The organism is Deltaproteobacteria bacterium, assembly GCA_016709225.1.
GTDB lineage: Bacteria > Myxococcota_A > Polyangia > Nannocystales > Nannocystaceae > Xiheibacterium > Xiheibacterium phototrophicum.
Genome location: JADJEE010000001.1, coordinates 3227397 through 3456891, shown reverse-complemented (window position 1 = coordinate 3456891; position 229495 = coordinate 3227397). Strand labels below are relative to the sequence as shown.

The 229495-nt window shown below is 71.6% G+C and carries 206 protein-coding genes, 3 tRNA genes and 1 pseudogene (2 of these 210 only partly in view); 101 read left to right on the top strand and 109 right to left on the bottom strand.

Annotation, left to right across the window (positions count from 1 at the left end; genetic code table 11):
- The 4 genes from IPH07_14245 to IPH07_14230 form a co-directional block, all read right to left on the bottom strand.
- Nucleotides 1-1119: the 5' portion of a hypothetical protein gene (locus IPH07_14245; protein ID MBK6918551.1), read on the bottom strand. It extends 1095 nt beyond the left edge of the window; the window shows 1119 of its 2214 coding nt (coding positions 1-1119); the start codon lies at nucleotides 1117-1119; the stop codon falls past the left edge of the window.
- Complete coding sequence (locus IPH07_14240; GenBank protein ID MBK6918550.1) at nucleotides 1103-1687, bottom strand: hypothetical protein; 585 nt, start codon at nucleotides 1685-1687, stop codon at nucleotides 1103-1105. The genes IPH07_14245 and IPH07_14240 overlap by 17 nt, the downstream gene beginning before the upstream one ends.
- Entirely contained in the window at nucleotides 1684-3105 is a 1422-nt protein-coding gene (locus tag IPH07_14235; GenBank protein MBK6918549.1) for an SWF/SNF helicase family protein, read from the bottom strand. The genes IPH07_14240 and IPH07_14235 overlap by 4 nt, the downstream gene beginning before the upstream one ends.
- A gap of 351 nt (nucleotides 3106-3456) precedes the next feature.
- Nucleotides 3457-3975 (bottom strand): hypothetical protein, encoded by a 519-nt coding sequence (locus IPH07_14230; GenBank protein ID MBK6918548.1) that lies wholly within the window; start codon nucleotides 3973-3975, stop codon nucleotides 3457-3459.
- A 102-nt stretch (nucleotides 3976-4077) separates the two neighbouring features.
- On the opposite strand from IPH07_14230, the gene IPH07_14225 reads away from it, so the two are divergent.
- Both IPH07_14225 and IPH07_14220 read left to right on the top strand, forming a co-directional pair.
- The gene (locus IPH07_14225) at nucleotides 4078-4722 is read left to right on the top strand and encodes a hypothetical protein (GenBank protein MBK6918547.1); all 645 of its coding nucleotides are present in this window, start codon (nucleotides 4078-4080) and stop codon (nucleotides 4720-4722) included.
- On the top strand, nucleotides 4722-5144 hold the full coding sequence (locus tag IPH07_14220; protein ID MBK6918546.1) for a hypothetical protein: 423 nt from the start codon (nucleotides 4722-4724) through the stop codon (nucleotides 5142-5144). The genes IPH07_14225 and IPH07_14220 overlap by 1 nt, the downstream gene beginning before the upstream one ends.
- A 918-nt stretch (nucleotides 5145-6062) precedes the next feature.
- Here the strand turns inward: IPH07_14220 and IPH07_14215 are convergent.
- Entirely contained in the window at nucleotides 6063-6275 is a 213-nt protein-coding gene (locus IPH07_14215; GenBank protein MBK6918545.1) for a helix-turn-helix domain-containing protein, read from the bottom strand.
- 247 nt (nucleotides 6276-6522) lie between these two features.
- Here IPH07_14215 and tcmP point away from each other — a divergent pair, with 247 nt between their 5' ends.
- Together tcmP and IPH07_14205 are read left to right on the top strand one after the other, a co-directional pair.
- Nucleotides 6523-7467, top strand: coding sequence for a three-Cys-motif partner protein TcmP (tcmP, locus tag IPH07_14210; protein ID MBK6918544.1), 945 nt, complete (start codon nucleotides 6523-6525; stop codon nucleotides 7465-7467).
- Nucleotides 7467-8240, top strand: coding sequence for a phage Gp37/Gp68 family protein (locus IPH07_14205; protein MBK6918543.1), 774 nt, complete (start codon nucleotides 7467-7469; stop codon nucleotides 8238-8240). Before tcmP ends, IPH07_14205 begins: the two co-directional genes overlap by 1 nt.
- Nucleotides 8241-8258: 18 nt before the next feature.
- Here IPH07_14205 and IPH07_14200 read toward each other — a convergent pair whose 3' ends face one another.
- The 5 genes from IPH07_14200 to IPH07_14180 form a co-directional block, all read right to left on the bottom strand.
- Nucleotides 8259-8507: a hypothetical protein gene (locus IPH07_14200; GenBank protein ID MBK6918542.1), complete on the bottom strand. Its 249-nt coding sequence runs from the start codon at nucleotides 8505-8507 to the stop codon at nucleotides 8259-8261.
- Between the two features lie 372 nt (nucleotides 8508-8879).
- Entirely contained in the window at nucleotides 8880-10253 is a 1374-nt protein-coding gene (locus IPH07_14195) for a recombinase family protein (protein MBK6918541.1), read from the bottom strand.
- Nucleotides 10250-10432: a hypothetical protein gene (locus tag IPH07_14190; GenBank protein ID MBK6918540.1), complete on the bottom strand. Its 183-nt coding sequence runs from the start codon at nucleotides 10430-10432 to the stop codon at nucleotides 10250-10252. The genes IPH07_14195 and IPH07_14190 overlap by 4 nt, the downstream gene beginning before the upstream one ends.
- Nucleotides 10429-11001, bottom strand: a complete 573-nt coding sequence (locus tag IPH07_14185) for a DUF2924 domain-containing protein (protein MBK6918539.1) — start codon at nucleotides 10999-11001, stop codon at nucleotides 10429-10431. Before IPH07_14185 ends, IPH07_14190 begins: the two co-directional genes overlap by 4 nt.
- A gap of 101 nt (nucleotides 11002-11102) precedes the next feature.
- Nucleotides 11103-11288 carry a hypothetical protein gene (locus IPH07_14180; GenBank protein ID MBK6918538.1) on the bottom strand — a complete coding sequence of 62 codons (186 nt, stop codon included), beginning with the start codon at nucleotides 11286-11288 and terminating at the stop codon, nucleotides 11103-11105.
- 144 nt (nucleotides 11289-11432) lie between these two features.
- Here IPH07_14180 and IPH07_14175 point away from each other — a divergent pair, with 144 nt between their 5' ends.
- The 20 genes from IPH07_14175 to IPH07_14080 all read left to right on the top strand — a co-directional run bounded on the left by IPH07_14175 (nucleotide 11433) and on the right by IPH07_14080 (nucleotide 24480).
- Nucleotides 11433-11627, top strand: coding sequence for a helix-turn-helix transcriptional regulator (locus IPH07_14175; protein ID MBK6918537.1), 195 nt, complete (start codon nucleotides 11433-11435; stop codon nucleotides 11625-11627).
- Complete coding sequence (locus IPH07_14170) at nucleotides 11591-11782, top strand: hypothetical protein (protein MBK6918536.1); 192 nt, start codon at nucleotides 11591-11593, stop codon at nucleotides 11780-11782. Before IPH07_14175 ends, IPH07_14170 begins: the two co-directional genes overlap by 37 nt.
- Nucleotides 11782-12462, top strand: coding sequence for an ImmA/IrrE family metallo-endopeptidase (locus IPH07_14165; GenBank protein MBK6918535.1), 681 nt, complete (start codon nucleotides 11782-11784; stop codon nucleotides 12460-12462). The genes IPH07_14170 and IPH07_14165 overlap by 1 nt, the downstream gene beginning before the upstream one ends.
- A 69-nt stretch (nucleotides 12463-12531) precedes the next feature.
- The gene (locus IPH07_14160) at nucleotides 12532-12897 is read left to right on the top strand and encodes a hypothetical protein (GenBank protein MBK6918534.1); all 366 of its coding nucleotides are present in this window, start codon (nucleotides 12532-12534) and stop codon (nucleotides 12895-12897) included.
- A 10-nt stretch (nucleotides 12898-12907) separates the two neighbouring features.
- Entirely contained in the window at nucleotides 12908-14245 is a 1338-nt protein-coding gene (locus IPH07_14155) for a phage tail protein (protein ID MBK6918533.1), read from the top strand.
- A 420-nt stretch (nucleotides 14246-14665) separates the two neighbouring features.
- Nucleotides 14666-16570 carry a hypothetical protein gene (locus tag IPH07_14150; GenBank protein MBK6918532.1) on the top strand — a complete coding sequence of 635 codons (1905 nt, stop codon included), beginning with the start codon at nucleotides 14666-14668 and terminating at the stop codon, nucleotides 16568-16570.
- A 7-nt stretch (nucleotides 16571-16577) separates the two neighbouring features.
- The gene (locus IPH07_14145) at nucleotides 16578-17003 is read left to right on the top strand and encodes a hypothetical protein (protein ID MBK6918531.1); all 426 of its coding nucleotides are present in this window, start codon (nucleotides 16578-16580) and stop codon (nucleotides 17001-17003) included.
- A gap of 11 nt (nucleotides 17004-17014) precedes the next feature.
- Complete coding sequence (locus tag IPH07_14140) at nucleotides 17015-17737, top strand: N-acetylmuramoyl-L-alanine amidase (protein MBK6918530.1); 723 nt, start codon at nucleotides 17015-17017, stop codon at nucleotides 17735-17737.
- A gap of 17 nt (nucleotides 17738-17754) precedes the next feature.
- The gene (locus tag IPH07_14135; GenBank protein MBK6918529.1) at nucleotides 17755-17991 is read left to right on the top strand and encodes a hypothetical protein; all 237 of its coding nucleotides are present in this window, start codon (nucleotides 17755-17757) and stop codon (nucleotides 17989-17991) included.
- 150 nt (nucleotides 17992-18141) lie between these two features.
- Nucleotides 18142-18417: a hypothetical protein gene (locus IPH07_14130; GenBank protein MBK6918528.1), complete on the top strand. Its 276-nt coding sequence runs from the start codon at nucleotides 18142-18144 to the stop codon at nucleotides 18415-18417.
- Nucleotides 18418-18519: 102 nt separating this feature from the next.
- Nucleotides 18520-18732: a hypothetical protein gene (locus IPH07_14125; protein ID MBK6918527.1), complete on the top strand. Its 213-nt coding sequence runs from the start codon at nucleotides 18520-18522 to the stop codon at nucleotides 18730-18732.
- On the top strand, nucleotides 18729-19019 hold the full coding sequence (locus IPH07_14120) for a hypothetical protein (protein MBK6918526.1): 291 nt from the start codon (nucleotides 18729-18731) through the stop codon (nucleotides 19017-19019). The genes IPH07_14125 and IPH07_14120 overlap by 4 nt, the downstream gene beginning before the upstream one ends.
- A gap of 108 nt (nucleotides 19020-19127) precedes the next feature.
- A complete protein-coding gene (locus tag IPH07_14115; GenBank protein ID MBK6918525.1) occupies nucleotides 19128-19772 on the top strand; it encodes a hypothetical protein in 645 nt (214 codons plus the stop codon).
- A 199-nt stretch (nucleotides 19773-19971) separates the two neighbouring features.
- Nucleotides 19972-20895 carry an amidoligase family protein gene (locus tag IPH07_14110; protein MBK6918524.1) on the top strand — a complete coding sequence of 308 codons (924 nt, stop codon included), beginning with the start codon at nucleotides 19972-19974 and terminating at the stop codon, nucleotides 20893-20895.
- A 115-nt stretch (nucleotides 20896-21010) separates the two neighbouring features.
- Entirely contained in the window at nucleotides 21011-21451 is a 441-nt protein-coding gene (locus tag IPH07_14105; GenBank protein MBK6918523.1) for a gamma-glutamylcyclotransferase, read from the top strand.
- Nucleotides 21448-21846 (top strand): gamma-glutamylcyclotransferase, encoded by a 399-nt coding sequence (locus IPH07_14100; GenBank protein MBK6918522.1) that lies wholly within the window; start codon nucleotides 21448-21450, stop codon nucleotides 21844-21846. The genes IPH07_14105 and IPH07_14100 overlap by 4 nt, the downstream gene beginning before the upstream one ends.
- A gap of 8 nt (nucleotides 21847-21854) precedes the next feature.
- Nucleotides 21855-22085, top strand: a complete 231-nt coding sequence (locus IPH07_14095) for a hypothetical protein (protein ID MBK6918521.1) — start codon at nucleotides 21855-21857, stop codon at nucleotides 22083-22085.
- 154 nt (nucleotides 22086-22239) lie between these two features.
- Nucleotides 22240-22491 (top strand): hypothetical protein, encoded by a 252-nt coding sequence (locus tag IPH07_14090; protein ID MBK6918520.1) that lies wholly within the window; start codon nucleotides 22240-22242, stop codon nucleotides 22489-22491.
- 250 nt (nucleotides 22492-22741) lie between these two features.
- On the top strand, nucleotides 22742-23074 hold the full coding sequence (locus IPH07_14085; protein MBK6918519.1) for a hypothetical protein: 333 nt from the start codon (nucleotides 22742-22744) through the stop codon (nucleotides 23072-23074).
- Nucleotides 23075-23217: 143 nt separating this feature from the next.
- A complete protein-coding gene (locus tag IPH07_14080) occupies nucleotides 23218-24480 on the top strand; it encodes an erythromycin esterase family protein (protein ID MBK6918518.1) in 1263 nt (420 codons plus the stop codon).
- Between the two features lie 496 nt (nucleotides 24481-24976).
- Here IPH07_14080 and IPH07_14075 read toward each other — a convergent pair.
- The 5 genes from IPH07_14075 to IPH07_14055 form a co-directional block, all read right to left on the bottom strand.
- Nucleotides 24977-25051 (bottom strand) — tRNA-Asn (locus IPH07_14075).
- A 36-nt stretch (nucleotides 25052-25087) separates the two neighbouring features.
- A complete protein-coding gene (locus tag IPH07_14070) occupies nucleotides 25088-25951 on the bottom strand; it encodes an alpha/beta hydrolase (protein MBK6918517.1) in 864 nt (287 codons plus the stop codon).
- Between the two features lie 4 nt (nucleotides 25952-25955).
- Nucleotides 25956-26396, bottom strand: coding sequence for a hypothetical protein (locus tag IPH07_14065; GenBank protein ID MBK6918516.1), 441 nt, complete (start codon nucleotides 26394-26396; stop codon nucleotides 25956-25958).
- A gap of 14 nt (nucleotides 26397-26410) precedes the next feature.
- The gene (argJ, locus tag IPH07_14060) at nucleotides 26411-28342 is read right to left on the bottom strand and encodes a bifunctional glutamate N-acetyltransferase/amino-acid acetyltransferase ArgJ (protein ID MBK6918515.1); all 1932 of its coding nucleotides are present in this window, start codon (nucleotides 28340-28342) and stop codon (nucleotides 26411-26413) included.
- An 83-nt stretch (nucleotides 28343-28425) separates the two neighbouring features.
- Complete coding sequence (locus tag IPH07_14055; GenBank protein ID MBK6918514.1) at nucleotides 28426-29283, bottom strand: N-acetyl-gamma-glutamyl-phosphate reductase; 858 nt, start codon at nucleotides 29281-29283, stop codon at nucleotides 28426-28428.
- A gap of 271 nt (nucleotides 29284-29554) precedes the next feature.
- On the opposite strand from IPH07_14055, the gene IPH07_14050 reads away from it, so the two are divergent.
- From IPH07_14050 to IPH07_14005, 10 genes and pseudogenes are all read left to right on the top strand, one after another.
- Nucleotides 29555-29627 (top strand) — tRNA-Gly (locus IPH07_14050).
- Between the two features lie 244 nt (nucleotides 29628-29871).
- Nucleotides 29872-31263 (top strand): thioredoxin domain-containing protein, encoded by a 1392-nt coding sequence (locus IPH07_14045; protein ID MBK6918513.1) that lies wholly within the window; start codon nucleotides 29872-29874, stop codon nucleotides 31261-31263.
- Nucleotides 31260-32018 carry a DsbA family protein gene (locus tag IPH07_14040; GenBank protein ID MBK6918512.1) on the top strand — a complete coding sequence of 253 codons (759 nt, stop codon included), beginning with the start codon at nucleotides 31260-31262 and terminating at the stop codon, nucleotides 32016-32018. Before IPH07_14045 ends, IPH07_14040 begins: the two co-directional genes overlap by 4 nt.
- A gap of 328 nt (nucleotides 32019-32346) precedes the next feature.
- Complete coding sequence (locus IPH07_14035) at nucleotides 32347-33690, top strand: thioredoxin domain-containing protein (protein MBK6918511.1); 1344 nt, start codon at nucleotides 32347-32349, stop codon at nucleotides 33688-33690.
- A pseudogene (locus tag IPH07_14030) lies at nucleotides 33687-34306 on the top strand (TlpA family protein disulfide reductase). The gene IPH07_14035 and the pseudogene IPH07_14030 overlap by 4 nt, the downstream one beginning before the upstream one ends.
- Nucleotides 34307-34320: 14 nt before the next feature.
- Complete coding sequence (locus tag IPH07_14025; protein ID MBK6918510.1) at nucleotides 34321-35259, top strand: hypothetical protein; 939 nt, start codon at nucleotides 34321-34323, stop codon at nucleotides 35257-35259.
- Between the two features lie 121 nt (nucleotides 35260-35380).
- Nucleotides 35381-35743 carry a hypothetical protein gene (locus tag IPH07_14020; GenBank protein ID MBK6918509.1) on the top strand — a complete coding sequence of 121 codons (363 nt, stop codon included), beginning with the start codon at nucleotides 35381-35383 and terminating at the stop codon, nucleotides 35741-35743.
- An 85-nt stretch (nucleotides 35744-35828) separates the two neighbouring features.
- Nucleotides 35829-36668, top strand: a complete 840-nt coding sequence (locus IPH07_14015; GenBank protein MBK6918508.1) for a DUF692 domain-containing protein — start codon at nucleotides 35829-35831, stop codon at nucleotides 36666-36668.
- Entirely contained in the window at nucleotides 36665-37429 is a 765-nt protein-coding gene (locus IPH07_14010; GenBank protein ID MBK6918507.1) for a putative DNA-binding domain-containing protein, read from the top strand. Before IPH07_14015 ends, IPH07_14010 begins: the two co-directional genes overlap by 4 nt.
- The gene (locus tag IPH07_14005) at nucleotides 37426-38001 is read left to right on the top strand and encodes a cytochrome P460 family protein (protein ID MBK6918506.1); all 576 of its coding nucleotides are present in this window, start codon (nucleotides 37426-37428) and stop codon (nucleotides 37999-38001) included. The genes IPH07_14010 and IPH07_14005 overlap by 4 nt, the downstream gene beginning before the upstream one ends.
- A gap of 25 nt (nucleotides 38002-38026) precedes the next feature.
- Here IPH07_14005 and IPH07_14000 read toward each other — a convergent pair whose 3' ends face one another.
- Nucleotides 38027-38824 carry a hypothetical protein gene (locus IPH07_14000; GenBank protein MBK6918505.1) on the bottom strand — a complete coding sequence of 266 codons (798 nt, stop codon included), beginning with the start codon at nucleotides 38822-38824 and terminating at the stop codon, nucleotides 38027-38029.
- 89 nt (nucleotides 38825-38913) lie between these two features.
- Nucleotides 38914-39855: a hypothetical protein gene (locus tag IPH07_13995; protein MBK6918504.1), complete on the bottom strand. Its 942-nt coding sequence runs from the start codon at nucleotides 39853-39855 to the stop codon at nucleotides 38914-38916.
- 85 nt (nucleotides 39856-39940) lie between these two features.
- Between IPH07_13995 and IPH07_13990 the strand changes: the two genes are divergently transcribed.
- Nucleotides 39941-40873 (top strand): cysteine synthase family protein, encoded by a 933-nt coding sequence (locus tag IPH07_13990; GenBank protein ID MBK6918503.1) that lies wholly within the window; start codon nucleotides 39941-39943, stop codon nucleotides 40871-40873.
- Nucleotides 40874-40882: 9 nt separating this feature from the next.
- Here the strand turns inward: IPH07_13990 and IPH07_13985 are convergent, their stop codons facing one another.
- The 6 genes from IPH07_13985 to IPH07_13960 all read right to left on the bottom strand — a co-directional run bounded on the left by IPH07_13985 (nucleotide 40883) and on the right by IPH07_13960 (nucleotide 48370).
- Entirely contained in the window at nucleotides 40883-41533 is a 651-nt protein-coding gene (locus tag IPH07_13985) for an acetyltransferase (protein MBK6918502.1), read from the bottom strand.
- A complete protein-coding gene (locus tag IPH07_13980; GenBank protein ID MBK6918501.1) occupies nucleotides 41530-42162 on the bottom strand; it encodes a sugar transferase in 633 nt (210 codons plus the stop codon). Before IPH07_13980 ends, IPH07_13985 begins: the two co-directional genes overlap by 4 nt.
- A gap of 13 nt (nucleotides 42163-42175) precedes the next feature.
- A complete protein-coding gene (locus tag IPH07_13975) occupies nucleotides 42176-43405 on the bottom strand; it encodes a DegT/DnrJ/EryC1/StrS aminotransferase family protein (GenBank protein ID MBK6918500.1) in 1230 nt (409 codons plus the stop codon).
- A gap of 72 nt (nucleotides 43406-43477) precedes the next feature.
- On the bottom strand, nucleotides 43478-44632 hold the full coding sequence (locus tag IPH07_13970; protein ID MBK6918499.1) for an O-antigen ligase family protein: 1155 nt from the start codon (nucleotides 44630-44632) through the stop codon (nucleotides 43478-43480).
- Entirely contained in the window at nucleotides 44629-45864 is a 1236-nt protein-coding gene (locus IPH07_13965) for a lipopolysaccharide biosynthesis protein (protein MBK6918498.1), read from the bottom strand. The genes IPH07_13970 and IPH07_13965 overlap by 4 nt, the downstream gene beginning before the upstream one ends.
- Nucleotides 45848-48370: an AAA family ATPase gene (locus tag IPH07_13960; protein ID MBK6918497.1), complete on the bottom strand. Its 2523-nt coding sequence runs from the start codon at nucleotides 48368-48370 to the stop codon at nucleotides 45848-45850. Before IPH07_13960 ends, IPH07_13965 begins: the two co-directional genes overlap by 17 nt.
- Nucleotides 48371-48589: 219 nt before the next feature.
- On the opposite strand from IPH07_13960, the gene IPH07_13955 reads away from it, so the two are divergent.
- Complete coding sequence (locus tag IPH07_13955; protein MBK6918496.1) at nucleotides 48590-49801, top strand: hypothetical protein; 1212 nt, start codon at nucleotides 48590-48592, stop codon at nucleotides 49799-49801.
- Between the two features lie 13 nt (nucleotides 49802-49814).
- Here the strand turns inward: IPH07_13955 and IPH07_13950 are convergent, their stop codons facing one another.
- From IPH07_13950 to IPH07_13935, 4 genes are all read right to left on the bottom strand, one after another.
- Entirely contained in the window at nucleotides 49815-50459 is a 645-nt protein-coding gene (locus IPH07_13950; GenBank protein MBK6918495.1) for a hypothetical protein, read from the bottom strand.
- Nucleotides 50460-50732: 273 nt separating this feature from the next.
- Entirely contained in the window at nucleotides 50733-52148 is a 1416-nt protein-coding gene (gene boxB / locus IPH07_13945; protein MBK6918494.1) for a benzoyl-CoA 2,3-epoxidase subunit BoxB, read from the bottom strand.
- 238 nt (nucleotides 52149-52386) lie between these two features.
- Nucleotides 52387-53367: a GNAT family N-acetyltransferase gene (locus tag IPH07_13940; GenBank protein ID MBK6918493.1), complete on the bottom strand. Its 981-nt coding sequence runs from the start codon at nucleotides 53365-53367 to the stop codon at nucleotides 52387-52389.
- Between the two features lie 134 nt (nucleotides 53368-53501).
- A complete protein-coding gene (locus tag IPH07_13935; protein ID MBK6918492.1) occupies nucleotides 53502-54044 on the bottom strand; it encodes a DinB family protein in 543 nt (180 codons plus the stop codon).
- Between the two features lie 244 nt (nucleotides 54045-54288).
- Here IPH07_13935 and IPH07_13930 point away from each other — a divergent pair, with 244 nt between their 5' ends.
- From IPH07_13930 to IPH07_13920, 3 genes are all read left to right on the top strand, one after another.
- Nucleotides 54289-55350 (top strand): hypothetical protein, encoded by a 1062-nt coding sequence (locus IPH07_13930; protein MBK6918491.1) that lies wholly within the window; start codon nucleotides 54289-54291, stop codon nucleotides 55348-55350.
- A gap of 105 nt (nucleotides 55351-55455) precedes the next feature.
- Nucleotides 55456-58320 carry a serine/threonine protein kinase gene (locus IPH07_13925; protein ID MBK6918490.1) on the top strand — a complete coding sequence of 955 codons (2865 nt, stop codon included), beginning with the start codon at nucleotides 55456-55458 and terminating at the stop codon, nucleotides 58318-58320.
- 32 nt (nucleotides 58321-58352) lie between these two features.
- A complete protein-coding gene (locus IPH07_13920; GenBank protein ID MBK6918489.1) occupies nucleotides 58353-58733 on the top strand; it encodes a CrcB family protein in 381 nt (126 codons plus the stop codon).
- 3 nt (nucleotides 58734-58736) lie between these two features.
- Here the strand turns inward: IPH07_13920 and IPH07_13915 are convergent, their stop codons facing one another.
- From IPH07_13915 to IPH07_13905, 3 genes are read right to left on the bottom strand one after another with little or no spacing between them, the layout of a single operon-like run.
- Nucleotides 58737-60473, bottom strand: coding sequence for a thiamine pyrophosphate-binding protein (locus IPH07_13915; protein MBK6918488.1), 1737 nt, complete (start codon nucleotides 60471-60473; stop codon nucleotides 58737-58739).
- A complete protein-coding gene (locus tag IPH07_13910; GenBank protein MBK6918487.1) occupies nucleotides 60460-60867 on the bottom strand; it encodes a PaaI family thioesterase in 408 nt (135 codons plus the stop codon). The genes IPH07_13915 and IPH07_13910 overlap by 14 nt, the downstream gene beginning before the upstream one ends.
- Nucleotides 60868-60923: 56 nt before the next feature.
- Complete coding sequence (locus IPH07_13905) at nucleotides 60924-61472, bottom strand: hypothetical protein (GenBank protein ID MBK6918486.1); 549 nt, start codon at nucleotides 61470-61472, stop codon at nucleotides 60924-60926.
- A 416-nt stretch (nucleotides 61473-61888) separates the two neighbouring features.
- Here IPH07_13905 and IPH07_13900 point away from each other — a divergent pair, with 416 nt between their 5' ends.
- On the top strand, nucleotides 61889-63598 hold the full coding sequence (locus IPH07_13900; protein MBK6918485.1) for an AMP-binding protein: 1710 nt from the start codon (nucleotides 61889-61891) through the stop codon (nucleotides 63596-63598).
- A gap of 97 nt (nucleotides 63599-63695) precedes the next feature.
- Nucleotides 63696-65291, top strand: coding sequence for a hypothetical protein (locus tag IPH07_13895; protein MBK6918484.1), 1596 nt, complete (start codon nucleotides 63696-63698; stop codon nucleotides 65289-65291).
- Here IPH07_13895 and IPH07_13890 read toward each other — a convergent pair.
- Nucleotides 65273-66883, bottom strand: a complete 1611-nt coding sequence (locus IPH07_13890) for a hypothetical protein (GenBank protein ID MBK6918483.1) — start codon at nucleotides 66881-66883, stop codon at nucleotides 65273-65275. The two genes, IPH07_13895 and IPH07_13890, sit on opposite strands and share 19 nt — an antisense overlap.
- 187 nt (nucleotides 66884-67070) lie before the next feature.
- Here IPH07_13890 and IPH07_13885 point away from each other — a divergent pair, with 187 nt between their 5' ends.
- Nucleotides 67071-68042, top strand: a complete 972-nt coding sequence (locus tag IPH07_13885) for a hypothetical protein (GenBank protein ID MBK6918482.1) — start codon at nucleotides 67071-67073, stop codon at nucleotides 68040-68042.
- A 63-nt stretch (nucleotides 68043-68105) separates the two neighbouring features.
- Here the strand turns inward: IPH07_13885 and IPH07_13880 are convergent, their stop codons facing one another.
- Both IPH07_13880 and IPH07_13875 read right to left on the bottom strand, forming a co-directional pair.
- Nucleotides 68106-68861, bottom strand: coding sequence for a hypothetical protein (locus IPH07_13880; GenBank protein MBK6918481.1), 756 nt, complete (start codon nucleotides 68859-68861; stop codon nucleotides 68106-68108).
- A 48-nt stretch (nucleotides 68862-68909) separates the two neighbouring features.
- Nucleotides 68910-70100 carry an FHA domain-containing protein gene (locus IPH07_13875; GenBank protein ID MBK6918480.1) on the bottom strand — a complete coding sequence of 397 codons (1191 nt, stop codon included), beginning with the start codon at nucleotides 70098-70100 and terminating at the stop codon, nucleotides 68910-68912.
- A gap of 135 nt (nucleotides 70101-70235) precedes the next feature.
- Here IPH07_13875 and IPH07_13870 point away from each other — a divergent pair, with 135 nt between their 5' ends.
- Nucleotides 70236-70967, top strand: coding sequence for a hypothetical protein (locus tag IPH07_13870; GenBank protein MBK6918479.1), 732 nt, complete (start codon nucleotides 70236-70238; stop codon nucleotides 70965-70967).
- Here the strand turns inward: IPH07_13870 and IPH07_13865 are convergent.
- Nucleotides 70951-72921: a hypothetical protein gene (locus IPH07_13865; protein ID MBK6918478.1), complete on the bottom strand. Its 1971-nt coding sequence runs from the start codon at nucleotides 72919-72921 to the stop codon at nucleotides 70951-70953. The two genes, IPH07_13870 and IPH07_13865, sit on opposite strands and share 17 nt — an antisense overlap.
- Nucleotides 72922-73376: 455 nt before the next feature.
- Between IPH07_13865 and IPH07_13860 the strand changes: the two genes are divergently transcribed.
- Nucleotides 73377-73646, top strand: a complete 270-nt coding sequence (locus IPH07_13860; GenBank protein ID MBK6918477.1) for a hypothetical protein — start codon at nucleotides 73377-73379, stop codon at nucleotides 73644-73646.
- Here IPH07_13860 and IPH07_13855 read toward each other — a convergent pair.
- The 3 genes from IPH07_13855 to IPH07_13845 all read right to left on the bottom strand — a co-directional run bounded on the left by IPH07_13855 (nucleotide 73631) and on the right by IPH07_13845 (nucleotide 78329).
- On the bottom strand, nucleotides 73631-74227 hold the full coding sequence (locus tag IPH07_13855) for a hypothetical protein (GenBank protein ID MBK6918476.1): 597 nt from the start codon (nucleotides 74225-74227) through the stop codon (nucleotides 73631-73633). The two genes, IPH07_13860 and IPH07_13855, sit on opposite strands and share 16 nt — an antisense overlap.
- A 2-nt stretch (nucleotides 74228-74229) precedes the next feature.
- Nucleotides 74230-76200, bottom strand: coding sequence for a hypothetical protein (locus IPH07_13850; GenBank protein MBK6918475.1), 1971 nt, complete (start codon nucleotides 76198-76200; stop codon nucleotides 74230-74232).
- Nucleotides 76201-76505: 305 nt separating this feature from the next.
- Complete coding sequence (locus tag IPH07_13845; GenBank protein ID MBK6918474.1) at nucleotides 76506-78329, bottom strand: hypothetical protein; 1824 nt, start codon at nucleotides 78327-78329, stop codon at nucleotides 76506-76508.
- Nucleotides 78330-78518: 189 nt separating this feature from the next.
- Here IPH07_13845 and IPH07_13840 point away from each other — a divergent pair, with 189 nt between their 5' ends.
- Entirely contained in the window at nucleotides 78519-79475 is a 957-nt protein-coding gene (locus IPH07_13840) for a hypothetical protein (protein MBK6918473.1), read from the top strand.
- On the opposite strand, the gene IPH07_13835 is transcribed toward IPH07_13840, so the two are convergent.
- Nucleotides 79466-79657 carry a hypothetical protein gene (locus IPH07_13835; protein MBK6918472.1) on the bottom strand — a complete coding sequence of 64 codons (192 nt, stop codon included), beginning with the start codon at nucleotides 79655-79657 and terminating at the stop codon, nucleotides 79466-79468. The two genes, IPH07_13840 and IPH07_13835, sit on opposite strands and share 10 nt — an antisense overlap.
- Nucleotides 79658-79863: 206 nt before the next feature.
- Here IPH07_13835 and IPH07_13830 point away from each other — a divergent pair, with 206 nt between their 5' ends.
- The 3 genes from IPH07_13830 to IPH07_13820 all read left to right on the top strand — a co-directional run bounded on the left by IPH07_13830 (nucleotide 79864) and on the right by IPH07_13820 (nucleotide 82227).
- Nucleotides 79864-80415 carry a hypothetical protein gene (locus IPH07_13830; protein ID MBK6918471.1) on the top strand — a complete coding sequence of 184 codons (552 nt, stop codon included), beginning with the start codon at nucleotides 79864-79866 and terminating at the stop codon, nucleotides 80413-80415.
- 169 nt (nucleotides 80416-80584) lie between these two features.
- Entirely contained in the window at nucleotides 80585-81787 is a 1203-nt protein-coding gene (locus IPH07_13825; protein MBK6918470.1) for an SUMF1/EgtB/PvdO family nonheme iron enzyme, read from the top strand.
- 29 nt (nucleotides 81788-81816) lie between these two features.
- A complete protein-coding gene (locus tag IPH07_13820) occupies nucleotides 81817-82227 on the top strand; it encodes a hypothetical protein (GenBank protein ID MBK6918469.1) in 411 nt (136 codons plus the stop codon).
- A gap of 10 nt (nucleotides 82228-82237) precedes the next feature.
- Here the strand turns inward: IPH07_13820 and IPH07_13815 are convergent, their stop codons facing one another.
- Nucleotides 82238-84337 (bottom strand): hypothetical protein, encoded by a 2100-nt coding sequence (locus IPH07_13815; GenBank protein MBK6918468.1) that lies wholly within the window; start codon nucleotides 84335-84337, stop codon nucleotides 82238-82240.
- Between the two features lie 392 nt (nucleotides 84338-84729).
- Here IPH07_13815 and IPH07_13810 point away from each other — a divergent pair, with 392 nt between their 5' ends.
- Complete coding sequence (locus tag IPH07_13810) at nucleotides 84730-85509, top strand: hypothetical protein (GenBank protein MBK6918467.1); 780 nt, start codon at nucleotides 84730-84732, stop codon at nucleotides 85507-85509.
- A 358-nt stretch (nucleotides 85510-85867) separates the two neighbouring features.
- Entirely contained in the window at nucleotides 85868-88810 is a 2943-nt protein-coding gene (gene topA / locus IPH07_13805) for a type I DNA topoisomerase (protein ID MBK6918466.1), read from the top strand.
- Nucleotides 88811-88822: 12 nt separating this feature from the next.
- Here topA and IPH07_13800 read toward each other — a convergent pair whose 3' ends face one another.
- A complete protein-coding gene (locus tag IPH07_13800; GenBank protein ID MBK6918465.1) occupies nucleotides 88823-90118 on the bottom strand; it encodes a hypothetical protein in 1296 nt (431 codons plus the stop codon).
- Nucleotides 90119-90120: 2 nt separating this feature from the next.
- A complete protein-coding gene (locus IPH07_13795; GenBank protein MBK6918464.1) occupies nucleotides 90121-91527 on the bottom strand; it encodes a hypothetical protein in 1407 nt (468 codons plus the stop codon).
- A 118-nt stretch (nucleotides 91528-91645) separates the two neighbouring features.
- On the opposite strand from IPH07_13795, the gene IPH07_13790 reads away from it, so the two are divergent.
- Nucleotides 91646-92482, top strand: coding sequence for a hypothetical protein (locus tag IPH07_13790; protein MBK6918463.1), 837 nt, complete (start codon nucleotides 91646-91648; stop codon nucleotides 92480-92482).
- A 5-nt stretch (nucleotides 92483-92487) separates the two neighbouring features.
- A complete protein-coding gene (locus tag IPH07_13785; GenBank protein ID MBK6918462.1) occupies nucleotides 92488-92991 on the top strand; it encodes a low molecular weight phosphotyrosine protein phosphatase in 504 nt (167 codons plus the stop codon).
- Nucleotides 92992-93001: 10 nt separating this feature from the next.
- Here IPH07_13785 and IPH07_13780 read toward each other — a convergent pair whose 3' ends face one another.
- Nucleotides 93002-93961 (bottom strand): hypothetical protein, encoded by a 960-nt coding sequence (locus IPH07_13780; protein MBK6918461.1) that lies wholly within the window; start codon nucleotides 93959-93961, stop codon nucleotides 93002-93004.
- A gap of 104 nt (nucleotides 93962-94065) precedes the next feature.
- Nucleotides 94066-94893 (bottom strand): AmmeMemoRadiSam system protein B, encoded by an 828-nt coding sequence (amrB, locus tag IPH07_13775; protein ID MBK6918460.1) that lies wholly within the window; start codon nucleotides 94891-94893, stop codon nucleotides 94066-94068.
- 146 nt (nucleotides 94894-95039) lie between these two features.
- Between amrB and IPH07_13770 the strand changes: the two genes are divergently transcribed.
- Entirely contained in the window at nucleotides 95040-95897 is an 858-nt protein-coding gene (locus IPH07_13770; protein ID MBK6918459.1) for a CDP-alcohol phosphatidyltransferase family protein, read from the top strand.
- Here IPH07_13770 and IPH07_13765 read toward each other — a convergent pair.
- Entirely contained in the window at nucleotides 95885-96613 is a 729-nt protein-coding gene (locus tag IPH07_13765; protein ID MBK6918458.1) for a hypothetical protein, read from the bottom strand. The two genes, IPH07_13770 and IPH07_13765, sit on opposite strands and share 13 nt — an antisense overlap.
- A gap of 403 nt (nucleotides 96614-97016) precedes the next feature.
- On the opposite strand from IPH07_13765, the gene IPH07_13760 reads away from it, so the two are divergent.
- Genes IPH07_13760 through IPH07_13745 form a run of 4 tightly spaced genes read left to right on the top strand, consistent with a single transcriptional unit; the run spans nucleotide 97017 to nucleotide 101002 of the window.
- A complete protein-coding gene (locus IPH07_13760) occupies nucleotides 97017-97406 on the top strand; it encodes a carboxypeptidase regulatory-like domain-containing protein (GenBank protein MBK6918457.1) in 390 nt (129 codons plus the stop codon).
- Between the two features lie 47 nt (nucleotides 97407-97453).
- Entirely contained in the window at nucleotides 97454-99733 is a 2280-nt protein-coding gene (locus IPH07_13755) for an NADP-dependent malic enzyme (GenBank protein ID MBK6918456.1), read from the top strand.
- A gap of 4 nt (nucleotides 99734-99737) precedes the next feature.
- A complete protein-coding gene (locus IPH07_13750) occupies nucleotides 99738-100658 on the top strand; it encodes a cation transporter (protein ID MBK6918455.1) in 921 nt (306 codons plus the stop codon).
- Nucleotides 100659-100681: 23 nt separating this feature from the next.
- Nucleotides 100682-101002, top strand: a complete 321-nt coding sequence (locus IPH07_13745; GenBank protein ID MBK6918454.1) for a Dabb family protein — start codon at nucleotides 100682-100684, stop codon at nucleotides 101000-101002.
- 67 nt (nucleotides 101003-101069) lie between these two features.
- On the opposite strand, the gene dnaK is transcribed toward IPH07_13745, so the two are convergent.
- Nucleotides 101070-102956 carry a molecular chaperone DnaK gene (gene dnaK, locus IPH07_13740; GenBank protein ID MBK6918453.1) on the bottom strand — a complete coding sequence of 629 codons (1887 nt, stop codon included), beginning with the start codon at nucleotides 102954-102956 and terminating at the stop codon, nucleotides 101070-101072.
- Between the two features lie 137 nt (nucleotides 102957-103093).
- Entirely contained in the window at nucleotides 103094-103777 is a 684-nt protein-coding gene (locus tag IPH07_13735) for an SAM-dependent methyltransferase (protein MBK6918452.1), read from the bottom strand.
- Between the two features lie 70 nt (nucleotides 103778-103847).
- On the opposite strand from IPH07_13735, the gene IPH07_13730 reads away from it, so the two are divergent.
- Nucleotides 103848-106778: a serine/threonine protein kinase gene (locus IPH07_13730; protein ID MBK6918451.1), complete on the top strand. Its 2931-nt coding sequence runs from the start codon at nucleotides 103848-103850 to the stop codon at nucleotides 106776-106778.
- 4 nt (nucleotides 106779-106782) lie between these two features.
- Here IPH07_13730 and IPH07_13725 read toward each other — a convergent pair whose 3' ends face one another.
- Complete coding sequence (locus IPH07_13725) at nucleotides 106783-107649, bottom strand: 3-hydroxyacyl-CoA dehydrogenase family protein (protein MBK6918450.1); 867 nt, start codon at nucleotides 107647-107649, stop codon at nucleotides 106783-106785.
- Between the two features lie 253 nt (nucleotides 107650-107902).
- Here IPH07_13725 and IPH07_13720 point away from each other — a divergent pair, with 253 nt between their 5' ends.
- Entirely contained in the window at nucleotides 107903-109474 is a 1572-nt protein-coding gene (locus IPH07_13720) for a hypothetical protein (protein MBK6918449.1), read from the top strand.
- A 4-nt stretch (nucleotides 109475-109478) separates the two neighbouring features.
- Here the strand turns inward: IPH07_13720 and IPH07_13715 are convergent, their stop codons facing one another.
- The 10 genes from IPH07_13715 to IPH07_13670 all read right to left on the bottom strand — a co-directional run bounded on the left by IPH07_13715 (nucleotide 109479) and on the right by IPH07_13670 (nucleotide 118710).
- Nucleotides 109479-111164: a SpoIID/LytB domain-containing protein gene (locus tag IPH07_13715; protein ID MBK6918448.1), complete on the bottom strand. Its 1686-nt coding sequence runs from the start codon at nucleotides 111162-111164 to the stop codon at nucleotides 109479-109481.
- A gap of 80 nt (nucleotides 111165-111244) precedes the next feature.
- Nucleotides 111245-111874 (bottom strand): CPBP family intramembrane metalloprotease, encoded by a 630-nt coding sequence (locus IPH07_13710; protein ID MBK6918447.1) that lies wholly within the window; start codon nucleotides 111872-111874, stop codon nucleotides 111245-111247.
- Between the two features lie 76 nt (nucleotides 111875-111950).
- Nucleotides 111951-112817 carry a hypothetical protein gene (locus tag IPH07_13705; protein MBK6918446.1) on the bottom strand — a complete coding sequence of 289 codons (867 nt, stop codon included), beginning with the start codon at nucleotides 112815-112817 and terminating at the stop codon, nucleotides 111951-111953.
- A gap of 84 nt (nucleotides 112818-112901) precedes the next feature.
- Nucleotides 112902-112983, bottom strand: a tRNA-Leu gene (locus IPH07_13700).
- 242 nt (nucleotides 112984-113225) lie between these two features.
- A complete protein-coding gene (gene pyk / locus IPH07_13695; protein MBK6918445.1) occupies nucleotides 113226-114692 on the bottom strand; it encodes a pyruvate kinase in 1467 nt (488 codons plus the stop codon).
- Nucleotides 114693-114807: 115 nt separating this feature from the next.
- Nucleotides 114808-115917, bottom strand: a complete 1110-nt coding sequence (locus IPH07_13690) for a thioredoxin domain-containing protein (GenBank protein ID MBK6918444.1) — start codon at nucleotides 115915-115917, stop codon at nucleotides 114808-114810.
- Nucleotides 115914-116807: an endonuclease/exonuclease/phosphatase family protein gene (locus IPH07_13685; GenBank protein MBK6918443.1), complete on the bottom strand. Its 894-nt coding sequence runs from the start codon at nucleotides 116805-116807 to the stop codon at nucleotides 115914-115916. Before IPH07_13685 ends, IPH07_13690 begins: the two co-directional genes overlap by 4 nt.
- 74 nt (nucleotides 116808-116881) lie before the next feature.
- Nucleotides 116882-117493, bottom strand: coding sequence for a hypothetical protein (locus IPH07_13680; protein ID MBK6918442.1), 612 nt, complete (start codon nucleotides 117491-117493; stop codon nucleotides 116882-116884).
- Between the two features lie 55 nt (nucleotides 117494-117548).
- On the bottom strand, nucleotides 117549-117842 hold the full coding sequence (rpsU, locus tag IPH07_13675; GenBank protein MBK6918441.1) for a 30S ribosomal protein S21: 294 nt from the start codon (nucleotides 117840-117842) through the stop codon (nucleotides 117549-117551).
- A gap of 94 nt (nucleotides 117843-117936) precedes the next feature.
- Nucleotides 117937-118710: an SDR family oxidoreductase gene (locus IPH07_13670; protein ID MBK6918440.1), complete on the bottom strand. Its 774-nt coding sequence runs from the start codon at nucleotides 118708-118710 to the stop codon at nucleotides 117937-117939.
- Nucleotides 118711-118853: 143 nt separating this feature from the next.
- Here IPH07_13670 and IPH07_13665 point away from each other — a divergent pair, with 143 nt between their 5' ends.
- The 5 genes from IPH07_13665 to IPH07_13645 all read left to right on the top strand — a co-directional run bounded on the left by IPH07_13665 (nucleotide 118854) and on the right by IPH07_13645 (nucleotide 122273).
- Nucleotides 118854-119390 carry a MerR family transcriptional regulator gene (locus IPH07_13665; protein ID MBK6918439.1) on the top strand — a complete coding sequence of 179 codons (537 nt, stop codon included), beginning with the start codon at nucleotides 118854-118856 and terminating at the stop codon, nucleotides 119388-119390.
- Nucleotides 119387-119959 (top strand): GTP cyclohydrolase I, encoded by a 573-nt coding sequence (locus IPH07_13660; protein MBK6918438.1) that lies wholly within the window; start codon nucleotides 119387-119389, stop codon nucleotides 119957-119959. The genes IPH07_13665 and IPH07_13660 overlap by 4 nt, the downstream gene beginning before the upstream one ends.
- A 239-nt stretch (nucleotides 119960-120198) precedes the next feature.
- Nucleotides 120199-120912 carry an LON peptidase substrate-binding domain-containing protein gene (locus tag IPH07_13655; GenBank protein MBK6918437.1) on the top strand — a complete coding sequence of 238 codons (714 nt, stop codon included), beginning with the start codon at nucleotides 120199-120201 and terminating at the stop codon, nucleotides 120910-120912.
- Nucleotides 120913-120999: 87 nt separating this feature from the next.
- Entirely contained in the window at nucleotides 121000-121650 is a 651-nt protein-coding gene (locus tag IPH07_13650; protein MBK6918436.1) for an RNA polymerase sigma factor, read from the top strand.
- Complete coding sequence (locus IPH07_13645) at nucleotides 121647-122273, top strand: hypothetical protein (protein MBK6918435.1); 627 nt, start codon at nucleotides 121647-121649, stop codon at nucleotides 122271-122273. Before IPH07_13650 ends, IPH07_13645 begins: the two co-directional genes overlap by 4 nt.
- A 24-nt stretch (nucleotides 122274-122297) precedes the next feature.
- Here IPH07_13645 and IPH07_13640 read toward each other — a convergent pair whose 3' ends face one another.
- Entirely contained in the window at nucleotides 122298-123461 is a 1164-nt protein-coding gene (locus IPH07_13640) for an Mrp/NBP35 family ATP-binding protein (GenBank protein ID MBK6918434.1), read from the bottom strand.
- A 60-nt stretch (nucleotides 123462-123521) separates the two neighbouring features.
- Between IPH07_13640 and def the strand changes: the two genes are divergently transcribed.
- The 7 genes from def (at nucleotide 123522) to IPH07_13605 (ending at nucleotide 134513) form a co-directional block, all read left to right on the top strand.
- Nucleotides 123522-124088, top strand: a complete 567-nt coding sequence (gene def, locus IPH07_13635) for a peptide deformylase (protein MBK6918433.1) — start codon at nucleotides 123522-123524, stop codon at nucleotides 124086-124088.
- Nucleotides 124085-127558, top strand: coding sequence for a sulfatase-like hydrolase/transferase (locus tag IPH07_13630; GenBank protein ID MBK6918432.1), 3474 nt, complete (start codon nucleotides 124085-124087; stop codon nucleotides 127556-127558). Before def ends, IPH07_13630 begins: the two co-directional genes overlap by 4 nt.
- A gap of 60 nt (nucleotides 127559-127618) precedes the next feature.
- On the top strand, nucleotides 127619-129178 hold the full coding sequence (locus IPH07_13625) for a hypothetical protein (protein MBK6918431.1): 1560 nt from the start codon (nucleotides 127619-127621) through the stop codon (nucleotides 129176-129178).
- A 176-nt stretch (nucleotides 129179-129354) separates the two neighbouring features.
- Entirely contained in the window at nucleotides 129355-130161 is an 807-nt protein-coding gene (locus IPH07_13620; GenBank protein ID MBK6918430.1) for a hypothetical protein, read from the top strand.
- A 118-nt stretch (nucleotides 130162-130279) separates the two neighbouring features.
- Nucleotides 130280-132451, top strand: coding sequence for a protein kinase (locus IPH07_13615; protein MBK6918429.1), 2172 nt, complete (start codon nucleotides 130280-130282; stop codon nucleotides 132449-132451).
- A 25-nt stretch (nucleotides 132452-132476) separates the two neighbouring features.
- A complete protein-coding gene (locus IPH07_13610) occupies nucleotides 132477-133829 on the top strand; it encodes a hypothetical protein (protein MBK6918428.1) in 1353 nt (450 codons plus the stop codon).
- 138 nt (nucleotides 133830-133967) lie between these two features.
- Nucleotides 133968-134513 (top strand): hypothetical protein, encoded by a 546-nt coding sequence (locus IPH07_13605; protein MBK6918427.1) that lies wholly within the window; start codon nucleotides 133968-133970, stop codon nucleotides 134511-134513.
- 261 nt (nucleotides 134514-134774) lie between these two features.
- Here IPH07_13605 and IPH07_13600 read toward each other — a convergent pair whose 3' ends face one another.
- Nucleotides 134775-135047: a hypothetical protein gene (locus IPH07_13600; GenBank protein ID MBK6918426.1), complete on the bottom strand. Its 273-nt coding sequence runs from the start codon at nucleotides 135045-135047 to the stop codon at nucleotides 134775-134777.
- A gap of 155 nt (nucleotides 135048-135202) precedes the next feature.
- On the opposite strand from IPH07_13600, the gene IPH07_13595 reads away from it, so the two are divergent.
- The 3 genes from IPH07_13595 to IPH07_13585 all read left to right on the top strand — a co-directional run bounded on the left by IPH07_13595 (nucleotide 135203) and on the right by IPH07_13585 (nucleotide 136932).
- Nucleotides 135203-135709, top strand: coding sequence for a hypothetical protein (locus IPH07_13595; GenBank protein MBK6918425.1), 507 nt, complete (start codon nucleotides 135203-135205; stop codon nucleotides 135707-135709).
- Between the two features lie 56 nt (nucleotides 135710-135765).
- On the top strand, nucleotides 135766-136167 hold the full coding sequence (locus IPH07_13590) for a hypothetical protein (GenBank protein ID MBK6918424.1): 402 nt from the start codon (nucleotides 135766-135768) through the stop codon (nucleotides 136165-136167).
- Nucleotides 136168-136350: 183 nt separating this feature from the next.
- On the top strand, nucleotides 136351-136932 hold the full coding sequence (locus IPH07_13585; GenBank protein ID MBK6918423.1) for a hypothetical protein: 582 nt from the start codon (nucleotides 136351-136353) through the stop codon (nucleotides 136930-136932).
- Nucleotides 136933-136952: 20 nt separating this feature from the next.
- Here IPH07_13585 and IPH07_13580 read toward each other — a convergent pair whose 3' ends face one another.
- The 6 genes from IPH07_13580 to IPH07_13555 form a co-directional block, all read right to left on the bottom strand.
- A complete protein-coding gene (locus IPH07_13580; GenBank protein ID MBK6918422.1) occupies nucleotides 136953-138230 on the bottom strand; it encodes a di-heme enzyme in 1278 nt (425 codons plus the stop codon).
- On the bottom strand, nucleotides 138230-139288 hold the full coding sequence (locus tag IPH07_13575) for a metallo-mystery pair system four-Cys motif protein (protein MBK6918421.1): 1059 nt from the start codon (nucleotides 139286-139288) through the stop codon (nucleotides 138230-138232). The genes IPH07_13580 and IPH07_13575 overlap by 1 nt, the downstream gene beginning before the upstream one ends.
- Nucleotides 139289-139368: 80 nt before the next feature.
- Nucleotides 139369-139914, bottom strand: coding sequence for a hypothetical protein (locus IPH07_13570; protein ID MBK6918420.1), 546 nt, complete (start codon nucleotides 139912-139914; stop codon nucleotides 139369-139371).
- A 119-nt stretch (nucleotides 139915-140033) separates the two neighbouring features.
- On the bottom strand, nucleotides 140034-140840 hold the full coding sequence (locus tag IPH07_13565; protein MBK6918419.1) for a hypothetical protein: 807 nt from the start codon (nucleotides 140838-140840) through the stop codon (nucleotides 140034-140036).
- Nucleotides 140837-141673, bottom strand: a complete 837-nt coding sequence (locus tag IPH07_13560) for a hypothetical protein (protein ID MBK6918418.1) — start codon at nucleotides 141671-141673, stop codon at nucleotides 140837-140839. Before IPH07_13560 ends, IPH07_13565 begins: the two co-directional genes overlap by 4 nt.
- A 253-nt stretch (nucleotides 141674-141926) precedes the next feature.
- A complete protein-coding gene (locus tag IPH07_13555) occupies nucleotides 141927-142568 on the bottom strand; it encodes a hypothetical protein (GenBank protein MBK6918417.1) in 642 nt (213 codons plus the stop codon).
- Nucleotides 142569-142820: 252 nt separating this feature from the next.
- On the opposite strand from IPH07_13555, the gene IPH07_13550 reads away from it, so the two are divergent.
- A complete protein-coding gene (locus IPH07_13550; protein ID MBK6918416.1) occupies nucleotides 142821-144863 on the top strand; it encodes a TonB-dependent receptor in 2043 nt (680 codons plus the stop codon).
- 1 nt (nucleotide 144864) lies between these two features.
- On the opposite strand, the gene IPH07_13545 is transcribed toward IPH07_13550, so the two are convergent.
- Both IPH07_13545 and IPH07_13540 read right to left on the bottom strand, forming a co-directional pair.
- Nucleotides 144865-145182, bottom strand: a complete 318-nt coding sequence (locus tag IPH07_13545) for an SHOCT domain-containing protein (GenBank protein ID MBK6918415.1) — start codon at nucleotides 145180-145182, stop codon at nucleotides 144865-144867.
- Nucleotides 145183-145462: 280 nt separating this feature from the next.
- Complete coding sequence (locus IPH07_13540; GenBank protein MBK6918414.1) at nucleotides 145463-146068, bottom strand: sigma-70 family RNA polymerase sigma factor; 606 nt, start codon at nucleotides 146066-146068, stop codon at nucleotides 145463-145465.
- A 140-nt stretch (nucleotides 146069-146208) separates the two neighbouring features.
- Here IPH07_13540 and IPH07_13535 point away from each other — a divergent pair, with 140 nt between their 5' ends.
- Together IPH07_13535 and IPH07_13530 are read left to right on the top strand one after the other, a co-directional pair.
- Entirely contained in the window at nucleotides 146209-149178 is a 2970-nt protein-coding gene (locus IPH07_13535; GenBank protein MBK6918413.1) for a serine/threonine protein kinase, read from the top strand.
- Nucleotides 149179-149246: 68 nt separating this feature from the next.
- A complete protein-coding gene (locus tag IPH07_13530; GenBank protein ID MBK6918412.1) occupies nucleotides 149247-150530 on the top strand; it encodes a hypothetical protein in 1284 nt (427 codons plus the stop codon).
- A 44-nt stretch (nucleotides 150531-150574) separates the two neighbouring features.
- Here the strand turns inward: IPH07_13530 and IPH07_13525 are convergent, their stop codons facing one another.
- The 5 genes from IPH07_13525 to IPH07_13505 all read right to left on the bottom strand — a co-directional run bounded on the left by IPH07_13525 (nucleotide 150575) and on the right by IPH07_13505 (nucleotide 155862).
- Nucleotides 150575-151936 carry a VWA domain-containing protein gene (locus tag IPH07_13525; protein ID MBK6918411.1) on the bottom strand — a complete coding sequence of 454 codons (1362 nt, stop codon included), beginning with the start codon at nucleotides 151934-151936 and terminating at the stop codon, nucleotides 150575-150577.
- A gap of 118 nt (nucleotides 151937-152054) precedes the next feature.
- Nucleotides 152055-152900, bottom strand: coding sequence for a hypothetical protein (locus tag IPH07_13520; GenBank protein ID MBK6918410.1), 846 nt, complete (start codon nucleotides 152898-152900; stop codon nucleotides 152055-152057).
- On the bottom strand, nucleotides 152897-153505 hold the full coding sequence (locus IPH07_13515) for an RNA polymerase sigma factor (protein MBK6918409.1): 609 nt from the start codon (nucleotides 153503-153505) through the stop codon (nucleotides 152897-152899). Before IPH07_13515 ends, IPH07_13520 begins: the two co-directional genes overlap by 4 nt.
- A gap of 31 nt (nucleotides 153506-153536) precedes the next feature.
- Entirely contained in the window at nucleotides 153537-154553 is a 1017-nt protein-coding gene (locus IPH07_13510) for a hypothetical protein (protein MBK6918408.1), read from the bottom strand.
- 73 nt (nucleotides 154554-154626) lie between these two features.
- The gene (locus IPH07_13505; protein MBK6918407.1) at nucleotides 154627-155862 is read right to left on the bottom strand and encodes an ester cyclase; all 1236 of its coding nucleotides are present in this window, start codon (nucleotides 155860-155862) and stop codon (nucleotides 154627-154629) included.
- 116 nt (nucleotides 155863-155978) lie between these two features.
- Between IPH07_13505 and IPH07_13500 the strand changes: the two genes are divergently transcribed.
- Nucleotides 155979-156284, top strand: a complete 306-nt coding sequence (locus tag IPH07_13500) for a DUF3634 family protein (GenBank protein MBK6918406.1) — start codon at nucleotides 155979-155981, stop codon at nucleotides 156282-156284.
- 270 nt (nucleotides 156285-156554) lie between these two features.
- Nucleotides 156555-158627, top strand: a complete 2073-nt coding sequence (locus IPH07_13495) for a pre-peptidase C-terminal domain-containing protein (GenBank protein ID MBK6918405.1) — start codon at nucleotides 156555-156557, stop codon at nucleotides 158625-158627.
- A 4-nt stretch (nucleotides 158628-158631) separates the two neighbouring features.
- On the opposite strand, the gene IPH07_13490 is transcribed toward IPH07_13495, so the two are convergent.
- The 4 genes from IPH07_13490 to IPH07_13475 all read right to left on the bottom strand — a co-directional run bounded on the left by IPH07_13490 (nucleotide 158632) and on the right by IPH07_13475 (nucleotide 163152).
- Nucleotides 158632-159099: a DsrE/DsrF/DrsH-like family protein gene (locus IPH07_13490; GenBank protein MBK6918404.1), complete on the bottom strand. Its 468-nt coding sequence runs from the start codon at nucleotides 159097-159099 to the stop codon at nucleotides 158632-158634.
- Nucleotides 159100-159139: 40 nt separating this feature from the next.
- Nucleotides 159140-159457 carry a TusE/DsrC/DsvC family sulfur relay protein gene (locus IPH07_13485; protein MBK6918403.1) on the bottom strand — a complete coding sequence of 106 codons (318 nt, stop codon included), beginning with the start codon at nucleotides 159455-159457 and terminating at the stop codon, nucleotides 159140-159142.
- A 23-nt stretch (nucleotides 159458-159480) separates the two neighbouring features.
- Nucleotides 159481-160737 carry an NAD(P)/FAD-dependent oxidoreductase gene (locus IPH07_13480; GenBank protein ID MBK6918402.1) on the bottom strand — a complete coding sequence of 419 codons (1257 nt, stop codon included), beginning with the start codon at nucleotides 160735-160737 and terminating at the stop codon, nucleotides 159481-159483.
- Nucleotides 160738-160848: 111 nt separating this feature from the next.
- The gene (locus tag IPH07_13475) at nucleotides 160849-163152 is read right to left on the bottom strand and encodes a hypothetical protein (protein ID MBK6918401.1); all 2304 of its coding nucleotides are present in this window, start codon (nucleotides 163150-163152) and stop codon (nucleotides 160849-160851) included.
- A 129-nt stretch (nucleotides 163153-163281) separates the two neighbouring features.
- Here IPH07_13475 and IPH07_13470 point away from each other — a divergent pair, with 129 nt between their 5' ends.
- On the top strand, nucleotides 163282-164841 hold the full coding sequence (locus IPH07_13470) for an AAA family ATPase (protein MBK6918400.1): 1560 nt from the start codon (nucleotides 163282-163284) through the stop codon (nucleotides 164839-164841).
- Nucleotides 164842-165001: 160 nt separating this feature from the next.
- Here IPH07_13470 and IPH07_13465 read toward each other — a convergent pair whose 3' ends face one another.
- Complete coding sequence (locus tag IPH07_13465; GenBank protein ID MBK6918399.1) at nucleotides 165002-165508, bottom strand: PepSY domain-containing protein; 507 nt, start codon at nucleotides 165506-165508, stop codon at nucleotides 165002-165004.
- Between the two features lie 138 nt (nucleotides 165509-165646).
- Between IPH07_13465 and IPH07_13460 the strand changes: the two genes are divergently transcribed.
- Both IPH07_13460 and IPH07_13455 read left to right on the top strand, forming a co-directional pair.
- Entirely contained in the window at nucleotides 165647-166834 is a 1188-nt protein-coding gene (locus tag IPH07_13460; GenBank protein ID MBK6918398.1) for a hypothetical protein, read from the top strand.
- A 20-nt stretch (nucleotides 166835-166854) separates the two neighbouring features.
- Nucleotides 166855-170343, top strand: coding sequence for a TonB-dependent receptor (locus IPH07_13455; GenBank protein MBK6918397.1), 3489 nt, complete (start codon nucleotides 166855-166857; stop codon nucleotides 170341-170343).
- On the opposite strand, the gene IPH07_13450 is transcribed toward IPH07_13455, so the two are convergent.
- Genes IPH07_13450 through IPH07_13420 form a run of 7 tightly spaced genes read right to left on the bottom strand, consistent with a single transcriptional unit; the run spans nucleotide 170310 to nucleotide 176454 of the window.
- Nucleotides 170310-170537 carry a hypothetical protein gene (locus IPH07_13450; protein MBK6918396.1) on the bottom strand — a complete coding sequence of 76 codons (228 nt, stop codon included), beginning with the start codon at nucleotides 170535-170537 and terminating at the stop codon, nucleotides 170310-170312. The genes IPH07_13455 and IPH07_13450 overlap by 34 nt on opposite strands.
- A 3-nt stretch (nucleotides 170538-170540) precedes the next feature.
- Nucleotides 170541-171548, bottom strand: a complete 1008-nt coding sequence (locus IPH07_13445; GenBank protein MBK6918395.1) for an FAD binding domain-containing protein — start codon at nucleotides 171546-171548, stop codon at nucleotides 170541-170543.
- A 16-nt stretch (nucleotides 171549-171564) separates the two neighbouring features.
- Nucleotides 171565-173898: a xanthine dehydrogenase family protein molybdopterin-binding subunit gene (locus tag IPH07_13440; protein MBK6918394.1), complete on the bottom strand. Its 2334-nt coding sequence runs from the start codon at nucleotides 173896-173898 to the stop codon at nucleotides 171565-171567.
- Nucleotides 173895-174539: a (2Fe-2S)-binding protein gene (locus IPH07_13435; GenBank protein ID MBK6918393.1), complete on the bottom strand. Its 645-nt coding sequence runs from the start codon at nucleotides 174537-174539 to the stop codon at nucleotides 173895-173897. The genes IPH07_13440 and IPH07_13435 overlap by 4 nt, the downstream gene beginning before the upstream one ends.
- A gap of 43 nt (nucleotides 174540-174582) precedes the next feature.
- Entirely contained in the window at nucleotides 174583-175326 is a 744-nt protein-coding gene (locus IPH07_13430) for a DUF1415 family protein (protein MBK6918392.1), read from the bottom strand.
- 34 nt (nucleotides 175327-175360) lie between these two features.
- Nucleotides 175361-175735 (bottom strand): hypothetical protein, encoded by a 375-nt coding sequence (locus IPH07_13425; protein ID MBK6918391.1) that lies wholly within the window; start codon nucleotides 175733-175735, stop codon nucleotides 175361-175363.
- Between the two features lie 5 nt (nucleotides 175736-175740).
- Nucleotides 175741-176454, bottom strand: a complete 714-nt coding sequence (locus IPH07_13420) for a hypothetical protein (protein ID MBK6918390.1) — start codon at nucleotides 176452-176454, stop codon at nucleotides 175741-175743.
- 162 nt (nucleotides 176455-176616) lie between these two features.
- Here IPH07_13420 and IPH07_13415 point away from each other — a divergent pair, with 162 nt between their 5' ends.
- Complete coding sequence (locus IPH07_13415; GenBank protein ID MBK6918389.1) at nucleotides 176617-177885, top strand: hypothetical protein; 1269 nt, start codon at nucleotides 176617-176619, stop codon at nucleotides 177883-177885.
- A gap of 141 nt (nucleotides 177886-178026) precedes the next feature.
- Entirely contained in the window at nucleotides 178027-179664 is a 1638-nt protein-coding gene (locus tag IPH07_13410) for a hypothetical protein (protein MBK6918388.1), read from the top strand.
- A gap of 7 nt (nucleotides 179665-179671) precedes the next feature.
- Here IPH07_13410 and IPH07_13405 read toward each other — a convergent pair whose 3' ends face one another.
- The 4 genes from IPH07_13405 to IPH07_13390 form a co-directional block, all read right to left on the bottom strand.
- Nucleotides 179672-180784, bottom strand: coding sequence for a hypothetical protein (locus tag IPH07_13405; GenBank protein ID MBK6918387.1), 1113 nt, complete (start codon nucleotides 180782-180784; stop codon nucleotides 179672-179674).
- 46 nt (nucleotides 180785-180830) lie between these two features.
- Complete coding sequence (locus IPH07_13400) at nucleotides 180831-181409, bottom strand: hypothetical protein (GenBank protein ID MBK6918386.1); 579 nt, start codon at nucleotides 181407-181409, stop codon at nucleotides 180831-180833.
- A gap of 76 nt (nucleotides 181410-181485) precedes the next feature.
- On the bottom strand, nucleotides 181486-182823 hold the full coding sequence (locus IPH07_13395) for a hypothetical protein (protein ID MBK6918385.1): 1338 nt from the start codon (nucleotides 182821-182823) through the stop codon (nucleotides 181486-181488).
- Between the two features lie 40 nt (nucleotides 182824-182863).
- Nucleotides 182864-183433 carry a hypothetical protein gene (locus IPH07_13390; GenBank protein MBK6918384.1) on the bottom strand — a complete coding sequence of 190 codons (570 nt, stop codon included), beginning with the start codon at nucleotides 183431-183433 and terminating at the stop codon, nucleotides 182864-182866.
- A 404-nt stretch (nucleotides 183434-183837) separates the two neighbouring features.
- On the opposite strand from IPH07_13390, the gene IPH07_13385 reads away from it, so the two are divergent.
- Nucleotides 183838-184614, top strand: a complete 777-nt coding sequence (locus IPH07_13385; GenBank protein MBK6918383.1) for a sigma-70 family RNA polymerase sigma factor — start codon at nucleotides 183838-183840, stop codon at nucleotides 184612-184614.
- Nucleotides 184615-184831: 217 nt separating this feature from the next.
- A complete protein-coding gene (locus IPH07_13380) occupies nucleotides 184832-187792 on the top strand; it encodes a serine/threonine protein kinase (protein MBK6918382.1) in 2961 nt (986 codons plus the stop codon).
- Here the strand turns inward: IPH07_13380 and IPH07_13375 are convergent.
- Together IPH07_13375 and IPH07_13370 are read right to left on the bottom strand one after the other, a co-directional pair.
- The gene (locus IPH07_13375; protein MBK6918381.1) at nucleotides 187776-191543 is read right to left on the bottom strand and encodes a hypothetical protein; all 3768 of its coding nucleotides are present in this window, start codon (nucleotides 191541-191543) and stop codon (nucleotides 187776-187778) included. The genes IPH07_13380 and IPH07_13375 overlap by 17 nt on opposite strands.
- A 138-nt stretch (nucleotides 191544-191681) precedes the next feature.
- On the bottom strand, nucleotides 191682-192443 hold the full coding sequence (locus IPH07_13370; protein ID MBK6918380.1) for a TerC family protein: 762 nt from the start codon (nucleotides 192441-192443) through the stop codon (nucleotides 191682-191684).
- 142 nt (nucleotides 192444-192585) lie between these two features.
- Between IPH07_13370 and IPH07_13365 the strand changes: the two genes are divergently transcribed.
- From IPH07_13365 to IPH07_13355, 3 genes are all read left to right on the top strand, one after another.
- Nucleotides 192586-193074 carry a FixH family protein gene (locus IPH07_13365; protein ID MBK6918379.1) on the top strand — a complete coding sequence of 163 codons (489 nt, stop codon included), beginning with the start codon at nucleotides 192586-192588 and terminating at the stop codon, nucleotides 193072-193074.
- Between the two features lie 50 nt (nucleotides 193075-193124).
- Entirely contained in the window at nucleotides 193125-194540 is a 1416-nt protein-coding gene (locus IPH07_13360; GenBank protein MBK6918378.1) for a hypothetical protein, read from the top strand.
- A gap of 92 nt (nucleotides 194541-194632) precedes the next feature.
- Nucleotides 194633-195736: a hypothetical protein gene (locus IPH07_13355; GenBank protein MBK6918377.1), complete on the top strand. Its 1104-nt coding sequence runs from the start codon at nucleotides 194633-194635 to the stop codon at nucleotides 195734-195736.
- Between the two features lie 24 nt (nucleotides 195737-195760).
- Here the strand turns inward: IPH07_13355 and IPH07_13350 are convergent, their stop codons facing one another.
- Together IPH07_13350 and IPH07_13345 are read right to left on the bottom strand one after the other, a co-directional pair.
- On the bottom strand, nucleotides 195761-197221 hold the full coding sequence (locus IPH07_13350; GenBank protein MBK6918376.1) for a hypothetical protein: 1461 nt from the start codon (nucleotides 197219-197221) through the stop codon (nucleotides 195761-195763).
- Nucleotides 197218-197652, bottom strand: a complete 435-nt coding sequence (locus IPH07_13345) for a hypothetical protein (protein ID MBK6918375.1) — start codon at nucleotides 197650-197652, stop codon at nucleotides 197218-197220. The genes IPH07_13350 and IPH07_13345 overlap by 4 nt, the downstream gene beginning before the upstream one ends.
- Nucleotides 197653-197878: 226 nt before the next feature.
- Here IPH07_13345 and IPH07_13340 point away from each other — a divergent pair, with 226 nt between their 5' ends.
- Nucleotides 197879-198946 carry a hypothetical protein gene (locus tag IPH07_13340; GenBank protein ID MBK6918374.1) on the top strand — a complete coding sequence of 356 codons (1068 nt, stop codon included), beginning with the start codon at nucleotides 197879-197881 and terminating at the stop codon, nucleotides 198944-198946.
- Nucleotides 198943-200379 (top strand): hypothetical protein, encoded by a 1437-nt coding sequence (locus IPH07_13335; protein ID MBK6918373.1) that lies wholly within the window; start codon nucleotides 198943-198945, stop codon nucleotides 200377-200379. The genes IPH07_13340 and IPH07_13335 overlap by 4 nt, the downstream gene beginning before the upstream one ends.
- 18 nt (nucleotides 200380-200397) lie before the next feature.
- Here the strand turns inward: IPH07_13335 and IPH07_13330 are convergent, their stop codons facing one another.
- On the bottom strand, nucleotides 200398-201294 hold the full coding sequence (locus tag IPH07_13330; GenBank protein MBK6918372.1) for a hypothetical protein: 897 nt from the start codon (nucleotides 201292-201294) through the stop codon (nucleotides 200398-200400).
- 7 nt (nucleotides 201295-201301) lie between these two features.
- A complete protein-coding gene (locus IPH07_13325) occupies nucleotides 201302-202207 on the bottom strand; it encodes a tetratricopeptide repeat protein (GenBank protein ID MBK6918371.1) in 906 nt (301 codons plus the stop codon).
- A gap of 204 nt (nucleotides 202208-202411) precedes the next feature.
- On the opposite strand from IPH07_13325, the gene IPH07_13320 reads away from it, so the two are divergent.
- Nucleotides 202412-203329: a GGDEF domain-containing protein gene (locus IPH07_13320; GenBank protein ID MBK6918370.1), complete on the top strand. Its 918-nt coding sequence runs from the start codon at nucleotides 202412-202414 to the stop codon at nucleotides 203327-203329.
- A 1-nt stretch (nucleotide 203330) separates the two neighbouring features.
- Complete coding sequence (locus IPH07_13315; protein MBK6918369.1) at nucleotides 203331-205664, top strand: transglycosylase SLT domain-containing protein; 2334 nt, start codon at nucleotides 203331-203333, stop codon at nucleotides 205662-205664.
- A gap of 22 nt (nucleotides 205665-205686) precedes the next feature.
- Here the strand turns inward: IPH07_13315 and IPH07_13310 are convergent, their stop codons facing one another.
- The 4 genes from IPH07_13310 to IPH07_13295 form a co-directional block, all read right to left on the bottom strand.
- A complete protein-coding gene (locus IPH07_13310) occupies nucleotides 205687-206838 on the bottom strand; it encodes a glycosyltransferase family 4 protein (protein ID MBK6918368.1) in 1152 nt (383 codons plus the stop codon).
- A 37-nt stretch (nucleotides 206839-206875) separates the two neighbouring features.
- A complete protein-coding gene (locus IPH07_13305) occupies nucleotides 206876-207682 on the bottom strand; it encodes a hypothetical protein (GenBank protein MBK6918367.1) in 807 nt (268 codons plus the stop codon).
- Between the two features lie 167 nt (nucleotides 207683-207849).
- A complete protein-coding gene (locus tag IPH07_13300; protein MBK6918366.1) occupies nucleotides 207850-208689 on the bottom strand; it encodes a 2,3,4,5-tetrahydropyridine-2,6-dicarboxylate N-succinyltransferase in 840 nt (279 codons plus the stop codon).
- Nucleotides 208690-208737: 48 nt separating this feature from the next.
- Nucleotides 208738-209475 carry a hypothetical protein gene (locus IPH07_13295; GenBank protein ID MBK6918365.1) on the bottom strand — a complete coding sequence of 246 codons (738 nt, stop codon included), beginning with the start codon at nucleotides 209473-209475 and terminating at the stop codon, nucleotides 208738-208740.
- Between the two features lie 150 nt (nucleotides 209476-209625).
- Here IPH07_13295 and IPH07_13290 point away from each other — a divergent pair, with 150 nt between their 5' ends.
- The 3 genes from IPH07_13290 to IPH07_13280 all read left to right on the top strand — a co-directional run bounded on the left by IPH07_13290 (nucleotide 209626) and on the right by IPH07_13280 (nucleotide 213729).
- Nucleotides 209626-210498 carry a sigma 54-interacting transcriptional regulator gene (locus IPH07_13290; GenBank protein MBK6918364.1) on the top strand — a complete coding sequence of 291 codons (873 nt, stop codon included), beginning with the start codon at nucleotides 209626-209628 and terminating at the stop codon, nucleotides 210496-210498.
- A gap of 147 nt (nucleotides 210499-210645) precedes the next feature.
- Complete coding sequence (locus IPH07_13285; GenBank protein MBK6918363.1) at nucleotides 210646-213207, top strand: DUF3516 domain-containing protein; 2562 nt, start codon at nucleotides 210646-210648, stop codon at nucleotides 213205-213207.
- A 216-nt stretch (nucleotides 213208-213423) separates the two neighbouring features.
- A complete protein-coding gene (locus IPH07_13280) occupies nucleotides 213424-213729 on the top strand; it encodes a hypothetical protein (GenBank protein ID MBK6918362.1) in 306 nt (101 codons plus the stop codon).
- A 16-nt stretch (nucleotides 213730-213745) separates the two neighbouring features.
- Here IPH07_13280 and IPH07_13275 read toward each other — a convergent pair whose 3' ends face one another.
- From IPH07_13275 to greB, 4 genes are all read right to left on the bottom strand, one after another.
- A complete protein-coding gene (locus tag IPH07_13275; protein MBK6918361.1) occupies nucleotides 213746-214360 on the bottom strand; it encodes a hypothetical protein in 615 nt (204 codons plus the stop codon).
- Complete coding sequence (locus tag IPH07_13270) at nucleotides 214357-215679, bottom strand: c-type cytochrome (protein MBK6918360.1); 1323 nt, start codon at nucleotides 215677-215679, stop codon at nucleotides 214357-214359. Before IPH07_13270 ends, IPH07_13275 begins: the two co-directional genes overlap by 4 nt.
- 14 nt (nucleotides 215680-215693) lie before the next feature.
- A complete protein-coding gene (locus IPH07_13265) occupies nucleotides 215694-216296 on the bottom strand; it encodes a hypothetical protein (protein ID MBK6918359.1) in 603 nt (200 codons plus the stop codon).
- Between the two features lie 143 nt (nucleotides 216297-216439).
- Complete coding sequence (gene greB / locus IPH07_13260; GenBank protein MBK6918358.1) at nucleotides 216440-217021, bottom strand: transcription elongation factor GreB; 582 nt, start codon at nucleotides 217019-217021, stop codon at nucleotides 216440-216442.
- A gap of 47 nt (nucleotides 217022-217068) precedes the next feature.
- On the opposite strand from greB, the gene IPH07_13255 reads away from it, so the two are divergent.
- The gene (locus tag IPH07_13255) at nucleotides 217069-217737 is read left to right on the top strand and encodes a hypothetical protein (GenBank protein MBK6918357.1); all 669 of its coding nucleotides are present in this window, start codon (nucleotides 217069-217071) and stop codon (nucleotides 217735-217737) included.
- Here the strand turns inward: IPH07_13255 and IPH07_13250 are convergent.
- Both IPH07_13250 and IPH07_13245 read right to left on the bottom strand, forming a co-directional pair.
- Nucleotides 217721-218425, bottom strand: coding sequence for a hypothetical protein (locus tag IPH07_13250; protein ID MBK6918356.1), 705 nt, complete (start codon nucleotides 218423-218425; stop codon nucleotides 217721-217723). The two genes, IPH07_13255 and IPH07_13250, sit on opposite strands and share 17 nt — an antisense overlap.
- Before the next feature lie 55 nt (nucleotides 218426-218480).
- Complete coding sequence (locus tag IPH07_13245) at nucleotides 218481-218636, bottom strand: hypothetical protein (protein MBK6918355.1); 156 nt, start codon at nucleotides 218634-218636, stop codon at nucleotides 218481-218483.
- A gap of 88 nt (nucleotides 218637-218724) precedes the next feature.
- On the opposite strand from IPH07_13245, the gene IPH07_13240 reads away from it, so the two are divergent.
- The gene (locus IPH07_13240) at nucleotides 218725-219480 is read left to right on the top strand and encodes a hypothetical protein (protein MBK6918354.1); all 756 of its coding nucleotides are present in this window, start codon (nucleotides 218725-218727) and stop codon (nucleotides 219478-219480) included.
- A 79-nt stretch (nucleotides 219481-219559) separates the two neighbouring features.
- On the opposite strand, the gene IPH07_13235 is transcribed toward IPH07_13240, so the two are convergent.
- The 3 genes from IPH07_13235 to IPH07_13225 all read right to left on the bottom strand — a co-directional run bounded on the left by IPH07_13235 (nucleotide 219560) and on the right by IPH07_13225 (nucleotide 223105).
- Nucleotides 219560-221059, bottom strand: coding sequence for a proline--tRNA ligase (locus IPH07_13235; protein ID MBK6918353.1), 1500 nt, complete (start codon nucleotides 221057-221059; stop codon nucleotides 219560-219562).
- 56 nt (nucleotides 221060-221115) lie between these two features.
- Nucleotides 221116-222588: a hypothetical protein gene (locus tag IPH07_13230; protein MBK6918352.1), complete on the bottom strand. Its 1473-nt coding sequence runs from the start codon at nucleotides 222586-222588 to the stop codon at nucleotides 221116-221118.
- Between the two features lie 79 nt (nucleotides 222589-222667).
- Nucleotides 222668-223105, bottom strand: a complete 438-nt coding sequence (locus IPH07_13225; protein ID MBK6918351.1) for a hypothetical protein — start codon at nucleotides 223103-223105, stop codon at nucleotides 222668-222670.
- Nucleotides 223106-223178: 73 nt separating this feature from the next.
- On the opposite strand from IPH07_13225, the gene IPH07_13220 reads away from it, so the two are divergent.
- The 3 genes from IPH07_13220 (at nucleotide 223179) to IPH07_13210 (ending at nucleotide 227166) form a co-directional block, all read left to right on the top strand.
- The gene (locus IPH07_13220) at nucleotides 223179-224426 is read left to right on the top strand and encodes a tetratricopeptide repeat protein (GenBank protein ID MBK6918350.1); all 1248 of its coding nucleotides are present in this window, start codon (nucleotides 223179-223181) and stop codon (nucleotides 224424-224426) included.
- A gap of 242 nt (nucleotides 224427-224668) precedes the next feature.
- Entirely contained in the window at nucleotides 224669-226348 is a 1680-nt protein-coding gene (locus tag IPH07_13215) for a protein kinase (GenBank protein MBK6918349.1), read from the top strand.
- 11 nt (nucleotides 226349-226359) lie between these two features.
- Nucleotides 226360-227166, top strand: a complete 807-nt coding sequence (locus IPH07_13210; protein ID MBK6918348.1) for a hypothetical protein — start codon at nucleotides 226360-226362, stop codon at nucleotides 227164-227166.
- Here the strand turns inward: IPH07_13210 and IPH07_13205 are convergent.
- Together IPH07_13205 and IPH07_13200 are read right to left on the bottom strand one after the other, a co-directional pair.
- Nucleotides 227150-228685, bottom strand: coding sequence for a hypothetical protein (locus IPH07_13205; GenBank protein ID MBK6918347.1), 1536 nt, complete (start codon nucleotides 228683-228685; stop codon nucleotides 227150-227152). The genes IPH07_13210 and IPH07_13205 overlap by 17 nt on opposite strands.
- Nucleotides 228682-229495, bottom strand: partial view of a serine/threonine protein kinase gene (locus tag IPH07_13200; GenBank protein MBK6918346.1) — the 3' portion only. Its footprint extends 134 nt past the window's final position; the window shows 814 of its 948 coding nt (coding positions 135-948); its start codon lies beyond the right edge, outside the window; it ends in the stop codon at nucleotides 228682-228684. The genes IPH07_13205 and IPH07_13200 overlap by 4 nt, the downstream gene beginning before the upstream one ends.

Sequence of the window (229495 nt, the reverse complement as noted above, 5' to 3'; positions counted from 1 at the left end):
GAGGAAGTCCTCGTAGAAGTGGATCGACGGGTCGCGCTTCTCGTCCTGGAAGACCTGCGCGACCCTGGTGCGCGCGAGCAGGCTCGTGATGTCGTCGAGCAGCCAGGTGAGGTTCTTGTCGAAGTTGTAGTTCACCAACTTGTTGAACAGGTCCTTCAGGAAGGCGCTGGTCTCGGGAAGTAAGTCCTTGAGGTTCTTGCGCGTGAAAAGCGGGCTCTCGCCGCTCGAGATCCAACGTGCGGCCAGCATGCCGTAGGTGATGGTCTGCGCGTAGGCGTCGGCGAACTTCGCGACCGTCAGCGTGGCGAGCGCAGCGTTGAACGTGTCGAAGAGCTTCTTGAGCGGGCCCTTGTTGTTGCCGGCCTCGATTTCCTTCTCGAGCTCCTCGACGGCGAGGGCCTTCAAATGCTGGGCGCGCCATGCGAGCTCCTCGGCGAGCTGCTTGGGCTTCTCGATGGCGCTTTTGCTGACGACGAAGAAGCGCGACAGGAGTTGGACGACGCCGCCCTCGCCGTCGAACTGAGTCCGCTTCGGGCCTCGCGTGAGCCGACCACGAAGCGGTGTCCCGCCCTGCCAGAGCTCCAACTCCGGCTCGGCGCTGTCGGGGTAGATGACGAGGACGTTGTGGAAATGGTTGTTGTTCGCGAGCGCTGCGCGCAGCGGCTCGACCTTCGCCTTGGTCGACGCGACGTACACGATGAAGCCGAGGAGCCGCTCGTTGCGGTCGTAGATGCGAACGCCCTGGAGCGGGTTCTTGAAGCCTGGCTTCTGCGACTCGACGGGATCGGCGCCGATGCCGTGGTTCACGGGTAGCTCGATCATGTCGAGGCGCCGGTTCTGGTTCGCGCTCTTGCGGTGGATGCCGAACGAGCCCGCGATCTCGTCGAGCACGTCGCGGAGCTTCTTGCGCAACTCCTCTTCGGCGATCCCGAGCAGGCTCCCCTGCGTGCAGACCGCGAGGAGGTCCTTGATCTTCTTGCGCTCGGCGCCCGTGATGAAGGCGTCCTGCCACTTGGCGCCGCTCGCGAGCTTCTCGAAGTGACGGCTGAAGAGCTGGTCGAGGTGCTCCTCAGCCAAGGGCCGATCCCAGTCGCGCACCTCTTCACGGAGAGTGAACACCTCTAGCGCCGTCGTGGTGGTGCTCTTGGTGCCGAAGCAGACGAGCTGGCGGCCAGATGTGGATGCGCGGTCGTCGACGATGGAGACGACGCAGAGGGTCTCGGTCTGCGCGCCCTTGCCGGGCGGACGCCGTGCGCTTCTTCTCGAAGCCCTCGAGGACGTCCTGAACGATGCGGTGGAGCGCGTCTTCGAGCTGATCGGTCTGCCGGAAGAACGGGTCGGCCAGCAGCTCGCGCCCCTTCTTGTCGAGCTCGAAGAGCACGATGTGGAACGGGCGCTCGTTGGTCTTCGGCCAGTAGATGCCGGCGTTCGGCAGGAACTTGCTGGTCGTCTGGTCGCCGCGGACGATCTCGTCACGGGGCTGCGCCTCACCGTGCGCGAAGACCTCCTCGAGGAGGAGCTGAGCGAAGCGCGTATCGGCGGGCGGCGGAACCGAGGGCGTGGTGGTGTCGTCGTTGCCGAAGACATCGTCTGCGCTGAACGAAGCGGCCGAAGTCGACTTCGACGCCTTCTTCGGCTTGGGCGCAACACCATCGAGAATGCGGCTAACGAACTCTTCCTTCTTCATGCTTCCTCACTCGGTCTCACGGGCGCAGCCTCGTCGAGAACACGAAGCTGAAGGAGTCGAAATCCACTGACGGCGATGGCGCGCCGATCGGGCTCCGCGCCAAGGAAGCCCGCCGAGATGGCCGACGCACCTTGCAGGAGGGGGCGGCGCATGTCGCCGAGCTCTTCCAGGGCGGGGTCTTCGTCGACAAGGCGCCGCGAGGCCGCGAGGAGGTCCTCGGCGGCGATGGGGCGCGAGGCGTCCTCGGAGAACGGAAGGCCGGTGCGCGTCGCCGCCGGGAAGGTCTTGCTGTCGAGTGCGAGCCAGAAGTTGAGCAGCGAGTCCGCGGGCTTCGCCGTCGTCCACAGCCAGTGCGGAACACCGTCAACGAGGCGCGGTTGGAGCTGCCGCGTGTAGACGGTGGTTTCGCCGCCCTTACGGCCAAGCTGCGCCCACGCGAGGATGCGGTCGTCTTGGCGCCCGCCGACCTCACGGAGCCAGCCGTTCCACGCGGCGAGCCACTCGGCGTCGATGCCGCGCTCGCTCATGAGGCGGCGAAGGCGTTGTTGGTAGCCCGCGATCTGCTCGATGGCGCGGTCGCCCTGCCAGGCGTTGAGGGCCGAGATGCCCCGGAAGCGGTAGTCGGCCATCCAGTCGGCCTCGGCGCCGGTGCCTTGTTCGAGGCCCAGGGTGAAGTCGATGGCGAGCGTCTTGTTGGCGATGCGCTCGCGGAGCTGCAGCTCGGCCTCAAGCTCGTTGGGCAAGAGCAGGTTCACGGTGACGGGCGCGGTGCGTGGGTGCTCGTGCCACCAGTAGCGCGGCGGCGCGACTCCGAGGTCGCGGGCGAGCCCTTCGAGGTCGGGGAAGCTCGTGGCCTCCTCGATCGCGGGGTTCAGACGGCGATCGATACGGCCGGCGCGCTGGATCATCCGCACCGGGTTCCAGTGTACGTCGTAGTTGATGAGCAGTGCGGCGTCCTGGAGGTTCACGCCCTCCGCGAGCACGTCGGTAGCGAAGAGGACGTCGGTGGGCTGCTCGCAGCGCCTGCGTCCAGCCGTTGGTCCACAGCGCATCGAGCTGCTGCTGTTCGAAGGCCGAAGCGCCGGGCAAGCGCGGGCGCGACGGACCGAGCGGTAGAACGGCGCGAAGGCGTGGATGACCGCGTCGCGGTCTTCGGTCTCGCCGCTGACGACGGCGCTGCGGTCTACGAGGGCGAGAACGTCCTCGTGGCGAACCGCGCGCCCGACGTCGGCACCGAGCAGCCCCGTGACGATTGCCCACTCCTGACGCGAGAGCGCGTGCGCCGCTCGCAGCACCGAGTCGACGTAGGCCAGGGTGTCGGTGAACTGCGAGAAGACGATGACCTTCTGGCCGTCGGCCCGCGCGCGCAACAGGCGCGCCACCAGGCGCCGCAGCTTGCCGTCGGTGACGATGCGCATCGCCCAGGCGGCCGAGTTGGGCCAGTCGACCTCCTGGCCGCCGTTGATGAAGCGCTGCGGCCAGTCCTTCTGGGCGAAGCGGCCGAAGACGATGTCGGCGAGGCCGGGCGCGTACGCGAGCAGCGTGGCCAGATCGCGCGTGAGGTGCTCGCGCAGGTTCCACAGACGATTGAGCTGCTCCTTGCGCTCAGACGACTTGTCGTCGTCTCGTCCGAAGAGGTCGAGCTGGGGCGGCGGCGGGTCGTCGGAGTCGGCGGCGGAGCACGCGCGCTGTGGGCACCGCTCCACCGCTCGAGCAGATCGTTGCCGCGCGCCCTCGCCTTGCCGCCGGTAAGCAGCGTGTCGATGCGCTCACGCTCGACGGGGCTCACCGTCGACGAGGTCCGCCAGCTCGGCGGCGAGATCCTTCTCGCGCTTCTTGTCGCCGACCTCGTGGCACAGCTTAGCAAGCTGCTTGAGCCGATGCGCGTGCAGCGCCAGCAGTCGAAGCAGGGTGATGAGGAACGCGACCGGCGAAGACTCAAGGCGCTTGAGCACCAACACGCGCTGCAGGCCGACGACCGACGAGACCTCGCCCGCGTCGCGGATGCCGTCGCGAACGTCGGCCCACATGTAGACCTTGAGCGAGAGCGGGGGCGTCTCCGCGTCGGTGGCTTCGCGCTGGGTCTCGAAGAGCGGCAGGAAGCGCGCGAGCACGTCGCGGGTGTCGTCGTAGACGTCCTCGTAGACGAGCTTCTCGGGCGTGGCCGCGTCGGGCCGGAACAGGAGCCGTGCGTTCGAGCCCTGCTCGCGCTCGATCTGCTTGCAGAGCGCGCGCGAGCGCTGGACCACAATGCGGTCGAGCAGCTCGCCCGCGATGCGCGCAGGCACTTCTGCCGGAGGCTGGCCGCTCTGGATGGCGGCGCGCACGGCGGTTTGCTGCGCGGTGAGCCGTTTCTCCTGCTCCCTGAGGTAGTCGCCCACGCGCGGCACTTGCACGCCGAACTGCACGTCGTCACGGAAGTCGGGCGCGTACGCGAACTTGGCGGTAGCGTCGCCGTGGATGAGGAGCGCCGCGACGTCCGCCGCGCCCTTGCCTTGATGGTCTTCGTGACGCGCTCCTCGACGTCCTTGAACACGCGCGTGCGGTACTTATCGGGCGTGAGGTTGTCGTTGAAGAAGAGCGGCTTGCCGAACATCAGCGCCGCCTGCTGGCGCAGGTCTTCGAGGCTGTTGTTCACGGGCGTCGCGGTGAGCAGCAGCACCTTGCGGCGCAGGTCTTTGCGCGGCTGGAGGCGCAGGAGGTCACGCAGCACCGTGGTGCGGCGCGCGCCGACCGAGCGGAAGTTGTGCGCCTCGTCGACCACGACGAGGTCCGACAGGAGCAGGTGCTCCATGTCGCTCATGCCCGCGCGGCCGCGCGTGAGGACGTCGCTCGACGGCACGATGCGCGAGAGCTTCGAGTGCGAGATGACGCGGATGGTGGCGAGCGGAACGCCGTGCGCAGCGAGAGGCGCGATGGCCTCGCGCTGCCAGGTGCTCACCACCGAGTTGGGCGAAAGCACCGTGATTCGGAACGGGTCGTCGGTCGCCGAGCGCTTCGCGTCCGCGAGCTGGTCACGCCACTGGTTCGCGTAGTGAACGGCGACGGTGGTGGCGACGTAGGTCTTTCCGAGGCCGACGCCGTCGCAGAGCATCGCGCCGCGGTGGGCGTCGAGCTGGGCGACGAGGCGCTGCGCGGCCTGACGCTGATAGGCGGCGGCCTGGTAACGCTCTGTCGCGGCGTGCAGCGTGCGCTGCTGGCCGACCATGCGCCCGATGTGATCGAGGAACACGAGCCACGCCTTCTCGCGCGGGTTGCACTCATCGAGCGACGAGACGCGGCGCACGGGGCGGGCGAAGTGGGCGTCGACGAAGGCGCGCGCTTCGCGGTCCCACTGCCGATGCGGCGTCGGCGAGAGCGAGGCCTGCGTGTCCCAATGGCCCCATTCATCGCCCGGGCGAACGTGGCCGAGCGCGAGGTGCGCACAGAGGTGGAGCAGCATCTCGGCGAACAGTGAGGTGGGCTGCTCGAGGTCGACGGCGACGACGACGCGATCGCTCTCCGGGACGAGGCGCGCGATGGCGTTGGCTTCGGGCTGGACCACGAAGGTGCCCTCGGGACCGTCGGTCCTGTCGACGATGGCCCAGGCGAACGGGATGTCGAAGTGCGCGGCGAGGTGGGCATGCAGCTCGGTCAGCGCCTCGCGCGGGCTGCGCGTGAGCACGTCGTAGTGCTCCCACCAGCCGGGCTCGGGCGCGCGCGGCTTCGATGGCTGGCGCGAGCCCGTTGACCCACAGGGCGACCGCGCCCTCCGAGCTTGCGGTGCTCCAGACGGCGTCGCGGAGCGTGCTGCGGACCGGCTGGGCGGCGTCGTTCGACTTCGTCGTGTTCCAGGAGAGCGGATGGTCGCCGGTGAGCTCTGCCTCCTTGAAGCCACCGCACCGGACCGCGAGCCCGACGAACGCGTGCGCGGCGTCGAGCGCGAGGCCCTCGGCAGTCGTCGGGAGCGCGAGCGCGGTGATGGGGGCGACGACGTCGGCGTCGGACTGGAGCCATAGGCGAGAGGTGGCGGGGCCGCTCGTGAACGGCGCGGGATAGCGACGGGAACCCGGTTCGGAGCGCTGGAGAGCGAGCTCGATGGCGATCGCGTGCTCGCCGGGTCGGAGCGCGAAGCGGAGCTTGTTGATGGCGGCGCGCGCGAGCCTATCCGCGATCTCTTCGGCGGTGAGGTCTTCGCGGGGCGCGCCCGTGGTCAGCGTTGCGGTGACCTTGGTGCTCGCGCCAAAGAGCAGACTCGTGAGCGCGCGGAGATACCGAGAGGCCTCGGCCGCCGACCCGAAACGCAGACGCACGTCGAACCGTTCGGCGCGCGCGATTTCACGCAGCGCGCTCGTCGGCTCGAGTCGTCGTTCATTCGTGGTCAGCGTTGCCCCCGTCATCGCTTGCTCTGCTGGCCTCCTCCGTCGTCTTCCTGGGCGCCTCCCGCCCGAACCCACTCGTCGACCTCGGACAGCTTGAACTTCCAGAGCCGGCCGATGCGGTGAGCCGGGAGCTTCCGTGACTCGATCCACCGGTACACCGAGTCCTTCGCCACCCCGAGGTGCTTGGCGACGTCTTCAACCGAGGCCCAAGGCTCTGTCGTCGTCATCGCTGCGCTCCGGGCAGAGGAGGACCACTGTGCACCTGAGCACGGTACCCAGATCTGGTTCCCCAACAAGAGTCGAGAAGAGTCGAGAAGGCCGTAGGTGCTGGTGGTCCGGCTGGCGACTGGCAGCTTCGCGGTCCCCGCGCCACCTCGGGGAGGGGCTTTGCGCCAAGAACTTCGGTGTTTCCGGGGGCTCATGTACCTTGCCCAGAGGGCGCGGTCCGTAGATACTGAACGCGCGAACAGTATCATGGCGAAGACGCGACCGACATCCAAGGGCTCGACCCATCGCTTCGGCGGCGACTGGACCGACGCCAAGCTCGACGTCCTCGCCAAGTACCTGAAAAGCTACACGACGGCGCTGGAGGGCAAGCCGACGCCTGAGCAGCCGTTCCGCAAGGCGTACATCGATGCGTTCGCGGGCACCGGCACGCGCACCGCGCGCGAGCCCGAGTCGAGCGGTGCCTCCGAGACCTTGCTCTTCCCCGACCTCGCCGAGGCGGCCCCGCAGAAGCTGCTCGACGGATCGGCGAAGCTCGCGCTGCAGGTGGAGCCGCGCTTCGACAAGTACATCTTCATCGAGCGCAGCCCCGAGCGCTGCCAGCAGCTCGAAGGACTCAAGACCGAGTTCCCCGCGCTCAAGGACGACATCGACGTTCGCCAGGGCGAAGCGAACGAAGTCATCCAGAAGCTCTGCGCCGACCCCTCGAAGTGGAAGTCGCGGCGCGCGGTGCTCTTCCTCGACCCCTACGGCATGCAGGTCGAGTGGCAGACCATCGAGGCGGTCGCTGCGACGAAGGCGATCGACCTGTGGCTCCTCGTGCCGCTCGGCATGGGCATGAACCGCCTCGCGCCGAAGTCTGGCAAGCTGCCGGAGTCGTGGCGACAGCGCATGAACGCCTTCCTCGGCACGGCCGACTGGTACGACGAGTTCTACAAGGTCGAGACGAAGCCCACGCTGTTCGGCGATCACCAGGTGCAGGTGAAGGCGTCGATGGACGTGATGGCGCGCTACTTCAACAACCGCCTGAAGCAGGTGTTCGCGGGCGTCGCCGAGGAGCCGGGCGTGCTCTGGAACTCGTCGAAGAACCCGCTGTACATGTTCTGCTTCGCGGTAGGCAACGAGCGTGGCAAGGACATCGCGCTGCGCATCGCGAACCATCTACTCAAGACGATCATCAAGGAGGTGCGCTGATGGCGCTCGGCTCCGGCATCGAGTGGACCGAGTCCACCTGGAACCCCGTCACGGGGTGCAACAAGATCAGCCCCGGCTGCAAGTACTGCTACGCGGAGCGCATGGCGGAACGCCTGCAGGCGATGGGGCAGCCGAACTACAAGAACGGCTTCAAGCTCACGCTGCAGCCGCAGATGCTGGAGCTGCCGCTCCAGTGGAAGAAGCCGCAGACGATCTTCGTGAACTCGATGAGCGACCTGTTCCACAAGGACGTGCCGCTCGAGTACATCCAGCGCGTCTTCGATGTCATGCGCCGCGCGCACTGGCATCGCTTCCAGGTGCTCACCAAGCGCGCCGACAGGCTCGCCGAGCTGAGCCCCGAGATCGCCTGGCCCGAGAACGTGTGGATGGGCGTGAGCGTCGAGAACGCGAACTACGTCGATCGCATTGACGACCTGCGCACGACGGGCGCGGCGGTGAAGTTCCTCTCGCTCGAGCCGCTCCTCGGTCCGCTGCCGAAGCTGAAGCTCAAGGGCATCGACTGGGTGATCGTCGGCGGCGAGTCGGGTCCGTGCGCGCGCCCGATGGCTCCCGAGTGGGCGACGGACATCCGCGACCAGTGCGCGAAGGCGGGCGTCGCCTTCTTCTTCAAGCAGTGGGGCGGCAAGAACAAGAAGAAGGCCGGCCGCGTCCTCGAGGGCAAGACCTACGACGCGATGCCCGAGACAGCGCCGACGGTTCCCGTCGCGCGCGTGTCGCGAGCTGCCGGACGCTCCCTGGCCGTCGTGGGCTGACGCGGCCAGACGCGCGCCCTACGCGACCAGCTTCGCCCACGCCGCCCGCTGCTCGGCCCACGTCCCCGCGTGGGCCACCGCCCGGAGGGTCCGCTCGGCCATCGGCTCGGCGCCGTCCACGGCTTCGAGGGCCAGGACGGCGGCTTGGAGATCGGGCGCCAGGAGCAACAGGTCGAGGAGCTGGGTCACCCGCGCTCGCGTCAGCCCCAGCTTCCGCGCCACGTCGGCCCGGTCGGCGATGGCGCCCCGGTCGATGGCGGCCTGCAGGTGGTGCGCGAGCGCGAGCTGTTGGGCGACCTTTGCGGGCCGTCGGACGGGCTCGGGCTTGGGGGGCGGCGGCGTCTCGGCAAGCGTGATGCTCCGGCTCTTGTGGCGGAAGAGCGGCTTCTCGATGACGCGGAAGGCGTCGCCCTCGGCGTCCGTGTTCTTCCTCGCGCTCGCCTCGCTGCTCTCGGCGTCTCTCACGCCGCCTCCTTCGCGCTCGTGACGGCGTCGAAGTTCACCAGCTCGAGGCGGCACATCCCGGTCTCCTCGTCGACGCTGACCTTGGCGACGAGCGCGCGCAGCAGGCGCCCCTGGTTCTCGGGAGTCATCCCGCCCCACACCCTCCCGAAGTTGCGGAGCGCGCCGACGAACCACTCACGCTGGCTCTCGACGAGCTCGAGGTCGAGGGCATCGTCCTCGATCGCCGCGCAGCCGGCGCTCGGCGTCGTCGAGCCGGGCAGCCTCGGCGCGGAGCTTCGCTTCGACGAGCTCGCGTGCGCGGCCCTCGAGCCGCACCACCTCGTCGGTGAGCTTCGCGGTGGTGGCGGAGGCCTCGGCGATCTGCGCCGACAGCGCCTTGCGTACCTCTACAAAGGTCGAGCGCTCCTTCGCGACGCGCGCCGAGAGCTTGTTCTGAATGCGCTCGGCCAGCGTGCCGTCGGCGGTCGCCTCCGTGAGGCGCTCCACGACGAAGTCCTCGAGGGCGCGCGCGGGCAGCGGCCGCGCGGAGCACCTGTCCGTGCCGTACTTGTCGCGTGTCGAACACCTGTAGAATCTGTACGTCTTCCCGCTCTTCTTCGTCGTCGATCCCGGGCACATCGCCTCGTCACAGCCCCCGCATCGCAGGAGCCCGCGCAGCACGTACTCGGGGTTCGTGCCGGTGACGCGCAGCTCGCCGCCCACCGTGCCGAGGAGCCGCTGCGCCTGGCGGTAGGTCACGTCGTCGATGAGCGGAGGATGCTCGCCGTCGAACAAGTCGTCGCCGTACATCATGCGTCCGGCGTAGAGCGGGCTCCGCAGCACGCGCGCGATGCCGTCCTTGCTCCAGAGCGGGCCGCCCTTGCGGCCGCGCTTCGAAGAGCGCGGCAGGAGCCCGCGCTTGTTCAGCTCGCGGGCGACGACGGCCATCTGGCGGTGCGCGAGGAACAGCGCGAAGGCCTCCCGCACGATGTGGGCCTCGGCGTCGTTCACGACGAGCTTCTTGTCCTTCGCCGAGTAGCCGAAGGGCACGGGTCCGCCCGTCCACTTCCCCTTGCGGCGCGCACCGGCGATCTTGTCGCGCGTCCGCTCGCTGATCATTTCGCGCTCAAATTCCGCGAAACTCATCAACATGTTCATCGTCAGCCGCCCCATCGCGTCGGCCGTCGAGAAGTTCTGCGTGATGGAGACGAAGGACGCGCCCGCGCTGCTCAGGCGCTCCATCACCTTCACGAAGTCGAGCAGCGAGCGCGAGAGGCGGTCGACCTTGTAGACGACGATGACGTCGACCTTGCCGGCCTCGACGTCGGCCATGAGGCGCGTGAACGCAGGGCGGTCGATGTTCGCGCCCGTGAAGCCGCCGTCGTCGTAGCGCTCGTCGACGAGCGTCCAGCCCTGCTGCCGCTCGATGTACGCGAGGCACGACTCGCGCTGGGCGTCGAGGGAGTTGAACTCCTGCTCGAGCCCCATCGTCGTCGACTTGCGCGTGTAGATCGCGCAGCGCTTCGCCTCCGGCGCCGGCGCGCTCGCTCGCTGGCGCTGCTTGCTCATCGCGGCTCCTTCGACGGAGCCGGCGTGTGCTCGCCCTCGTCGGGCTGCTCGGCGTCACGCTCGACGACGGCGAGCAGCCGCTCGAGGTTCGTGTTGAGCCGCGCCAGCTCCCGCACGAGCGACGGCATCGTCGACTCGTAGAAGCGGTGGCCCATCTGCGTGCGGAAGAACTCGCTCATGCCGCGGACTCCTCGCGCGCCGACTCGCCGCGCTTCTTGAGCCCGAAGAAGAGGAACCCGTTCCAGCGCGTGCCGGCGATCTCCGTCGCGATCGCCGAGAGCGACTTGTACCGCCGCCCTTCGTACTCGAAGCCCTCCGCGCAGACCGTCACCTCGTAGGCCTTGCCGTCGAAGACGCGGCGCAGGACCGTGCCCGCGGGGGGGACGCGCGGGTCGCGCGGCTCGGTGGCCTGCACCACCTGCAGCGCCTCCATCGGCGTGGCCGCGTCGCTCGCTCCCTGGCCCTGGCTCTGACGCATGCGCCAGCGCTCGGGCATCTGGTCACCGAGCTGGTGGATGCGCGCGAGCGCGCCCTGCGAGAGCCCGCCCTCGGCGAGTTCCTGGATGCGCCAGGCGAGGCGCTTCTTCAGGTAGTCCTTGTTCCGCGAACGCGTCGGTTCGCCGTACAGCTCGCGCCACCTCTCGGCGAGCTGGCCGACGGTCATCGCCTCGAGCGCCGCGAGCTGAGTGGGGACGTCGTCGAGCTCGCGCATCGCGGTGCGGGCTCTGGCGGTCGTCTTGTTGGTCATCGTGCCTCCGTCGTTCGCGCGCGCACCGTGCTCGCGCGTCGTCGGCATGACGGCTTCTTCCCCGGTAGAAGACAAGGCGAGAGCCGGAGAGAGCAGAGAGGTCACGACGTACCTCCGTGCGCGGCAGCGCGTCGGCTGCGCTGCTCCTTGCGCCACATGTCGAGGAGCGTCTCGGCGAGGACGTCAGCCGCCTCGTCGAGACGACGCTCGACCTCGGCGCGGCGCACCTCGGCGCTCACCGTGGCTGCGGCCGCGCTGGGCCGCGTCTTCGGGATCGTCGCTTCCACAGGTGGGAAACGCGGTCCCGCGCGCCGAAACGGGACAGGAGATCGTCACCGACCTGCACGTCCCCATTGACCGGGGAGGCTCTGTTTAGTATTTAGGCAACAGAACATCGCGCCCTGCTTCCGGGGGGCGCTCAGCGAGGAAACGTGAAGGAACGGTTTGGAGAACGCATTCGGCGCCTGAGGACCGAGCAGAAGCTCGGGCTCCGCGAGTTTGCCACGAAGGTCGGCATCTCGCCCACGTACCTGTCGCGCATCGAGACCTCGAGGAGAAGGCGCCGCCCGCCGAGGACGTCATCCGCAAGATGGCCGCCCAGCTCTCCGACAGCTTCGACGAGCTGATGACGCTCGCCGGGCGCGTGTCCGAGGAGTCGCTCAACGTCATCAAGGCCGACTCGGGGATGCCGGAGTTCCTGCGCACCGTCGGCGAGCGGAAGCTGTCGGCGGAAGACCTCATGAAGCTCCTGCCCAACGAGCCGAAGAAGGGGAAGCGCTGATGACCTTCAAGGTCCCCTTCCGCTCCGACGCGCAGATCGAGAGCGCGGTTCAGGAGCTGCTGCGCCAGTACGCCAAGGCGAAGGGTGAGCCGCCGCGACCGCCGATCCCCGTCGACGCGATCGCCGAGAGCGTCCTCGGGCTCACGCTCGAGATGGGGGACCTGCGCAAGAAGCTCGGCAAGCCCGATGTGCTTGGTGCGACGTGGCTCGACGACGCGCTGGTCGTCATCGACTCGTCGCTCGAGGGGAACGAGGGCCGCTACTGCTTCACCCTCGGCCACGAGGTCGGCCACTGGCAGCTCCACCGCCCGCTCCGCGAGATGGACAAGGTCACGTTCCCGCTGTTCTCACGCGAGCCCGGCGCCAAGGCGACGGCCGCCATCGTCTGCCGCGACGGGCAGCGCGATTCGGCTGAGATCCAGGCGGACAAGTTCGCGGCGCTGCTGCTCATGCCGGCGAGCGACGTGCGGGCGGCGGTGAAGCAGGTGACCGGCGAGCCTCTCGCCATCGACAACTTCGTCGCCCGCAAGAAGGCCGGCGAGCGCATCGCCGAGCTGCGCGACTTCGCCGCCGAGGTGATCGCGAAGGGCGGCTTCACCAACGTGTCGAACCAGGCGATGCAGATCCGCCTGGAGGCGCTGAAGCTCGTCGTCGACGGCGCCCAAGGACGCCTTTTCTGATGTGGGGGAGCGGTTTCGTTCGCTCTCGATGTCCCCTGTTTAGGCAACAGTCATCAACCTGGAGAACGCATGGCAAACCGCGAATGGAACCCGAAGTCCTTCTTCCGCCACCTCACGCCTGACGCCCTCGATGTCGTCGGCGATGCCGAGCCTGGGCGTTTCTTTGAGCTTGCGCCCGGCGACCACGCCGAGGTCACGCAGCAGACGGACCTCACCGGCGTGATGCTGGTGCGCGCGCTTTGCGGTTGCGCGTGCCCGCGTCGACCCCCTCCGGGGCTCGCGTGGGAGGCCAGCATCATCGTCGATGGCACCAAGCTCGCATCCATGCGCGGCAAGCCCGGCCGCGAGCGTCTCGTCACCGACCTCGCCGCGAACGTCTCGAAGCTCTCGGGCCTGCATACCGCTGGGGTGCGGCTCGAGCTGGTGACCGCGTGAGGAGCCCGGCATGAGCACCCTCGAGCTACCCGCGCTCTACGTCGACTCGGTGGCGCTCGTGGTGACGACGCCGAGGCTCGTGCTCGTGAACCGTGACCCGAGCCCCGGCGAGAGCGGCGTGCCCATCGACGCGACCATCGCCCTCGAGCTGGTCGACACCGGGCCGGACGGCGTGGAGCGCTCGACCGCGCGCGTGTGGATCGACGGCGTCCTCGCGTTCGACGGCAGCGCCGTGCCCGAGCTCGCCCCGGCCTTCGCGGGTCCGCTGGCCAGCGTCACGCAGACCACCGACACGCTGCGCGTCGTGCTGCATCCGGTGGTTCCGCTCGCGAGCCTGGCCACGGTCCACGTGCGCGTGCTCGCTCAGACCGTGGGCGGCGCGGCCTCGCTCGACGAGGTGTACTCGTTCGTCGTCGAGGACCGGACTGCGCCGCGTGTCGTCGGCGCACAGGCGCTCGCGCAGAAGACCGTGCGCGTGGGATTCGACGAGTCGGTGCTGGTCCCGAGCGGGGCTAGCTTCCACCTCACGCCGAAGGGCGCGCCGGCCGTCTCAGTCGCCGTCGCCGGTGTGAACGTCGAGGGGAGTGTCGTCCTCCTCACGCTCGACACCGAGATGACGCCCGACGTGCTTCACGAGGTCGTGGCCGTCGGCGTGACGGATCTCTTCGGCAACGCCGTCCTCGGCCCCTACGACCGCGCGAGCTTCACCGGCTTCCGTCCCGCGCGCCCGGAGCGGCGCCGCTTCGATCTGTGGCGCATGCTGCCGAAGCACAACCGACGCGACGACCACACCGGCGACTTGTTCCGATTCGTCGCGTGCCTGCAGGAGGTGACGGACCTCCTGCTCGCCGACGTCGATCGCTGGCCCGATATCTTCGACCTCGAGCGCGCGCCCGAGGCCTTCGTCGACCTCATCCTGCGCGACCTCGGCAACCCGTTCCCGTTCGAGCTCGACGCGATGGGCAAGCGGCGGCTCGCGTCGGTGCTCGTCGAGATGTACCGGCAGAAGGGCACGGCCAAGGGCATCCAGAACGCGATCCGCTTCTTCCTCGGCATCGACATCTCGGCCATCACGCCCTTCAACGCCGACACGCTCTACCTCGGCGAGTCGCTGCTGGGCGTCGACTGGGTGCTCGGCCCCTCCGACCGCTTCGCGCGCTACGCTTTCAACGTCGAGGTCGCGCGCATCCTCACCGACCGTGAGCGCCAGCAGCTCCGCGCCATCGTCGAGTACCTGAAGCCCGCGCACACGCACTTCGTAGACCTCGTCGAGCCGCTGCCGCCGGTGCTCCCGAACCACTGGGAGCTGGGCCTCAGCGACCTGGGCGAGACCACGGACCTGCACTGAGCGGCCTGACCCCAGGCTTCCGACGTCTCGGCCCAGCCAGCGCGGCCGCGCGCTCGAACCGCCCGCCTCCTTGTGCGCCCGCTCCGGCGCCTTGTGAACGCATCATGCCCCCTGACCGAGCGTGATCCCACCGCCAGGGCTCCCCTGCCGCCTCTCGCCAGTCCCCTCTACTTCATCTTCTGGCGTGGGCCCCGCGGTGCCAGGCCCCAGACCCTCTCTGCGCCCCGGACCAGACCAGGGTTAGCCATTGCCCCGAGGCGAGGCCCGCGTCGCAGCCCGCCAGCCCCGCCGGGGCCCCCCGCCAGGAACCGTAGCCCCCGCACCGCCTGCCGGCGGTCCGCCCACCCACCTGCTGTCCCCGACTCGGCTCCTGGCCGGCTTTGCCTCCCCGGAGGGCCCCGTGCCCGCCGAGGCAAGGACATGGCCGATCGCGTCGACTTCTACTTCCGCCAGCGCGTCACCGAGGCCGAGCTCGACCTCGCGTTCGCGTTGCTCGAGAAGGCGGACCGGGACCTCGCCGCCGACCTGAACATCTACGGCATCGTCTCGGGCGCCGTCCCCGCGCCGCATTCGCCGGTGCCGGACCTGACGGTGGACCTCACCGCGCCCGGGCGGGCCTACGACAACCTCGGTCAGCGCATGTTCTTCGGCACCGGCCAGACCGTGGACTGCGCCGTCGACCTCGTGGGCATCCCGACCGATGTCGCCACGGTCGGCAACGAGCGGTGGCTGGGCATCTTCCTGCGCTTCAAGCGCCAGCTCTCCGACCCGCGCACGGACGGCAACTCCCAGCAGGTGTTCTTCCGGCGCGACGAGTCGTTCGAGCTCGTGGTGCGGCAGGCACCCGAGGGGGCCATCGGCGTCGCGCCGAAGCCCGCGCTGCAGGCCGACGAGCTGCTCCTCTGCGACGTGCGTCGCCGCCCCGGGCAGACGCAGATCCTCGTCGCCGACCTCGACACCTCGCGCCGGCAGGCGTTCATCTTCGCGCAGGGCACCTCGGTGGCCGTGACCACCGGGACGTGGAGCATCCTCCAGCCGCTCGCCGCGACGGTCCAGGCCGCGTTCGACGAGGCCGACGCCGAGCTGCGCGACCACTTCACGGCGGTCGCGCGGCGCCATGCGGCGACCGCGATCGACTACGCGCCACACGGGTTCGTGGGCGCGGGCAACGTGCAGGCCGCCGTCGACGAGCTGATCGACGACCTCGCGACCGGAGCGGTGGGCAGCTCCGGTGCCTCGCGCGTCGGCGTGGATGCGGCGGCGGGCGCTCCCAACGCGCTCCCTGCGGGCTCCGTGAAGAGCCAGCTCGCGCAGCTCCTCGGCTTCCTGAACACGCACGTGAGCGCGCCGACCGGTGCGCACAACGCAGCGGCCATCGCGGCGACGCCCCACAACAACATCGCCGGCACGAACGTCCAGGCGCAGCTCCAGGAGATCGTGACGGACCTCGTCGCGACCGGGGCAGCGTCGCCGGGCGCGGGGCTCGTCGGCGTCGATGCGATCGCGGGCGCGCCCACGGCGATCGCGGCGGGCACGCTGCGCGCCGCCCTCGTGACGCTGCTCGGCGGGCTCAACAGCCACGTGAACCAGGCGAGCGGCGCGCACGCCGCGAGCGCGGTCTCGGTCGCCGATGCGGGCGCGAACCTCAACGCCGCGAATGTCGAGGCCGCGCTCGCCGAGATCCTCGACGCCTTCGAGGATGACCACTTCAAGGGCAACGAGGCGAACGCCGGCCAGCACCGCACCATCCACATCCCGCCGCTCGGCGGGACGAAGGCGCTGATCCTCGACGCGAACGCGTCCGGCACCGCCTCGACGCGCCTTCGCATCTACTCGGACACCGCCTCCATCTGGTTCACGCTGAACGCCTCGTGGGACGGGACCCAGTGGGTGCGTGACGCGTCCGGCACCTTCTGCGGGGCGTTTCGCTTCGCCCGCAACGAGATCGAGTTCCTCCACGAGGACTCATTCGCTGCGACCTTCACCACCTGGACGCGCACCTGGCGCCTGCCGATGAGCAGCACCGTCAACTCCGCGTTCGAGCTGACGGGGACGGTGCGCGAGGTCGGCCGCGTCGGGATGGAGTGGTCCAACGCCGACAGCGCGACGCGCACGCTCGCCGGTGGTGGCGCCGTCACGTTCCGCAACCGATTCCCGGCGACGCCGTCGTCGATCACGTTCAGCGCGCTGAACACGAGCAGCGGGTTCTCAGGCAGCCCCGACGTACGCTTCGCCGACCGCGATGGCTTCGGCTTCTTCTCGTACCAGTCGCTGGGGGCAGCAGCGACCGCGTACTGGTTCGGCTCGTACACCGCCATCGCGTGAGGAGCACATGGCAATTCAGGAGATCACCGACACCGAGCTCGTTCAGCGCTGCGCAGGGTGCGACCGCGAGAACCGCGTTGCGCTCGCGAACCTCGCGGTCGGTGTCGAACGCGACGACCAGGTCGAGGACGGAGTCGTTCCTCTGCCTGAGTGTCCCACCTGCCGCTCGCGAGAGTTTCTGGTGCGCTCGCCTGCGAGCGAGCAGGCGCACCCGTCGCAGGGCAGCTCCGGGCACCTCCACCGGCTCATGGTCGACGAGCTGCACTCGCAGCTCGTGAAGAAGGGGCGTGTCGTCGAACGTCTCGTGGGCAAGGCCGAGCAGATCGTCACCAAGCCCATCGCCACTGAGGTCAGGGCCCGCTTCTTCGACAAGGGGCTGAAGCTGCCGGCGCGGGCTGTCGAGGAACTGCAAGGGAAGGAGCCCGGCCAGTGAGCGGCGGCTTCATCGTCGGCGGCAAGACCACGTGCCCGGTCGAGGGCCTCTCGATCCGCACGTTCGCCGAAGACGGCGTCCATCGGTTTCCCTCGAAGGGCAAACGAGCTCGCGCGGTCGAGCTCGTCATCCACGAGACCGTCACGCGCAGCGTCGACTCGACCATCGCGGTCTTGAAGAAGCGCGGGCTCAGCGTCCACCTCGTGATGGGCGCGGACGGCGCGCTCACGCAGCACGGCGACCTCGCGACGGACATCCTCTGGCACGCGAGCCAGCACAACGGCGCGTCGTTCGGCGTCGAGGTCGTGAACCCGTACTACCCGAGCTACCTGAAGCCGGGCCTGCCGTGGGACCGCGTCATCAAGGCGCCGTGGGCGCACAAGGGTGAGTACGTCCTGCCGACACCCGCGCAGGCGGAAGCGGTCGCCGCGCTCGTGCGCTGGACGACGAGCGCGCCGTCGGCGGGCATCGCGGTGCCGCGCGCGTGGCCGGGGCTGCGGGACGGACGCTTCGCACTGGGCCTCGTGCCTGCTGCCGCGAAGGCGCCGCTGCCGGGTGTGCTCGCGCACCAGTACTTCGGGCACGCCGACGGCTCGATGCTCGTCCTCTACGCATGGCTGCGCCTCGAGGCCGGGCTCGCGCCGGACGTCGCGTTCGAGGAAGCGGTGAAGCGCGCGACCGGCGTGCGCCGTGCCGACGTTCGAGACCTGCTGCCCACGCCCGCCGTGGCCTGACCAAAGAGGAGAGACGGATGGACACCTTCACCAGCGTTGCGACGTGGCTTCAGGCGACCGGCCCCTACGGCCTCGTCGCAGTGCTCGGCTGGGCCTTCTGGCGCGTGAACGAGAAGAAGGACGCGCAGCTCCGCGAGCTGTTCGACAAGGTGGCCGAGATGGGGCGCGTGCAGACCGAGGCCGTGACCAAGGTCGAGGCCGCGCTCGTCGCGCTGAAGGACGCCATCGAGGACATGCACGACAAGGCTGCGTGAGGACCGTGCGCGGAGTTCTCGCGAGGTAACGCGGGCTTCCGCGCGCCGGTCGATTTCTCGCTTCTTCGCCTTGGAAGGTCGCCAGAAGGAAGCCTGTATGTCGTCGCGAACGGGGCGCACCGCACGGACCACCCCGACGGAGACGACGACATGAAGGTGAGCGAGCTGATCGAGTTGCTGGAGGAGCAGGACCCGGACGCCGAGGTCCTCGTGATGATGCAGCAGAACTGGCCGTTCGAGCTGAGCCTCGCAGGCGTGACGACGCGCGAAGAGATGCTCCGCGCCGATCGCGACGAGGACGGCGATGGCGACGACGACGAGGAGCCCCGCCTCGAGCGCGGCACCGCCAAGAACGACGTCTTCCTCGTCGAGGGCGAACAGCTCCGCTACGGCTCGAAGACCGCGTGGAGCGTGGCCACGCGTTGAGCGCGCACGCGGTTCCCAGCGAGGTCGATTCTTCACGGAATGACCTTGCTGGGGGCGCGAACGGAAGCCTGTATGGCGAGGCGATCAACGCGGAGGACGACGATGCAGACCACGAACAAGAAGCGCCCCGGCAAGAAGGAGCCGACGGTCGACGAGCTGCTCGCCGCCATCGCGAAGGCGACGCTCCACATCGACACGCTCGAGACACGCAAGAGCGACTCGCTCGACTTCCACGACGTCGCGGTCTGGTCGGTGAAGGCCGCGCTCGAGGCCGCGTACCGCGCGGGGCTCGCCGCCGCCAAGGAGGAGCGATGAAGACGCTCGGCACCACGACGACCTACGACGGCACCGAGCACGCCTACCTGCGCGGCCACAAGGTGCGCATCGTCGCTGTGCTGAAGAACGCGCTGCGCGCCGACTACGACCCGGACCGGGACGGGCAGTACATCCGCGACGAGGAAGACCTCGAGCGCGCGGGCGGCGTGACCGCCGACGACCGCGTCGAGGTGCAGCCCTGGCTCGCAGCAGAGGGACGCTTCAGCTTCGTGTCGAGCGACCCGCGCGCCATCGACCTCGCGTGCTTCGCGAGCCTGAAGCGCTGACGACCTGAACGACGACGCGCTCCATCACGGAGCGCAAGCCCACCACGCGAGCCAAGGGCGCGCGCGTGAAGGGCGACGTGTACCCAGCGCCCGACGAGGAGAGCAGTCATGAGCACGAAGACCAAGACCACGAAGACGAAGGCCAAGAAGGAGAACCTCGCAGCCCTCGGGCTGCCGGCGCTGTGGGAGCGCTTCAAGGAGGCGACGGGGGAGACCACCAAGAGCCCGAACAAGAAGTTCCTCGTCCGGCGCATCGAGGAGGCGTTGGCCGCGCGCGCCGTCGAGCCCGCGCCCGCCGAGGAGCCGCAGCGCCCGACGCGCACCAGCGCGCGCGCGACGCCGGTGCCCGAGCCCGAGACGACGCTCGCCGAGAGCACGCCGCCGAAGCCGCGCGGTCGGTTCGCGTCGATGACGATCGAGGAGCTGCAGACGAAGTACCTCGAGGTCGTCGGTCGCTCGACGGGCAGCGACGACCGCCGCTACCTCATCTGGAAGATCCGCGAGGCCGAGAAGGGCCGCATCAACGTCGGGCCGCGCAAGACCCGCGCGCGCGACGGCGAGCCGCTCGATGTGAAGATCCTCCCGCTGCGGCTCGAGGCGGACGTCGCCGACAAGATGGACGAGGCCTGGCGCGCGAAGGGCATCAAGAACCGCATGGAGTTCTTCCGGGGGGCCATCGGCCACTACCTCGCGCATCTCGGCGCGCGCGACGCGGCCGCGCTCTTCACGAATGTGGGCGCCACGGGCGCGTGAACGCGGCGGAATCGGCGGGGCGTCGGCAGGCCTACAACCGCCTCCGACGCCCCATGTCCGCGGAACCTCGCGGCTATTCCAAGCGCCTGAAAACACATGCGAAATCAACGTGTTCGGCCTTGCTAGGGGCGCGAACGGAAGCCTGTATGTCCTCACGCGACGGGCACTGGGCCCCGCGCAGAACGCGAGGACGACGACGATGAAGACGCTGCGATTCGGAATCGAGATCGAGACGGTGGGCCTGAGCCGGACGAAGCTCGCCGAGGCCATCCACAGCGTGGTGGGCGGCACCGTCTCGAACGACTACCGGGACGTGCGCATCACCACCGCGAGCGGGCGCACCTGGAAGGTCGTGCCGGACGGCTCGCTGAGCGGCGGCGAGAACAGCGGCGAGATCGTCTCGCCGGTCCTCGGCTACGACGACATCGAGGAGCTGCAGAACATCATCCGCGCGGTGCGCACGGCGGGCGCGAAGGCCGACCACTCCACGGGCATCCACATCCACGTCGGAGCGGAGCGCTTCGACGCCAAGAGCGTGGTGAACCTGGTCAAGCTGGTTCACAAGCAGGAGCGCCTCCTCGAGCACGCGCTCGGTGTCAGCGAGCAGCGCCTCGCGCGCTACTGCCGCCCGATCGAAGCCCGCTTCATCGAGGCGCTCGAGGCGCGCCGCCCCAAGACGATGAGCGACGTGCGCGACGCCTGGTACGGGCGCAGCGGCGAGACGCCGAGCCGCTACCACAGCAGCCGCTACCGCGGGCTGAACCTCAACAGCCTCTTCTTCAGGGGCACGTTGGAGTTCCGCTACTTCAACGGCACGCTGCACGCCGGCGAGGTGAAGGCCTACGTGCAGCTCGTCCTCGCAATGGCTGCGAAGGCGCTCTCCTCGAAGGCCGCGTCGAGCAAGCGCCGCGAGTTCAACCCCGCCACCGCGAAGTACGACTTCCGGGTGGTGCTCCTGCACCTCGGGCTGATTGGCGACGAGTTCAAGACCGCGCGCCTGCACCTCACGAAGAAGCTCGCGGGCTCGGCGGCATGGAAGGGCGAGCGCCGCGACCGCCGCCCGGCGATGGACACGCAGCCCGCGACGGAGAGCGAGGAGGTCGGTGATGCCCGCGCAGCGTGACCGGCGCCGACGCACCAGCGCCGGACCGCGAGCCGGCGCTGGACTCGATGGGGAACAGAGGCGATGCATGACGACGCCGGGCGACTGCCCGAAGCGAGATGAGAAGATGAACCCGGTGCTCTACTTCGCCTACGGCTCGAACCTCGACGACGCGCAGATGCGCGAGCGCTGCGCCAACGCGCGCGTGGTTGGGCGGGCGACGCTGCCGAACTACGCGCTGGTCTTCGGCGGCTTCAGCCACCGCTGGGGCGGCGCGGTGGCCAGCGTGGTGCGCGCCAAGGGCGCGTGCGTCGAGGGGCTCCTCTACGAGCTGGGCAACGTCGACCTCCGCGAGCTCGACCGCTTCGAGGGCCATCCCTTCGCCTACGAGCGCGTCATCCGGTGGGTGCGCGACGAGAGCGGGCGCCGCCGCCGCGTGATGACCTACCTCCAACCCGAGGACGGCTTCGAAGCGTGGGCGCCGCCGCTCGGCTACTTCACCGTGCTCTGGCACGCGTACGCGCGCCTGGGCTTCGACGTCGAGCCCCTGGCTCGCGCAGCGGGGGTGTCGCCGTGAGCGCGCCCCGGAGCCAGAGTCGCGCGCCCACGCGCGTCTTCGTCTACGGCACGCTCCTCGCCGGTGAGCCGAACCACCGCGTCCTGGCTGGCGCGCGGCTCGTCGCGAACGCGCGCACGCAGCCCGCATTCGAGCTGAGGGACCTCGGACCGTTTCCGGGTCTCGTGAGTGGCGGCGCGCACGCGGTGGCCGGCGAGGTGTATGAGGTCGACGAGGCGACGCTCGCCGCGCTTGACCGGCTCGAAGGGCATCCGCGCTTCTACCGTCGCACGCGCATCGCGCTCGAGGACGGCGCCGCCGTCGAGACCTACCTCCTCCCGCCCGAGCAGGTCGAGGGTCGTCCCGTCATCGCCTCGGGCAACTGGCGCTCGCGCCGAAAGGAGACCGCAGCATGAAGATCGTGATGAGAGACGGGCGCGTGTTCCAAGGCACCGCGCTGCAGATCGTGAAGGCCATGCAGGACATCGCGTTCGGCGTCGAGGACTTCACCGTGCCGAAGTACATCGAGTGGGTCGTCGCCAACGCGCGCAAGTTCGAGGAGGTCGAGCTCGACGTGAAGGGCGAGACCGACGAGGAGCTGGCCGCGTCGCTCGTCGCCGAGATGCTCCGCACCGGCCTCACGGCGAAGGGGTAGGCAGAAGGCCTCCACGCCCGACGCGCGCGGAACGTCGCGTGTTCTCGCGCGAGGTCGAATCCTCGGATCTTCGCCTTGCTACGTGCGCGAACGGAAGCCTGTATGTCCTCACGCGACGGGCACGGGGCTCGACGCGAAAGCGAGGACGACGACGATGAGGATCAAGAGCACCACCGCCTTCCGCGCCTACGCCGACGCGCGCGCTAAGCGCGCCACCGAGCAGGCGGCAGCCACCGCGCGCTTCATGGTGAAGTCGGTGAACAAGGACGGCTCGATCAGCCGCATGGCGCCCACCAGGAACGACTGGAAGTACGACGCGTTCGCCACCGCCGAGGACGCGGAGAAGCGCCGCGCCCAGCTCGAGGCGATGAACCCCGGCTCGCGCTACGCGGTGGTCGCACTCTGACGCGCGCCACGGGCGCCGACGTTGGCCCACGTGGCCGCGTCACGCAGCCCGGCGTCGTGCCCCGCGCGAAGGGCCACGGGCGCGCCCGGGCGCAACGTCGTCGCGGCCCATCGCCGTGTAGGCGCCCGGCCTCCAAGTGCCTGAAAGAACATCGAGAATCGACATCCGTCCGCCTTGCTATGGGTCGAAACGGAAGCCTGTATGTCCTCACGCGACGGGCACTTCGCGCGACGCGCCACGGAGGACGACGATGAGCACGACGATGAAGAACACGCTGGCGACGAAGACGGTGAGCCAGGGCGAGAGTCGCTACGGAACGCCCGAGCCGCAGATCGCGCTCCGCTTCCCGAAGGGCACCAGCTACCGCGTCGTGAAGGCCGCGCTCCACAAGCTCGCCGCCGAGATCGAGCTGGCGACGCCCGCGAGCGAGAGCTGGTGCGTGAACACCGAGGACTGCAACGAGAGCGGGCGCGTGTACCTCGAGCTCGCCGACGCGACGCCCGCGGAGGCCGCGCGCGGGATGGCGCTCCTCGAGACGGCGCTGTGGGGTGACCACTCGGCGGCCTGGGGTTCATCCGGTTGATCGCCTTTGCGGCGAGTGGTAGCCTGTACTTCATGCCGACCGGTTCCTTGCGTCTCCGCTGAGTTGCTCAAGTCCACTCGATGGGCGTTCGTGCGCTGAAGACGCGCGTCGCCTCGACTTGTCTTGTGCCCAGGAGAATGCTCGTGACCGATCTGAATGCTGCAGCCGCGTGGCTGCGAACCAACGCCGTTCGTCTCTCTACCATTGACCCGAACGCCCCGCTCGATGACCTCGACCCGCTGCGTGAGTTCATCGGCGACGCTCGAGTCGTCGCACTCGGTGAAGGCGCGCATTTCATCGAAGAGTTTTGGACCGTGCGCCAGCGACTCGTCCGCTTCCTGCACGAGCAGCTCGGGTTCGACATCGTTGCCGCCGAGTTCGATGTCGACGAAGCCGAGGACCTCGATGTGTGGCTCGCGAACGAAGCCGATCCGCGTCCGCTCGGTCGCGTGAGTCGCGGTGCTTCCGACTGGGGCATGTGCAACATCGCGACGTGGCTGCGCGCGTGGGGGGGTTCCAGGCCACGGCGACCTCGATTTCTAGGGCTGGATCTCCCCAACGGGGGAAGCGCGTTTGCCTCTACCGTTGAGCGATTCGCCAGCTTCGTTCGCGAGGTCGACGCCGATGCGCTCCCTCTACTGCTGGCGGTCGAGCAGGCGAGCGCGAAGCTCGTCGGCACGTCGGTGGCGCGCACCGCGCAGGCGTGGGCAAGCCTCGGAACGCACCAGCAAGACGCGTTGACGGCGAGCCTCGCGCGGCTGCGCCTCCGCATGCGCGCGCTCGACGCGGTGCTCGTGGCGCGTTCCTCTCGCGACGCTGTGGATCGCGCACGGCGTCAGCTCGACTCGCTCATCCACGCGGATTACGCGATGCGCACGAACGAGGCCATGCACCGCGGAGCCGAGGCGGCTCTGGATCACTCGGTACGCGATCGCTTCCTCGCCGACTCGGTGCTCGACGTGTTGGCGCGTGAACCGGAGGCGCGCGTGGTCATCCTTGCGCACAACGGGCATGTGCAGCGTCTCCCCGTGGTGTGGGGCGACTACGTCTCGGCGCATCCGATGGGCATGTATCTCAGTGCGGAGCTTTGCGACGACTATGTGGTCATCGGCACCACGACCACTGGCGATGTCACGAGCGAGATGGAGCTCGCGCCCGAGACGGAGGTCGGCTTCCGGGTGGTTGAGACCCAGTTGGAAGCGCCGCAGCCGAGCAGCCTCGAGGCGGCCTTGATCGCTGCGCAAGCCGGTGAGCAGCTCTCGCTGGTCGCGTGTCGGAGGGCGCCGGCCGGGATGTTCAGTTGCTTGAGGGCGCAGAGCGGATATCTCACGACCGACGTCACGGCTGCGTACGACGTCATCCTCTCGCTGCCGAAGCTGACCGTGCAGCGCGACCTCGGCTTCTGAGCCGGCAGGCCCGACAATTCGGATCCAGCCGTATCGAGCGTCGCGCGGGGCCCACGAGGGGCGGACCGCGGATACACAGCCCCGCCGATCAACAGCCGCACCGGTCTACAAGTGCGATCGGTTCGCGACGCCGCCGAACCTGGCACCGTTCGTCGCTCGTCGCGAGCCGTCGCCCCGATGATCAACAGGCTCGGCCCTGTCGCGGACGCCGACGCTGTTGACCAACGGGGCCGAACGTTAAACGCCGGGTACGCAGTTAAACGCCTCTCGGCTTCTCTCTCCCCACGGGACAGGAGAGAGAGCGGGAGAGCTGTCCCACGCGGCGCTCATCGAGCTCGCTCGGCGCTCTCTGCGAGCACGCGCGAGAGCGGCGCCGCAGCACGCGCAGCGCGCGAAACGCCCGGAGTTCTGGGGAGAAACGGCGAAGCCCCCTCGGATCGCTCCTTGGGGGCTTCTGTTTACCGACCCTCGCCGTTTGTTGGCGACGAGAGAAAAATGGCTCCGAAGAGGGACTTGAACCCCTGACCCGGCGGTTAACAGCCGCCTGCTCTACCGACTGAGCTACTTCGGAATGGGGCCCGGAGACTGCCCAGACCGGAGGCAAAGGTCAAGCGGTTCCTCTCGGACGCTCGCGCGGGCGCGGGAGCCGGTGCCCAGCGTCAGCGCAGGTGCGCGTGCAGGAACGGCACGAGCGCGTCGGCGAGCTCGACGGCCCAGGTCTTCTGCAGGTTGTGGCCGCCGGTCGGCCAGGTGAGTCGGGGGCCGGGCGGGGCGAGGTCGGCGAGCTCCTGGCAGCGGGCGGGCTCGACGAAGGGGTCGTCCTGCGTCCATGCCGCGAGGTTGGCACGCCGCGCTCGACGAGCTCGCTCACCGCGCGGCGGTGCCGGTCGAAGTCGAAGCGCGAGAGCAGGGCGCTGGTGCGCGCGACGTCGTCGGCGGTGATGCTCGAGGGGAAGCCGCTGGCGCGCAGGACCCCTCGCCAACCATGCAGCAGGGCGCGGCCGAGCACGGGCACCGGGCGCAGGCGATCGATGGCGCCGATGATCGGCATCACCTGTCGCACGGCGCGGTGCGGTCGCACGCCGGCGGAGGCGAGCCACACGATCGCGCCGACACGCTCGCGCGCGGCGGTGCAGGTCGCGACCGCGGTCGCCATGGGGCCGCCGAAGGAGTGGCCGAGCACGGCGTGGCGCTCACCGATGACGTCGGCGGCGAAGCGGGCGAGCAGGCGCGCGACGTCGGCCCACTGCGGCGAGGCATCGCCGGAGCCGCCGAAGCAGGGCTGGTCGATGCGCACCAGTCGTGCACGGCCGGCGAGCGCGGGCGCGAGCCAACGGAAGTCGCGGTGGCTGCCGGGTAGGCCGTGGATCGCGAGCAGGGCCGGGCCTTCGCCCTCGTCGACGTAGGCGATGCGGTGCTCGCCGTGCTGCCACAGCCGCGGCGCGGGATCGGAGGGACGATCGGGTCGCATGGTACTAGACCAGCTGCGCGAGCTGTCGGAGCGTCCGCACCAGCTCGGGCATCTGCGCGACGCTGCGCGGCAACACCAGCACGGTGTCGTCACCCGCGAGGGTGCCGAGCACGAGCGGCAGCTGCAGCGCGTCGAGCTCGTGGCCGACCGCCTGCGCACGACCGATGCGCGTGCGCACGATCGCGGCGACCTCGTTGGCCTCGACCGAAACCACCATGTCGGCGGGGAAGCCCACCGGGATGTGCGGCCGCAGGTGGTAGACGGTCTCGCCATCCTCGCGGGGCATGCGGATCGCACCCAGCAGCTTCAGGTCGCGACTGACGGTGCTCTGCGTGGCGGTGTGGCCACGCTCGGCGAGCAAGCGACACAGCTCGAGCTGCGTGCTGGCCTGACCACCGGCCAGCAGCTTGCGCAGCGCGGCGCGGCGTGCCTTCGAGGACTCCATCGTCGGCGATGGATCTACGCCAGCGCCTGCCGCGTGACCAGCGTGCCGACGCCGTCGTCGGTGAACAGCTCGCCGACCACCGCGTGGGGCATGCGCGCGTCGAGGATGCAGCGCGGGCACGCCGCGGGTCGCGGCGTGGCGCGCGAGCACCAGCAGATCGGGATCGCTGTCGTCGAAGCGGCCGCGCTCGAGGCCGGCCAGCAGGGTCTCGGGCGAGAGCCGCTGCACGGTGCCGTGGGCGTCGCGCAGGCCCTCCTCGGTGCCCAGCGCGACCAGCTTGTGGATGCCGATCTTGAGCGCGAGCTCGACCACGGCGTCGGGCGCCGAGCTCTCGCGCACGAGGATGCAGAGGTGGCCGCGATCGAGCAGCGTGCCGATCGACATCGGATCGGGCGCGACCATGGCCGCGAAGTGGCCGCTCTGTGGGTCAGCGCCTCGATGCGCGCCGCGGCCTCCTTGTCCGGCACGATGACCAGCGGCTTGAGGCCGGCGTCGAGGCACAGCTCGAGGTCCTGCGCGAGCCCGTCGATGCTCTCACCGCGACCGCGGGCGGCGGGCTGCAGGTAGACCATGAGCTTGAGGCCGGTGAAGCGACGCACGTAGCCGAGGCCCTCGACCAGCAGCTGCTGCTTGAGCCGCGGCGAGTAGGCCGACAGGCTGAGGCTGCGCGAGACCGTGCCGTTGCTGGCGACTGCGATGCCCTTGGCGTCGTCGGCGTTGATGCGCACGTAGTCGTAGGTCATGTCGCAGCCCCACGCGGTGAAGCTGGCGTCGCCGATGCCGAGATCGATCGACCACGCGACCTCGCCCGAGCGCAGCGCTCGCTTGAGCTCGGCGGGCAGGTGCGCGCTGCCGCGTCCGTCGCGATCGCCGTCGAACAGCACGTGACCGCCGGCGGCGATCCGCAGCGTCGCCGGCGTGACGGCGCCGCCGTGCTCGATCGCGGCCTGCCCGACCGCCATCGCGATGCGGCCCCAGTTCGGCTGGCCCGCGAACACGCTGCACTTCACGAGGCTGCTCTTGGCGACGGTGCGGGCGATCGCAGCGGCGCTGGCGACATCGGGCGCGCCGGTGACCTCGACCTCGAGCAGCCGCGTGGCACCCTCGCCGTCGCGGGCGACCTGCTTGGCGAGCTCGCGCAGCACGCCGTGCAGGCCGGCGGAGAACGCCGCGACCTTGGCGTCGTCCTCGACGTGCACACCCGAGGCGCCGTTGGCCAGCACCAGCACCATGTCGTTGGTCGAGGTGTCGCCATCGACGCTGATCGCGTTGAAGGTGGTCTGGATCGCCTGGCCGAGCAGCGACTGAAGCAGTGCCGGCGGCACCGCGGCGTCGGTGCACACGAAGCCCAGCGTGGTCGCCATGTTGGGGTGGATCATCCCCGAGCCCTTGGCGACGCCGAACAGTCGCACCGGCACGTCGGCGCCCGGCAGCTGCAGCTCGACGGCGGCGAACTTGGTGACCGTGTCGGTGGTGAGGATGGCCTCGGCGAAGCCGCGCGGATCGTCGCCGTGGGCGGCGATCAACGGATCGAGCGCCTCGACCACGAGGTCGACCGGCAGCTGCGTGCCGATGACACCGGTCGACGCGGTCAGCACCCGCTCGGGCGCGCAACCCAGCAGCTTGCCCAGCTCGGCGGCGACCTTGGCGTTGTTGCTGGCACCCTGCGCACCGGTCATCGCGTTGGCGTTGCCGGAGTTGACGATGACCGCTGCGACGTTGCCGCTCGGCACCAACGTCGCGTTGCGATCGCAGCACGCCGCGCGCATGGGGTTCTTGGTGAAGACGCCGGCGGCCACCGCCGCGGGCGAGCACAGCAGCAGCGCGAGGTCGCTGCGACCGGGCTTGATGCCACAGCGCACGCCGGAGAACGTGAAGCCCTGCGGCAGGGCGTCGCCGGGCTGGTGCGTGGTGCGAACGACGGGGGCGGTGGCAGCGGTCGACATGGCGCGTTCCTTCGAGCGACGTTAGGCGAAAACGAGGACGACGCAGCGCCGGGCTCGGCGTGCGCTGGACGGACAGGCCTGGCTCACATGTTCGCGAGGCGGCGCGAACGCGGCGGCGGCAGGCCGAGCCCGGCGGGCAGCCCCAGCCACAGGTTGAGGTTGTGCAGCGCCTGGCTGGCGGCACCGCGCATGAGGTTGTCGATGGTGGCGAACACCGGCACCAGGCCGCCGTGGGCGACTGGGCCGACGGCGAGCACGGCGTCGTGGGTATCGACCACGCCACGCACGCCGAGGCCCTGATCGGGGGCGTCGAGCACGGTGATCCACGGCGCGTCGGCCCAGTGCGACGCGAGCGCGGCGTGCAGCTGCGCGGGCGCGTGTTCGGTGCGGACGAACGCCGTGATCGCGAGCCCGCGCACGATCGGCAGCAGCTGCGTGACGAACGAGATCTCCGCGCCCAAGCGCGTCGCGATCTCGTCGATGTGCTTGTGGCTGCCGACCTTGTACGGGAACGTGTTGCCGAACAGCTCGCTGAAGTGGAGATCTTCGCGCAGCGCCTTGCCGGCGCCCGAGGTCCCGCTCGCGCCGTGGATCGCGATCTGCGGCGCGATGAGTCCCGCGCGCAGCAGCGGCGCGAGCACCAGCAGCGAGGCGGTCGGGTAGCAGCCAGGGTTGCTCACCACCTTGGTGCCCGATGGCGGCGCACCGAACAGCTCGGGCTGGCCGTAGTGCACGCCGGCCGCGAGCCGCTGCGCACTCGAGAGATCGATGACCTTGACTCCGGCGGCCACCAGCGCATCGGACCAGGTGAGGGCGGCCTCGTCGGGCAGGGCCAACGCCACCGCGGCGCAGTCGCGCGCGAGATCCATGGCGCGCTCGCTGGGACCCTCGCGGACCATGGCGGGCTCGAACACCACTGGCCGCATGCGGGGATGCTGCATGAGTAGTGCATGGAGGACCTGGCCAGCGTAGCCGCTGGCGCCCAGGAGTCCGATCGGGGAGATGGGCCTGCTGCATGGGAGAACGCCTTGAATCGCGGCATATCCCGAATGCTTCCCGGGCGCAACCACGGCGGGGAACCTCGCCTTGCGAATGCCGCATCCATGCATGGCTCGTGCATGCACGGAGGGCCTGGGCGAACGCACACCGCGCGGCAAGGTTCTGCTTGACTCCCTGTGCGGCGCGGGTACAGTCCGCACCCTCGAACTCCCTGCGGGAGTAGCTCAGTTGGTAGAGCGCAACCTTGCCAAGGTTGAAGTCGCGGGTTCGAGTCCCGTCTCCCGCTCCGAAACAAGAAGCCCCACGTCGGCAGCCGCCACGTGGGCTTTGCGTTCGTGGACCCCGTCGTGCATCGTGCTGGCATGACGCGGACAGGCTCCACGCGGTCACGCACGACGCCGGTAGCGCCTCACGGTGCGTGCCCGCCATCGCGTGGGCATCGACGCGCGGCGTCTGGGCATCGACGCGCGGCGTCTGGGCATCGACGCGCGGCGTCTGGGCATCGACGCGCGGCGTCATGGCTGGCCGCGTTGACGCTGCTGGTGGGCTGCCCCAAGCAGGGCGACGAGGCCAAGGCCGAGGGGGCCGCGACCGGCATCCGCATCGACGCCGAGCGCTTCCGCGTCGAGCTCACCGACGACGACCACGCCAAGGGCGGCACCGCGCCGCTGGTCACCATCGTGGTCTACAGCGACTACGGCTGTCCGCCGTGCGCACGGCTGTGGCAGGAGCTCGAGCACCTGCTGGAGGACTACGGCGACGATCTGCGCGTGGTCGTGCGCAGCTTCACCGTGCCGGGCCACGGCCGCGGGGGAGCAAGCCGCCGAGGCGGCGCTGGCCGCCGAGGCGCAGGGCAAGTTCTGGGAGATGCACGCGCGCCTGTTCGCGCAGGGCGGCGACTTCGATCGGCCGACGTTGCGCGCCCACGCCGAGGCGCTCGGGCTCGACGTGCCGCGCTTCCTCGACGACCTCGACACCGGCACGCAGACCGCCCGTCGCATCCGCGACCGTCGCAGCGCGACCACGCTGGGGGTCGCAGGACTGCCGTCGATGTTCATCAACGGGCTGTACCTCGCGGGCTACGTCGACGAGGCCACGCTGCACGGCATCCTCGACGAAGAGATCAAGCGCGCGCGCGCCTGCTCGACGACGGCGTGCCGCGGGCCGAGCTCTACGCGACGATGATGCGCACGGCCGCGACCAAGCGGGTCGGTGAGCCCGAGGCCGCGGCGGCCCTGCGGGCCGAGCGGGACCAGGCGCAGGCGCAGGCGCAGGCCGCCAAGTCGACCACGATCATCGAGCCCCGTGGCGACGCGCGCTACCGCATCGAGCCGGGCGCGTCGGGCCTGCGCGGTGAGGCCGACGCGCCGGTGGTGATCGTCGCGTTCGTGGACTTCGAGTGCCCGTTCTGTCGCAAGGCGTGGAAGGAGGAGCTCGCTGCGCTGCTCGAGCGCCACCGCAGCGACGTCGCGTACAGCGTGCGTCAGCTACCGCTGCCGATCCACACCGCAGCGCGCGGCGCAGCCAAGGCCGCGCTCGCGGCGGGGCAGCAGGGCAAGTTCTGGGAGTTCCACGATCGCCTGCTCGCCCACGAAGGCGCGGTCGGTCGCAGCAGCTTCATCGCGTGGGCGAAGGAGCTCGGGCTCGACGAGGCGGCGTTCCTCGCCGCACTCGACGACCCCGCGACCGAGGCCGTGGTCGCGGCCGACGAGAAGCTCGCGGTCGCAGTCGGCGTCAACGGCACGCCGGGCTACTTCGTCAACGGGCGCTACCTCGGCGGCTTCGTGCCCGGCACGCTCTCGGGCGTCGTCGACGAGGAGCTCGCGCGCGCCACGTCGCTGGCCGCCACGACCCCCAAGTCCAAGCGCTTCGCGACCGACATGGCCGAGGCGATCCCCGAGTCGGAGTTCCCCAACCGATGACACCGCGTCGACTGCTCCTCGCGATCGCGCTGTCGGCCGCCGCCTGCCGCCCCGACAGCAAGCCCGATCCTCAGCTGCCCGCGCTGGTGGAGCAGGACGCGGTCGACGATCGGCTCTCGCAGCTGGTCGAGGGCGAGCGGGTGGTCGTGACCATCGCCGCCGACGACCCGGCCAAGGGGGCGAGCGCGCCGTTGGTGACCATCGTCGAGTGGAGCGACTTCCAGTGCCCGTTCTGCGGCACGTTCGCGCAGATGCTCGACGAGCTGGTGGCGAACTATCCCGAGGACGTACGGGTGGTGTTCAAGCAGAAGCCGCTGCCGATGCACCCCAACGCGGTCACCGGCGCTCGCGCTGCGCTGGCGGCCGGCAAGCAGGGCCACTTCTGGGCCATGCACGACCGCTTGTTCGGCGATCGCTCGCACATGACGCGCGAGGACGTCATCGGCCACGCGCGCGCACTCGGTCTCGACGTCGACGCATTCGCGGCCGCCTTCGACGATCCCGCCACCGCCGCGCGGGTCGAGGACGACGAGCGCGCCGGTGCCATGCTCGGCGTGCGTGGGACCCCGAGCTGCTTCATCAACGGCATCGCGTTCTCCGGCGCGCCCAAGCCCGAGGTGTTGGCACAGATCATCGAGCGCGAGCGCGCCGCGGCGCAGAAGCTGATCGACGCCGGCAGCGCCCGCGCCGAGGTCCACGCGCGCATCATGAAGGCGGCGGCGGGGCAGGCGAAGGCGCCAGCGCGCGCGTTCTGACGCCGCGACCAGCAGCCCGCGCGCAAGCGCCGAGAGCACGCACCAGGGCGCGCGAGGTCCGACGGGGCGCACGCACGACGCCATGGGGGCGATCTTTGCCGCGGTGCCGCGCGGTTTCGCGGCCGGGTGTGCACGGGGGCGCGACCATGACGTAAGCTTCGCGCACCCGTGAGCGACAAACCCTCCAGCCCCTGACAGCCCCGCGTCGGCGCACGAGGCCGACGGCGATGCGCGGCCCGGTGACGACGCAGGTGGTGCGCGTGGCTCGGCCAACGACGCCGGTGCCACGCCGCCTGCGCCCAAGAAGCGCGCGAGTTCGATCGGCGGCGTGCTCGGCTTCGTCGCTGCGCTCGGCGGCGGCTTCTTCGTCGGCCAGTGGATCAACAACCGTGGCAGCCAGGACGTCGCGATCGAGGAGGGCCCGCGCTTTCGGGTCGCGCTGCGCGGCGACGAGCCGACCCGCGGTGCCAGCGAGCCGCTGGTGACGATCGTCGAGTTCGCGGACTACCAGTGCCCCTACTGCGCGCAGGCGGCCGGTCCGCTCGACGACGTGGTCGCCGACTACGACGAGGACGTGCGCCTCATCTACAAGCACTACCCACTGACGAGCCATCCCAAGGCCCAACCCGCCGCGCGTGCGGCGTGGGCGGCCCTGCAGCAGGGCAAGTTCTGGGAGATGCACGCGTGGCTGTTCGAGCACAAGGCCGAGCTCGACGGGCTCGAGGGCGAGGTGCGTGGGCTCGGGCTCGACGTCGCGCGCTTCATGCAGGACATGGGCAGTGACGCCTCGGCGAAGGCGGTCGACGACGACCAGCAGGCCGGTGGTCGCCTCGGCGTGAGCGGCACGCCGGCGTTCTTCGTGAACGGCCATCGCTACGCCGGCAAGATGAACGCCGCGCAGTGGCGCAGCGTGATCGAGGCCGAGCTCGACGCCGCCGAGCAGGTCGAGCGCAGCGGGGTCCCTCGCGCGGGCGTGTACGAGGCGATGATGAAGGACGCGCTCGCGCGCGACGATCGCAGCAAGGGTGACGGCGGTGGGCTCGATCCCAACGCGCACTATCGGGTGCCCGCCGATGGCCGCCCGGCGTTGGGGCCCGCCGACGCGCTGGTCACGGTGGTGGTCTTCTCCGACTTCCAGTGCCCGTTCTGCAGCCGCTTCGCCGGCGTGATGCACCAGCTGGTCGAGAAGCACCCCGACGTGCGCGTGGTCTTCCGCAACCTTCCGCTGCCGATGCATCCGCGCGCACGCGAGGCCGCCAAGGCCGCGCTCGCGGCGGACCGACAGGGCCAGTTCTGGGCCATGCACGACGCCTTCTTCGCCGCCCAGGAGCGGCTCGGCGACGATGGCGACTTCGCCGAGTTCGCCCGCGAGATCGGCCTCGATGTGCAGCGCTTCACCGCCGACATGGCCGACGCCGCGCTCGACACCCGCATCGAAGAGGACGAGGCGCTCGCCCACGCGTTCGGCATCGGCGGCACGCCGCAGTCGTTCGTGAACGGCCGCGCGGTGCGGGGCGCCCAGCCGCTCGAGGTCTACGAGCGCGTGATCGAAGAGGAGCGCGCCGGCGCGCAGAAGCTCATCGAAGGCGGCATCCCGCGCGAGCAGGTGTTCGCAGCGATCATGGACCACGCGCAGACCCACCCCGCGACGGCCGAGGCCAAGGCGCCATGACCCCGTCGAGCGCATCCCCCACGCCGGCACCCCCGCGCAGCGGGCTCGATCCCCTGGGCGCGCTGGCCTACGCGGTCTACGTCGCGCTCGGCGGCCTGCTGGTGTTCGGCTTCGCGTGGGCGCTGCTGCCCGCGGTTGCGCGTCAGAACGACGCCGTCTGCCATGCGCTCGCCCCCGAGGAGCGTGACACCGTCGCGCCCGACTTCGTCGTGCAGGACCTGCAGGGCAACGAGGTCAAGCTGTCCGACTTCCGCGGCAAGCTGGTGGTGCTCAACTTCTGGGCCACGTGGTGCCGCCGTGCATCACGGAGTGGCCGCAGGTGCACCAGCTCGCCGAGCGCCTGTCCGGCCGCGACGACGTGGTCGTCATCGCGCTGTCGATCGACAAGTCCCCCGACGTCATCGAGCCGTTCCTGGCGCGGATGTCGATGGCCGATACCCACGTCAAGGTGCTGTGGGACCCCAACGAGCAGGTCCACACCGACTTCGGCACCACGAAGCTGCCCGATACCTACTTCGTCGATGAAACCGGCACCATCCGCCAGGCATACATCAATGCACGCAAGTGGGGTTCGCCAACGGCCGTGCAGTGCGTCGAGTCGATGATCGGTCGCTGACCGCGGCCTGCGGCATGGCGCTTGCGCTGGCGCTGGTCGGGTGCCAGCGTCCGCCCGACGGGGTCGTCGAGCTCCGCATCGAGGACCCCGTGGCGCACTGGGGCGAGGGCTTCGCGCGGCTCGAGACGCCGGTGCACATGCCGTCGCCGTCGGCGAGCCGTGACGATGTCGAGGTGTGGATCGCGCTCGGCACCGCGCCGGTCGGCCTGCAGCTCGGCGACGACGGCGTGCCGCGGCTGCGCTTCGGGCCCGGCACGCAGGCCGATCGCCTGGAGTACGCCGGCGAGGGCGAGGCGCGACGCCTCGTCGACGTCCGTGGCAGTCGCTTCGAGGCCGATGGCAGCTGCACGCACCACGTGCTGCGACCGATCGAGGAGCGGCCGGATGCGCCGCTGGTGGGGATGCAGTGGCCGTGCGACGTGGCGCCCGCGCAGCAGGCCGCAACCGCGGCGATGCTCGAGCGGCTCGCCGGCCTGCCACCGTTCACGCGCATGCAGGAGGGCCCGCGACGTCGCGCCCTCGATGGCTTCGCCGAGCGCAACGACTGCGATGGTTGCCACGCGGAGGCGCGGCCCGACGCGACCGTGGTCGATGCCTACGGCCCGGTGTTCCGCGGCACCGATGCGAGCGGCCTGTTCGCGCCGATGTCCGTGATGCGGGATCGCCAGCCGGTCGAGGCCTACGGCGGCTTCGATCGCAACCTCGACGATCCAGCGATCACCGCGAGCTGCGACGGCGCGCCGGCCGAACGCGCCGAGGTCCGTCATGGCGTCATGCGTTGGCGCTGCGTCGATGGTGGCGTGCCGGTCGCGAGCCTCGACTGGGAGGTGTTGCGTCGCACCGATGCGGCACGCGCCGACGCGATCTGTGCCTCTCGCCGGCTGCTCGTGGGCGCCATGGATGATGCGGCGAAGACCGCATTCGCCCCGACGCTCGCGCCCTGTGACGGGTGAATCCAAGGGTGGCGGCGCGCGGGCGCGGGACCGTGTCGAAAAAATCTGCAGCCCGCGTAACCGCGGTCTGCACCTTGGAATACCCGCCGCGAACCCTCGACGGGCCCCAAGGACGACACCGATGAAGACTGACCTGAAAGCCGTTCTCGAAGCACTCGCGCTGTCCGCCACCGTCGTGTTCGCGCCTGCGTGCGGCGAGGACGACGACAACGACGACAGCACCAACATGATGTCGGCCAGCAACACGATGAGCGGGACGACGGCGGGCTGCCCCGGCACGACGGCGGGCTGCCCCGGCACGACGGCGGGCTGCCCCGGCACGACCGCGGGTTGCCCCGGCACGACGGCAGGCTGCCCGGGCACGACGGCGGGCTGCCCCGGCACGACGGCGGGCTGCCCCGGCACCACGGCGGGCTGCCCCGGCACGACGGCGGGCTGCCCCGGCACCACGGCCGGTTGCCCCGGATCGACCTCGACCGGCTGATCGGCCCGCGCGGGAGCGTGCGCGTGCGGAAGGCGTGCGCTCCCGGATCCTCGTCCTTCCGCGCGCTCCCGAGGAACACCGCAACATGCACGCGCGCCCGATTGCCGGCGTGGGCATCGGCCTGCGTCGCGAACACTACGCCGAGCTGCTCGCGTGCGAGCGGCAGCTCGACTTCCTCGAGATCACGCCGGAGAACTACGTCGGGCATGGCGGCTGGCCGCGGCAGGTGCTGCGCTCGTGCGCCGAGCGCTGGCCGATCGCCACCCACGGCGTGTCGATGTCGCCGGGCGGGCCCGATCCCCTCGAGCCGGGAGCGATCGCATCGCTGCGAGCGTTGATGGACGAGCTCGGCTCGGTCACCTACTCCGATCACCTGTGCTACGCGAGCATCGCGGGCACCGCGTTCTACGATCTGTTGCCACTGCCGTGGTGCACGGCCGCGGCGAAGCACACCGCGGCGCGCGTGCGCGAGCTGCAGGACCGCCTGCAACGGCCGCTGGCGCTGGAGAACATCACCTACTACGCGGTGATGCCCGGCTCGGTCGACGACGAGGGCGCGTTCGTCCGCGAGGTCATCGAGCGCGCTGGCTGCGGGCTGCTGCTCGACGTCGCCAACGTGTTCGTGAACGCCAGCAACTTCGGACGCGACCCCTTCGAGCTGCTGCACGCACTGCCGCTCGAGCACGCCGTACAGGTGCACCTCGCCGGCTCGGTGCTCGAGGACGGCCGCCGCATCGACAACCACGGCGCGCCGGTGCACGACATCGTCTGGCGCATGTACGAGGCCGTCATCGCCCGCCGTGGCGCACTGCCGACCCTGGTGGAGTGGGACAACGCGATCCCGCCGCTGGCGCGCGTGCTCGACGAGGCCGATCGCGCCCGTGCGATCCAACGCCGCATCGTGGCCGCCGCGGAGGTAGCATGACCGAAGCGGCGCTCGAGGGCTTCTTCGCGCACCTGCGGCCGATGCTGCTGGGGCACTGCAGTGCAGCGGTGACCGAGGTCGTGCTCGGCCCCAGCCCGTCGGGCACCGCCAACCTCGGCTTCTACACCACGCTCGTGCGGCGCAACCTCGACAAGGTGCTGCGCGACGTCTTCCCGGCCACGCGGGCGGCGATCGTGCATGCGGCCACGCCAGCGTGGGACGACGTCGTGTCGGCCTACGCGCTCGCGCACCCGCCGACCGGTAGCGACCCGAATCGCTTCGGCGCGTCGTTCCCGAGCTGGATCGCCGCGCAGCCCCACGGCGGTGCGACCCGCTGGGCCCAGCTCGCCGACTACGAGTGGCTGCGGGTGCGGGCCTACCACGCGCCCGACGTGCCCGACGACGCCGATCTGGTGACGAAGGACGGGCTCGAGCGGCGCCTGTTCGTGCGGCAGTACAGCTTCGATGTGCCCGCGGTCGTCGAGCAGTACCGCCGCGGCGAGGCCATGGGCGACGGCGACAAGCCCACGCTCGTGTTCGTGTTTCGCCACGCGCGGACGCAGGCGCTCGGGGTCTTCCGGCCCAAGGTCGCCGGGCTCGCGGCGCTGGCCGAGCGCTGTGGCCTGCCGTTGCCGCCGTTGCTCGCCGAGCTCGAGCCGGCCGCGATCGCGGCGGCGCGGTCGGTGTTGGAGCAGGCGGGTGTCCTGTTCGAGGTCGAAGCAACGAGCGCGCGTGCGCGCAGGGAGCCTGACGAACCATGACCATGACCATGACCATGACGATGAAGCGGACCATGATCGCGACGCGACGCCGGTCGCTGCTGCCGCTCGTGCTCGCGCTGGCGTGCACCGCCGCGGACGGCGACGACGACGGCTCCGGCGACACCGCCGCGGACTCGAGCGACGGCGGCGGCGGCTTCGACGAGCAGGCCGTGCTGGCGCGCGCGATGGACTACCAGGCCAGCTTCACGCAGATCAGCGCCGAGGGCCGCGCGAGCGAGCACGGGCTCGCGAAGACCGTCCAGATGTGGGCGAGCTCCGAGGCGGTCGACCTCTACGGCATGATCGATCCCGATGGCGCGGCCCCGTCGGTGAGCTTCCCCGACGGCGCCATGCTGCTCAAGGAGCACCTCGACGACGCGGGCGTGGTCACCGGCTACACCGTCATGGCCAAGGGCGATCCGACCTCGACCAGCGGCGGTTGGTGGTGGGGCCGACTCGACGCCGATGGCACCGTGCACGAGACCGGGCAGGTCGGCTTCTGCATCGGCTGCCACACCAGCGTGCAGGCGACCGACTGGGCCTACGGCGTGCCGCTCGACAATCGCAGGTAGCGGGCGCGCCCGCGCGGCGCACGGTTCACCAGCTGCAGCCCATCGCCGTGGTCGCCTGCCGTGCCGCGTCGATCGCAGTGCGGCAGGCCGCCTCGAGCCCGTCGCGTCCCGGGCCGGCGGCGGCCTCCCGCCAAGCCGTTGCCGAGGCCTCGATCGCCTCCATCATCTGCTTTCGGGCAGCTTCGGGCACGTTCTGCTCGACGCAGACCACGAACTTGGTGATGTACTCGTCGCACGACGCGACGCCGATCGACGGCGATGCGCCCGAGGACGCGGTGGTCTTGCGACCGTGGTCCCAGCGCGAGTGCAGCTCGGTGCCCGCGGCATCCCACTCGGTCCACTCGCCGTGCTCGACACCATCGACCAGCACGCCCTGTCGCAGCTTGCGGCCAGTCTCGTCGAAGCTGCGGAAGGCGACACTGCCATCGTCGCGCTGCAGCGACTCGGTCGCTCGCCGACCGTCGGCGAAGTAGGTCACCCAGGTGCCGATCGGCTTGCCACGATCGTAGTGCTCTTCGCTGCGCAGCTGCCCGCCGTCGTAGTAGCTGCGCCACAGGCCGTGCTTCACGCCCGCGTCGTAGCTGCCCTCGAGCGCCAGGGCGCCGGAGGAGAACACGGCGCGCACGGGGCCATGCATGGCGCCGTCGCTGCGCTCGCACCACGCCCGCTGCGTGACGTCGCCGTGGGCGGTGGTACCCGTCGGACACGCGAGCGTGTTGGGTCGCGGCGCGACGGGCTGCGCCAGCGGCTGCGTCGCGCGCTGACGCGGGCCGCAGGCGAGCGCGGCGAACGAGAACACGACGACGGCGATCCTGCGTTGCATCGACGGATGCGAGCCTACCACCGCCCGCGTCGCTGCGCGTCGGGCAGGGAGCTCTCGCCCGGCGCCGGCGGTCGCCCGCGCGGGCCCGCTCAGTTGCAGCCGATGCGGCTGTCGTCGATCGCGAGGTCGTCGGACCACCCCTCGTTGGGCGTGCTGGGCGACTGATAGTCGATCCAGCCGACGATGATCGACGTGAAGTCCTCGATGTACGCGTCGCCGACCCCGCTGAGCGCGATGTCCGTGACCTCGGTGCCGTCGTAGAAGAACTGGAAGCTCGCCGTGGCGCCATCGACGTACCACTCGGCACAGTGCCAGGCGTCGTCGTAGGTGAAGTCGTAGGACGAGCCCGCGCAGCAGGAATCGTCGGGCACGTTGAAGAGGAACTGGTGGGTGCCATCGGGCGCCATCACGGTGTCGACCAGGCGTGACTCGGCGCCGTTGCTGGTCTCGGGGCGGCCGAACGCAACGAACGTGTTGTGCACGTACATGCCGTCGAGCGACACCGGCGTCTTGACCTTGTAGAAGATGCGGCCCCAGTGGTGGCTCACCGCATCGCCGAGCTCGGCGAGGTCGTGCTCGACGCGGAATTGGCCGTTGGTCCCGACGGCGCTCTTGAGCGACTGCCCGCCGCCGTGGGCCTGTTCGTTCGAGAGCTGTGCCCGTGAGCCGCTCTGATCCCAGCCGAAGTGCTCCGTCCAGCCTGGCGGGGTCTCGCCGGGGTTGCCGGCCTCGAAGTCCTCGCAGAAGAGATAGTCGGCGCAGCTGGTCGCGGCACCCCCGGAGCTGCCGCCGCCATCGGAGCTGGCGTCGTTCGAGGAGGTCGCTCCGCTCGAGCCATCGCTCGGGCCGCCGGTGCCGGTGGTACTCGCGGTCGTGCCCGCCGTGGTCGACGCGGTGGTCGACGCGGTGCTGGTCGCGGTCAGCGTCGCGGCGCCGCCATCACCGGTCGAGTCGGCGGCATCACTGCCGTCCTCGCTCGCGCAGGCGAGCGGCAGCAGGGCGAGCAGCAGCGGGGGCAGTGATCGTCGCATGGCAGGTCCTTTCGAGCAGCAGCGCAGGTGACCGGAGCGTCCAGTGTGCCACCGATGCGTGCGGCAAGGGGTATGCTCGCGCGCGGTGGATCTGCTCTCGGCGATCGGTGGCACGCCGCTCGTGCAGCTGCGGCACATCGGCGCAGGGCTGCCGGTGCCGATCCTCGCGAAGTGTGAGCACTGCAACCCCGGCGGCAGCGTGAAAGACCGGATGGCGAAGGCGATCCTCGACGACGCGGCGGCGCGGGGGCTGCTGCACCCGGGCATGACCATCGTCGAGGCGACGGCCGGCAACACCGGCGTTGGCCTGGCGTTGGTGGCCGCGGTCCGCGGCTACCGACTCGTGTGCGTGTTGCCCGAGAAGATGTCGGTCGACAAGCGCGAGTCGCTGCGCCTGCTCGGCGCGGAGGTCATCGTGGTGCCCAACGCACCACCGTCGGCGCCCGAGAACTTCCGCAACACCGCCGCCCGGCTCGCGCGCGAGCACGGCTGGTTCGCGCCGCAGCAGTTCGAGAACCCGGCCAACCCTGCGGTCCACGAGCACACCACCGCCGTCGAGCTGCTCGAGCAGACCGGCGGTCGCATCGGCGCCTTCGTGGCGGGCGCCGGCACCGGCGGCACCTTGACCGGCGTCGCGCGGGCGCTGCGTCGCGCGTGCCCCGACGCGAAGATCGTGCTCGCCGACCCCACCGGCTCCGCGCTCGCGCAGTGGATCGAGACCGGCACGCTCGGGCCCGACGGCAGCTACCTCGTCGAGGGCATCGGCGCCTCGGTGCCGCCCGCCAACCTCGATCGCACGCTCGTGCACGCCGCGGTCTCGGTCGACGACGCCGACAGCTTCGCGATGGTGCGCCGCCTCGTCCGCGAGGAGGGCCTGCTCGTCGGCGGCTCGTCGGGCACCAACGTCGCGGCCGCAGTGACGCTCGCGCGCACGATGCCGCTCGATGGCCCGGTGGTCACGGTGCTCGCGGATGGGTGGGACCGGTACCGATCGCAGGCCTGGATGCGCGGGTGGTGAGCGGCGCGATCACGCCGCGCGGCGCTTGATCACTCGCGCCGGCACGCCGACGGCGGTGCACGCCGCTGGCAGATCCTCGACCACGACCGCGCCCGCGCCGACGATGGTGCCGTGGCCGATGCGCAGGCCCTGGATCACGGTCGCGTGGGTGCCGAGGTCGCAGTCGTCCTCGACGGTGACGTTGCCCGAGAGCACGACGCCCGGCGCGAGGTGGACGAATTCGCCGACCACGCAGTCGTGGCCGACGGTGGTGCAGCGGTTGACGTGGGTGTGCGCGCCGATGGTGATGCCGTTGGTGAGCACGCAGCCGGCGGTGATGACGACGCCGTCGCCGAGGCGGACGTGGCGGGTGAGCTGCGCGTGGGGATGCACGAGGGTGACGAACTCGAGCTGGCGTGCGAGCGCGGCAGCGACGACGCGGCGGCGGGTGGCGGGCGAGCCGATGCCGCTGATGACCCGCAGGTCGTGACAGTCGCGGCCGTCGAACCACGCCATGCCGCCCAGCACGGTGCCCTCGTGGAGCGCGCGACCGTGCGTCGCCGGGTTGTCGTCGACGTAGCCGATCAGCTCGTAGCCCTGGCCGGCGGCGGCGCAGGCGAGCACCACGTCGGCGATCTCGCGGGCGTGGCCGCCGGCACCGAGCACGACGATGCCGGTCACGCTGCGCGCTCCTTCGTGTTGCCGGTGAACTCGGCGCAGGTGGCCTCGCCCGCCGCGCTGATGCCATCGCGACGCAGCACCAGGCGCACGGTCTCGGCGAGGATCTTCAGGTCGCCGCGCAGCGACAGCGACTCGACGTAGCGCACGTCGTAGTCGAAGCGGGTCTGCCAGTCGATCGCATTGCGACCGCGTACCTGCGCGAGCCCGGTCAGGCCGGGTCGCACGTCGTGGCGACGGGCCTGACGGGCGTCGTAGCGCTCGAGGTACTGCATCAGCAGCGGGCGGGGCCCGACCAGGCTCATGTCGCCCACCAGCACGTTCCACAGCTCGGGCAGCTCGTCGAGGCTGCTGGCGCGCAGCCATCGACCGAGTCCCGTCAGCCGCTCGCCGTCGCTGCGCAGCCGGCCGTCGGGGCCGCGCGCGTCGGTCATGCTGCGGAACTTCACCAGCGTGAAGGGCTTGCCGTGCCGCCCCGGTCGGCGCTGCCGGAACAGCACCGGTGCGCCCAGGCCCACGCGGACCACGGCGGCCACGCCCGCGAGCAGTGGCGCGGTGGCGACCAGCGCAGCCGCGGCGACGCCTGCGTCGAGTGCCCGCTTGCCGAACCTGCGATAGATCGAACCGAGCATCGCGAGGCCTCCGTCAGCGGGTCGCGGCCCGCAGGATCTCCGCCAGCGTGCGGCCGGCATGGTGGACGTCGTCGTCGTCGAGGGTCGGGTGCACCAGCATCGCGAGGCTGGTGCGGCCCAGCTCGGCGGCGACCGGCAACGGTGCATCGGGCCGCCACGCCGCGGGGAACGCCTGCTCGCGGTAGATCTCGCCGCAGCTGCCCTGCATGCACGCGACCCCGGCCGCGGTCGCCGTGGCCGCGATGCGATCGCGACTCCAGCCCTCGCGCAGGCGCTCGGGCACCACGTAGGCGTAGAAGCGGTAGTGCGCGTGCTCGATCTCGTCGGACGGCCACGGCACGCGCACGCCGGCGATGCCGGCCAACTGCTCGCGGAGGATCGCGGCCGAGCGTTGGCGCCTCGCGACCCACGACGCCAGCTTGCCCAGCTGCAGCCGGCCGATCGCGCACTGCAGCTCGGTCATGCGGTAGTTGCTGCCGAAGCTGGCGTGCAACCAGCGGAATCCCGGCGGGTGATCGGTGCGGTGCACCGCGTCCCAGTCCTTGCCGTGGTCCTTGTAGCTCCACATGCGCGACCACAGCCCATGATCGGCGGTGGTGACCATGCCGCCCTCACCGGCGGTGGTCATGATCTTGTCCTGGCAGAACGAGAAGGCCGCGATGTCACCCATCGCGCCGGTCTTGCGTCCGCGCAGGCTGGCGCCGTGGGACTGCGCGCAGTCCTCGATGATCGCGATGTTGCGCCCCGCGACCGCGGCACGGATCGCGTCGATGTCGACCGGCCAGCCCGCCAGGTGCACCGCCACGATCGCGCGCGTCGCCGGGGTCATCGCGGCGGCGACGGTCGCCGGTGTGATCACCCCGCTGTCGCGATCGACGTCGGCGCAGACCACCCGCGCGCCGCGAGCGACCGCTGCGCTCGCGCTGGCGATGAAGGTCCGCGCGGGCACGATGACGTCGTCGCCGGGCCCGACGTCGAGGGCCAAGAGCGCCAGCTCGAGCGCGAGCGTGCCGTTGGCGATCGCGAGCGCATGGGGCACGCCGTGCCACGCCGCGAACTCCTGCTCGAAGCGCTTGCCCTCGCCGCCGGTCCAGTAGTTGACCTTGCCGCTCGCGAGCACCGCCGAGGCCGCTGCGATCTCGTCGGGTTCGAAGACTGGCCAGCCGGGCGCGGTGCGGGGCGGCGGCTCGAGCGAGACCTGCGGGGTCGCGGGGGCGAAAGCGTCGGGCGGCACGGATTCCATGTGGCGCGGTGCGGGGCGTCGCGCCAGCGTTCGGTGCCGCTTTTGTGCCCGGAGGGCGGTGCGCGGCGCCCATCAGCGGCGTGGGCGTTCGAATCGGAGCACCGCCAGCAGGCCCAGCAAGATCATCGCGCGGGAGTCGAAGAAGTCGCCCGAGAACTGCGCGCCCAGCAGCAGCGCGACGAAGGCCGACAGCTCGAGCGGCGGCGCGCCGAGTGGGCGCCGCAGCACCAGCGCCGCGGGGCCGCGCAGCGCCAGCAGCAGCAGCAGCACACCGATCGCACCGCCCTCGGCCCAGGCCTCGAGCACGATGTTGTGGGGATACACGAAGTAGCCGCGCGCCGGGAACCCGGCCAGGCCGTCGCCATAAATCGGCCCGCGCCAGCCCAGCGCGATCGCGTCGTCGTAGATCTGCGAGCGCCCGCTGTCGTGCTCCTCCTCGAGCGTCAGTCGTACGACCCGCTCGCGGAACATCTCGACCGCCGCGCGGCCAACGTCGGTGAAGGTGGCAGCGATCACCGCCGCGACCAGCAGCACCAGCGCCGCCTGCACGATGCGTGTGGGCTTGAGCCGGTGGGTCCACAGCAGCAGCAGGCTGCCGCTGGTGATCGCCAGCATCGCGCCGCGCGAGCCCGATAGCAGCACGAGCATGCCGGCCACCGACACGCCCACGATCGCCAACGCGCGGGCGCGTCCCCGCAGGATCGCGTCGACGCAGATGAGCCCGAGGATCGCCATGTTGCGGCCGAACACGTTCGGGCCGCCACCCAGCACCGCCAGGCGCGAGTCGGCGTCGGAGTTCGACAGCGCCATCACGGCAAACAGCGCGTAGACGATGGCCAGCGTGCGCCACATCGCGTCGGCGATCTCGTCGACGTCGCTGTTTCGCGACAGCCGCACCAGGCTCATGGCAGCAGCAGCGACGAGGCCGAGCTCGGCGGCCTTGTCGAGCGCCATCGTCAGGTCGGGCGCCCACGCCACCGAGATGGTGAAGTAGACGTAGAACGCAGCCCAGCCCGCCCACGCCGCGCGTGCCCGCAGCGTGAGTGGGCGCAGCGGTCCGGCCGCGGGCGCGAATGCCAGCGCGAGCAGCAGCGCCACCAGCCACAGCCGCGGCTCGAAGGTCATGCTGCTCTGCTCGTTGGCGAGGCGCGCGAAGCTCCAGCGACCAGCGACCAGCAAGCCCGCGAGCAGGGCCCCGGCGGTGGGGGCGACGCGCAGGCCGTTCATGCGGTGGCCTCCATCGCAGCCGCACGTCGACGCAGCGCCAGCGTGGCGGTCACGAGGCCGCACGCCATGCCGATCGCGCTGGCGCTGGCTGCCGCTGCGATGCCTCCGGTCGGTAGCCACGCCGCGCACGCGAGCGCGCAGCCGACGATCGCCGCGAGGTAGCACGTCAGCTGGATCGCGAGTGCACGGGCGGCGGTGAGCGCCAGCATCACTGGCACCATCGCGAAGTGCAGGGTGCCGGCGATCGCGACCACCACCAGGGTGTGGGCCTCGGCCGCCCAAGCGGGGCCGAACACCACGCCAAGCACCGGCGCGCCCAACGACCACGCCAGCGCGACCCCGACCAGGCCCAGCGCGCCGGTTCGCAGCGACATGCGGCGGGTGCGGGCGAGCAGCTCGCGGGCCTGACCGCGTCGCGCGAGCTCGGCCAGGCGCGGGGCCTGGGGGGCCGCGATCGCGAACGCAAACGCGCTGCCGATCGTGACCATGTAGGCCATCGGCGCAAACAAGCCCAGCGATGCGGTGCCGAGCGTGGCCTCGACGAAGTAGCGCGGCAGGTTCTGGTGCAGCGAGTCGAGCAGGAACACGGTGCCGAGCGGCAGGCCCTGCAGCAGCAGTCGCACCGTCGCGTCGCCGCGGGTACCCGGCACCCGGAGCGCGCGCGCGCGAGGCCAGTCGAACAGCGCGAGCGCGGCGATCCACGTCAGCGCCATCGCGGCCATCGCCCACGAGAGGCCCGCGCCCACCGCCAGCGTGATCGCCACCGCGGCGATGCTGCCGACGCCGCGCAGTGTCATCGACTGCCCGAAGCACTCCATGCGACCGCGCCGCTGGAAGACCCCGTGCTGGAGATCCGACAGCGTCTCGGCCGCCTTGGCGACCGCCAGCCACGCGATCGCCCAGCGGGCCTGGCCGTGATGGGCGGCAGCCAGCGCCACGCAGGCCACCAGCGCGAAGGCGGTGGCGACCACGCGCACGATGGCGTAGCTGCGCCAGCTGAAGCGAGCGTCGACGTCGGTGGCGTAGAGCGCCCGCAGCTGCAGGTTGGCGAACACCATCGGCGGGGCTGTGACCGCCAGCGCGAGCGAGAAGTCACCGATGTCGGCGCGACCACCCAGCCGCGTGATCGCGACCAGGAGGCCCAGCTGACACGCGCCGTAGGCCACGCGCCCCAGCAGCGCCCAGCCAGTCTGGCGGGCGCGGCCGGGCTCGTGCTCAGGACGCGACGGCACGGCGGTCGTCGTCGCTGCCTTCGCCATACACGTTCCCGTAGCTGTAGTAGCTGGAGCCGTAGTAGTCCTCGGAGTGACGACGGGTGACGCCGTTGAGCACGAGGCCGCGGTTCACCTGTACGCGCTCCAGCGCCGCGACGGCCTGGCGCAGGCTTGCGCGCTCGACCACACCGGGACGTACGACCATGAGCAGCAGGTCGACGTGCTTCGCGACCACGGTGGTGTCGGGCACGAACGCCGGCGGGCTGTCGAGCAGGACGTAGTCGTACTGCGCGGCCCACTGCGCGAGCAAGCCGTCGAGCAGCGGCGTCATCAGCGACGACAGCGTGTCGGGTAGCTTCGAGCCCGCGCACAGCACATCGACCTCCCACGGGGTCGTCGTGTGCACGAGCTTGCGACCGGCGTCGTCGCCACCGGCGGCGGCGACGAGGTCGCTGTAGCCCGGCGCGCGCAGCTGCTTCCACTGGCGGTGCTGCACCGGCTTGCGCAGGTCGAGGTCGACCACCAGCACCCTCGCGCCCGACTTGCGCAGCGCGACCGCGAGGTTGGCGATGACGGTGCTCTTGCCCTCGCCGGGCTGGCTCGAGGTGATCTGCACCACGCGGCCGCGGCCCGGCGCGCCCGGGGCCAGCGTCACGCTCACACACAGCGCGCGGAAGGCCTCGGCCGCCACGCCGTGCGCCTGGGACCACACGTTGTCGAGGTCGAGTCGCGCCCGCACCGAGCCGCCGTTGCGCTTGGCCTCGGCCTTGGTCTCGTTGTCGCCGCGTCCCAGCTCCGGCACGCTGCCGTACACCGCGACCGGGAACTCGCGCTTGACCGCCTCGACGGTGTGCAGGCGTCGCTGCATCGCGTTCGCCAGCCACACCGCCGCGAATGCGGCCGCCAGCGCGCTCACCAGCCCGGTCGCAGCAAGGCGACCGCGCTTGGGCGTCGCGATGCGATGGGGCAGCGAGGCGGGGTCGACCACGCGCTTGTCGACGGTCGTCGAGGCCTCGACGATCTCGGCCTCGCGGTGACGCTCGAGCAAGAACGTGTAGAGCTTCTGGCTGACCTCGACGTCGCGCATGAGTCGGGCCATCTGCAGGTCCTTGTCGGGGTAGGCGGCCAGGCTCGCGCTGGCGGTCTCCAGCTGCCGCGCAATCTCCCGCTTGCGCGCGCCGAGGTTCTGCTTGGCGCTGCGCAGCAGTCGGCCGACCTCCTTGCGCTGCAGCTCGAGCTGGGCGCCCAGCTCGCGGACCTCTGGGTGGTCGGCGGTCAGCGTCGCGCGGAGCACTGCGTGCTTGGTCTCGCCCTCGGTCAGCGAGGTGATCGCAGCCCCGAGCACCGGGTCGTCGAAGAAGTTCGCGGTAAAATGCGCGCCCTCGCCGTGGCGGTCACGGGACTTGAGGCCCGAGATGACGCTGCCCAGCACGGTCTCCTGCAGCTCGGCTTGGCATTGCTCGGCCTCGAGGGCGGCGGCGTTCTCGATAGTGACCCGAGCCTGGGTATCGAGCTGCACGGCCTTCTCGCGCTCGGCGAAGCTGCGCAGCTGCTCCTCGTCGGCACGCAGCTCTTGCTCGGCCTCCTGCAGCCGCTGATGGATGAACTCCGCCGCCTTCGCGGCGCCCTCGGCCTGCCAGCTGAGGCTCTGCGCGACGTAGCGGGCCATGATCGCGTCGACCACTGCCTGCGCGATGTCGCGATCGGGGTGCGAGAACGAGATCGAGACCAGGTTGGTCAACTGGCGCCGATCACCGATCGCGGCGACCACGAGGTCTGGCATCAGCTTGTCGGCGAGCTCGCCGTCGGGCACCAGGCGCAGATCGATCGCGTCGCCGGCGGTCAGCGGCGCGGCGTCGAAGGCCAGCGTGATGCCGGCGTCGTCGAAGGTCTCGCCCAGGGCGAACTCGTGGTGCGTGCGGGCGTCATCGGGGCCGATGTCGAGCGCGATGTGATCGTCGTCGAGCATGCTCAAGGTGAGCTCGACCGATTCGAACGCGTGGGCCGAGACCTCGGCGACCCGCACCGCCTGCCGCACGGCCGCGAGCTTCTCGCTGGTCGGCGTGCGCCCGCCGAGGCTGACGTGGGGATCGGTGGTGACCTTGCCGGGCTGGTGGGGATCGACCAGCTGCAGACGCAGGTCCTTGAAGACACCGAGCACGAACTCGCGTCGACGAATGATCTCGACCTCGGTCTCGACCTCGGCGGCCCCGCCACCGCCGACCAGCTCGAGCATCGGGTCGATGCCACCCTGGGTCGCGGAGACCTGCAGCACGCCCTGCGCGGTGTAGGTCGGCACCGCGAATGCGGCGTAGAGCCCGATCGGCGTCGCGACCAGGATCATCACCGCGAGCGCGAGCCACCAGCGCTGGCGCAGCAGCATCCACCACGCCGAGAGCATCGACGCCACCGGCGGCGCCGTCGGTGAGGTGGGCTCGGCGGCGCGCACATCCTCGCGATCGAGCCGCGTCAGGCGGCGCACGTTCGAGGAACTCGGGCGATCGTTGTCGTTTCCGTGGCGCATCAGGACCACCAGCCACGTACGGCCGCTGCCGGGCCGCGGCCAGGGGTTCGCGTTGGATTCTCGCGCGACCGGGGAGGGCCTGCGACGACACCGGCGTCACGGGTGGGTGGCCCATCACGGGACCAGCTGGGTTTCGACGGGCGCTGGCGCGGGTCGACCGGTCACCGCATGCAACGCGTCGGGTGTTCGCCGATCGTGTGCGCTGAGCCGAGGGCCCGGGTGGCCGCGGGATCGTGGTGGCTCCCCGTGCTGATGGGCGCGTGTGGCCTCGCGGATCCGCGGCCGCACGCGGTCGCGTCGCCGGTCACCTCGCGCGCGGCCATGCTGCCGCGCTGCGATGCCGGCCCGCGCCCCGCCGCGGTCGCGACCGCGGTGCCGTTCGGGTTGTTCTCGGCCGCGCCGACCGAGTTCCACGCGCTGCGTGCGGCGGGCTTCACGATGGTGGGTCCGTGGTATGTGCCGCCGCCCGATCGCGCGCTGCTCGACGCGGCCCACACCGAGGGGCTCGGCGTGGTCTATCCGCTGGGCTATCCCCACGAGAGCTGGCAGCGTGCCCACACGATCGCGTGGGACGAGGCGCAGACCCGCGCCGAGGTCGGCGCCATGGTCGATGCCGTCGTCGATCATCCTGCCATCGTCGCGTGGTACCTCGGCCCCGAGGAGCTGCGGTATTGGGAGCCTGCCGAGATGGCGTACCTGCGGGTCGCGGCGGCGACGATCCACGCGCGCGATCCACAGCGGCGGCCAGTGCTGTCGTACCAGGCCAACGATCGCGACGCGCAGCAGCTGGCGCCCGTGGTGCGCTGGCTCGACATCGCGGCCAAGGGCACCTACGTCAACTACGCCGGGCATCGCGAGGCCCGTGCGTGGGTCGAGTGGAGCGTCGAGCAGCTCGCCGACGCGAGCGCGCACGGCCAACGGCAGTGGCTGCTGCCCGAGATGTTCGAGGATCCCGCGGGCGCGACCGATGACGACATCGCGGCGTGGGTCCGCCACGACGTGCTCGCGGGGCTGGTCGCGGGTGCCGACGGCGTGCTGGTGTACTCGGGCTGGCGACGGCCGGGCTTCACCCGCTACGACGCCTATCTCGATGCCTACCGCGGGGTCGCGACCGCGCTGGGCGAGCACGGCCTGGGCGCAGCGCTGCTGCATGCTCGACGCTGCAGCTCGCGACAGCTGCGGATCGTCGACGGGCCGAGCGAGGTCCAGTTCGTCGCGGCCGGGCGCGCACAGACCCGCGCGAGCGTGCACCACGTCGAACTCGTCGACGCCGACGGTCACTGGGACGTGCTCGTGAACGGTACCGCCGACACGATCACCGTCGAACTCACGCCGCCCCCCGGCGGAGCTTGGGTGTACGGCGAGGCGATCATCGACGGCGCGCGACTGCGCCTGTCGCCGTGGGCCGTCGCCGCGACCCACGAGCCGTGAGCTCGCGGGGCCGTCAGCCGCTGGGCTGCACCAGCATCGAGGTGCCCGACGGCGAGACGATCGAGATCACCAAGGTCGTCGCGGCGACGCCATCGCGCGTGGTCGTATGGCACTCGAGATCGACGGGCTGCGTGCCGTCGGGGCTGCCCGCGGTGTACTCGAGGCCGCTGTCGTCGGCGTGGAAGCGGCGATTGGAGCCGGGGCGATCGGTGATGCCCGGCAGCTCGCCGAGGTGTGTGCGGATCCACGCGCAAGTGTCGGCGAGCTTCGAGACCACCTCGATGCGCCGCAGCCTCGCGGTGCCGGCCGCGTCGGGCACGAACCACGCCTCGCCCGAGACCACGTCGCCCTTGGCCGCCAGCGCGACGCGGACGGCCGGTGCATCGTCGAACCGCACCTTCGCGGTGCCGCCGAGGGTGGTGTCGGCATCGACCGGTCCGATGGCGAACTTCGCGGTGACCTCGGCCTGCGTCGCGAGGCCCGGTACTTGCCCCTGCAGTACCGGTGGGATGCGCTCGGCGTCGAGCTTGGGCTCGTACACCGTCGCAGGCGCGGCGGTGGCCGTGTGCGCGGGCGCGGCGTCCTGCGGGCTGTCGCACGCCGACAGCGCGAGCACGAATACCGCCGACCACCAGCTGCGGGAGGAGCTTCGCTTCATGGCGTGAGGGTAGACGCCGCGCACCCCGCTTCGATCACGACCGCTTCGCGCCTGCGCCGAGCCAGCCCACGAGCGTGTGGGCGGCCGCGGCTGCGAGGGCTAGTACCTCGACACAGGGATTGTGACGGGCCATAACACCGCCCTGACCGCGCCTCGCTGCGTTGCCGCACCTTGAAATACGCCCGGTATTCCGGCGGCACGGCGCCTTGCGGAGTCGCGGCCATGACGGCGTTCTGACCCATCACTATCGCTGTGTCGAGGTACTAGTGCGTATCAGGCTCGCACGTAGGCGAAGTCGAGATCCTGGCCGCCGAGGCCGTGGCTGGGCGGGCGGATCCAGTTGGCGTACTTGCCCGGCTCGGTGACCGGCTGCATGAGCGCGCGGAGCTCCGCGGAGTCGGCCGGCGACAGCAGCCACGCGTCGCGGTTGCGCGCGAACGTCTCCGCGTCGACCAGCGCGCCCGTGGGGTCGAAGCTGTGACCCGCGTAGAGTCCCTGCCGGCGGTTGAAACGGCGGTGGGGCAGCACCACGCGCAGTGGCGAACCCATCGCCTCGAGACGGCGGTTCCACTTGCGGACCGCGCGCTCACAGTCGGCGATGTAGTCGTCGCGCAGCACCTCGTTCATGGCGTTGCGCAGCGGCACGTCGATCTCGTCGAGCTGGCCGCCCTCGACCACGGCCATGCGGTAGTGCCCCTGCGCGGCGCGGTGGTCGGCGTAGCGCTCGCGCTCGTGGAAGCGCCCCTTGAGACCGGCCGCGAAGTAGTTGGCGGCGTTGCTCGAGATCTCGCTGCCGAACAGATCGAGGCAGCTCGAGAACCACGTGTTGACGGCACGCTGGATGATGTCGAAGGCGATGCCGCCCTGGGCCCGCGCGTCGCCGTTGGGGTCCTGCATCGAGAGCTCGGCGGTGCGCAGGATGATGCGCTCGAGCCCGGTCTCACCCACGAAGAGATGGAAGGCCTCCTCGGTCAGCATGAACTCGCAGCTGCGAGCCAACGGATCGAAGCCGCTCTCGCGCAGCGCGGCCAGCTGGAACTTGCCGTCGCGGTCGGTGAACATCGTGAAGGCGAAGAAGCTGAGCCAGTGCTCGCACGGGTCGTTGAAGGTGCCCAGCACACGGGGCTTGTCGGGGTTGCCCGAGCGGCGCTCGAGCAGCTCGTCGGCCTCGTCGCGGCCGTCGACGCCGAAGTACTTGTGCAGCAGATAGACCATCGCCCACAGATGGCGGCCTTCCTCGACGTTGACCTGGAAGAGGTTGCGCATGTCGTAGAGGCTCGGCGCCGAGGCACCGAGCAGGCGCTGCTGCTCGACGCTGGCGGGCTCGGTGTCGGCCTGCGTCACGATGATGCGACGCAGCGCGTTGCGGTGCTCGCCGGGGACCTCGCGCCACGCCGGTGCGCCGGCGGTGTCACCCGCGGGCACGCGCGCGTCGTCGTGGGGCGTGCCGAGGAACACGCCCCAGCGGTACTCGGGCATCTTCACGTAGCCGAAGTTGGCCCAGCCCTCGGCGCCCACGTCGATCGCGGTGCGCAGGTAGATGTCGTGGCCGGCGAACTGCGACGGCCCCATCTCGTGCCACCAATCGAGGTACTTGGGCTGCCAGTGTTCGAGGGCCCGGCGGATCTTGGGATCGTCGGCCAGCCCGACGTTGTTGGGGATGCGCGCGTTGAGATCGACGGTCGCCATGCCACGCCAGCGTGCCGCCGCGACCGGTGGGGAAACCAGTGCAGCGATTTCGGCGCGGCTCGGCGTTCGTGATCGGCCGCATGCAATCGTTGCCGAGCGGACGGTGGCGTGTGGGCTCGCACCGGCGTTGGATCACGCGGGCGCGCGTCCGTCGACGCCCTCGGCCCGCCGCGTGAGGCTGTGGTCGTGGTCGGGCGCACGGACGCCGAAGCGGGATCCGCCACGCGAGGGCGGCGCGTTAGAGCATCGCCGAGACCAGGTCGGCGCGGCCGAGGTGCACCGCGATCGCATTGGCGATCGCTGCGTCCTCGTCGAGCCCACCGATCGCGAGGTCGCTGTCGCCGTCGTCTTCGGTCACGAAGTAGCGCGACGCGGCCTGGATCTGCTGACGCACGTGGCCGGGGGTGCCGGGCTGCACGGCGTCGAGCAGCGCCTCGCAGATGCGGGCGATGTCGCGGGCCAGCGCGTCGTCGACGTAGGGGTTCGCGGCCGCGGCGGCCTCGATGCGTGCGACGTGGCCGCGGATCTGCGCGCGCAATGTCTCGTCGTCGAGGCGCGGCTCGGCCAGCAGCCGCGCGAAGACCTCGCGCGCGACCGGCGGGATGCCGGCGATGGCCTCGTCGGCCGCGGGGATGCGCAGCTTGGGTACGCGTCGCGCCGCAGGGCCCTCGGCCAGCCACTGCGTGCGCGACTTGGTGAAGCACAGGGTCTCGGGCTCGCGTGGGGCGGCCGGGGTGAAGGCGAGCTTGTGCAGCACGCGAATCGACGGCTCGAGCTCGGCCAGGGTCTGTGCGAAGACCTCGGTGACGTCGTCGTGCTCGAACGCCCAGTCGACCAGCGCCGACGCGGCCTCGGTCGCGAAGCCGCGTCGCTGTTGATCGTCGACGATGCTGTAGCCGAGCTCGACGGCGCCGTGCTGCGGCGGGCCCTTGAGGCCGACGGTGCCGATCAGCGACGGCCGACCTTCGGGCCCGTGGTGGAGCACGACGTAGCGCATCCACCAGCCCAGCTGCGCGGGGCCGCGGTGGAGCGCATCGAGGGTGTAGCGCAGCGCGCCCTCGTCGAGCTCCCGCGGCGGCCAGCTGGCGGGGATGTCGGCCGCAAGCAGACCGCCGAGCTTGCTCGTGCCCTTGGCGAGGTCCTCGAGCGCGACCAGCACGTGCTGCGCCGTCGCGGTGACGAGGTCGAGTCGGGCGGTCCTCAGGCGTCGTGCGGTCATGCGTCTCGGGTCCGCTTCGCGCGGCGCGGCCACCAAGCGTACTGCATGGGCGGCGGGCCTGCCCACCCGCCCGCGGGGCGCTCGCGCAATCGCGGCCGGCTGCGACGAGCGAGACCCCTTGCGGGGTCGGGCGGCTAGCCGAGCGCGAACACCAGGAAGTCGGTCACACCGACGTCGCGGCCGAGCTGCTTCAACAGGGTCGTGACCTGGCCGCGGTGGTGGGTCTGGTGGTTGAAGAGATGCGAGATGGCGATCCACAGCGCGTGCTCGCGGGTGGTGCCGGCCATGTTGGTGTAGCGCAGCGTCGCGCCGAGGACCTCGTCGTCGAGATCCTCGATCCAGGCGAGGATGACCTGATCGAGCGCGACCCGCTCGCGGCGCAGCGTGTCGAAGGCAGGCGTGCTCCCCGGCGCCAGGCCCTGCACGCCATACTCCAGCTCGGCCTCCTCCAGCGCGGGGAAGTCGAAGCCCGCCGTGCGGAAGCGGGACAACCAGATGCGATCGGCCTGCAGGATGTGGTGGAGGGTCCGGTCGACCGAGCCGAAGAACGCGCCGAGATCGCGGCTGCGCTCGTCGTCGCCGAGCTCGGCGACGACGTCGTAGAGCTGGCGATTGAAGCGTTCGTTGTAGCGGGCGAAGGCGCGGTAGTGGTCGATGAGAGAGGGGCTCGTCGGCATCGCGGGCGCGATCATGCCCGGAATCCCATGCCGTCGCCCGCCCGCGGCGCCGCGGGCCGCGACGCCGGTGCCCAGGCGAGCTGGGTGGGAGCGCGACGCGATCGCCATGGCAGGCGCGCCACGGTCACGGGAATCCCAGCGCATTCGGCTGGTACACAACCCGCAGCGTCGCGGTCGTCCGCCCACGATGACTGCCGCCTCGCCCGATCGTGCCCGAAGGTCCCATTCCTGGCCGCTCGCATGCGTGGTGGCGCTCGCGGCCTGTGACGGTGAGCCCGCGATTGGCGACGAGATCGACCGCACGATCGACTTCGCGGTGACCGCCGTCGATGGCCCCGTGCTGCACTCGCCCTACGTCCGCGGCGCCGACTTCGAGGTCCGTGCCTGGGCCGGCGGCTCCGACATCGCGCTGTCGGACTGCGTGCTGGCCTCGAGCGATCCCGAGGTGCTGCGGGTCGAGGCCAACGACGACGGCGATGGCACCCACGCCCATGCCTACGCCGTCGGTCAGGGTGCGGCCAGCTTGCTGCTGCTGGACGGCGATGGCGACGTGGTCGCCAGTCGCGAGGTCGAGGTCCGCATGCCGACGCGGGTGGTGCTGCGCGCCGCCGCGCCGCTCATGCTCGATCGCCCCGACGTCCCCAGCGAGGTCGAGGACGTGCAGCTGGTCCGCGACGGCGAGGCGGTGTTCCAGGTCGAGTACTTCGATGGCGTCACGCGCTTGCACGGCAGCGGCGCGCTCGGGGTCAGCGCCCACGACGGACTCGGCGCGAGCGTGACCCGCGAGCACCTCGCGGAGGACCGCGACTGGTTGTGGTTGCAGGGCACCGTGCTCGGCCGTCGCGAGGTCACGCTCAGCGCGGGCGGAGACGAGTTCGCGACCGTTGCCGGCAACGTCGTCGAGGCCTCGGCGATCGTCGAGGTCGATCTGTTCGGCCAGGACGAGTCGCACGCGGCCGTCGACGCACCGCTCGTGGTCATCGCGCGTGCAAGCGACGTCGCGGCGCGTCCGGTGTGGGGCGCGGCGTTCGACTGGACGCTCGCCGGCGGCGAGGTCGAGGCCGAGGGCGATCTCTTTCGCTACGCGTACGCGCCGGGCGACGAGCACCCGCTCGAGGTCGCGATCGACGACAAGGGCGGCACCATGCGCATCTCCGCTGGCGAGGCTGCGCTCGCGGGTCCATCGCTCGGCTGTGCCGTCGATGGTCGCGGTGCGCCGACCCGCCGCGGTGCCCTGGCGCTCGCGCTGGGTGTGCTCGTGGCCGCCCGCGTGGGCCGCCGTCGTCGGGCGCCGCGCGATCCTTGAATTGCGGCGCATCGCCGTCGACGAGCCCGGCCTCGCGCGGGCGTCCGGGGGGCGCCCGCGATGCTTGCGGCGAGCCCGGGTTGCCCGCCAGACTCTGGCCTGTCCGTGAGCCTTTCGCGCACCCACGTGCCCGAGCCGACCGAGCGGCTCGGCGACAGCACCGAGGACGGCGAAGGCGATCGGCCGGTGATGGTCGAGCCGCCGCGCCGCGGCCAGTCGATCGGTCGCTACGTGGTGCTCGACCGCGTCGGTGCCGGCGCCACCGGCATCGTGTTCGCGGCCTACGATCCCGATCTCGATCGCCGGGTCGCGATCAAGCTGCTGCGCCAGCGCCAGATCGGCGACGACGCCCGCATGATGCGCGAGGCCCAGGCGGTCGCGAAGGTGGTGCATCCCAACGTGGTCGGCGTGCACGATGTCGGCATCTGGCGCGACGGCGTGTTCGTGGCGATGGAGTTCGTCGAGGGCGAGAGCCTGGCGCACTGGCTGCAGGGTGGGCCGCGTGGCTTCGAGCCGGTGATGTCGGCATTCGTCCAGGCCGGGCGTGGACTGGCGGCCGCCCACGAGGTCGGCATCGTGCACCGCGACTTCAAGCCCGACAACGTGCTGGTCGGTCGCGATGGTCGCGTGCGGGTGGCGGACTTCGGGCTCGCGCGCGCGGCCGAGCCGCGCAGCGTCGACGACACGGTGCCGACGCCGCTGACCCACTCGGGATCGCTGCAGCTCAATCTGACGGCGCCGGGCACCCTGGTCGGAACCCCGGCGTACATGGCACCCGAGCAGCACCTGCGGCGTACGTGCACGGCCGCAAGTGATCAGTTCTCGTTCTGCGTCGCGCTGTGGGAGGCGCTGTTCGGCGAGCGTCCGTTCGGCGGTGAGAGCCTCGCGCTGCTGGCGGTCAACGTCATCGAGGGCAACGTCCGCACCCCGACGGAGGGCGGCGCGGTGCCGCGGCGCACCCGCGAGGTGTTGATGCGCGGGCTGTCACCCGATCCGAGCGCGCGCCATCCCTCGATGCACCAGTTGCTGGCGCGACTGGAGGAGACGCTGCCGCGACGTCACCGACGCTGGTGGACGGTCGGCCTGCTCGCGCTCGGTATCGGGGCCGGCTTCGCCGCCGCGCGCATGTCGAGCGCACCGACGACGTCCGAGTGCTCCGCTGCGACCTCGCCCGTCGCGGCGGTGTGGGATGGCTCGCAGGCGGCTGCGATCGAGCAGGCGTTCGCGAAGGCGACCCAAGAGGACTGGGCGCCGGTGACCGCCCGCACCATCACGTCGCAGCTGGGCGATCATGCCGAGCGCTTCACCGCGCAGTGGACCGAGCTGTGCGAGGCGCAGCGCGACGCGGGCGGCGAGGCCCCGCCCGCGGTCGCACAGCGCCTCGCGTGCATGGAGGACCGCCAGCGCGAGTTCGCGGCGGTGGTCGAGCTGATGCTGGCGGTCGATGCCAACACCGCGGCCAACGCGGTCGACGTGCTCACGGGGCTGCGCGAGATCGAGTACTGCACCGCCGACGAGGCGCTGCGTCAGCGCAGCGCGGTGCCGCCGACGGCGTTGATGCCCGAGGTCGCGGTCGTGCGCGAGGGCATCGAGCGGGCCGCGGCGCTGCGCCGCGGCGGCAATCACCAGCGCAGCGACGCGCTGCTCGACGAGCTGCGGGGCCGGGCCACCGACATCGGCTGGCCGCACATCGAGCTCGAGGTCGAGGCGGCGATCATGGGCGGAACCGGCAGCGGCGCCGAGCTCGAGCTGTCGCGGCTGCGCACGGGCTTCGATCGCGCGCTCGCGACCAACGACCCCGGGCTCGCATCGCGGTTTGCGCTCGCGCTCGGATGGGAGCACGGCTATCGGCGGCACGAGTTCTCGGTGGGCCGCGAGTGGATCGCGACCGGTAGGGCGCTGCGCGACGCCGCCGGCGGCGACTGGCTGCTGGGCGTGACCGCGCTGAACAACCTCGCGGTGATCGAGTCGGTCGAGGGCAACAGCGATCGCGCCGGCACGCTGTTCGACGAGGCGATCGCGCTGGCGACGGCGCACGATCGCAACGGCAACCGCGTCGCGCAGCTGCGCGAGAACCTCGCCAGCTACGAGGCCGCGCGGGGCAACCATGCCTCCGCGCGGGTGTTGCTGGTGGAGCTGCTGGCGCGCAGTCGCGAGCAGCTCGGCAACAACCACCCGCGCACCCACGAGATCCTCACCAACCTCGGCGTGGTCGATCTGCGCATGGGGAACTGCGCGTCCGCCCAGACCTACCTCGACGACGCCGCCCGCATCGGCGACGGCCGCGACGTCGACGCGCAGACCCGGGCGCAGGTGGTCGCGGCGCTCGCGAGTCTCGCCGCCGCGAGCGGCCGCACCGATGCCGAGTTGGTGCACCTGCGCGAGGCCCTGCGCCTGAGCGAGCGCGACGCGCGGCGACCGGCCGCAACGCTGCTGCGCCGTGCGGAGCTGGTGCTCGCGCTGCTGGCCGACCCGAGCCGTCACCGCGCCGAGATCCTCGAGGGCATCGCGGCGCTCGACGAGCCTGGCCTCGAGCCGAGCTACGTCAGCGAACCAATCCTCGCCCGTGCGGCGCGTGGGGCCGCGGCGGGCACCATGGGCGAGCTCGCGATCCTGCGCGCCGAGGCGGCCGCGCTCGGGAGCGCCGAGGCCATCGAGCGAGCGGTCGTCCACATCCAGCTGCTCGCGTTCGCGGTGCAGGCCTGGGCCGCCCATGTCGATGGCGACGCGGCGCGCAGGTCGGCGGCGATCGATCGCCTGGTGGCGGTCGATCTCACGCGGACCCGCGAGCCGGCGGCGGTCACGGGCACCGCGGTGCAGGTCGCGAAGCTGTGGCGGTCGTTCGCGCCGCAGGACGAACGCCTGGCGCCGTGGGTCGAGCGCGTACGCGCCGAGGCCGGCGCCCACGGCGGGCGCGACGGCTGCTTCGCGCGATGGGTCGACCGCGAGCTCGGCCGATCGCCACAGTGAGCCGCGCCGCGCTGCTACCATCTCGGCGCCACGTGATGGAGACCTGGCGGCAGCTGCTCGGAGTGTTCGTCGCCGGCGGGGTCGGGGCTTGCCTGCGCGTCGTGATCGCGACGGCGATCGACGAGCGTGGTGATCGGATCCCACTGGGCACGTGGGCGGTGAACCTGCTCGGCTGCCTCGCGATCGGCATCCTCGCCGCATGGGTGCCCCGCGGCCCGTGGCGGACGATCGCGATCGGTGGCCTGCTGGGCGGCTTCACCACCTACAGCTCGTTCGCGCTGCTGTCGTGGGAGCTCACGCGCGACGATCGGCTCGGCGCCGCGGCGTTGCTGGTCGCCGGGCACGTCGTCGGTGGCCTCGTCGCGGTCGCGATCGGGGCGTGGCTGGGCGGGCTGCTCCAGCCCAGCACGTGAGCGTCACATCGAGATCGAGCCCTTGCGGAAGTCACTCGATGCCAGGTGCACGTTGACCAACACCGGCGTGTGCGCTCCGGCCAGCGCCTTGGCGCGCGCCAGCGTGTCGTCGATCGCCGCGGCGTCGCGCAGCTCGAGCCCGGCGCCGCCGAAGCCCTCGGCGACCTTCTCGTAGGCGGTGCGCCGCAGCACCGTGCCGATGTCGTCGCCCAGCAGCGTGACCTGGTCGCGGGCGATCTGCGCCCAGCTGGCGTCGTTGCCGACCACCGCGATGATGCCGAGGCCGTGGCGAACGAAGGTGTCGAACTCGGCCAGGCCGTAGCCCGCGGAGCCATCGCCCCACAGCAGCCAGACCTCGGCGTCCGGGCGCACCAGCTTGGCACCGATGGCGAAGCCGGCACCGACACCGAGCGTGCCGAAGACCCCGGGATCGAGCCACGACAGCGGCCCGCGCGGTGCCGTGGTGTACGACGCAGTCGCGACGAAGTCGCCACCGTCGGCCACGAGCACCGAGTCGTCGGCGAGCACGCGATCCATCGTGGCGAACAAGCGCAAGGGCGGCACCAGCTCGGCGGTCGCGGTGGCCTGTTGCTCGATCTCCTGCTCGCGCTCGCGATCGCGGGTGCGCAGGCGGTCCTTCCACGGCGCGAGCACGTCGCGACCGGCATCGAGCTCGCGCGCGAGCGACAGCAGCGACTCGCAGGGATCCGCGATGATTGCCTGGGTCGGTCGGCGGTTCTTGCGGGCGTCGGACTCGCTGCGGTTGAGTGCGACGATCTTGGCCTTGCGCCCGATGTGCAGCCCGTAGTTCAGGCGGAAGTCGTTGGGCACCCCGGCGAGCACGACCACGTCGGCCTCGCGCAGCGCGGCGGTGCGCTTGTGGCGATACAGCAGAGGATGGCGGGCGCCGAGCAGGCCGCGCGCCATGCCCGAGAGGTAGACCGGCGCGCCGATGCGCTCGAGTGCGTCGCGCAGCCGCGCGGTCTCCTGGGGTCCACGCACGGTGGCCTGGCTGCCCACCACGATCACGGGTCGCTCGGCCCCCTGCAGCAGCTTGGCGGCCCTCGCGATCGCGTGGGGGAACGCGGTCGGTAGCTCCGGCACCACGCGCGCGCGGGCGACGGCCTTGCCGGCGCCGGCGAACACCCGCGCCAGGTGGGCCCGCAGGTACAGCTGCAGCGCCATGTCGGGCAGGCTCTTCGCCTCCGACGCTGCCTTGGCGCCGATCATCTCGCGCACGGTGGCTTCGTCGTAGAGCAGATCGACCGGGCACTCGACGAACACCGGCCCCGGCACGCCCGACAGCGCCGCCTCGAACGCGCGCTCGAGCGTGGGTACCAAGTCCTTCACACGCCCGACGCTCTCGCACAGCTTCACGTGGGGGGCGAACAGCGCCATCTGATCGATGTCCTGCAGCGCGCCACGGCCCCGCAGGATCGTCGCGGTCGCGCCGCCCAGCAGCACCACCGGCGACTGCGCCAGCTGAGCGTTCTTGATCGCCGTGATGGTGTTGGTCACACCCGGGCCGGCCGTCACCGCCGCGACGCCGGGCACTCCGGTGAGCCGTGCGACGGCGTCGGCGGCGAACACCGCGGTGGCCTCGTGGCGCACGTCGATCACGCGGATGCCCTGGGCCTTGGCGCCGGTGAGGATCGGCGAGATGTGTCCGCCGCACAGCGTGAACAGGAACTCGACGCCTTGGCGTGCGAGCACCGACGCGATCAGATCACCGCCGTGCATCGTCGCCTCCGTCCTGGGCCAGCACGTGGCGCGGCGGCACGAAGCAGGTCATCCGCGCCTGCATGACGACGCGCTCGTCGCAGCGGACTTCGACGTCGACGATGTGCTTCTTGCCCGCGACCTCGGTGCGCGTGGCGGTCGCGCGGACGCGATCGCCGACCCGCACCGGCGCGAGGAACTTGCTCTCGGCGGCGCCGAGCACCACCGTGGGTTCGTCGATCGCCAGCATCGCGGCATGATCGGCCAGGCCGAACACGAAGCCGCCGTGCACGAGGCCGCTGTCATCGGCGCGCATGCGCGGCGTCGCGACGAACTCGACGAGGGCGGTCCCGGGCGACAGCAACACCGGCGTGCCGCAGAGCTCGGCATCGAGCAACGCGTGGGTTTGGGGCATCGCGCGCACGATACCAAGGCCGCGCGCCCCCGCGCCGCGCGCACGACCACGGACGATCAGCGCAGGCGGAAGGTCATCCCCAGCGTCAGCATCCCGGTGACAGGACCCGGGAACTGGATCGGAGCCTCGACACCGCCGGCGTTCTTGGCGTGGAACTCGGGCCCCACGACCGGCATCGACACGCCGACGCCGAGCATGATGCCGATGACCCGCGTGAGCGCGACCTGGTAGTCGCCCTTGAGCACGCCGGCGACGTACGGGGTCGCGCTGCGACCGGGGCGATCGAAGCCGATCCAGCGATGCGTCATCGCGCCGGCCTGACCGCCGACGCACATGCGCACGCGGTGCTTGTAGACGGTCTTGGCGCCGCAGCCGTCGAGCGTGAAGACGCCGAGCGCGTTGCCGATCTTGCCGGGCCCGAACGCGAAGGGGCGGCCACCGACCGCCTGCACGCCGGCGCGTACCATGAAGCCCTGGGTGCCCACGGCGAACGCCGCGTCGCCGCCGAAGTAGCCGTGGGGGAGCAGCTGCGTGATCGCGACGCCCTGCACCTCGACGGCCATGTACGCGCGTCGCTGCGTGGGCGTGCCGTCGGCCGCGGTCATGTTCGAGTCGTCCGCGGGCAGGGGCTCGGCTGCGGGGGTGGCCCGCGCGTGAGCAGACCCACCGACCGCGAGCCACGAAGCCGCGAGCCCAGCGACCAGTGACCGCGACAAGTTGGGGCTTCGGCCCCACGCCGATGCGTGCAGCATGTTCACAACCCTACGGGCCGGGCGCCGTCGCGCCAAGTCGACAGTGATGGATTTCGCGGGAACGCCGTCACCACTGGGCCAACACGACGCGAGCGGGGTGATGGCTGCGCGGATGTGGGACGGCCGCGCGGAGCTCTCGCGCCCGCGGCCCTCGGCACCGCGGGCCCATGCGCGCCGCGACATCGAAGGGACGGGGACGCAGTTGCCCACCGTCGTCGACGGCAACGCGGCGAGGGCGGCCGAGCGGGCGTGTATCATGCGGCGCACCGATGGCGCTGCGTGATCTCGGAGACCGGCTCCCGCTGCTGCGACGCGTGTGGGTCGACCCGCCCCATCGCGTGGTGCGTCGGCTGATCACGACCGGGAGCCGCAGTGGGCTGCTCGCCGCCTTCACCGGCCACCCGCTCGAGAGCATGCGTGTCGCGGTCTCGCGGGGGCTCGGGGTCCGCTCGCTGCACGGCCTGCACGCCGGCGCCGCGCCCGACCGCATGGCGGTCTGCGATGCCCGGCGCACGCTCGACTACCGCGCGATCGATGCCGAGATCGATCTCGTCGCGGGGGTGCTGCGCGATCACCTCGGAGCCTCGCGACACGCCCCGGTCGCCGTGATGATGGAGAACCGCGTCGAGTACGTGACGGTGTGGTTCGCACTGTTCCGGCTCGGCATCACGTGTGCCCACGTCGGGCGGCACAGCACCGCACAGGAGCTGGAGTTCGTGCTCGAGCGCAGCGGTGCGCGGGTCGTCGTGGCCTCCGATCAGACCATCGCGGCGGTCGAGGCGGTGCTCGAGCGTCGCGGCGAGCTCGATCTGCGGGTGCTGCGGGCCGGGCGTGGGCCGGCGCGCCCGCGGGTGTGGTCCTACGACGCCGCCATCGCGCGTCAGCGTGCCGCCGGCGTGCGCCTGCACGTCGAGAAGGGGCCGAGCGACAACGTCGTCTACACCTCGGGCACCACCGGCAAGCCCAAGGGCGCGGTGCGGGACATGGGCGCCATGGGTGCCACCGAGCTGTTGCGCGTGCTCGAGCGTCTGCCGCTGCATGCCGGTGATCGCCACCTGGTGTGCGCGCCGCTGTACCACTCGAGCGGGCAGGTCTTCGCGCTGCTCAACACGGCGCTCGGCAGCTCGCTGGTGCTGCAGGAGCACTTCGACGCCGAGGACACCCTGCGCACGCTCAGTGAGCAGCGCATCCAGAACGTGTTCATGGTCCCGACCATGATCCATCGCGTGCTCGATCTGCCCGACGAGGTCCACGCGCGGTGGCCGACGCCCGACCTGCGGGTGGTGATCTCGGGCGCGGCGCCCTTCAACACCGCGCTGCGCGAGCGAGCGATCGCCCGCTTCGGCGCCGCGACGGTGTTCGACTTCTACGGTGCCACCGAGCTGGGCTGGGTCACGTTGGTCGACGGCGCCGAGATGCTCGCGCGCCCCGGCACACTCGGGCGCGCGATCCCGGGCCAGGAGATCGGCATCTTCGACGACGCCGGTCGCCGCCTGCCCGCCGGGCACACCGGCCGGGTCTACACCCGCAGCGCGCAGCTCATGCTCGGCTACCTGCGCGACCGCGGGGCCACCGACGAGACCATGCTCGGCGACTGGGTCACGGTCGACGATCTCGGCTACCTCGACCACGACGGCTACCTGTTCCTCACCGGCCGTGCGCGCGACATGGTGATCTCCGGCGGCGTCAATCTCTATCCCGTCGAGATCGAGAACGCGTTGTCGCAGCACCCCGACATCGCCGATGTCGCCGTGATCGGCGTGCCCGACGTGGAGTGGGGCGAGCGCCTGGTCGCGGTGGTGGTGCCGCGCACGGACGGGTTCGACGCCGAAGCGGTGCGGCAGTGGGCCCGCGGCGTGCTCGCGCCGGCCAAGATTCCGCGGCAGTTCGCGTGCGTCGACGAGCTGCCGCGCAACCCCACCGGCAAGGTCGTCAAGCGCGACCTGGTGGCGCGGATCTCGGGCGCGCCGCAGCCCTGAGGACGCGTCGGCCGTCACGCGATCGTGCCGACCTCTTAGGTGGCCGTGCGCATCGTCGCGGGCGTCCCGCGGGCGGCCTTGTGGCATACTCGCGCCCGTGCCGCCCCTCCACGCATGGCCCGAGCTGCAGCCACTCGCCCAGCGCATCGCGACCGGCGAGCTCGACGGTGACGAGGCGATCGAGGCCATCGTCGAGGCCATCGTCGCACGCGAGCTGCAGCCGCACGCGCCACCCGCCGTGGTGCAGGCGGTGCGTCGCGAGGCGCTGGCAGCGGTGCACGGCGACCGCGTGCTGGTGGCGATGCTGCGACCCGTGCTCTCGCCGACCGCCGACATGGCCCATGCCGTCGGACAGCTGGGGCGTGCGCCCGCGCCTGGCGCCCGCGCCCGCGCGGTGGCGGCGGTCGACGACGCGCTCGACGACGATCTCGACGCCGAGCTCGCGCCGCGGCGCCACGGGCGAGGCCGCGGGTCGTCGCCCGAGGCCGCCGCCCGCGAGACCGCGGGCTTCGAGCAGGCCCAGGCCTCGCGACGCATCACCGCGATCGTCGGGGTCGCCGCGGGTGTGCTCGCGGGCGTGGCCGCGTGGTTCCTGTTGCTGCGGCAGACCCCGTGCGAGCGCTTCGCCCGTGCGGTCTGCTTCGAGCTCGCGGCGCCCTGTGCCGCGGCCGACGTCGAGGAACACCTCCGCGCGAAGTCGGTCGACGCCGATACCTGCACCACCACGCTCGCGAAGGCAGCCGAGGCTGCTGACGCCGCGGGCACGAGCAAGCGCGGCGCCGCCTACGAGCGGGCCGTGTTCGACGGTCTCGGCTTCGATCCACGCACGGGCGAGCCGCCGCCGCCGCCGGCGGTCGAGCAGGTGCGGGGACCGGTCGCGCCGGTGATGCTCGCGCGCAAGCTGCCGCCGCTGCTGGCACTGGTCGCCGACGAGGCCTACGTCTACGTGAGCAGCGGCGAGGCCGTGTTGCGCCTGCGCTCGGTCGGCGGACAGTTCGAGCCGCTCGCCAACGCTGCCGCCGCGCGCGACGTGGCGGTGACGACCGACTTCGTCTACTGGGTGGCCAAGGGGCCCGATGGGGTCGAGTCGATCTGGGTGGATCGCAAGCGTGGCGAGTACGAGCCGACCGTGGTGCCGACCGCACCCGCGAAGCTCGGCGCGGTCGCATGCGCGCAGGGCCGCTGCGCCTATGTCGATCTCACCGACGGGGCGGTGTGGACGGTCGCCCAGGACGGCAGCGCGGCGACCAAGCTGAGCGGTGGGTTGTCGCCGGCGCCGACCTCGGTGTGGCTCGATGCCGAGGAGGTCGCGTGGACGGTGCCGGGCGCGGTCGCAGCGATGCCGGTCGCCGGTGGCACCGCGCGCGTGGTTGCGGGTGCCGAGTCCGATCCCCACGGCCTGCTCGGTGACGCCGAGGGGCTCGCGTGGATCTCGGGCGGTGCGCTGCGGTACGTCGCGCGCAAGGGTGGCGACGTGCAGAGCCTGGTGCCGTCGGGCGTGACCGCGATCGCGATCGACGGCACGCGCGCGTACGCGGCCAAGGCGGGCGAGGGTGTGATCGTCGCGGCGCCGCGCGCCGGCGGCGAGGTGGCTTCGATCGCGACCGGGCAGTCGAACCTCGATCGCCTGGTGGTCGACGCCGCCGCGCTCTACTGGACCGCGGGCGCCGAGCTCTACCGCTCGCCCAAGTAGGCGCCGCGACGGCGTCGCAGCAGGGCCAGCGGCGCCAGCAGCCAGGCTGCAACGCGGCCGCGATCGTGGGCGCAGCCGCAGCCTTCGTCTGCGCCGTCGGCCCCAGGGCTGCCACCGTCGGCGTCGCCGTCGCTGCCGCTGCCGCTGCTGGTGCCGTCGCTGCTCCCGCCGTCGCCGCCCGTGTCGTCGCCGCTGCCCTCGGCACCACCCGATGCTTCGCCGCCGCCGGTGGTGTCGCTGCTGCCGTCACCTTGGACGATGACCGTGACCGCGTGGGTGGTCACGTGATCGGCCTGGTCCTCGACCTCGCCGATGAAGGTGTACGTGCCCGGCGGCAGCCCGACGATGTCGAACAGCAGCGTGCGGTCGTAGTCGACCTGATCGACCAGCGTCTCGCCGGCCTCGTCCTGCACCACCAGCTTCCAGCCGTAGCCGCCGTAGTCGTCCCACACGTCGAACGCGACGCGGATCTCCTCGCCGACCTGGAACACGCTGCCGTCGGCTGGCGAGGTCAGCGTGACCTCCGGCGGTGTCGTGTCCGGCGGCGCCGCGGAGGACTCGTAGATGATGCCGATGGTCTTGCTGTCGTCCTGCAGATCACCGATGCCGCAGTGGCACTTGTTGACGCCCTGACAGCCGTTGCCCTGCCCCTGCACCGCGAAGGTCTGCTGGCAGTTGCTGCCGAAGATCTTGTCGCCACCACCCTCGTAGCTCATGATGCGATCGGGCCCGTAGGTGTGTTCGAGCCCGTAGGTGTGCGCGACCTCCTGGCTGATGACGTTGGCCTGCGTGGTCGCCTCCTGCTCGTTGGTGAACGAGTAGCAGACGTTGCGTTGGCCGAAGTCCTCGCAGTCGATCGGCGCCACGCCGCCCGCGGGCCCCGAGGTGGTATCGGTGTAGCTGCCGCCGACCATCGCCATGGTGTAGGGGAGCAGCTTGCGTGGGCGCGGATCGTAGACCACGCGGATCGCCCACGCTTCGAAGTCCTGCGCGACCGCCTGCGCGACCGCGATGGCCTTGGCTTGGCCGCCGGTGAACGCGGGGTAGGGGTGCCCGGTGCGAGCGATCGTCGAGCGGTTCTCGGCCGAGTTCTCGCCCATCGCCTCGAGCACCCCGCCGACGAAGTTCAGGTACACCGTGCCGCGTCGCGGATACTCGCCGCCCGGTCGGTCGTCGCCCTCGTAGATGCCGGGCGGGACCTCCTCGGGGAAATCGCAGCTGTCGGCGGGCGCGTCGCTCGATCGCGGCGCGCCGAGCTTGGCGAGATCCGGCACCATGACGGCGCCCTGCTCGACGCCACGCGGCACGATCATGTCGTCGTGCTGCACCAGGCCCTCGGGCAGTGCCGCTCGCCGCGCGGCGGGGTCGGGCCGCGGCGCAGGGCCGATCGCTCGATCGAGATCGTCGAAGCGGATCGCACCCGCGGGCTCGCGCTCCACCAGCGGACGCATGCGGCCGTCGACGGTGCCGGCCGCCACGTCGATGCGCACCGGCGCGACCTCGGTGCGAACGCTGGGGTTCTGCACGTACGTCGGCGCGCCCGCGGCGGGAACCGGCGCGAGCGCGAGCAGGGCGAGGGCGGTCAGTCGCATCACGAAGCCGAGGATAGTCGCGAAGCTCCACCCCGCGGGCAGGCGACGTGTGACGTGCGCTCGGCCGCCGTGCCTGCGCTTCGGTCGGTCGCCAGCGCGGGCACATCGCCCGTGAGTTGACTCGCGGCGGCCGCATCCGCGGAATCCAGGCGATGCTGTGCGACGTCGACCTTCGCCGATGATCGCGATGACACATGCGCTGTGGCTGTGGGCCGCGACCGCGACTGCGGCCGCGACCGATGCGGAGCGTTCGCGACGGCTCGACGACAACCGTGCGTGCATGGCCTGCCATCCGGACCAGAGCCTGCAGTGGCTGGCATCGCCCCACGCGGGGGCGTTCGTCGATGGTCCGTTTCTCTCGGCGCTCGCCCGGGAGCCGCGCGGGTTCTGTCGCGGGTGCCATGCGCCGGAGCAGGCCCCCGAGGTGACCTCGGCGACCGCCGCCGCGGGTGTCGGCGTCGCGTGCGTGTCGTGCCACGTGATGCCCGACGTCGACCCCACCGCCGTGACGGTGGCGGGCGTCACCCGTCACCCTGACCTGACGCCGGTCGACTGCGACGGCTGTCACGAGTTCGCGTTCCCCGACGGTTCGGCCCGCCTCGAGCCGCTGCTGATGCAGCGGACCGTCGTCGAGCACGCGGGCTCCACGATGCCGGCAGCGGCGTGCAGCAGCTGCCACGCGCGCGCCGATGCCGACGGCCGCCACGATCACCGCATGGCGGTCGCCGGCGACGCGGCGATGCTCCAACGTGCGCTCGACGTGCGGGTCGAGCGTACCGAGCAGGGGCTGCGCATCGAGCTGAGGACGCTGGCGGCCGCGCACGCGGTGCCGACCGGTGATCTCTTCCGTCGCATCGAGGTCGGTGCCGTCGCGCTCGATGTCGTGGAGCCGCGCCCACCCGCGCTGCGGTGGTTGTCGCGTCGCTTCGACACCCGTGCGCAGACCAACGCGATCGCGGTGATCGCCGAGGTCGCCGACGACCGCGTGGCCGCCGATGGTCGCGCCCGCGTGATCGAGCTGCGGGTGCCCGCGGCCTCGCGTCGGGCGGTGGCGTGGTGGGTCGAGCACCAGCGGGTCGCGTTCCCCCGTGGGTCCGAGCCGGCGGCGCAGCTCGACGGCCGCATGCCGATGGCCGGCGGCGTGCTGCCCTCGCCGTGAGTCGCGGGAGCGGCGATGCGACCCTGGGGCCGACGCGACACGTGGCGCGGTCGCCCGGCGTCGTCAGATCCGCGGGCGCTCGCGCTCGAGGTAGTCGAGGAATCGCTCGAGCGCGTTGTGGACCGCGGTCGCGTCGCGCAGGAACGTGCGGCGTCCCGCGCTGGCCATCGCCCCGCCGATCGCGAGCCCGGTCGCCACCGGCACCAACGCGATCGGCATCGCCAGGAACGCGGCGACCAGCGAGCCGACGCCGCCGAATCCGATGGTCGCGACGATACCGCCGCGGACCCGGGCATCGCGTCGCGGCGAGAGGTCGGCCACCAACCGCACGTGCACCGCGTCGCCCACCGCTTGCGTCGTCACGGTCACGCGTCGCGCGATGCCCAGGCGCAGTCGACCACCGACGTCGAACAGCCGGCGTGCGCGGTGCAGCAACGAGTCGGGGTTCTCCCACGCGATGGTGTCGCCGAGGTTGCGCTCGATGCGGAACAGCTCGGCGCGCAACATGGCATCGATCGCCGCCGCGACCTCGTCGCGGGGGCCCGGCACCGTGCGGGCGGCCGCGACCTCGGCGGGTCCGAACAGCCGATCGACCCAGCCGGGCGCCTGGGTCGGGCGCGCCAGTGCCTCGCTGCGGATCTCGACGAGCGCGCGCTGGACGGTCTCGGCCGGGATGCCGATCTCGCCGGCGAGGCGCTGCAGGTCGGCGAGCGCGAGCGAGCCATCGCCGCGCGAGCTGTCGCGCTGGTGGAGGTCGACTGCGCGCCGCAGCACCTCGTCGGCCTCGTGGCGCGACAGCGTGTCACCGGGTTCGGTCATGCGCTGGAGGACCCGAGTGTACACGCGCGCCCGCGCGTCCGCCGGCGCCTAACGCCGCATCATGCCTTCGATTTGCTGGCGGAGGTACTCGCTCAGCTGCGGCAACGGGGCCGCGCGCAGCTGCTGCAGATCGAAGGTCACCTTGATCTCGCGGTCCCACTTCGAGAGCGCGGTCTTCTCGACCTCGAGCAGCAGCTGCAGGTTGGTGCCGAGGTACTCGACGAGCACGTTCACGTCGCTGATCCCCCACTGGCTGCGCAGCTGCGCCGGCGGCTGGAAGCTGCCGGTGAAGCGCTGACCGAGCGGCGCCGGCTCGAGCTCCTCGAGGCGGAAGTCCAGCCCGCCCAGGGCGTCGCGCACGCGCTCGATGTCGACGTTGCGCATGTTGATGGGACTGCTGGCCTCGATGTCGAAGGCCCAGTCGATGTCGACGTAGCCCCGCACCTCCCAGTGCACGCGGGGGCCGGACATCGAGGTGCCCGGCGGCACCCGCAGCGCGAACGGCAGCGGCAACACCTCGTGCTTGCGCGCGCGCCAGGGGCCCTGGCGCACCAGCACGCGATCCCACACGTGGCCCTTGCTCGGGCCCTTGGCGTGGTGCTCGACCAGCTCGACCACGATCGACGCGACGGTCTCGTCGTCGAGCGCGGTGAACTCGAGGAAGCCGTCGACGGTGTCGTCGTTCTGGAAGGTGTCGCGCGGCAGCGCGATGAGCAGCGCTCCGTTCTCGTTGCTGCCCTGCTTGCGGTAGGGGAACTCGGTGGCACGCGGGGCCTGACGACCGCCGACCCCGAGCGTCGCCCCCACGGCGCCCATCGAGCCGGGGGCGTGCCCGCTGGTCGCGGCCGCCTGCGCGGCCTGGGCCGCGGCGGCTTGGGCGGCGACGTGCGCGTCCATCAACGCCCGCAGCGCGCCGGACGGCTCGCCGAACACGGTCGCGCCGCCCTGGGCCCACGACGCGACCATCGGCATGTGCCCGATGAAGATCTGTTGCCCCGGTCGCAGCGCCACCGGCGTGCCGGCGGTCAGCGCGACACCGTCGATCCACGTGCCGTTGCTCGAGCCCCAGTCGCGCAGCCACGCCGTGCCGCTGGCGTCGAGGGCAATCTCGGCGTGGCGACGCGACACGCTGCCGTCGCTGCCGACGAGCTGACACGCGGAGGGCTCGCGCCCGATCATCGCGCGGGGGTTGCGAGCGTCGAGCGTGACCGAGGAGGACCCGAGTTGGAGCGTGAGCATGGTGGACCGTTGGGGCGTCACGCCGTGTGGCGAGGACGTGCACGACAGGATCCGGGGCCCGCGCGACGGTCGTCAAGGGCCGCCCGTGACGAGCCCGTGACGGCCCGCAGCGCTTCGGGCTGACATACTCGCGGCATGCAGGTTCAGCTGCGCGGCCCAGCGCTGGTGGTGTGGTGCTCGATGTCGGCCTGCAGCGCGGTCGAGGCCGGATCGCCGCACGAGCCCGTCACCGCGGCGGTCGAGGTGGCAGCGGTACCGGCCGCGGCGACCCCGACGGTCGCGACGCCGCCGTTCGACGTGGGCCAGCTGGTGCACGACACCGTGCGCGCCTCGATGGTGTGGTCGCGGGTCGACGACGCGCTGCACTGGGCACCCGAGCTGTGCCGCGCTCCCCTGCCGCCAGCGCCGTTGCTGTCGGCGGCCGCGGGACCGCCCCACCAGGACAAGGTCTTCACGCTGCGGGCACTCGACGTCGACGGCTACGCGCGCGCGGTCGGTTGGATCACGCAGCCGCGTAGCGACGCGCCATCGCTCGCCCGCGGCCCGCTGCCGTCGACCGTGGTGCAGGCGATCGTGAAGGACGCCCACGTGCCGGTGCCGCTCGCCGGTGGCGCCGCCCCGACGCTGCGGCCCGCGATGCGCGACGGCCAGGCCTTCGTCGAGGGCGATGCGCTGGCCTCGTTCGTGATGGTCCAGCTGGCCGCGGATGCGCCGGTGCGCGCCGACGACGGCTGGATCTACGGCATCGTCGCGCCCACCGGCGAGGTGCTCGAGGCCGGCGTGATCGCGTCGTGCCAGGGCTGCCACGCGAAGCAGCCGTCGCACCTCTTCGGCGTGCCCAAGCCCGCGGTCATCCGCGGCCGCTGACGCGCCCACGCCGACGCGCGAGCAGCAGCAACGTCGCGAGCGCGGGCGGCCACGCCCGCCGCTCGTCCGATGGCGCACGCGCGTTGGTGCACGCGCAGCCGCCGTCGTCGGCGTCGAGCCCGAAGCCAGGCGGTAGCGCGTCGGGGTCGTCGTCGAGGCCGGCCGAGGCGCTCGCGCCCGCGTCCGCGCCGCTGCCACCGTCGTCGCCGGCCGACTCTGCAGCGCCACCGTCGTCGTTGCCGTCGCCGGCCCCTTCGGCGACCGCGATCGACACCGCTGCGCTCTCGGCCTCGTTCACGCCGTCGCTGGCGACCGCGACGAGGGTGTAGTCACCGGGCAGCAGCGTCTCGAAGTGCCACTCCCACGGCGGCGACGACAGCGAGCCCTGCAGCTGGTCGTCGACGTAGAGCGCGACCTGCAGCACGCCGATGTCGTCGCTGGCGTCGACGCGCACCGTCAACGGGTCGCCGGGCTCGAAGCCCGCACCGTCGATCGGCGCGGCGATCTCGACCTGCGGCGGCACGCCGTCGGGCTGGAACGGGCCGCCGAGGCACGCCAACGTGCCGTAGCTGCCGGCCTGCGACTCGGGCTGCCCGCCGCCGAGGCAGCTCGGTTCACCGCTGCCGCCGCCCGGGAACACGACCTCGATCTCGGCGTGGCTGTCGTCCTGCGCGCGCACGGTGAACGTGACCGTGCCCTGCGGATCGCTGTAGCTCTCGCCGACGCCGAGGAAGCCGCCCTCGCCGAGATCGATGAGGTAGCCATCGGGGCCCCAGTAGTCGACGGTGCTCGACACGTGCACGAGCACGCCGGCGAGACCATCGTCGGCGTCGAAGCCGATCGGCTGGCGGTACTCGAGGTAGTACTCGCGCCCGTCGAAGGTCGGTAGTCGTAGCGCCTGGATGCCGTCGCACGGGCTCTCGAGCGGCACGAGGTTGAAGGTGCCGTCGGCCGAAGCGGCGACCGAGTTACAGCCCTCGAGCCAGCCCATGTACTCCTTCTGATGGGCCGCCATGTGTCCACAGCCGTAGCCCATCGGCTCGTACGGGCTGCCGTACTCCTCGTACGCGCAGCCGCTGCCGAACGGGCCGCCGCTGCAGCCGTAGTAGAAGTGCGTGTGCATGATGCCGTAGTTGTGCGCGACCTCCTGGTTGCGCACGACGCAGTCGAACTGCCCGTTGTACCAGCTGTCGCGCTCGGGCTGCTGCGGTGCGCCGAGCATCGCGAGCCCACCCCAGCCGCAGCCGATGCCCGGGAACGCGTACATCAGCTGCTCGTAGTCGTTGGGGTTCATACCGTCGGCGGCCATCGCCTGCTGTGCATAGGCGGCGATGGCATCGGCGTCGCAACCTCCGGGATAGCCGATCGTGTACGGCCCCAGCACGTCGCCGGTGAGCGACTCCTTGCCGTACGAGATCTCCGCGTAGTACGCCGCGCTCGAGCGCGCGTCGTCCCACATCCGCGACTGCGCCTCGTCGATCCCGAGATCGGGGCTGCCGAAGTCCAGCACCAGCAGCGCGAGCTTGCGCGGTGCGAACGGCTCGGCGCCGATGAGGGGGGTCGGTGGCGGCGCGAGCACCTCGAAGTCCTCGACCGCGACGCGATCGTCGTCGACGCCCGCGACCTCGCCCTCGACGCCGCGCTGGCCCCACGCGCGCACGTGGCTGCCGGGCGCGATCGCGGGTGGCTCGTCGAACGCCAACGCGACGCGCTCGTCGCCCGTGCGCACGCGGTGGACCATGCGGCTGGTGCCGTCGTCCATGCGTGCGACCAGGGTCTCGAAGCGGCCCTCGACCACGTCGGCGCTGGCGAAGCCGAAGCTGCGCCACACCTCCGCCGCGTCGCCATCGTCGGCGGCGCAGCCCGAGAGCGCCGCCGCCAGTGCCCAGCTTGCTCGCACGCAGTGCAGCGTGGGAGCGTCGGATCGACGCCACGTATCCACCATCGTCGTCATCGCGATCGCAGCATTCGTGCAGCGGCGCGCGAGCGTCAAGACGAACGCGACGGGATCACGCTCGTGTGCGGTCGATTGTGCAACCTGCCCACGGGATTGTGCAACTCGCCTGCGCGAGCAGTGCAGCGTCGTCGACATCGTGCTGCGATCGCGGATGCGATCAGGTCGCGATGCGATGCGATCGCGACATGATCGCATCCGCGATGCGAACGCTCGCGCTGCGCGATCGCTGCGATCGGCTTCGCCAGCCGACGCCACCGGTTGCCTGCATCGCCCACGACGATGTCGATGGCCCTTCGGACAGGCCGCACGCGCGCGCGCTGCCGTGCGTGGACAGGCCCAGACGCGCTGCAAACCGCGCTTTTGCGCGGCTATCGCCCTCGAATCCTGCGAATCGCCGCGGGTGCTTCGCGGCGCTGGCGAGGCCTGCTAGCGTGGACGACGGAGATGCGCGCGTGACCGATACCCCCGAAGACCGCCAGGACACCGAGGTCGACACCTACGAAGGCATGCAGGCCGAGGTCGACCGCCACTTCGGCGGCAGCTGGGAGCAGTTCCTGAAGGCGCTGCAGAACCCCGCCGAGGTCATGCACTTCGTGCTGACGAAGCACTGTGGCACCGACGCCGCCAAGTTCGAGGCGTGGGCGAAGGAGAAGGAGCTGCCGGCCGGCTGGGTGCCGCGCTTCTACATGACGCTGACGCCCGACGGTCAGCTCAAGTCCTGAAGCCGCGCCAGCAGGCTTCGCAGGCCCCGCTGCAGATCGGGCTCGACCGCGAGGCGAGCCTCGAGCGCGGCGCGGATGCCCGGCCACCGGGTGCCGTGGCAGGTGCGGATGGCCGCGCGTCGCACCGCGGTCACGGGGTGCGCGAGCGCGGCGGTCCACGCCGCCAGCATCGCGGGGTTCTCGAGCTCGCCGCGCAGGACGGCGAGTCGGGAGAGCGCGCCGATCCAGACTGCCGGGGCTGCGGTCGCTGGCGGAGCCGCGGTGCCGGCGTCGTCGCGCAGCGTCGCGAGCACCTCGGTGGGGCCGACCCACGTGAAGCGCCCGGCCAGCTGCGAGACCCACGCGGTCGCGAGCGCTGGCGCACCGACGACGGTCACGTAGACCACGTCGCCGACGTGGTCGCCGAGCACCGCGAGCTCGCAGTCGTCGGCCGTCCGCACGCGCACACACGCGAGCTCGTCATGGCTGCGATCGACGTCCTCGATCGCGTGGCCGTGCGCTCGCAGCCACGCGGCGACCTCGCGGACGTCGTCACGGTCGGCGAGCACCAGCACGGTGGTGGTGGGCGTGGTCGGGGACACGGTCAAGCGCTCCCCTGTCGCGACAGCGCGTCGTCGTCGACCTCGTCGTGATCGAGGTCGTAGTCGCGGTACGGGTCCCACTGCACCACCGCGATGCCGTCGTCGAGCACGCCCTCGATCTGTGCGCGCAGCTCGTGGTCGGGCTCGCTCACGGTGGCCTCCTCGAGCAGCGACTCGTGGTTGTGGGCGACGAAGATGTTGTAGAGCATCGCGCGTACGCTGGGGTCCTCGTGCTCGAGGTAGCGGCGGTACAGCGTGGTCACGCTGGGGTCGCTGTGACGCAGCGCCGACAACACCTGCAGCAGCCCCGAGATGACGTCGGGGTCGCGCTCGCCGTCGAGCTGCGCCTCGAGGTCGCGGGCGCTCTCGAAGCGGAAGCCGAGCAGCGCAGCGACCACGTCGAGCGGCAGATCGGTGGGGTACTCGCTGCCGAAGTGGGCGTTCATGGCGGCCACGATGGCGCCGTGGCGGCTGGGTCGGTAGCGGACCTCGGCGACGAACACGTCGCGGTGGTGCAGCTCGATCGTGAGGATCGAGCGCGAGTGTCGCGTGCGTCGCGAGATGCTCCACACCCGGCCTGGGCGCTGCTGCGTGACCTGCTGCTCGCGCGCCGACAGCCCCAGCTGCAGCTGCGGTTGGTCGGGGAGCTCGGCCGGCCACGGATCCTCGCGCACGCACGATCCCCACGCGCCGGGCTCGACGAAGGGGTTGAGCGCGAAGTGGCGATCGAGCTCGGCGGCGTTGGCCGGCTCGAGCTCGCCGGTGTAGGGGCTCGGCACGCCGAACTGCAGCCGGTAGCCGATGAAGCCACGGACCTGCGCGGGCAGCTCGACCCGGGGTAGGAACGGCCGCGGCACGAAGTCGGCCAGCGCCGCGCGCATCCCCGCGACGTCACGACCGGCGGGCAGCCAGAGGAACGGCGGGTGCGACTCCGACAGCGCGAGCAGCAGCTCGTCGCGCTGGCGATCGAGCAGCCACAGCATAGGCGCGACCACACGGTCACGCGTGCGCAGCAGCGGTCCGCGTGCGACCGGTACCACCCGCGCGAGGATCGAGCGCGCGTGGGCCAGCGTGGCGGGCGTGTGCATGGTGCCGGCGGGGCCGCGCTCGTAGGCCTCGAGCAGGCGTCGCGTGATGGCCTGGGATTGGGGGCCGCCGAGGCACTGCACCTGCAGTCCGCCCAGCTGGGGATCCCGCGCCAACGTCATCAGCCACGCCGGCGCCTCGGGCAGCCAGGTCGGCGGCATCGGCATCGGCGCGAGCACGGCGGTCACGCTGGCGGCGTGCCGGGCACGACGCCAGCGCGGGTCCATGCGGGCCCGCTCCGCGATCGACGGCTCGCGGTCGATGAGCTCGGCGAGCGCAGCGGTGGCATCGGCGGCGCGATCGCCCGCGAGCATGAGGGTCGCCAGCTCGTATCGCGCGGACAGCAGCTCGTCGTCCTCGACCAGCGCGCGACGGATCGCCTGCTCGGCGCCCTCGAGGTCGCCGCGGTCACCCAAGAGGCGCCCGAGCGCCAGCCACCGCGCGGCGTCGTGGGGATCGTCCTCGAGGCCGGCACGCATGCGTGCGACCGCGGTCTCGCCGTCGCCGCGGGCGAGCGCCAGCGCGCCCTCGGCATGGAGGAGATCGGCGTGGGCGATGCCGTCGTCGCTGCCCGCGGCCGCGGCCGCGGCCGTCAGCGCGCGGGTGGCTTCGTCGTTGCGGCCGAGCAGGCCCAGCAGGTGCGCGCGCAGGAACTCCCCGACGCTGCGCTGCGCACCGGCGGCGAGCGCCGACTCGACCGCAGCCAGTGCACCATGGTGGTCGCCGGCGCGCTGCCGCAGCACCGCCAACAGCGACCACGCGTCGGGCACCAACGTGGCCGGCTCGAGCACCGCCTGGGTCTCGAGACGCGCACGCAGCTCGGTGTCGTCACCGAGATCGAAGCCGCGGATGTCCGCGCAGAGATCGTCGAAGTAGGGCGAGTGCATGCGCCTTCGAAAAGCGGCGGCACGTTACCACGGCGCTCGTACCGCAGCGCGACGCAGTTCGTGGGCGGCGTGCGCGTCCGCGTTGGACGCACGAGAGGCGCTCAATTCGAGCGGTCGTGCCGGGCCTGGAAACCGCGCTCCCCCTAAAGGGTGGGGCGGCAGGCGGGGTGAGCGTGGCGCCCAGGCCCGAACACGACCGTCTCGCACGGGATGTTGCTGTTGGGGGGGGAAAGGTTCCTGCTGCGCGACCGCGAGGGCCGGTGCTCGACGGTGCGCTACGCAGAACGCTCGAACGCTAGGCCCGATCAGTAGCGCAGCTCGGCGCGGAAGAAGCCGCCGTACACCGGCCTGTCCTTGCGGCCATTCGCATCCGCGAACGCTCGACCGGGGAACAGCACGCCGCCCTGCAGGCCCGCTTGCAGCCACAGCCCGCGGATGCCGTAGCGCGCTCGCAGGCCGAGGTCGAGCTCGGTGCCGAGGTAGCGCTGCGAGCTGTCGCCGCCGAGGCTGTTGTGCGGCGAGCCGCCGCGCAGCTTGGTGGTGTACGGGTCGACCAATGGCACCGCCGCGGTCGCGACCAACGGCCCGCCCCACAGCTCGAAGATCTCGCGCAGTGCGTAGCGGAACTTCGGCTGCAGGTAGAGCGCATTGGTGACGCTGCCCTTGCTCGGCAGGTACTGCGTGCCGTTGGGTGGCACGCCGGCGAGCGAGGGATCCTGCGCGCGGATCTCGGTGCGTGCGGTCTGCCAGCCGCGGTAGTACTGGAACAGCAGCAGCCCCGCGGTGTAGCCGGGCGCCGCCTTGAAGTCGTTGACCTGATCGTCGTCGGGATTGGCGTCGCCGGTGGCGAGCCCCGCGTCGGCGCCGAGCAACCACCGCGCGGGGTTGCCGACGTAGCCACGCAGCGCGGCCGCGGCCTGCAGCACCTGGTGGCGATCGAACGCGCCCTTGGCAAAGCTGGTGCGGCCGGCGACGCCGACCACCTCGAAGCCACCGAGCACCGCGAAGCTCTCGCGGAGGTTGCGGAAGCCCTGGCCGGCGAGGTCGAACACGCCGACCTCGAGGTCGTCGTCGCCTTCGATGCTGTCGCCGTCGGACTTGCTGCGCTGGCGACGGTACGCCCCGTAGGCGCCGATGGTGTTGCCGGGACGATCGCTCGGCTCCCAGCGCACCGCGAGGATGACCTGGCCCGCGAGATCGCCCTTGGCGAGGTCGGCCTGGGGATCGCGATAGACCAGGTCGCCGGCCAGCGCGACGATGACGTCCTTGCCGGCACCGCCGCCCCGCGCGAACGGCTTGGTCGCGAACAGGATGCGCTCGTTGATCGAGCCCACGCCGTCGTCGCCGAACTTCATGTCGCCGAAGCGATCCATGTTGTTGCCGTCGTTGGAGATGAGCCCGAGGCCCCAGTTGAAGGCCATCTGGCCCACGCGCAGCTGGCCGTACTTGCTGGTCCACTGCACGTAGAGCTCGCGCAGATCGGCGATGTACATGCCGTAGCTCTGTGGCGGGTGGCCGTGGTCGAGGAGTTCCTGGATGATCGGGTTGCCGCTGCGGGTCGGGGCCCAGCGGCCGTTGGCGAGGTCGACCATGCCGACGAGCGTGAGGTTCTGGCGCTTGCCCAGCACCAGCTGCGGTCGCCAGCGCACGCGGCCGAACAGCTGCGCGCCCTCGTCGTAGCGCGAGCCGTCGTCGTCGAGGGAGAACTCGCTCACCGAGCCGACCACCGCGCGCAGCTGCAGGTCGGGGATGAAGGTCACGGTGCCGGCCTCGTTGGTGACCTTGGCCTGCTCGCCGGGGTACCAGCCCGACATCGTGGTGAGGATGCGCGGCACCGGTGTGGGCTTGGGCGTCGGCTCGATGCCGTGACGCGGCTCGGGCGTGATGATCGTGGGATCGGGCGTCGCGATCGCGGCGCCGTGGTCGGTCGCGTCGATCGCCGCATCGGGATCGGCGTTGGGATCTGCGTCGGGGGTCGTGCCGCGGACGATCGGGTCGGTGGCCGCGTCGCCACGCATCGTCACCGCGCGCGTGCCGTCGTAGGGGCGGCCAGCCGCGGTGGGGCCGGCCGTGGTGGCGGGCGGCGCGAGCAAGACCATCGCGGCGACGAGCGGGGCGAGTGCGACCATGCGGGTGCCGAACCTAGCAGGCGCGGGCGCCGGCGGGCAGGGCGTGGCGTGTCCGCGCACGGGGCAGTTCGCCCAAGCCAGTTGCGATCACCCGTGCACGAGCGCGTGGGCGAGCAGGGCCGGGCGCCCACGAAATGGGCAGTTCGCCAGCTTCCGCGCGCGGCCGGCCTTGGCGTAGAGTGTTCGCCCATGATCGCTGGCAAGACCCTGACCCTTCTCCTCACCGGTAGCCTCGTCTCGATCGCCGCTTGCGGCGGTGACGATGCCGACGGCAGCGGCAGCGCCACGCTGACCGATGGCACCACCGGGGACACCGACCCGACCAGTGGCACGATGACGACGACCACCGCGTCGACGACGATGACCACGACCGAGGCCGACTCGTCGTCGGGGGCCGCCACGACCATGACGACGATGGACACGATGACGACCGACCCGACCGACACCGACAGCACCACCGGCAACCCCGGCGGCGCGGTGGCGTATCGGTTCAACTCGGTCGCGGTCCGCGATCCGCACTTCTTCGCGATCGGCATGGACGTCACCGAGGGTCAGGTCAACACCCCGCTCAACGCCGCGCTCAACACCGACGACGACGGTGACGGCCTGTTCGACCTCGGCTTCGTGCTCGCGTTCGACGAACTCGACCAGTCCGATGGCGGCACCGGCAGCATGACCTTCGCGAACGTGCAGTGCACGGACGCCGCCGATCCCACCAGCTGCACCCTGCGCCCGATGACGCAGGAGTACCCGACGACGTACACCAGCCAGGCCGACGGCACCTGCCAGGAGCCCAACGCGGCCAACCTCGGCCCCAACTACAACCCGGCCCCGCAGTCGACCAGCGGCCCGTGCTTCATCACCACCGGCGCATCGGTCAGCATCGCGACCTCGTCGTTCGCGCTGCCGATGGAGAACGCGACCGTGGCTGCGCGCTACGTCGGCGATCCCGCCGGCAACCTCGTCGAGGGTTCGATCATCGGTTGGGTCTCGCAGGACGCCGCCGACAACGCGATCCTGATGGGCGTGCCGCTGTTCGACGGCCAGCCGGTCTCGGCGCTGCTGCACGACGACGCCCGCGACGACGGCGACAGCGGCTGGTGGTTCCACATCGACTTCACCGCGGTGCCCGCGACCTACGAGTGATCGACGCGAATGGTCGGGCGCGCCGCAGGCAGCGGCGCGCCGCCATTCACGACGTCGAGATCCTCAGTCGTTCGCGCGCGCGCGTGGACTGCGATCGCGTGACCGCCGACCACCACGAACTTCACGCGATGGGAAATCAGCAACGACAAGAACTCGCGCCATTCGCTGGTCAGGACGGCCATGGATCGCGAAGTAGCCCTCCCGCAGGGCCTCGACGGCGGCGAGCCGCTGGGCCGGCGTCGAGGCCGACGCTGCGGCGCGGCTGATCGCGTCCTGCGCGGCAAGAGTGGTGACGATGAGTGTGGGCCTGCGGGCCATGCTCTCCTCGACACTACAGGACTTTCGTCCGGCAGGGGCGCTCCAGGTTGCGGCTATAGTTCCCGGGCCCATGACCGCGGCTCCGACTCCACCCCGGCGCACGCTGCTCGGCCACGTGCCGACCAAGTGGCTGCGGCCGCGTCGCCTCGACGTGGTGGTGCGGCTGCTGTTGGTGGCGTTGTTCGGCACGATCCTCGTGCTGCTGTCGCGCGAGCTGGCGACCCTCGATGCTCGCGTCGTCTATCCCGCGGCCTCGGTGCCCGAGATCCTCGCGGCGATGGGCGAGGCCGGGCGCGCCGAGTATCGCCTGGTGGCGATGCTCGACTGCGGCTTCCTCGTGGTCTACGGGTGGCTGCTGGTGACGTGGGTGCGCTTCTTGAAGCTCCGTCACGGCCTGCCCAAGCGCCTGCCCGCCGCGTTGGCGCTGGTGCCGTCGCTGTTCGACGCGATCGAGACCGGCAGCGTGCTGCGCCTGCTGTCGCGCTTCCCCGAGGACGATCCGACCTTCGCGTGGGCCGCCTCGCTCGCCACGCCGCTCAAGTGGTTCGCATTCGCGGTCGTCGTCATCACGCTCGTGGTCGGGGAAATCACCAAGTGGCACCACCGACACGACGCGCGATGAGCTGCCGGCGCAGCGCGCGGGGCTGTGCCCTGCGGGCGCACATGAGACGCTCTCCTCCCACCGAAGTTGTCGCGTCGTCGATCCCCATCGCCCGCGCGTGGCGTATGGGATCGATGGCGGGGACGCGCCGAAACATCGCGCCGTCGAAGCGCGATCCTCCGAGGCCCTGATGCAGACCAAGCCCTACTCCGACCCGAAGCGATCGTCGTCGCCGCCGGTGAGTCCCGAGCCGCTGCCCATGGGCTGGGCGGGTGACGACGGCCGCACGCTGCCGGCGCCGCCGGCGTTCGGCACCGTGTTGCCAGCACCACCGCCACCGCGCGCGCCGGGTGGCTCGATGCGCGGTGTGGTCTTCGGTGCCCTCGCGGCCGTCGCCGTGATCGGCGGGGTCGGGGCCTACGTCGCGCTCGCGCCCGCCGACGACGGCGGATCGTCGCGGTCGATGGCGGCCGCGGCGATGGGCACGCCCGAGGCCGCGACCGGCCCCATCGAAGCCCCCGCCGCGACGTCGTCGTCGAACGCGGAGCCGGCAGCGCCCGCGCCCGCGTCGCCGTGCCCCGACGGCATGACGCTCGTCGAGGGCGGCAAATTCTACATGGGCACCGATGCCGACGATGCGGTGCTGGCCGCGGCGCGCCCGGCCCATCGGGCCGAGGTCACGCCGTTCTGCATCGACATCCACGAGGTCACCGTCGCGGCGTACCGGGGCTGCTCGACCAAGGGCGAGTGCAAGCGAGCGTTCCGCGACAGCCGCTGGCCACAGGGCAGCACCGACGACGCCGCGTGGAAGCAGCAGATGGCCGCGCACTCCGAGCTGTGCAACGAGAACTACGACGATCGCGGTGAGCACCCCATCAACTGCATCGACTGGGCGCAGGCGCAGCACTTCTGCGAGTGGCGCGGCGGCACGCTGCCGAGCGAGGCGCAGTGGGAGTTCGCGGCCCGTGGCTCCGACGGCCGCGTGTACTCGTGGGGTGACGCGCTGCCGTCGCGCGAGCACATGAACGGTGCCGGGCCCGAGTACATCGCGTGGCGCGAGCGCAAGGGCTTGCCGGCCCACGGCGTGCTCTACGACACCGACGACGGCTTCATCGGCACCGCGCCGGTCGGCAGTGCCAAGCTCGGCCGCTCGCAGCAGGGTCTGTTCGACCTCGCCGGCAACGTGTTCGAGTGGACCGCCGACGCCTACGCGCCGTACCCCGGCGCCGATGCGCCCGCCGACGCCGATGCGGGCAAGCGGCGGGTGATCCGCGGCGGCGCCTTCAACAGCTTCCAGCCGCAGTTCGCCGATCCGGCGCTGCGCTTCCCCCAAGACGCGGACGCCCATGCCCACGGCATCGGCTTCCGCTGCGCGGCTGCGCCGCGCGCCTGACCCACCCACCCCGAGAGGACGCTTCGACCATGGATCGCGCCCAGCTGCTCACCACCCTCGCCGCGCTCGGCACCCTCGCACTCGCGGGCTGTGCCGGTCGCAAGGATCACAGCGTCGCGCCGCAGAGCACGGAGGTCGCGGCGGCCAGCGATGCATCGGACGACGACGACGACGACGACGACGACGACGACGACGACGAGCACGCCGAGCACGCCGAGCACACCGACGATGCGGCCGCCGCTGCCGCCGCGCCGTCCACGACCACGGATGCGCCGGTGGCCGAGACCGCCGCCGCGCCGAGCGAGCCCACGCCCGCCGCGGTGTCCGAGACCGCACCGGCGCCCGCACCCAAGCCGAAGGCCAAGGCCAAGCGCGCCAGCAAGAAGCGCAGCAGCGGCAAGAAGGGTGAGGCCGCGTGCGGCGAGGGCACCTGCGGGTAGCGGCCGCGCGCTACGGCTCGACCACGACGAGCCCGTCGTCGGCGCCCTCGGTGGCCTCGGCGCCGGGCTTCTTCATGGCGGTGGTGATCGGGCTGCCTCGACGCCCGCGCACGCGGCCCTCGAGCACCATTACCGGCACCGGATCGACCAGCTCGTACTTGTAGCCGCGCGAGTCGACCTTCATCACGTAGGTCTTCTCATCGACCTCGAGGTTGCGGCGCACGCCGACCGGCTGCTGACCCACGCGGGTGTATGCGCGGTGCTGCAGGATGAACGAGAACATCCGCACCGCATCCATGTTGTACAGGCGATGGCAGCCGTGGGAGAAGCGGCGCAGGATCGACATGTAGTCGACGCTGCCGTGGGTCCGGATCGAGTTGTCGTACTCGGACTTCACGTTGCCCTCGTCGTCCTTGATGAGCTTCACGTGGTAGGCGGCGACCAGGCCGTAGGCGCTGCGATAGCCGGGGCCGATCTCCGGGTAGTTCACGTCGCGGCGGAACTTGCCGCGGCGCCAGTAGCCCTTCACGAGCTCCTCGGGCGGCGTGGTCGCGGGCGGAATCCACACCGGCGCGGCCATGATGTCCTTCCACACCCGCGGGCCGACGTCGGAGTTCTTGTACTTGAGCACGACCTCGCCGTTCTCGAACTCGTTGCGCCACGAGCCGATGGTGGTGCGCCAGTGCACCAGCGGGATCTTCTGGCCCTCGTAGTTCACGTACAGCGTGAGGTGGGGGTAGCGCTGGCGGGGCTGGGCCTTCTTGTTGCCGGCGTCGTCGTAGGGGAAGTCGTACCAGACGTCGCCGCGATCGATGGTGGTCTCGAACTGCATCTCGTCGCCGTAGTACTCGGGCTTGGCGGGCAGCTTCAGCGCGACCAGGAGGTTCTCGAAGCGCGGCGGCTTGCCGCCCTCGGCCTTGGCCGCCTGCTGCGCCCAGCGCTCGATCGCGGCGCGGGCCGACTCGGGCGTCTGCAGGCCGAGCTGCTCGATCGCCGCGTCGGTGAACTCGCCCACGAGGTTGCGCAGCGGCTGCTCGGCGCCGGCCTTGTCCTTCCAGCGGAAGTCCTTCTTCCACTGCGCGGCCGAGCCGTCCTCGACGATGCCCGCCGACGAGACCACGCGCTCCTGCACCATCCGCAGCAGGCGGCCGTGCACGGCCTCGGCGGGGCTCTTCGCGAGCATCGCGAGGTTGTCGTCCTTGAAGTGCCCCCAGCCCATGACGTCGTGCTTGCGCTCGAAGGCCGCCAGCGCGTGGGTGGTCTCGGCATCGAAGACGCCGGGCTCGAAGGTGCCCTTGCCCTCGTTGTTCTTGTACATGCCCTCGCACTCGAAGCGCTTCTGGGCGTTGACGATGACGTCGACCTCGTCCTGCACGGCGCGCCACTGCTTGAAGAGACCCTTCAGCTTCGGGTGCGTGGCGGCGGCGGCGAGGCCCTCGGGCGTGCTCGGATCGAGCTTGGCCTTGCGGGCCTTCTTGAACAGCTCGGCCTTCATCCACGAGGCCGTGCGCGCGCGCTTGTTGCCGGCGGCCTTCGAGTAGGTGATGACACCCTTGAAGCGCGAGAACACGGCGCCGTCGTAGCCGGCCTTCGCGAGGCACGGCTCGACCTCGGTGGTGAGCGCTTGCCACTCGGTCCAGATCACGCCCAAGGTCGGCGGGATGCCGTAGAGCTCGAGGTAGTTCTGCTCGTGGTCGGCGAGCGGCTCGCCCCACTGATCGACCGCGTCGGCGGCGAGCCCGAGGTAGCGCGCGCGGTAGCCGTTGGGCTTGGCGTCGTCCTGACCGGGGGTCTTCTCCGTGAAGATGTACGGGGTCCAGTCATCGGAGAGATCCACCACCGTGTAGCCCCTGGCCTCGGCCTGGCCGAGGTCGATGGCCTGGGGTGACTCGGTGTCGAACCGCCACGCCTTGCCGCCGGCGTGCTCGCGCAGGCTTGTCTTGGTCATCGGGGGCAGCGGCAGCGCGGCCTCGTCGGTGCCGTCGCCGGTCGGGGGCGCATCGGACGCTTCGCTGCCGGCGGTGGACTCCGGCTCGTCGCCGACCTTGGTGGTCTGCGAACACGCCGCGGCCAAGGCCACCACCAGCGCGCCGGCCCGCCGCCATCGCAAGGTGGCGCACGTCGACACGGCACGGCTGTGCGGCGAAGGGGCGCGAAATGGCCCGCTGGGCGGCATGGGAGGGCGTGATGCGTTCACGGTGCTTCGATCCTAGCCTTCTGTACAGCGACGCGCCAAAGTGCGGCGGGATTTCACGCAGGGCCGCGAGGGTGAAGCCCGGCGCGTGCATCGACCATCCACGTCGGCCACCCAAGCGCGATCCCCCGCAGCGACGACGACACGCCAACCGAGTTGCGGTCGTGCGCGTGTGGTGTACCGGCATGCCCCGGTGATGGCCCGGCATCGGACCGCATCCGGCGATCTGCAGCGAATACGGGCCCCAAAGCGGGCTTCCAGGGAACTTTACAACCGCGGTCTGCCGTGCAACCGTGCGAGGGTCAACGATGCGGTCGGAACACGTCCTGCGCTACTTCATCATCAACGCCTTCGCAGTCGGCCTGGGCGCGACGGTCGCGACCTCGTGCATCAAGGTCAACTACCCGACGGTCGCGTTCCGCTGCAACCCGCGCCAGGGCGAGAACTGCCCCGACACGCACTTCTGCTGCTCGGACGATCCGTCGACGGCGGACGGCAGCCTGCCGAAGTACAACGGCGTCGCGGGCGGGGGCACCGGCACACCGCTCTATGCCGACGCCTCGAACGCGCTCGGCACCTCGGGCATGTGCGTGCACCGTGAGGACATCCCCACCGGCTCGGGCCTGCTCGATCCCGCGGCAGCGAACTGCCCGATCCCGTGCAACCCGACCTGGTCCGCGGGGGAGGTCTCGGACATCTGCGGCGCGAACCGGGTGTGCTGCCAGACGGTGGAGCTCGGCGACAAGGACTGCGTGCAGGATGTCGCGAGCGGCACCTGGCGCCCAGTGACCGGCGCGGACATCTGCTCGCCAACCGGCGGCAACTCGTGTCCCACCGTGCCCACGACCAACTGGAACAACGTCGCGCATGACACCCACCAGGACCCGAACGGCACCGTGTGTGCCTCGGTGGCGGGTGGCAATCAGCAGAGCGCCGCGTTCCAGGAGTGCATCACGCACCTCACCGTCGCCAACCAGCGTGGCTTCTGCATGTCGCTCGGACCTGGTCAGATCTGTCCGACCGATCCGACCACGGGCTACCGCAGCATCTGCGACATCAAGAACGGCACGCCGCCCGCCGGCGGTTGATCGATCGCGTCGCGTCGCTTCACGCGATCGCCACGCCCCCGCCGACGTCGACACGACGCGCGGGGGCGTTCGTCGTGCATTGCTCCAACGCGACGCGCACGATCGCGAACCCATCGTCGACGTCGCGCGCGTCGTGATCGCGCGCGCACGCGTGAGCCCCCGCGTGTGCACGCGCGCGCGTGCGAGCCTACGCCACCGCGCACGCGAGAGGTGCGCCGACGGCTCTGCTGCCATGTAGGGCCCGGTTTGACGCCGAAGCGATGGGGCCCCGTTGCGGGGCCGGCCAGTTCAACTACATTCGGGCCCCCGAGGTGGGCCGCCCCTGGTCCATCGTTCGCCCTCGAGGGCCAAAAGCTTCATGCCGCAGAGTCCACGCAAGCAGCCCACCAGCTCGACCACGACCGCTGCGCGTAAAGTGGATCGAGGCGCGAGCGCCAAGTCCACCGGTCGCAACGGCGACGCGGGCAAGTCCGCCGCGGCCGCGCCGAAGAACGGTCGCAGCGCGGCCAAGACGGCGGCCAAGCCCGAGCTGAAGGCGCCCGCGAAGCCGAGCGCCAAGTCGGCCGCGAAGTCGGCCGCCAAGGCGCCCGCGAAGGCCCGCGGCAAGGCCAGCGAGATCGAGGTCGTCGATGACGACGAGCTCGACGTCAACGCCCCCGCCAAGCCGTTCAAGCGCGGCAACGGCCGCCAGCTGGTCATCGTCGAGTCTCCCGCGAAGGCCAAGACCATCAACAAGTACCTGGGCGCCGACTTCGTCGTGCACGCCAGCGTCGGTCACGTGCGCGACCTGCCCGAGAAGGCGCCCAAGGGCGAGAAGCAGCCGGTGCCCGGCGTCGATCTCGAGCACGGCTTCCGGCCCACCTACGTGGTGCTCTCCGGCAAGCAGAAGACCGTCGCCGAGCTCAAGCGCTACGCCAAGGACGCCTCGGAAGTCTGGTTTGCGACGGACCTCGATCGCGAGGGCGAGGCGATTGCCTGGCATCTCGCGCAGGTGCTCGGCATCCAGCCGGCCCGCGCCAAGCGGGTGGTCTTCAACGCCATCACCAAGACCGAGGTGCAGAAGGCGTTCGCGCATCCACGCCCGATCGACGAGGCCAAGGTCAACGCGCAGCAGGCCCGCCGCATCCTCGATCGCATCGTCGGCTACCAGGCCTCGCCGCTGTTGTGGAAGAAGGTCGCGCGGGGGCTCTCGGCCGGTCGCGTGCAATCGGTCGCGGTGCGGCTCATCGTCGAGCGCGAGCGCGAGATCCAGGCCTTCGTGCCCGACGAGCGCTGGGAGGTCAGCGCGCTGGTGAGCAAGGCGGCGGTCGGCGACAAGGGCGACAAGGCCATCGACAAGCTCGCCAAGGGCTGGACCGCGCTGCTCGCCACCCGCGACGAGAAGGGCAAGCCGCCGACGGTCAAGATCAAGAACGGCTGGCTCGGCGAGCACCAGGGCTTCAGCGCCGAGCTGGTCGAGATCGGTGGCAAGAAGTTCGAGCTGGGCTGCCCCGCCGACAAGCCCAAGGATCTGACCGCCGAGGTGAAGAAGGTCGCCGAGGCCGTCGGCCTGGTGCAGGTCGCGGTCGACAGCACCGAGGACCCCAGCGGCAAGGGCCCGGCGAAGTGGCTGCGCACGGTGGCCGGCAAGGTCGCGCCCGGCGTGCGCTACGAGGTCACCGGCATCGAGACCCGCCGCACCAGCACCAAGCCGTCGCCGCCGTTCATCACCTCGTCGCTGCAGATCGCCGCCGCCAACCAGCTCGGCTTCACCGCGCAGCGGACCATGCGGGCCGCGCAGGCGCTGTACGAAGGCGTCGAGATCCCCGGCGAGGGCCAGGTCGGTCTCATCACGTACATGCGCACCGACTCGACCAACCTCGCGCCCGAGGCGGTCGACGAGGCGCGCAAGTTCATCGGCAAGCTCGGGCCCAAGTACCTGCCCGACGAGCCGCAGCGCTACAGCTCCTCCAACAAGGACGCGCAGGAGGCCCACGAGGCCATCCGTCCGACCAGCGTCGAGCGCAAGCCCGAGGACGTCGCGGCCGCGCTCACCACCGATCAGGCGCGGCTGTACGATCTCATCTGGCGGCGCTTCGTCGCGTGCCAGATGGTGCCCGCGCAGTGGGACTCGACCGCGGTCACGATGACGCGCGCCGACAAGAAGACCGGCGCCGTGCTGCGTGCGACCGGCCGCGTGCTCGCGTTCGACGGCTTCTACCGCATCACCGGCGCGCCGCTGGCCTCCGACGAGCAGACCCTGCCGGAGCTGGCCAAGAAGGACACCCTGGGCGCCTTCGCCATCGACGCGCTGCAGAAGTTCGGCAGCCCGCCGCCGCGCTACACCGAAGCCTCGCTGGTCAAGACCATGGAGTCCGAGGGCATCGGTCGCCCGTCGACCTACGCCTCGATCATCAGCGTCATCCAAGACCGCAAGTACGTCGAGCAGGTCGAGCGTCGCTTCCACGCCACCGACCTCGGCGAGGTCGTCACCGACAAGCTCACCGAGGCGTTCCCGGCCCTCATCGACGTCGGTTACACCCGCCAGATGGAGGCCGAGCTCGACAAGATCGAGGACCAGGCCGGCGACTGGGTGAAGATGTTGAAGGACTTCTACGGCCCGTTCTCGCGCGCGCTCGAGGCGGCCCACGAGGACATGACCCACGCCAAGGCGGAGATCCAGCCGGCGTTGTTCAAGTGCCCCAAGTGCGGCTCACGCACGTGCTACCGCTTCGGTCGCAACGGTCGCTTCCTGTCGTGCACGACCTACCCGGAGTGTGACTACTCGGCGCCCATCGACCGCGAAGGCCGGCCGCAGCTGCCCGAGATGGTCGACATCGCGTGCCCCGACGACGGCTCGCAGATGGAGCTGCGAAACGGTCGCTTCGGCCAGTTCCTGGCCTCGGTGAACTATCCCGCCAGCACCTTCGTGCTCAACCTCGACAAGAAGGGCGGCGTGAAATTCCCGTCGATGCCGCCGCTGGTGGTCGACGCGCTCGAGTGCCCGAAGTGCAAGAGCCCGATGAACCTGCGTCGCGGCAAGCGCGGCCCGTGGCTGGGCTGCTCGGCGTTCCCGAAGTGTCGCGGTCGCCTGGCGTGGACCAGCGTCGAGGAGTCGCTGCAGAAGCAGCTCGAGAAGCAGCTCGAGAAGCACGAGAAGCAGCACCCGCCGGTCGTCATCAAGACGCTCTCGGGCAAGCCCATCGCCGAGGGCACGCCGGTGCAGCAGCTGCTGGTGGCCGGACGCGCGATCGAGCTCGAGATCCACCCCGCCGCCGCCAAGGAGCTCGGCGTGACGGTGGCGAAGCGGGCGAAGGCGTAGTAGGTCGGGCGCCTACGGCATCCAGGTCGCGCCGTCGGGCGCGCCCGCGGTCAGCCACGCGACGAGCGTGTCACGATCGTCGGTCGGCATCTTCACGCCGCCGCCGACATCGCAGCCCTCGAACGGCATGAAGTCCATCTCGAGGTAGTCGAGCGCGACCTCGTGGTAGGGCACCGGCATGGTGCCGCCGGTCAGCAGCTGCCAGCCGCCCAGCGTGCTCATGTCGAACATGCCGCTGTAGTCGGCGAGCGCGACGTCGAGGTCGTCGGCGAGGTGACAGCCGCAGTTGTCGGTGAGGATGGTGCCGATGTCCGGCGGGATCTGCATCGCGCCGGTGCCGGCGTTCATCGGGTTCGGTGCGCCCGCCTTCACGTCCTCGAGTCCGCAGCCCTGGGTCGTCATCTCGCCGGTGCAGCCGGCCCCGGTCCAGGTGGTGCAGTCGGGCGCCTCTGCGGTCAGCCAATCGATGAGGGTCGCTGTGTCCTCGGCGCTCATCGCCTGGCAGTGGGGATCGCCGGGCGGCATCGCGATCGGTGGGCCGCCCATCACGCGCGTCAGCGTCACCGCGTGGTACGGCGTGCCGGTGGGGTTGGTGGCCTGGAAGCCCGCCCACGTCGCGATGTCGAGCGGCTGCGTGCCCTCCTTGTAGTCGATGTACGGCGGCGGCGTCGGGTACTCGTTGGTGTAGTGGCAGCCGCAGTTCTCGACGAGGATCGTCGCGATGTCGGGCGGGATCTGCATCGGGTCGGTGCCCGAGACGATCGGATCCGCCGCGCCCGGGTTCAAGTCCTCGAGGCCACAGCCACGCAGGGCGGTGCCGGTATCGCCCGAGCCCGAGCCCATGCCGGTGTCGGCCGAGCCGCCGGTGTCGGCGCTGGCGCAGTCGAACACGCCGCCGCCGATCCACGTGAGGATCGTGTTCACGTCCTCGACCTGCGTGGCGTTCGACGCCGAGAAGCCCGGTGGCATCACGTCGCCGACGATCGCGATCGAAGGGTTGAGCATGATCTTCTGCGCGAGGTAGCTGCCCTCGGTGTTGCCGAGCTCGATGAGCGGCAGCGGGTAGGTCGACGCCTGCTTGCCGATCGAGTCGCCGCTGGCGCCGGGGGCGAGGGACAGCGAGTTGGCGAACGGCGCCGAGCTGTGGCAGCCACCGCCGCTGCAGCTGCGGTCGAATGCCGCCTGCACCTCGGCCGGTACACACGCCGCGGATCCGCCGTCGACTCGCTTGACCTGCTCGCAGGCGGGGACCAGCCCGCCCACCAACGTCACCATCGCCGCGCGTCGTAGGATCGTTTCGGTTCGCATGATCAGGCGCTCTCCTTCGCGGAGGTCTTGGTGCCGGACTTCTTGGTCTTGCGCTTGGCCTTGCCCGCGTCGACGCGCTTGCCGAGCGTGAAGTTGCGGCCGAGGTTGAAGCCGAGGAAGAAGTTGAACTTGTGGAACGGGTTCTTGCTGTCCACGCCGTCGGTCTTGAAGGGGTTGCCGCTCTGGCCGCCCGGCGCCGCGCCGTTGGTGTGGATCTCGCGGTTGTTGGTGAAGAACACCTGGAAGAAGTGCTTGCCGGTGGTGTACGAGCCGCCGAGGCTCCACGCGCCGATCTTGCTGCCGCCGGGATCGGCATCGCCGCCGCGGTAGTAGAAGACGTTGGGCGTGCCGCCGGCGGGGATCGGCACGATCCACTCGAGATCGATGCCCCACTGCTTGCGCTTGCCGAGGTAGACCGAGGTCGCGATGCCGACGTCGAGGGTGTCGCGGGTGTCCTTCACGAGCACTGGGCCGTTGCCGTCCTTGAAGTCGACGGTGGGACGGCCGTTGTGATCGGTGCGCAGGTGGTAGCCGAGCGTCAGCATCGTCACCCAGCGCTGGAACCATAGCCGCGAGAGCATGGCCATGAAGTTGCCGGTCCACGGGTTCGCGACGCCGAAGTCGCGATAGAAGTCGACCGAGGCGTACATGCCGAACGACAGTGGCATGCCGGCCTCCTGCCGCACGGGCACGTACTTGGTGCCGAGCTCCCAGCCCTTGCGCGAGTTGGTGCGGCGCAGACGGACGTCCCAGCCGTCGAGGATGCCGTACTGCAGGCCCATGCTCATCACCACGCCGGCGTCGAGGCCGAACGCGCCGCGCTCGGTGCCGATGCGGCCGAAGCGGTGATCGATGCGGTACTGCAGGGTGCGCTTGCCGAGCGTCGTGGTGGTCGGCAACACGGTCTGCTCGGTGCCATGGAACGGCTTGGGGCTGCGCTTGGGCGGCTCGCCACCACCACCACCGCCACCACCACCGCCACCACCATCGTCGCCGCCGCCGGCCGCACCACCACCGGTGGCGTCCTTGGGCAGTGAAGCGATCCATTTGCGGATGGTCTCGACCTGTTCCTTGCTGAGCGGGTCCATGCCCTCGGGCATGATGGCGCCCTTCATCGCCGGCGAGGCGATGATCTTGTCGATCAAGTAGCTGCCGTCGGGGTCGCCGGGCGCGACCATCAGCTTGTCGACCACCACCGACTTGGTGCCGATGAGCCGCGTGGGCGAGCCGCTCAGATCGATGCCGGCGGGGTCGCTGGGGTCGCCGCCCGACGAGTGGCACATCGTGCAGGCGTCGTCGAAGATGGCCGCCACAGCGGCCTCCAGTGCTGGATCTCCGGCTGCAGTGGCGCCCTCGGCGGGGGCGAGCGTTGACATGAGGGTGAACGCGAGCGGGACCGCAAACACCATGGGCGCACGCAGCATACGTCAGATGCCGTCGAACGGATACGCTGGCCGAGCAGCGAATGGATCGAGGATCGTCGGCGGCTGGACACGGGCCACCGCGTTGGCGTTACACTCGCGCGCGATGCGATCGATTTTCTGTAACGTTTCGCAGGCCATTCCGGGCCGCCCCGACGTCACTTCGAAGGTCCCGACGCCGCGACGCCGCGCGAGCGCAGCGATCGCGCTTGCGCTGGTGCTGTCGGCCTGCGGGGGCAACGACGGCAAGCCGGTGCCCGCCGTGACCAAGCCGATCGCGAAGGCCGACGATGCAGGCAAGGCCGCCGAGGATGCGGGCAAGGTCGCCGCCGACGGCAAAGCCGCGGACGATGCCGGCAAGGCCGCGGACGATGCCGGCAAGGCGGTCGACGACGGCAAGGCCGCCGCACAGACGGGCGCGGCCGCCGACGACGGCAAGGGCGACACCGACGGCAAGGGCGATACCGACGGCAAGGGCGATACCGACGGCAAGGGTGACACCGATGGCAAGGGTGACACCGACGGCAAGGCCGAAGGTGGCGCGGCGGCAGTCGATCCGGCGGCGCTCGAGGCCGAGATCAAGAACAAGAAGACCAAGGACGACCGCGCCCTCGCTGCGCTGGCAGAGCTCGAGGCTGCGGGCAAGAGCGCCAAGGACGTCGCCAAGGCCGCCAACGCCCGCGGCGACAAGCTCTTCGAGCACCCCGAGCGCGCCAAGGTGTTCTACGAGTGGGCCGCGGCGAAGGATCCCAAGTACCCCGATCCGTTGTTCAACCTCGCCAAGCAGAGCGTGACCACCGGAGAGATCGATACGACCCGCGACCTGCTCCGGCAGGTGAAGGAGCGCGGCGGCAAGAAGCTGCTCGCGCAGATCGAGTTCGATCCGATGTGGGAGATCATCAAGGATGATCCCGAGGTCAAGAAGTTGCTCGGGAGCAAGTAGCGCCGATGACCGTCGGCGTGCTGTTCGTGTGCCACGCGAACCTCTGTCGTTCGCCGCTGGCCGAAGGCATCTTCGCCCACCACGTGCGCGCGCGTGGACTGGCCGATCGCTTCGTGATCGACTCCGCAGGCTGCTGGGCGGCCGACGGCGCATCGCCCCATCCCCACTCGGTCGAGGTCGCCGCGCGACACGGCATCGATCTGCCGGCGCTGGTCGGCCGCTCGCGCGGGGTCGTGCCCGACGACCTCCATCGCTTCGATCACGTGCTCGCGATGGATCGCGCCAACCTCGACGACCTGCAGCGTCTGCAGCGGCTGTCGGCGTTCGGCCCGGTGCAGGGCGGCAAGGCGCGCGTGCGACTGCTGCGGCACGTGGTCGATCCCAAGGCCCAGGGGTCCGACGCCGACGTGCCCGATCCGGTGAGGCGCGGCATCGAGGCCTACGAGCACGTGTTCGCGATCCTCGAGCGCGCGTGCGTGGGCTTGCTCGACGAGCTGCCGACGCCGTAGTCGATCGCGATCACGCGGCGCGGGCGTGTGGTCGCCGCGCGAGCCAGGCCTCGCAGGCCCGCAGCCACTGGTGCGGATCGGCGGCGCGACCGACCCAGCGGCGCAGGGCCAGGTTGGGCTCCGCGGTCGGTACCAGCTCGGTGATGGCCTGCTCGAGCGCGTCGGGGGCGACGACCGGCGGCGGCGTGCCGGCGAGCTTGGTCCAGGCCGCGCGCTCGTCGTCGTCGAGCTGCGCGACCGTGGGTACGCCCTGGGCCATCGCCTCGAGCGCGGTGCGCCCGATGCCGGCGCCGGCGAGCACGAGGTGCGCGCGTCGGCGTCGCTGCGCGACCGCAGCGTGGCCCCGCGCGGTCATGATCTCGACGCGTACGCCCGGGGCGACGGCGGCGACCTGCTCGGCGCGATCGATCCAGCCCTCGAGCAGCGGTTGCTCCCGCAGCGGCGTGGTGCTGCTCGCGTACACGATGCGCTCGTTGCGACGCAGTCGCAGCCGCGTGCCGGCGGCCAGCGGCAGCAGCGGCGCGCGCCACCACGGCACGAACGGCGCCAAGAAGCGGGCCCCGGCGGCGGCGAGCGTCGTGCAGGGTGGACGCGTGGTCGCGAGTGACCAGCCCTCGCGCCCAACCGCGCGTGCGATCGCGTGGGCCCGCAGCGGAGTGGGAGCGTGGTCGCACTGCACGAGCACGCCGGTGCGACCGTCGCGGGCGCGCGCGGCGAGCATGCCGTCGAACAGACCCAGCTCGTCCGGCAGCACGTCGACGAACACCAACAGGTCGGCGGTGCGCACCAGGTGCCCGAGCTCCTGGCCGCCGTCGAAGACCTCGGCGATGTCATGCGGCCACGCCAGCGCGGGGTCGTCGGCCAGCGTCACGACCCGCGCGTCGGCCAGCCCGAGCGTGCGAAGGGCGTGCGCGAGCGTTGTCCAGGAACCTGCGCGGTCTCGATCCGCGAACACGACCAGACGGGGCACGAAGGTCTCCTAACGCGCGGCTTGGGCGCGGCCACGCAAGGCCCCGCGCGAGCGTTCGAAACATCGCTCCGATCCGGGGCACCCCGCGCGCGCGCGACGTGGGATCAGGCGACCAGCAGGCCGGCATAGCCGACCACGCGCGCGAGATCGCCGCTCACGCTGCCGCTGTGATCGTAGCGGACCAGCCTCGCCGTCTGCGCCCCGGCGGCGAGGGCCGCGTGCAGCCCCACGCAGGTCGGCACGTAGCCGCACATCGAGATGTGCTCGCGCTGCACGGTGCGATGCAGACCGTCGGGATCGAGCGCGAGCACGTGCGCGAGCGCGTGCCCATCGAGGGTCGCGGCCTCCTGCGCGGTGACGTAATGGGACATGTCCGTGCTCGCGACCAGCAGCACACCGTCGCCGGCGCGTGCGAGCACGCCCGCGATCGCGCGGCCCAGGGCGGCACACGCGGCGGCCGACATGCCCGCGAGCACGATCGGCACGATGCGCGCGGCGGGGTTGCGCGCGCGCAGCAGCGGCAGGTGCACCTCGATCGCGTGCTCGCGCAGGTGCGCCTGCGCGTCGAGCTGCAGCGGCGCGACCGCGGACAACGCCGCGCGCAGCTCCTCGTCGATCGCGATCGCGCCCCCCGGGAGCAGCCACGGACCGCCCGACCACAGCGACGCCGACACGCCGGCACCGGTGTGGTTCGGCGCCAGCAGGATCACGCGGTCGGGCACCGAGGTGGCGGCCCAGGTCGCGCCCGCGATCGCGCCGCTGTACATCCACCCCGCGTGCGGTCCGACCAGCAGGCGCGCCCGCGCGGGCGCGTCGTCGTGCGGCATCAGCTGCGCGAGTGCGGCGCTCAGCTGCTCCGGCCGATCGGGATAGAAGCGCCCGGCGACCGCGGGCGGCCGGGCGCGATCGTGCTCGTGCGCGTGCCTACCCATGGTGCCAGCCGTGTGTGCCGCGCGGCGTCATCCCCCGGAACCAGCTTCCCACGTGCGCGCCGCGACCGGCAAGGCGGCCCCTGGTCGCGGCGGCGAAGGCGGGCCTTGCATCGCGCGACCTGGGTTGCTTGGATACGCCCCGTCCGATGCCCCTGCGACGCTTCCTCCGCTATGTCGCGCCCAATCTCGTCACCGCGATGGGCATGGCCTTCGGGTTGTCGTCGCTGGTCGCCAGCTACGAGCACCGGCTGGTCGACGCCGCGTGGCTCATCATCTGGGCCGTGCTCGCCGACCGGCTCGACGGCCTGGTCGCGCGCTCGCTGCGGGCGACCAGCGACTTCGGCGTGCAGATGGACTCGTTCGCCGATGCGACCAACTTCGGCGTCGCGCCGGCGTTCCTGGTGTTCGTCACGCTCGAGCACGCACCGGCGATCGGCTTCGCCAGTGGGAGCGGGCGCATGGTCCTGCTCGGCGCGTGCGGTCTGTGGGCGCTCGCCAACGTGTTCCGGCTGGCCAAGTTCAACGTCGTGGCCGAGGCCCCGAGCACCGGGCTCAAGGTCTTCTTCGGCGTGCCGACCACGCTCGCGGCCGGCGTGCTCATCATCTGGTACCTGGTGCTCGCCAAGTACGCACCGGCCGAGGGGCCGCTGACCTTCGCCGATCCCGGGGGCGGGCCGCGCCTGCTCGGCGCGCTGACGATCCCATCGTCGGTGTGGAGCTACGTGCCGGCCGCGATGATCGCGGGCGCGTTCCTCATGGCCTCGAACCTGCCGATCCCGAAGCTGCAGGGCACGCCCAACCGCGTGGTGCTCGTCGTCATGCTGGCGCTGGTCGGCAGCGGCTACGTCTGCGGCATGCTGCGCACGCTGCCGGAGTACATGGCCGTGCTGCCGAGCAGCTGGCTGGTGGTCTCGTTGGTGTGGGGGCAGATGTCGAACCGGGCGCGCAGCCTCGCGCCGCCGCCCGTGTTGCCCGACCCTGGGCCGCTACGTCAGCGTCGCTGAGCGACGTAGCGGACCATCGCCGGCGCCAGCATCAGCGGCACCAGCAGCGCACCCGCGGCGAGGATCGCCACGGTGTGGCCGTAGACGATCGGCCCGCCCGTGGGCGTGAGCAGCAGGTAGCCGACCGGCGGCGCGCCGAGCCAGCCGAGCGCATGGACGAGCGCGATCGTACCGGCACCACCCAGCGCGAGCACGCCCCAGGTGCGCCCACGCAGCAGGCCGTAGAGCCCCGCCGCACCGGCGACCAGCGCCGTCACCTGGAACGCGTCGGGTCGGGGCGCGAGTGCGTAGAGGATGAGGAACGGCAGCGTGCTGCCGGCCGAGAGCGTCGCGCGGCGCATCAACGCCAGCGACTCCTCCTGGAAATTCCAGCGCTCGGCGGTGGCTTCGGAGTGCTCGTAGCGCGCGGCCATGCCCTCGCCGAGCAGGAACACCGCGATCGCGAGGTGGGTGAAGCCGAAGAACGCGATCATCGGCTCGAGCCCGACCTTGAACAGCACCAGCAGCAGCAACGAGCCGAAGTTGCCGATGCCCATCGCGAACCAGCGGCCCCAGAACCACTCGGCGCCCAGCGCGATGAAGGCCAGGCCGTAGCACAGTGCCAGGCCCAGGTAGGCCGGGAACATGTCGTCCGGGCCCAGCCACGCCGTCATGGCGAACTGGGTGACGTAGAACCCGAGCAGGAGCAGCGCAATCGCACGACGCAATCCGACCATGAAGCCTCGGATCGAAGCCTACGCTGCCATCCCTGGCCGCGCAAACCCCATTGCGGACGCCCTGCGAGCGAGCGCGGAGGGTCGGCGCGCGTCGATGCGAGGGGCCGCCCGCGCACGCGCGAGCGCGATTGGGACGGATGGCCCGCGGGCGCGGTGGGCGTGGGTGAAAGCCGCAGCCGTGCGACCCCGTTGCTGCGGCGTCGAGACCAGGGACGCGGGCGCGAGCGCCGACGGCGGAAGCCAAGCGGCGCGCGCGGCTGGCGTCCCGAGATGGATCCGTGCCGATCACCGCGATCGGGTCGGTCCGCGTGGTACGAATCGAGCTGCGAACGGACTGCCCACGATCATGTCGACGCCATCGCATCCCGGAGCCCCATCGCGTCCTCGTCGACGTCGTGCAGGCATGTCGCCGCTCGCGCTCGCGCTCGCGGTGGCGACGACGGGCTGCCTCACCAGCGGGGGTCCGACCACGGTGCCGAGCACATCGCGCGGCGGCGTCACGTTCATCGGGCCGCGCTGCGCTGACGTGCGCTCGTGCCTGGTCGGGCAGGTCACCGCGGCCGAGACCGCCGCGCCGCTGTCGCGCGCCGCGGTCTTCCTCGAGCGCGAGGACGACAGCGGCCACCGCATCCTGACGCTGACCGATGACCAGGGTGTGTTCACCGTGGTCGACGCGCCCTCGGGTCGCTATCGCCTGGCGATTTACAAGGATGCGCGCCGACTCGAAGCACGCGGTCTGAGGCTGGGCGATCCCGGCACCACGCTGGTGCCCGTGCGCTTGCCGGCCGGCTGAACGACGCGCGCGCATCGTTGCGCACGCGGGGCTATGGTGGGCCCCGCATGAAGAAGGTTCGCCGCAAAGACGCGCTCGACTACCACACGGCCGGGCGGCCCGGGAAGATCCAGGTGGTCGCGACCAAGCCGTTGACCAGCCAGCGCGATCTCTCGCTCGCGTACTCGCCCGGTGTCGCCGAGCCATGCCTCGCGATCGCCGAGGATCCCTCGCTCGCGCACCGCTACACCGCGCGCGGCAACCTCGTCGCGGTCATCACCAACGGCACCGCGGTGTTGGGCCTGGGCAACATCGGTCCGCTGGCCGCCAAGCCGGTGATGGAGGGCAAGGGCGTGCTCTTCAAGAAGTTCGCCGACATCGACGTGTTCGACCTCGAGCTCGACGCCAGCGATCCCGATCGCTTCGTCGAGTGCGTGGCCGCGCTCGAGCCGACCTTCGGCGGCATCAACCTCGAGGACATCAAGGCGCCCGAGTCCTTCTACATCGAGGAGAAGCTGCGCGCGCGCATGAAGATCCCGGTGTTCCACGACGACCAGCACGGCACCGCGATCATCTCGGGCGCCGCGCTGATCAACGCTGCGCTGCTGCAGGGCAAGGCGCTCGGCGAGCTGCGCGTGGTCGTCAGTGGCGCGGGGGCCTCGGCGATCGCGTGTGCGCGCTTCTTCGTGGCGCTGGGCGTCGACCACGGCAAGATCCTCATGGCCGACTCCCGTGGCGTGCTGCACGACGGCCGCGACGACCTGACACCGGTCAAGCGGGAGTTCGCGCAGCGGACCACCGCGCGCAAGTTGGCCGACGCGCTGGTCGGCGCCGATGTGTTCCTGGGGCTGTCCAAGGGCGGCGTGGTCACGCCCGAGATGATCGAGCCGATGGCGCCGCGGCCCATCATCTTCGCGCTCGCCAACCCGGATCCCGAGATCGGCTACGACGAGGCCAAGCTGGCCCGGCCCGACGCGATCGTGGCGACCGGACGCAGCGACTACGACAACCAGGTCAACAACGTGCTGGGCTTCCCGTTCGTGTTCCGCGGCGCGCTCGACGTGCGCGCGACCACCATCAGCGAGCCGATGAAGATCGCGGCCGCGCAGGCGCTCGCCGACCTCGCGCGTCGCGACGTGCCGCAAGAGGTCTCGCGGGCCTACGGCACCGAGTTCCACTTCGGCCCCAGCTACATCATCCCCAAGCCGTTCGATCCGCGGGTCCTGTACTGGGTGGCGCCGGCGGTCGCGCGCGCCGCGGTCGAGTCGGGTGCTGCGACCGGGCCGTTCGACGAGCGCGCCTATGTCGAGCACCTGCGCGGGCTGCTCGGCCACTCGACCGCGGTGCTGCGCAAGTTCGTGCGGCGGGCCGCGACCGACCCGCGGCGGGTCGTGTTCCCCGAGGCCGACGACCCGCGCATCCTCGAGGCCTGCTCGATCCTGCTCGACGAGAAGGTCGCCAGGCCGGTGCTGCTCGGCTCGCGCGAGCTCATCGAGGGCGTGGTGCGCAGCCGCGAGATCGACATCGATCTGGGTCGCTGCGAAATCGTCGATCCGGCCACCGACCCGGCGCTGGCCGACTATGCGACCTCGCTGTACGAGATGCGTCAACGCAAGGGCATGGGGCGCCGCGCCGCCATGAAGCTGCTGCGCGATCGCAACTACTTCGGCCTCATGATGGTCAAGCACGGCCGCGCCGACGCGGTCGTCACCGGATTGCTGGCGCCGTACGCCGAGACCATCCGTCCGATGCTGCAGATCATCGGGCTCGCGCCCGGCATCCGTCGCGCCGCCGGTATGTACCTGATGCTGCACCGACAGCGCGGAATCCTCTGCTTCGGCGACACCACCGTGAACCTGCACAGCGACGCCGAGACGCTCGCCGACGTCGCGGAGCTGGTCGCCGACGCCGCGAGCACCTTCGAGCTCGAGCCGCGGGTCGCGATGCTGTCGATGTCGAACTTCGGCTCCGTGCGTCACGCCGAGGCCGGCAAGGTCGCCCGCGCGGTCGAGCTGCTGCGCAGCCGCCGGCCGGATCTGGAGGTCGAGGGCGAGCTGCAGGGCAACCTCGCCGTCGACTACGCGCTGCAGCAGCGTACGTTCCCGTTCTCGCGCATGTCGGGACCGGCCAACGTGCTGGTGTTCCCCAACCTCGACGCCGGCAACGTCGCATACAAGCTGGTGCGCGAACTGGGCGGGGTGACCACGGTGGGGCCGGTGCTGCTGGGCATGGCGCGCGCGGTCACGGTGCTCGAGCGCGACTGCGAGGTCGACAACATCGTGCTGATGACGGCGCTCACCGTGGTCGAGGCACAGGAGCTCGATCGACGCCGCATCGCGGCGGAGTGAGGCGATGACGGACGCCAAGGGCCTGCTGCGCTACGCCTGGCTGTCGGTCGCGGCCGCGATCACCACCATCGGGCTCAAGGCCGCCGCGTGGTGGTGGACCGGCTCGGTCGGGCTGTTGTCCGACGCACTCGAGTCGGGGGTCAACCTGGTCGCCGCGCTGGTGGCCCTGCAGGCGGTGCGGCTGTCGCAGTCGCCCGCCGACGCCCGCCACGAGTACGGCCACGAGAAGATCGAGTACTTCTCGAGCGGTCTCGAGGGCGGTCTGGTGCTGGCGGCAGCGCTCGCGATCGTGGTCGCGGCCGTCGAGCGCCTGATCCACCCCGCGCCGGTCGAGGGGCTCGGACTCGGCCTGGTGATCTCGGCCATCGCGGCCGCGGTCAACCTCGCGGTCGCGCGGGTGTTGCTGCGGGTCGGTCGCACGCGGGGATCGATCGCGCTCGAGGCCGACGGTCACCACCTCATGAGCGATGTGTGGACCTCGCTCGGCGTGATCGGTGGGGTCGGGCTGGTGGCGGTCACCGGCATCGAGCGGCTCGATCCGGTGGTGGCGATCGCGGTCGCCCTCGCGATCGCGCGCATGGGCGTGCGGCTGGTCTCCCACGCGATCTCGGGCCTGCTCGACGTCGCGGTGGCGCCGCAGGAGCGCGCGGCACTGGTGGCGGTGCTCGATCGCTTCGCCCGCAGTCACGGCGCGCAGTGGCACGCCCTGCGCACGCGCCAGGCCGCAGCCAGGCGCTTCGTGTCGGTGCACGTGCTGGTGCCCGGGGCGTGGACGGTGCAGCAGGGACACGACCTGTGCGAGGCCATCGAGGTCGAGCTGGCGGCGGTGCGGCCCCCGACCACCGTCTTCACCCACCTCGAGCCGCTCGAGGATCCGGCGTCCTTTGCCGATCAAGCGCTCGATCGCTTGCCACCCGAGCCCTGACGGGTTGCTACCATCGGGCGGCGATGATCGAACGCGTGGTGCTGATCAAGCTCAAGCCCGAGTTCGCGAGCGATGAGCAACGGGCGGCGATTGCCGAGACGACCGCGGCCACGCTGCCGCAGGCCGAGGGCGTGCGGGCGCTCCGCATCGGCACGCCCGCCGACGCGCGCACGCGACGCGACTGGGATCTGTGCCTGCAGGTCGTGCTCGACGACGTCGACGCGGTCGAGCGCTACCGCGTCGATCGGGTACATCGCGCCTATGCCGACGAGTTCCTGAAGCCGCTGATGGCGAAGATCCACGTCTTCAACTTCGAGCGCTTCGAGGCGGTCGCAGTGTCGTAGCGCGCCACGACGAACACCCGCGCGCTCGACGGAGCGAGCACGCGGGTGTCGGCGAGCGTGCGGGCGACTACGAGGCCTTCTCTTCGTACTCGGCGTCGATGACGTCGTCGTCGGCGGGGCGTGCCTCACCGGCTTGGTCCGCGCCGGGCTCGGCGTAGGCGGCGGCCGAGACCTGGTGCGCGACCTCGGTCAGCTTGCGGCGCGCCTCGATCAACGCCTCGGCGTCGTCGCTCGCGAGCGCGTCGCGGGCCTGCTGCAGCGCCGCGTCGAGCTGGGCCCGCAGCGGCGGCGCGATGCGGGCGGCCTGACCGGCCGCGAGCTTCTCGGCCTGCAGCATCAGGGCCTCGAGCGCGTTGCGATCCTCGGCCAGCTTGCGCCGGCGCTCGTCCTGGGCCTCGTGCTGTCGCGCCTCGTCGATCATCCGCTTGACGTCGGCGTCCGACAGCGCGCCGCTGGCCTTGATCTCGACCTGCTGCTTGCGGCCGGTGGCCTTGTCGATGGCCGACACGTGCACGATGCCGTTGGCGTCGATGTCGAACACCACCTCGATCTGCGGCGTGCCGCGCGGCGCGGGGGCGATGCCCTCGAGGCCGAACTTGGCCAGCGTGCGGTTGTCACCCGACATCTTGCGCTCGCCCTGCAGCACGTGGACCTCGACGCTCGGCTGATCGTCGGCCGCGGTCGTGAAGACCTCCGACTTGCGGGTCGGAATCGTCGTGTTGCGGGGGATGAGCACCGTCATGACGCCGCCCTTGGTCTCGATGCCGAGCGACAGCGGCGTGACGTCGACCAGGACCATGTCGCTGACCTCGCCGGTCAGCACCCCGGCCTGCACCGCGGCGCCCAGGCCGACCACCTCGTCGGGATTGACGCCCTTGCTGGGCGCCTTGCCGAACAGCGCCTCGACCTTGCGCTGCACCAGCGGCACGCGGGTCGAGCCACCGACCAGCAACACCTCGTCGATGTCGGCGAAGCTCTTGCCGGCGTCGGCCAGCGCGCGCTTGCAGGGCGCCATGCTGCGCTCGACCAGCTCCTCGATGAGGGACTCGAACTTCGCGCGCGAGAGCTTGATCTGCAGGTGCTTGGGTCCGGTCGCGTCGGCGGTGAGGAACGGCAGGTTGATCTCGGTCTCGGCCTGCTGCGACAGCTCGATCTTGGCCTTCTCGGCGGCGTCCTTCAGCCGCTGCAGCACCAGTCGGTCCTTGCCGACGTCGATGCCGGTGTCCTTCTTGAACTCGGCCAGCAACCACTCCATCACCCGCTGGTCGAAGTCGTCGCCGCCCAGGTGAGTGTCGCCGCCGGTCGAGAGCACCTCGACCACGTCGGCCGCGACCTCGAGCACGCTGATGTCGAAGGTGCCACCGCCGAGGTCGTAGACCGCGATCAGCCGCTCGCCCTTGTCGGACTTATTGCTGCCGTGGGCGTACGCGAGCGCGGCCGCGGTCGGCTCGTTGACGATGCGCAGCACTTCGAGCCCGGCGATCTTGCCGGCGTCCTTGGTGGCCTGGCGCTGGGCGTCGTTGAAGTACGCCGGCACCGTGATGACCGCCTTGGTGACAGCCTCGCCGAGGTGGTCCTCGGCGGCCTTCTTGAGCTTGCCGAGCACACGCGCGCTGATCTCGGCCGGCGACCATGCACGATCGCGCAGCACGAACTCGACGCCGCCGCCCTTGGCCTCGCGGACCTGGAACGGCACGCGCTTGGCCTCGTCGGTGACCTCCGCGAAGCGGCGGCCCATGAAGCGCTTGGCCGAGAACACGGTGTTCTCGGGGTTGGTGATGGCCTGGCGCCGGGCTTGCTGCCCGACCAAGGCGTTGCCGCCGGACTCGATCGCGACCACGCTGGGCGTGGTGCGACCGCCTTCCTCGTTGGCGATCACGCGGGGTTCGCCGTCGTCCATCACGCAGACGACGGAGTTGGTGGTACCGAGATCGATGCCGATGACTTTGGACATGCTCCGACTCCTCACGGGTTGGGGCCCATGTTCGAAACGAGTTGATGCGGGACCGTCCGCGGCGGCGTTGGAGCATCCAAGCGCGCGTTCGGGTCGACCGGCAACCTAAGCCGGTGCCTCGGGCTGTCAACCTGCTGCTACGGCGCGAGCATCGGTGGCAGCGCGGCGAGGGCCGCGACGATGCGGTGGTGTTGCGCGTGCAGCTCGGGCGGCGATGCGTGCCCGCGCTGGCTGTGCCGGAGCGCGCGCTCGCACGCGCGCAGTTGCTGCGCGAGCCAACGGGCATACGTGGGCGTCGGCGCACGGCGCAGCAACGGCCCGAGCCACAGGTCGTCGTCGTCCCAGCTCACCGGCGGTCGCGCTGGCGCCGGGGCCACGGCGCAGACCAGCACGGCGCGGCCATGCTCGAACACGATCGACTCGTGGCGCAGCGTCAGCGGCTGCGCGGCGATCCAGCGACGCAGATGCGACCACTGCGTGCGCGGCTGCAGCACGATGCACGCGAGCTCCGGCCAGCGATCTCGGGCACGCTCGAGGATCTCCACGATCGTGCTCGCCCCCAGGCCCGCGAGCACGACGCTGTCGACCTCTTGCGGTGCGATCGGGTCGAGACCGTCGCCCTCGCGCAGCTCCACGCGGGCGTCGGCGGTCACGCCGGCGGCGGCCCGCAGCGCGGCGCCCGAACGGTCGATGCCGATCGCGTGGGTGACCCCGCGGCCGCGTACCAGCAGCGTCAGCAGCTGGCCGTGGTCGGTGCCGACGTCGGCCACGCGGGAACCGCTGGGGACGGCCGCCGCGAGGGCTTGCAGGCGGGTCGGCATCGGAGCGCCCGGCAGTCTGCCAGACTCGGGCGGACGGGCGCGCATGGGTGAGGCAGATGCGGACGCGGGGGTGCTCCCGACGATCGCGGCGGCGGCGGTGAACGCGGTCGCCGACGACACCGAGGACGACCGCGTCGAGGGGGTCTTGACGGCGCTCGGGCGCGCCGCGGCGCAGGCACGCCTGTTCGACCACGAGCAAGCCGTGCTCCTGGGGCGCTACGTCGCGCTGCGGCACCTCGGATCGGGCGGGATGGGTGACGTCTTCGTCGCCTACGATCCGCAGCTCGATCGCAAGCTCGCGCTGAAGCTGCTGCGTCCGACCTCGGCGACCGACGATGCCGCCAGCGCGCGACTGCTGCGCGAGGCGCAGGCGATGGCGCGGCTGTCCCATCCCAATGTGATCGCGGTGCACGACGTCGGCACCCACGGCGGCCGCGTGTTCGTGGCGATGGAGCTGGTCGACGGCGTGACGCTGCGCGAGTGGTCGGCCACACCGCACCCGGTGCGCGAGATCGTCGACGTGGTGCTGGCGACGGCACGCGGGGTCGCGGCCGCCCACGCCGCCGGCGTGGTGCATCGCGATCTCAAGCCCGACAACATCATGGTCGACACCGAGGCGCGCGTGCGGGTCATGGACTTCGGGCTCGCCCGCGAGCTCGATGGCGGCGCGGCCGACGTGCGGAGCAACGACGAGGTGTTCCGGGTCGCGGCACAGCCCGAGGTCGACGCGCTCGCGTTGCCGCTCACGCAGCACGGCGTGGTGGTCGGCACGCCCGCGTACATGTCGCCCGAGCAGCTGCGCGGGCTGCCGCTCGACGCCCGCAGCGATCAGTTCAGCCTCTGCGTGGTCGCGTGGGAGGCGTTGTTCGGCGCGCGGCCGTTCCGGGGCCGCACGGTGCGAGAGCTGTTGGCGGCCATGGCCGCGCGCACGCCGGGCGGCGGGGGCGGGCGCTCCGACGTGCCGCGATGGCTGTTGGCGGCGCTCGAGCGCGGGCTCGCGCCGGTGCCAGAGGAGCGCTTCGAGTCGATGGACGCGTTCATCGATGCGATCGCGCGGGGCCAGGCCCGCGCACGCACCCGTCGGCTCGGCGGCGCCGCGGTCGTACTCGGCGTGCTCGGGCTCGGCGCGCTCGGGGCCAACGAGCTGTCGCGCGCGCGCGGGCGGGCGGGCTGCGTCGAAGAGGGCGCAGGCCTGGCCGAGGTGTGGAACGACGACGCGCGCGAGCGGCTGTCGACGGCGTTGCGCGCGACCGGGGCCGCCGCGGCCGAGGACACGATCGTGCGGGCGGTGCCGTGGCTCGATCGCTTCGAGTTGGCATGGCGCGAGGCTCGGGTCGAGGCCTGCACGCGCGGCGAGGTCGACGGCGTGTGGACCACCGAGACGCTGGCGCGCTCTCGACAGTGTCTCGACGAGCGCAAGGCCGAGGTCGTTGCGCTGCTCGATGCGTTCGAGCACGCCGACACTGCGATGCTGTCGCGGGTGGTGCAGTCGGTCGCGGGGTTGTCGGGGCTCGAGGACTGCACCGATCCCGATCGCCTCGCGCGGCGCGGTCCGGAGCCCGCCGACGAGGGGGCCCACGCGGACCGGCTCGAGTTGGTTCGCGCCGAGGGGCTCGGCCAGGCCGGTCGCCACGCCGATGCGCGCGCGGCCGCGGCTGCGGTGGCCGAGCGCGCGGCAGCGAGCGGCGACGAGATCTTGGCGGCCCGCGCGAACGTGGTGGCGGGGCGCCACGCGGAGAAGGCCGGCGATGCGAAGGCCTCTGCGGTGCTGCTGCGCGACGCCTTCGAGCGCGCGGGTCGGCTCGGACAGGACAGCGTGGCCGCCGACGCCGCGACGGCGCTGGTCTTCACCATGGGCGACGCGCTGCGTGAGACCGACGCGGGGCTGGCGTGGGGCGCGACTGCGGCGATGCTGCTCACGCGCACCCACGAGGAGGACGAACTCCGCGGTGCCGTGCTCTCGGGCCAGCTCGGCAACGTGCACTGGCGGGCGGCGCAGTACGACGAGGGCGTCGCCGCCCACGAGCGCGCGCTGGCGATCAAGCGCCGGGTCTTGGGCGACGAGCACCCTTCGATCGCAGTCACGCTCTTCAACCTCGCCAACGTCGAGGACGAGCGCGGCGATCACGAGCGTGCCTGGAACCGCATGCTCGAGGCACTCGCGATGTTCGAGCGCGAGCTGGGGCCGATGCATCCGGCGGTGGGCAACTGCGCCAACAACCTCGGCAGCATGGCCAACGTACGCGGGGATCTGTCCGAGGCGGTGGGCTGGTACGAGCGCGCGCTGGCGATCAAGGAGGCGAGCGCCGGGCCCGAGTCGCCGCAGCTGGCGTCGAGCCTCGGCAACCTCGGCAACGTGGAGCTGCAACGCGGCCGGACCGAGCGCGCGCTCGAGCTGCACCGCCGCGCGTTGGACATCAAGCGCGCGCGGTTCGGCGAGGAGCACCTCGAGGTCGCTGAGTCGATCGCCAACGTCGCCAAGGTCGAGCGCACCCGCGGCAACCTGCTGGAGGCGCTGCGCCTGCAACGGCGCGCACTCGAGATCCGCGAGCGAGAGGTTCCCGCCGATCACCCCGACGTGATCGACTCGTTGCTGGCGCTGGCGCTGGTGCACGTGGCGCTCGGCGAAGACGCGCAGGCGCAGGCGCTGTACGAGCGCGCCAGCGAGGCCTCGCTGCGGCGGCTGGGGCCCGACGATCCCAACCTCGCCGCGGCCGTGCACGGGCTCGGCAACATCGCGCTACGGCAGCGGCGCTTCGCCGATGCAGTGCCGCTGCTCGAGCAGTCGCTGTCGATCCGCGAGCGGGCCGGCGTCGATCCGATCACGCTGGCGACCGCACGGGAGTCGCTCGCGCAGGCGCTCGACGGCGTCGGTGGCGATCGCACCCGTGCGCGCGCGCTGATGGACACCGCCCGCAGGGACTACGCCGCTGCGGTGGATCCGGAGCTGCAGGCCCGCGCCTCCCGGGCCGCCGCGTGGTTGGCCGCCCACCCGCCGTGAGCACTCACCAGGGGTAGAAGCCCTGGCCGCTCTTCTTGCCCAGCTTGCCCTCGGCGACCAACCGTCGCAGCAATGCCGGCGGCTCGAAGTGCTTGCCGTCGGGCAGCGCGGTGCTGAGGTACTCGGCGATCGCGAGCCGTACGTCGAGGCCGACCAGATCGGTGAGCCGCAGCGGGCCCATGGGGAAGCCGTAGCCGAGGGTCATGGCCTTGTCGATGTCCTCGGCGCTGCCGACCCCTTGCTCGACCATGCGGATCGCCTCGAGCCCGATCACGAGCCCCAGGCGGCTGGTGGCGAAGCCCGGCGAGTCCTTGATCGTGATGCACTCCTTGCCGAGTGCGGTGCCCCACGCCCGCACGCGCGCCACCACCTCGGGCGCGGTCGTGTCGGCGACCACGATCTCGAGCAGCTTCATGATGTGCACGGGGTTGAAGAAGTGGGTGCCCAGCACGCGCTCGGGGCGCGGTAGGGCGGCGGCGATCTTCGCGATCGACAGCGAGCTGGTGTTGCTGCCGAGGATCGCGTCGGGCTTGGCCGCTGCGGCCGCCCGGGCGAGCACGTCGTGCTTGAGCGCGAGGACCTCGGGAACGGCTTCGATCACCAGGTCGGCGCCGGCGGCCGCGGCCGCGAGGTCGCTGGTGCCCCGGAGCTGGGCCAGCGTCTGGTCGCGGCGGGCCGCGTCGAGCTTGCCCTTGTCGACCCCGGTTTGCAGGTTGCTGCGGATCTTCGCGAGGCCGGCCTCGACGCGGGCATCGTCGACGTCGAACAAGCGGGTCTCGCAGCCGGCCGCGGCGGCGACCTGGGCGATGCCGTGGCCCATGGTGCCGGCCCCGAGTACCGCGACGATCTGGAGCGCGTGCGCATCGGTCATGGCGTCGTTATGCCACGACGGGGCGCCGCGCAGCGCACGTGCGCGACGGGCTCGCCGAGCGTCGCGCTGGTGGCGGTGCCGGTTGGGTCGAGAGCGGCCGCGGTCGGGCCGCGCTCGCGACCGACGGCCCTTCTGGGGCAGGTCCCACGCCGACGCCCTTCGCCCCGACACGCGCGCGGCCCTTCCCACGCGGGCGTGGTTGGACATACCCTCGAACAGACGCGCACGCACTCGGCTCGAGGACTCCATCGACGTGAAAGGCCGCGGGGACATCCCCATCATCATCTGCTGTTCCGAGGACGACGAACCCGCCCTCGCGAAGGTGTTGGATGAGCTGCGCCGCGAGGGCATGTCGCCGGAGCTGGTGCCGGGCGTGGAGTTCGATGCGGCCCTGCTCGCGAGTGCACTCGACGTCGCGGCCGCCGAGACGTTGTTCGTGCTGTGCACGTCGAGCTCGCTGGACAAGGCCGCGGTTCGAAAGCTCACCGGGTTGTTCTCCGCGCGCCGAGGGCCGGCGCAGCGCATCATCTCGACTGCGTTCACACCGTCGCGTCCGCTCGCGGTGCTGCCGGCGATCCGCGGCGCGCTCAAGGAGATGCGCCTGACGGATCACGACGCCAACGATCCCGACGCGCCCAACACCCACCTGCGCGACGTCGTCGAGGCGCTCACACCCGCTGCGCTCGCCCCCGCCGATCCCGAGCAGCTCGCGCGCGAGCTCTCGCGTGGGCTGACCGAGGCCGCGGCGTTGCTCGATCGCTCACGGCCCGCGCCACGGCGCGGCACCCCGACCGGGCTCGGTGCCGCGTCGCCGACGAGCGGCGTTGGTGCACCGCAGGTCATCGCCGAAGACCCGGTGGTGTTGCCCAGTCGCGAGCCCCCGCGCAGCGTCGCCGGCTCCATGCCGGTGCGAGCCGAGGAGGACACCGCCGAGCTGCCGCCCCAGCCGCCGCGTCGCTCGCTCGAGTCGACGCTCTCGCAGGTGCCATCGGCGGGCGCCGACGAGCTCGTCACCGACTTCACGCCGAGCCGGCAGATCCCACGCGCCGCGGCGCGCTCGATGCATGCCGCGACCTACGACGAGCCGCGCGGCAACCGTTGGCTGCTGCTGTTCGCAGGGCTCGGCATCGCGGGCATCGTCGCGCTCGCGGTGCTGCAGCTGTTCCAGCCGGGGGCCGACCCGGGGCCTCGCAGCGCCGGCGCGCGACCCGATGGCGCCGCCGGTGATCCGAGCGCCGCCGTCGTGGCGCCGCCTGTCACCGGTGGCGCGCCGGTCGAGGCGAGGGTCGACGACGGTGGCGCACCCACGCCGACGCCGACCGCCGACGCGAAGCTCGAGCCCGATGCGAAGGCCGTGGTGCCGGACGCGAAGGTCGAGCCCACGCCGACGCCGGCCACCGACGACGCCGGCGGGACCGACGACGCCGCCGGCACCCCGCCGGTCGACATCCCGCCGGGGCCCGAGGCCGTGAGTCGTCGTGACCTCGAGCAGGCGGCACTCCAGCTCGCCGTCAGCGAGGGCCGCGTCGAGCGACTCGGCAACCTCTGGGTCGCCCGCGGCGGCGAGGACGAGGTCACCTGGGACGAGGCGCATCGCCGCTGCCAGAGCAAGCGGATCAACGGCGTCACCGGCTTCCGACTGCCCGGCGTGCACGAGCTGCGCAAGATCCGGGCGGCGCGACTGCTCGCGCGCGCGTCGTACTGGGCGCGCAACCGTGCGGCCGTCCCCGACGAGGCGGTGGCCTACGACGGCGGCGCCGGCACGACTGCGCTCTACCTCAAGCTCGAGCCCAACGCGCGCGGACTCTGCGTCCGCACGCTGTGATCGCTCACCACAGCTGCACGAGCTTGGCGTCGCGATAGTAGTGCCCGAGGATCGCCTCGCACGACTTGCCCGCGGCGGCCATGCCCATCGCGCCGTGCTGGCACAGGCCCACGCCGTGGCCGTGGCCGCCGCCGGTCAGCACGATGCGTCCGTGGTCGCGCTCCGACTCGACCACGAACAGCGAGCTGCGCAGGCCACCGAGCGCCTTGCGGATGCGCAGCTCGCCGTGGAGATCGATCTCGCCGTGCTCACCGATCACGCGCAGCACCATCGCGCGACCGCTGCGGCCGCGGCTGCGGACCTGCAGCTCGCGCACGGTGCCGAGCGCGGCGTCGATGCCGGGGTTGCCGGCCAGGCTGCTGGGGTCGAGGGTCTCGCGCCAGCGGTAGGCCGTGCGGCTGATCTCGGGCTCCGGCACGCTGTAGCTGCGCGGCGAGCCGCGCAGGAACGCCGCGATGTTGTCGTCGGTGATGCCCTTGGCGAACTTCTTCTCGAGCAGGAGGTCGGGCTGACCGCGCAGCTGGGGATCGGCCGCGCTCGGCCACACGAGATCGTTGTCCTCGCTGTGGCCGCCGCAGTTGGCCGAGTAGACCGTGTCGACGAGCTGGGTCTCGCCCGGGCGCAGGGCGACCTTACCGGCGGTCTCGCGCACCGCCTTGGTGGTGCGCTCGTGCTCGCGGATGCGCCCGGCGTAGACCTGGCAGTGCTGCTCGGAGCACAGCAGGAACGGGTCGTCGAGGTGACGCGTGCCGATCTTCGCGAGTAGCTGGCCGCGAGCTGCGACCGCCTGGGCCTGCAGCGCGGCCATCGGCGACGACGCGAAGATCTCCGCCGGCACCAGCCCCGCGAGCAGCTCCGACTCGCCGACCAGGTTCACGACCGCGAGCTTGCCGTGGCGATCGACGGCAACGTAGATGCTGCCCCAGTACTCGCGCGACTCGTGCTTGATCGCGCCGCCGCGGGCGCTGTCGATCGGCACGTCGTGCACGGTGATGGGCCCACCGTCCTTGGCTGCGAACCACAGCACGCCTTCGGCGCTCACGCGCAGGCCGTGGGCGGCGTCGCGGGCGAGCAGCGCACCGCTGGCGTGGCGACCGACGATGGGATGCAGCTTGGCGAGTGCACCGTGGCGCTGACGCAGCACCTCGGCGCGTCGGCGTGCCTCGTCCTCGCTCGAGTGGCTCTCGCTCACCAGTAGCACGCGGCGGTTGTCGAGCACGCGACCCGACACGCCGAACACGGTGCCGACCTCGTGGTCGGAGACCTCGAACCCCTGCTTGCGCCACCGCGTCGCGACCTCGTCGACGCCACGCATCGCCGGCCCCGCGAGCTCCTCGAGCACGATCGCGAAGCGCTGCTTGGCCGCCTGCCCCTGCACGAGCGACAGCTCGAAGCTGGTGCCGCCCTCGATGGTGGTGCCGCCGGCGCCCGACGGTAGCACCAGCAGGCCGCCGGCCGCGGACAGTCGCACGCGGTCGACGTTGCTGACGAGGCCGACGGTGATCTGTGGCTGGCCGCGGTCGTCGAAGTGGAACTGGTTGCTGTAGAGCAGCTTGAGGCGATCGGCGAGGCTGAGGTCCGAGGCGGCCGAGCGGCCGCTCCACGCCAGCGTCGTGCAAGTCGCGACCGCACCGGCGGTCAGGCCCTGCAGCCACGCCCGGCGGCCGATCGAGGAACCGTCGTGGGGCATGGCCGCGACTATGGGTTGCCCGCCGTTGGGGGGCGAGTTTCTGGCCAATCGTGCGCGGCGCGGCGGAGCCGCGGTCGACGTCACGCCGGCGGCTGCAGCTTCTGGGGCCGCACCGGGCCGCGCACGGTCGGCCGCGGGGGATGGCGCGTGATGTACCAGAGGTTCTGCAGGTTCACGACGAAGTGCGCGGCCGTGGCGGCCCCGAGGTTGCCGGTCAGCAGCGTGAGTTCGGCGAACAGCAGCCCCGCGACCAGCGAGCTCGCGGTCCACGGCCACAGCTGCCACCGCGGCGGGATGTGCAGCAGCGCGAACACCAACGAGCTCGGCACCAGGCCCCAGGCGTCGAGCATCGCGCCGCGGAACAGCAGCTCCTCGGCGAGCGCACTGGTGGCCGCCAACAGGATCAGCTCGCCGGTGCCGGGGCGCCCGAAGATCGAGCGGAACTCGGCGTGCAGCGCCGGCAGCCACGCGAAGTGGTGCTCGAGCGCGCGGAACACCTGCACGACCGCGAGCCCGACCCCCACGCCGACCATCGGCGTCCACGCCAACGTCGCGAGCCCCTGGGAGGGATCCAAGCGCCAGACATCGTTGCTGTCCTGCGCGGTCGCGTGCCAGAAGAAGCCGACCAGGCCGACCGCGCCGTAGAACCCCACCACGATGCGTGCCCGTGCTGGCGAGTCCTGTGGCGAGCTTGGAGCGCGCGTGGACAAGGTCGTCCGTCAGCATAGCAGGGCGCCGGCTCGACACCGCTGCCTACGCCCGCTGCGGGCCTTCGTCGCGGGTTTTTCAGCCGGGGTTGGGGCAGCTGCCGGGAGAACGGACGGTCGAGGGCACCCACGCCGCGTCGAGGCGGGCGGCTGCGCGCGCATAGCCGTGCTCGTCGTCCACGTCGGGCGCGTCGGGCTCGGACACCAGGCCGTGCTCGTCGACGAGCGCGTTGGTGTTGGCGCTGCCGTAGATCAGCGCGTCGACGGGGACCTGCACGGTGGGGTCGAGCGCATCGAGCTCGGCGGCGTAGAGCGCGAGTCCGTCGGCCGCGGGGCCACTGTTCTGCAGGTCGGTGTCGAAGTCGACCGCTTGATCGAACACCGGCTCGCCGTTGTCGGGCGACGACAATGGCCCGCCGACCACGAAGCAGCCGCCGGCCGGGATGTTGCCGACCAGCTGCAGCGCGCTCTCGTAGGCGGGCCCGCCCCACGCGAGGGTGTAGCCGCCCAGCGCGATGGCGTGGTCGCAGGGATTGTAGAGCTCGACCCACTCGAGACCGTCGTCGGACATCGGCACGTCGTTGGCGACCTCGTGGAGGATCGGATGGCACGCACCGGCGACACCGGTGTCGCCGTCGTCGTCGCCCCCGCTGCCGACCTCGTCGCCGCTGCTCGCCACGCCGTCGTCGCTGCCGCTCCCCGGTCGCCCCTCGCCGGTGGTGCTGGTGGCGTCGAGGGTGGTGACGACGCCGTCGTCGTCGCGCGGCCCTTCGGCGGCGCTGCCCGTGGTGCTGCCGACCTCGTCGGGGTCACCACCGTCGGCCTGGCCGATGTCGGCGCCCGAGTTCGCCTCCAACGGATGGCCGGCGCACGCCGTGATCGCGATCGCGATGCAACCGACGCGCACGCGCAGCGTCATGGAGTACGAGGGCGGTGCAGACGTCATCGGTGGATCCGGGGGCGCGAACGCAGCAACGCCGCCTCCAGCCGAGGGCGCGAAAGAGCGCTCTCGGTCGTCAGCGGCTGTCAGTGCGAAGGGGGGGACTCGAACCCCCACAGGTTACCCCGCCAGATCCTTAGTCTGGTGCGTCTACCAATTCCGCCACCTTCGCGAGGTGCCCGGGCCCTCGGCCGGGGAGGCCGGGAGCGGCGAGGCGGGATGGGTAGCACACGCCGACGCTCGCCCGCAAGGGGCCATTCGCAGGGACGAGGACGCCCGCGGCGGCGCGGGGGCCATCGCCGACGCCAACGCCCAGGGATCGCGTCGCCGCGGCTGGGTCGTCGGCCGCCCCGAAGGGGCCCCCGAGGGCCCGCGACGAAGCCGGCGGGCGCTTGGGTCCCCCGGCGGCCGCGATCAGGCCAACATCTCGCCGACCTCGTGCAGACGCAGCACGTTCACGCTGCCGCGCTTCTTGATCGGCTGGGCGACGGTGATCACCACCCGGTCGTGCATCTCGAGCAGGCCCTTGTCGAGGATCGCATGGTCCATGTCGATGAAGATCGTCTCGCCGTCCTCGGACGCGGGCGAGAACAGCACCGGCATCACGCCCCAGTAGAGCGCGAGCGTCTGGTAGGTGTCGGGGTTGGGCGTGAACGCGTAGATCGGCATCCGCGGGCGGTACTCGCTGACGAGCCGCGCGACGCCGCCGGAGACCGTGTACGTGATGATGGCGCGGGTGTCGGGCCAGGCCTCGGCGGCGTTGACCGCCGCGAACGCGATCGCGTTGGTGGTGTGGCCCAGCTCGAGATCGACCCGCTTGGTCTGCCACGCCCGCGGTGCGCCCTCGGTGGTGCGGATGATCTTGTCCATCGTGCGTACCGCCAGCACCGGGTGAAGGCCGGTCGCGGTCTCGCCCGAGAGCATCACCGTGTCGCTGCCGTCGAGCACGGCGTTGGCGACGTCGGAGGCCTCCGCACGGGTCGGCCGCGGCTTGCGGATCATCGACTCCAGCATCTGCGTGGCCGTGATGACGAGCTTGCCGTGGCGGTTGGCGGCCTCGATCGCGCGCTTCTGGATGATCGGCACCGCCTCCGGGCCCATCTCCACGCCGAGATCGCCGCGGGCGATCATGATGCCCTCGGCCGAGCGCACGATCTCGTCGAGCGCCTCGATGGCCTGGGGCTTCTCGATCTTGGCGATGAGCGGTCGCATGCGGCCCATCTTGCGCATGACGTCGCGTGCGACCTCGAGATCTTCGGGCTTGCGCACGAACGAGAGCGCGACCACGTCGACGCCGAGCTCGAGCGCGAACTCGAGGTCCTCGCGATCCTTCTCGGTCAGCGCCGGCACCGGCAGCTCGACGCCCGGCAGGTTGATGCCCTTGTTCGACGATAGCAGGCCGCCCTGCACGACGGTGGTGTTGAGCACATGGCCATCGGCACCGTTGGCGGTGAGCTCGATGTTGCCGTCGTCGAGCAGGATGCGATCGCCGGCGCGGACATCCTCGGTGAGACGCTCGTAGGTCGTCGTCACCGCTGCGATCGTGCCCTCCTGCACGACGGCATCCTCGGGGTTGGTGCTGATGCGCAGCTTGTGGCCGGCCTCGAGCATGAAGCCCTCGCCGGGGATCTTGCCCACGCGGAGCTTGGGCCCCTGCAGGTCCGCGAGGATCGCGACCGCCATCCCGCGGCGACTGGCCTCCTGGCGGATGGTTCGATAGGTCTTGGTATGGACCTCCTTCGAGCCGTGCGAGAGGTTCAGCCGACACGCGTTCATGCCGGCGTCGATCAGTGCACCGATGACCTCCGGGCTGGAGCTCGCGGGGCCCAGCGTGCAGAGGATCTTGCAGCGACGCGGCGGTTGGCTGGCGGGGGAGCGCATGCGCGGCAAGCATGCCGATTGCGGCCGCGCAGCGCCACGTCGGCCCTGTGCCCGTCGCGCGAGCGCCGTGTGCGCGAACGTCACGCTCGCGTGCGCGGGGATCTACGCCCCGCGTCTACAGGCGCTCGTCGAGCACGGCTGCGAGCTCCTCGGGGTCGAGCTTGCGGCCGTCGACGACGTAGCCCGGGGTCCCGCGGATGCCCTTCTCGCGGGCCTCGGCGGCGAGTCGCGCAGCCTCGCGCTGGGTCTCGAGGTTGTCGTCGACGCAGGCGTGCAGCGCCGCCGGGTCGAGGCCGACGTCGCGTGCAGCCTGGTCGAGATCGACGCTGCGCTCGCCGGTGCCATGGGCGAACAACCAGCTGTCGGTCTGCCAGAACTTGCCCTGCTGATCGGCACAGATCGCGACGCGCAGCATCACGCAGCCGCTGATGCCGATGTCCGTGCAGCGCAGCCGCGGTTGCTGGTGCCGCACGATTCGGAGCGCGTCGGGGTGCTTCGACAGCAGCCCGTGCATGCGCGCGGTCGCGATGCGGCAGTGTCCGCAGGCGTAGTCGGTGTACTCGTGCACGACCAGGGTCGGCTCGCTGGCGCCGATCCACGGGAAGCCGTCCTCGTCGTGGCCGGTCGCCCACGGCAACTCGCGGGTCCACAGCACGCCCGACCAGTACGTCGGTGCGAACAACCGCACGCCCAGCCCGATCACCAACGGCACCGCGATCGCGCCGATCCAGTCGGCGCGGGTCGGTGCACCGAGCTCGTCGCGCTGTCGCCAGGCGACCACGAACAGCGCGATCGCCACCAAGTGGATCGCCTCGCAGAACAGGCACACCGCGCCGACATGGGCCAGCTCCTCGACCAGCAGCGCGACCGAGGCCAGCGCGGCGAACCCCGACAGCGGCAGCAGCAGCCGCGAGCGTCGCCACGCCAGCAGCATCAGGGCGTAGAAGCCGAGCGCCCCGATGGCCGGCAGCGGCAAGCCGAACAGCACCGAGAAGCGCGACAGCGTGACGGCGTTGCAGTCGAAGGTCTCGCCGACGTGGCAGATGCTGTCGGCGGTGGGGAACAGGTAGGTCCGCACGTGCAGCACCTGCAGGATGCCGCTGACGACGAGACCCACCAGGGCCAGGCCGGTCGCGAGCGAGCGTCCGAGGGTGGGGCCGCGCGGGGCCGCAGGCGCATCCATGGCCGCGATGCTGTCACGGCCGACCGCGGCCGGCAACGTCACGGCGGGCGCCAGCGCAGCAGCATGGGGCAGTGATCACTGGTGCCAGCGAGATCGCGATCGGGGTAGGCGTCGGTCGAGCGCAGTGGTGCACAACCGTGACGCGCGCACGCACCCAGCGGCTCGAGGCTCGGCGCCGCTGCGACGGCGCCGCCGACGAATGCGAGGTCGAGCAGCGACGGTTCGAGCCACGCGTCGCGTCGACGACCGTCCCAGTACGCCGAGCAACCGGCCGCCGGCACCACCGCGCGCAGACCCACGCGTGCGAGCACCGAGCTGAGCGCGGCCCGCTCGTCGTCGGCCGAGAGGTCGTCGTCGCCGGTCACGTTGAAGTCGCCGATCACGACGATCGCGTCGTGGTCGCCGGACGCAGCGGCGCGCGCGATCACCTGCGCGAGCGCGGCCCACTGCAGCCGACGCTGCGGCAGTCCCCGCGGCGTCGCCTTGAGGTGCACGACCACCACCCGCAGCCGCGTGTCGCCCTCGCGCAGCAGGAACTCGACCGCCGGACGCACACGGCCGCCCAGCTCGAGCTCGCGGTGCTCGCGGGGGCCCTCGAGCAGCTCCACGTGATCGGCGATCGCGAGGCCGAGTCGTTGATCGCGTGCGCCCCCGTGCTGCGACAGCAGCACGCGACGCCCGGGCAACATCGTCGCCAGCGCCTCGGCGTCGAGCACCTCCTCGACCGCGACGATCGGCGCGTCGACCTCGGCCAGCGTCGCCGCCATCGCGGCGACGTCGTGGTCGGCGGCGGTGAAGTTGCGCAGGTTCCACGTCACGACGGTGCCGTCGGTCGCGGCCCCACGGTCGCGCCAGCAGCCCTCGCGGACGCCGTGGTGCGTGGCCACGGCGGCGACCAGGGCGGTGATGGTCAACCATCGTGGCGGGGACACGCGGCCTGCATTCGGCCGCGCACGCCGGATCGTTGCGATCGCCGTCGCCCGACCCCACGGGTCACCTGCGCCGACTACCCCTCGAACTCGAAGCGCGTGAGATCGACGTGGACGTTGCGCACCATGCTCGCCACCCGCGGGCGCTCGGCGGCGCCGGGCTCGATGTCACGCAGCTGCGCGGTGTAGCCACCACCCAGCAGCGCGATGCGCTTGCTGTCGTGCACGAGGCTGGTCGCGACCACCACCGTGCGCGCACCGCCGGGCAGGGTGATGCCGCGGGCGTTGCGTCCCAGCACCGTCAGCGTCAGGCCGCTGTCGTCGTCGAACGGCGCGTCGACCCACAGATCGGCGTGGGGCACCGAGTCGGCCGCCTGCGATAGCTCGATCTCGAGGCGGACGCCCCAGCTGCGACGTAGTGCGCGGCGGCGGATCCCGTCGAGCAGCAGGCCGGCGTCGAACTCGTAGACACCATCGGGATCGAGCCCGCCCATGCTGAAGATGGGCATCGACACCGTGTACGTGGGACGGAAGCTATCGGCGTCGGGCGGCTCTCCCGAGCTGGCACCGACGCCGAACGCGATGCGCAGCGCGGCGAGCTGCGGCGGCTCGAACAGGTGCGTGCTCGGGCTGTCCGGCAACGACACCGAGCCTTCGGAGACGCGGGGCACCACGACGCGACGCGACATGGTGCCGAGACTATCACGCACCGCGGCAGGGCCGTGCGGGTGCGATCGGGGCGAGCTACGCCCGGGCGTCCATGTGCTGCTTCTTGCGCTCGCGTCGCTTGCGGCGGCGCTCGGCCTCGCGGAGCTTCCGCTTGCTCTTCACGCTCGGCTTCTCGTAGTGACGGCGGCGCTTGATCTCGCGCAGCACGCCCTCGCTCGCCATGAGGCGCCGCAGCTTGCGGATCGCTCGCTCGACGCCGCGGTCGTCGACCTTCACCTCCAGCGGACGACCTTGCACGGGCTCGTACTGGTTGCGGTCGACGGTCGTGACCGTGGGGGTGGCCGGCGTTTGCGTCTCGGGCGTCGTCATCGAAGGGAGGCACATATAGGAGAGGGGGGCGCTCGCGGTCAACCCCCACACCCGCAGGTCCCGCAGCGTCGCCTGCAACGGGGGGTGTGACCGCTCACAGGCGATCGGCCCCGATGGCCGCCACGCGGCCGCCGTCGACCACCAGACGCGTGCCGGTCACCCAGCTGGCGCGCGCCAGGTAGAGGACGGCCTCGGCGACGTCGTCGGGCCCGCCGATGCGACCGAGCGGGATCTGCCGCAGGATGGCCGCGCGCACCGAGCTGCCGGGGGCGTGCCGCTCGTCGGTCGGCCAGGCCACCGTGCCGGGGGCGATCGCGTTGAAGCGAATCGGTGCGAGCTCGACCGCCAGCGCCCGGGTCGCGAAGTCGAGCGCCGCCTTTGCGATTCCGTGGTCGACGTGCCCGCCCAGCGGATGCATGCCCGCGACGTCGACGATGTTCACGACGTTGCCACCGGCCTGTTCGAGCGCCGGCACCAAGCTGCGCACCAGCGACAGCGGCGCCACGAGGTTGACCTCGAGCACGCGTCGCAGGTCGTCGTCGTCGCGATCGACGAAGCGACCGTGCTCGAAGCTCGCGGCGTTGTTGACCAGTAGATCGAGGCGGCCCTCGTCCCACGCGCACACGCGCTCGGCCAGTGCGCGTCGCTGGCTGGCATCGGCCAGGTCGGCCACCAGCACGTCGATCACCGCCTGCTCGCCCGCGCGCGCGCGCAGCTCGTGGGCCAGCGCCTCGGCCTCGCGGGGGGAGTGGTGGTGGTGGAGCCACACGCGATAGCCGGCGTCGACCAGCGCGCCGGCGATCACGGCACCCACCCGCCGTGCGGAGCCGGTGACCAGGGCGACTGCGGCGTGTGACGGCGTCGTCATGCGCGGGCGTTCGTGACGGTAGCAAGTTTCCCGGGCGCGGCGTCGTCGAGGCCTCACCGTCGCTCGCGGCGACCGCCGCCCACCGCCGGCGGCGCGGGCGGCCGGTTGACAGCATGGCGGCGGCTGGGCCAGCGTGGGGGCCCGTGCGAGCCAAGCCACTGACGCTCAAGGACATGATCGACGGCAGCGGCTGCACGCCGCGGACCGTGCGGTACTACGAGCGCGAGGGGCTGCTGCGAGCAGCCCGCACCAGCGGCGGCCATCGGCTGTTCCAGGCAGCCCAGCTCGAGCGACTGCGCTTCATCATCGCCCTGCGCGAGGCCGGCTGGACCCTCGAGGAGGTCACCGAGTTCCTCGACGTGCGCAGCCAGGGCGACGGCGATCGCGAGGCCATGCGACGGCTCGAGCAGCTGATGCAGTCCCACGTCGAGCGGCTCGAGCGCAAGCTGGAGATCCTGCAGCGACTGCGCGCCGATCTCGATCAGACCGGGCTGCTGCTGAAGGTCTGCCACGCCTGTGTGCCGCCCACCGGCGAGGTCGCGTGCGAGACCTGCGATCGCCTCGCGCCGCTCGCCGAGCTGCCGCGCAGCTTCCGGCTGGCCTGGCGCGCACGCGAGCTCGATGCTCAGTTGTTCGACGAGCCCTCGGCCGACATGCTCGAGGGCGAGGCGACGCCGTGACTACCGCGGCCGCGGGCGATCGCGACGCGCTCGCGGCGGCGGTCGCTGCCCTGCTGCGGGCGGCCGGGGCCGATCTCGCGGCCAAGGACTTCGCCGACACGCCCGACCGCGTGGCGCGGCTGTGGTGCGACGCGTTCCTCGGCGGCAACCGGCTCGATCCGGCGGTCATCCTCGGCCATCCGGTCGAAGGCGAGGCCCCGACCGAGATGGTCGTGGTCCGCGACCTGCCGTTCGCCGGCATGTGCCCGCACCATCTGCTGCCTTACATCGGACGCGCCACCATCGCGTACCTCCCGGGTGACAAGCTGGTGGGGTTCGGTCGCCTCGGCGAGCTGGTGCGGTGCTTCACCGCCCGGCTGACGCTACAGGAGCGCGCCGGCAACGACATCGTCGACGCGATCATGACCCACCTGCAGGCGCGCGGCGCCGCGTGCATCATGGTGGGCCAGCACGCGTGCCTGCGGATCCCCGAGACCCGCCACGACGCCGAGGTCGTCACGGCGTCGTTCCGCGGCGAGTTCCGCGATCGCGCCGAACTCCGCGATCGGCTGATGCCGCGCGCGAGCTGACGTGACGTGACGGCAAGGGGGGCGGCACGTGCGTCCGCCTCGACTCCCAGGATGACAAAGCAATGCCGATGCGCAAGCCGGCGGTGCGCGCGGCCGCGGCTGCGCGATCGCGAGGCGCCGTGAACATCGTTCTCGCCGGGGCCGTGTCGGGCGGTGGGACCGCTGGCGCGCAGCTTTCGAAGCGGTCGGCTATCGCCAGGTCGGGGGTTGTCGACTAACCTTCCGGTCGGGCGCCCCTCATGCTCGACGATGTCGAACTCGCGGAAGATGTCTTGACGGCGCTGCCGATCTTTCCGCTGCCGAACGTGGTGCTGTTGCCGGGCATCGTGCTTCCGCTCAACGTCTTCGAGCCCCGCTATGTCGATCTCGTGGACCACGTGATCGCGCACCACCGCCACGTCGGCGTACCGCTGCTGCGGCCCGGCTTCGAGCGCAACTACGAGGGGCGCTGCGAGGTCGAGCCGGTGTTCGGCATCGGTCGACTGCTGTCGCACCAGCGGCTGCCGGACGGGCGTCGCTTCATCCGCCTCGAGGGCGTCCGCCGCGTGCGCGCGCTCGAGGAGCTGTCGTGCGTGACCCGCTTCCGCCAGCTGCAGGTGGAGCTGCTGCCGGAGGAATCACCCGACGACGACGACCGCGTCGAGGTGCTGAAGGCCCAGCTCGAGCGCATCTCCAAGTCGCTGCCGACCGACGACCAGCAGCTGCTGAACTCGGTGCTGATGATCCCCGACGCGCGGGTGCTCTTGTATGCGATCGCGGCCGTGATGCCGACCTTCGGCTGCATGCCGACCAACGTCGACGGCCGCGCGCGCTCGCCGGTGCTCGAGGTGCAGCAGCGCTGCCTCGACGCCGAGACCGCCGACCTGCGGGCGCAGTGGCTGTTGGAGTGCAGCCAGAACATCTGCAACGAGCTGCACGACAGCGGCCGCTACCCCCGCTCGATGCTGAACTGAGCGCTCGCCGTAACGATCGGGTGCCCAGGGCAGTTGGGGAGGCGTGGTGCGCACGCACGACGCGAGGGGCCCATGACTGCGGCGGGCATGGCAGACTGTGTCCGTGGCGGCGCACAGTCCTGGCGCGGTGGGTTCGTCGTGACGGCCGAGGGCGAGATCCGTCAGCTCGCGGCGCTCATGCGCCGCTACGCGGATGACGACCCCGCAGCCTTCGTCGAGCTGCACCGCATCGTGGCCCCGCGGGTGCGCGCGGCGATTCGCGGGGTCGCCGACGTCGGCGCAAGCGTCGAGGATCTGCTGCAGGTCACGATGATGCGGGCCCACCTCGCGCGCACCCGCTTCGAGCCACCCGCGCCCGATGCCGGTGCGGCCGTGCTGGCGTGGTACTGCACGATCGCCCGCAACGTCGCGCGGGCGTGGCTGTCCGAGTCGGGGCGTCGCATGGTGCCGACCGACGACACCGGCTTCGCGAGCCTGCCCGCGCTCGGCGATCCCGAGCAGGACCGCATCGAGGCCGATGGTCGCAGCGCCGCGATCGACACCCTCGACGATGCGCTCGCGCAACTCCCCGCGGGGCAGCGCGAGCTCATCACGCTGCACAAGCTGCAGGGCATGTCGTTTCGCGACATCGCGGCGCGCCTGGGCGTGCGCGAGACGGCCGCCCGCGTGCGGGCACATCGCGCCTATCGGGCGCTCGCGCGACTGCTCGGGGTCGCGACGAAGGGAGACGTGACGTGAGCGAGCCTTCGCCCACGATCGCGGCCATCACCGCCGATCTGCAGTGTCGCTGGCGTCGGCGCTGGCGGGCCTGGGGGGTGTGGACGGTGATCGAGCTGGCTGCGATCGCGGCCCTGCTCGCGATGGTGCACCCGCGGGCCGACCTGTGGACGCGCGGCGGCTGGCGTGTCGCGCTCGAGCTGGCGGGCTGGGTGGTCGCCCTCGCGGCGCTGCCCTTGCTCGCACTCGGTCTGTGGCACCCCGCGGCCGCAGTGCGCACGACGATGATCGTCGGCACGGTGATCGCGTTGACGCTGGCGGCGACCGGTGGCGTCGCGCCGCTGCACGCAGGTGCGATCTTCGGTGATTGCGGACTGCTCGTCGGCCTCGCCGGGCTGACCGCTGCCGCATCGCTCGTGCTCGCCGGCGCGGCTGCGCCGGACCGCAGCCGTGCCGCGCCGACCTTGCTGGCGTTCGCGGTCGCCGCGACCGCGTTCCTCACCGCGACCTGGGTGTGCCCGCTCGATGCGTGGACCCACGTGGTGCTGGGGCACTGGCTGCCGGCGGGAGTGCTCGCGGGCGTCGTGGCGGTGTGGGTTCGCGCCCGTCGCGGCCGCGCGCGCCCGGGCTTCGCCGCGGTGTGAACGACGGCCCGCGAACCCGCGACCTCACTGCACCGTGCGCAGCAGGCTGCTGCGCTTGGGCCCGGTCGCACTGCGCACGCTCGCGGCCATCGCCGCCTGGGCCGCGAGTTCGAAGAACGCCCGCGAGACCTCGCCTTCGGGATCGTCTTCGACCACCGGCCGGCCGCTCTCGCCGCCATAGGCCACGCGGGGCTCGATGGGGATCTGCGCCAGCAGCTCGACGTTGAACTCGCTCGCCAGTCGCCGACCGCCGCCGGCGCCGAAGATCTCCGCGCGGTGACCACACGATGGGCAGCAGTAGAGGCTCATGTTCTCGGCCACGCCGAGCACCGGCACCTCGAGCTTGCCGAACATGTCGATGGCCTTGCGCACGTCGATGAGCGCGACCTCCTGCGGGGTCGTCACCACGATCGCACCGGTGATCGGGATCAGCTGACACAGTGAGAGCTGGGCGTCACCGGTGCCGGGTGGCAGGTCGACGATCAGGTAGTCGAGCTCGCCCCAGCGCACGTCCTCGAGGAACTGCGTCAGCAGCTTGTGGATCATGGGGCCGCGCCAGATCACGGCCTTGCCGGGCTCCACGAAGTACTCGACGCTCATCACCGGCATGCCGCGGTAGCGCGCCGGCGCGATGCCGCCGCCAGCCTCCGCGGTGGTCGCCTCGCTCTGCGCGACGCCCAGCATCTTGGGCACGCTGGGGCCGTAGATGTCGGCGTCGAGGATGCCGACGCTGGCGCCGAGCTTCGACAGCGCCATCGCGACGTTGACGCTCACCGTGCTCTTGCCGACGCCGCCCTTGCCGGCGGCCACCGCGATGATGTTCTTCACGGTCGGTAGCCGCGCGAGATCGGCGCGGGCGGGCTTGAACGGCACCCGCAGGGTCCACTCGATCGACAGCCCATCGAGCGCGAGCTGTGCCAGCGCGCCACGAATGGCGGTGTCGAGCTCCGGGCGTCGCGGGTAACCCGGGGAGATCAGCTGCACCACGAGCTTCGCGGTGCGTGCGGCGTCGTCCGCCTCGACGCCGGCGAGCTGACCACTCGCGACGATGCGGTTGCCCGACGCGGGGTCGGTCACCTCTGCGAGTGCGGCGCGGATCTGTTCGGTGAGGCTGCTCATGGCGCGTGGACCTTCGCCCGCGGGGACGCACGCAGCGCGAGGCGGCGGCCCCCGAAAGGCGCGGCACATGTAGCACCGAGGGGCGCCACAAGCTACCCTCGCGTCAGGTATCCGAGAAAGGCTCGCGACATGGCAGTGCTCGACGTCGTCAAGTATCCCGATCCGCGGCTGCGCGAGCCGACCGTCGCGGTCGAGCAGTTCGACGACGGCCTGCGCGAGCTCGTGCGCGACCTCGCCGACACCATGTTCGCGCAAAATGGGGCCGGCATCGCGGCGATCCAGGTCGGTCGCTTCGAGCGCGTGTTCCTCATCGACGGCCGCGTCGCCGGCCGCGAGGACGACGAGCCGGTCGCGTTCGTCAACCCCGAGCTGGTCGAGGGCGGTCGTGGCATCTCGATCTCCGAGGAGGGCTGCCTCAGCTTTCCGGGCGTGTTCGTCGAGGTGAAGCGTCCGCGGTGGGTGAAGTTCCGCGCCCAGGACGTCCACGGGGAGTGGTTCGAGATCGAGGGCGAAGGCCTGCTCGCGCGCGCGCTGCAGCACGAGCTCGACCACCTCACCGGTCGCCTGCTGGTCGACATGGTCGGGCTGGTCAAGAAGGAGATGATCAAGCGCAAGATGAAGCGCTGGCACTCCCAGAACGACGGCGACGGCGACGGCGATGCGGTCGTCGACGAGGGCGCCCCGGTCGGCGCGTGAACGCGGGCGGCCGCGGAGCCGCGGTCGCGCGGGCGCTGGCGTGGGCGCTCGGCTGGCTGCTGGTCCTCCTGGTCGCCGCCCCGGCGCGGGCCGACGATACGCTCGGCTTCGCGGTCGAGCGCCACGAGCTTCCGTCGCGACTGTGCGTCGACGAGCGCACCCGCGTGGCGTTGACGTTGCGCAACGACGGTGCACTGCCGTGGTCGGCCGCGCTCGGCGATCGACTGGCGTACCACTGGCTCGACGCCGACGGCCGCGAGGTCGTCCGCGAGGGGCGACGCACGCGAATCGTCGGCGTGGTGCTGCCCGGTGCGACCGCGCAGCTGCAGGTGCGGGTCGACGCACCCGCCGATCCCGGCCGCTACACGCTGGTGTGGGCGATGGTCCGCGATCGCGTGCGGTGGTTCCCCGATCCCAGCGGCGCGATCGGCCACGCGCGCGTGGCCGTCGAGGTCGTCGCAGGTGCGCCGTCGCTGGGCTTCTCGATCGTCGAGGCCGATCCCGTCGCAGCGCCCGCGGGTGAGCGCACGCGCACGCGGGTGGTCGTGCGCAACGACGGTTGCGCGACGCTGTCGGCGGCGTTCGGCGACGCACTCGCCTATCACGTATACGACGGTGATGGTCGCGAGCTCGTGCACGAGGGCGTGCGCACGCCGCTGCCGGCGCTGCCGGCCGGTGCGCAGGTCGAGCTCTCGGCCGAGGTCGAGCTGCCGCCGTTCACCGGTGCGGCGTGGCTGGTCTGGGAGCCCGTGCGCGAAGAGGTCGCGTGGTTCGGTGCGCCGCGGCAGGGCGACGCTCGCACGGAGCTGGTCGCCGATGCGCCGGCGTTGGCGTGGTCGCTGCAGCGCGAGCTGCCCGCGGAGCTGGGCGGCTTCGCCGGCGCGGCCGCATCGATCGAGGTGGTCGTGCGCAACGACGGCGAGCGCACGTGGAGCAGCGCCGACGGCGACGCGCTGTCCTACCGCCTCTTCGACGCCGAGCAGCGGCCGTTGTCGATCGAGGGTGTGCGCACGCCACTGCCCCACACGGTCGAGCCCGGCGAACTCGTGCAGCTGTCGCTGCGCGTCGAGCTGCCGGGCGCTGCGGGTCGCTATCACCTGCGCGTGCAGCCGGTGCGCGAGCACGTGCGTTGGTACGGCCCCGCGGCCGACGACCCCGAGGGCTGGGACGACAGCGTGCGGCTCGAGGTGGGGCCGCCGCAGTTCGCATGGTCGATCGAGGCCATCGCGTGGCCAACGCGTGCGTGGGCGGGGCGCTCGACGACGGTGCGCGCCGTGCTGCGCAACGACGGCGCCGACACCTGGTCGCCGGCCCAGGGCGATCGCGTGGCCTATCGCTTCGTCGATGGTGATGGCGTGCTCGCCCCCGGCGAGGCGATGCGCACCGAGCTGCCCCACGCGGTCGCGCCCGGCGAGTCGCTCGCGGTCGACGTGCGCGTGCGGGCGCCCGACCGCCCGGGCCCCTGGCAGCTCGAGCTCGCGATGGTGCGCGAGCACGTGGCCTGGTATCCGCCGCCGCAGCAACGACCACCGGTGGTGCGCACCGTCGTGCTGCGCCGGGGCCTGGTGGTGTGCACCGTCGCGCTCGCGCTGCTCGTGATCGCGGGCTTGCTCGTGCGCCGGAGTGCGAGCGAGCACTGGCTCGTCGGGTTGGTCGCGGTCGGCTGGGCGCCGCTGCACCTGGCGGTCGGCGCCGGCCTCATCGGCGAGCTCTTCGACGATCTCGCCGGCATCGAGCCGTGGGCGGGGACCGAGACCATCGCCTGGTCCGGCGCGGTGCTGTGGGCGCTGCCGCTGCCGCTGCTGCCGTCGCGGTGGCGCCGACGCGTCGCGGCCGGCGTGCTGGTGTTCGCGTGCGCGCTGGCCCTGGTGGACCTCGGCTACCTCGATTTCTTCGGCTCGATCGTGCCGAGCTCCGCCCTGGTCGCGCTGCACCACCTCGGTGATGCGCACGCGACCGTGTTCTCGCTCTGGCACGACGCCTACCTGCAGTTGCTGACGCCGCTGTTGCTGCTGGTGTCGTTGTTCGCGCTCGCGCCCCCACGACGCGAGAACGCGGGCCTCCGCGTGATCTGGGGCGCGCTGGCGCTGGTGGCCGCGTGGCCGGCGATCGCCGCCCTGCGCGAGCTGGCCGACTCGCCGATCGGTGCGCGGGTGTTCTCCGAACGCGACAACGTCGGCCGCTTCGGACTGTGGAACGCCCACGCGTTCGAGCTCTCGCGCACGCTGTCGCGCTGGCTCGGCGTCGATGCGCTCGCACCCGGGGAGCGCCGCGAGCTCGCGCAGTGGCTGCACGCGCGCGCGGACGCGCGGCCACGCCCGAGCGGGTCGGCACGCGGCGCCAACCTGGTCGTGATCCAGGTCGAAGCGATGCAGGCGTGGGTGCTCGACGCCGAGATCGGGGGCGAGCCGGTGATGCCGTTCGCACACGGGGCCGATCGCACCGCCCGGGTGTTCACCCACGTGTTCGATCAGACCGCGCAGGGCCGCACGTCGGACGCCGAGTACGCGGTGCTGCAGTCGAGCCACCCGTTGCGCGCGGGCTCGTTGGCATTCCTGCGCGCCGACAACCGCTTCGACACGCTCGCGCACCGGCTGCTCGACGCCGGCTACACCACCAGCTCGGCGCACCCCTACGCGCGCGGCTTCTGGAACCGCGCGACCATCCACCCGCGCTACGGCTTCCAGCACTCGTGGTTCCGCGAGGAACTCGGCGACGGCCCGCTGGTCGGGTGGGGGCTCTCGGACGTCGCCTTCCTCGAGCGCATGGGTGTGGCCTACGGCCGCGAGCCGCAGCCATTCTTCGGCTTCCTCGTGACGCTCAGCCTGCACCACCCCTACGACGACTTCCCGATCGCGCTGGCCGAGCTCGACACGGGATCGCTGTCGTCGCCGGCGCTCGCCAACTACCTGCAGGGCATGCGCCACGCCGACCGTGCGCTGGCGCGCTTCTTCGAGGTCCTGCGCGCCGAGGGGCTCGCCGATCACACCGTCGTGATCGTGTACGGCGATCACGTGGCGGGTCTGCCCGACAGCCCCGAGCTGCGCGCGCTCGAGGGCGCGACCGCGTGGGACCCAACCGTACCCACGCGCATGCACAGGGTGCCCGCGTTGGTGTTCGCGCCAGGTCTGGCGCCGGGGCGCGACGATCGCATCGGCGGGCACATCGATCTGGCCCCGACGGCGCTCGACCTGCTGGGCATCGCGCCCGCGCCGACGATGCTCGGGCGTTCACTGCTGGCGCCCGCCGAAGCGCGCGTGGTGGCGTTGCCCGATGGATCGGCGATCGCCGACGACCGGCTGTGGCTCGCACGCGGCCGCGACGACATCTCGGGCGGCGGCTGCTTCGATCGCGACGGTCGAGCCCGCCCGCGCGAGGACTGTGACGGCTTGGTGCGCGACGCTGCGGCCGAGCTGTGGGCGGCACGTGCGGTGCTGGACCACGATCTCCACCGCGCGCCTGCGCCGTGACGGCTGCGGTTGCGCCGTGCACGTGCGCGGTCGTATCATCGGTGCCCATCGAGGAGCGCCATGGCCGGCCCGAACCTCCGTTTGTCCCCGTCTCTACTGATCGCCTGCGCGCTCGCGTCGACCGTATCGGCGGCCTGCGGTCTCATCGACGACCCCGCCCACTGCGCGAATCGGGGCGGCGACGCGGCCTGTCAGCAACTGTTCGGCGCGGCGTACCAGTGCAGCGTATGCACGCGCGTGGCCGACGGTTGCACGGCCGAGGGCATCACGGCCGAGTGCCGGGCCGCCAGCCCCGCGGACGGTAGCGGCTCGAGCACCGATGCCAGCGGCTCGGGGTCCGGTAGCTCCGAGGCTGGCAGCAGCACCGGCATGCCGGTCCCCGACTGCGAGGGCAGCGGCATGGTCGCGGGCTGCCCGGCCGAGCTGCCGTTCTGCGTCGACGGTAGCTGTGCGGGGTGTGCCGACGCCGGCGGTGACGAAGCCTGCGCGGCCGCGTCCGGCAGCACGCCGCAGTGCCATCCGAACACCGGCGCGTGCGTCGAGTGCTACGCCACGCCATCGCCGGCGTGCGGCGAAGATGCGCCGTTCTGCACCACCGAGTTCACGTGCGGCGGCTGCACCTCCCACGACGACTGCCCCGACTCCGCGTGCAACCTCTTCCGCGGCACCTGCATGGACGACGCGATCCAGGTCTGGATCGACGACGAGAACTGCGACAACGGTGCGTCCGGCAGCGCGAGCGCGCCGCTGTGCACGATCGACGCCGCCCTCAATCGCATCGCCACCGGTGACTCCGGGGTCATCCACGCCGGCGCGGCTGGGTTCGGCAAGCTGCGCCTCGAGAGCTGCTCGGTGCGCTACGTCGCGGTGCTCGGCGAGTCGTCGGTGACCACGATCTTCAACACCTCCGAGGTGCCGGGCGCCTCGACCATCAACGTCGCGTGCGGCAACGAGCTCATGCTCGACAACGTCCGCGTGCGACGCAACGTCGACTCGGCGGTCGAGTGTTCCAACGGCGGTCGCATCGCGTTGACGCGTGCGCGCGTCGACGACGGCCTGCGAGGGGTCCACGCCGACGACTGCAGCATCATCTCGCGGCGCTCGCGGTACCTCGAGCTCCGCGGCGCGGCATTCGAGGCCGTCAACGGCGCCGAGCTCGATCTCGAAGGCGACATCATCGCGGCGACGGTGAGCGATGACGACCCGATGACCACCGACGGCGGCGTGGTGATCGACGGCGCCTCGGTCGCGCTCCGGTTCGCGACCCTGGTCGACAACGTCGACGACAACGTCGTGTGCGAGGGCGCGTACGAGGTCTCGGCCCACAGCTCGATCGTCATCAACGAGGTCGGCGGGCCTTCGTTCGCGTGCGCCGATGCGGCGGTCGATCACAGCGTCATCGACAGCACGCTGACCAACGGCACCGAGAACAGCGCGCTCACCTTCGACGCGGGGTGGTTCCTGAACCGGCCGCAGCACGACTACCGCCTGGGCGGCGGTGGCTCGGCGCTCGACGGCATCGGCCGCTGGGACCCCGGCGACCCCCGCATCGACATCGACCGCGACCCCTGGCCCGACGTGCCGGGATCGGCGAGCTACCCGGGGGCAGACCAGCCGTGACGACGGAATTGGCCGAACGATCAGCGGCGGGCGACGGGGCCTCGGAGGCGCGCGGACACGCACCGCAGGGCCAGGTTCGCAACGGGTGCGACGCCGCGTCCGACACCGGTGGTTGCCCGCCGAGGCGCCGACCTGAGAAGGTCGATTGCGCTGCGCGGCACCGGACGCTGACCACCATGCTCTCGCTGCTCTGCCTCGTCGCTGTCGCCACCCCTTCCACCGCGCTCGCGCATGCATCGACGGCGATCACGATCGCCGCACCGGCACAGGTCCCGGTCGACGTCGATCTCGCGGGGCTCGAGCCGCTCGACCCCGAGGTCCGCGCGGAGCTCACCGGCTCCATCGCCAAGCGGGCCGCCGAGGTGATCGCCAAGCACGGGCTCCCGCGGGACCACGTGCACATCGATGTGACCTGGCGCGACGCCGCGAACTTCGACTATCTGGTGAAGCTCGCCTTCGATGCCCACGACGGCGTGCCGGCCTCGTCGCACAGCGCGTCGACCGGACCGGACGCCAAGCAGAGCGACTTGGACGAGGTCGCCGCGCAGGCGCTCGAGCGCTACCTCGCCGAGTGGACCAGCGCCCATGAGCAGGCGGTCGCGGCCAATCCCTCGAAGCCGCCGGCGGCCACCACCGCGACGCCACCGCCGACCTCCTCGACGGCACGTGGTCCGGGCAAGCGCACGCGGCTGGGCGGCATGGGCTGGGCGGGCGTGGGCATCATCGCCGGTGGCATGGGCGCGCTCGGTGGCGGCGTCGCGTTGTTGACCTTGAACGCCACCGACTCGCCCGACAACGTGCTGAAGCTGCGGAACTGGCGGCCGGCGGGCATCGGCCTCGCTGCCGCCGGCGGTGCGACCGTGGTCGTCGGCGTCGTGCTCGCCGCCGTCGGTGCCTCGCGCCAGCGCAAGCGCGACGCGAACGCCTTCGCACCGTGGATCGGCCCCGGCATGGCCGGACTCAGCCTCGCTCGGCGCTTCTGATGCTCCCATCGCGGCCCGCGACGCGTGCGGCTAGCCTCGACCTCCGACCCCTTCGCTTCCTCGAGACCACCCCTTGGACCCTTCACGACGCAGCTCGCCCGATTCCGGCTTCGGCCGCATGCAACCGTACGCCCTCGCGATCGGTGACGTGGTCGGCGGCTACGAGCTGTTGCGCGAGATCGGTCGCGGCGGGATGGCCGAGGTGTGGGTGGCCCGCCGCGCCACCTCGACCGCCGGCAAGTTCGTCGCGGTGAAGATGGTGCTGCCGCAGTACGTCGGCGACGACCGCTACTCGCGGATGTTCGCGACCGAGGCGCAGGTGTCGGCGCCGCTGTCCCACTCGAACATCGTGCAGGTGTTCGACGAGGGCGAGGACAACGGCCGCAGCTACTTGGTGATGGAGTGGGTCGACGGGGTCGACCTCGCGCAGCTGCTGCCCGACATGCAGCTGCTGCAGAAGCGTGATCCCGTGCTGCGACTGCGCATCGCCGCCTACGTCATCGGGCAGCTGCTGCACGGCCTGTCCTACGCCCATCGCGTCACGACCCACGACGGCCAGACCCTCGGCATCGTCCATCGCGACATCTCTCCGCAGAACGTGCTGGTCAGCGTGTCGGGTGACGTGAAGGTCACGGACTTCGGCATCGCGCACCGCATGAGCGAAGAGACCACCGGCCTGCACATCAAGGGCAAGCTGCGGTACATGCCGCCCGAGCAGCTGGGCGGACGCTCGCACGCGCCGACCGTCGATCTCTACGCCGTCGGCGCGATGCTGCACGAGCTCGTCGACGGCAATGTCTTCCGCTACGACGCCGACGACCACGTCTCGCTGTATCACCAGGTGATGAGCGGCACGATTCCGCCGCTCACGGTGTCGGATGTCCCAGCCGAGCTCGACGCCGTGCGCTTGGCGTTGCTGCAACCCGACCCCGCGGCGCGACCGCAGAGCGCCGACGAGGCGCTGATGATGCTCAAGCGTTGGTCGGGCTACGCGGAGATGAAGGTCGAGCTCGCGCAGCTGTGTGGCCTCGCGACCGGCGTTGCGCGGCCCCGCACCGGTCCCGAGTTCGACGCGACCGCTGCGGCCGACGCCCGCGCCTCACGACTCTCGGGGCTGGCCGGGCTCCCGCCCGGGCTGATGGCCAGCCTCGCGCAACAGCAACAGCAACAGCAACAGCTCGGTCCCGATGGCCGTCCGCTGCCGTCGACGGTGCCGACCACCAACGCGCCGATCGGCGCAGTGGCCGGGCACGCGCCGACCGGGGTCGCCGGGCACGCCCCGAGCGTGGGCGGCGAGCTCGATGCGCCCGCGGCCCGCTGGGGCGTCGCGCAGAGCACCGGTCGCACGGGTGCGGCGGGCACCGAGATCCTCGGCCACGGCGAGCTGCCGTTCTCCGATCACGGCGTCGTCGACCCGACCATCGCGTTGGCGGGCGACGGCGCCCACGGGCGTCCGACCACCTCACCGGATTTCCCCGCCAGTCAGACCGCACCCGGCGCCTTGGCGGTGCCCGGCGCCCGCGGCATGCACGAGACCACGGTGTCGCAGATCGATCTGCCGCGTGGCGAGCCCAGCGGTCGTCGGACACCATGGGGCTTGCTCGTCGGGCTGTCGCTGGTGGCGGCGATCGGCATCGGCACCACGATCGCGCTCGTGATGCCGGGGCCGTCGTCGGATGCGGCGGCCACGGGCGCTGCGGTCGCGGCGAAGCCCACGACGCCGCGCGCGGATGCACCCGAGGCACCCGCGCCCGAGCCCGACGACGCGGGGCCGAAGCTGACCGCGGTCGCGCCTGGGAAGCCGGCCGACCCAGTCGCCGCCGAGGTCGTGCCGCCGGTCGCGGCCGCCGAGCCGACGGCCGCCCCGACGCCGGCCCCGACGCCGGCCCCAACGCCGGCCCCGACGCCCGCTGTCGAGGCGCCGCCGCCCGAGCCGACACCGGCGGTCACCCCCAGCAAGCCGAGCAAGCCGAGCACCAAGCGACCTGCGAGCAAGCCGGAGGTCACACCGAGCAAGCCCGCGAAGCCCGAGCCGGCGCCCGCGGGCCCGGCGGTCTTGGTGCACTTCCGGCTGGCCGATGATCTGGCCGGCGCCGACGTCAAGCTCGGCGCGCGCGAGATTGCGGTGCGCCCGCGCTACGACGCCCGCATCCCCGCGGGACACTACGCCGTGAAGTGGCGCGCCGATCCCGGTGCGCCGTGGAAGTCGGCCGGTAGCGTCGACATCGGCTCGAGCGGCGAGTGGAAGCTCATCGTCGGCAAGTCGGGCGCGCGCGCCAGCAAGATGTAGCGCGCATTTGCTACCCTGTCGGGACGTGCATCGACGTCGCATCCCGAGGGGTCTCGCCGGCGCAGCGCGCCACGCCGATGGGTCGTGGGGTGCCGGCATCCTGGCGATCGCGTTCGCGGCCACGTTGGTGGCCCGCTGTGCCGAGCCCGACGGTCCGCCGCGATGGCTCGACGCCGCGAGCACCATCGACGCCCCGTCGTCGAGCGACGAGCCCGTCCCCGCGATGGCGTCGGCCACCGCAATCGGCGGACGTGCGGCGGTTCGCGTGCAGCCCCGCGACGCCGCCGAGTCGGCGCTCGTGCAGGCGATCGCGCTCGACGTGTGGAGTGAGGAGGCCGCCGCCGACGAGCCGATCGACATCGTGGTCGACATCGACGGGCTGCGTCGACTCGGTGCCGCCGGGGTGCCGTGGGAGGTGCTCGTCGCCGACATCGACGAGCTTGCCGCGCAGGAGCGGGCGCGGTTGCAGCAACCCGCTGCCCAGCGTCCGGCCGATTGGTACGCCGAGTACCACGACTTCACGGCGATCCACGCCCACCTCGAGCAGCTGGCATCGGAGTTCCCCGAGCGGGTCGCGCTCGAGGTGATCGGCGGCTCGATCGAGGGGCGGCCGCTGCTCGCCATGCGGCTGGGCAACCACGCCGACGGCGTGCACATGCTGGTCAACGGTGCCGAGCATGCGCGCGAGTGGATCGCCGCGACGGTGCCGGTGTGCATCGCCGAGCGCCTCGCACGGGGCCAGGGCGACCCCGCGCTGCAGCGGTTCCTCGACACCACCGCGCTGTGGGTGGTGCCGGTCGTGAACCCCGATGGCTATCAGTACTCGTGGAGCTCCGATCGCTACTGGCGGAAGAACCGTCGTGGCGCGTTCGGGGTCGATCTCAACCGCAACTTCTCGGTCGCCTTCGGCGGCGCAGGCTCGAGCAGTGATCGCCGCTCGCAGGTGTATCGCGGCGAGTATGCCTTCTCGGAGCCCGAGACCGCCGCGTTGCGCGACCTCGTGCGCCGCGAGTCGATCGCGCTGCACGTCGACTTCCACTCGTACGGCCAGCTGCTGCTGCACCCGTGGACGCACACCGCTGCGCCCACACGTGATCGGGATCGCTTTGCGGCCATCGCCGATCGCATGGCCTCGGCGATCTACGCCGCCCATGGTCAACGCTACGAGATCAAGGCCGGTGCACGGCTCTACGCGGCGGCCGGCACCATGACCGACTGGATGTACGGCGAGGCCGATGCGCTCTCGTTCACGATCGAGCTGCGCCCGCGCGGCGGCAGCGGGTTCGTGCTGCCGCCCTCGCAGATTCGCCCCACCTGCGACGAGGCGATGGCCGCGGTGCTCGAGCTGCGGGCGTCGGCCGAGCGGACCCCGCGGTAGCGCCGCGGGGGCGCAGGCGCGCGCGTGCTCGGGGGCAGCAGAAAAATCGCGACCGACGGGCGGTCGCGCCGTCGACGGACAACGGCGAGCGCCGCCGTCAGCGGAGAACAAGCGAACATGACGACTCGATGTGGATGGATGGTAGTGGCGGTCCTGATGGGCCTTGGCCTCGGTGCGTGTCAGGCCGACGACGGCGGCGACGACGATGGCGGCGACAGCGGCTCTGCGTCGGATGCGACGGCGTCGGGCGGGTCTGCGTCGGGCGGGTCTGCGTCGGGCGGGTCTGCGTCGGGCGGGTCTGCGTCGGGCGGGTCTGCGTCGGGCGGGTCTGCGTCGGGCGGGTCCGCGTCGGGCGGCTCGGCGGACGGCTCGACCTCGGGCGATCCGACCGGCGACGCCTGCGAGGCGGACTGGTCGCTCGGCAAGACCCCGTACGTCGGCGACACGATCCTCGACGCCTGCGACGCCAACCCGCCGCAGAACTGCGTCGACGGCTACTACATCGTGTTCGACGACACCGGCGAGTGCATCTGCCTGCCGTCGTGCTCGTCGTTCGTCGACGTCGGTCTCGGCGACCCGTGCAATCAAGACGGCAGCGTCGTGTGCCAGGCGATCGAGAACGGTTCGGGCACCTCGAGCGGGAACTTCTGCGTGCCCACGCAGTGGGGGCTGTGCGGCCCCTGAAAACCCTGCGAACGCTTCGAGGGGCAAAGGACGGCGACCACGGCCGCCGGCGATCGATGCTACCGTGGTCGCGTGGTCGTGCTCGGCTCCCAGCGCTTGCAGTGCCCCCACTGCGGTCGCGTGCAGTTCCAGCCGATCGCGCGCCGCCACGTGTGCCGCGGATGTCGACGGAGCTTCACCGCCGAAGCCGCGCGCGCCAGCGCAGGTACGCGTGCGCGCCCGGGCAACCGCGGGCCGGCGCCGCCGAGCAAGCCCGGCGGCTCACGAAGCTCGTGAGGTCGACGTCTCGCGCACCCGTCGCGCGAGGTCGAAGTCGAGATCGCAGATCACTGCCTCGAGGTTCGCGATGCGGCGCTCGAGCTCCGGTGGGACCGCGGCCGTGCCGGCGACCGCGGCGAGCTGTGGTCGACTCGCTGGCGGCAGCCCGCGCTGCAGCTGGTGGACGCGCATGCGATGTTCGAGCACGCGGTTGATCACCCAGCCGGCGAAGATGAAGGGGGTCGCGATGATCCCGAGCACGAACGGTCCAACCAAGGTCGGCTTCCAATCCGCCGCGGCGAAGCTGAGCGCGGCGGCGAGAGGGCGAACTGGAGCCCGCCCGGGGCTATTTCGTCGCGTGCCGGCGCATGGGCACGCAGCCCTCGGTTACCCTGATGGCCGCACGCTCGCGAAGGGCAACAGGGGTCCACATGGTCGACGTCACGCGCAAGCAGTTCCTCCACCTCGGCCTCGCAGCGACCGCCGTCGCGATCGGTCCCGCGTGCGCCAGCGATGGTGACGACGACACCGCGGGCGGCAGCGACAGCGGCTCGGGGAGCAGCGGCACGGCGACGACGGCGAGCGGCACCGCGGGCATGACGACCACGAGCACGGCGGGGACCACGGCGTCGACCACCGCCGGCACCGGTGACGACAGCTCGACCGGCGCCGACTCGGGCAGCAGCGACGGCCAAGCGGCGGGCTGCGCCGGCGATCCCGACGCGATGTTCGATCTCCACTTCCACACCCTCGAGGTGCCGTTCGCCGACGTCATGGCCGCCGCGGACGCGAGCTACGTCGCCGGTGGCGCGCACACCCACGACGTGGCGATCTCGGCATCGGCGTTCGCGACCCTGCTGGCCGAGGGCAAGGTCATCGTCTCGGCGGCGGCCGGCGGCGTGGACGGGCACACCCACGCCGTCACGCTCAACTGCTGAGGCACGGGGCCGCCGCTTTCTTGCGTCGTGTCGGCGGTTGCTGGCAGCGTCGGTGCGTGCGTCCTCGCCTCGCCGCTTCGCTCGCCGTGCTCGTGCTCGCGGGCTGCAACCCCGCGCTGGCGCCGTTGCTCAGCCAGGTCGCTCGCAGCAACGGTGACAAGACCCAGATCGCAGCGGTGCCGGTGCAGGACGGCTCGCAGTACGTCTCGGTGATCACCAAGGCCCCCGCGACACCGACGGCAGTGCGGCAGCGGTGGAAGCGTGAGGCCGAGCGGGCGTGCGACGGCGAGTACGTGGTGCTGTCCGAGAACGCGGCCTCGCAGCGAACCGGCGCGGTCACGGCCCGCCTCATCCACGAAGGCTTCGTGCGCTGCGTGTCACCCGAGGCCACGCTCGCGGCCGACGATCGGCCGGCCAGCGATCGCGGTCGCAGCGACGTCGTGCCGCAGACGAACTAAAGCGCCCGCGGACGCCTCGATCGGGTCCGGGGTCGGCCTCAGACAGACGCTCGAGTGGTCCGGGCGTCGAACCGGGGCGGAGCTCGGCGCCGCGCTCGACCAGGGCTCCGCCTTGCGGTGCCGACGACGACGAGATCGTGAACCGCACGCCGCACCCGGCATCGACTGGGGAGCGGCGCAGCAATGGCATCCCTGCTCAAGGCTCAACCCATCGGCCGTGGCTTCCACGGGCTCAACGCGATCTATCAGTTCGTCAACGCCGACGGTGCGGTGCCGTCGACGGCGTGCGGCCAGGCGGCTGTGGCGACGTTCTTGGTGCAGGCAGGCCTGTTGCCCGCCGAGCTGACCTCGCTGCGCAAGGTCGAGCGGAGCCACCCCGCCGATCTCGGCGCCGGCTACCTCGGCACGACGCCATCGCGGGTGCGCAAGGCGCTCGAGGCCTACGGCGCGAAGCCGCTGCAGATCGTCGAGAGCGTCGCGGACGTTCAGCGCCGGCTGGCCGGCGGCTTCCCCGTGGTGTGTCTGGTACAGAACCCTGGCGGTCGCCTGGGCCTGCCCACCAACGGCGCGCACTGGTTCGTGCTGTACGCCTACGACGACGACGGCATCTTCGCCACCAACTCGGCCGGGAAGTACGGCTGGTCCGAGTTCGAGGGCATGTTCTCGAGCTTGACCACGGATCTCGCGTGGCTCACCGGCTTCAACGCGATCTGTGCGACGTCGCGACCCGCCCGCGACGCCGTGCGCAACCCCAACATCACGTGACGTCGGCGCGCATCGCCCCGTCAGGGCCAGGGATTGGCGAAGCGTGGATCGCCGAGGAAGGTCTCGTCGGTGAGCGAGTGCAGGAACGCGAGCAGGTCGTCGCGATCCTGGGGCGACATCTCGAAGCCACCGACGAAGCCGCTCTTGTACGGGTTCGCCCGCCCGTCACCCGCGAACGGTCCCTCGGTCACGTTGCGGCCGCCCGCGGCGTAGGTGTCGAGCACCTCCTCGAGCGTCGCGATCGAGCCGTCGTGCATGTACGGCCCCGAGACCGCGACGTTGCGCAGCGTCGGGGCGCGGAAGCGGCCGCGGTCGGTGTCGAGCGCAGTGCTCTCGTAGAGACCTTCGTTGCCGAGCGGGTAGGCGCCGGTACCCCCGACGTTGTAGAGGCCGGTGTTGTGGAATGCCTGCGGGTCGAACACGGTGTTGGCGTGCTTGACCGACATCGAGAAGTTGAAGCTGCCGTGGCAGTGGTGGCACTCGACCGCCTCGGAGAAGAACAGGTTCATGCCGCGCAGCGCCGACTCGGACAGCTCGCCGTCGCCGTAGACGAAGCGATCGTAGGGTGAGTCGCCGGAGATGAGCGTGCGGGTGAAGCAGGCGAGGGCGTCGCGGACCGCGTCGAAGCTGAAGGGATCGTCGCGCTCGGGGAACGCGGCCTCGAACAGCGGTCCGTAGACGGGTTCGTCGCGCAGACGCTGCAGGATCTCGTCCTCGTGTCCGACGGCGCCGAGCTCGATGGGGAACTCGCCGAACAGTGGCACCAGGATCTGGTGCTCGAGGTCGACGAGGTTGGGGTTCGCCCAGGTCAGCGGGTAGCTGTAGACGCTGTTGGTCAGGCCCATCGAGTTGCGCGCGAGCACGCTGCCGGTCGAGCCCTGCGGGGTCGGCAGCCCGTCGGCGAAGCCGCGCGCTTGATCGTGGCAGCTCGCACATGACTGCGTGCCGTTGCCCGACAGCCGCAGATCGTAGAAGAGATGGCGTCCGAGCTCGACCTTCTCGGCGCTCATCGGGTTCTGCGCGGGCACGTAGGGCTCCGGGAAGCCGGGCGGCAGATCCCACACCCACGGTGCCGGCGGCTCGCCGGTGGTCGACGAGCTGCCGCCGTCGTCGGTGCCGGTGCTCGTGCCACCGCTGCTGTCGACGGCGGTGGTCGCCGCCGAGCTGGAGCCGCCGTCGCCGGACGACGAACTCGCCGCGCCACTCGACGAGCCGCCGTCATCGGCAGGCGTCGAGGCGGGATCGCTGCAGCCGGCGGCGAACGCCACCAGCGACAGCACGATGGTCGAGCGATGCATCATTCGACGGTGAAGAAGTCCTGGCCGGCGCAGTCGTTGTCGCACGCGCCCGTCTCCCAGCTCAGCCCGAGGTGGGGGAACAGCTGGTCGCACTCGTTGACGTCGGGCATGAACGACATGCAACCGGGCGCGGTCATCGGCGTGTCGGCGTCGACGTCTTCATCGGCGACCAGCGTGGCGATGTCGCCGACGATCGTCTGGGTGGCGAAGTCGAACGCGTCGAGGGTGATGGTCGGGAGCGCCGGGCGGCTGCAGGCCTCGGTCGGCGGATCGGTGGGCGCGTCGCTCTGGCAACCCTGGCTGCCCAGGTGCACGAACCACCCGTTGTCGGGCGCGACGTTGCCGTTGGTGAAGTCGATGCGCAGGAACTTGTAGCCGGCCGCCCAGACCCAGAACATCGCGGTCTGATCCAGCGGCGGCGGCGCGACCGCGGCGTCGGCATGGTTGAGCGCGAAGGGCACGCCGAGCTCGAACCGCACGCCGGTGTACTCGCCGGGCGGGACGGTGCCGGCCACGAGGTCGTTGATCTCGGCGGTGGTGCCCTCACCGCACTCGCCACTGGCGTCCTCGAAGTCGAGCAGCGCGACGTCCTCGTACTGCCACACGCCGTCCTGGGCCAGCGCGACCGGGGTCTCGTTGCCCTCGGCGTCGAGCAGGCGCACGCCCGAGACGTAGAAGCGCAGGTCACGGAACGACACCGTGGTGTCGCCGGCACCGACGCCGTCGTAGCTCTCGTTGCAGTGGGCGTCCTGGTCGCCGACGCGCAGGGCGAAGTGGATCTGCACGTCCACGTCCGCGGGCTCGCCGGTGCTCGAGTCGGCGCCGCCCGAGCTGCTGCCGCCGCTGCTGTCCGCGCCGGTGCTCGAGCTGCCGTCGGTCGTCGTCGCCGTCGTGGTGGCGGTCGTCGCGGTGGTGCTGGCGGTGGTGCTGGCGGTGGTGCTGGTCGACGGGTCATCGGTCGAGCTGCCGCTGTCGGCAGCCGGTGAGCCGTCGTCGCCGCCACACGCCAGCGGCACGAGCAGGGTCAACGCAAGGGGAACGATCGATGCGCGAAGCATGACCGCTCGATTAGCAGCCGCGACGCTCGCGAACGATGGTGCAGATTTTCGCAGGCAGCATTTGCGCGGCACTCCGCGCATCAAATGCAGACCGCGTTGCCCATCGCGTTCTCGCAGAGCGCCTCGTCGGCGGCGGCCTGCTCGCAGAAGTGCACGCGGCACTCGATGAAGTTGCCCTCCATCACGTCGCTGCCGGCGCCAGGCACCGCCGCGGCGGCCTCGAGGCACATCGCCTCCGCGCTGATGTGATCCTCGCCCCAGGTGCCGTGGTAGAGGTCGTGGCAGTTCGTGAGCATGCACTCGCACCACGCCGCGTCGAGATCGGCGTGGCCGCCGGTGGTGTCGGAGCCCGAGCCATCGGCGCCGCTGCTGCCGCTGCCGCCGCTCGAGTCGGTGCCGGGATCCGTGTCGCTGGTGGATGTGGTGGTCGATGCCGTGGTCGACGCGGTGGTCGACGCGGTGGTCGACGCGGTGGTCGACGCGGTCGTCGATGCCGAGGTCCCCGACGAGTCCATGTCGTGGTCGTGATCGTGGCCAGTGGTGTCGGCGCCGGTATCGGCATCGTCACCGCCGCAGGCGAGACATGGGACGAGGGTGGCGAGGGCGAGGCAGGCAAGGCGATGCATGGCTGCCGGCGAGCAGAACATCTGCGCGGTCGTTCGGCAGCGTGGTGAATTTGCGCAGGCCCCCAAGGCGGGCCATCGGGGGCCTGCGGCGGTCGTGCGCGGCGAGGATCGCCGCGAGCTCAGGTCCCCCCGGCGCTAGAGTTCTTGCATTCGCCCTCGCCGTCGATGTGACCGACGGTTCGACTGAGCGCGTTCATGTAGTCCCACAGGTTGTCGATGTCCTGGCTGCCGACCTGATAGCGGGCCTCTGGTCGGATGTCGCGTGCGCGCAGCTCGTCGGGTGTGACCACGCCGTCGCCGTCGGCGTCGGACGCTGCGATCAGATCGAACGCGGTGTTCGGGGTGGTCGACTCGAGGTCGTCGTAGAAGATGTGATCGGCGTGGATGGTGATCGTCGCGTTCGCAGATCCGTCGGCGGGCACGGCGGCGACGACCTCGCAGTCGTGGTAGGTGGTCTCGCTGTCGAAGCCCCACGCGAAGCCGATGGTGGCGTCGCCCTTGGTCGCGGTGCCCTCGACCCACAGGCCGAAGCCGCCGTCGGTGAGACGCTGCGCATCGGCCTCGCTGACGTTGCCGCCATCGGGGGCGCCCCCGGGTGCGATGCGGAAGCCCAGGAGCGGGCGCCCCTGCGGCACCACGAGCGACGTGACGGCGTGGCCACTGCCGCCGGTCGGGGCCGTCAGGTCGAAGACGTAGCGTCCGCCGTCGTCGGCATCGTCGGTGGCGATGGTATCGAGCGCGACCAGGTAGTGCTCGAACGAGAGCGCCCAGCCGTCGACGAAGACATCGCTGGGAATGCCCTCTTCGATGAACTCCTCGCCCCAGACGCGGACCTCGAGGGTGCCTTCGCCGTCGTCGGCACACCCGGGGAGAACCATCGCCACGGCGACCGCGAACGTGCATGCATGGAATTGCGACATCGTCATCGGACCCTCACTGCGTACTGGTCGTGGACCTGGAGCTGTTTGATCAGGTAGTTGGCGGCGGTCTCGCCGGCGATGATCTCGATGACACCGTCGCCGTCGTCGTCGAGCGTCGCGAAGTCGAGGTTGTCGAACGCCGTGTCGCCCTCGAACGGATCGACCATCAGCAGCTCGAGGCCGAGCACCTCGTCGCCGTCCTCGTCGATCACCAGGTGCGGGGTCGCGGCGCCCGCCTCGATCTCCTCACCGATGGGCAGGCCGACCACGCGCTTGCCCTCCTCCTCGTCGAGGAAGCCGTGAAAGTCCCAGCGCTCACCCTCGCGGGTCGCGATGCCCGCGATCTCCATGGTGTGACCGATGAGCGGATCGTCGGCGGCGATGCCGTCGCCGGCGCGGGCGCGGGTGAAGACGAAGTTGGCACCGCTGTAGTCGGCGACCAGCATCGTCGCGGTGCCCAGGTCGGCGCCGTCGTCGAGCCAGTCGACCACGAAACGCCCGAGCATCTCGCCGGTGATCTCGCCGCCGGCGTAGTGGCCCGGGTGCGCGTAGGCGGTGGGGATGAAGAGCTCTCCCAGGCGCTGTGAGAGCGAGGCGTGCATCTCACCGCCGGTGGTGAACTCGACGTTGTCGAAGGCCACGCGCAGGGTCGTGATCTCGATGTGGTAGCCGAGGTCGTTGTCGAACGCGCCGAGTGCTCGACTGTCGACGACGACCGAGCGTTCGACGCGGGGGGCCTGTTCGCTGTCGATGCCGCAGGCCAGTGCGGCGGCGAGCGAGGCGAGGGTGATGGGCCAGAGCGGGCGCGGCCTGGGCCGGCCGCGTGGTGCGGATTGCATGGTGGAGTTCCTCGTGGGTGTTCGCGCGGGCGCTTCGCGTGCGCACGCAGCTGGTATGCCGCGCAGCTGGGATGTCCCGTTGCTGGCGGCGAGACGATTCGAGGGCACGCCGAGGGCCACGCCCGACTGTCCGGTTGCGGGGGGCCGATCGACGGTCCGCATGCCCATCGGCCGCGCGGGCGCTGGCTCGCCGAGGGCGAGGTCGCGTGCGCGCGTGATCCGGCGGGGCTGCGGCTCGAGCGGTGAACGTGCTTCAGGCGAGCTGCGGCGGGCCGCGGGCGCAGGCACGGGCGGCGTCACGCGTGGCCGGCCGCGTGGGTGCGGCAGCGACGTGCGCGAGGTGGTGCAGCGGTGCGATCGCCTCGTACGGCAGCACCGGCGGTGGTTGGACCACTGCGACGCCGCGGTGCGCGAGTGCGTGACGGCCGTGGTCCGGATCGAGGCGTGTCCACGCGGCCTGCCGGCGCGCGGCGACTCTGGCATCATCCGCGCCCGAGTGGGTCGCCAGCGAGACGTCGTCGGGCCGATGCGGGTCGACGAGCGCGAGCGCGTCGCGGGCCTGCGCGGCGGGGCTTCGCACGATCTCGATGAACTCGCGCTCCTGCAGCGCGAGGCTGCGGGCGAGCTCGTGGGGGTCGTGGTGGTGGTGGTGCGTTGCGTCGGCGTGGTGGCCGTGCCGGTGGCCGTGCCTGTCGCCGTGACGGTGGCCGTGGGTCGCCGCGTGGTCGTCGTGGGCGTGGACGAGCGCAGCCTCGCCCTCGTGGGTGTGCGGCGTCAGCCGACCGTGGAGGCCGACGTGCAGGTTGGGCATCACCTCGACGCCGAGCAGCCACAGCCATGCAGCCACCCACGCGAGCACGCGGCGCAGCGGCAGGGGGTGGATCGAGCGTGGCATCGGACGTGCGGGTCGCACGCGGCGCGGCCTGGAGGGCCCGCGTCCGGCGGCGAGGTGCCCAGGGTACGCGAACCGCCGCCGTCGGGATCGGTGATCCCGCCGCCGGGCCGCGGCGTACCGCGGGCGAGACCGGACGCGCGGGTGGAACAACGACGGCGAACCGAGGCCGCCCGGCGGCGAGACGGCCGCTGCGCGAGGGCGATCGCTGCTGGGGCACGTGCGCTGGCGACCGTCATCGGGCTCGGCTTGACCATGACCGCGCGCCTCGCTTCGGCCTCGCCGTTCGCGGTCGTGCACCCGGTCGAGCCCCCGGTCGACGACGTCGGCGATGGCTCCGCTCGCGTCGTCAAGGTGCGCACGCGCAGCGATGGCCTCACCGCCTCGGGGCGGCGCATCGGCTCCGACCAGATCCAGACCGCACCCAAGCGCAGCGCCGAGGACCTGCTGCGCATGGTGCCCGGCCTGCTCATCGTGCAGCACGGAAACCAAGGCAAGGGCTACCAGTTCTACGTGCGGGGGTTCGATGCGGTGCATGGCTCCGACATCGAGTTCGAGCTCGGCGACGTGCCGATCAACGAACCCTCGAACGTGCACGCGCACGGCTACCTCGACCTGGCGTGGATCATCCCCGAGACCGTGAAGCAGATCGACGCGCACAAGGGCGCGTTCCGCCTCGAGCAGGGCAACTTCGCCACCGCCGCGAGCATCCGCTACGAGCTCGCGGTGCCCGAGAAGCTCCGCGGCACCCGCATGAGCTACGAGGTCGGTACCACCAACCGTCACCGCGTCGCGTTCGTGCACGCGCCCCGCGGACGCGCGCAGGAGACGTTCTTGGCCGGCGAGGTCATGACCGACGCGGGCTACGGCGCCAACCGCAAGGCCGATCGGCTGAGCGCGATGGCGCAGCTGCGACTGTGGCAGCGCGATGGCTTCGCCGTCGATGCGCTCGCGACCGCGTACCAGGGGCGCTTCGGCCTGCCCGGCACGGTCCGCCTCGACGACGTGAAGACCGGCCGCGAGAACTTCTACGGCTCGTACGTCACCGGTCAGGGCGGCGTGTCGCAGCGATCGATCGCGTCGCTGCGCCTGTCGGGCGCAAAGGACGACCATCGCGTGTCGCTGACACTGTGGGGCCAGGCGCGTCGTCTGAGGCTCGACGAGAACTACACCGGCTGGCTGGTCGATCCGGTGCACGGCGATCGCCACGCGCAGCACCAGGACAACGCGGCGATCGGCGTCGCGCTCGACTACGAGCGACAGCTGAGCGATCGCGCAGCGCTGCGCGTGGTCGGCTCTTGGCGCGGCGATGCGATCGACCAGCGCCAAGACGAGCTGCTCGCCGACGGCCATCCGTGGTCGAGCTCGCGCGACCTCGGGATCCTGCAGCAGAGCTTCGGCATCGCACCCGGCCTGCGGCTCACGCCGCGTCGCGGCTGGCTGCTGGACGGCGGGCTGCGCTTCGACGCGTTCGACGCCCACGTGCACGATCGCCTGGCCCCGGCTGGCACGCCGCGCGCCTCGGGCACGCTGGTGCAGCTGTCACCGCGACTCGCGACCCGGGTGACGATCCTGCCGCGCTGGCAGGCGTTCGCGGCCTATGGTCGGGGGTTCCGCACGCCCGAGGCGCGCGCGTTCACGCTGCCGACGACGGCGCCCGAGAACGTCGACCTCTCGGCCTACGCCGGCGGTAAGCCCGGCATGACGACCACCGAGAACGTCGAGCTCGGCAGCCGCGTGCAGCCGAGCGAGCTGTTCGACGTCGGCGCATCGGCGTTCGGCATCTGGATCGCGCGGGAGAGCATCTTCGATCACGTCTCGGGCTTCAACGTCGAGCTCAACTCGACGCGCAGGCTCGGACTCGAAGCCGATGTGCAGATCCACCCCACGCGCTGGCTCGACCTCGGCATCGACCTCACCGCGGTGCAGGCCCGCTTCGTCGACTCGAAGGCGCCGATCCCTGGCGCGCCGCCGCTGTTCGTGCAGATCCAGGGCGCGCTCAACCATCCCAAGGGCTTCCGCGCGGGGCTGCGGTGGTTCGTGCTCGGCCCACGCCCGCTGACCTACGGCGCCAAGGCGGGCGCGACCACGGTCATGGATGTGTCGGTCGGGTACCGCATCAAGTGGATGCAGCTCGACATCTCGATCGACAACGTCTATGCGACCAAGTGGCGCGAAGGCGAGTACAACTTCGCGTCGTGGTGGGATCGCAGCCAGCGCGCCAGCCAGGTGCCGGCGATTCAGTTCGTGGCGGGGCCGCCGACGATGGCCCGCTTCGCAGCGACGGTGTACTGGTAGCTCAGGCCAGGCGTGCGAGCACGCGGGCCTTCTGTTGCTCGAACTCCGCGTCCGTGAGCAGGCCGGCGTCACGCATCTGCCCGAGGCGCACGATCCACTCCGCGACCTCGTCGGTGCCGAGCGGCGTCTCGGCGGCCGCCGGCTGCGACGGCGGAGCCTGGGCCGGATAGGGCTGCTGCGAAGGGTAGGGCTGCTGCGGCGGATAGGCCTGCGGTGGATACGGCTGGGGCGGGTAGTACGGCGGCTGCGGATACGGCTGCTGCGGATAGGGCGGCTGCGGATACGGTGGCTGCCCGACGACGGAGCCCGGCGGCAGCATGCCCGCCTGGGCGTTGGGCGCGAGTCGGCGACGCTCGCCGGCCTCCCTCAGCTCGCCACGCTTCACGAGGTACAGCGGAAACGCGACGATCCACAATAGCAAGCCGCAGATGAACCACCCCGCGGGGCTCATCGCCGCGAGGCCACGAACGTCGCGCTTGTCGTAGCCCAGCTGCGCGGCGTCGACGGCCATCCACGCCGCGCTCGCCAGCACGATCAAACTCATCAAGCCGTTCATCGTCGTCGTTCGAGTGTAGCAACTCCACGCGCGGCGAGCCCGGCTACTCCCCGCTGGCGAGCTCGGCGGCCCAGCGGTCGATGTTGTCGGTGGTCTCGCGCAGGGCCTCGGGCGAGCTCGAGAGCTCGGCGAGGCTGCGGCGCAGCTGCTCGATGGCGCGTCGAAGGCGGCTGCGCACGGTGCCCGCGGGCAGCTCGAGCGCGACCTCGAGGTCGCGGCCGCGCACGCGCTCGACGTAGTAGAGCTCGAGCGCGATCTGCAGCTCGAGCGGCAGGGTGCGGAGGGCACGGATCAGCAGCCGCTGATCTTCGTGCTCCGCGATCACCTCGCTCGGGGACACGCCGAGGTCGACCACCGAGGAGACCATGAAGTCGGGTGCCACCGGCGAACGCAGGCGCTTGCCGATCTGGTCGTAGAGCTTCGAGCGCGCGGCCGCGAACAGATAGCCGCGGAAGGCCTCGGGATCGCGGATGCGGTCGCGTTGCTGCACGCAGACCAGGAAGGTCTGCTGGATCAGGTCCTCGACGCCGGTGGCGATCTTGTTCTGGAAGAACCGCCGTAGCGGCTCGAAGTAGCGGTCGATGAGCGCACCGCCGGCGTCGCGGTCGCCCGCCTGCCAGGCCACCAGCAGCTCCGCGTCGGTCTGCACCGGCCGCAGGATAGCGCGTCTGCGACGCCGCCGCCCGTGCGGGGATGCCCCGCCGGCATCTCCCGTGATCAACGGCGGCCCCCGTCGGTCTTATGATGCAGGCCCGCCCGCGGCCATGGGCGCGGATCCGCTGGACCCCCGTGCGAACCCATGTCCCCACCGAGCGCTACGATCCCCGGTCCGACGCGGCCGCGCGGCCGGACGCCGAGGGGCCGCTGCAGCAGCGGCTCGAGCGACTGGGCGATGCGGCACACCAGCAGACGTCGCTCGACGGCGGGCGCATGCATCGCGCCGTGCGCTCGCGCCTGCTCGACGAGTCGCCACCCGAGGTGCGCATCGATCGCTACCTGGTGCTCGAGAAGCTCGGCGCTGGCGGCATGGGCGTCGTCTATGTCGCGCTCGACGCCGAGCTCGAGCGACGCATCGCCATCAAGCTCGTGCGTGGCTTCGACGGCCCGCGCGGGCGCGAGGCGCAGCAGCGGTTGGTTCGCGAGGCCCGCGCGATGGCGCGACTGGCCCACCCCAACGTGGTCGCGGTGTTCGATGCCGGGGTCCACGGCGATCGGGTGTTCATCGCGATGGAGCTGGTCGCTGGCTGCACCCTGCGCGAGCACGTCACCACGCGCACGCGCAGCTGGTCCGAGGTGCTCGCGGCGTACCTGCAGGCCGGCGAGGGGCTCGCGGCCGCCCACGCGGCGGGGTTGGTGCATCGCGACTTCAAGCCCGACAACGCGCTGGTCGGTGACGATGGCCGCGTGCGGGTGCTCGACTTCGGACTCGCGCAGGCGCGAGACACCCCGGTCACCGCGTCCGGCGGTGCGTTCGACGACGTCGACGACACCACGCAGATCACGGCGACGGGCAAGCTGGTCGGCACGCCGGCCTACATGGCGCCGGAGCAGTACGCGGGCTTGCCGGCCGACGTCGGCTCCGATCAGTTCGCGTTCTGCGTGTCGTTGTGGGAGGCGCTCTATGGTCAGCGCCCGTTCGACGGGCGCGACGCGGCGACCTTGCGGCGCGTGATCGGCAGCGGTCGCGTGACCGCGCCGCCGGCATCGACCGCGGTACCGACGTGGCTGAACACCGTGCTGCGCCGCGGGCTCGCGGTGGAGCCCAGCGCGCGGTGGCCCTCGATGACCGCGTTGCTGTCGGCGCTGCGCGACGACCCGCGCCCGCGACGACGGCGCTGGCGCGTGCTCGCGGCCGTGATCGCGATCGCCGGCGTGGGCGTGGGCGCGTGGGCACTCGAGCGTGGTCGCCGGCTGGGTGCGTGCGAGGACGGCGACGCGGACATCGCGGCGCGCTGGAGCCCCGCGGTGGCCCAGCGCGTCGGCGAGGCGTTCGCGGCCAGCCGGCTGGTCCACGCACCGGCGGCGTACGAGCACATGCGGCCGCACCTCGACGCGTGGGTCGACACCTGGCGTGTCGCGCGACGGGCCAGCTGCGAGGCCTACGCGCGCGACGGCGTGATCGACGGGAGCGACTGGTCCCGTCGCGCGGCGTGCTTCGATCGCCAGGCCCGCCGCCTGGGCACGCTGATCGAGGCCCTCGCGGTGCCCGATCGGAGCATCGTCGAGCGCGCACCGCGGGCGGTGTTCGAGTTGCCCGGCCCCGACGAGTGCAGCGACGACGCGCGGCTGGCCGCGCTCGATCGCTTCGATGGTCGCGATGCCGCGGCCGCCGAGGCCCTGGCGCAGCGGCTCGCGGACGTGCAGGTGCTGACCAGCGCCGGTGACCTCGCGCGCGCCCGCGATGCCAGTGCGCATGCGATGGCCGACGCGGTGGCGCTCGACGATCCCGCGTTGCTGGCCGAGGCGCGCCTGCGCGAGGCGCTGGTGCTCTACGCCGAGGCCGACTATCCCGGTGCCGCACGCGAGCTCGAGCAGGCGTACTTCGGTGCGCTCGCGGTCGGTGCCATCGACGTCGCGCTGGGCAGTGCGACCGAGTCGATCGCGGTCGTGGGCTCTCGCATGGCCCGCTTCGACGAGGGCCTCGAGTGGAGTCGCCACGCGCGCGGACTGCTGGACCGGCAGGAGCACGCGCGCGAGTGGTTCGAGGGGCGCATCGAAGATCGACTCGGTACGCTGGAGTTCCAGCGCGGCGACCTCGACGCGGCGGTGCAGACCTACCAGCGCGGGATCGCGTTGTTCTCGAGTGCGGTCGGCGAGCAGCACCCGCTGGTGGGCGAGCTGTGGCTGAGCCTCGGCTCGGTCTACGTCACGGCCAAGCGACTCGAGCTCGCCGAGGACGCCGTCGATCGCGGGGAGCGCATCTTGGTGCGGGCGTACGGTGCGGACGCGCCAGCATTGTTCGTCGCCGCCGGCGCCCGCTGTGGGATCGCGTTCGAGCATGGCGAGTACACCGAGGGCTTGCCGCACTGCGAGCGCGCGGTGACGCTGCGCGAGGCGGCGGTCGGCCCCGATCACGCGTCGCTCACGAGTTCGTTGCTTCGACTCGCGGCGGGTCGCATGGCGGCCGGCGAGGCTGCGGGCGCTCGCGAGTCGACCGCTCGCGTGGTCGAGCTGCGACGCGCCAAGCTCGGACCGCAGCACCCCGAGCTCGCGACCGCGCTCAGCAACCTCGGTGTGATCGACTATCTGCTCGACGACAATGACGCCGCAGAGGCCCACCTGGCGGAGGCGCTCGCGATTCGTCGTGCGGTGCTGCCGAGCGGCCACCCCGACATCGCGGTGACCGTGCTCAACCTCGCCGATGTCGCCGGGGCCAGGGGCCAGCACGCGCGCGCTCTCGCGTTGTTCGAAGAGGCGGCGGCGCTGCTGGGCGACGCCGCCGACGACGTCAGCGACAACCACCGCGGCCGCGCGCAGGCCGGCATCGGCGGAGCCCAGCGCCGCCTCGGTCACGCGGCGGCGGCCGTCGAGGCATACGACGCCGCGCTGCGCTCGCGCTTCGTCGAGCTTGGTGATCCCGCGGCCCGCTGCGAGGTCCGCCACGGACGCGTTGCGGCCCTGCGTGCGCTCGAACACCCGCCGGCCCACCTTCGCGCGGCGCTGGCGGAGGCGCTCACGGTGTGTCGCGACGCCGGCGAGCGTGCGGCCGAGTTGGTGGCCGAGCTCGAGTCCTGGCAGTCGCAGGAAATCGATCGCTGACGCGTGATCAATCGCGGGGGGCCGTCGGTCCTCTGCGATAGATGGTGTCCCCACGATTCACACTCCCCTTGTTCGCGCTTCTCCCCTGCATGGCCTGCGTGCTGCCTGGTCTCGGCGAGGACGACGGCGCCGGTGAGTCCGGCAGCGCGAGCGCGTCGGCGTCGACGACCGCGTCGTCGACCGGCACTGCCACCGAGGCCAGCAGCAGCGGTGAGTCCGGCAGCGACAGCGTCGCCGACAGCGGCGAGTCCGGCAGCGTCGAGACCACCGGTGGTACCACCGGCGGCGATCCGCTGGCGACCTGCAGCGACGCGTCGCTGTACATGGGCAACCCCTTCTTCGACGGTGAGCTGCAGGGCTGGAACCCCAACGGGCAGGGGCTGCGTGCCGACCCGCCGCTGCGCAGTCGTCACCTCGCCAACTTCGGTGGGCAGCTCGCGATCGACACCCAATACGAAGTCTGGGGTGTCGACGGTGACCAGGTGCGTCGGATCGCCGGCAACGAGAACGAAGGCGAGACCCAGTACCAGCCGAGCGGTGCCTGCGAGGACGTCCGGCTCATCATCGGGGCCGGCGTCGCGGGTACCCCCGACGGTCGAGTGTTCGTGGCCGACCGCCGCGGCAACGGCGTGATCGAGCTCAGCGATCCGCTCGGCAACTGCACCGCGCAGCCGATCGCTGGCAACCCGGAGGTCACGATCGACCTCGACATCACGGAGGACGTCGCGGCCAAGGGCGACCTCGACGGTCCCGGGCTCGAGGCACGCTTCTACTCGGTCGAGCGACCCACCGCCGATGCCGATGGCAACGTGTTCGTGTTCGACACCGGCAACCGCAAGCTCAAGCGCATCGCCGACGACGCCGAGCACACCGTCACGACGCTGCTCGACTACGGCGAGGCGGCCCCGTTCGCGAGCACGGCCATGGGTGGCAAGGTCTACATGACCGGCACCACCAGCAGCGGCGACTTCCTGTGGGCGGTCGACGCCGAGACCGGCGAGGTCGACGAGCTGTTCGAGGGCCGCGGCATCTTCGCGGAGATCGACAGCCACACCCAGGCGACGTTGTTCGCGATCGAGTCGGACGGCGTCGACCTCTTCATCGGCTCTGGGCAGGGCTACATCTTCCGTGTGTCCACCCAGGGGCAGCCGCTCGGCGTAGTCGCGGGCTACGGCACCGCGATCGACTTCCCCGACATCGATCTCGAGGCCCCGATCCCGCTCGACCAGCTGCCGATCCGCTCGTACGCGACTGCCGAGGCGGGCCTCGTGCGCGTGGGCGATGACCTCATGTTCACCAACGTGAACGCCGGCATCGGCTTCCACGTGTGGTCGATCCACTGCGGCGGCTAGTACCTGCGCGACCGCGACGCTTCGGCGTCGCGGTCGCGTCGACATCACTCGCCCAGGAACGGCGCGAGCTGAGCGACGAGGTTGGGGTACACGCCGGCCAGTGGCGGCTCGCAGATCGAGAACATCGAGGTCGTCATGCCCGGCTTCTGCAGCGCCTCGATGACCTCGCGCTCGCGCACGGGCGGCACCGCGTTGCCCCACTCGCTGCTGCACCCGGGACCGATGCCGAAGTCGTCCTGATAGGTCGGCGACTCGGCATCGGCGTAGACCAGCGGGTTCGCGGGGTAGCCGACCGGTACGCCCATCACCCCGAAGAGGAACACCGCGGTGCCGTTGTGCGCCCGCTTGGCCTCGTCGAGCGCCAGGAAGTAGTCGATGTAGCGCGAGGTCGGCCGCAACATCGCCTCGGTGGGCTGCGTCGTCACGGCGGCGTCGTGGCCGTAGTCGGCTGCGTGGCACTCCTCGTAGGGCGCGCCGTCGCCGGTGCACGCGACGCCCGCGTTCCAGCAGACCGCCGAACTCGGTGCCGAGGCGGTCGGGTCGCTCCAGAATCCTTCGGGATTGCCGCCCATGCTTGCCGGCAGGAACAGCGTGTCGTCCTGCGCCGAGCAATCGGTCTCGTCGGTGACGAAGATGACCACCAGGTGGGCCTCGGTGCGAAGGAACCCGTAGCTGGATTCGCCGGCGCTCTGCATGCGCAGCATGGCCTTGTACGCCGACTCGAGCGGCGACTCGAAGCCGCAGCCCGCGATGCCCTGGGGCAGTGCGCAGTGCAGTGCGTCGGAGAGCGTCACACCGTCGAGGTTGGTGCCCTCCACACCGCGCTCGATCCACGGGCGCGCACGGGGGCTCGGATCGAACTCGGTGACGGTCGGCACCAGCGGGATCTGCTCGAGCGTGCAGATGTCGGTGCACGCGACCGCGGTGGCGTCGCTCGGCTCCGCGCCGTTGAACACGAAATCGCCGAGGCGCTCGCGGCAGCTGCTCATCCGCAGATCTCCGGCCTCGGGAGAGGTCCCGTTGCACCACGGGTTGCCGTTGTCGGTGGTGGTCACGCCGATGCGATAGCTGATGTCCGTGAACTGCTCGAGTTGCTCGACCAGCGCGTCGATCGAGCTGGCCAGCGCACCCTGCTCCTCACCCATCGAGCCCGAGTTGTCGAACACGAACAGGATGTCGACTGCCGGCGCTGCGCCGACGCTCCCGCCGCTCGAGCTGTCGTCGCCCCCGGTCGGCGAGCTCGAGTGACCGTCGGAGGCCTCGGAGCCACTGCTGCCGCTGCCGTCGGTGCCGGCGTCGGTATCGACACCCCCGAGCACCTTCGGGGCCAGACAGCCACCGCCCAGGGCCAGTGGCGTCGACAGCAAGATCGCGTGCATCGAGCGTACATTGAATTGGCGTCCCATCGTTTTCATCCTCCACTGCGCCGAAGCGACGGCGCGTTCGTTCGACCCATCACGCGGCGACGACATCAGGGCGTCGCCGACACTCGCATTCCAACCATCGTGCGACCGCAGGGCTCCGCTAGGGCTCCGGGTCGGGGCATGCAGCACGCACGCGTGCGGCGTGCACCGATTGCGGCCACCGCTCGAGAAAGCGCTTCCGCGCCGCCACGGCGTCGCTGCGTCGACCCGCGCGGCACAGCACGACCACGCGCAACGCATCGCGATCCTGTGCCAGCGTGCCGCGTTCGAAGCGTGAGGCGTGCTCGGACAGGCGCGCCAGTGCCAGCGCGGTGTCGCCGGCACCGAGCGCCCGGTTCGCGGCCCGCAACAGCGCGGCCTCGTCGTCGAGGGTGGCCGCCGGTGGCGAGGGCTCGGGCGCACGCGCCGTGGCGCTCCGCGACCGCCGCGTGGTCGCAGCGGCGGCGATCGGCGGGGGCTCGACGATCGCCGCGGTGGTGGTGGCGATCGTCGAGGGCAGCTGTGCGGGCTCGGGTGTCGGCGTCGGCGTCGGCGTCGGCGTCGGCGGCACTGCGGCCGGCATGGCGGCCTGCGCACGATCGGCGGCGACCTCGGGCACCGTCGCGGCCCGGGTGCCGCGCGCATCGTCCGGACGCGACGCGAGCACACCGGCCGTGACCGTGGTGGCGACCACGCCACCGACGATCGTCTTACCTACCCATCCACCCGACGAACTCACCCATGCACGCCACGAACCCATCCACTGCGATGCCGCGGTGGCCTTGCCAGCGCCCGCGCTGCCGAGGCTGCTGGGCGCGACGTCGAACTCTGGCATCAGCGCGGCGCCGGGCAGCGCGCGACGTAGACGATCCCAGCCCTGCGCGGCGGCGGCCGGTGACGGCTGTACGGCGTGATCACGCTCGGCGGCGATGAGCCCGTCGAGGGCGCTGCGGCGAGGCGCGTTCATGGCGTCCGTCCTTCCCGTCCGCGCGGGCGATCGGTGTCGCGGGCCTGCGCGCGCGCCACGTGGCGCTCGAGCTCCTCCCGCGCGAGTCGCAGTCGCGAGTAGACCGTTGGCAACTTGGCGTCGATGACCTGGGCGATCTCGGGTGCGGTCATGCCCTCGAGCTCGGCCATCACGAACACGGCGCGCTTGTCGTCGTCGAGGCGATCGAGCAGCCGTCGCAGGGTCCGGGCTGCGTCGGCGCCCTCGTGCGGCGAGTGCACGGGCTCGCCGGCGCGCTCGAGCGGCGTCGTGCGGGCTCGCTCACGGGCGGCGTCGCGACGGAACGACTGCGCGACCCGCATCGCGATCGCGAACAACCATGTGCGCATGGAGGCGCGGCCCTCGAACTCGTGCAGCCGCTGCGCGACCACCATGAAGACGTCGTGCACGCCGTCGTCGACGCGTCCGTCGTCGACGCCGAGCCGCGACAGCGAGCGCCAGACGAATGCATGGTGTTCGGTGTACACGGCGGCCAGCTCCCGCTCGTCGACCCGCACCGTGGGTGCAGCGGCACCGCGCGACCGGAGCTCGGTCGGGGGTTGCAGCGCCACGGCGGGGGGACTCACGGGCATTGGTTCCGCGACGCCGCCAATTCCATCACGGAAATCTGCCCTCGACACCGACGAACGCGGCGCCGAACACCGGGGCGGTGGCGAAGACCGCCGGCGCGCCCAGGATCTGATAGCTGCGGCGGATTGCGGGCACCCCCAGCTCGACGCCGACGCGCACGCCCAGCGCGGGGCGTGGCAGCCACACCAGGGCGCCGGCGACCACCGGGGCGATCCATGGATCGGGGCTGCGGTCGGCGCTCGGGGTGCTCGGCAGCGACCGCACGCGCACGCGGGTCTGGCCGGCATCGATCCCGGCGCACGCGAGCAGCTCGAGTCGGGCACCGGCGCCGGGCCGGAACACCGGACATGCCCGCAGCTGGGCGGTCCATCGCAGGAAGGCGATCCGCGCCGCGCCGCTCGATCGCGTGGGGCCGCCACCGACGCTGCCACCGACCTCGACACGCCACCTGGGCTGCGCGAGCCCGAGCCACACGCGGCCGTGGCCCCCGGGTGCCGGCAGATCACCCACCGAGATCGCCGGCGCGAGCCCCAACACCGCGCGGGTGCGTCCCCGTGCTCGCGGCGTCGCGGGCACGGCCGCGTCGCCGTCGTTGTCGTCGGTCGTCGTCGTCGTCGTCGTTGGGGCGTCGTCGTCGGCTGGCGTCGCCGTCGTCGTGGCGGGCTCCGTGGCCGTCGTCACTGGCTGCGGCGGATCCGGCACCGCGAACACGAGCTGGGGATCGATCGCGATCGCGACCACCAGCGCGGCGGCCTGCACCGCGGCCGCGCAATCACTGGCGTCGTCGAGCTCGCGGGGTGCAGTGCCGTCCGGCCCCGCGATCCTCAGCTCGATGCGCCAGCGCCCGTCGTCCTGTGCGGCGGCGTCGAGCTCCACCCGCAGGCCGTCGCCGAGCGGGGGTTCGATCGCGCGACCCAGTTGTTGCTCGATCGCCGCGCGGACCTCGTGCTCGCGCGGGCACTGCTGCGGTGCTTGCCAACGCAGCGAGAACTCGTCGGCCGCAGGGGCAGGCGTCAGCGCGGCGAGCATCGTCAGCGTCAGCATGCGCGAGGGGGGCCAGGGCGCAGCGTAGCAGCCCGCCCGCGCGCCGCAGACCCGTGTCGCGACGCCGCGGCCGTCACGGCGCGGCGGCGGGGGCGGGCGCCTGGAAGGCTCCGATGGCCGCCAGCAGCTGCAAGCCGTTGGCGTAGCTCCACGTCTCGGCCACCTTGCCCGCGGACAGCCGCAGCAGCTCGGACATCGCGACCTCGACCTTGCGATTGCTCGCCGGCATCGCGCCCAGGGGGCCGCGGTGCGTGCCGCGCACGCGCGCGAAGCTGACGACCCAGTCGGGCCCGAACGACACCGCGTCCTGCACCGTGACCTTCGCGTCGGGGAACGCGGTGAAGAACGCGTCGTGGCCCTCGCGATGCTGCTCGGGGGTGGTCATGGTCTCGCCGGTGCGGACGTCGTGGGAGACCATGTCCGCGGTGCAGTACTTGGTCTCGCACAGCGTCCAGGCCTTCTTGCCCGCCGACAACATCGCCCGCACCGCCTTCGCGGCGGCGGGGTCCTCGTCGCCGCCGATGATCTCGGGCGCACCCTCGGGCACCTCGGGGATCTTCGCGGCCGCAGCGGCGCCGAGCTGACCCATCTGCGAGAGCAACGCGGCCTCGTCGTAGACCACGCGCACGCGCTTGGCCTTGCCGTCGGCGTCGTGCCACACCCACGCCAGCACCTCGGCGCCCAGGGGCTTGCCGGTCGCCGCGATGCCGCGGAAATCGCCCTTGTGCGAGCCGGTGAGCACCACCTGCATCACCACCAGATCGCCGCGGTGGAAGATGCGGCGCGCGTGCAGCTTCATGTCGGGGATTGCCGTGAGCAGGTCCTCCCAGCGCGACAGCACTGCGGGCTTGCCGATCGACGGCGGCTCGAGCGGCGAGCCGACCGCATCCCACTCGATGTCGATCGCGAAGTTGGCGACGATCGGATCGATGTCGCCGGCGCGGAAGGCCTCGAGCCCTTGCACGAACCACTCGGGCGTGCCCGGCCGGGCCGTCACCTCGACGCGCTTTGCGTCGCGCGAGGCCACGAAGTCGGCCACGGGATCGCGGACCGGCTTCGCCATCTTCGCGTCCTCGTCGGTGGCCGGTTGCGCGCCCGCGTCGCGCTCGCCCGTGCCGCCCTTGGGTCGCAGCTGGTCGGGCTCGAGCGCGGTGGGATCGAACTTCGCGGTGGTGACCGTCGGCGGCGGTGCGCGGTGCTTCGCGGCGGTTGGCACCGGTTCGGGACCGCCGCGATCACACGCGACCGGCGCGAGCGCAACGAAGAGCGGGAGGAGGAACGGCGGCAGACGTCGACGAGAAGCGGGCATGGTGGGACTCGCGGGGGCGAATGCGTCGGCTTGCGACCGCGATCACGTAGCACGACGGCGCGTGGCCGTGGCGGCTGCTTGCGCCGTCGCGGCGCGTGTGCGACCCATGACCGTCGATGACGCTGGTGTGGTCGATCGGGGTGCTGCTCGTCGTCGCCGCCGTGGGGTGGAGGCTGGCCCGCGGTGAGTTCCACGACGCGGTGTTCGTGGTCGAGGTCCGCGATGACGACGAGCGCGTGCACGTGCGTGGCGGCGTGCCGGGCAAGGACACGGCGGCCGTGGCGGCGTTCGTGCGCTCGCTCGAGCTGCCGGTCGGCGCGCGCGTGTGGGGCACGCGAGATGGCGGGCGGCTGCGCCTGGGCTTCTCGTCGCGGGTGCCGGAGTCGCTGCACCAGCGGCTGCGCAACTACTTCTACAACTGAGCCGGACCGGGCCTTGGCCCCGACCCGGGGGCGGCGGGGCGTGGGCCGCGGCGGGCGTTCGCGCGCCGACGGGATGCGTGAAACCACTCACGCCACGCAACTCCTCGCTTGAACCGTTCGCGCCGGCTGGCCACTGTAGTCGTGCGGACGGCTGCGACGCCGCGCTGCCTGGGACCTCGCTTGCCTGATCTCGACGATTTGCCTCACGCTCGCGCCGGCGGGGCGGTGCGCACGTGGCTTGCACCCCGCGCGAGCGCCCGCGTGCCGCCCATGCCCTCCGCCCTGCGTACCGCCCTCGTGCTGCTCCCACTCGTGCAGGGCGGTGCGTGCAAGGCCGATGGCCATGCGCCGGTGTTCGACGGCGTCTCCGACCAGGTCGCTGCGGTTGGCGCCGAGTTGGTGATCGACCTGCGCGCGTCCGATGCCGACGGCGACGAACTCTCGTTCGCCTACGAGGTCGAGCTCGACGGCCTCGATGCCTCGATCTCGCGGCGCCCCGACGGCAGCGGCGTCTTCCGATGGACGCCGCTCGCCGAGCATGTCGGCACCTGGTACTTCGACTTCATCGTCAGCGACGGGCACCTGCACGACACCGTCACCGTGGCGATCGACGTGCGGACCACGCTCGGCCAGGGCGCGGTGCCGGTGTTCCGCGAGCCGCTGGGGTCGGGCACGACCCTCGATCTCGCCCACGCGGCCTGCATCGAGGTCCCGATCGTCATCGAGGACCAGGACGACAGCGAAGTCCTGCTCGCGATCGAGCCGCCCGGTCTCGAGGGCGCAGAGATCGTGCAGGACGACGGCCTCCACGGGCGCCTGACCTGGTGCCCGAACAAGCAGCAGCTCGTCGACGACCGCCACCCCGTGGTGTTGTCGGCCGACGACGGCGACCACGAGAAGACCTTGAAGGACTACCTGGTCGTGTTGCGCCGCGCGCCCAAGCCGGACTGTCCCGGTGAGGCGCCAGTGGTCGAGCACACGCCGAGCGACGTGTCGACGGTGCTCGACGTCGAGCTGGTCGCGCACGTCACCGACGACGTGGGCCTCAAGCAGGCGCCGCTGCTCTACTCGAGCCTCACGGAGCCGTCCCAGCCGATCGACTTCGGGACCCTCGACGTGGTCGAGATGGAGCTCATGGGCGGCGACATGGTCGACGGCAGCTGGCGCGCGCGGGTGCCCAATCCGGTGGCCGCTGCCCCCGAGGGCAGCGCCGCATCGCTCTTCTACATCATCTCGGCCGGTGACAACGACGACCTGACGGGCGACTGCGATCACGTGACCGACGCGCCGACCGACGGCACGTTCTCGATTCGCGTCACCAACGACGGCAGCTCGGGCGGACTGGGCGCCTGCGAGGCGTGCAGTGCCGACGCGCAGTGCGGGCGCGACGACGACCTCTGTGTTGCGATGGGCGTGCAGGCGGCGGGTCGCTGCACGACCGATTGCGACGTCGATGCCGACTGCGACGCCGACTTCGACTGTCTGCCGGTGGAGTCGGTCGACGGTGCGGTCGCCAAGCAGTGCATGCCGATGAGCGGCACCTGTGATGTCACGCCGCCGGCCTGCGAGGACGACGATCGCGAGGACAACGACTCCCGCGCGCAAGCCCAGGCCCAGCCCGCGCTGGTGGCGGGCGACTACGGCGGCTTGGTCGCCTGCGACGGCGACGACGACTGGTATCGCGTAGTGGTCGCGACCGACACCACCATCGGCGCGCTCATCGACGGCGGCGCGGCGACCAACCTCGAGCTCGGGCTGCACGCCGCCGACGGCACCGCGCTGACGGTCGCGGAGGGGTCCAGCTCGTTCGAGGCGGTCGAGCGGTGCGTGCCCGCCGGCACCTACTACGTGCGCGTCTACGCCTACGACGGCGGCGACAACACCTACGACCTGCTGCTCGAGACCAGTGCCGGCGCCTGCGCGTCGGCCTGTGTCGACGATGATCTCGAGCCCGACGACACCCGCCTGCAGGCCACCTACGCCGAGGTCTATCCCGACGGCTACACCGTGACCGACCGGATGATCTGCAGCGACGACGACGACTGGTACGAGATCGCGTTGTTCACCGGCGAGGCCGTGGTCGTCGATCTGACCTTCACCGACACCATGGCCGGCGAGGATCTCGACCTCCACTTCCACGACGACGCCGGTGTGGACCTCACGCCCTGCACCGAGGACATGCCCGGCACCTGCACCGCCGCCAATGGCCAGAGCTCGAGCAGCAACGAGCACTATGAGTTCGACGGCGTCGACGCAGGCTGCACGCCGTGCACGTACTACGTGCGCGTGCACGGCTTCGACGGCTCGCAGAACGACTACGACCTCAGCATCGCGCTGCAGTAGCGCGTCAGGTGAAGATGATCTCGCCGCCGGCGGCGAGCGAGTAGAACTCGCCGACGGTGATGATGTCGTGCACCTGCTCGATGAAGTCGCTCTTCTGCATGCCGAAGAGGTCGACCGAGGCCTTGCAGGCGTACATGCCCGCGCCGGTGTCGGCGATCATCTCGATGAACTCGGGGATCGTCGGGATGTCGAGCTTCGCGATCTGCTTCTGCATCATGTGGGTCACCACCGCCGACATGCCCGGTAGACCACCGAGCCAGGTCGCCAGGTGCAGGCCGGGGTTGCCGACCGACGCGACCTTGATGTGGTCGTGACGCTGCTTGTGGATCGCGTCGAGCCCGAAGAACGTGAAGAACAGGTTGGCCTCGATGCCCTCGGCGCGGGCGCCGTTGGCCATGATGAGGCCGGGGTAGATGCCCTCGAGCGAGCCCTTGGAGACGATGACGGAGACCTTGCGGATCGGCGCGTTCATGTGGACCTCGTGGAATCGATGGCTTTTGGGGGGAGGCGGATCAGATGCAGCCGCGCGGCTTGGGGATGCCCGCGATCCGTGCGGCGACCTTGGCCGGTCCGCCCGGGAACAGCGTGTAGAGCTCCTTGATGGCGACGCCCGAGCTCTTGCTCAGCGCGCGCACCGACGGTCCGGTGCCCTGCTCGAGGAACGCCTTGCGCATGAATTCGACGACGACCCAGTGGCGGTCGCCGAGGCCCTCGATGCCCTCGGCGCGCGCGAGCTCCGGCACCATCTCACGGGTCCACTGCTCGGGCTTCACGAAGAAGCCCTCGTCGTTGAGCTCGACCGGGGTGTTGGCAAAGGTCTTGGTGGGCATGGTGGCGTCGCTTTCGGGGGCTGTCAGGCACTCTTGGGTGGCGGGAGCTGCTTGCCCTTGGTCGGCATCGTCGACGCGATGCCAGGCATCTCGTGGCCGGGCAGGAGCACGTGCCAGTACATCCACTGGAACATCAGCTTGCCGAGGTGGGCGAGGCGCGACTCCTGCAGCAGCGGCAGGCCGATGCGTCCGGGGAAGTGGCCTGGCAACGGCTCGGTCTCGTAGTTGAAGTCGATGAGCAGGGCCTTGCCGAAGCCGGTCTCGATGAAGCAGTTGGCGTGGCCGTCGTACGAGGCGTCGAGCGGCTCGCCGGCGAGGAAGCGCCGCACGTTCTCGACCAGTGTCTCGCCCTCGAAGTGCGTGACCGATCCGGCCTTCGAGGTCGGCACGCCCGCGGCGTCACCGATCGCGAAGATCTCCGGGCGAACCTTGGTCTGCAGCGTGTGGGCATCGGTCGGGACGAAGCCGAGTTCGTCGCCGAGCCCCTCGGAGCGGCCCACGAAGTCGGCGCCACCGTGCAGTGGCACCACCACCGCGAGGTCGAACTCGAGCTCGCGCCCGTCGTAGGCCACCAGCTTGTGCGCGGCGCCGTCGACCGAGCCGGTGCCGAAGTCGGTGACGACCTCGATGCCGCGCTCGGCCATCATGCCGCCCAGGCGCGCTGCCGCCACCGGCTTGGTGAAGACCGCGTCGAGCGGCGTCACGAAGCTGAGCTGCACGCGGTCGCGCAGGCCGTGCTGTCGCAGGTACCAATCGGCGAGGAAGCAGAACTCGAGCGGTGCCACCGGGCACTTGATCGGCATGTCGACGACGGCGACCACCAGCTTGCCGCCCTCGAACCGTTGCAGCGCCTGTTGCAGCGCGCACGCACCCTCGAGGTCGTAGAAGGTGAAGACCGAGCGGTTCCAGGCCTCGCCGCGCAGGCCCTCGGTCTCGTCGGGCTGCAGCTGCGCACCCGTTGCGATCACGAGCACGTCGTAGGGCAGCGTGCGCCCGTCGCCGAGCAGGACCTCGCGCGCGTCGGGCAGCACGCGCTCGATCGTCGAGCCGACGTACTCGATGCCGGCGTGCAGCTGACGCTGGCGCGGACGCACGAGATCGTCGGGGCGCGCGAGCCCGAACGGGACGAACAGCAGGCCCGGCTGGTACAGGTGGCGATCGTCCTGGTCGACCACCGTGATGGACGCCTCGTCGGTGGTGTAGTGACGACGCAGGCGATTGGCGGTGAGGGTTCCGCCGGTGCCGGCACCGAGGACGACGATGCGATGGGGCGCGGCCATGGGTCGTCGCTATCATGGCGCACGAACCATGCCCCGCCCGCGCAAAGCCTGCGAGCGTGGGTCGGCCGCCGCAGCAACGAACGCCTGCAGCGGCGGCGACCGTGGATCACCTCAGCAAGCGGCGCCGCAGGGATTCACGGCCTCGCCGGCGCAGAGGTCGTCCCACTGCACCATGCAGCAGAACCCATCGATTGCGCACACGCAGTCCTCGATGTCGGGCACCTCGCAGCCGGTGGCCATGTGCGAGACGCAGCAGTTGCCGCCCTCGGGTGCTTCGTCGATCGTGAGCACGAAGTTGCCGGTCATGCCCTCGCCGTCGACCGTGGCGACCACGGTCTGGCCTTCGGTCAAGGTGGTCACCACCACCGAGGTGTTGCTGAACTGCTGGAACTGACAGCCGAGCTCGGTGCCCGCGCAGTCGCTGCCGTCACGCACGTACAACAGCGCCGGGAACGACGAGCCCGCGGTGCTGAAGCGGTAGGCACCGTCGGCGGGCGCCGTCCACGAGTACGAGGCGTCGTTGGTGGTGAGGCCGCCGCACGAGCCCACCGCCGCGTTGTCGGTGGTCGCGGTGGTGTCGGCGACCGAGGCGGGCAGGTCGCTGCCGAGATCCGCGTCGGGGCAGGTACCGCCGAGCTGGTTGACGTGCAGGGTGTATGCGCCCTGGTCCTCGAAGGTGCCGTCGACCACCACGGTGACGGTCTGGTTGGCCGCCAGCGTGACGGAGAGCGCCGACGCCGAGTTGAACTGATAGTTGTCGTTGCAGGCGAGCTCGTCGCCGTTGCAGGCCGCGCCGTCGAGCACGTACACCACGCTGTTCCAGAACACCCCGAGCGTGTCGAAGGTGTAGACGCCGTCCTCGGGCGCGGTGAACGAGAACGCGTCGTCGGGTGACTCGTCGTCGATGCCGGCCTGCCCACAGCTGGGCTTGAGCTTGTCGATGCCGTTCACGGTGGTGTCGGCGACGTTCTGCGGCACGGTCGAGGAGATGCTGCCGTTGGGGCAGGGCACCACATCGACATGAAGGGTGTAGGCGCCGACGCCGTTGCCGTCGACGCCGATGAGAACGCTCTGGTTGGCGTCGAGGCCCTCGATGACGCGCGAGTCGGCGTCGCCGGGGGCGAAGTCGTCGTTGCAGTCGAGCTCGGGCCCGAAGCACGCGGCGTCGCGGAGGAACAACACCGTGTCCAGCGTGGAGCCGAAGGTGTCGAACTGGTAGAGCCCGTCGGCCGGCGCGGTGAAGAGGTAGAGATCGTCGGCGGTGAAGTCACCGCCACACGAGCCGGCATCGGTGTTGTCGCCGGTCGAGGTGTTGCCGGTCGCGGTCTGCGGCACGGTGTTGCCGAGGTCGGTGTCGGGGCACGCGCCGCCGAGCACGTCGACGTGGAGGTCGAACGGGCCCGACGCGAATTGGCTGTCGACCGTGACGGTGACCTCCTGATCGGCCGCCAGGGTCGCCAGCGCGCCCTGATGGCCGCAGCTGATCTGGTTGCCCGCGCACACGCCGTCTTGCACGTAGACGATCGACTCGAACGACGACCCGAAGGTGTTGAAGCTGTAGGTCCCGGCCGCGGGGGCGGTGAACGTGTAGCTGGCGTCTGGACCCGCCTGACCGCCGCAGCTGCCGGCGTTGCCGTCGAAGAGGAACGTGGTGTCGGCCGAGACCGTGGTCGGCAGCGGGCCTGCGATCGTGCCGAGCGGGCAGGTCAGGCCGCCACCCTGCACGCGCAGCGTGAACGGGCCGCCGGTGGCGTCGTGGCCGTCGACGACGATCGTCACGCTCTGCCCCGAGAGCAGCGCCAGCGACAGCGCCGACTGATGGCCGTCACCGTCGTCGTTGCAGCCGAGCTCGGTGCCATCGCAGGTGCCGTCGAGCACGTACAGCACGCTGTCGAGCTGCGAGCCGTGGGTGTCGAAGGTGTACGTGCCGTCGGCGGGGGCGGTGAACGTGAACTCCGCGTCGGGCGAGCCCGCGCCGCCGCAGCTGCCGGTGAAGTCGTCGGTCTGCGGGATGGTGTTGCCGAAGAGGCTGTCGGGCACCGCCGGTCCGAGCACGTCGATCGGGCACTGCGTGTTCATGCCGGTCTCGCCGGAGCTCGACGCGCTCGGGTCGGTGGGGTCGGTGCTGCTGGACGAGCCGCCGTCGTCGGAGCCGCTCGAGGTCGCGGCCGACGTGCTCCCGCCGCTGCTGCCGTCGCTGCCACCGCTGGACGACGCGTCGGTGTTGCCACCGCTGCTGCTGTCGGCCCCCGACAGGCTCGTGTCGGCTCCGGTGCCGACTCCGGTGTCGGCGCCGCTGGTCGACGACGAGCCGTCGCCGACCGCCGTCGCGTCGTCGCCGCACGCCGCGAGGCCCACTGCGAGCACACCCAGTGCCCATCGGTATCGATCGAGTCCAAGCAAGTCCACCGCCATGGACGCGATGGTACCCCAGTGCATCCCCAAGCCCCGGCGACCGGCGGCCAATGGCAACGACGGCGCGCCATCGCGGCCGAAAGTGCGGTGGGCAAGCGTTGCGCTCGCATCGCCGGCCGGAACTGAGCGATGCTCACGCTCGCCATGCAGCCGGATGCATTGGTCGCCGCGCTCTCGCGGCCCGCCGCCTACCCCCATGCCGCCACCGCCGTCGAGGTCATCCACACCCACGGCTCGGTGGTGTTCCTGGTGGGTGAGCACGTCTACAAGTTCAAGCGCCCGGTCGATCTCGGCTTCCTCGACTACTCGAGCTTCGAGCGGCGGCTCGCGATGTGCGAGGCCGAGGTCGAGCTCAACCGCCGGCTCGCCCCCGCGGTCTATCACGGCGTCGTGATGCTCCGTGACGGGCCGCAGGGCCCCTGGCTCGGTGACACCGGCGCGCCGCTCGAGCCCGCGGTCCACATGCGACGCCTGCCGGATGACGTCACCATGGCCCACCGCGTCGCGACCGACACGCTCACCCGCGGGGACATCGTGCGGGTCGCCGAGGTCCTGCGCCGTTTCCACGCCACCGCGCGCCGCGGGCCCGACGTGCGTGCGTGGGCCGAGCCCGGGCCGGTGGAGCGCAACGCGGCCGACAACTTCGCGGCGCTGCGCGAGCGACCCGAGCTGTGCCCGCCGGCGCTGCTCGAGCGCCTCGCCGTCGTCGATGACGAGCGCTGGCACGCGCTGCGTGAATGCGTCGCCCGGCGCGCGCCACTGGCGTGCGAGGGCCACGGCGATCTGCGGCTCGAGCACGTCTACCTCATGCCGCCCGACGGCGAGCCGTGGGTGGTCGACTGCGTCGAGTTCGATCTGCGTCTGCGCGCGGTCGACCCCGTGTGCGATCTGGCGTTCCTCGCGATGGACCTGCAGTGCCACGGTGCCTGGTGGGCAGCCGAGCAGCTGTGGCAGGCGTCGCTCGACGATGACGACCACGACGCGCGGGCGCTGGTGCCGAGCTACGTCGCGTATCGCTCGCTCGTGCGCGCCAAGGTGCGCGGGCTGCAGCTCGACGGCGCCCGCGATCCGCAGACCCGAGCGTCGCTCGCCACCTTGGTGCGCGCCCACCTCCTCCAGGCCGCCGCCGTGCTGCTGCCGCCCGCCGAGCGTCCCTCGCTGGTGCTGATCGCGGGGCTACCGGGCACCGGCAAGTCGGTGCTCGCCCACGGCCTCGAGCAGCACGCGGGCTACACCTGGCTGCGCGCGGACGCGATCCGCAAGGAGCTCGCCGGCCTCGACCCGACCGTCTCGGCCCACACCGACGTGCGCGCCGGCATCTACACGCCGGCGTGGAACGACCGCACCTACGACGCGTGCCTGCAGCGCGCTCGCGCCGTGCTCGAGCAGGGCGGTCGTGCGGTGGTCGACGCCAGCTTCAAGCAGGAGCACCGACGGCTGGCCTTCGTCGACCTCGCGCGCGAGCTGGGCGTGCCGGTGCGACTGTTGGTCTGCGAGGCCGATCCCGAGGCCGTGCGGCACCGGCTCGCGGCCCGCCACGACGACGCATCCGATGCGGACTGGTCGATCTACGAGCACATCCGGGCCACCTGGGAGCCCTACGGTCCGCGCTGCGCGGCGATCGCCTTCGTGGTCGACACCTCGGCCGCGCCGTCGGAGTCGCTGGCCGCCGCGCTCGCGCTGCTCTAGTACCTCGACACAGCGATAGTGATGGGTCAGAACGCCGTCATGGCCGCGACTCCGCAAGGCGGCGTGCCGCCGGAATACCGGGCGTATTTCAAGGTGCGGCAACGCAGCGAGGCGCGGTCAGGGCGGTGTTATGGCCCGTCACTATCGCTGTGTCGAGGTACTAGTCGATCTCTTCCTTCGCCGCGATGCTGGTCGCCATCCCGTCGGTTGCGTCGAACTTGATCTCCCACAGCTGCTGCTCGGCGTCGCGGATGTAGAACTCGTACTCGAAGCCGACCTCACCGTCCTCGAGCTCGCGCTTGAACTCCCACGCGATGACGTCGCCGGTGACCTCGTCCTGCGCCTTGGCGAGGATGGCCTGGTACGCGAGCACGCCCTGCACGGGGGTGAAGTCGGCGTAGTCGAACGGCCCGACCTTGTCTTCGACGACCACGATCTCGCCGTCGTCGAGGCCGACCTTGACCTCGAGGGTCGCGCCGTTGGTCATCGCCACGTGGACCTCCCAGACCTCGGTGTCGCCCTCCACACTGCGCTCGATCTCGCCGGCGTCGCCGCCGACGGCATCCTCCGCCGCGCGCGAGGCCTCGGCCTCGCTGACGCCGGCATCATCGCCCGCGTCGCAGGCGAGCACCAGGCTGAGGATGAGGATTTTGAAAGTCGTTTTCATTATCGAGAGGGTGGCGTACGGGGGCATCCCCTGTCAAGCGCCAGCAATGCGCGGTCCGTACGGCGCTGCAGACCCTAAATGATGTTGACTTTCAACTTCGAGGGGGGCGACCCTCGGCGCCCCGAGAGAGGAATCGAGATGCCCCGACAACCCACGGCCCGCACTGCGCCGAGCACCTGGCTCGCGGCGTCCACCGCCGCCCTCGCCGTCACGTGGGCCTGCATCGCAGGTCCTGGCGACGACGGCCACGATGCACTGCGCGTCGAGATCCTGCGCAGCGAGGTCGAGCACGTGCTCGCACCCGCGTTCGCGTCGTTCGAGTCCGCAGCGAAGGAGCTCGACACCAAGGTCGCCGCGTGGGCGGCTGCGACCGCGGCGGGCGACGACGCGACCGCGGCACGCGACGACGCGCGTACCGCCTACCGCGAGGCGATGGCGCAGTGGCAGCGCGCCGAGGTGCTGCAGATCGGGCCCGCCGGCTCGTCGGCCTACGTCCGTGGCGGCGAGGACATGCGCGACGCGGTCTATTCGTGGCCGACCTCCGATGCCTGCCGCGTCGACGAGGAGACCGTCGCGCAGGGTTACGCCGCGCCGGGCTTCGACGTCGCGTTGGTGAACGTGCGTGGCCTCGATGCCCTCGAGCGGCTGCTGTTCGCCGAGTCGGCCACCAACGCATGCGCCGCAACCGACGAGATCAACCAGGCCGGCACGTGGATGGCGCTGGGCGACGACGAGGTCGTGCGTCGGCGGTCGGCCTACGCCGCCGTGCTCGCGACGCAGATCCACACCGCGGCCAGCGAGCTCGCGCAGACCTGGGCGCCCGGTGGTCGCTTCGCCGGCTACCTCGCCGCGCCCGGCGAGGGCGACTCGCCCTACGACACGCCGAGCCAGGCGCTCGACGATGTGTTGCTGGCGTCCGCCTATGTGGATCTGATCGTGAAGGACCACAAGCTCGCCGCCGACGCACCCGCAGCGCTCGAGACACCGCTCGCGGGCGAGTCCAAGGCCCACGTGCGCACCAACCTGGTGACGCTGCAGCAGCTGGTGTGGGGCGGTAGCTCGGCCGCCGAGGGTACCGGGCTCGACGACTTCCTCGTCGAGCTCGACGAGGGTCCGCTGGCCGACGAGCTGCTCGCCGCGATCGACGACGCGATCGCCAGCGTCGACGCCGTCGATGGCGAGTTCGCCGAGGCGCTGACGAGCGATCCCGCGGCGCTCGCAGCCGCACACGACGCGGTCGTGAAGTTGATCGACCTGCTCGACGGGCGGGTCGCGACCGCGCTCGGCCTGCACAGCCCCAGCGAAGCCGCGGGGGACGCCGACTAGTGATCGCGCCGCCGCAGCTGGTGGACGCGCCCGTCGCCGACGGACCCCTCGCGCTCCTGCACGAGGTCGTGACGGCGGTGGTCGGCATGCTGTTCGACCCCAGCGAGCGCATCTACTGGGGCTTCTTGCTCGCGACGGTGGTGCTCGCGTGGGCCGTGCGTCGGGAACAGCGTGGTGCTGGCGTGCCGACCACGCCGGGGCGCGTGCTGGGACGCTCGTCGGCGCTCGATCTGCAGCTGCTGATCTTCAACGCGCTGGTGCGCATCGTCGGCGCCGGCGCGTGGGTGGGGTCGGCCTTCGGGCTCTCGCTCTGGCTGGTGGCCGGCCTCGACGCGCGCTTCGGCGTGCCGATCACGCCGACGTGGCCGCCGGCGGTGGTGGCCGCCGTCTACACCGTGGTGCTGTTCGTGGCGTGGGACGCCAGCCGCTATCTGTTGCATCGGTGGCTCCACCAGGTGCCGTGGCTGTGGGAGCTGCACAAGGTCCACCACAGCGCCGACACCCTCACGCCGCTGACGCTCTACCGCGTGCACCCGCTCGAGGCGCTGTTGTTCGGGCTGCGCGGCGTGCTCGTGACGGGGGTGATCTCGGCGGGGTTCTTCTACGTGTTCCGACGCGACGCGATCGAGCTCGAGCTGCTGGGCGTCAACGTGTTCGGCGCGGTGTTCAGCTTGGTCGGCGCCAACCTCCGCCACAGCCACGTGTGGTGGTCGTGGGGGCGACTCGAGCGGTGGCTGATGAGTCCGGCGCAGCACCAGCTGCACCACGCCGACGATCAGGATGCCGGCATCAATCTCGGCACCTGGATCGCGCTGTGGGACCGGCTGGGCGGCACGCTGCGCTACGCCGACGTCCGCCCGCCCGCGGCATTCGGTCTGCCGGACAGCGAGGCCAACCACCATCCTGGCCGCCTGGGCTCGGCGCTGCTGCAGCCGATGATCGCGGCTGCGCGGGTGCTCGGTGCGCGGCGTCGACGATCGCTCGCCGCCGCGGCGGTGGTCGGCGCGCTGGTGTGGGCCGCATCGAGCCTGGCCCGCGCGGAACCACCGGTGGCTGCGCCCGAGGCGGGCCCGTCGGCGAAGGCGCCTCCGAGCGTGTCCGCGACCCCGCGCGGTGCTCCACCGCCGCAGGCCGTCCGTGCGCCCCGCGAGCCCGGCGACGAGGCCCCGCCGCCGAGCGCGTCGTCGACGGCGCCGACGTTGGCACCGACGGCCGTGATCGAGCCGCCGGCGCCGACGTCGGCCGCCGCGACGATCGTCCCCGACGAGCCGGCACCGCTGGCCACCGATGGGCGCGAGGCCGACACCAGCCGCACCGTGATCGTCGGCTCGATGTTCGACGGCGACGAGCTGCCCCGCGTCGCCGGCTCGGCCCATGTGATCGGCAAGCGCGAGCTCGAGCGGCGCGAGTACGACGACGTGCACCGCATCCTGAACGGCGTGCCCGGGGTCTACGTGCGGGGCGAGGACGGCTTCGGCCTGCGACCCAACATCGGCCTGCGCGGGGCCAACCCCGATCGCTCGGCCAAGGTCACGCTGATGGAGGACGGCGTGCTGCTGGCCCCGGCGCCCTACGCCGCGCCGGCGGCCTACTACTTCCCGTTCCCGACCCGCATGGTCGGGGTCGAGGTGTTCAAGGGCCCGGCCTCGATCAAGTACGGGCCCAACACCATCGGTGGCGCGATCAACCTGCGCACGCGCGAGATTCCCGAGGGCCATGCCTCGAGCGTCGATCTCGCGGCCGGCCGCTTCGGCTACGTCAAGGGCCACGGCTTCTACGGCACGACGTACCGCGGCTTCGGCGTGCTGCTCGAGGTGGCTCACCTGCAGAGCGACGGCTTCAAGCAGCTCGACGGCGGCGGCGACACCGGCTTCGCAAAGAACGACGCGATGCTCAAGCTCTCCTACGAGGGCAAGACCGGTCGCGACACCGTGCACCGCGTGCAGCTCAAGGGCGGCTACGCGACCGAGCGCTCCAACGAGTCGTACCTGGGGCTCTCGCGCGAGGACCTCGATCGCACGCCCTACCGCCGCTACGCCGCTAGCCAGCGCGACCAGATGACCTGGTGGCGCTCGCAGGCCGAGCTGTCGTACCACGTCGGCAACGACACGCTGCAGCTCGAGACCACGCTGTACCGACACGACTTCCACCGCGTGTGGCGGCGCCTCGATCGCTTCCGCGACGAGCCGGACTTCTCCACCGTGCTGGCCAACCCCGAGGCCGGGCAGCTCGCGGTGTTGTCGGCGATCATCCGCGGCGAGGAGGACGCGACGACCCCCGAGCAGGCGCTGATGGTCACGCGCAACGATCGGCGCTTCGTGTCCGAGGGGATGCAGACGGCGCTGCACTGGCGGCCCACGTTCGGCCCGGTCACGCAGGACCTCGAGATCGGCGGGCGCTTCCACCACGACGGCATCATCCGCAACCACCTCGAGGATGCGTACATGATGACCGGCGGCGTGATGGTGCCCGACGGCAGCCCCACCATCGCGGCGCTGCGCAACGCCGGTGAAGCCCACGCGGTCGCGCTGCATGTGCTCGACGCGATCACGCTGTGGGACCGCTTCACCATCGCGCCGGGCATCCGGGTCGAGACCATCCTGATGCGCTACGCCGACCACCTGACGGGCGCGCGCGCCCATCGGCAGGACGTTGCGGTGACCCCGGGCATCGGCGCGCTGGTGCGGGCACTCGAGTGGCTCGATGTGTTCGCGGGGGTCCACCGCGGCTTCTCACCGGTGGCGCCCGGCCAGCCCGACGCGGTGAAGCCCGAGTACAGCGTCAACTACGAGGCCGGTGTGCGCGCGATCCGTCGGCGCGTGTGGGCCGAGGCGGTGGGCTTCTTCAGCGACTACAGCAATCTGAACGGCGCGTGCACCTTCTCGTCGGGCTGTGCCGACGGCGACGGCAGCACGCAGTTCAACGGTGGCCGCGTGTTCGTCTACGGCCTGGAGAGCGCGCTGCGCTACCGCTACCAGTTCCAACGCGGCGTACGGCTCGACGTCGGCGCGCGCTACACGTACACCGGCACGCAGTTCCGGCATGGTTTCGCCTCACCGTTTCCGCAGTGGGGCGACGTGCAGGCCGGCGATCAGCTGCCGTACGTGCCGGTGCACCTCGCCGGTGGCTCGCTCGGCGTGGGCGCGGAGAACTGGGAGGTCTCGCTGGCGCCGTCGTACAACGGGGCCATGCGCGACGTGGCGGGGCAGGGCAAGATCCCCGACGATCAGCGCATCGACGGCTTCTTCGTGCTCGACGCCGCCGCCAACCTGCGGCTCCACCAGCGGCTGCTGCTGTACGGCACGGTGAACAACGCCACGAACAACGCCTATGCGGCGTCGTATCGGCCCTTCGGGCTGCGGCCGGGCGCGCCGCTCACCTTCATGATCGGCATCAAGGGCGACATCTTCCTCGACCGGCAAAACCCCCGCGGCGTGTTTGCCCGCCGCAGCGGTGGCCGCAGCCGCGGCCGCGCTCAGCGGGCCTCGAAGCAGCGTCGCCCGGGCTGACAGTCCTCGGGCACGCACGGCGCCGCATCGGGGCCGGTCACGAACTGGGTGCGCAGGCAGTGGTAGTGGCTCGAGCGTGAGGTCGAGAACGCGTCGGGCGTGTCCTGCCCGTAGACGTGCAGCGCCTTGGTCCGCAGGAAGCGGCACACCGGCGCGTCGAGCTCGGGGCGAGGTCGGTCGTCGAAGGTCGGCATGGTTCACTCCGGGATCGCGACGTCGGTCGCACGGTGCAGCGCCTCGCGCACGAGGCCTCGGACGAGGGGGATCTTGTAGCCGTTGTGCTCGAGCGGCTTGGCCTTGGCGACCGCCGCGGCTGCGGCCTTCTCGAACAGCGCAGCGCTCGGGGGCTGGCCCTCGAGCACGGCCTCGGCCTCGCGCGCGCGCCACGGAATCGGCGCGACGTGGCCGAGCGCGACGCGGACGTCGACCAGCTTGCCGCCCTGCATCCGCACGCGCACGGCGGCCTCGCCCAGCGGCCAGTCGTGGGATTGCTTCTCCTTGGCCGCCGCGTAGGTGGAGCGCTGATCGGCGGCGGCCGCCGGAAGCTCGATCGCGAGCACCAGCTCGCCCGGCGCCAGCGTGTGCTCGCGCGTGGCGTCGACGGTCGGCAGCGCGAACAACTCGGCGATCGGCAGCTTGCGCGCGCCCTTGGGGCCGCGGGTGTGCACGACGGCGTCGTGGGCCACGAGCGCGGCCGCCATCGTCGAGGGGTGAACGATGAAGCTGGGGCCGCCGCCGAGCACGGCGTTGTAGCGGTTGTCGCCGGTCAGCGCGAAGCACTGCGCGCCGCCCTTCTTCAGGCACTCGAGGTCGACGTGGCGGTAGTACCAGCAGCGCGGACGCTGCAGCAGGTTGCCGCCCAGCGTGGCGGCGTTGCGGATGCCCGGGGTCGCGGCGGAGCCGGCCGCCTCGCGCACGGCCGCGAATGCCCGTCCGAGGTCGGCGAACGCGGCCAGCTGCGCGAGCGTCACCAGGGCCCCTAGCGACCACGCACCGGACGACTCGGTGATGCCGCGCATGCGATCGCCTTCGGGGCCAGTGATGGCGCGCAACTCGACGAGCTCATCGGGCGCGTCGAGGCCCTCCTTCATGTGATCGATGAGGTCGATGCCGCCGCCGCGGAAGCGACGGGTCTGCGGCGCCGCGGCCACGCGTGCGCTGGCCTCGGTGGCCGTGGAGAGGCGAACCAGGGTGAAGCGATTCATGCTCGGGCTCCTCGTCTCAGGCCGGCACCACGCCGAGCGCGGCGAGCACCTTGGCGGGGGTGATGGGCAGGCTACGTACCGGCACGCCGAGCGCGTCGAACACCGCGCAGCCGATCGCGGCGGCGGTGGGGATCGTCGCTGGCTCGCCGATGCCGATGGCGCCGGTGCTGTTGTTGCCAACGAACACGTCGGTCAGCACGACCTCGATGTCGGGGATGTCGCGCGCGCCGGCGATCTTGTACTGCTCGAGGTTGGGGTTGAGCATGCGACCGAAGTCGCGATCGAGCACGCGCTCCTCGAGCAGGCCGTAGCTGGTGCCGAGGATGATGCCGCCCTGCACCTGGCTGCGGGTCGTCAGCGCGTTCATCACGCGGCCGCAGTCGTGCATCGCCAGCACGCGCTTGGCTCGGACCACGCCGGTCCAGGTGTCGACCTCGACCTCGGCGAACTGGACCCCGGCGATCTGCGGCATCGCCTGCGGGCCTGCGGTGCCGGGGAACGCCATCGGGTGGCTGCCGAAGGTCTTGGCCCGCGTCGCGGTCGCGACGATGGCCTCGGCCGGCATCTTCTTGCACAGCTGCGCGAACGTGAGGCTCTTGCCGCCGCCGGCGATGGTGCCGTCGTCGCGCCACGTGACCTCCTGTGGCTTCACGCCGAAGAGCTCCGCGGCGACGTCGGTCAGCTGCGCGCGGGCCCGCTCGGCGGCGTTGCGCACCGCCGGTGCGACCGACGAGGTCGTCACCGAGCCGCCGCTACCGACCGAGGGGCCGAAGTCGGAGCGACCGATCTTCATCGTGATGCCGTCGAGCGGACGTCGCAGCACCTCGGCGGCGACCTGGGCCATGACGGTGCCGATGCCTCCGCCGATGTCCTGCACGCCGTTCTCGATCGCGACGCTGCCGTCGCGGCCGATCCGGCAGGTCACCTGGGCCGCGCCGCCGCGGCCGAAGTCACCCCAGATCGAGGCCGCGACGCCGACGCCCGTGCGCATGCGGGCGTTGCCGCCGCGCTGCGCGGCCGAGCGCGCGCGGGCCTGCGCCCAGCCGAAGCGCTTCGCGCCCTCTTCGAACTGCCAGCGTCGCACGGGGTGCTCGTCGTGATCGATGCGCAGGCGCAGCGCGTCGAGCTGGGCCTTCGCGGCGAGCTCGTCGATCGCCAGCTCGAGCGCGAAGGCCCCCTGCGGATGGCCGGGCGCGCGCATGGCAGTGGCGGGGCCGGCGTTGGTGAACACGTCGCTGGCCTCCACCGACACGTGCGGCACGCGGGTGTAGATCGAGAACGCGTTGCGACCGATGCCGGCGCCGGTGCCGATGCCGGCGGTGCCGAGGCTCTTGACCGCGATCGCGACCAGCTTGCCGGCCTTGTCGGCGCCGAGTTCGATCTCCTGGCGCGAGTCGGGGCGGTTGCCGGTGCACACGTGCTCCTCGTGGCGGTCGCACATCAGCTTCACCGGCGCGCCGGCCTTGCGCGCGAGCTCGCCGGCGATGAAGCCCATGCGCGTACCCGGGGCCGAGGCGCCGAACTTGGCCCCGAAGCCGCCGCCCAGGAACTCGGTGATGACGGTGACGTGGTCGGACGGGAGCTCGAAGATCTCGGCGAGCTCGTCGCGCACGCTGAAGATGCCTTGGGTCGAGCACCACGCGGTGATGCGATCCTTGGCGTCCCAGCGCACGAGGATGCCGTGGGTCTCGAGCGCGCTGTGGGTCTGCACCGAGGTGGTGTAGGTCGCGCGATGCACCACCGCGGCCTTGCCGAGCGCCTTGCGGGCGTCACCGCGCTTGCTGCTCGGCATCGGTCGCACGTTGCCCTCGCCGCCCGCCTCACCGGCGGCGCCGGGCTCGTCGCCCTCGGTCCTGCGCTCGCGCACCTTGCCTTGGTGCACCGCGGGCGCGCCGGCCTTGCTGGCGGCGACCAGATCGACCACGAACGGCAGCGGCTCGTACTCGACCTCGATCGCCGCGAGCGCGTCGTGGGCGAGCTCGGGACGCGTGGCCGCGACTGCGGCGACGTCCTGGCCGGCGAAGATCAGACGATCGCCCTTGCTCGCCACCGCCAGCGCCGCCTTCACGCCCGGGGCCTTCTCGGCGCCGGCCAGCGACAGCTTGGTGATGCGTGCGCACGGCAGCGGGCAGCGCAGCACCGCGGCGTGCAGCATGCCGGGCACCGCGACGTCGAAGGTGTACTGCGCGCGACCGGAGACCTTGAGGTGGCCGTCGATGCGAGGCACCGGCTTGCCGACCTGCGTGAGCGTGGTGTCGGCGTCCCACGGGCGCGGCTCGCCCTCGGGGAGGTCGACCTCGACCTCGGTCAGGTGATCCTGGAAGCCGAGCGTCAGTGTCTTGCGGCTCATCGCTGCGCTCCCTTGCTGCGCGTGCCCGCGACCTCGAGCACCGCGGCGACGACGTTGGGGTAGGTGCCACAGCGGCACAGGTTGCCGGCGATCGCGTCCTTGACGTCGTCGGCGGTGAGCGGCCCGCCACCGGCGGCGTGGCGACGCAGCAGCGCACTGCAGCTGGTGAGCATGCCGGAGGTACAGAAGCCGCACTGCATCGCGTCGTGGCGCACGAACGCCTGCTGCAGCGGCGACAACGAGGTGTCGCCCTCGCCGAGACCTTCGACGGTGGTGACATTGGCACCCGCGACGTCGTGGGCCAGCATCATGCAGCTGTTGCGCGGCACGCCGTCGACCAGCACGGTGCACGCACCGCAGGCGCCGCGATCACAAACCACCTTGGGGCCGGTGGTTTGGAGGTCGAGCCGCAGCGCGGCCAGCAGCGTCACGCGGGGTTCGACGGCGACGGTCATGGGCTTGCCGTTGAGCGTGAACGCGACCGGGACCGCGTCGGGTCCGATCTCGGCCGGCGCGTCGGCATCGGTGACCGTGGGGGCATCGCTGCCGGGCTCGTTGGCAGGCTTGGCGCAGCCTGCCAGCACCGAGGCCGTGCCGACGCCGCGCAGCAGTCCGCGACGGGTGAGGGACGGAGTCGTCATGACGCCGCGAGTGTACCCTCGATCCCAGGCGCGCGGCCCGGCGTCAGAGTGCTGCCCGTTCGGTCAGGATGCTCGCGATGCGGCGCTCGAGCTCCGCACGGCCGTCGCCCGCACCCACGGCGTCGAAGTTGGTGCGGGCGATCTCCGCCGAGAGCTCCGAGTCGGCCTGCACACTGCGCTCGAGCATCGCCAACATGACGGTGTCGCCGGCGAAGCGGTCGCGCAGGCGTGTCATCGCCGACTGCTGAGCGACCACCCGTGCGCGCTCGAGCACGTCGATGCGCACGCACTGGATCACCGGATCCGGGGTCCGCCGCAGCAGCGGCACCAGCGTCTCGGGCGAGCTGCGGCGGTGCGGCGTCGCCGGCGGTGCGAACCCGGGGTGGAACGCGACCATGAAGAAGCCCGGCGCGCCGGTGTCGTCGTAGGCGAGCCGCAGCTGCGACACGAAGCCGGCGAACGACTCGGCGTCGTGGTGGCGGTGCGCTCGCGCGAACACGAAGGTCGGCAGCAGGATCTCGGCGTCGTCGTGGGTTGCGACGATCGATTGCAGCCAGCGCGCGGTCGAGCTGGCGAGCTGGTCGTCGTCGTCGCGCAGCACGTGCTGCAGCGGGCGATGCACGCGGCCCTGCTCGCGGCTGCGTCGCGCGAACGGGCACAGCCCCAGCTGCTCGACGATCTCGACGAGGTAGCGATCGTGCACGGCGTGCAGCCGGCCGGCGGTGGGCAGCCCCGCCGCGGCCGCGCGCGGGTCCTCGAGGTCGTGGCGTCGGGCCCCGGCGAACATTCCGATCGCCGCAGTGTAGCCCGGCGCGCTCGCGCTAGCCGCCGGTGGTGGCGTCGCCCGTGCTCGTGCTGGTGCCAGTGCTCGCGGGGTCGCCTGTGCCCGTGCTGCCACCGGTGGTCGGCGCCTCGCCGGTGGTGGAGCCGGTGTCGCCCGTGGTCGAGCCGCGCTCGGCGGCGCCGCTGGTGTCCGAGCCGCCGCTCGTGGAGCTCGACGAGCTGCCCTCCGGTTGCGGATCGCCGCAGGCGCCCACGAGCCCCCGATCCTGCGAGCTGCCCGCGAGCGGTACGCACTGGAATCGTGGGTAGCAATCCGCGTCGTCGTTGCACGCGGTGCCTTCGAGGAAGTCCCCGCGGAAGCACCCCGCGACCAGGCCGAGCGCCAGCAACGACAGTGATGTTCGCGTGCGCATCGTGGCTAGAACTTCCCGCTCCACGACAGACCCGCGCCGCCGCGGCCGACCGACGCCGTGACACCGCGCGTCCGTGGCTTGCGAGCACCGGTCAGGATCATCGCGATCGCGCTGCTGGCCAGCAGCGCACCGCCGATGCCGAGGCCGATCGCGGTGCGGTTGGCCCGCACGCCGTCGCGGGCGAGGCCCTGCAGCGACGCGGCGTCGGTCTGCGAGGGATCGGCGCCGACGCGGTCGCGGCCCTCGCGTTCGATGCGGCTCGACTCGGCGATGAAGTGCCCCATGTAGCCGAGCGCGACGCCGGCCCCTGCGAGCACCACCGTGCCCATCACGATGAACGCGACGCGGGCACGCGGCTGCATCGGCGCAGGCTCGGCGGCGCTCGGGGCCACCGCGCGCGGTGGCGGCACGGCGCGGGGCGGCGTCGTGGTGGTCGGCTCCGACACGGCCGAGGTGCTCTGCGCCGACGCGTCGTCGCCCGCGTTCGCCTCGTCGGTCGAGGGCGCGGTGGCGGGTGGCGTGGTCGCATCGTCGGCCGGTGGCGTGGTCGTGCCGTCGGCCGGTGGCGTGGTCGTGCCGTCGGCCGGTGGCGTGCCGGCGGCCGCGTCGGTCGGCGCGGCGGTCGTCGTTTCGGCCGCCGGCGGCGCGGTCGCGGCGGGCAGGCGCTGCGCCGACGCGAGCGCCCCGAGCAGGATCCACGTCGCGGGGACCGGATTCACGGCATAGGGAGACCACACGCGCGCGTGGGTGTCAACGGCGGTGGGCGACGGCCGCGCTCGTGCGACGGCGACGCATGCCTCGACGTCCCCGCGTCGGGAAGCGCAGCGTCGATGGCCCCGTGATCAACGCGGCGACTCGCGAGTCCACCGGGGGTGACCCCCGTGCGACTGCGATCCTCCGTGCGCCTCGATGCCCTCGCGTCCGTCGTGGCCTGTGTGCTGCCGGTGGTGGCCTGCGACGCCCCCGGCGGCGCGCCGTCGCAGTGCTTGCCCGTCGTCGGCGCGGTGATGCGCGTCGATGATCAGGATCGCGTGGGGACGCCGCGCGGCGAAGAGGATGCCCAGGGCACGAGCCTGCAGGGTGGGCGTCCGCGCGGCGACGACGAGGGCCAGGGCACGAGCCTGCAGGGCGGGCGTCCGCGCGACGACGAAGAACTCCAGGGCACGAGCCTGCAGGGCGGGCGTCCGCGCGACGAGGAAGATCTCCAGGGCACGAGCCTGCAGGGCGGGCGTCCGCGCGACGACGAAGACGCACAGGGCGCGAGCCTGCAGGGCGGGCGTCCGCGCGATGAGGAAGATCCGCAGGGCACGAGCCTGCAGGGCGGGCGTCCGCGCGATGAGGAAGATCCGCAGGGCACGAACCTGCAGGGCGGGCGTCCGCGCGACGAGGAAGAAACCCAGGGCTCGTCGTACCAGGGCCGGCGCATCGGGCTCGAGGCGATGGTTGGCATGCGCATCGAGCTCACCGACGGCTCCCCGGTGGTGCTGCAGGACGGCCGACTGGTGGCCGGGGCGCGTGTCGGCGCTGCCGCGCTGCAGGGCGAGGACTTGCGCGGCATCGCGAAGAGCGGCCAGCGGTTCGCGCTGCGCATCGCCACCGTGGAGGCCCACGGCGGCGGCGAGCGAATCGTGCTCGAGGCCGACGGCAGCCCCGTGTGTGGCGACGACGGCCCGGGGATCTTCGTCGCCGGTGCGTGGGACGAGTACGGCAGCTTCACCGCCGACGAGGGCGAGCTGACCTTCTCGTGCACCGACGGCGTGATCTCGAAGTGCATCGACTGGGGCTACGCGCCGTGGTCGTTCGGCGCCGAGGTCCATCAGAGCTGCACGCGACTCGCCCGCGCCGACTACTGCGGTGACGGCCGCCCGTGGACCCTCGACGGCACGCACATCGACGTCTACGACGACTTCGGCGTGCAGCAGCGGGTCGGCTTCGACGAGATGTCCTTCGAGGCTGCGTGGGGCGAGCAGGGGGCCGTGTGCGTGAACGCGACGCGCTACGACATCGAGGACGAAGACGGCTCGGCCATCGTGCCCGACTGCTTCGCTTCGCTGCCGCGCTGCACGAGTCTCGCGGACGCGACCATGGCAGGCGCGGTGCTCGCGAACGACTCGCGGCACACACCGATCGAGGCCTGCGCGGGTGGTTGACCCGCGCCGCGGCGCTCCCTGAGCCGCGCGCGAACCCACGCCCAGGCCCTCGGGCCGCGCCGCCGTGGTGCGTCGCTGCCATCGCCGCCCTCCGGCCGGTGCCGAAGCACCCGCCGGACGGCGGTGTATGCTCGGGCGAAGGTGCCGATCGATCCCTCGCAGGCCGACGCCGTCTTCGGCGACGAACCGGTGCCACGGGGGCTGCGATGGATCATCGGCGGGCTGCTGATGTATCGGATCCTCTACCACCTGACGTGGGTGGCGGAGGTGCCGTTCGCGGTCGCGCCGGTGAGTGACGGGCGGGTCTACGAGCTGGCGGCGCTGGACCTGCTCGCCCATCCACCGCTCGGGCAGGCGCCGTTCTATCTGCAGGGCTTCTACGCCGCGGTGCTCGCGGCACCGATGGCGCTGGGGGGCCTGCCGGCGGCGCTGCTCGTGCAGCTGCTGCTGGCACTCGGTGCGCTGGCGCTGTGGTACCGCGCCATGCGGTCGTGGTTCGGCGCGCGCACGGCTGCGATCGGGCTCGCGTTGGCGCTCGCGATCCCGGCGCTGGCGTTCTACGAGAACAAGATCCTCTCCGCGTCGCTGACCATCGACTGCAGCGTCGCCGCGCTCGCAGCAATCGCGTGGTTGCGTCGCGGCGCGCCGACCTGGGCCTGCGCCGTCGCGGGCATGGCCGCCGGTGCGTGCGTGCTGGCGCGGCCGAACCTGCTGCTCGCCGTGCCTGCGCTGGTGTTCGCGCTGTGGCGGATGAGCCGGCGCGACGCGCCGGCGGTGCGCATGGCGGTGTTCGCCGCCGGCGTCGCGCTGGCGCTGGCACCGATGGCGTGGCGCAACGCAGTCGTCACCGGCGACGCGACCATCTTCCCCGCCCACGGCGGCGGCACGTCGTTCTACATCGGCAACAACGCCGCCGCGCGCGGGGTCTGGAACGCCGGTGGCGTCTTCTCCGGCGACGTCACGCGCGAACGCGAGGAGATCGTGCTGCCGGATGCCGCGCCCGGCGTCGAAGTCGACGCGGCCGCGGGCACGCGCGAGCGCGGGCGCGAGCTGTACCGCCGCGCGCTGCAGGACATCGGCGACGATCCGCTGCGCTGGGCGCGGCTCGAGCTGCGCAAGGCGTGGCTGCTGCTCGGCAACGACGAGCTCGCCCAGGACTACGACATCGCGGGCGAGCGCGAGCTGATCCCATGGGCGTGGCCGATCGGGCTGCCGTTCGCACTCGTGGTCGCGCTGGCGCTCATCGGCGCGTGGCGGTGCCGGGGCGATCGCGTGCTCGGCTGGACACTTGGCGGGCTCGCGTTCGCGACCATCGCCGCCAACCTGGTCTTCTTCACGTCGTCGCAGCACCGGCTGCCGCTGGTGGTGCCGCTGGTCACCTGGGCCGCACCGGGCGTGGTTGCGCTGGCGCAGTGGTGGCGCGCACGTGCCGTGCAGGGGCGTGCGCGCGTGGTGCTCGCCTTGGCGGTGGTCGTCGCGGTGCAGGGCTGGTGGCCGCGCGTGCGCAGCCGTGGCGTGACCGCGGTGCACTACTACAATCTCGCGGTCGCCTACGATCGCGTCGGTGAGACCCAGCCGGCGCTGTCGGCCTTCGATCGCGCGCTCGCGCTCGCGCCCGATCACCCTGTGATGCTGATCGAGCGCGCGTCGCTACGGGTCGCGCTCAGCCAGTTCGACGGTGCGCGGGCCGACCTCGAACACCTGCGCGCGCTGCCGTCGCCACCGTGGGTGCAACGTCGCGCGGCGTTGCTCGAGCGCCAGCTCGCGTCGCTGCCGTGACGGGCGGCTACCCGCGGCTGCGCATCGCGATCGCCACGATCGCACCGATGACGACCAGTGCCGCGAGCACCGCGAGCACGATCTTCGCCGTGCTCCACGGCCGCTCGCCCGCGACCGCGCCGGTGCGCGCGTTGACCACGAAGCGGTGGACCTTCTCGCCGTAGCGGAAGCTCGAGATCCACAGCGGCAGCAGCAGGTGCTTGAAGGTGGTGTCGTGATGCGTGGTCTGCAGGCCGTGGATGCGCTGCTCGTCGCCACCGATGTCGCGACGGACCTCGTCGCGGATCCGCGAATCCATGCGCTCCTGCGCGATCGCGAAGCCGCCCTCCAGATCGATGCCGTAGCGCTCGGCCAAGAACCCACTCAAGTAGGCCGGATCGAACGGCGCAAGTCCGCCCAGGTCCCACGGCTCGAGCTTCTCCAGCATGTCGCGGGGCAATGACTTGGTGCCGGCGACCAGCACGTCGTCGAACTCGACGTCGACCTGTCCGCGGACGTGGTGCCAGCGGATCTTGCGAACCTGGCGGGTCTGTCGACGGCCCTCGGAATCGGTATACGACTCGGTCTCCCAGTATGCGTCGCCGCGCTCGCCCGAGTACTGCGAGCGCGTGGCGGAGTCGTAGGTCCAGTAGGGCAGGTAGACGCCGTCCATGCCCGAGGCCTTCGCACGCTTGGCGAGATCGCCGGGCGCGAACCAGAGCTGCGTCAACCACCGCTCGAACTCGCCGCGGGCTCGCTTGGCGTCGATCGCGAACGGCAGCAGACTCTCGGGGCGAATGAACTGGCGCGCGTCGTCGGACAGCACCACCGGCGAACCACAGAACGCGCAGTGGTCGGCCTTGCGCGTGGTCACCGAGACGGCGCCGCAGAAGGTGCACTGCACCTGCGTGGCGTCGTTGCTCAGATCCTTGGCGGTCGCGGTGCGGGCCTGCGCGAGTGCGGCACGGAAGTCGTGCTCGACGATCGGCGCTGGCGCACTGGCGGCCGCGATCTGCTGGCGGTGACCGCAGTAGGGGCACGATAGCTCGCTCGTGCCCGGCTGGAACAGCAGCTTGGCGCCGCAGGCCTCGCACGGGAACTCGGTGTTGTTCGTCGACGTCGGTGCTTCGGTCGGTTGCATCGCGCGGAGCCGGTGGTCCGGCATGGTACCAGCGCTGCGGCCGCGGTCACTCCTGGACGCGCGCGACGAGGTCGCCCTCGAAGTGCACGATGAAGGTGTCGAAGCGATTCTTCCAGTAGCGCCACTGCGCCGCGGCCAGGTCGCCGGTCGCGTGCGGCGGGGGATAGCCGATCGCCTTGATCACACCGGTCTTGCTCATGCCCGGCGCCACCCGGCCCGCGGCGATGCCCTCGCGGTCGGCCTGCGAGAGCGCGTCGCCGCGGTCGCAGGTGTCGCCGAAGTAGCGGCCCAGGTGCACCGAGATGCCCTCGACCATGAACTCGGGGCGGAAGAGGTACGTGTACGTGACCGCGCCGACCGTGAAGGTCATCTGCGCGTCGTCGAGCGCGACCACGTGCACCGGCGTGCAGATCGGGATCACCCCGCCCTGTTGGTAGTTGATCGAGTACAGCCGCGCGGCCTTCGGGTCGGGGTGCAGCACGGTCTGGGTGAGCACGTCGCGGCCGATCCACGGGTGCGTCGCGACGGGCGTCGAGCCGGATGCGCCGGGATCATGCAGGGCTGGATCGGTGGCGCAGCCGAGCAGGGTGATGAGGCAGAGCAGGGGCACGACGCGGGCCGACATCGCGGCCATGGTACGGCCGCCGATGCGCCGGCGGTCGCTCGCGATGGCCGGCCGCATCGCGACGGTGCGATCGAGATCACATGTAGATCCCGACGAAGCCGCCGGCTCCCGCGACGACCACCGCGCCCTCGGGCGTGATGGTGCACTTGCTCACGCTCTCGGTGACGTCCTCGAAGGGCGTGATGTCCTCGAAGCTCGCGCCGCCGTCCTCCGAGATCATCACGAGCCCGGTGTTCGACGACAACGGCTGGCGCTCGCCGACCACGACGATGCGATCGCCGGCCGCACAGACCCCGCGGGCCCAGGTGCCGAGGTCGTTGCCGCCGACGATGTCGGGCAGATCGAACTGCGCGTAGCCGGCGGCATCGTAGGGATCGGCGCCGCTGACGTAGATCTTGCCCACGTCACCGTCCTGATCGACGCCGACCGCGACCACGCGCTCGTCGGTGGCGGCGACGCCCCACATCTCGCCGGTCCAGCCGGTGTTGGGCAGCTCGATCGCGTCGAACATCCACACCTCGGCGGCCGGCGCGGCCGCGGGCAGGAACAGGTAGGGCGGCTCGGCGATGGTCGAGCCGCACGCGTACATGCGATCGTCGTGCACGACCAGGTCGAGCATCTGGTAGCCGGGCGGGTTGCCGCCGTTGGCCCAGTAGTAGTGATCGTCCCACTGCAGCGCGTTGGCGCCGACGCTCCCGTCGGGTCGCAGCAGCGCGCCGTAGCCGGTCTGCGACTCGGTGAAGATGCGATCACCCGAGAGCAGACCGAGGCTCCCGGCGGGGAAGCTGGTACCGACTTGGTTGCCGGCGACGAGCACCTGTGTGACCGCAGCCGGTGAGCTCGAGGTGTCGTAGCCGAGGATCATGTCGCTGTCGGTGGCGTCGAAGCCGGCGACGTAGAGCAGCCCGTCGTCGCCGCGCGCGATGGCGCTGACGCGGAACTGCGCGGCCTCGTTGGCGGGGTCGGTCGCGATCGGCGACCAGCTGGTGCCGCCGTCGAAGCTGCCGTGAAGACCGTAGCCGACCTGATTGGTGCCGCAGCCGACCCACATCGCATCGGCCTCGACGAGCAGGGCGTCGGTGCGGCTGGGGCCGCTGCACGAGTGGGTGTGGATCGACCACGTCGCGGGCTCGCCGGTGGTGGTGCCGCCGCTGCTGCCAGAGTCGGAGCCGCTCGAGTCGGCCATCGAGCCCGATGAGCCGCTGCCCTCGACCATGCCTGGCCCGTCGCTGCTCGAGCCCGACGAGCCGCTGCCTCCGAGGCTCGTGCTGGCATCGGTGGTCGGCGCGGTCGCGCTGCCGTCGCCGGCGGCGTCGTCGGACGTGCCGGGCACGCAGGCGATGACGACGAGCAGCGCCAGGGCGGCGGTGGGCGAGGGGAGGGCGGCGGCGATGGGGGCGGAGCGTTCACGCATCGCCTCCGTTGGAGTCGCCACCGGCGGCTCGGATCACTGCCTACGGCCGCACCACGCCCTTGGCCCGCAGCACCGCGCACGCGTTGCGGGTGAAGTAGCTCGCGCCGGACTCCACGCGCAGCCGGCCCTCGATTCCGGCCCGCAGCTGCTCGAAGCAGGGCTCCTGCGCCATGGATCGCGCGCTCGCGGCATTGTCGTCGTCGGGCGGCAGGCCGAGGGCGGCCTCGACCGACAACGCGAGGTCGTCGTCGCCGCATGCGTCGCGCGAGGCTGCGACCGCGCTGCGGAAGAACGGCATCGCGAAGTAGGGGAACTGGTTCTTGCGCACCAGCTTGGCGATCGCGAGCTTGGTCGAGGCGTCGGTGCCGGCGACGGCAACGAAGTCCTTCGCGACGCGAACGCACTCCTCCCCCGACCACGACAGGCCGAAGCACTGCTGGAAGATGCTCGCACCGAGGCCGGCGCGGCCCGCCATGAACGCGGTGTCGTTCGCGAGCACGGGGTATCGCCGCAGCATGCCCTCGGCCCGCGCGAACTCGCCGAACGCCTCGAAGCCGTCGGTCGCCGCGCCCGCGTTGGTCATGTAGGCGTTCGCGACCTCGCGCAGCAAGTCCTCCCATGCGGCCGTGCGGCTGGCGGGCGGGATGTCTTCGAGGTGTTCGTACAGCTCGGCGTACTGGTGTGCGCGCGCGAGCCTGCAGGTCGGCCATCTTGTGACGCACGTCGGCGACCGCGGCGAAGCCCGACGCGTGCGGACCCTGGTCGGGCGCCATCGCCGTCGGTGACGAGGCGGCGTGGCGATGCACCGCGGCGATCGGCTCGGCCTCGGCGCACACCGCCGCCAGCTCGCGGCGCTCGGGCGTCGTGGTCGCGCTCGCGGAGCCGGTGCCGGCGGTGGAGCCCGGCGGTGGCGCGACGGCGTGTTTGCGGCCGCAGCCCGCGAATGCGGTGAGAAACGCGGCGGCGGCGAAGCTGGCGGTGACGAGGATGCGGCGGGTCGTGGGGGTGCGGAACATGGTGTGGGGCCGTGGGGGGCGACGGCGCTCTCGCGACGCGTCCACCCTGCCCGTGATCCCGCGCCGGGCTTGGTTCCCACGGGATCGACCACGGCGCGCGCATGGCCTGCTAGGCTCGGCACCACCGTTGGCGAGCGACGACGACGACGCGATCTTGCTGGAGGCCTGGCGCGGTGGTGACCCCGACGCCGGGCGAGCCCTGGTCGCGCGCCACTTCGGCGCGATCTACCGCTTCTTCGCCAACAAGCTCGGCGGCGACGTCGACGATCTGGTGCAGCAGACCTTCCTCGCGTGCGTCGAGGGGCGTGACCGCGTCCGCGACGCCTCGGGCTTCCGCGCGTACCTCTATGGCGTCGCGCGCAACCGCCTGATGCGACACTTCCGTGACCGTGGTGCGACCGGCGACGAGCTGATGGTGAGTCAGATCGAGGACTCGCTGGTGAGCGTGGCCGAGGCGATGGCGCACAAGCGCGAGGAGAAGCTGCTGCTGCGCGCGCTCCGGAGCCTGCCGGTGGACCTGCAGATCGCGGTCGAGCTGGCGTACTGGGAGGGCCTGTCGGATCGCGAGGTCGCGGCCATCCTCGGCATGCCGATGGGCACGTTCAAGAGCCGGCTCCGCAAGGCGCGCGGATTGCTGGCCGAGGCGATGGCGCGCCTCGAGGGCAACCGCAGCGTGCTCGAGTCGACCACGCTCGGCCTCGACGGTTGGGTGGCCTCGATTCGCGCGATGCTGCGGGAGACCTCACTGGTGCTCTCGGGCGCCGCCCGGCGCTGAGCCCAAGCGGTTCCGGTCGGCGGCGCGACGCGATGGCTCTGGGTCGGCGACGGGGGTCCGCTCGGCGACGAGCCGGACGAGCGGCCGCGTGCGCGTCGTCGTCGCCCGCGGGCGCGGCGGTTCGCCAGCCACCGTTCGATCCGTGCGATGGTTGGCGTCGCGGCGGTTCGCGTCGCGACGGCGGCGTCGCGAGCCGGCCGTCGACCACCCCGTCGCCATGTCGAGTCACGACCCCACCGAGGTCGGTAGCGGACCGGCCACGCCGCCCCCGGCGACAGCGAGCAAGCCCGACGAGTACGTGCGTGGCGCTGCGATCGGTCGCTACCTCGTGCTCGAACGCCTGGGCCAGGGCGGCATGGGCGTGGTGTGGTCGGCCTACGATCCCGAGCTCGATCGCAAGCTCGCGCTCAAGCTGCTGCACGGCGGCACCCGCAGCGCGACGCCGCCGATGCGCAAGGCCTTCGGCAAGGTCATGAACGCGTTGTTCGGTGATGAAGCGGTCGACGACACCGTCGCCGCGCCGGGGCTCGATCGCGATCAGCAACGGCTGCTGCGCGAGGCGCAGGCGGCCGCGCGCATCAACCACCCCAACGTCGTCACCGTGCACGACGTCGGCCAGCACCGCGGCCAGGTGTTCGTGGCGATGGAGTTCGTCGCCGGCGTCACGCTGCGCCAGTGGCTGGCGCGGCAGCATCGCAGCTGGCGCGAGGTCGTCGAGGTCATGATCGCGGCGGCGCAGGGGCTCGCGGCTGCGCACGCCCATGGCCTCGTGCACCGCGACTTCAAGCCCGACAACCTCATGATCGGCGACGACGGCCGCGTGCGCGTGATGGACTTCGGCCTGGTGCGGCCCGAAGGTGCCGGCGTCGAGACCGGCGCCGACGAGCTGCGACCGACCACCGACGCGCTCGCGCTCGACCTGACCGCCGGCGGCCTCATGGTCGGAACGCCCGCGTACATGTCGCCCGAGCAGCACCGCGGCCAGGTGGTCGATGCGCGCAGCGATCAGTTCAGCTTCTGCGTGGCGCTGTGGGAGGGCCTGTTCGGCTTGCGTCCGTTCCGCGGCGATTCGGTGCCGGCGCTGGCGGCCGCGGTGCTGCGCGGTGACATCTCGGAGGTGCCGAGCACGGTCGACGTGCCCACGGCGCTGCGCCGCGTGGTCGAGCGCGGCCTCGCGGTCGACCCCGCGCTGCGCTGGCCCGACATGCGGACGCTGGCCACCGAGCTGCGTCGCGATCCGTTGCGCGCGCGCCGATGGGCGCTGCGTGGCACCGTCGTCGCGAGCATCGCCGCCGCGAGCTGGGGCACCTTCGCGGTGGTCGAGCGCACCCGGCTCGAGGCCTGCCACCGCGCGGCGCAGGACATCGCGAGCAGCTGGAACCCCGAGGTCGCCGCCGCGATCGACGGCGCGATCGCGGCGACCGGCGTCGCGTATGCGGCCGACACCGCCCAGCGGGTTCGGCCGCAGCTCGATGCGTGGGCGCAGCAGTGGTCGGCCCAGCAGGACACCGCCTGCATCGCCCGGCTCGAGCGTCGCACCGAGGCGGTCGCGATCGAGACCCTCGACTGTCTCGCCGACGCGCGACGCAGCTACGACGCCGCCATCTCGGCGCTGCGGGAGCTCGACGTCGAAGGCGTGCGCCATGCGGGGCGGCTGGTCGGTGGCCTGACGTCACCGACGGGTTGCAGCGAGGACGGCGTGCTGCTGCGGCGTCGCTTCGCGGCGTCGCGGGCGGAGGCGTCCGAGGGTGACGACCCTGCGCGTGCCGAGGTGCTGCGCGCGCAGACGCAGCTCTCGCTCGGGCACGTGGATGCTGCGGTGGCGATCCTCGAGCCGGTGGTGGCGGCGGGCACGGCCGCGCGCGCGACCGTGGGCGACGCGACCTACGAGCTCGGGCGCGCGCTGTCGCGACGGGGCGAGTTCCCCGCCGCCGAGCGCGTGTTGAACGACGCGGTGTTCCTGCGCATCGCGCTCGGCGACGAGCCCGGCATCGCGGCCGCCACCGCCGAGCTGATCGACGTCGTGGGTTACCGCCAGGCGCGGCCCGACGACGCACGGCTGTGGGCTCGCTGGGCACGCACGCTGATCGAGCGCATCGGTGCGCAGGACGACCTGCAGGGCGCGGCGCTCGACGACCGTGTCGGCAACTTCGAGCTCTCGCAGGGCCACGCGGCCGAGGGTGCCGCTCGCCTCACGCACGCGCTCGAGGTCAAGCGCGCGCGCCTCGGTGCGGGTCACCCCGAGGTCGCGCTCAGCCTGAACATGCTGGGCAACGCCCACATGCAGACCGACGGCGTCGATGCGGCGCTCGCCGACTGGCGCGAGGCGCTGGCGATCCTCGAGAACGCGCTCGGTCCAGAGCACCCCGACCTGCAGGTCGTGCTCAACAACCTCGCGCAGGCGTACTTTCGCCGCGGCGATCCGGCGATGGCGCGGGACACCATCGCGCGGGGCCTGGCGCTGCAGCTGCGCGAGCAGGGCCCCGATCACCCCGACCTCGCGCGCACCTACGGCAACCTCGCGATGATCGAGCAGTCCGCCGGCGATCTGTCGGCCGCGCGCGAGCACTACGCCCGCGCCGCGACGATCATGGAGGCATCGCTCGGTCCCGAGCACCGCTCGCTCGCGAGCCTGTTGGCGAGCCAGGGCAAGCTCGAGGTGAAGCTCGGTAACATCGACGACGGCATCGCGCTCGAGCGGCGCGCGCTGGCGATCCAGGAGCGCAACCTCGAGCCCGGCCACATCGAGATTGCGGTCACGTTGTCGGCACTCGGCGACGCCTTCGTCGCCAAGCAGGATCTCGACGGCGCGTTGCCGTGGTACGAGCGCTCGCTGGCGGTGTGCGAGGCGGCCGCGCCCGGCGGCCACCCGCTGTTCACCCCCATCGCTGCCTTCGAGCTCGGCAACCTGCAGCGCCGTCGCGGCGAGCTCGCCGAGGCCGAGCTTCTGCTCGAGCGCGCGCTCGCCGGACTGGTGGCCAAGCCGCAGGCGCCCAAGGACGAGGCCGAGGCCCGCCGGGCGCTCGGTCTGGTGCTGTGGGCGCGAGCGATCGACCGGGTCCGCGCGCGCGCGCTGCTCGAGCAGGCCCGCGGCGTGCTCGAGCCGCTGGGCGAGCACGACGAGGTCGCAGAGATCGACGCCGTGCTCGCCGGCGCGTCCGCTACAGCGGTCCGGTGATGGTGCCGAGATCCATCCACTCGTGGTCCTTCATCACCACGAACGGATACTCCTTGACCACCAGGGTGCCCTTGCCGTCGTGCTGCACGGCCTGCACGCGGCCCATGCCGTAGCCCATGGGTCCGCGGCTGTAGTAGTGGGCGCGGAGGTTGTAGGGGTACGCGCCCGGTGTGCCTTCGATCGCGAAGCACTCGGGCCCGTAGCCGGTGGTGATGTCCGCGTACAACGAGCCGCCCGAGGGCAGGGTCTTGTCGCTGAAGAACGCATGCCCGCCCTTGCCGTCGTGGATGTGGAAATCGACGTCGTTGGCGTCGGTCTCCCACGTCAACACGAAGCGCAGTGACGGCGTGGTCGGGAGCGACGCGCCCTCGGTGCGGAGCATCGCGTCGATCTCCGGCCGCGCCGCCGGTTCGTGCAACGCCCACGCGGCGGCGACCAGCCCGAGATCCTCGCGGAGGATCCGCTGCACCTCGGTGAATCGGCCCCACTGCACGTGCTCGTCGTGGAGGCCGGCCACCAGTGCGGCCGCGGCCTCGCGGTGCTTGCCGATGCCGACCAGCGCGTACGCCAGTGCACGGTGGCTCGAGGGATGATCACCGCGCGACGCGACCGCCTCGCGGGCGCTGTCGACCGCCAAGTGCTGTGCGTTGCCGCCGGTGCGCGCCAGCCGGTACGTGGCGTAGCGGCGCAGGTCCGCGCGGCTGGGGTAGAGATCGATGATCGAGCCGTAGGCGCGCGCGGCCGTCTCGGGATCGCCGCCCTTCTCCGCAACCTCGCCCAGGGCCACGAGCGCGAGCACGTCGCCGGGGTCGCCCTGTTGCCACGCGAGCGCAGTGTCGAGGGCCTGTTGATTGCGACCGGCCGAGAGGTCGGTCATCACGTCGAAGAAGCGGCCGGTCCACGGGCTGCCGGTGGTCCGCTCGGCCTCCTTGCGCTCGGCCTCGAGCGCGCGGGACTCCTCCTCCACCCGCTTGCGCGCCGCCTCGGCAGCGGCCGCCTCGGCGGCCTCGACCTCGGCGAGCTCGGCCCGCAGCGCGGCGAGGGCGGTCGCGTCCAATGCGGTCGCGACCGCGGGCTTGGTCGCCCCGAATGCGAACGGCACCACCACGACGACCGGTGCGGCCGCGCCCTTGCGTGTGCCCTCGGGCACCGCACCGAAGGCCGTGCGATCGGCAGCGGTCTCGATGCAGTGCACCATGCCGGCATCGAGGCTCTCGCGGCCCTGCAGTCGCGCGATGCGGACCTCGCCGGCCTCGTCGACGACCATGCGCAGCTCGAAGTTGCCGAACTCGAGCGGGCCGGTCGGCGATGCGAACTGTGCACACCAACCGAGCAACTGCTTGCGCGCTGCCAGGCGCTCCTCGACCACCGCGCCGGTGAGATCGCCGTCGATCACGGGCTTGCCGAGCGTCACGGGGGTGGTCTTCGGCGGCGGTGGAGGCGACCACCCGCCGTGGGGAGGTGGCCGCTTCCTGCTGTCCGGCGCGAACTTCGTCGCGGCCTTCGGCTTGGCCTCGATGAAGTCGCGCTGCTGGTCGAGCTCCTGCGCAGCGGAGGCCGCATCGCCCTGCTCGAGCGCTTCGACCGGTGCCGCCATGGGCTCGCGCTCGCGCGCGGGCGGGGGCGCGGGCGCGGGCTCGGCCTGGTCGGGCGCGGCCGCGCCGGGCGAGATCGTCGTCGGGTCGGACGGCGCCTCTTCGCGCTTGCCGTCGCGTGCGCGCTCGAGGTTGCCCTCGCCGTCGGCGACCGAATCCTCGCGGGGTGCCGCGGCGCGGGGACGCGCCGACATCGGCCTGGTCGGCCCGCCGCCCTCGTCCGAGCTCCCACCGCCACCGCGGCCCTTCAAGCCGCCGAGGGTGCCGAAGCTCTCGCCCGCGATCCACTCCGGCGCCTCGGGCAAGGTCGCGCTCGCCAACGCGGGCAGCCGGCTGGTGATGCCCGTGCGGTGGGTCAGCTCGACGCCGTGGTCACCGATCGCGAGCACGTCGGCGAGGGCGTTGCGATCGATGCCGAAGCGCGCGTAGTCGGCCTCCGTCTCGAGCACCAGCAGTGCGGTGAACTCGCTGAGCACGCGCTCGCGCACCGACAGCTCGATGATGCGCTTGCGCAGAGACTCGCGGCCGTCCTTGTCGGTCTCGAGCAGGCGCGAGCGCTGCTCCGTCATCCGCTGCACCGACGCACGCATCCACGCCCGCCGCAGCAGCGGACCGAGCGCTTCGGTGGTGACGGCGGTGGTGGGTTCGGTGTCGCCGAGCCCCACGCGCATCGTCGCGGTGGCGGGCAGCTCGGCGTAGACCAACACGTCGTCGCCGGGCTGCGCGCCCTCGATGCGGGACGGCCACACCCATGCAGCACCCGGCACCTGCACCTCGAGGGCCTCGAAGGCCTGCGTGCGCAGCTTGTGCACCGTCGCCGCGTCGTCGAGCCGCGAGTCGATCACCACGCCGGGCGCCATCGCGGGCGCGGTGGTCACGGCGGCGAGCACCTCCTGCGCGCCGGCGCCGTCGTCGATCGCGTCGATCCGCGCGACGCCCTGGGCGGCCAGCTCGCTGGCGGCTCGCTCGATCGCGACCAGCTCGTGCGCGCCCGCGGTCACGACGGCGTCGCTCACCAACAGCACCCGGCGGTCGGTGCCACCCGGGCCCACGGCCCGCAGCGCCTTGACCAGATCGGAGGCCCCCAGCGCGCGTCGACTCGCGATCCGTCCGAGCGCGGCGTCGTCGAGCGTCTCGGTGGTGCCGGCGAACAGCTCGACGACCTCCTGATCGAAGCCGAGGATGCGCAGGGGAATCGGCGCGCCGAGGTCCTTCTGCAGCGCCGCGATCACGCCGGCCATGCGACGGATGCGGCGATCGAAGCCAATGGCCCCGGAGGCGCTGGTGTCGAACAGGACCACCAGGTCACCGATGCCCACCGCTTCGGTCGAGCCGCCGACCTGCACCCGCGCGAGCGACCACGCGTCGTGACGCAGCGCGGTCACGCCGGGCGACGCCGGCAACGGGGCCTCGAAGTCATGATCCGGCGTGACCTTGGACTGCACCCACGTCAGCAGCGGCTTGTCGGTCCCCGCCAGTGCGGCCGACACGTCGAGGCGCTCGATCTCCGGGAGCCCGCGCAGCGGCAGGCGGTAGGGGTCCTCGCCGTGCACGAGCTCCTGCGAGTACGCCACGATGAGGCGCTTGCGCGCCCGCGCTTCGATCGGGAACACGCGCGCGCCGAAGCTGTTGCCGGCGGCCTGCTCGAGCAGCGCCGGGTCCTGCTTGCGGTGCAGGAAGTCCTCGTAGGCGCGACGCGCTGCCTGGCGCTCGACCACCTCGCCCTCCTGCCACGCATCGCCGATCTGCATCGCGAAGCGCGAGATGGCGGAGCGCGCCGGCAACTCGATCTCGAAGCGGCCCTCGATGCGTCGGGGCAGCGGGTTCTCGAACTCGAGCTCGAGCTCGGTGAACGCCAGCGGGCCCTCGATCACCGCGCGCGCCCGCACCTCGACCAGACGCAGGCCGGTGCCATCACTGGCGGTCAGCGACAGCGGCGCAGCGCGGGGACCGGGGTCGTCCTCGACCGCGAGCGACCGCGGCGGCAGGATCCCGGGCGGCGGCGGCGCGACGGTGCCCTGCGCCGGCGCGTCGGCGGGATCCGCCGCCGTGCTCGCGACCTCGGGGTTCGAGCGGCCGGTGCAGCTGGCCAGCGCGAGCAGCGTGAGGGTGTGGAGCCAGCGGGACGCGAGGGGCGAGGACGTGGTCGTGGGCATGGTGGTGCGGGGCGGACGGGGCTCGAGGGAACAGGACGCACCAACCACGAAGGTCGGTCTGCGCGACCCCTCATCGTGGCAAATCCGCCGCGAAAAGGGGCCGCGTTGCCCGAGAATCCCCGCGAGGGGGCGTTCTCTTCAGGCCTCGGGTTCGCCCTCGAAGCGATGGTGCAGCGTGACCGGGGCGGTGCGCTTGCGGTAGCGCATGTTGAGTAGCTCGACCAGGAGCGAGAACGCCATCGCAGCGTAGATGTAGCCCTTGCCCACGTGCTGACCGGTGCCCTCGGCGACCAGCATGGCGCCGATCAGCGTGAGAAAGCTGAGCGCGAGGATCTTCATGCTCGGGTGTCGCTGCACGAAATCGCCGATGCTGCCCGCGAACACCAGCATCACCCCGACCGAGACCAGCATCGCTGCGACCATGATCGAGACGTGCTCCGCCATGCCGACCGCGGTGATGACCGAGTCGAGCGAGAACACGATGTCGAGCACCACGATCTGCGCGAGGATCACCGCGAACGAAGGCGCCTTGCCCTTGCCGGCCTCGCCGTGCTCGCCGTGATCGACCTCGAGCTTGTCGTAGATCTCATGCGTGGCCTTGCCGATGAGGAACAGCCCGCCACCGAGCAGGATCAGATCGCGACCGGAGACCGCGTGGCCGGCGACGTGGAAGAGCGGCGCGGTCAGGCCCATGACCCACGCGATCGCGAACAGCAGCCCCAAGCGCATGCCGAGCGCGAGCAACAACCCCAGCCGGCGCGCGCGCGGCTGCTCGGCCGCCGGCAGCTTGCCGGTGAGGATCGCGATGAACACGACGTTGTCGATGCCGAGCACGATCTCCATCGCGCTCAGGGTCAGGAAGCTGACGTACGTCTCGGACTGCAGCAGGAGCTCGGGCATGGCGTCGACCAGGTGGATCCACGGGTAGGCTCGCACGGAATCGGACCCGCGTGGGTGACGCGGCGATCCCGACCGACGGGCGCCGGCGTACCCCGAAGCGCCGCGCCCGTGCGCCACGCCGGGCCGCGCAGGAGCTCCACCGATGCGACCCCTCCGCCTGTTCGTCGTGCTGCTGCTGGGCTGTGCCTGCGATGGGGCCGCGTCGCCCGCGACCGAGGACGACGACGCCAGCGAGGCGGCCTCCAGCGGTGAGGCCCCGCGGGGCTGCGAGCTCGAGTCCCGCGCCGACGCCTACGCGCTGGGCATGCAGAAGCAGGGCGAGTCGATCACGGTCGCCTTCATCGATGCGATGCCGGCTCCGCCCGCGCGCGGCGACAACACCTGGCGCGTGCGGGTGCACGATGGCGACGGTGTGGCGCTGGCCGATGCGACCTTGAGCGTCGACCCGTTCATGCCCGACCACCAGCACGGCACCTCGATCGCGACCCACGTCGTCGCGACCGACACGCCCGGCGAGTACGAACTCTCGCCGGTGAACCTCTTCATGCCGGGCCTGTGGGACGTGACGATCGGTATCGAGGACGAGGGCCGCACTGACGCGGTCGTGTTCCGCTTCTGCGTCGATCCTTAGCCCGCCCTCGCTGCAACGCAGCGCGCTTCGGGGGCGACCTGCGTCCCCACATGCGTCGAACCGGCTCGCTGCTGCTCACGGCTTTGCTCGTACATCCGCTGGCGTGCGCCGGGGGTTCGCCGGCGCCGGGAGCATTCGGCGGATCGATCTCGGCGGGTGAGTTCGACGGCGACGACGGCAGCAGCGGTGCTGGGCCCGACGCTGGGGCCGACGCGTCCGTTGGGTCCCCGCCCGACCTGCCGGTCGGGCGCTGTGGCGACGGCGTGCAAGACGACGGCGAGCAGTGCGACGACGGCGTGGTCGACGGTGGCTATGGTGGATGCCTGGCCGACTGCAGCGGCCCCGCGCCGCGCTGCGGCGACGGCGAGGTGTTCGACGCCCGCGAGAGCTGCGACGCCGGACCGCTCGGCGACGCGGTCTGCAACGCGCTGTGCCGCGTGCGTGGTGAGGTGCTCGCCTCGGTGCACGAGGACTCCGGACTCGGCGAGGTCACCAGCCTTCGCACCACGTGGTGGTCGGCGCGGCCGACCGCGGTGTTCGGCGGCGACTCGATGACGGTGTGGGAGCTCGAGCCCGCCGCGGGCGGGACCCATCGCGTTCGCACCACCACGATGGGCTTCTCGCATGTCTCGGGGGCGGTCGGTCTCGACGACGGTGGACTGGTGATCGCCGACGCCGACGCCTGGCGGATCCGTCGCTACGACGACGCGCTGGCCTCGACGTGGACCTTCGATGCCACGCCCGAGCTGGTCGCCGATGCACCCGGATTCGTCGGCATGTCGCCGGTCGGCGACGGCTTCGCGGTCGGCGGTCGATTGCACCACCACGTGCCGGCCTACTCGGCGTTCTACGCCCTCGCGTTCGACGGTGCCGGCGCGTTGCAGTGGCAGCAGCTCCAGACCCTCTACGGCACCGCCGACATCGTCGCCTACGATCTGCGCGGCACCGCCGACGGACGCAGCGCACTGCTGACGCGCCGCGCGGGCGGGTGGCCCGGCGTTCGCGTGTTCGATGCCGAAGGCGTCGTGGCTGCGGACGTCGAGGCCCCCGCGCTCGACGACGTCTACTTCGATCTCTGCGCGGGCGCGGGCGGCTTCTACCTGGCCGCGTTCGCGTCGGGCCACCTGGTCGGGTACGCCGCCGACGGTACGCCGACCACGACCGTGATCTACGAGCCTCCGGAGGATCCCGTCGCGTCCGCCTCGGCCTGTGCCGTCGACGACGACGGGCGAGCGTTGGTCGTCTGGCTCGCGCACCAGGACGACGGCGAGGTGGCGGCGTGGGTGTTCCGCGACGATGCCGAGCCGCTGGCGGTGGTCCCGATGGGGCCTGGCGTCGAGTACTCGACCGCCGAGGTCGGCGTGCTGCTCGACGACGCGCGCGCGCAGGCGTGGATCTTCGCGGCCGGGTTCGCACACCCCGGCCAGGACACGCGCACCGTCGCCGCGACGGCGATCGCCCTGTGATCGACGCGTGCAATCGAGTGTGTGCGGCGGTCGACCTCGCCGCCACGATGCCACGCCTTCCCCGTCGGTTCGCACGCCTGTACGTCGTCGCCTTGACCCTGACCGCCTGCAGCGAGATCGATCGCCCCGGCCTCGACGAGGGCCGCGCGCCCGCCGGTCCGGACGACGGCAGCGAAGGCGGTGGCGGCACCACGACCAGCGAAGGTGCGGCCGAGGGCAGCAGCACCGGCGCGGCGAGCAGCGACGATGCGATGGCCGACGGCTCGAGCGGGGCCTCGAGCGAGGGCTCGTCGAGCGGTGCGGTCGCGGGGGAGTCGAGCAGCAGCGGTGGGGCGGTGACCTGCGATCTGTCCACCCACGTGTGCACGCCCCCGGCCCCGGCGGGCTGGAGCGGGCCGGTTGCGCGGGCGCAGGTCGGCGCCAACGACGGCTCCGCGTGCGGCGGTGCGTTCGGCAACGCGGTCGCCAGCGGTGGCCTGGGCCTGGTGGCGAACCCCGCCTCGTGCGACTGCGATTGCGGCAACCCCAGCGGTGACACCTGCGACGATTCCACCACCGCGATGTACTACCCGCCGAACTTCCCCAGCCCGGGCAACAACGCCGTCAGCTGCCAGTTCTCGCAGGTCGCCTTCGAGATCGGGACCATCGCCGCGGCCACCGGCGCCGCGCAATCGCGGTGGCGATTCCTGCCGGTCGGGCCCAGCGGGGGGTCGTGTGCGGCGATGCCGAGCACGAACGTGCCGTCGGCGTACTTCAGCCAGCGCGTCGATCTGTGCGGCCCGAGCGAAGCGCCGGCGACGTGCGAGGACGCCAGCCTCTGCGTCCCGCAGCCGGATGCGGCGTTCGAGCCCGAGATGTGCGTGTGGCGCTACGGCGACGTGACGTGTCCGTCGGCGTATCCAGAGAAGCAGGTGACCCACAACGACGTCTCCGACAGCCGTGGCTGCAGCAGCTGCACGTGCGGGGCGCCGTCGGGCCAGACCTGCCCCGACGCCTCGGCGTACGTCGTGGCCTTCGGCGCCCACGAGTTCCCCGCCGATGGCTCGTGCGTCTCGCTCGACGCCGGCGGCGACGTGACCGCGATCTGGCTCGACCCCGGATCGCCGCATGGCGGCTCGTGCACGCCCTCGTCCGTGCACGCGACCGGTGGCGCGACCGCGATCGATGCGCTCACCGTCTGTTGCGCCGGTGCGTAGCGCAGCGCGACGACGGCCGCGCGATCACTCGTTGCAGGCGCCGGTCTCGTTGGCAAGCGCGCAGAAGCAGCTCGCCGAGTACACGCAGGGGCCCTCGTAGTCCGTCATGATCGCGGCATCGGGGGTCCACTCGATCTGCGTCGAGCCGGCGACGTTGGTGCGGATGCGGGCCTTGATCGCCGCGGGGTCGAACATCTCCTCCGCGGCGAGCTCGTCGACCAGCTCGTGGGGGATCGGCCGCAGGTTGACCTGGATCTTCGCGCGATCGACCGGGCCATCGACGTGCCAGGCACGCTCGCGCCAGGTGGACTTGTCGTACTTGAGCCCGGCCTCGGCGGCGATCGGCAGCAGGTTGCTCTCGGTCGCGGTGATGTTCCAGAACATCGACTCGGGCTGACCCTGTGCGTTGGTGGCGGTGTCGCGGAAGACCCACAGCGTGGGGTCGGCGAGGCCGGCCTCGGCGACCGACTGCTCGGGCGGGATCACACCGCTCGAGATCACGGTCGCGTCGCCGTCGAAGGCTTCGAGCTGCAGCCATGCGCGACGGTCCTGGGTCGCGCCGCTCGGCCACGCGTGGCCCTGGGCCTCGTTGTGCAGCCACACCACCACGTCGGTGCCGCCGGCGTCGGCCGGTCGCACGCACAGCCCGGCGCACACCGACGGCAGCCGCTGCTTGTCGCTCGCCGCGGTCTGTTCGGCGACCAGCTCGGGTCCGAGCGTGGCGTCGGGGAAGTCGGTCAGCGCGAGATCGACACCCACCAGCGAGTGGTCGCGCAGGTTGCGTTGCTTGACGCCCTCGTAGTCGGCGATGGGCTCGGGGCTGCCGTACATGTGGCAGCGGTTGCAGGTGTTGCCGAAGTAGATCGTGAGCTCGGGATTCTCGGGATCGGGGGTGTCGTAGAACGAGTCGACCCACTCCTGGTAGGTGCGCTCGAGGTGGACGCCGTGGTTGTTCACGATGTCGTGGCACGAGCCGCACATCTTGCCCGAGGCGATCGCGGCGTCGTCGAGGTCGGGCGAGTACTGCGAGTCGTGGAAGTCGTTGACGACGGCGTCGTTGAGCTCGCCGCGCATGATGGAGTCGAGCGCGAGCACCAGCGGGTTGTTGTGCGTGCCGCCGACCGATTCGACATTGTGGCAGAAGTAACAGGTCACGCCCTTGAGGTGCTGGGGCAGCTCGGGCAGGTTGAGGCCGTCGGTGGTCTCGCCGAGCGCGACCGCCATCGGTGCGTGACACTTCACGCAGAAGTCACCGAGCGCGCCGCCGGTCTCGCGTTGGCCGCGGGCGTTCATCGCCAAGAAGATCGGATCATCGGCGGCGTAGGCGTGCATCGAGCCCAGCCACTGTCGGTAGTGCTTCGGGTGGCACTCCTCGCACGAGGCCGGATCGAGCAGGCGCTCGGAGACCTGGGGGGTGTCGTCACCCTGCGGGCACGCCGACAGCGACAGCGTCGCGAGCAAGATCGATCCCCGTGGTCGCGTCATCGAAGTGCTCCTTGCTCGATCCACTGGGCGATGGTGCAGCGCTCGCCCTCGGCCAGCGGGGCCCCGGGTGGCATGCTGCGGCGGTCGCCCTCGACGACGAGGCGCACGAACAGCGGGCTGCAGCTCGCGTCACCCGCGGTGACGAAGGTCGCGTCGCCGCGATCTTCGAGCAGGAGCGCGTGTGCACCGTCGGCATCGAGCAGCGCGAGGCCGTGCTCGGCGGCGCCGAGGGACTCGCCGTCGAAGTGGCAGGCCGAGCCACCGCCAGTGCACTGCGGCACCAGCAGGCGCATGTGGATCTCGTCGAAGGTGGGGCTGAACAGCGGCGCGCAGCCGTCGACGTCGAAGCTCACGCACTCCGGGAGTGGCTGTTCGCCGGCGTCGGAGCCATCGTCGCCGTCGCACGCCAACGCTGCCGTCGCGAGCATCATGGGGATCCATCGTGCCGGGGGCCTCATCGTCGGCGCCCGGGAGCTTAGCGCAGGATGCGAGCGCGGCCGCTGTGGTGGAATTGCCCATCGGGCGGCAGCGGCCGCCGCGCCCTGCTCCGGCACGGCCCGGGCGACGCCGTTGCCACCCGAGCGGCGGCCGACCGCGCCCCCGCCGACGTCGACGAACGACGCGGCAGCATGCCATGCTGCCCCTACGATGCCGTCGATGCGATCGACACCCGCGGGCGCGTTGCTGGTCTTCGTCGTCGCGTCGGCGCTGCCGACCGGCGAGGCGGCGGCCGCCAACCAGGCCAAGCCGCGGATTCCGGTGACGTGGAGCGCGGCGCCTTGCGCCCAGATCGTGGACAAGTCGCAGGGCACCACCGTGCACTTCGAGTACGGCGTCGGCGAGGAGGATGTGGGGCCGCGCACGCCCGACGAGGTCGACGACAGCCGCACGATGCAGTTCTTCGCGTTCGGCAAGCAGGACTTCGCCGGCAAGCCGCCGCGGTGGATCAGCCAGGACGACATCGATCGCGCTGCGGCGGTCGATCCGATGGTGGTGGCGTCGGCGATCGAGCCGGTCGACATCCTCACGACCACGTCGCGCTTCACCGGCGACGACTGGCGTCGCGTCACCGCCGACGATGCGCGCGTGCCCATCACCTTCGCGCAGGCCGCGATGGGCGTCGACTGGGACGTGACCGACGTGCCGCCAGGCACCTACGTGATGTGGGGCTACACCTGGGAGCCGGTCAACAACGAGTGGAGCGCGCGGCCCGGCTTCGTGAAGGTGATCGACGATGCCGGGCAGGCCGCGGCCGCGGGGCCGAGCGTGGCCCTGCTGGCCGACGAGGCCATCGTCGACGTCGGCATGCCGCACCCGGTGCCCGGCTGTGTCGACGTCGCGGCCGGCAGCACCCTGACGCTGCAGTGGGGCGAGCTGGTCGGCTCGCTCGAGCCGCAGTGGGAGACGGTGATCGACGCCGAGCCGGTGAGCGCCGGTGAGCTCGCGATCGACTTCGTCGCGCCGGCGGCGACCGCGGGCAAGACCGTGAAGCTGCGCGCGATCGTCGACGACGGTGCCGGCCATACCTACGTCGCGTACGGGCCGCGCACGATCGCGGTCAATCCCGACGCGGGTGGGGACGCCGGCGGCGAGGCGGGCGATGACGACGGCGGTGGCGGCGGCTGTGCGTGCGCCGGCGTGCGCGCGAGTGGGCCGCGCGGGCTGGCGGTGCTGACGATGTTGCTGCCGGCCCTGGTGTGGCGGCGACGGAGGACTCGACGATGAGACGAAGCGCGCTCGTGACGTGGCTGGTGTGCACCGGCTGCCCCAACGATGGACCCGCGACCGGCGGCGACGGCAGCAGCAGCACCGGCACCGCCGACACCACCGGCGGCACCGAGGCGCCGGCGAGCGGGCCGCTGTCGTGTCCGGCGGGCGAGTCGTGCACGTTGGTGGTGGTCTCGCAGGCGTTCGACGACCGCATCGAGTTCTACGGCGCCCGCGGCTCGCAGACCGGCTATCGCGGCGCGATCGACCTCGACCTCAAGCCCAACCCGATGGGCGACAACTCCGGCGATTTCCTCGACGAGCCCTACGGCCTGGCGATCGGCGACGACGGCCTCGACGTGCTGGTCGGACACTACCCCGCGCGGCAGCTCGGCTCGATGGTGAGCTTCCCCCACGCGTTCCTGGCCGCACAGCCCGAGCAGGGCACGATTGCCAAGGGTACGTACTTCGCCGAGGGCAGCTTCACGGCGCCGGTACGCGACATCGAGCTCGGCGAGGAGGAGCCGATCTTCATGCTCACGCACCCCAGCGGTCGCCTGTTGGTCGGCGTGTTCGACAACGATCTCTTCGAGGCGGAGAGCAGCTGGATCAACCCGGGGCAGATCCTCGTGGTCGATCCGGTCAGCGGCGAGGTCGGCAAGCGCTCGCTCGGCATGCTCGGCGAGGACGGCTGCGCCGGGGCTTGGAGCCTGGTGTGGCTCGACGATGCGCACACGCGCATCGGCGTCGGCTGCGACGGTGACGAGGGCGCTGCGCTGCTCGACGTCTCGCAGGTGGGGCAGGGCACCGTGGCCGACGCGGCAGCATCGATCGACGGCTGCATCGCCGACGCGCCGTTCCCCGACAAGCGCGTCCGCTACCTCGCGCCCGACGGCGACGGCGGGATCCTGCTGGCCGAGAACCCCACCACCGCCACGCTCGACGACGGCCACCTGTGGCGCTTCGACGCCGAGTGCCGCCCGCTCGGTGCGCCGGGCACCGTGCCCGGCGAGCTGTGGGAGGTTCGCGAGATCGTGCGACTGCCGTTCGCCGGCGGCACGCGATGGTTGATGGCGACCGGGCGCACCGCGGCGCGAGGGCTGCACGTCGTCAGCGACGGCAACCCCGCGCAGGTGTGCCGCACGCTCGACGACCTCGCGCCGTGGTGGACCGCGCCCGACGGCGGCGAGCTGCATCCGTTCGCGCTCGCGCTCGACCGCGAGGGGCGCGGCCTGGCGGTCGGTGCCGGGCCGGTCGATCCTGCCGACGACATGGCGAGCGATGGTCGCGTGTACTGGCTCGAGCTCGACGACACCGTCGACCCCTGCACGGCCACGCCGGTGACGTCGGTCGTCGACCTCACCGCGAGCGCACCGGCGGTGGTCGCCGACGATCCGTCGACCTGGCGACGCGGGCCCAACGTGGTCTACGTGAAGCAGTACGGGCCCTGACGCCGGGCCCGGCAGATGTCACGGCGTACGCGAGACCGCCACGCGATCGATGATCGGCGCGCCGGTGCCGTCCTCGGGGAAGAGGTACAGCGAGTGGTCGATGTTGCGCAGCACGACGTTCAGCTGGAACATCCCCGCCGGCGAGTCCGGCAGCGGCACCTCGGGGATCTGGCCGTTCTCGACGATCGTCGCCAGATACGCGTTGTCACAGCTGGGGTTGGCGAGGCAGGCCTGGATGTCCTCGTTGTAGTAGATGTGCACGTGGCCGGTGACGCTCTGCGTGCCGCCGTCGGGCACCGCCGGCGCCAGCGAGAAGTGGCGCACCGCCACCTCGACCTCCGCGCTCGCCTTTTCGAGCGGGAACTCGGCGCCCGGCCACGGCTGCTTGATGCCGAGTAGCGGCGTCACGCCGTCGTCGATGAAGAACAACCGCGTCGCGACCGCGCCCTCGTTGTCGTAGGGCACGCCGTCGCTGCGGATCGCTCGCACGGCGATGCGATGGGCGCCGAGGGTGTTCTCGACCGTGGTCGGGAACTGCACCACGCCCGACAACGAGCCGCTCTCGATGGTGCCGGCGACGCGGTCGTCGACGATGACCTCGACGCGACCCTCACCGAACACCGCGTCGCCCGGCGGTACCAGCTTGAGCGTGCCGGACACCGTCAGCGACAGCTCGCGCATCGCCCCGACCTCGGCCTCGGTGATGTCGAGCGACTGCTCGTCCTCGGGGAAGCCGATCGCGAGCGTGGGCGGGTCCTCCGACTCGCAGCGCTCGTTCACGCACGGCATGCCGCTGGGGCAGTCGTCGGCGACCTCGCAGGTGAAGACCCCGCCGAGGGTCGGATCGAGATCCGCCGTGAAACACGCGGCGGGGAGCAACAGCGCCGTCAGCAGCGCCCTGGGCATGCGAAGCATGGCGAGCCTAGAACCTTCCCGTCAGCGTCAGACCAAAACCGTTACGTGTGGAGCTTGGCGCAATCGTGGTCCCACGCCACCGCGCCGCCGTCTTGCCCGCGACGCTGCGGCCCTTGGCGCGCTTGCGCAGCCCCACCGCCAGCAGTGCGACGCCGACGATCGCCACGGCGCCGCCGGCGGCCGCCAACGCGATCTGTCCCAGCTCGAAGCGCTTGCCGTCGTCCTGCAGCGCGCTGGCCTCGGCGAACGTGAGGCCCTGCGGGTTGCCGCCGGTCTGCACGTCGTCGAGATCGTCGCTGCGTCCCTTGGCCGCGATCCCGAAGCCGATCCCGCCGCCCAACGCCACCGCCGCACCGACCCCGAGCAGCGCGGCGCCGCTCGTCACCAGCGCGCGCCCCGGGGCACGGCCGTCGCTGGGTTCCGTCGTCGGCGGTGTGGGATCGGAGGTGTCGCCGCGACGCTCGATCTGCTCGCGCAGCCGCCGGATGCGATCCTCGACATTGGCGCGATCGGGCACGTTGCGCTTGGTCTTCAGGTAGGTCTCGAAGGCCGCGATCGCCTCTTCGGGCTTGTCGAGCTTTTCGTAGCAGAGCGCGATGTTGTACTGGAAGTCGGGCGACGCGTAGAGGCTCGCGGCCTCCAGGAAGTCGCGCAACGCGGCGTCGTACTTCGCGGCGTTGTAGTTGTCGGAGCCGCGCGCGAACGCCTCCATCGCCTGCTTGGCGTCGTCGCGATCGGCGTCGGCATCGGCGGGGGCCTCGGGCTCGTCCTGGACCGACGGCAGCGCCGCGTCCGCGTCGGGCTCGACGACGGCGCCGGTGCGCGCCTGCGCCGGCACGGCCACCGCCCACGCGCAGGCCAGGGCGAGCCCCCGCAGCGTGCGGACAGCGGGCCGCCGCGGCGGCGCGGACACGGGATGCGAGGGCGAGCTCGGAGTTGGATCGACGTGCACGGGTCCGACGGTGACGATACCTCCAACGGACCGGGGACCGCAAAGACGCGGGGTTCGAGCGACGGTGGCCCCGCGGGCCGCCACGCGACCCGCCAGGGCGGACGCGGCCGCGCGATCGGACGGTTGCGGCGGTGCCGGGCTGCGGCCTACGATGATGCAGCCCTCATGTCGAAGACGACCATTCGCCTCGAACCCAAGTCGCTCGAGCGCGGACGCGACGGCCGCAAGCGAGCGTTCGTGGTGGTCCTCTCGGGCGATCGCATGGGCGAGATGTTCCCGCTCAAGGAGGGCGCGCGCACCACCATCGGGCGCGGGCTGCAGACCGACGTGCGGATCAACGACGAGGGAATATCGCGCACGCACGCCCTCGTCGAGGAGGACGGCGGGGTCTACTACCTGTGCGACGCGGGCTCGACCAACGGCACCTTTGCGAACGGCACGCGCGTCGACCGACAGCCGCTGTCGGAGGGCGACAAGATCCAGATCGGCGCCTCCAGCGTGCTCAAGTTCACGTTCAACGACGATCTCGACGAAGACTTCCAGCGCAACCTCTACGAGTCCGCGCTGCGCGATCGCCTGACCGGGGTCTTCAACCGCGGCTACTTCAACAACCGCCTCGAGAGCGACGTCGCGTTCGCGCTGCGCCACGGCAAGCCGCTGTCGCTGGTGTTGTTCGACATCGACGGCTTCAAGCAGATCAACGACACCTACGGCCACCCTGCGGGCGACGAGATCCTGCGCGCGCTGTCGGACCGCGTCGAGGGCACCACCCGCAGCGAGGACATCTTCGCCCGCTACGGCGGCGAAGAGTTCGCGCTGATCTGCCGCGACGTCGACGCGCTGCGAGCCTCGCGAGCTGCTTACCGTATACTCGACGTGATCGCCGCCAAGCCCTTCGATCTCGACGCACGCACGCTGACCGTCACGGTCTCGCTCGGCGTCGCCGACCTCGGCATGCTGGTGCGCCCGACCGCCGAGGCACTGGTGGAGGCCGCCGACGCGGCGCTCTACACCGCCAAGCGCAACGGTCGCAACCGCGTCGAGATCTACGACCCCGAGCACGAACCCACGCGGTTGGTGTGAGGTGCTGAGCCCGGCCACGCGCCGCGCCGGCTTGGCGCTCGCCCTGGCGCTCGCCTGTCACCGCGAGACCCCGGCGGTGGCGTTGCAGGTCGACGGCGGCGCGGAGGCCACGGACCCGCCGCCCGAGGTGGAGCGGCGGCTCGCCCCGGAGCGCGACCTGTGGTTCGCCGAGGGTCCGGGGCGCGAGGCGATCCTCGCGCGCGAGCGCGGCGACCACGGCACGGCGCTCGCGAAGCTCGATGCGCTGCTGGCCGACCCGGCGCTGTCGCGGGACGATCGCGGCGCCGCCCAGTGGCTGCGCGGCCTCGAGGACCTCCAGCGCGGCGACCACCTCGCGGCCGCGAAGCGTTTCGACGAGGCTCGGCAGGCGCCCGCGCTGGCCAAGGTCGAGCTGCGTCTGCGCCTGCTGCAGGCCCAGGCGCTGCTCGACGGCAGCGATCCTGCCGGCGCGTTGGCGCTGGTGGACGCGCTCGACGCTGCGACGCTGCGGGGCTCACCGCTGCAGGGCGACGCGGTGATCGTGCGGGCCGACGCACGGCTGCGCACCGACGACATCGCGGGCGCGCAGGCCGAGTATCGTCGCTACCTCGCCGAGTTCGCCGGTGGCGATCGGCGTCACGAGGTCACCGCCAAGCTCGCGCGCTCACTGTCGCGATCCGAGGACGCCGCCCAGCGCGAGCAGGCGATCGAGCTCTACCAGTCACTGTTGCTGGCGGTGCCGCTGTCGAGCTACGCCGAAGAGGCCGAGCGCGAGCTGCCGCGACTGCAGGCCGCACGTCAGGGCAAGGGCGCTGCGAGCCGAGAGTTCGAGCGCCAGGTCGCGCTCGCGCGCCTCGACGCGATGGTCGACCGCAGCCGCTACCGCCAGGCCATCCGCGCGGCCGACGAGCTGCTCGCGAGCAAGGGCCTCACGCCGCTGCAGCGCTGTCAGGCGTTGTTCGCCAAGGGCACTGCGGTGTTCAAGCAGCGCGAGCGCGCGAAGTCGCGGCCGCACTTCGAGGCCGCGTTCGCGCAGTGCAAGCTGGCCGGTGCGGCGGGCGAGGACCTCGGGGTCAAGGCCGCGTACCAGGCTGCGCGTGGCCGCTACGCCGAGGGCAAGCACGAACTCGCCGCGCAGGCCTTCGAGTCGCTCGCGAGTGCCCACGCCAAGCACTCGTATGCCGACGACGCGTGGGTGCTGGCGGGCGAGTCGTGGGCCGAGGCCGGTGACGACGCGCGTGCACGCAAGGCCTGGGAGCAGGCCCTGGCGGTCGACGGCGACATGCTCGAGGAGGCGCGGCGTCGCCTGCTGGTCGCGGCGTTCGGGCGGGGCGACGACGCCGAGGCGCTGCGACTGGTCGACGCCGGGCTCGCGAGCAGCAAGCCCTCGATCGCCGAGCGGGCCAAGCTGCACTACTTCCGTGGGCGCGCGCTCCAGCGCATGGGCGATGTCGAGGGCGCCGAGGCGGCGTGGCTGGCGGTGCTCGACGCGGGCCCGCTCGAGTACCCCGCGCTGCAGGCCCTCTCGCGGCTGCGCGAGCTCGGCGATCGGGCGTGGCGCGGCGGGATCGCGCGGCTCGATGCGCCGGCCGCCGCCGGTGCGGACGCGACCGCGGCACCGGTGGGCTCCGACGCCGCGCTGGTGCTGGCGCGACTCGGGCTCGGCGAGTGGGCGCAAGACGAGCTGCGCAGCGCGAGCATCAAGGGCTGGCCGGCCGCCTACGTGCTGAACCAAGCCGGGCTCTACACCGGCGCCCAGAAGCTGATCGCCAGCATGGGCACCACCTGGCGCAGCACGCCGCCGGCCCAGGCGCCGCGCGAGTGGACCGCAGCGCATCCGCAGCCGTTCCTCGAGCTGATCGAGCCCGGCGAGCCGCGCTTGGGTGTGCCGAAGTGGCTGACCTACGCGATCATGCAGACCGAGAGTCGCTTCGATCCCCACGCGACCTCGTTCGCCGGCGCGCGCGGCCTCATCCAGCTGATGCCGTCGACCGCGAAGGCGGTCGCGCAGCAGGCCGAGGTGGTGCTGCGCAGCGACGAAGCGCTCTACGATCCTGCGACCAACCTCGAGCTCGGCATGCACCACCTCGCGAGTCTGGTGGCGCGCTACGGCGGCGGCGACCCGGCGGTCGCGCTGGCGATCCCGAGCTACAACGCCGGCGCCGGCGCTGTCGAGAAGTGGCTCGCGGCCCGTGGCGGCCTCGACCTCGACGTGTTCATCGAGGGCATCCCGTACGACGAGACCCGCAAGTACACGCAGTCGGTGCTGGGCCGCTGGCTGGCCTACCGCGTGCTGTACGGCGAGCAGGGCACCGCCGAGCGCGTGCCGTATCTGGCGCTTCGCATCACCCGGTAGCGGCGCGGTAGCGCGGTCACGTTCACGCGCGCGTGTGCGCTGCGATGTCCTGTGCGAGCGCAGCCTCGACGCGCGCGGCCGCGTGGCCCCACGTGAGCTGCTCGACCAGGCGCAGTCGCGCGGCGCGGCCGAGACGCTCGCGCAGCGCCGCATCGACGATCAATGTGCGCAGCGACTCGGCGATCTCGGCGGGCCGTTCGGGCGCGCACAAGAGGCCGGTGACGCCGTGCTCGACCGCGTCGGGGATGCCACCCGAGCGACCCGCGATCGCCGGCCGGCCGCACGCGGCGGCCTCGAGCAGCGCGATGCCGAAGCCCTCGACGTCGGGGCTACGATCGCGGGACATCAGCGCGAACACGTCGCACGCGTGCAGCCACGCCGCCAGCTCGAACGCCTCGGCACCCTCGACCCAGTGCACCCGCCCCGCGATGCCCAATGACGCCGCCAGCCGATGCAGCCGCTCGCGGTCGTGGCCGCGCCCGAGCACCACGTAGCGCAGCTGCGGCAGGCTCGGGGCCAGCATCGCGACCGCACGCAGCATGGTGTCGATGCCCTTGTGCGGGACCAGGCGCGCAACCGTGAGCACGATGACGCCGCCGTGTTCGGCCCGCAGGGCGTCGGCGCGCGCCTGCACCCCGGGCAGCTCGAAGCGATCGGGGTGGGTGCCGTTGTGCACGACCGTGATGCGATCGGGCGACACGCCGAGCTCGCGCACGAGCCCAGCGGTGTGGTGACTGACGGCGAAGATCCGATCGGCTTGCGCGAGCGCCTGCTTGCGCAAGCGATCGTAGGGGCCGCGGCCGAGCGCGGGCATCCACAGGAGCTCGCGTCCGTGGGCCGCGATCGCGAGTGCTCGGATCCAACCGCGGCGCCGCGCCAGGGCGCCGCCGGCAGCGGTGTTCCACTGCGCGTGCACGGCCGCATCGAAGCGTCCGCTCGCCAGCCGCGCTGCGACCTGCGGCACGCTCGCGACCGGCATCGTGTCGCGCGGCACCGGCACACGGTGCACCGGGCACACGAAGCCCGCGTCCCAGGCGTCGGCGCCGTCGACCCGCGGCGCGACCACCTCGAGCTCGTGCCCGCGCTCGACCAGCGCCTGCACGAGCTCGGCGCTGTAGGTCTGCACCCCGCCCTTGTCCGGCGGGAAGTCCTGGCTCACCCACAACAATCGCATCTGCAAGTGACGTTGGAGCGCGGGAGCAGGGCCGGCGTCAAGGGCCGAGTGCGCGCGCGGAGCCGTTGCTGCCCGCGATGGCGTCCTTGGCGAGCTTGCGCTCCATGCCGCGGATCTTCGCGGTGAAGAAGGCCTCTGCGCCCGCGTACAGGCACACGAAGGTCCAGACCGGCGACAGGTGCGTGATCCAGGCCAGGCTCCACACCGCGAACACCAGCGAGGCCCGACCGACGTCGCCGTTGAGCAACTGGCCGGTGCCGGGCAGGAACAGGCTCAGCAGCCCCGCGGTGACCGGCAGTCGCGGCTCGTCGCCGTCGTCGTCGGGGTAGGCCGAGAGGTCTGGGTGCGAGATCTCGGCGAGCACGGTCTGCTCGCCCAGCTCACCGGCGGCGCCGCGGAACAACGCCTCGAGGCGCTCCTTCTCGGCCGGCAGCACGCGGTACTGCTTGGTCGCGCCGCCGACCTCGATCAGCTCGCCGGCCTGCACCATCGCGTCGAGTGCGGTCTCGATGTCCTGCCGCGGGCGCGCGATGATTCGCAAGCAGGTCTCGAGCGTGATCGCCTCGACCCGCGGGTCGGCGAGGATGCTGAGGATCTGCACCCGCAGCGGCACGCTCGGCGCCTCGACGATCGGCTCGGCGTGCGGGCGCGAGGTGTGGTCCCAACCACCGCCGGCACTCGAGCGCGGCGGCGCGGCGCCGGGTCGCTCGGCCCGCACGCGATCGCGATCGCGATCACGCTCGATCACCGGCGGCGGCTCGCCGGCGATGCCGTCGTCGCGGCCGCCCTTGCGCAGCCGCGACAGCCGAGCCGACCACCGATTTCGATGGGGGCCGTGGCTCATGTCGCGTCCTCGGTGGCCATGCGCAGGTTCACGGGATCAAATCGCAATTGCGAGCGTAGCAGCCGCCCCGCAGCGTCGCCACGGCCACTTTGGACACATCGGCGGCGGGGCGATGCGCGCCAGGAGTGCGGCCGGCCGCGCCCGCCTCGCGCAGCCCCGGCGCGGCGTCACACCGGCACGTCGAAGTCGCGCAGCGCGTCGTTGAGGCTGGTGCGCAGCTCGGTGCTCTCGCGCCGGTAGCCGACGAGCAGCGCACAGGCGACCTGGAACTCCCCCGCCGGGAAGGTGCGCGGACGCGTGCCCGGGATGAGCACCGCGCGCGCCGGCACGCGACCTTTGAGCGTGACGGGTGTCGCACCGGTGACGTCGACGATCGCGGTGCTCGCGGTCAGCACGACGTTGGCGCCGAGCACCGCCTCCCGCTCCACGTGGACACCCTCGACGACGATGGCGCGCGAGCCCAGGAAGCAGCCGTCTTCGATCACGACCGGCATCGCGCCGGGCGGCTCGAGCACGCCACCGATGCCGACGCCACCGGCGAGGTGCACGTTACGCCCGATCTGCGCGCAGCTGCCGACCGTGGCCCAGGTGTCGACCATGGTGCCCGCGCCGACCCACGCGCCGATGTTCACGTAGCTGGGCATGAGGATCGCGCCGCGCTCGATGTACGCGCCGAAGCGTGCGGTCGCGGGTGGGACGACCCGCACGCCACGCTCGGCCCAGCTGCGCTTGAGCGGGATCTTGTCGTGGTACTCGAACGGGCCCACCTCGTCGGTCTTCATGCCGCGCAGGCCGAAGTAGAGCAGGATCGCCTGCTTGATCCACGGGTGCACGTGCCACGCCGCGCCCGGCGTGGCGCCCGGCTCCGCGACCCGCAGCTCGCCGACGTCGAGCGCGGCAATGGTCTGCTCGACCGCGTTCGCCCACGGGCGCTCGGACAGCAGCGCGCGATCGTTCCACGCGGCTTCGACGTGTTGCTGCAGGTTCTCGCGGTCGGCGACGCTCACGGCAACCCTGGTGTCGCACGCCGGGCTCGCGGGTGACAAGGCCCGTCGTCACGCCGCGGCGGGCTCGCGCCGGTGCTCCGACGCGGGGGCGATGGCGGCGATCGGGCCCTGCGCTCGCGCGCCCTCGGGCTCGCGCAGGGCCGCCCGCAGCGTCAGCGCACACAGCAACAGGTCGATCGTCACTGCCGGCTCGAGCGCTGCCACCGACGCGGGGGCGAGCGCCCGGGGGCGGTCATCGTCGCCCGCGAACGCGCGCTGCAGCATGCCGATCGCGAGGTGATGATCGCCAGGGGCGACTGCGTCGGGCGGCATCAGGCCGAAGCCCGCCAGCCAGCGCTCGCGGCGGGCCGAGGGAACCGCATGGCTACACACCCGCGCGCGCAGCTCGGCCGCGCGCGGCGACTCGTCGCGGGGCCCGAACGCAGCGCCGAGCAACACCTCCATCGCACCCCCGCGGCTGAGGAACCACAGCTGCTGCGAGGGATCGAGCGCGGGGAGATCGGAGGCCGTCGCCGGCGGCGAGCACGGGCGGCGGCGTGTGGGCCACTGGGCCGTCGGCAGTCCGAGGATGATCGCGAGCTCGGCCTCGAGCGCATCGAGTCGCGCGCGCGAGGTCGCATCGGCGGCGGCGATCACCCGCGCACGCGTGAGCGCGCCGAGCCACCGTGGTGATGCCGACACGACCCGCAGCAGCGGCGGCAGTGAGCCACCGAACAGCGCCGTCCACTGGCGCGAGAAGCCGCGTGCGGCCGGTCCGAGCGCGTCATCGGAGGGTGGGGACCACACGGCGTCGAGCTCTCCCACGCCGCTCGCATCGGCTCGCCCGCGGCGGGACTTGAGGTGGGCGGACGCGGCCCGTCGCCGCACGATTTCTCCCGCGAGGGCTTGCCGCGGGGACACCACCACCCAATAGGAGAACCAACCGAGACCAACGCCATGCACGCCGCAGAGTTCGCCCCAAACTTCCCGGAATCGATTGCCGACGCTCGCCTGCGCCAAGCCCCGCCGGTCTACCTCGGCCACTCGGCCGCGGCGCGACGGGTCCAAGCCATGATCCAGCGGGCCGTCCGCACCAACCTGCCGGTGCTCCTGGTCGGTGCCGCCGGCACCGGCAAGGAGAACATCGCCCGCATCCTGCATCACTTCGGTGGTGGTGAGGTGCCCACCCTCGAGGTCGTGCGCGGCAACGAGCAGCCGCGGCTCATGAACCTCGGCGCGTTCACCTACCTCAGCCGACTCGAGGACCTCCCGCTCGAGGAGCAGGCCCGCCTGCCCGCACTCACCGGGCTGGGCCGCATCGTCATCGGCACCCGTCTGCGCCCCGAGAGCGACGAGGGCCGCGCGCGCCTGCACCCGCAGATCGTCCGCTGGGCCTCGGGCATCCGCATCGACGTGCCGACCCTGGCCGAGCGCATCGAGGATCTCGAGCAGCACGCGATGGACATCATCGCCAAGACCGCGGCCAAGCGCGCCATCGGTGGCATCGCCGACAACGCGCTCGACTGTCTCCGCAGCTACCGCTGGCCCGGCAACCTCGACGAGCTCGCCGAGGTGCTGACCGCTGCCATCAACGCCGGCAACACCGAGCTCATCGAGCTGCGCGATCTCCCGTCGAAGCTGCGCGTGCGCGACGTCCATCACGCCCGCGCCGAGTCGCCCGAGCGCCAGCTGTGCCTCGAGGAGTCGGAGAAGCAGGCCATCCGTCGCGCGCTGAACTACGCCCGCGGCAACAAGCGCAAGGCCGCGCGGCTGCTGCACATCGGCAAGACCACCCTGTACCGCAAGCTGAAGCAGTACGACCTCGAGTAGTCCCCGCCCTTCGTCCCCACGGTTCGTCGTCGTCGTCGTTGCTCCGCGGGCCGCGACGCAACCCACGCCCAGAGGCCGCCCCTGCACGTCAGGGGGGCCCTTGGGGGTGGGTTGCGATCGCGGCCCGAGTCGTGTTCGCCTTCGGCGGTGTCCGCCCCCTCGACCCCGGCCGCGCGCCCGACCCTGCGCGAGTTCGTCCCGCACGCGCGCACGCGCGACGGCGACGTGATCCTCGAGCGCTTCATGTCGTGGATCGCGACCACCGGCCTGTCGCCCTACCCGGCGCAGGAGGAGGCCGTGCTCGAGCTGTGCGCCGGTCGCAACGTGGTGCTGGCGACCCCGACCGGCTCGGGCAAGTCGTTGGTCGCGCTGGCGGTGCACTTCAAGGCCTGCTGCGAGCGCCTGCGATCGTTCTACACCTCGCCGATCAAGGCGCTGGTGAGCGAGAAGTTCTTCGAGCTGTGCGCCGAGCTGGGCGCCGAGCACGTCGGCATGCTGACCGGCGACGCCAGCATCAACCCCAAGGCGCCGGTGATCTGCTGCACCGCCGAGGTGCTGGCCAACCTCGCGCTGCGCGACGGGCCGATGGCCGAGGTGGACTACATCGTCATGGACGAGTTCCACTTCTACGCCGACCCCGACCGCGGCATGGCCTGGCAGGTGCCGCTGGTCACGGTGCCCCACGCCCGCTTCCTGCTGATGTCGGCCACGCTCGGCGACGTCAGCCCCTTCGTCGAGGGCCTGCGGTCGTTCACCGGCGCCGAGGTCACCGTGGTGCGCTCGGAGGATCGCCCGGTGCCGCTCGACTTCGAGTGGCGCGAGACCCCGGTGCACGAGACCATCCACGACCTCGCGCAGGATGGTCGCGCGCCGATCTACGTGGTCAACTTCACGCAGCGCGAGGCCGCCGAGCTCGCACAGGACCTGCTCTCGGTCAATCTCTGCACCCGCGAGGAGAAGGATGCGATCGCGGCCGCGATCGGTGACACCCGCTTCGACACCGTCTATGGCCCCGATCTGAAGAAGCTGGTGCGCCACGGCATCGGCCTGCACCACGCCGGCATCCTGCCCAAGTACCGCACGCTGGTGGAGCGGCTGGCGCAGCGCGGGTTGCTCAAGATCATCGCCGGCACCGACACCCTCGGGGTCGGCGTGAACGTGCCGATCCGCTCGGTGCTGTTCACCAAGCTGTGCAAGTTCGACGGCAGCAAGACCCGCATCCTCTCGGTCCGCGACTTCAAGCAGATCGCCGGTCGCGCCGGCCGCAAGGGCTTCGACGTGCGCGGTTGGGTGCTCGCGCAGGCGCCCGAACACGTCATCGAGAACAAGCGGCTCGAGGCCAAGAGCGGCAAGAAGAAGTTCGTGCGCAAGCAGCCGCCCCAGCGCGGCTATGTGCCATGGGACGCGGCGACCTTCGACAAACTGCGCGACGGCCAGCCCGAGCCGCTGACCTCGCAGTTCGAGATCACCCACGGCATCCTGCTCACGGTGCTGCAGCGCGAGGTCGATCCGCTCGCGCGCCACGGTGGCTACCGCCGCATCGTCGAGCTCATCGGTCGCTCCTACGAGCGCGCCGGCGCGCAGAGCCGCCATCGTCGGCGCGCTGCCGAGATCCTCCGCGACCTGCGGCGCGCCGGGGTGGTCGAGCTGGTACCCGACGTGCGCCGCGGCCGGCCCGCGCTGCGCGTGGTGGAGTCGCTGCAGCGCGACTTCTCGCTGCACCACACGCTGTCGCTCTTCCTCATCGACACGGTGCTACAGCTCGACCCCGACTCGCCCACGTTCGCGGTCGACGTGTTGTCGGTGGTCGAGTCGGTGCTCGAGTCGCCCCACGCGATCCTGGCGCGGCAGATCGATCGCCTCAAGGGCGACCTCATCGCGCAGCTCAAGGCCGAGGGCGTCGAGTACGAGCAGCGCATGGAGGCGCTCGAGAAAGTCGAGCACGTCAAGCCGCTCTCGGAGCTGCTCTACGCCCGCTACGACGCGTTTCGCACCAAGCACCCGTGGGTCGCCAGCGACAACGTCCTGCCCAAGTCGATCGCCCGCGATCTCTACGAGCGCTACCTCGGCTTCAATGGCTACGTGAAGGAGTACGGCCTGCAGCGCAGCGAAGGCGTGCTGCTGCGCTACCTGACCCAGGCCTACAAGACGCTCGCGCAGAACGTGCCCGACGGCTGCAAGACCGAGCCCGTGCACGAGCTCGAGGCCTGGCTGCACGCCATGCTCGCTCGGGTCGACAACACGCTGCTGAAGGAGTGGGAGCGCATGCTCGCGGTTGCCAGTGGCGACACCGCAGCGATCGACCCCGAGCACGTGCTGCCGCCCAGCGATCCGGCCAGCGACCCACGGCGCTTCGCGGTGCGCGTGCGCGCCGAGCTGCATGCGCTGGTCGCCGCGCTGGCCGAGGGCGATCACGAGGAGGCCGCGGTGGTCGTGCGCGACGAGCCCGACGCGCCGTGGACACCCGAGCGCATCGCGGCTGCGATCGCGCCGTACTTCGATGAGCACGGACGCCTCGATGCCTCGCCGCGGGCCCGCGATGTGCGGCTGACGACGCTGCACGCGACGGGCCCGCGCACCTGGTCGTGCGCGCAGATCCTGCTCGACGACGAGGGCGAGACCACCTGGGTGATCGAGGGTGAGATCGATCTCACCGATGCCACCGCCTACGAGGGCCCGCTGCTGCGCCTGCGGGCGATCCACGGCTAGTACCTCGACACAGCGATAGTGACGGGCCATAACACCGCCCTGACCGCGCCTCGCTGCGTTGCCGTACCTTGAAATACGCCCGGTATTCCGGCGGCACGGCGCCTTGCGGAGTCGCGGCCATGACGGCGTTCTGACCCATCACTATCGCTGTGTCGAGGTACTAGCCGCTACGCGGGGCCGCTTGCACGGTGCGTCCGGCGTCGAAGGCTGGGGGCGATGAAGACCTCAGCTGCCATGCTCGCGCGCGTCTTCGCGCTGACCGTATTCGGCGCTGGCCTCGGGGTGTATGCCGCCTGCGAGAGCGGCAAGCAGACCCGCACGCCCGGCGACGACCAGGACCAGGAGGCCGCCAACCTCTGTACCGAGTACGACACCTGCGATGCGTGCATCGCAGGCCAGGAGCGCAAGGGCAACAGCCGCGGCGCCGCGGAGACCGAGTGCGGCGCCGCCGTGCTCGGCTGCTGGACCACGTGGGACAAGCCCATCACCTGCGGCGGCAAGGAGCAGCAGGGGCCCGAGTGATCGCATGCGCGCGCCGTCACGGTGACGGCGGGCGCAGCAGCGAGTGCACCGCGGTCGCGATTTCCTCGGGCGCGCGTCGGCCCCAGTCGCCGCCGGACAGCGGCTTGCCCTGCGGACGGCCACGCGCGTCCACGCGGTAGAGGCTCGGGATCTGCGGTGCGTCGAAGCCAAGCCCGTCGAGCTCGCCGTCGAAGGCGTCGACGTCGACGCGCACCAACACGCTGCCGCGCAGCGCCTCGTCGAGCGCACCGCCTGCGATCAGTCGATCGAGCTTCTTGCACGGCGCACACCAGCCCGCCCACAGCTCGACGGCGATGGGCCGACCTTCACGCTGGGCCCGCGCGGACGCGGCGGCGAGCTGCTCGGCGAGGGGACCGGCCTGGGTGTCGACGTCGACCAAGCGAACGGCGTCGTCGTCGGGCGCCGTCGTCGGGTTTGGCTGCGGGTTCGCCTGCCGGTCGGGCGCCGCCGTCGTCGCGACGGATGCGGAGCCGCCGTCGGGGGCCGCCGTGGCCTCACTCGGCGCGTGGGCGTTGCTCGCCGGCGTCGCGGCGGGGCGGGCCTCGTCGCGGGCACAGCCACCGTGCAGCGCCGCGAGCACGCAACACGTCGCGAAGACACCACGCGTCATGGCGGGGGCTCCTCGGTCGCGTCCGCGGGGGGCCGTCGACCCTGGGCGATCCACGCATCGAGCAGGGCGATGTCGTCGAGGGGCAGCGGTGGCAATGCCAGCGGCATGCCGCGGATGCCGGGCACCGGCGCGCCGGCGACCTCGGCGTGTCGCGCCAGCAAGTGCGCGATGATGCGCGGCGTACCATCGGGCAGCGGCGCGAGGATCGATCGACGCTGGCCGTCGTCGCCGACGCTGCCCGACAGCACGCCGGCGTGGCTGTTGAGATCGAGCGCCCGTCGTGGGAAGCCGAAGCCGCCGCTGTAGCCGGGACCGCCGTCGCCGATCACGATCTCGGGGTTCGAGTGGCAGTGGCGACAGATGCGATGGAAGATGCGTGCGTCGACTTCTTCGTAGCTCACCGCGCGCTCCAACCGAGCCGGCCGCGCGGGGATCGGCGTCGGCGCGGTGGGCTGCAGCGGGGTCTGCAGCAGATACGCCGCCACGTCACGGATCTCGGCCTCGTCGAGCGGGATCTTCGGCATCGCCGCATCGGCCTCGACCGCGCTGGGATCGCGCAGCCACGCCTGCAGGGCCGCGGGACGCATGCGCGTGCGGACGTGGGCGAGGTCGGGCGCGAGCTGCTGGGCGCGGGCGAGCGCCGCGGGCTCGAGCGTGATCGTCAGGGTGCCCGCCGGCAGCGCGGGCGCACCCTGCATGCGATGACAGACCCCGCAGGCCTTCGACTCCATCACCTTCCGGCCACGGGTGGCATCACCGACCGCGGGCGCGGGCTGCTCGGCTGCGGGGGCCAACCATGCCGCGAGCGCGGTGACGTCGGCAGCCGGCAAGGCGAAGCGAGGCATGGACGCGTCGAGGTTGGGTCGCAGGTCGTGGGTGTCGCCGAGGAACTGCACGATCCACGCGCGACGCAGCCGCGTGCTCGCCGAGAGCCGCGGTACCTCGACCAGCGAGTGGATGCGCGACTGCCAGGCGGCGAGCTCGGCAGGCGCGGCGGGGTAGCGGCCCGCGAGGATCTCGACGTGGCAGCCGGCGCAGTCGAACTCGGCGGTCGGCGGCGCGATGCCCTCGATGGTGTGGCAGCGGTTGCACTCGTGCTGCACGAACAGCGCTGCACCGCGTGCGACCGCGGCGGGCTCGGCCGCCGCCTCGAGGACCGGCGCGACCTCGGTGGAGCTCGGACTGGGACCCTCCGCCGGCATGGCGACGGTCGCGGCCGTCGGCCCTGCGGCATCGCGCGGCGCACCCGAGTCGCACGCGGCCATCCACGCCGCGATGCCCAGCGCCGCGATCGCGAGCGCGCCGCTGCGGTGACGCATCGCGGGTCGATCCCTCAGGCCTTGCACCCGCCGGCACCGCCGAGGTCACGGCAGCGACCCAGGGCCGCGTCGCGCAGGCTCGGGTCACCTTCGAGCTGGGCGAGCATCGCGTAGCCCTGCGCGTTGGGCATCACGTCGCGCGCCGAGAGATCGCGCAGCATCGTGCGGGCGCGACCGCGCTGGTACTCGTCGGCGGCGAGCGCCTCGGCGAGCTGCAGCTGGATCACGACGTTGTCGCGGGCCAGCGCCGACTGGTACGTGAGCACCAGCTGGGCCCAGGCGAGGTTGGCCGGGCGCTCGCCGTCCACCACCTCGATCGCACCGCCGCTGCGCACCGTCGCCATCGCGAGGGTCCGTTGGGCCCGGGTGGCCAGCGCCGCAGCGTCGGCGGGCGGCAGCTGACCGAGGTTGGGGACCGCGCGCCGGGCCAGGGCAGCCGCCTGTTCATGCTTGCCCTGTGTGAGGGCCTTCTCGGCCGCGAGCACGTCACGCTGGGTGGTATCGACCTGCTTGGCGAGCTTCGGCTGCGGCGGCGGCCGGCGCAGGCAGGCCCCCGCCGGGCTCGCGATCGCACCCATCACACCCGCCATCACCACCACCATCGCTGCGCTTCGCATGGGTCGTCGTCTCCGCAGGAAGCACTAGACGCACGATGGCGTGCAAAGGTTCCCCGAATCGTCGCCGTTCGCCCGTCGAGTGACACTGCGCAACGATTCTCGGGGGTTGCGAAGAGCCGGTGGCGACGTGGCTCGCTGCTCCGCTATGGCGGCGGCCCGTCGCCATAGTGGACCGCGAGGATCACGAAGTTGGCGGGGCCGCGGGGGCGCGCCACGGTGATCTCGTCGTCGGGCTCGCGGCCCATGAGCGCACGACCCATCGGCGAGTCCATGCTGATGAGGCCGCGATCGGCGTCGGTCTCGTCGGGGCCGATGACCCGGTAGGTGTGGCGGCCACCATCTTCGTCCTCGAGCACGACCCACGCACCGAAGCCGATCCGCGTGCCGTTGTCGCGCTGCGACTCGGGGTGCACGATCTTCATGCGCTCGAGCCGGTCGGAGAGGAACTTGAGGCGGCGATCGATCTCCCGCAGGCGGCGTTTGCCGTACTGGTACTCCGCGTTCTCGGATCGATCGCCGTGGGCGGCGGCGGTCTCGACCTCGTGGGTCACGCGCGGGCGCTCGACCTTCCACAGCCAGTCGAACTCGTCCTTGACCTTCTTGTGGCCCTCGGGGGTGATGTAGATCGGCAGGATTGCGGTGCCCACGGACCGTTGGTTTTGCCACAAGTGCGCGCGGTCGATCGGCAAGAACTCGCGCTCGCAGGTGATCGCGGACCCGCCCATGGGCACCACCCGTGCGAGAACCCCACCGCATGTGCCGAAACCACTGGATGACCGCCGTCGCGTCGATCTCCGCCCTCGTCGTCACCGCTGGCCTGCCCCAGCGTGCGTCCGCGCGCCGCGAGCCCGGCCTCGCCGAGGGCACCGCCGCCGCGCCCACGCCCACGGCGCCGTCCGTCGCGCCGGTGCCGGTGGCCGCCGCGGTCGCGGCACCGGCGGCCGTGACCGCCGCACCGAGCGTGGCGACCGTGCCCGCCGCGACCGTGCCACCGCCGGTGGTGGTCGCTGCCACGGCGCCGACGTGTTGCGCCGCGCCGCCCGCCCCGACGACGTCGCTCCGCGAAGCGCGGGGCATGATCGTCGGTGGCGCGGTGATGTTCACGCTCGTGTATGGCTTCACGGCGCTGGGCGGTGCGGTCGCGATCGACCGCGCACGCAAGTCGCGGCCGCCGGGTAGCCCCGCGCCGCACGCGGGGCGCGAGGCCTACGGGCGCGCACTGCTGGTGCCGTTGGTAGGCCCGTTCCTCGCGATGCCCCGCACGCACTCCGCCACCGACCGCTGGCTCGACGCGGCGGCCGGCGTACTGCAGCTCGGCGGTGCAGTGTTCACGCTGGTGGGCGTGGCGCAGGCCCGGCGCATCCGCATGTTCGAGCGGTTCCGGATGTCGGCGGGCATGCAAGCCGGCGGCGCCCAGCTGTCGTTCAGCGGCCGCTTCTAGCGCTGCGGCGTCGCTCGAACGGCGGGTCGCCGTGCGACGAGGCAGCCGCAGCGGGTCGCGGCTCTGCCGGCAGTGCCAGCACCTTCTCGCGCACGCGATGCATGCGGCGATCGAGCAGGGCAATCTTGTCGGGCAACACGCGATCGAGGATCGAGCGCATGGGGTTGCCGAAGAAGAACGTCACGTTGCGCAGGATCCACTGATTGGCGTCGGCGCGGGCGCGGTCCTCCGGGTCCGCAGCCGCATCGGCCAGCACCAGCGCATTGGCCTCGATGTGGTGTGCGATCGCGCTGCGGTAGGCGCTGACCTCGAGGTTGCCGAACTCGGTGTGGATGAAGAGGCCGATGCCGAGCCGCAGCAGCTCGCGGTAGACCCGGAGCTGATCGCGGAGCATCAGGCGCGCGAGCTCGTTGCGCTCGGCCGCGGTGGTCGACTCGCAGAAGCTCCACGAGCCGCGGCCCTCGTCATCGCGCCCGCGGTAGATGCAGACCCGCACGACGTCCGACAACCGTCGAGCCTCCGCGAGGACCGCGGACTCGATCGGCCCCAAGCCGGAGCCCGCCCGCAACCGCGGCAGGCGGCGGGCGTCGACCCGCAGGTGCTCCGCCGGGTTCACCACGAGCGCCGACTGCTCCCCGTCGTGCGCACGGAACCGCTGCACGGAGAACGCGACCGACACCCACCCCACGTGCGGTCGGGCGCCGCCGGGCGCAAGCCCCTCGGGCGTCCCGGCGCGACCGCGTTCAGCGCGCGTCAGCCGCGGGGGCCCCCGACAGCGCCTCGACGAGATCGCCCAGCAGCCCCTGGATTTCGGCCACCGCCTCGTCTGGGTACTCGTCGTCGACATCTGGCGCGGTCCACGTCCCGCCCAGCAGTTCGTCCAGCACGATGCCTTGCATGGCCCCGAGCTTGGCGAACTGCCGGGGGCGTGCGCCAGTTTTCGGTGGGTTTGCGGCTGTGCCATACTCCGCCGCGGACGCGTCCAAGATGGCACTCCAACTGGCAACGGCCCTCATCGAGACCCGCGGCGCCTGCAAGCTGCCCAAGCTCGAGGCGGCGATGGAGAAGGCGCTGGTCGATCTCGGCTGGGAGCGCACCTTCGAAGGCAAGGAGGCGCCGACCCCGGCGCCCGAGGACGGCGCGGTGCAGTTCGTGCTCGTCGCCAACGAAGAGGGCGCCGCTGGCATCCAGGTCGACGACGAGCGGGTGGTGCGGGATCTGGCGCGCATCGTGTCCGAGCGCATCGACGTGGCGGTGATGCTGCTGCTGACCTCGGGCTCGCTGTTCGGACGTCGTTCGGTCGAGGTGGTGTGCCGCAAGTTCGAGTACGCCAAGGGCGAGGGCAACGAGCTGTCGGTGATGGCCGCCCACACCCGCGACGTCAGCGACGTCGAGCACAACGAGCTGCGCCAGGCCGACAACGCGCTGCGCTCGCGCATCAACAACGCCAACGAGTCGTTGCTGCGCGCCGAGGGCACGCCCGGCTTCAAGCCGAAGAAGGTCTTCCGCTACAAGCGCAACGTGCAGGCGCCGAAGTTCAGCTCGCCGCGGCTGGCCCGCTTGATGGAGCAGGTCGAGAACTGCGAGACCTACGAGATCGACGGCAAGGGCGAGCAGCCCATCGTCAAGCTGGTGCTCCCCGGCGGCGCCAAGAGCATGAGCTACCTGAAGGCCGAAGAGATCGCCGAGCTCGAGAAGGCGCTCGCCAGTCGGCCTGAGCTCGTGCGTCGTCGCGTGCCCTGACGCGCGCACGCGGCGATGGCGGTCACAGCCGCTGGCGGGGCCGAGGCGTCGGGTCGACGCCCCGCCCACGCGACGTCGATCAGTACGCCTTGGCGATCAGCACCCGCTGCGCCGACGGTGCGCCGCTCTTGATGCAGACGCCGGGCTGCGGCGCGGGGCCCTGACCCGCCAGCGGCACGCAGCGGATCGTCGCCTTGGTCTCGGCCTTGATCGCGGCCTCGGTTGCCGCGGTGCCATCCCAGTGGCACCACGCGAACGTGCTGCCCTCGCCCTTGAAGACCTCGAGGAACTGCTCCCACGTGTCGAGCGTCACCGATCGCTCGTCGCGGCGACGCAGCGCCTGGGCGTACAGATCGGCCTGGTAGGTGTCGAGTCGCGTGCGCACGGTGGCGAGGAACTCGGCCTCGGCGAGAAACTGCTTGCCGGTGCCAGCGGCGCCGTCGACCCGCATCTTCACGCACACCTGGCCCTTGTCGAGATCCTTGGGCCCGATCTCGATGCGCATCGGCACGCCGCGGCGCTCCCAGTGATAGAACTTCGCGCCCGGACGCAGGTCGCGGTCGTCGATGTGGACCTCGAGGAAGTCGCGGTAGCGGGCCCGCGGCTCGCTGATGTCGATGTCGCCGAGCGCCTTCGCCAGGCGGTCGGCGGCGGCCATCACCCGAGTGCGCTCGTCGTCATTCTTGTAGATCGGGATGATGACCGCGTGGATGGGTGCCATGCGCGGCGGCAGCACCAGTCCCGCGTCGTCGGAGTGGCTCATGATGAGCCCACCGACCAAGCGGGTGGAGACGCCCCAGCTGGTCTGCCACACGTACTCGAGCTCGCCGCCCTCGGACTGGAACTTCACGTCGAAGGCCTTGCCGAAGTTCTGCCCGAGGTCGTGGCTGGTGCCGGCCTGCAGCGCCTTGCCGTCCTGCATGAACGACTCGATGCAGAAGGTCTCGACCGCGCCGGCGAAGCGCTCGGAGGCGGTCTTGATGCCACGGATGACGGGCATCGCCATCATCTGTTCGGCGAAGTCGCCGTAGACGTCGAGCATCCGGAGGACCTCCTGCATCGCCTCCTCGTGGGTCGCGTGCGCGGTGTGGCCCTCCTGCCACAGGAACTCGGTCGTGCGCAGGAACAGTCGCGTGCGCAGCTCCCAGCGCATGACGTTGGCCCATTGGTTGACCAGCATCGGCAGGTCGCGGTGGCTCGAGATCCACTTGCCGAAGAAGTGGCCGATGATGGTCTCGCTGGTGGGGCGGATGACGTAGGGCTCCTCGAGCTTCTCGCCGCCGGCGTGCGTGACCACCGCGAGCTCGGGCGCGAAGCCCTCGACGTGCTGCGCCTCGCGGGTCATGAACGACTGCGGCACGAGCAGCGGGAAGTAGGCGTTGCTGTGGCCGGTGGCCTTGAAGCGCGCGTCGAGGTCGCGCTGGATCTTCTCCCAGATCGCATAGCCGTATGGCTTGATCACCATGCAGCCCTTGACCACCTTCGCCGACTCGGCGAGGTCGGCCTCGCGGATGACGTCCTGGTACCACTGGGGGTAGTCCTCGGCGCGCGGCGTGATCTTGTCGGCCTTGTCGTTCATGACGGCGCGGAGCATGCCAAAGCCGACCGCGGCGGTCGAGCCAGGCCGGGCCCAGCTCACGCGACGTCGCGTCGGAACGCGCGCACGAGCCACCACGCGGCCACCAGCCCGGCGGCTGCGATGCCGGCGAAGCACCACGCGAGGCCGGCGTGGCCGTGGCGCGCCAGCGCAATCGCGCCCTGCGAGAGCGTGTCGAGCGGCAGGCCGAAGAAGCCCGCGATGGGGCTCGAGCCGGGCAGCCAGTGCGAGCGTCGCAGGTAGTTGAAGTCCGGTGAGCCGGTGGTGGTGAGGTGCAGCATCCACTCGAAGATGCTGTGCAGTGCGAGGTGTAGCTGCAGCAGCGTCGCCAGCAGCAGCACGCCCACGAGCACCGCCTTGCCGGTACGGCCGCGCGTGCCGCCGGGCTCGAACCACGTCGCCAGCGGCATCAGCAACAACGGCACCACCGGCAGGAGGTAGCGCGGCCCGATCGACCAACCCCCCCACCAGTCGCTCCGCAGCGCGACCACCAGCCACCGCGTGAGCGCGATCGCGAGGATGAACCACGCCGCCGCGGGGATCCGGCGCAGGCACCCGCGCCAGCGCACCGCGGCGAGCAGCAGCGGCGGCGAGTACAGCCACACGCTGCGCCCGGGGCCCACCAGCGTCGCGAGCATGCCTTCGCCCGGCGCGATCCAGTGGCTGTAGTGATCGTAGCGCCCGGTCTCGAACGCATCGCCGAAGCGCCACCACTGCCCCCACAGCAGCAACGCCAGGCTCGCGGCTGCGAGCGCGCACGCTGGCAGCAGCGCCGCGCGCACGGCCGGCTCACGCAGGCGTGCGCGCAGCGGCGCGGCGGCGTAGCCCAGCAGGCACGGCAGCGCGACCACGTTGAGTACGTGCACGTGGACGGCGATCGCGGCGAACAGCCCGGCGACGATCGACCACCGCCGTAGCTCGCCGATCTCGTCCACACCGGCGGCGAGCCGTTGGTGCAGCTCGGCGATCGCCCATGCGCAGCCGACCAGCGTGGCGGCGGACAGCGGCTCGGACAGGAACGTGCGGCTGTAGGGCCACGCCGCGGTGGCGAACGCGTGCACCAGCGCGACGCCGAGCGCCGCACGCCACGCGAAGCCCAGCGCCAGCAGCCATCGTGCGAGCAACCAGCCGGTGCACGCGGTGACCCACAGGTTCGTGGTCGTGACCGCGAGCCGGGTCCAGTCCGCCTCCGGCGAGCGCCGGTGCAGGAAGTAGTGATCGGATCGGATCGCGTGCCGCCAGGTCTCGGGCGCCCGCGGTGCGAGCCACTCGCCGACGCCGTACGCGGGCAAGGCGACCACCGACAGCGCGTGTCCGAAGAAGCCGTAACGCCGGCCGTCGCGACCCGGCGCCCACCCGAACGTGCCGTCGGGTCGGCCCTCGAGCTCGCCGGTTCGCTTGGGGATCCCTTCGATGGCGAGGCCGCCGTCCCGCCACAGCGCGCGCGTGGTCTGGAAGGCGATCTCGTCGTCCGGAAAGAGGATCCGGCCCGGCGCCGTCCAGGCGTACACCGCGAGGCAAACCACGAAATACGCCAGCGCGATGGTGCGGCGCGCTGGCGTGGGGAGGCCGGCCGGAGCGGGCGCGCGATCAGCCGCTCGTGCCACCGCTGGTCGACATGCACATCGAAGTGTCGAACGTGCAGGTCACCGAGTCACACGAGAGCGTGCCGCCGTTGAGGCCGAGGCTCATGCAGCTGAAGCCCTGCAGGTCGGTGCCGTCGCACTGCTCGCCGGGGCTGATCATGCCGTCGCCGCAGCCCTGGTCCATGGTGTCGCTGGTCGGGCCGGTGGTGCCCGGGTCGGTGGTGCTGTCGGCCGAGTCGGTCGTCGCACTCGCCGTCGTGCTCGCCGACGTGCTGGACATCGATGCGCCCGACGTCGAGGTCGAGTCGTCACCGCTCGTGCTGCCCGTGGCGGTCGCGGTCGCGGTCGCGGTCGCGGTCGCGGTGAACCCGGGGTCTTCCACGTCCTTGCCACACGCGGTTGCGAGCAGGACACAAGCCAGAATCGTCGTCGTGCGCACCATGGCGCCCACTTTGCGGTGAAGCGCGGTGCGAGGTCAAGCGGGCGACGAAGGGCGAGGTGCGGCGCGCGCTCACGTGGTCGCCGAAAAAAAAATTACGGATCCAGGGAGCCTGCGCCAAGCGACCGATCGCGTCGTTGCGCCGGGGCGCGGGCCGCCGCGGGCACCGTCGTCGCGCCGCGGCTGGATCCGCGCGCAGCGACTTGGTTCCCGCCGCCGCGTCGCTCGCGACCGAGACGGCCGCATCTGCGGCTCGGGGATGGCGTCGGCGCGCCCGCGGCGGGTTGTGACGCGCTTCGCAGCCGCATCCCGGCGGTTGGGCTATCCTCCGGCGGTGAGCGATCGCGAGCAGGTGACGACCCGGACGGCGCAAGGCCGCGCCCGGGACGAGGCGGAGATCCGAGGCATCGTCGGCGGTGGACCGCGCTGGGGCGGGCCCGTCGTCGCGTCGCTGCTCGCGCTGGCCGTATCGCTGCCGACGCATGCCGCCGCGCCTGAACCGGCGACCGCGGCACCGACCGCTGCCAAGGCCGAGGGGAAGGCCGCCGCGGCTCCGTCGGCCGCGGACATGGAAGAGGTCAAGCGGGTCTACGGCGAGGGCAAGGCGAAGTACGCCACGAAGGACTACGACGGTGCGATCGCCGACTGGACCCGCGCGCTGGCGCTGCTGCCCGAGACCGACGAGAACCTCGAGGTCCGCAACGACCTCGTCTACAACATCGCCACCGCGCAAGAGAAGGCCTACGAGATCGATCGCGACGTGACGCGGCTGCGCAAGGCCAAGGCGCTGCTCGAGGACTTCCTCGCCAACTACCAGCTGCTCTACAAGCCCGACGAGCGCACCATCGAGGAATTCAAGCGGGTGCGCGAGCGGATCGCGACGCTCGACACGCGCATCTCGGAGGCCGAGAAGCACGCTCCGCCGCCGGTCGTGGTCGGGGTCGAGAACGCCGAGAAGAAGCGTCGCGATGCGGCGATGAACGAGATCCTCCGCACCGACCCGGTGTTGTCGAAGCAGTACAAGAGCGGGCGCGGCATGATCATCGGTGGTTCGATCGCGCTCGCAACCGGTGGCGTGTTCCTGCTCGGCGCGCTCGCGTTCGCGGGGAACTCGGGCCCGGGCGAGCGCGCGCTGCCGATCGCACTCGCCGGTGTCGGCGTCGCCGGTGTCGTCGCAGGCTCCGTGTTGCTGGGCTTCGGCGTGCCGCGGCGCAAGCACGCCAAGCAAGAAGCGGCCTCGCGTGTGGTGTTCGCTCCCACCCTCGTGCCGCGTCGTGCGGGTGCGGCCGGCTACGCCGGGCTCGGCGTGCTCGCGCGCTTCTAGGACACCGCGCCCCGACGCGGACGTTTCGAACGCGTGCCCGGTGACCAAGACGGCGAGCGGTGCTGCATGCTCGTCATCGCCGCGTGACGATCGGGGCGATCGAGGAGCGACAATGCCTGGTATGCGCGCTTTTGCAGCCGTCGACACGATGGTCGCATCGCTGCCGATCCGCGTTGATCGGATCCTTCGCGCGCCCGTACACTAGACCCCAGGTGGGAGCAGCATCATCCGATGCGCGCGTGATGTCCGATGGGACGCGGCTGGGCAAGTACCAGCTGCTGCGTCGGCTCGCGACGGGCGGCATGGCCGAGCTCTTCCTGGCTCGGGCGGCGGCGATGCACGGCTTCGAGAAGCTGGTCGTGCTCAAGCGCATCCTTCCGCAGCACGCCGAGAACGACGACTTCATCAAGATGTTCCTCGCCGAGGCGCGGCTGGCCGCGACGCTCCACCACCCCAACGTCGTGCAGGTCTACGACATCGGCGAGGACGCGGGGCACTGCTTCTTCACGATGGAGTGGGTCCAGGGGCAGGACCTGCGCAGGATCGTACGGGCGGCCCGCAAGGCCGAGGTGCCGATCCCGCTCGAGCACATCCTGCACATCATCACCGGCGTGGCCGCGGGCCTCGACTACGCCCACGACAAGGCGGGGCTCGATGGCGTGCCGCTCGGCATCGTGCATCGCGACGTGTCGCCGTCGAACGTGCTCGTCACCTACGACGGCGCGGTGAAGCTGGTCGATTTCGGCATCGCCAAGGCGGCCGCGTTCCAGAGCAACACCATCGCGGGCACGCTCAAGGGCAAGATCCCGTACATGTCCCCGGAGCAGTGCCGGGGCGAGGCGGTCGATCGTCGCAGCGACATCTTCTCGATCGGAACGCTCCTGTGGGAGCTGACCACCGGCACGCGGTTGTTCGCGGGTGACAACGAGATCGCGATCATCAACCGCGTCGCGCAGGGCGACGTGCCGCTGCCGACCAGCGTGCGCCCCGAGTATCCGGTCGAGCTCGAGGCGATCGTAATGCGGGCGCTCCACGCCGACCCCGAGCAGCGCTACCAGACCGCGGTGGAGCTGCAGCTCGATCTCGAGGACTTCGCCCGCGACGCGCGGCTGCCGGTGTCCCCGGCGCGCATGGCCATGTTCATGCGCGAGCTCTTCGCCGAGGAGATGCAGCTGACCGCGGCGCAGGTCCAGGCCGAGCGGTTCGAGGCGGCCAGCAGCGGGCAGGCGCCGGTCGTACCCGTCAGCCACGCCGGCGCGGAGCGGACGGTCGTCGAGAGCAGCGATGGTGTCGAGATCCCCAGCGAGCTGCTACCGCGCGCCGCGGTCGCGCGCATCGAGTCCGAGGTCTCGCGCAGCTCGCTGACGCAGGCCGAGCAGCCCACGCGGGTCGAGCTCGACGAGGCATCGCCAGCGAGCGATCGTCGCCGAGGGTGGCTCGCGGCGGTCGCGGCGGTCGCGGTGCTCGTCGTCGGCGGTGGGACCTTGGCGATGATGCGCGACGGGGGCAAGGCGGCGCAGGGGGCTTCGACCGCGGGTGCGCCCGCGGCCGCGCCGATCGTGCTGCGGGCCGAGGTCGAGCCCGAGGCGGCACCCGTCGTGGCCGAGCCCGAGGCCGCGCCGACGGTGGTGTTGGTGCCCGCGCCGATTCCGACCCCGGCGGTGCCGGCCGGCGATGCCCTGGTCCTCGACGAGGATCCCGCAGTAATCTCCAAGTCAGGCGCCGAGGGTTCGGGCCCGGTCGACGCCGCCGCCGACAGCGGTGAGGGCAAGTCCGGCAAGCCGGCCAGCAAGCCCGGGTCCGGCCGCACGAACCCGCGCAAGTCCGATCGCAAGCCCGCCGAGCCCAAGAAGCCCTCGACGCCCGAACCGACGAAGAAGCAGCCGAAGTGGGATCCCGACAGTCCAATGCCACCGATGTGAAGTCGTCGCGCGTGCGTGCCCAAAGCGGCGCGCGATGGACGGCGTGGGCGGTGGCGTGGACGCTCGCGGTGGCGGCGTCACCGGTCCACGCGATGCCGACCGATGCCGAGGCCAAGGCGCACCTCGAGCGGGGCAACGCGGCCTTCGCCAAGGGTGACTTCGACACCGCCGTCGACGAGTACCGCAAGGGCTACGCGAAGCAGGACGATCCCGCGTTCCTCTACACGTGGGCGCAGGCCGAGCGCAAACGCGGGCGCTGTGCGGCCGCCGTGAAGCTCTACAAGCGCTACATGGCGACCAACCCGCCCGAGCTGTCGGCCGATGCTGCGCGCGACGGCATCGTCAGCTGTGCCGAGGCGCTCGCCGCCGACGATCCACTGCCGCCGGTCGACGACACCACGCCGACCGACGACCCCGCCGATCCGCCACCGGCGGCGACCGAGCCCGAGGTGCCGCCGCCGGACACCGCCCCCGCGAAGCCCCGCCGCGAGCGCAAGCCCAAGGCATGGAATCGAGACCCGGCGGCGATCTCCTTGATGGTGGTGGGTGGCATCGCGATCGCCGGCGGCGTGGGGCTGCTCGCCGGCTCGTGGTCGTGGGTCGACAAAGCACCGAACTACGGCGCCTACGACGAGCGCATCGGCAAGCTGCGCGGGCTGCAGATCGGCGGCGGTGTGCTGCTCGGCGTCGGCGTCGGCGCGTTGGTGGGTGGCGTGGCGCGCATGATGGTGTTGCGCAAGCGCGAGCGCAGCAACACCAGCGTGGCGGCGACGTTCGATCGCAGCGGCGGCGGTCTCTCGCTCACGCACCGCTTCTGATCGCGTCGGGGCGCACCAACGTCGCGCCCCACGCCCACAGCGCCAGCAGCGGCAACAAGCTCCACACGCCGGGCAGCCCGAGCAGCAGCCCGAGGTTGCTGGCGAGCGCGTCCGTGCTGGCCTCGCGGTGCAGCACGTGGCCGAGCGCGAACTCCCACAGCGGGTTGCCGAACTGTGGCGCCTCGGGCATCGCTGCGGTCGCGAGCAACATCTGCCCCGCACTCACGAGCGCGAGCGTGGCGAAGGCGTGGGGTAGCTGCATCGCCGCCGGCACCAGGCCCAGCGCCAGCAGACCGAGCATGGGCACCACGTGGCGAGGGCCGATCGCGGCGCCACCGTCCCACATGTAATAGCCGGCGTTGAGCAGCAGGTAGTACGCGGCGGTCGCGGCCGCGAACGCCGTCGCGCCGCGGCCGAGTCGCTCGTGGGGACCACCGCGCGCGAACAACCCCCATGCCGCCAGCAGCAGCACCGGCGCCACGTAGAACAGGCCGCGATAGCTGCCGAAGAGGATCTCGAGCAACACCACCGGCCGCGGGCCCGCGATGCCGTAGCGGACCTGCATGCCGGCTGCGAACTCCGGCAGGTAGACCCAGTCGTAGCCGGTCGACCACGGGCTACCGAACGCGACCGTGTGGTACGTGGCGAGCACGACCACCCACGGCAGTGCCCCGACCGCGAGCCATCCCGCGCTGCGCAGGCCCTGACGCCACCACCACCACGCCGCGGCGACGACCGCCACCGGCGCTGCGGTGTACTCGGTGGTGACCGCGAAGCCGAGCGCGCAACCGATGACGATCGCGATGCCGAGCGAGGCGCGACGCACGGGGGTCAGCAGCAGTGCGGCGGTTGCGACGAGCAGCAGCGCGCCGCAAGCCTCGTGGCCGTACAACGCGGTCGCGTAGGGCAGCGCCGGGGTCGCGAGCGCCAGCGTCAGCGCGCATGCGTTGGCGACCCGCACGCGCTCGCCACTGGCCCGGTAGGCCAGGGCCCACGCCGCGAGTGCGCCCATCACCGCCAGCAGACCGACGCTGCCGACGCTCGCGAACCACAGCGCGAGTCGATGGCTGCGGTTGTAGACCACGCGATCCCCCGGCTGTCGCTGCGCGAGGGTGGGGCGGCGTCCGGCCGTCGCTTCGCGGGGATCCTGCGGGATCACGCTGGCGCCCGGGGCCTCGCCGCCGGCCACCACCCGCAGCGCGAACGCGATCGCGTACGGCACCGTCGCGGCCAGCGACGTGCCCGGGGCCTTGTCGCAGTAGAAGTGGCCGTCGCGGTAGCTCTTGTCGCCGGTGGTCTCGTGATCGGGATCGATGATCGTGGAGCCGCGCTCGACCAACGCGCGGGTCAGTGCGAAGCGCGAGTTCTGGTTCCACGCCGGTGCCGGCACGAAGTACGCGTAGGTGCCGACGAGCAGCAGCGCGAGCTTGAGCACCGTGGCGCGGTGCCGCGAGAGCGGTGCGAGCAGGTCTCGCACGGCGAACTCGCCGGTGTCGTCGCTGGGCCCGCTCGCACTCACGACGCCGCGGGGCCGGCCTTCGCGATCACGCGGGCCGCGAGGGCCTCGCGCGCGCGCTCGGCGGCCTGCGCTTCGGGGGCCTGCGCCAGCCGCTGCAGCATCTGATAGGCGTCGTCGTAGCGACGTGCCGGATCGCGATCGAGGTTCTTGCGGAGCACCTCGCCGAGCTTGGGCGAGAGCCCCGGCACGCGCCGCGCCGGCTGCGAGATGTCGAAGCGCGCGAGTGCGTCGCGGGTCGCGGCCGCATCGGCGCCGGCCAGGCAACGCTGGCCGCGGAGCAGCTCCCACAGCATGACCGCCAGGCCGAAGAGGTCGCTCTTGGCGTCGGCGACGCCGTCGAGGCGCTCGGGCGCCCAGTAGGCGACATCGCCGGCGAAGCGATCGTCGTGCTCGGGGGCGAGCCAGCGGCTGCGCGCGGCGCCGAAGTTCCACAGCACCACGTCGCCGCTGCGCGAGCACAGCACGTTGCGGGGCGAGAGGTCGCGGTGGACAGCGGCCAGCGAGACGATCTCGCCGCCGTCTTCGATCTCCAGCTCGTGGAGGTGGCGCACCGCGTCGACGATCTGCGCGAGCACGTAGACGGCGAGCTCGCGGTCGAGCGGGGCGCCGGTGCTCTCGCCGCCCGCGAGACCGCACAGGCTCGCGAGATCGATGCCGTCGACGCGGTCCATCACGATGTACGGGACCCCGTCCTGTTCGCCCGCGGCGTGCACGGTGGGGATCGAGGGGTGGTTCAGCGCGCGCAGCAGGCGGCTCTCGTGCTCGAAGCGAGCGCGCCGCGCGTCACCCTCGGCGCCACGGCCAGGCTCG

Bases quoted from the DNA above. Each gene is read 5' to 3' on its own strand.
- IPH07_13485 (MBK6918403.1), bottom strand. From the start codon at position 159,457: ATGCCCACCAAGACCTTTGCCAACACCCCGGTCGAGCTCAACGACGAG.
- IPH07_13615 (MBK6918429.1), top strand. From the start codon at position 130,280: ATGCAACCGTACGCCCTCGCGATCGGTGACGTGGTCGGCGGCTACGAG.
- pyk (MBK6918445.1), bottom strand. From the start codon at position 114,692: ATGCGCTCCCCCGCCAGCCAACCGCCGCGTCGCTGCAAGATCCTCTGC.
- IPH07_14095 (MBK6918521.1), top strand. From the start codon at position 21,855: ATGAGAGACGGGCGCGTGTTCCAAGGCACCGCGCTGCAGATCGTGAAG.
- IPH07_14165 (MBK6918535.1), top strand. From the start codon at position 11,782: ATGACCTTCAAGGTCCCCTTCCGCTCCGACGCGCAGATCGAGAGCGCG.
- IPH07_13375 (MBK6918381.1), bottom strand. From the start codon at position 191,543: ATGCCCACGACCACGTCCTCGCCCCTCGCGTCCCGCTGGCTCCACACC.
- topA (MBK6918466.1), top strand. From the start codon at position 85,868: ATGCCGCAGAGTCCACGCAAGCAGCCCACCAGCTCGACCACGACCGCT.
- IPH07_13570 (MBK6918420.1), bottom strand. From the start codon at position 139,914: ATGCATCGCCTTGCCTGCCTCGCCCTCGCCACCCTCGTCCCATGTCTC.
- IPH07_13790 (MBK6918463.1), top strand. From the start codon at position 91,646: ATGCGATCGATTTTCTGTAACGTTTCGCAGGCCATTCCGGGCCGCCCC.
- IPH07_14130 (MBK6918528.1), top strand. From the start codon at position 18,142: ATGAAGGTGAGCGAGCTGATCGAGTTGCTGGAGGAGCAGGACCCGGAC.
- IPH07_13865 (MBK6918478.1), bottom strand. From the start codon at position 72,921: ATGACGACGATGGTGGATACGTGGCGTCGATCCGACGCTCCCACGCTG.
- IPH07_13490 (MBK6918404.1), bottom strand. From the start codon at position 159,099: ATGAACGCGCCGATCCGCAAGGTCTCCGTCATCGTCTCCAAGGGCTCG.
- IPH07_14005 (MBK6918506.1), top strand. From the start codon at position 37,426: ATGACCATGACCATGACCATGACGATGAAGCGGACCATGATCGCGACG.
- IPH07_13910 (MBK6918487.1), bottom strand. From the start codon at position 60,867: ATGCCCCAAACCCACGCGTTGCTCGATGCCGAGCTCTGCGGCACGCCG.
- IPH07_14040 (MBK6918512.1), top strand. From the start codon at position 31,260: ATGACACCGCGTCGACTGCTCCTCGCGATCGCGCTGTCGGCCGCCGCC.
- IPH07_13480 (MBK6918402.1), bottom strand. From the start codon at position 160,737: ATGGCCGCGCCCCATCGCATCGTCGTCCTCGGTGCCGGCACCGGCGGA.
- IPH07_13545 (MBK6918415.1), bottom strand. From the start codon at position 145,182: ATGCTGCCGCCGGGCTCCGTCGTCGGGCAGCCACCGTATCCGCAGCCG.
- IPH07_13940 (MBK6918493.1), bottom strand. From the start codon at position 53,367: ATGACCGCACGACGCCTGAGGACCGCCCGACTCGACCTCGTCACCGCG.
- IPH07_14155 (MBK6918533.1), top strand. From the start codon at position 12,908: ATGAGCACCCTCGAGCTACCCGCGCTCTACGTCGACTCGGTGGCGCTC.
- IPH07_13520 (MBK6918410.1), bottom strand. From the start codon at position 152,900: ATGAACGCGCCTCGCCGCAGCGCCCTCGACGGGCTCATCGCCGCCGAG.
- IPH07_13440 (MBK6918394.1), bottom strand. From the start codon at position 173,898: ATGAGCCGCAAGACACTGACGCTCGGCTTCCAGGATCACCTGACCGAG.
- IPH07_13425 (MBK6918391.1), bottom strand. From the start codon at position 175,735: ATGCGCACGCGAACATCACTGTCGTTGCTGGCGCTCGGCCTGGTCGCG.
- IPH07_13330 (MBK6918372.1), bottom strand. From the start codon at position 201,294: ATGCTTCGCATGCCCAGGGCGCTGCTGACGGCGCTGTTGCTCCCCGCC.
- IPH07_14205 (MBK6918543.1), top strand. From the start codon at position 7,467: ATGGCGCTCGGCTCCGGCATCGAGTGGACCGAGTCCACCTGGAACCCC.
- IPH07_14145 (MBK6918531.1), top strand. From the start codon at position 16,578: ATGGCAATTCAGGAGATCACCGACACCGAGCTCGTTCAGCGCTGCGCA.
- IPH07_14015 (MBK6918508.1), top strand. From the start codon at position 35,829: ATGCACGCGCGCCCGATTGCCGGCGTGGGCATCGGCCTGCGTCGCGAA.
- IPH07_13950 (MBK6918495.1), bottom strand. From the start codon at position 50,459: ATGAAGCGAAGCTCCTCCCGCAGCTGGTGGTCGGCGGTATTCGTGCTC.
- IPH07_13360 (MBK6918378.1), top strand. From the start codon at position 193,125: ATGCGTCGAACCGGCTCGCTGCTGCTCACGGCTTTGCTCGTACATCCG.
- argJ (MBK6918515.1), bottom strand. From the start codon at position 28,342: ATGTCGACCGCTGCCACCGCCCCCGTCGTTCGCACCACGCACCAGCCC.
- IPH07_13245 (MBK6918355.1), bottom strand. From the start codon at position 218,636: ATGCAAGGCATCGTGCTGGACGAACTGCTGGGCGGGACGTGGACCGCG.
- IPH07_13640 (MBK6918434.1), bottom strand. From the start codon at position 123,461: ATGTGCCGCGCCTTTCGGGGGCCGCCGCCTCGCGCTGCGTGCGTCCCC.
- IPH07_13430 (MBK6918392.1), bottom strand. From the start codon at position 175,326: ATGTTCGCCGGGGCCCGACGCCACGACCTCGAGGACCCGCGCGCGGCC.
- IPH07_14185 (MBK6918539.1), bottom strand. From the start codon at position 11,001: ATGACCAACAAGACGACCGCCAGAGCCCGCACCGCGATGCGCGAGCTC.
- dnaK (MBK6918453.1), bottom strand. From the start codon at position 102,956: ATGTCCAAAGTCATCGGCATCGATCTCGGTACCACCAACTCCGTCGTC.
- IPH07_14010 (MBK6918507.1), top strand. From the start codon at position 36,665: ATGACCGAAGCGGCGCTCGAGGGCTTCTTCGCGCACCTGCGGCCGATG.
- IPH07_13900 (MBK6918485.1), top strand. From the start codon at position 61,889: ATGGCGCTGCGTGATCTCGGAGACCGGCTCCCGCTGCTGCGACGCGTG.
- IPH07_14150 (MBK6918532.1), top strand. From the start codon at position 14,666: ATGGCCGATCGCGTCGACTTCTACTTCCGCCAGCGCGTCACCGAGGCC.
- boxB (MBK6918494.1), bottom strand. From the start codon at position 52,148: ATGGCGACCGTCGATCTCAACGCGCGCATCCCCAACAACGTCGGGCTG.
- IPH07_13595 (MBK6918425.1), top strand. From the start codon at position 135,203: ATGGTCGACGTCACGCGCAAGCAGTTCCTCCACCTCGGCCTCGCAGCG.
- IPH07_13890 (MBK6918483.1), bottom strand. From the start codon at position 66,883: ATGCGACTGACCGCCCTCGCCCTGCTCGCGCTCGCGCCGGTTCCCGCC.
- IPH07_13465 (MBK6918399.1), bottom strand. From the start codon at position 165,508: ATGAAAACGACTTTCAAAATCCTCATCCTCAGCCTGGTGCTCGCCTGC.
- IPH07_13725 (MBK6918450.1), bottom strand. From the start codon at position 107,649: ATGACCGATGCGCACGCGCTCCAGATCGTCGCGGTACTCGGGGCCGGC.
- IPH07_13655 (MBK6918437.1), top strand. From the start codon at position 120,199: ATGCTCGACGATGTCGAACTCGCGGAAGATGTCTTGACGGCGCTGCCG.
- IPH07_13340 (MBK6918374.1), top strand. From the start codon at position 197,879: ATGCGATCGACACCCGCGGGCGCGTTGCTGGTCTTCGTCGTCGCGTCG.
- IPH07_13850 (MBK6918475.1), bottom strand. From the start codon at position 76,200: ATGCACTCGCCCTACTTCGACGATCTCTGCGCGGACATCCGCGGCTTC.
- IPH07_13350 (MBK6918376.1), bottom strand. From the start codon at position 197,221: ATGACGCGACCACGGGGATCGATCTTGCTCGCGACGCTGTCGCTGTCG.
- IPH07_13380 (MBK6918382.1), top strand. From the start codon at position 184,832: ATGTCGAGTCACGACCCCACCGAGGTCGGTAGCGGACCGGCCACGCCG.
- IPH07_13505 (MBK6918407.1), bottom strand. From the start codon at position 155,862: ATGCCCGCTTCTCGTCGACGTCTGCCGCCGTTCCTCCTCCCGCTCTTC.
- IPH07_13320 (MBK6918370.1), top strand. From the start codon at position 202,412: ATGTCGAAGACGACCATTCGCCTCGAACCCAAGTCGCTCGAGCGCGGA.
- IPH07_13880 (MBK6918481.1), bottom strand. From the start codon at position 68,861: ATGACCGAACCCGGTGACACGCTGTCGCGCCACGAGGCCGACGAGGTG.
- IPH07_13370 (MBK6918380.1), bottom strand. From the start codon at position 192,443: ATGCCCGAGCTCCTGCTGCAGTCCGAGACGTACGTCAGCTTCCTGACC.
- IPH07_14190 (MBK6918540.1), bottom strand. From the start codon at position 10,432: ATGAGCGAGTTCTTCCGCACGCAGATGGGCCACCGCTTCTACGAGTCG.
- IPH07_13915 (MBK6918488.1), bottom strand. From the start codon at position 60,473: ATGCACGGCGGTGATCTGATCGCGTCGGTGCTCGCACGCCAAGGCGTC.
- IPH07_13555 (MBK6918417.1), bottom strand. From the start codon at position 142,568: ATGCCACGCTCGATCCACCCCCTGCCGCTGCGCCGCGTGCTCGCGTGG.
- tcmP (MBK6918544.1), top strand. From the start codon at position 6,523: ATGGCGAAGACGCGACCGACATCCAAGGGCTCGACCCATCGCTTCGGC.
- IPH07_13405 (MBK6918387.1), bottom strand. From the start codon at position 180,784: ATGCAACCGACCGAAGCACCGACGTCGACGAACAACACCGAGTTCCCG.
- IPH07_13290 (MBK6918364.1), top strand. From the start codon at position 209,626: ATGCACGCCGCAGAGTTCGCCCCAAACTTCCCGGAATCGATTGCCGAC.
- IPH07_13755 (MBK6918456.1), top strand. From the start codon at position 97,454: ATGAAGAAGGTTCGCCGCAAAGACGCGCTCGACTACCACACGGCCGGG.
- IPH07_13385 (MBK6918383.1), top strand. From the start codon at position 183,838: ATGGTGTGGGGCCGTGGGGGGCGACGGCGCTCTCGCGACGCGTCCACC.
- IPH07_14115 (MBK6918525.1), top strand. From the start codon at position 19,128: ATGAGCACGAAGACCAAGACCACGAAGACGAAGGCCAAGAAGGAGAAC.
- def (MBK6918433.1), top strand. From the start codon at position 123,522: ATGGCAGTGCTCGACGTCGTCAAGTATCCCGATCCGCGGCTGCGCGAG.
- IPH07_13795 (MBK6918464.1), bottom strand. From the start codon at position 91,527: ATGGTGTTTGCGGTCCCGCTCGCGTTCACCCTCATGTCAACGCTCGCC.
- IPH07_14025 (MBK6918510.1), top strand. From the start codon at position 34,321: ATGGCGCTTGCGCTGGCGCTGGTCGGGTGCCAGCGTCCGCCCGACGGG.
- IPH07_13395 (MBK6918385.1), bottom strand. From the start codon at position 182,823: ATGCGTGAACGCTCCGCCCCCATCGCCGCCGCCCTCCCCTCGCCCACC.
- amrB (MBK6918460.1), bottom strand. From the start codon at position 94,893: ATGGGTAGGCACGCGCACGAGCACGATCGCGCCCGGCCGCCCGCGGTC.
- IPH07_13585 (MBK6918423.1), top strand. From the start codon at position 136,351: ATGGCATCCCTGCTCAAGGCTCAACCCATCGGCCGTGGCTTCCACGGG.
- IPH07_13820 (MBK6918469.1), top strand. From the start codon at position 81,817: ATGGATCGCGCCCAGCTGCTCACCACCCTCGCCGCGCTCGGCACCCTC.
- IPH07_13240 (MBK6918354.1), top strand. From the start codon at position 218,725: ATGGCACTCCAACTGGCAACGGCCCTCATCGAGACCCGCGGCGCCTGC.
- IPH07_13770 (MBK6918459.1), top strand. From the start codon at position 95,040: ATGCCCCTGCGACGCTTCCTCCGCTATGTCGCGCCCAATCTCGTCACC.
- IPH07_13765 (MBK6918458.1), bottom strand. From the start codon at position 96,613: ATGGTCGGATTGCGTCGTGCGATTGCGCTGCTCCTGCTCGGGTTCTAC.
- IPH07_13980 (MBK6918501.1), bottom strand. From the start codon at position 42,162: ATGCTCGGTTCGATCTATCGCAGGTTCGGCAAGCGGGCACTCGACGCA.
- IPH07_13970 (MBK6918499.1), bottom strand. From the start codon at position 44,632: ATGAACGGCCTGCGCGTCGCCCCCACCGCCGGGGCCCTGCTCGCGGGC.
- IPH07_13620 (MBK6918430.1), top strand. From the start codon at position 129,355: ATGCTCTCGCTGCTCTGCCTCGTCGCTGTCGCCACCCCTTCCACCGCG.
- IPH07_13270 (MBK6918360.1), bottom strand. From the start codon at position 215,679: ATGCGTCACCGCAGCGGCGCGCTCGCGATCGCGGCGCTGGGCATCGCG.
- IPH07_13550 (MBK6918416.1), top strand. From the start codon at position 142,821: ATGACCGCGCGCCTCGCTTCGGCCTCGCCGTTCGCGGTCGTGCACCCG.
- IPH07_13840 (MBK6918473.1), top strand. From the start codon at position 78,519: ATGATCGCTGGCAAGACCCTGACCCTTCTCCTCACCGGTAGCCTCGTC.
- IPH07_14125 (MBK6918527.1), top strand. From the start codon at position 18,520: ATGCAGACCACGAACAAGAAGCGCCCCGGCAAGAAGGAGCCGACGGTC.
- IPH07_13830 (MBK6918471.1), top strand. From the start codon at position 79,864: ATGACCGCGGCTCCGACTCCACCCCGGCGCACGCTGCTCGGCCACGTG.
- IPH07_13825 (MBK6918470.1), top strand. From the start codon at position 80,585: ATGCAGACCAAGCCCTACTCCGACCCGAAGCGATCGTCGTCGCCGCCG.
- IPH07_13305 (MBK6918367.1), bottom strand. From the start codon at position 207,682: ATGAGCCACGGCCCCCATCGAAATCGGTGGTCGGCTCGGCTGTCGCGG.
- IPH07_14160 (MBK6918534.1), top strand. From the start codon at position 12,532: ATGGCAAACCGCGAATGGAACCCGAAGTCCTTCTTCCGCCACCTCACG.
- IPH07_13510 (MBK6918408.1), bottom strand. From the start codon at position 154,553: ATGCTGACGCTGACGATGCTCGCCGCGCTGACGCCTGCCCCTGCGGCC.
- IPH07_13960 (MBK6918497.1), bottom strand. From the start codon at position 48,370: ATGCGCCACGGAAACGACAACGATCGCCCGAGTTCCTCGAACGTGCGC.
- IPH07_13935 (MBK6918492.1), bottom strand. From the start codon at position 54,044: ATGCCGACGAGCCCCTCTCTCATCGACCACTACCGCGCCTTCGCCCGC.
- IPH07_13785 (MBK6918462.1), top strand. From the start codon at position 92,488: ATGACCGTCGGCGTGCTGTTCGTGTGCCACGCGAACCTCTGTCGTTCG.
- IPH07_13275 (MBK6918361.1), bottom strand. From the start codon at position 214,360: ATGACGCGTGGTGTCTTCGCGACGTGTTGCGTGCTCGCGGCGCTGCAC.
- IPH07_14090 (MBK6918520.1), top strand. From the start codon at position 22,240: ATGAGGATCAAGAGCACCACCGCCTTCCGCGCCTACGCCGACGCGCGC.
- IPH07_13435 (MBK6918393.1), bottom strand. From the start codon at position 174,539: ATGACGACTCCGTCCCTCACCCGTCGCGGACTGCTGCGCGGCGTCGGC.
- IPH07_13975 (MBK6918500.1), bottom strand. From the start codon at position 43,405: ATGGAATCCGTGCCGCCCGACGCTTTCGCCCCCGCGACCCCGCAGGTC.
- IPH07_13560 (MBK6918418.1), bottom strand. From the start codon at position 141,673: ATGCAATCCGCACCACGCGGCCGGCCCAGGCCGCGCCCGCTCTGGCCC.
- IPH07_13470 (MBK6918400.1), top strand. From the start codon at position 163,282: ATGCTCACGCTCGCCATGCAGCCGGATGCATTGGTCGCCGCGCTCTCG.
- IPH07_13450 (MBK6918396.1), bottom strand. From the start codon at position 170,537: ATGCCGACCTTCGACGACCGACCTCGCCCCGAGCTCGACGCGCCGGTG.
- IPH07_13905 (MBK6918486.1), bottom strand. From the start codon at position 61,472: ATGACCGCGGCCGACGGCACGCCCACGCAGCGACGCGCGTACATGGCC.
- IPH07_13650 (MBK6918436.1), top strand. From the start codon at position 121,000: ATGGCAGACTGTGTCCGTGGCGGCGCACAGTCCTGGCGCGGTGGGTTC.
- IPH07_13715 (MBK6918448.1), bottom strand. From the start codon at position 111,164: ATGCCCCACGACGGTTCCTCGATCGGCCGCCGGGCGTGGCTGCAGGGC.
- IPH07_14195 (MBK6918541.1), bottom strand. From the start codon at position 10,253: ATGAGCAAGCAGCGCCAGCGAGCGAGCGCGCCGGCGCCGGAGGCGAAG.
- IPH07_13345 (MBK6918375.1), bottom strand. From the start codon at position 197,652: ATGATGCTCGCGACGGCAGCGTTGGCGTGCGACGGCGACGATGGCTCC.
- IPH07_13255 (MBK6918357.1), top strand. From the start codon at position 217,069: ATGACCGCCGTCGCGTCGATCTCCGCCCTCGTCGTCACCGCTGGCCTG.
- IPH07_13225 (MBK6918351.1), bottom strand. From the start codon at position 223,105: ATGGTGCGCACGACGACGATTCTGGCTTGTGTCCTGCTCGCAACCGCG.
- IPH07_13565 (MBK6918419.1), bottom strand. From the start codon at position 140,840: ATGACGATGTCGCAATTCCATGCATGCACGTTCGCGGTCGCCGTGGCG.
- IPH07_14065 (MBK6918516.1), bottom strand. From the start codon at position 26,396: ATGGAGTCCTCGAAGGCACGCCGCGCCGCGCTGCGCAAGCTGCTGGCC.
- IPH07_13735 (MBK6918452.1), bottom strand. From the start codon at position 103,777: ATGCCGACCCGCCTGCAAGCCCTCGCGGCGGCCGTCCCCAGCGGTTCC.
- IPH07_13460 (MBK6918398.1), top strand. From the start codon at position 165,647: ATGCCCCGACAACCCACGGCCCGCACTGCGCCGAGCACCTGGCTCGCG.
- rpsU (MBK6918441.1), bottom strand. From the start codon at position 117,842: ATGACGACGCCCGAGACGCAAACGCCGGCCACCCCCACGGTCACGACC.
- IPH07_13845 (MBK6918474.1), bottom strand. From the start codon at position 78,329: ATGGTCGCACTCGCCCCGCTCGTCGCCGCGATGGTCTTGCTCGCGCCG.
- IPH07_13575 (MBK6918421.1), bottom strand. From the start codon at position 139,288: ATGCTTCGCGCATCGATCGTTCCCCTTGCGTTGACCCTGCTCGTGCCG.
- IPH07_14240 (MBK6918550.1), bottom strand. From the start codon at position 1,687: ATGAAGAAGGAAGAGTTCGTTAGCCGCATTCTCGATGGTGTTGCGCCC.
- IPH07_14135 (MBK6918529.1), top strand. From the start codon at position 17,755: ATGGACACCTTCACCAGCGTTGCGACGTGGCTTCAGGCGACCGGCCCC.
- greB (MBK6918358.1), bottom strand. From the start codon at position 217,021: ATGGGCGGGTCCGCGATCACCTGCGAGCGCGAGTTCTTGCCGATCGAC.
- IPH07_13625 (MBK6918431.1), top strand. From the start codon at position 127,619: ATGGCCGGCCCGAACCTCCGTTTGTCCCCGTCTCTACTGATCGCCTGC.
- IPH07_13580 (MBK6918422.1), bottom strand. From the start codon at position 138,230: ATGCATCGCTCGACCATCGTGCTGTCGCTGGTGGCGTTCGCCGCCGGC.
- IPH07_13475 (MBK6918401.1), bottom strand. From the start codon at position 163,152: ATGGCGGTGGACTTGCTTGGACTCGATCGATACCGATGGGCACTGGGT.
- IPH07_14070 (MBK6918517.1), bottom strand. From the start codon at position 25,951: ATGCGACCCGATCGTCCCTCCGATCCCGCGCCGCGGCTGTGGCAGCAC.
- IPH07_13445 (MBK6918395.1), bottom strand. From the start codon at position 171,548: ATGAATCGCTTCACCCTGGTTCGCCTCTCCACGGCCACCGAGGCCAGC.
- IPH07_14235 (MBK6918549.1), bottom strand. From the start codon at position 3,105: ATGCGCATCGTCACCGACGGCAAGCTGCGGCGCCTGGTGGCGCGCCTG.
- IPH07_13310 (MBK6918368.1), bottom strand. From the start codon at position 206,838: ATGCGATTGTTGTGGGTGAGCCAGGACTTCCCGCCGGACAAGGGCGGG.
- IPH07_14120 (MBK6918526.1), top strand. From the start codon at position 18,729: ATGAAGACGCTCGGCACCACGACGACCTACGACGGCACCGAGCACGCC.
- IPH07_13670 (MBK6918440.1), bottom strand. From the start codon at position 118,710: ATGACGACGCCGTCACACGCCGCAGTCGCCCTGGTCACCGGCTCCGCA.
- IPH07_13680 (MBK6918442.1), bottom strand. From the start codon at position 117,493: ATGTCGCGTCGCGTCGTGGTGCCCCGCGTCTCCGAAGGCTCGGTGTCG.
- IPH07_13525 (MBK6918411.1), bottom strand. From the start codon at position 151,936: ATGGGACGCCAATTCAATGTACGCTCGATGCACGCGATCTTGCTGTCG.
- IPH07_13800 (MBK6918465.1), bottom strand. From the start codon at position 90,118: ATGCGAACCGAAACGATCCTACGACGCGCGGCGATGGTGACGTTGGTG.
- IPH07_13605 (MBK6918427.1), top strand. From the start codon at position 133,968: ATGGTAGTGGCGGTCCTGATGGGCCTTGGCCTCGGTGCGTGTCAGGCC.
- IPH07_13875 (MBK6918480.1), bottom strand. From the start codon at position 70,100: ATGCTCACGCTCCAACTCGGGTCCTCCTCGGTCACGCTCGACGCTCGC.
- IPH07_13870 (MBK6918479.1), top strand. From the start codon at position 70,236: ATGCAGGTTCAGCTGCGCGGCCCAGCGCTGGTGGTGTGGTGCTCGATG.
- IPH07_13750 (MBK6918455.1), top strand. From the start codon at position 99,738: ATGACGGACGCCAAGGGCCTGCTGCGCTACGCCTGGCTGTCGGTCGCG.
- IPH07_13705 (MBK6918446.1), bottom strand. From the start codon at position 112,817: ATGACGTCTGCACCGCCCTCGTACTCCATGACGCTGCGCGTGCGCGTC.
- IPH07_13885 (MBK6918482.1), top strand. From the start codon at position 67,071: ATGACACATGCGCTGTGGCTGTGGGCCGCGACCGCGACTGCGGCCGCG.
- IPH07_13500 (MBK6918406.1), top strand. From the start codon at position 155,979: ATGACGCTGGTGTGGTCGATCGGGGTGCTGCTCGTCGTCGCCGCCGTG.
- IPH07_14000 (MBK6918505.1), bottom strand. From the start codon at position 38,824: ATGCAACGCAGGATCGCCGTCGTCGTGTTCTCGTTCGCCGCGCTCGCC.
- IPH07_13280 (MBK6918362.1), top strand. From the start codon at position 213,424: ATGAAGACCTCAGCTGCCATGCTCGCGCGCGTCTTCGCGCTGACCGTA.
- IPH07_13810 (MBK6918467.1), top strand. From the start codon at position 84,730: ATGCGGTCGGAACACGTCCTGCGCTACTTCATCATCAACGCCTTCGCA.
- IPH07_13835 (MBK6918472.1), bottom strand. From the start codon at position 79,657: ATGGCCGTCCTGACCAGCGAATGGCGCGAGTTCTTGTCGTTGCTGATT.
- IPH07_13495 (MBK6918405.1), top strand. From the start codon at position 156,555: ATGCCCTCCGCCCTGCGTACCGCCCTCGTGCTGCTCCCACTCGTGCAG.
- IPH07_13995 (MBK6918504.1), bottom strand. From the start codon at position 39,855: ATGCGACGATCACTGCCCCCGCTGCTGCTCGCCCTGCTGCCGCTCGCC.
- IPH07_13760 (MBK6918457.1), top strand. From the start codon at position 97,017: ATGTCGCCGCTCGCGCTCGCGCTCGCGGTGGCGACGACGGGCTGCCTC.
- IPH07_14055 (MBK6918514.1), bottom strand. From the start codon at position 29,283: ATGCAGCATCCCCGCATGCGGCCAGTGGTGTTCGAGCCCGCCATGGTC.
- IPH07_14085 (MBK6918519.1), top strand. From the start codon at position 22,742: ATGAGCACGACGATGAAGAACACGCTGGCGACGAAGACGGTGAGCCAG.
- IPH07_13235 (MBK6918353.1), bottom strand. From the start codon at position 221,059: ATGAACGACAAGGCCGACAAGATCACGCCGCGCGCCGAGGACTACCCC.
- IPH07_13215 (MBK6918349.1), top strand. From the start codon at position 224,669: ATGTCCGATGGGACGCGGCTGGGCAAGTACCAGCTGCTGCGTCGGCTC.
- IPH07_13365 (MBK6918379.1), top strand. From the start codon at position 192,586: ATGCGACCCCTCCGCCTGTTCGTCGTGCTGCTGCTGGGCTGTGCCTGC.
- IPH07_14170 (MBK6918536.1), top strand. From the start codon at position 11,591: ATGGCCGCCCAGCTCTCCGACAGCTTCGACGAGCTGATGACGCTCGCC.
- IPH07_13265 (MBK6918359.1), bottom strand. From the start codon at position 216,296: ATGCGAAGCGCAGCGATGGTGGTGGTGATGGCGGGTGTGATGGGTGCG.
- IPH07_13745 (MBK6918454.1), top strand. From the start codon at position 100,682: ATGATCGAACGCGTGGTGCTGATCAAGCTCAAGCCCGAGTTCGCGAGC.
- IPH07_14215 (MBK6918545.1), bottom strand. From the start codon at position 6,275: ATGACGACGACAGAGCCTTGGGCCTCGGTTGAAGACGTCGCCAAGCAC.
- IPH07_13400 (MBK6918386.1), bottom strand. From the start codon at position 181,409: ATGTCGGCCCGCGTCGTGCCCCTGCTCTGCCTCATCACCCTGCTCGGC.
- IPH07_13335 (MBK6918373.1), top strand. From the start codon at position 198,943: ATGAGACGAAGCGCGCTCGTGACGTGGCTGGTGTGCACCGGCTGCCCC.
- IPH07_14020 (MBK6918509.1), top strand. From the start codon at position 35,381: ATGAAGACTGACCTGAAAGCCGTTCTCGAAGCACTCGCGCTGTCCGCC.
- IPH07_14110 (MBK6918524.1), top strand. From the start codon at position 19,972: ATGAAGACGCTGCGATTCGGAATCGAGATCGAGACGGTGGGCCTGAGC.